General features: G+C 46.7%; 210 protein-coding genes and 1 riboswitch (2 of these 211 cut by a window edge). Of the genes, 103 read left to right on the top strand and 107 right to left on the bottom strand.

Annotated elements, in window-relative coordinates:
• A protein-coding gene (locus ACMVP2_RS19540; protein WP_416864731.1) for a TlpA family protein disulfide reductase crosses the window boundary here: on the bottom strand, positions 1-657 show its 5' end (the start). It extends 834 nt beyond the left edge of the window; 657 of the gene's 1,491 nt are visible here — the first part of the coding sequence; the start codon lies at positions 655-657; the stop codon falls past the left edge of the window.
• Positions 658-765: 108 nt separating this feature from the next.
• Between ACMVP2_RS19540 and ACMVP2_RS19535 the strand changes: the two genes are divergently transcribed.
• The 6 genes from ACMVP2_RS19535 to ACMVP2_RS19510 all read left to right on the top strand — a co-directional run bounded on the left by ACMVP2_RS19535 (position 766) and on the right by ACMVP2_RS19510 (position 4,009).
• Positions 766-1,314 (top strand): NUDIX domain-containing protein, encoded by a 549-nt coding sequence (locus tag ACMVP2_RS19535; protein ID WP_416868209.1) that lies wholly within the window; start codon positions 766-768, stop codon positions 1,312-1,314.
• 36 nt (positions 1,315-1,350) lie between these two features.
• On the top strand, positions 1,351-1,890 hold the full coding sequence (locus ACMVP2_RS19530) for a DinB family protein (protein ID WP_416864730.1): 540 nt from the start codon (positions 1,351-1,353) through the stop codon (positions 1,888-1,890).
• A 45-nt stretch (positions 1,891-1,935) separates the two neighbouring features.
• On the top strand, positions 1,936-2,964 hold the full coding sequence (locus ACMVP2_RS19525; protein ID WP_416864729.1) for a glycoside hydrolase family 43 protein: 1,029 nt from the start codon (positions 1,936-1,938) through the stop codon (positions 2,962-2,964).
• Positions 2,965-3,085: 121 nt separating this feature from the next.
• On the top strand, positions 3,086-3,427 hold the full coding sequence (locus ACMVP2_RS19520; protein WP_416864728.1) for a hypothetical protein: 342 nt from the start codon (positions 3,086-3,088) through the stop codon (positions 3,425-3,427).
• Between the two features lie 80 nt (positions 3,428-3,507).
• Entirely contained in the window at positions 3,508-3,726 is a 219-nt protein-coding gene (locus ACMVP2_RS19515) for a hypothetical protein (RefSeq protein WP_416864727.1), read from the top strand.
• A complete protein-coding gene (locus ACMVP2_RS19510) occupies positions 3,719-4,009 on the top strand; it encodes a type II toxin-antitoxin system RelE/ParE family toxin (protein WP_416864726.1) in 291 nt (96 codons plus the stop codon). The genes ACMVP2_RS19515 and ACMVP2_RS19510 overlap by 8 nt, the downstream gene beginning before the upstream one ends.
• Positions 4,010-4,052: 43 nt before the next feature.
• On the opposite strand, the gene ACMVP2_RS19505 is transcribed toward ACMVP2_RS19510, so the two are convergent.
• Positions 4,053-4,616: a gluconate 2-dehydrogenase subunit 3 family protein gene (locus ACMVP2_RS19505; RefSeq protein ID WP_416864725.1), complete on the bottom strand. Its 564-nt coding sequence runs from the start codon at positions 4,614-4,616 to the stop codon at positions 4,053-4,055.
• Between the two features lie 10 nt (positions 4,617-4,626).
• Complete coding sequence (locus tag ACMVP2_RS19500; protein ID WP_416864724.1) at positions 4,627-6,312, bottom strand: GMC oxidoreductase; 1,686 nt, start codon at positions 6,310-6,312, stop codon at positions 4,627-4,629.
• 251 nt (positions 6,313-6,563) lie between these two features.
• Here ACMVP2_RS19500 and ACMVP2_RS19495 point away from each other — a divergent pair, with 251 nt between their 5' ends.
• From ACMVP2_RS19495 to ACMVP2_RS19480, 4 genes are all read left to right on the top strand, one after another.
• Positions 6,564-7,706 (top strand): FIST signal transduction protein, encoded by a 1,143-nt coding sequence (locus ACMVP2_RS19495; RefSeq protein ID WP_416864723.1) that lies wholly within the window; start codon positions 6,564-6,566, stop codon positions 7,704-7,706.
• The gene (locus ACMVP2_RS19490; protein ID WP_416864722.1) at positions 7,703-9,418 is read left to right on the top strand and encodes an ATP-binding protein; all 1,716 of its coding nucleotides are present in this window, start codon (positions 7,703-7,705) and stop codon (positions 9,416-9,418) included. The genes ACMVP2_RS19495 and ACMVP2_RS19490 overlap by 4 nt, the downstream gene beginning before the upstream one ends.
• 81 nt (positions 9,419-9,499) lie before the next feature.
• A complete protein-coding gene (locus ACMVP2_RS19485) occupies positions 9,500-10,381 on the top strand; it encodes a cyclase family protein (RefSeq protein WP_416864721.1) in 882 nt (293 codons plus the stop codon).
• A 106-nt stretch (positions 10,382-10,487) separates the two neighbouring features.
• Entirely contained in the window at positions 10,488-11,600 is a 1,113-nt protein-coding gene (locus ACMVP2_RS19480) for a DNA alkylation repair protein (protein ID WP_416864720.1), read from the top strand.
• Between the two features lie 34 nt (positions 11,601-11,634).
• Here ACMVP2_RS19480 and ACMVP2_RS19475 read toward each other — a convergent pair whose 3' ends face one another.
• A complete protein-coding gene (locus ACMVP2_RS19475; protein WP_416864719.1) occupies positions 11,635-12,144 on the bottom strand; it encodes a hypothetical protein in 510 nt (169 codons plus the stop codon).
• Between the two features lie 96 nt (positions 12,145-12,240).
• Complete coding sequence (locus tag ACMVP2_RS19470) at positions 12,241-12,561, bottom strand: LytR/AlgR family response regulator transcription factor (RefSeq protein WP_416864718.1); 321 nt, start codon at positions 12,559-12,561, stop codon at positions 12,241-12,243.
• A 491-nt stretch (positions 12,562-13,052) separates the two neighbouring features.
• Here ACMVP2_RS19470 and ACMVP2_RS19465 point away from each other — a divergent pair, with 491 nt between their 5' ends.
• Positions 13,053-14,978, top strand: coding sequence for a prolyl oligopeptidase family serine peptidase (locus ACMVP2_RS19465; protein ID WP_416864717.1), 1,926 nt, complete (start codon positions 13,053-13,055; stop codon positions 14,976-14,978).
• 211 nt (positions 14,979-15,189) lie between these two features.
• Here the strand turns inward: ACMVP2_RS19465 and ACMVP2_RS19460 are convergent, their stop codons facing one another.
• Complete coding sequence (locus ACMVP2_RS19460; RefSeq protein ID WP_416864716.1) at positions 15,190-15,318, bottom strand: hypothetical protein; 129 nt, start codon at positions 15,316-15,318, stop codon at positions 15,190-15,192.
• Positions 15,319-15,358: 40 nt separating this feature from the next.
• On the opposite strand from ACMVP2_RS19460, the gene ACMVP2_RS19455 reads away from it, so the two are divergent.
• A complete protein-coding gene (locus ACMVP2_RS19455; RefSeq protein ID WP_416864715.1) occupies positions 15,359-16,261 on the top strand; it encodes an NAD-dependent epimerase/dehydratase family protein in 903 nt (300 codons plus the stop codon).
• A gap of 173 nt (positions 16,262-16,434) precedes the next feature.
• On the opposite strand, the gene ACMVP2_RS19450 is transcribed toward ACMVP2_RS19455, so the two are convergent.
• The 3 genes from ACMVP2_RS19450 to ACMVP2_RS19440 form a co-directional block, all read right to left on the bottom strand.
• On the bottom strand, positions 16,435-17,292 hold the full coding sequence (locus tag ACMVP2_RS19450; protein ID WP_416864714.1) for a hypothetical protein: 858 nt from the start codon (positions 17,290-17,292) through the stop codon (positions 16,435-16,437).
• A gap of 532 nt (positions 17,293-17,824) precedes the next feature.
• The gene (locus ACMVP2_RS19445; protein WP_416864713.1) at positions 17,825-18,682 is read right to left on the bottom strand and encodes a hypothetical protein; all 858 of its coding nucleotides are present in this window, start codon (positions 18,680-18,682) and stop codon (positions 17,825-17,827) included.
• 135 nt (positions 18,683-18,817) lie between these two features.
• Complete coding sequence (locus ACMVP2_RS19440) at positions 18,818-19,186, bottom strand: glyoxalase/bleomycin resistance/extradiol dioxygenase family protein (protein WP_416864712.1); 369 nt, start codon at positions 19,184-19,186, stop codon at positions 18,818-18,820.
• A 161-nt stretch (positions 19,187-19,347) separates the two neighbouring features.
• Between ACMVP2_RS19440 and ACMVP2_RS19435 the strand changes: the two genes are divergently transcribed.
• Positions 19,348-20,154 (top strand): 3-keto-disaccharide hydrolase, encoded by an 807-nt coding sequence (locus ACMVP2_RS19435; protein WP_416864711.1) that lies wholly within the window; start codon positions 19,348-19,350, stop codon positions 20,152-20,154.
• Positions 20,155-20,276: 122 nt separating this feature from the next.
• Here the strand turns inward: ACMVP2_RS19435 and ACMVP2_RS19430 are convergent, their stop codons facing one another.
• The 4 genes from ACMVP2_RS19430 to ACMVP2_RS19415 all read right to left on the bottom strand — a co-directional run bounded on the left by ACMVP2_RS19430 (position 20,277) and on the right by ACMVP2_RS19415 (position 22,351).
• The gene (locus ACMVP2_RS19430) at positions 20,277-20,675 is read right to left on the bottom strand and encodes a plastocyanin/azurin family copper-binding protein (protein WP_193217859.1); all 399 of its coding nucleotides are present in this window, start codon (positions 20,673-20,675) and stop codon (positions 20,277-20,279) included.
• Between the two features lie 11 nt (positions 20,676-20,686).
• Positions 20,687-21,220: a DUF4142 domain-containing protein gene (locus tag ACMVP2_RS19425; RefSeq protein ID WP_151998916.1), complete on the bottom strand. Its 534-nt coding sequence runs from the start codon at positions 21,218-21,220 to the stop codon at positions 20,687-20,689.
• 74 nt (positions 21,221-21,294) lie between these two features.
• Entirely contained in the window at positions 21,295-21,924 is a 630-nt protein-coding gene (gene folE / locus ACMVP2_RS19420; protein ID WP_151998915.1) for a GTP cyclohydrolase I FolE, read from the bottom strand.
• 28 nt (positions 21,925-21,952) lie between these two features.
• A complete protein-coding gene (locus tag ACMVP2_RS19415; RefSeq protein ID WP_416864710.1) occupies positions 21,953-22,351 on the bottom strand; it encodes a hypothetical protein in 399 nt (132 codons plus the stop codon).
• Positions 22,352-22,496: 145 nt separating this feature from the next.
• On the opposite strand from ACMVP2_RS19415, the gene ACMVP2_RS19410 reads away from it, so the two are divergent.
• A complete protein-coding gene (locus ACMVP2_RS19410) occupies positions 22,497-23,141 on the top strand; it encodes an RNA polymerase sigma factor (RefSeq protein ID WP_151998913.1) in 645 nt (214 codons plus the stop codon).
• Positions 23,142-23,245: 104 nt separating this feature from the next.
• On the opposite strand, the gene ACMVP2_RS19405 is transcribed toward ACMVP2_RS19410, so the two are convergent.
• A complete protein-coding gene (locus tag ACMVP2_RS19405) occupies positions 23,246-24,664 on the bottom strand; it encodes an amidohydrolase family protein (protein ID WP_416864709.1) in 1,419 nt (472 codons plus the stop codon).
• Positions 24,665-24,777: 113 nt separating this feature from the next.
• Here ACMVP2_RS19405 and ACMVP2_RS19400 point away from each other — a divergent pair, with 113 nt between their 5' ends.
• Entirely contained in the window at positions 24,778-25,704 is a 927-nt protein-coding gene (locus ACMVP2_RS19400) for an SGNH/GDSL hydrolase family protein (protein WP_416864708.1), read from the top strand.
• 9 nt (positions 25,705-25,713) lie between these two features.
• Here the strand turns inward: ACMVP2_RS19400 and hisB (ACMVP2_RS19395) are convergent, their stop codons facing one another.
• Complete coding sequence (gene hisB / locus ACMVP2_RS19395) at positions 25,714-26,574, bottom strand: imidazoleglycerol-phosphate dehydratase HisB (RefSeq protein ID WP_416864707.1); 861 nt, start codon at positions 26,572-26,574, stop codon at positions 25,714-25,716.
• 130 nt (positions 26,575-26,704) lie between these two features.
• Here hisB (ACMVP2_RS19395) and ACMVP2_RS19390 point away from each other — a divergent pair, with 130 nt between their 5' ends.
• Together ACMVP2_RS19390 and ACMVP2_RS19385 are read left to right on the top strand one after the other, a co-directional pair.
• Positions 26,705-28,327: an IS1634 family transposase gene (locus ACMVP2_RS19390; protein WP_416864706.1), complete on the top strand. Its 1,623-nt coding sequence runs from the start codon at positions 26,705-26,707 to the stop codon at positions 28,325-28,327.
• Between the two features lie 122 nt (positions 28,328-28,449).
• The gene (locus ACMVP2_RS19385; protein ID WP_416864705.1) at positions 28,450-28,911 is read left to right on the top strand and encodes a hypothetical protein; all 462 of its coding nucleotides are present in this window, start codon (positions 28,450-28,452) and stop codon (positions 28,909-28,911) included.
• 9 nt (positions 28,912-28,920) lie between these two features.
• Here ACMVP2_RS19385 and hisB (ACMVP2_RS19380) read toward each other — a convergent pair whose 3' ends face one another.
• The 4 genes from hisB (ACMVP2_RS19380) to hisG are packed head-to-tail and all read right to left on the bottom strand — an operon-like array spanning position 28,921 to position 33,252.
• Complete coding sequence (hisB, locus tag ACMVP2_RS19380; protein ID WP_416864704.1) at positions 28,921-30,015, bottom strand: bifunctional histidinol-phosphatase/imidazoleglycerol-phosphate dehydratase HisB; 1,095 nt, start codon at positions 30,013-30,015, stop codon at positions 28,921-28,923.
• 9 nt (positions 30,016-30,024) lie between these two features.
• Positions 30,025-31,095, bottom strand: coding sequence for a histidinol-phosphate transaminase (hisC, locus tag ACMVP2_RS19375; protein WP_416864703.1), 1,071 nt, complete (start codon positions 31,093-31,095; stop codon positions 30,025-30,027).
• The gene (gene hisD / locus ACMVP2_RS19370; protein WP_416864702.1) at positions 31,085-32,386 is read right to left on the bottom strand and encodes a histidinol dehydrogenase; all 1,302 of its coding nucleotides are present in this window, start codon (positions 32,384-32,386) and stop codon (positions 31,085-31,087) included. Before hisD ends, hisC begins: the two co-directional genes overlap by 11 nt.
• Before the next feature lie 14 nt (positions 32,387-32,400).
• The gene (gene hisG / locus ACMVP2_RS19365) at positions 32,401-33,252 is read right to left on the bottom strand and encodes an ATP phosphoribosyltransferase (protein ID WP_416864701.1); all 852 of its coding nucleotides are present in this window, start codon (positions 33,250-33,252) and stop codon (positions 32,401-32,403) included.
• Positions 33,253-33,736: 484 nt separating this feature from the next.
• On the opposite strand from hisG, the gene ACMVP2_RS19360 reads away from it, so the two are divergent.
• The 5 genes from ACMVP2_RS19360 to ACMVP2_RS19340 all read left to right on the top strand — a co-directional run bounded on the left by ACMVP2_RS19360 (position 33,737) and on the right by ACMVP2_RS19340 (position 37,156).
• A complete protein-coding gene (locus ACMVP2_RS19360; protein WP_416864700.1) occupies positions 33,737-34,057 on the top strand; it encodes a Dabb family protein in 321 nt (106 codons plus the stop codon).
• Positions 34,058-34,480: 423 nt separating this feature from the next.
• Positions 34,481-34,861, top strand: a complete 381-nt coding sequence (locus ACMVP2_RS19355) for a DUF1987 domain-containing protein (RefSeq protein WP_339785874.1) — start codon at positions 34,481-34,483, stop codon at positions 34,859-34,861.
• A gap of 32 nt (positions 34,862-34,893) precedes the next feature.
• Complete coding sequence (locus ACMVP2_RS19350; RefSeq protein WP_339785876.1) at positions 34,894-35,457, top strand: hypothetical protein; 564 nt, start codon at positions 34,894-34,896, stop codon at positions 35,455-35,457.
• A gap of 580 nt (positions 35,458-36,037) precedes the next feature.
• Positions 36,038-36,418: a DUF1987 domain-containing protein gene (locus ACMVP2_RS19345; RefSeq protein ID WP_317490554.1), complete on the top strand. Its 381-nt coding sequence runs from the start codon at positions 36,038-36,040 to the stop codon at positions 36,416-36,418.
• Positions 36,419-36,574: 156 nt separating this feature from the next.
• Positions 36,575-37,156 (top strand): hypothetical protein, encoded by a 582-nt coding sequence (locus ACMVP2_RS19340; protein ID WP_339785879.1) that lies wholly within the window; start codon positions 36,575-36,577, stop codon positions 37,154-37,156.
• A 28-nt stretch (positions 37,157-37,184) separates the two neighbouring features.
• Here ACMVP2_RS19340 and ACMVP2_RS19335 read toward each other — a convergent pair whose 3' ends face one another.
• The 10 genes from ACMVP2_RS19335 to ACMVP2_RS19290 all read right to left on the bottom strand — a co-directional run bounded on the left by ACMVP2_RS19335 (position 37,185) and on the right by ACMVP2_RS19290 (position 45,404).
• The gene (locus ACMVP2_RS19335) at positions 37,185-38,663 is read right to left on the bottom strand and encodes a dihydrolipoyl dehydrogenase family protein (RefSeq protein ID WP_416864699.1); all 1,479 of its coding nucleotides are present in this window, start codon (positions 38,661-38,663) and stop codon (positions 37,185-37,187) included.
• A 31-nt stretch (positions 38,664-38,694) separates the two neighbouring features.
• The gene (ctlX, locus tag ACMVP2_RS19330; RefSeq protein ID WP_416864698.1) at positions 38,695-39,627 is read right to left on the bottom strand and encodes a citrulline utilization hydrolase CtlX; all 933 of its coding nucleotides are present in this window, start codon (positions 39,625-39,627) and stop codon (positions 38,695-38,697) included.
• Between the two features lie 57 nt (positions 39,628-39,684).
• On the bottom strand, positions 39,685-40,284 hold the full coding sequence (hisIE, locus tag ACMVP2_RS19325) for a bifunctional phosphoribosyl-AMP cyclohydrolase/phosphoribosyl-ATP diphosphatase HisIE (protein ID WP_416864697.1): 600 nt from the start codon (positions 40,282-40,284) through the stop codon (positions 39,685-39,687).
• Positions 40,285-40,296: 12 nt separating this feature from the next.
• The gene (gene hisF, locus ACMVP2_RS19320) at positions 40,297-41,052 is read right to left on the bottom strand and encodes an imidazole glycerol phosphate synthase subunit HisF (RefSeq protein WP_416864696.1); all 756 of its coding nucleotides are present in this window, start codon (positions 41,050-41,052) and stop codon (positions 40,297-40,299) included.
• 33 nt (positions 41,053-41,085) lie between these two features.
• Positions 41,086-41,484, bottom strand: coding sequence for a four helix bundle protein (locus ACMVP2_RS19315; RefSeq protein ID WP_416864695.1), 399 nt, complete (start codon positions 41,482-41,484; stop codon positions 41,086-41,088).
• A 53-nt stretch (positions 41,485-41,537) separates the two neighbouring features.
• Positions 41,538-42,254: a 1-(5-phosphoribosyl)-5-[(5-phosphoribosylamino)methylideneamino]imidazole-4-carboxamide isomerase gene (gene hisA, locus ACMVP2_RS19310; RefSeq protein ID WP_416864694.1), complete on the bottom strand. Its 717-nt coding sequence runs from the start codon at positions 42,252-42,254 to the stop codon at positions 41,538-41,540.
• Between the two features lie 2 nt (positions 42,255-42,256).
• Positions 42,257-42,838, bottom strand: a complete 582-nt coding sequence (gene hisH, locus ACMVP2_RS19305; RefSeq protein WP_416864693.1) for an imidazole glycerol phosphate synthase subunit HisH — start codon at positions 42,836-42,838, stop codon at positions 42,257-42,259.
• 109 nt (positions 42,839-42,947) lie between these two features.
• Positions 42,948-43,682, bottom strand: a complete 735-nt coding sequence (phhA, locus tag ACMVP2_RS19300) for a phenylalanine 4-monooxygenase (RefSeq protein ID WP_151998893.1) — start codon at positions 43,680-43,682, stop codon at positions 42,948-42,950.
• A gap of 294 nt (positions 43,683-43,976) precedes the next feature.
• Complete coding sequence (locus ACMVP2_RS19295; RefSeq protein WP_416864692.1) at positions 43,977-44,150, bottom strand: hypothetical protein; 174 nt, start codon at positions 44,148-44,150, stop codon at positions 43,977-43,979.
• 93 nt (positions 44,151-44,243) lie between these two features.
• Complete coding sequence (locus ACMVP2_RS19290) at positions 44,244-45,404, bottom strand: Gfo/Idh/MocA family protein (RefSeq protein ID WP_416864691.1); 1,161 nt, start codon at positions 45,402-45,404, stop codon at positions 44,244-44,246.
• Positions 45,405-45,859: 455 nt separating this feature from the next.
• Here ACMVP2_RS19290 and ACMVP2_RS19285 point away from each other — a divergent pair, with 455 nt between their 5' ends.
• From ACMVP2_RS19285 to ACMVP2_RS19270, 4 genes are all read left to right on the top strand, one after another.
• The gene (locus tag ACMVP2_RS19285) at positions 45,860-47,047 is read left to right on the top strand and encodes a pyridoxal phosphate-dependent aminotransferase (protein ID WP_416864690.1); all 1,188 of its coding nucleotides are present in this window, start codon (positions 45,860-45,862) and stop codon (positions 47,045-47,047) included.
• Between the two features lie 153 nt (positions 47,048-47,200).
• Positions 47,201-48,316 carry an AEC family transporter gene (locus ACMVP2_RS19280; protein WP_416864689.1) on the top strand — a complete coding sequence of 372 codons (1,116 nt, stop codon included), beginning with the start codon at positions 47,201-47,203 and terminating at the stop codon, positions 48,314-48,316.
• A 158-nt stretch (positions 48,317-48,474) separates the two neighbouring features.
• On the top strand, positions 48,475-49,521 hold the full coding sequence (rlmF, locus tag ACMVP2_RS19275; RefSeq protein WP_416864688.1) for a 23S rRNA (adenine(1618)-N(6))-methyltransferase RlmF: 1,047 nt from the start codon (positions 48,475-48,477) through the stop codon (positions 49,519-49,521).
• Between the two features lie 266 nt (positions 49,522-49,787).
• A complete protein-coding gene (locus ACMVP2_RS19270) occupies positions 49,788-51,305 on the top strand; it encodes a mandelate racemase/muconate lactonizing enzyme family protein (RefSeq protein WP_416864687.1) in 1,518 nt (505 codons plus the stop codon).
• Between the two features lie 251 nt (positions 51,306-51,556).
• On the opposite strand, the gene ACMVP2_RS19265 is transcribed toward ACMVP2_RS19270, so the two are convergent.
• Positions 51,557-52,963, bottom strand: a complete 1,407-nt coding sequence (locus tag ACMVP2_RS19265; protein WP_416864686.1) for a four-carbon acid sugar kinase family protein — start codon at positions 52,961-52,963, stop codon at positions 51,557-51,559.
• Between the two features lie 111 nt (positions 52,964-53,074).
• Here ACMVP2_RS19265 and denD point away from each other — a divergent pair, with 111 nt between their 5' ends.
• The 18 genes from denD to ACMVP2_RS19175 all read left to right on the top strand — a co-directional run bounded on the left by denD (position 53,075) and on the right by ACMVP2_RS19175 (position 75,765).
• A complete protein-coding gene (denD, locus tag ACMVP2_RS19260) occupies positions 53,075-54,028 on the top strand; it encodes a D-erythronate dehydrogenase (RefSeq protein WP_416864685.1) in 954 nt (317 codons plus the stop codon).
• Positions 54,028-55,500, top strand: coding sequence for a GntP family permease (locus ACMVP2_RS19255; protein WP_416864684.1), 1,473 nt, complete (start codon positions 54,028-54,030; stop codon positions 55,498-55,500). The genes denD and ACMVP2_RS19255 overlap by 1 nt, the downstream gene beginning before the upstream one ends.
• A gap of 122 nt (positions 55,501-55,622) precedes the next feature.
• Complete coding sequence (locus tag ACMVP2_RS19250; protein ID WP_416864683.1) at positions 55,623-56,183, top strand: DUF7010 family protein; 561 nt, start codon at positions 55,623-55,625, stop codon at positions 56,181-56,183.
• Between the two features lie 125 nt (positions 56,184-56,308).
• Positions 56,309-59,161, top strand: a complete 2,853-nt coding sequence (locus ACMVP2_RS19245) for a DUF1549 domain-containing protein (RefSeq protein WP_416864682.1) — start codon at positions 56,309-56,311, stop codon at positions 59,159-59,161.
• Positions 59,162-59,172: 11 nt separating this feature from the next.
• Positions 59,173-60,606, top strand: coding sequence for a DUF1501 domain-containing protein (locus ACMVP2_RS19240; RefSeq protein ID WP_416864681.1), 1,434 nt, complete (start codon positions 59,173-59,175; stop codon positions 60,604-60,606).
• Positions 60,607-60,731: 125 nt separating this feature from the next.
• Positions 60,732-62,366: a M1 family metallopeptidase gene (locus tag ACMVP2_RS19235; protein ID WP_416864680.1), complete on the top strand. Its 1,635-nt coding sequence runs from the start codon at positions 60,732-60,734 to the stop codon at positions 62,364-62,366.
• A gap of 118 nt (positions 62,367-62,484) precedes the next feature.
• Positions 62,485-62,964, top strand: coding sequence for an SRPBCC family protein (locus ACMVP2_RS19230; protein ID WP_416864679.1), 480 nt, complete (start codon positions 62,485-62,487; stop codon positions 62,962-62,964).
• A 662-nt stretch (positions 62,965-63,626) separates the two neighbouring features.
• Positions 63,627-64,763 (top strand): DUF1972 domain-containing protein, encoded by a 1,137-nt coding sequence (locus tag ACMVP2_RS19225; RefSeq protein ID WP_416864678.1) that lies wholly within the window; start codon positions 63,627-63,629, stop codon positions 64,761-64,763.
• Entirely contained in the window at positions 64,723-65,325 is a 603-nt protein-coding gene (locus tag ACMVP2_RS19220; RefSeq protein WP_339785940.1) for a PIG-L deacetylase family protein, read from the top strand. The genes ACMVP2_RS19225 and ACMVP2_RS19220 overlap by 41 nt, the downstream gene beginning before the upstream one ends.
• 9 nt (positions 65,326-65,334) lie before the next feature.
• On the top strand, positions 65,335-66,312 hold the full coding sequence (locus tag ACMVP2_RS19215; RefSeq protein ID WP_416864677.1) for an NAD-dependent epimerase/dehydratase family protein: 978 nt from the start codon (positions 65,335-65,337) through the stop codon (positions 66,310-66,312).
• 349 nt (positions 66,313-66,661) lie between these two features.
• Positions 66,662-67,519 carry an AraC family transcriptional regulator gene (locus ACMVP2_RS19210; RefSeq protein WP_416864676.1) on the top strand — a complete coding sequence of 286 codons (858 nt, stop codon included), beginning with the start codon at positions 66,662-66,664 and terminating at the stop codon, positions 67,517-67,519.
• Between the two features lie 84 nt (positions 67,520-67,603).
• Positions 67,604-67,828, top strand: coding sequence for a hypothetical protein (locus ACMVP2_RS19205; protein ID WP_416864675.1), 225 nt, complete (start codon positions 67,604-67,606; stop codon positions 67,826-67,828).
• A gap of 16 nt (positions 67,829-67,844) precedes the next feature.
• Positions 67,845-68,753 carry an NAD(P)/FAD-dependent oxidoreductase gene (locus tag ACMVP2_RS19200; RefSeq protein WP_416864674.1) on the top strand — a complete coding sequence of 303 codons (909 nt, stop codon included), beginning with the start codon at positions 67,845-67,847 and terminating at the stop codon, positions 68,751-68,753.
• A gap of 21 nt (positions 68,754-68,774) precedes the next feature.
• Entirely contained in the window at positions 68,775-69,371 is a 597-nt protein-coding gene (locus tag ACMVP2_RS19195; protein ID WP_416864673.1) for a short chain dehydrogenase, read from the top strand.
• A 264-nt stretch (positions 69,372-69,635) separates the two neighbouring features.
• Entirely contained in the window at positions 69,636-71,720 is a 2,085-nt protein-coding gene (locus ACMVP2_RS19190) for a restriction endonuclease (RefSeq protein WP_416864672.1), read from the top strand.
• A 130-nt stretch (positions 71,721-71,850) separates the two neighbouring features.
• A complete protein-coding gene (gene istA / locus ACMVP2_RS19185) occupies positions 71,851-73,404 on the top strand; it encodes an IS21 family transposase (protein ID WP_416864671.1) in 1,554 nt (517 codons plus the stop codon).
• 66 nt (positions 73,405-73,470) lie between these two features.
• Complete coding sequence (gene istB / locus ACMVP2_RS19180; protein WP_416864670.1) at positions 73,471-74,202, top strand: IS21-like element helper ATPase IstB; 732 nt, start codon at positions 73,471-73,473, stop codon at positions 74,200-74,202.
• 270 nt (positions 74,203-74,472) lie between these two features.
• Positions 74,473-75,765 carry a hypothetical protein gene (locus ACMVP2_RS19175; protein ID WP_416864669.1) on the top strand — a complete coding sequence of 431 codons (1,293 nt, stop codon included), beginning with the start codon at positions 74,473-74,475 and terminating at the stop codon, positions 75,763-75,765.
• Between the two features lie 358 nt (positions 75,766-76,123).
• On the opposite strand, the gene ACMVP2_RS19170 is transcribed toward ACMVP2_RS19175, so the two are convergent.
• Together ACMVP2_RS19170 and ACMVP2_RS19165 are read right to left on the bottom strand one after the other, a co-directional pair.
• Positions 76,124-77,167: a WD40/YVTN/BNR-like repeat-containing protein gene (locus ACMVP2_RS19170; protein WP_416864668.1), complete on the bottom strand. Its 1,044-nt coding sequence runs from the start codon at positions 77,165-77,167 to the stop codon at positions 76,124-76,126.
• A gap of 240 nt (positions 77,168-77,407) precedes the next feature.
• Complete coding sequence (locus tag ACMVP2_RS19165; protein WP_416864667.1) at positions 77,408-79,804, bottom strand: GH92 family glycosyl hydrolase; 2,397 nt, start codon at positions 79,802-79,804, stop codon at positions 77,408-77,410.
• A 244-nt stretch (positions 79,805-80,048) separates the two neighbouring features.
• Between ACMVP2_RS19165 and ACMVP2_RS19160 the strand changes: the two genes are divergently transcribed.
• From ACMVP2_RS19160 to ACMVP2_RS19150, 3 genes are all read left to right on the top strand, one after another.
• A complete protein-coding gene (locus tag ACMVP2_RS19160; RefSeq protein ID WP_151999178.1) occupies positions 80,049-80,540 on the top strand; it encodes an antitoxin Xre/MbcA/ParS toxin-binding domain-containing protein in 492 nt (163 codons plus the stop codon).
• Entirely contained in the window at positions 80,540-81,001 is a 462-nt protein-coding gene (locus ACMVP2_RS19155; protein ID WP_416864666.1) for an RES family NAD+ phosphorylase, read from the top strand. Before ACMVP2_RS19160 ends, ACMVP2_RS19155 begins: the two co-directional genes overlap by 1 nt.
• Before the next feature lie 257 nt (positions 81,002-81,258).
• Positions 81,259-81,456 (top strand): hypothetical protein, encoded by a 198-nt coding sequence (locus ACMVP2_RS19150; RefSeq protein ID WP_416864665.1) that lies wholly within the window; start codon positions 81,259-81,261, stop codon positions 81,454-81,456.
• Between the two features lie 86 nt (positions 81,457-81,542).
• Here ACMVP2_RS19150 and ACMVP2_RS19145 read toward each other — a convergent pair whose 3' ends face one another.
• Positions 81,543-84,674, bottom strand: coding sequence for a VPS10 domain-containing protein (locus ACMVP2_RS19145; RefSeq protein ID WP_416864664.1), 3,132 nt, complete (start codon positions 84,672-84,674; stop codon positions 81,543-81,545).
• Positions 84,675-84,937: 263 nt separating this feature from the next.
• On the opposite strand from ACMVP2_RS19145, the gene ACMVP2_RS19140 reads away from it, so the two are divergent.
• Positions 84,938-87,439, top strand: coding sequence for a phosphocholine-specific phospholipase C (locus tag ACMVP2_RS19140; protein ID WP_339785988.1), 2,502 nt, complete (start codon positions 84,938-84,940; stop codon positions 87,437-87,439).
• Positions 87,440-87,617: 178 nt separating this feature from the next.
• On the opposite strand, the gene ACMVP2_RS19135 is transcribed toward ACMVP2_RS19140, so the two are convergent.
• The 9 genes from ACMVP2_RS19135 to ACMVP2_RS19095 all read right to left on the bottom strand — a co-directional run bounded on the left by ACMVP2_RS19135 (position 87,618) and on the right by ACMVP2_RS19095 (position 95,796).
• Positions 87,618-88,640 (bottom strand): bifunctional 3-deoxy-7-phosphoheptulonate synthase/chorismate mutase, encoded by a 1,023-nt coding sequence (locus ACMVP2_RS19135; protein ID WP_416864663.1) that lies wholly within the window; start codon positions 88,638-88,640, stop codon positions 87,618-87,620.
• Between the two features lie 197 nt (positions 88,641-88,837).
• On the bottom strand, positions 88,838-89,632 hold the full coding sequence (gene trpA / locus ACMVP2_RS19130; RefSeq protein WP_416864662.1) for a tryptophan synthase subunit alpha: 795 nt from the start codon (positions 89,630-89,632) through the stop codon (positions 88,838-88,840).
• A gap of 130 nt (positions 89,633-89,762) precedes the next feature.
• Positions 89,763-90,161 carry a hypothetical protein gene (locus tag ACMVP2_RS19125; RefSeq protein ID WP_416864661.1) on the bottom strand — a complete coding sequence of 133 codons (399 nt, stop codon included), beginning with the start codon at positions 90,159-90,161 and terminating at the stop codon, positions 89,763-89,765.
• Positions 90,115-91,311, bottom strand: coding sequence for a tryptophan synthase subunit beta (gene trpB, locus ACMVP2_RS19120; RefSeq protein ID WP_416864660.1), 1,197 nt, complete (start codon positions 91,309-91,311; stop codon positions 90,115-90,117). Before trpB ends, ACMVP2_RS19125 begins: the two co-directional genes overlap by 47 nt.
• Positions 91,311-91,967, bottom strand: a complete 657-nt coding sequence (locus ACMVP2_RS19115; protein ID WP_339786002.1) for a phosphoribosylanthranilate isomerase — start codon at positions 91,965-91,967, stop codon at positions 91,311-91,313. Before ACMVP2_RS19115 ends, trpB begins: the two co-directional genes overlap by 1 nt.
• Before the next feature lie 5 nt (positions 91,968-91,972).
• Positions 91,973-92,791 carry an indole-3-glycerol phosphate synthase TrpC gene (gene trpC, locus ACMVP2_RS19110; RefSeq protein ID WP_339786004.1) on the bottom strand — a complete coding sequence of 273 codons (819 nt, stop codon included), beginning with the start codon at positions 92,789-92,791 and terminating at the stop codon, positions 91,973-91,975.
• An 11-nt stretch (positions 92,792-92,802) separates the two neighbouring features.
• Positions 92,803-93,816: an anthranilate phosphoribosyltransferase gene (gene trpD, locus ACMVP2_RS19105; protein ID WP_339786006.1), complete on the bottom strand. Its 1,014-nt coding sequence runs from the start codon at positions 93,814-93,816 to the stop codon at positions 92,803-92,805.
• 4 nt (positions 93,817-93,820) lie between these two features.
• A complete protein-coding gene (locus ACMVP2_RS19100) occupies positions 93,821-94,396 on the bottom strand; it encodes an anthranilate synthase component II (protein WP_416864659.1) in 576 nt (191 codons plus the stop codon).
• A complete protein-coding gene (locus ACMVP2_RS19095; RefSeq protein ID WP_416864658.1) occupies positions 94,393-95,796 on the bottom strand; it encodes an anthranilate synthase component I family protein in 1,404 nt (467 codons plus the stop codon). The genes ACMVP2_RS19100 and ACMVP2_RS19095 overlap by 4 nt, the downstream gene beginning before the upstream one ends.
• 433 nt (positions 95,797-96,229) lie before the next feature.
• Here ACMVP2_RS19095 and ACMVP2_RS19090 point away from each other — a divergent pair, with 433 nt between their 5' ends.
• Positions 96,230-96,631 (top strand): TerB family tellurite resistance protein, encoded by a 402-nt coding sequence (locus ACMVP2_RS19090; RefSeq protein WP_339786015.1) that lies wholly within the window; start codon positions 96,230-96,232, stop codon positions 96,629-96,631.
• A 1-nt stretch (position 96,632) separates the two neighbouring features.
• Here the strand turns inward: ACMVP2_RS19090 and ACMVP2_RS19085 are convergent, their stop codons facing one another.
• The 4 genes from ACMVP2_RS19085 to moaC all read right to left on the bottom strand — a co-directional run bounded on the left by ACMVP2_RS19085 (position 96,633) and on the right by moaC (position 99,681).
• A complete protein-coding gene (locus ACMVP2_RS19085) occupies positions 96,633-97,187 on the bottom strand; it encodes a fasciclin domain-containing protein (RefSeq protein WP_339786018.1) in 555 nt (184 codons plus the stop codon).
• Between the two features lie 188 nt (positions 97,188-97,375).
• Positions 97,376-97,918 (bottom strand): YceI family protein, encoded by a 543-nt coding sequence (locus ACMVP2_RS19080; protein ID WP_339786020.1) that lies wholly within the window; start codon positions 97,916-97,918, stop codon positions 97,376-97,378.
• Between the two features lie 136 nt (positions 97,919-98,054).
• Positions 98,055-99,227: an NTP transferase domain-containing protein gene (locus ACMVP2_RS19075; protein ID WP_416864657.1), complete on the bottom strand. Its 1,173-nt coding sequence runs from the start codon at positions 99,225-99,227 to the stop codon at positions 98,055-98,057.
• Complete coding sequence (gene moaC / locus ACMVP2_RS19070) at positions 99,193-99,681, bottom strand: cyclic pyranopterin monophosphate synthase MoaC (protein ID WP_339786026.1); 489 nt, start codon at positions 99,679-99,681, stop codon at positions 99,193-99,195. Before moaC ends, ACMVP2_RS19075 begins: the two co-directional genes overlap by 35 nt.
• Positions 99,682-99,765: 84 nt before the next feature.
• On the opposite strand from moaC, the gene ACMVP2_RS19065 reads away from it, so the two are divergent.
• The gene (locus ACMVP2_RS19065) at positions 99,766-100,965 is read left to right on the top strand and encodes a molybdopterin molybdotransferase MoeA (RefSeq protein WP_339786029.1); all 1,200 of its coding nucleotides are present in this window, start codon (positions 99,766-99,768) and stop codon (positions 100,963-100,965) included.
• A 57-nt stretch (positions 100,966-101,022) separates the two neighbouring features.
• On the opposite strand, the gene ACMVP2_RS19060 is transcribed toward ACMVP2_RS19065, so the two are convergent.
• From ACMVP2_RS19060 to ACMVP2_RS19050, 3 genes are all read right to left on the bottom strand, one after another.
• Positions 101,023-101,502: a hypothetical protein gene (locus ACMVP2_RS19060; RefSeq protein ID WP_339786032.1), complete on the bottom strand. Its 480-nt coding sequence runs from the start codon at positions 101,500-101,502 to the stop codon at positions 101,023-101,025.
• Between the two features lie 97 nt (positions 101,503-101,599).
• Positions 101,600-101,884: a hypothetical protein gene (locus ACMVP2_RS19055; protein ID WP_339786034.1), complete on the bottom strand. Its 285-nt coding sequence runs from the start codon at positions 101,882-101,884 to the stop codon at positions 101,600-101,602.
• 5 nt (positions 101,885-101,889) lie between these two features.
• Positions 101,890-104,343 carry a hypothetical protein gene (locus tag ACMVP2_RS19050; protein ID WP_416864656.1) on the bottom strand — a complete coding sequence of 818 codons (2,454 nt, stop codon included), beginning with the start codon at positions 104,341-104,343 and terminating at the stop codon, positions 101,890-101,892.
• 288 nt (positions 104,344-104,631) lie between these two features.
• On the opposite strand from ACMVP2_RS19050, the gene ACMVP2_RS19045 reads away from it, so the two are divergent.
• From ACMVP2_RS19045 to ffh, 4 genes are all read left to right on the top strand, one after another.
• Positions 104,632-105,540 carry a prephenate dehydrogenase/arogenate dehydrogenase family protein gene (locus ACMVP2_RS19045; protein WP_416864655.1) on the top strand — a complete coding sequence of 303 codons (909 nt, stop codon included), beginning with the start codon at positions 104,632-104,634 and terminating at the stop codon, positions 105,538-105,540.
• Between the two features lie 134 nt (positions 105,541-105,674).
• Positions 105,675-107,078 (top strand): Gfo/Idh/MocA family protein, encoded by a 1,404-nt coding sequence (locus ACMVP2_RS19040; protein WP_416864654.1) that lies wholly within the window; start codon positions 105,675-105,677, stop codon positions 107,076-107,078.
• Between the two features lie 96 nt (positions 107,079-107,174).
• Positions 107,175-108,437 carry a DUF2264 domain-containing protein gene (locus ACMVP2_RS19035; protein WP_416864653.1) on the top strand — a complete coding sequence of 421 codons (1,263 nt, stop codon included), beginning with the start codon at positions 107,175-107,177 and terminating at the stop codon, positions 108,435-108,437.
• Between the two features lie 108 nt (positions 108,438-108,545).
• Entirely contained in the window at positions 108,546-109,871 is a 1,326-nt protein-coding gene (gene ffh, locus ACMVP2_RS19030) for a signal recognition particle protein (RefSeq protein ID WP_339786049.1), read from the top strand.
• 61 nt (positions 109,872-109,932) lie between these two features.
• Here ffh and ACMVP2_RS19025 read toward each other — a convergent pair whose 3' ends face one another.
• Together ACMVP2_RS19025 and ACMVP2_RS19020 are read right to left on the bottom strand one after the other, a co-directional pair.
• Positions 109,933-111,879, bottom strand: coding sequence for a tetratricopeptide repeat protein (locus ACMVP2_RS19025; RefSeq protein WP_416864652.1), 1,947 nt, complete (start codon positions 111,877-111,879; stop codon positions 109,933-109,935).
• A 70-nt stretch (positions 111,880-111,949) separates the two neighbouring features.
• Positions 111,950-112,375, bottom strand: coding sequence for a YciI family protein (locus tag ACMVP2_RS19020; RefSeq protein ID WP_416864651.1), 426 nt, complete (start codon positions 112,373-112,375; stop codon positions 111,950-111,952).
• Positions 112,376-112,568: 193 nt separating this feature from the next.
• On the opposite strand from ACMVP2_RS19020, the gene ACMVP2_RS19015 reads away from it, so the two are divergent.
• The 3 genes from ACMVP2_RS19015 to ACMVP2_RS19005 are packed head-to-tail and all read left to right on the top strand — an operon-like array spanning position 112,569 to position 113,832.
• On the top strand, positions 112,569-112,904 hold the full coding sequence (locus tag ACMVP2_RS19015) for a metalloregulator ArsR/SmtB family transcription factor (RefSeq protein WP_339786057.1): 336 nt from the start codon (positions 112,569-112,571) through the stop codon (positions 112,902-112,904).
• Positions 112,897-113,391: an SRPBCC family protein gene (locus tag ACMVP2_RS19010; protein WP_339786060.1), complete on the top strand. Its 495-nt coding sequence runs from the start codon at positions 112,897-112,899 to the stop codon at positions 113,389-113,391. Before ACMVP2_RS19015 ends, ACMVP2_RS19010 begins: the two co-directional genes overlap by 8 nt.
• A gap of 12 nt (positions 113,392-113,403) precedes the next feature.
• Positions 113,404-113,832 carry an SRPBCC domain-containing protein gene (locus ACMVP2_RS19005; RefSeq protein ID WP_339786062.1) on the top strand — a complete coding sequence of 143 codons (429 nt, stop codon included), beginning with the start codon at positions 113,404-113,406 and terminating at the stop codon, positions 113,830-113,832.
• Between the two features lie 90 nt (positions 113,833-113,922).
• Here the strand turns inward: ACMVP2_RS19005 and ACMVP2_RS19000 are convergent, their stop codons facing one another.
• Together ACMVP2_RS19000 and ACMVP2_RS18995 are read right to left on the bottom strand one after the other, a co-directional pair.
• Entirely contained in the window at positions 113,923-114,654 is a 732-nt protein-coding gene (locus tag ACMVP2_RS19000) for a YoaK family protein (protein ID WP_339786065.1), read from the bottom strand.
• Between the two features lie 187 nt (positions 114,655-114,841).
• The gene (locus ACMVP2_RS18995; protein WP_416864650.1) at positions 114,842-116,266 is read right to left on the bottom strand and encodes a nucleoside hydrolase-like domain-containing protein; all 1,425 of its coding nucleotides are present in this window, start codon (positions 116,264-116,266) and stop codon (positions 114,842-114,844) included.
• A gap of 82 nt (positions 116,267-116,348) precedes the next feature.
• Here ACMVP2_RS18995 and ACMVP2_RS18990 point away from each other — a divergent pair, with 82 nt between their 5' ends.
• Positions 116,349-117,197: a helix-turn-helix domain-containing protein gene (locus tag ACMVP2_RS18990; RefSeq protein ID WP_416864649.1), complete on the top strand. Its 849-nt coding sequence runs from the start codon at positions 116,349-116,351 to the stop codon at positions 117,195-117,197.
• 132 nt (positions 117,198-117,329) lie between these two features.
• Here ACMVP2_RS18990 and ACMVP2_RS18985 read toward each other — a convergent pair whose 3' ends face one another.
• The 11 genes from ACMVP2_RS18985 to ACMVP2_RS18935 form a co-directional block, all read right to left on the bottom strand.
• Positions 117,330-117,890: a GrpB family protein gene (locus tag ACMVP2_RS18985; protein WP_416864648.1), complete on the bottom strand. Its 561-nt coding sequence runs from the start codon at positions 117,888-117,890 to the stop codon at positions 117,330-117,332.
• Positions 117,891-118,001: 111 nt separating this feature from the next.
• Entirely contained in the window at positions 118,002-119,369 is a 1,368-nt protein-coding gene (locus tag ACMVP2_RS18980) for a T9SS type A sorting domain-containing protein (protein WP_416864647.1), read from the bottom strand.
• 65 nt (positions 119,370-119,434) lie between these two features.
• Complete coding sequence (locus tag ACMVP2_RS18975) at positions 119,435-119,881, bottom strand: hypothetical protein (protein ID WP_416864646.1); 447 nt, start codon at positions 119,879-119,881, stop codon at positions 119,435-119,437.
• 148 nt (positions 119,882-120,029) lie between these two features.
• Positions 120,030-120,461 carry an ester cyclase gene (locus ACMVP2_RS18970; protein WP_416864645.1) on the bottom strand — a complete coding sequence of 144 codons (432 nt, stop codon included), beginning with the start codon at positions 120,459-120,461 and terminating at the stop codon, positions 120,030-120,032.
• Positions 120,462-120,505: 44 nt separating this feature from the next.
• A complete protein-coding gene (locus ACMVP2_RS18965; RefSeq protein ID WP_416864644.1) occupies positions 120,506-120,988 on the bottom strand; it encodes a RidA family protein in 483 nt (160 codons plus the stop codon).
• Positions 120,989-121,000: 12 nt separating this feature from the next.
• Complete coding sequence (locus tag ACMVP2_RS18960; RefSeq protein WP_416864643.1) at positions 121,001-121,783, bottom strand: MBL fold metallo-hydrolase; 783 nt, start codon at positions 121,781-121,783, stop codon at positions 121,001-121,003.
• Between the two features lie 64 nt (positions 121,784-121,847).
• A complete protein-coding gene (locus ACMVP2_RS18955) occupies positions 121,848-122,729 on the bottom strand; it encodes a helix-turn-helix domain-containing protein (protein WP_416864642.1) in 882 nt (293 codons plus the stop codon).
• 15 nt (positions 122,730-122,744) lie between these two features.
• Complete coding sequence (locus ACMVP2_RS18950; protein WP_339786092.1) at positions 122,745-123,326, bottom strand: cysteine hydrolase family protein; 582 nt, start codon at positions 123,324-123,326, stop codon at positions 122,745-122,747.
• A gap of 184 nt (positions 123,327-123,510) precedes the next feature.
• Positions 123,511-124,488, bottom strand: coding sequence for a pyruvate dehydrogenase complex E1 component subunit beta (locus ACMVP2_RS18945; RefSeq protein ID WP_317490486.1), 978 nt, complete (start codon positions 124,486-124,488; stop codon positions 123,511-123,513).
• A 166-nt stretch (positions 124,489-124,654) separates the two neighbouring features.
• Complete coding sequence (metG, locus tag ACMVP2_RS18940) at positions 124,655-126,724, bottom strand: methionine--tRNA ligase (protein ID WP_416864641.1); 2,070 nt, start codon at positions 126,722-126,724, stop codon at positions 124,655-124,657.
• Positions 126,717-126,893 (bottom strand): hypothetical protein, encoded by a 177-nt coding sequence (locus ACMVP2_RS18935; RefSeq protein WP_416864640.1) that lies wholly within the window; start codon positions 126,891-126,893, stop codon positions 126,717-126,719. Before ACMVP2_RS18935 ends, metG begins: the two co-directional genes overlap by 8 nt.
• On the opposite strand from ACMVP2_RS18935, the gene ACMVP2_RS18930 reads away from it, so the two are divergent.
• The 3 genes from ACMVP2_RS18930 (at position 126,883) to ACMVP2_RS18920 (ending at position 129,560) form a co-directional block, all read left to right on the top strand.
• On the top strand, positions 126,883-127,200 hold the full coding sequence (locus ACMVP2_RS18930) for an MmcQ/YjbR family DNA-binding protein (RefSeq protein WP_416864639.1): 318 nt from the start codon (positions 126,883-126,885) through the stop codon (positions 127,198-127,200). The two genes, ACMVP2_RS18935 and ACMVP2_RS18930, sit on opposite strands and share 11 nt — an antisense overlap.
• Before the next feature lie 112 nt (positions 127,201-127,312).
• Entirely contained in the window at positions 127,313-129,124 is a 1,812-nt protein-coding gene (gene typA, locus ACMVP2_RS18925) for a translational GTPase TypA (protein WP_416864638.1), read from the top strand.
• A gap of 85 nt (positions 129,125-129,209) precedes the next feature.
• Positions 129,210-129,560 carry a hypothetical protein gene (locus ACMVP2_RS18920; protein ID WP_416864637.1) on the top strand — a complete coding sequence of 117 codons (351 nt, stop codon included), beginning with the start codon at positions 129,210-129,212 and terminating at the stop codon, positions 129,558-129,560.
• An 84-nt stretch (positions 129,561-129,644) separates the two neighbouring features.
• On the opposite strand, the gene fabD is transcribed toward ACMVP2_RS18920, so the two are convergent.
• The 5 genes from fabD to ACMVP2_RS18895 all read right to left on the bottom strand — a co-directional run bounded on the left by fabD (position 129,645) and on the right by ACMVP2_RS18895 (position 138,331).
• A complete protein-coding gene (fabD, locus tag ACMVP2_RS18915; protein WP_416864636.1) occupies positions 129,645-130,520 on the bottom strand; it encodes an ACP S-malonyltransferase in 876 nt (291 codons plus the stop codon).
• A gap of 78 nt (positions 130,521-130,598) precedes the next feature.
• Positions 130,599-133,394: a gliding motility-associated C-terminal domain-containing protein gene (locus ACMVP2_RS18910; protein WP_416864635.1), complete on the bottom strand. Its 2,796-nt coding sequence runs from the start codon at positions 133,392-133,394 to the stop codon at positions 130,599-130,601.
• Between the two features lie 87 nt (positions 133,395-133,481).
• Positions 133,482-133,919 carry a thiol-disulfide oxidoreductase DCC family protein gene (locus ACMVP2_RS18905; RefSeq protein WP_416864634.1) on the bottom strand — a complete coding sequence of 146 codons (438 nt, stop codon included), beginning with the start codon at positions 133,917-133,919 and terminating at the stop codon, positions 133,482-133,484.
• Positions 133,898-136,735, bottom strand: coding sequence for a gliding motility-associated C-terminal domain-containing protein (locus ACMVP2_RS18900; RefSeq protein WP_416864633.1), 2,838 nt, complete (start codon positions 136,733-136,735; stop codon positions 133,898-133,900). Before ACMVP2_RS18900 ends, ACMVP2_RS18905 begins: the two co-directional genes overlap by 22 nt.
• Positions 136,736-136,927: 192 nt before the next feature.
• Positions 136,928-138,331: a T9SS type A sorting domain-containing protein gene (locus tag ACMVP2_RS18895; RefSeq protein ID WP_416864632.1), complete on the bottom strand. Its 1,404-nt coding sequence runs from the start codon at positions 138,329-138,331 to the stop codon at positions 136,928-136,930.
• 200 nt (positions 138,332-138,531) lie between these two features.
• Here ACMVP2_RS18895 and ACMVP2_RS18890 point away from each other — a divergent pair, with 200 nt between their 5' ends.
• Genes ACMVP2_RS18890 through ACMVP2_RS18875 form a run of 4 tightly spaced genes read left to right on the top strand, consistent with a single transcriptional unit; the run spans position 138,532 to position 142,386 of the window.
• Entirely contained in the window at positions 138,532-139,218 is a 687-nt protein-coding gene (locus tag ACMVP2_RS18890) for a succinate dehydrogenase cytochrome b subunit (protein ID WP_416864631.1), read from the top strand.
• Positions 139,219-139,231: 13 nt separating this feature from the next.
• Positions 139,232-141,163 (top strand): fumarate reductase/succinate dehydrogenase flavoprotein subunit, encoded by a 1,932-nt coding sequence (locus ACMVP2_RS18885; RefSeq protein WP_416864630.1) that lies wholly within the window; start codon positions 139,232-139,234, stop codon positions 141,161-141,163.
• Between the two features lie 41 nt (positions 141,164-141,204).
• Positions 141,205-141,609 (top strand): four helix bundle protein, encoded by a 405-nt coding sequence (locus tag ACMVP2_RS18880; protein WP_416864629.1) that lies wholly within the window; start codon positions 141,205-141,207, stop codon positions 141,607-141,609.
• 27 nt (positions 141,610-141,636) lie between these two features.
• A complete protein-coding gene (locus ACMVP2_RS18875; RefSeq protein ID WP_151999113.1) occupies positions 141,637-142,386 on the top strand; it encodes a succinate dehydrogenase/fumarate reductase iron-sulfur subunit in 750 nt (249 codons plus the stop codon).
• A gap of 56 nt (positions 142,387-142,442) precedes the next feature.
• On the opposite strand, the gene ACMVP2_RS18870 is transcribed toward ACMVP2_RS18875, so the two are convergent.
• Positions 142,443-142,607, bottom strand: coding sequence for a type II toxin-antitoxin system HicB family antitoxin (locus tag ACMVP2_RS18870; RefSeq protein WP_416864628.1), 165 nt, complete (start codon positions 142,605-142,607; stop codon positions 142,443-142,445).
• Between the two features lie 34 nt (positions 142,608-142,641).
• On the bottom strand, positions 142,642-143,133 hold the full coding sequence (locus ACMVP2_RS18865) for a DUF4494 domain-containing protein (protein WP_151999111.1): 492 nt from the start codon (positions 143,131-143,133) through the stop codon (positions 142,642-142,644).
• Between the two features lie 293 nt (positions 143,134-143,426).
• On the opposite strand from ACMVP2_RS18865, the gene ACMVP2_RS18860 reads away from it, so the two are divergent.
• The 4 genes from ACMVP2_RS18860 to ACMVP2_RS18845 all read left to right on the top strand — a co-directional run bounded on the left by ACMVP2_RS18860 (position 143,427) and on the right by ACMVP2_RS18845 (position 149,393).
• Positions 143,427-144,581, top strand: coding sequence for a class I SAM-dependent RNA methyltransferase (locus ACMVP2_RS18860; protein WP_339810138.1), 1,155 nt, complete (start codon positions 143,427-143,429; stop codon positions 144,579-144,581).
• An 88-nt stretch (positions 144,582-144,669) separates the two neighbouring features.
• Positions 144,670-147,414 carry a hypothetical protein gene (locus ACMVP2_RS18855; protein ID WP_416864627.1) on the top strand — a complete coding sequence of 915 codons (2,745 nt, stop codon included), beginning with the start codon at positions 144,670-144,672 and terminating at the stop codon, positions 147,412-147,414.
• A gap of 68 nt (positions 147,415-147,482) precedes the next feature.
• On the top strand, positions 147,483-147,923 hold the full coding sequence (locus ACMVP2_RS18850) for a hypothetical protein (protein ID WP_416864626.1): 441 nt from the start codon (positions 147,483-147,485) through the stop codon (positions 147,921-147,923).
• 141 nt (positions 147,924-148,064) lie between these two features.
• On the top strand, positions 148,065-149,393 hold the full coding sequence (locus ACMVP2_RS18845; RefSeq protein WP_416864625.1) for a M20 metallopeptidase family protein: 1,329 nt from the start codon (positions 148,065-148,067) through the stop codon (positions 149,391-149,393).
• 5 nt (positions 149,394-149,398) lie between these two features.
• On the opposite strand, the gene ACMVP2_RS18840 is transcribed toward ACMVP2_RS18845, so the two are convergent.
• Positions 149,399-149,866, bottom strand: coding sequence for a DUF6702 family protein (locus tag ACMVP2_RS18840; protein ID WP_416864624.1), 468 nt, complete (start codon positions 149,864-149,866; stop codon positions 149,399-149,401).
• Between the two features lie 126 nt (positions 149,867-149,992).
• Entirely contained in the window at positions 149,993-150,424 is a 432-nt protein-coding gene (locus ACMVP2_RS18835; RefSeq protein WP_151999105.1) for an Hsp20/alpha crystallin family protein, read from the bottom strand.
• A 286-nt stretch (positions 150,425-150,710) separates the two neighbouring features.
• Between ACMVP2_RS18835 and ACMVP2_RS18830 the strand changes: the two genes are divergently transcribed.
• Together ACMVP2_RS18830 and ACMVP2_RS18825 are read left to right on the top strand one after the other, a co-directional pair.
• Positions 150,711-151,043, top strand: a complete 333-nt coding sequence (locus tag ACMVP2_RS18830) for a PadR family transcriptional regulator (protein ID WP_416864623.1) — start codon at positions 150,711-150,713, stop codon at positions 151,041-151,043.
• A gap of 10 nt (positions 151,044-151,053) precedes the next feature.
• On the top strand, positions 151,054-153,786 hold the full coding sequence (locus ACMVP2_RS18825; RefSeq protein ID WP_416864622.1) for an ABC transporter permease: 2,733 nt from the start codon (positions 151,054-151,056) through the stop codon (positions 153,784-153,786).
• Positions 153,787-153,868: 82 nt separating this feature from the next.
• Here ACMVP2_RS18825 and ACMVP2_RS18820 read toward each other — a convergent pair whose 3' ends face one another.
• Positions 153,869-155,128, bottom strand: a complete 1,260-nt coding sequence (locus tag ACMVP2_RS18820; RefSeq protein WP_416864621.1) for a sensor histidine kinase — start codon at positions 155,126-155,128, stop codon at positions 153,869-153,871.
• Positions 155,125-155,826, bottom strand: coding sequence for a response regulator transcription factor (locus ACMVP2_RS18815; RefSeq protein ID WP_151999101.1), 702 nt, complete (start codon positions 155,824-155,826; stop codon positions 155,125-155,127). The genes ACMVP2_RS18820 and ACMVP2_RS18815 overlap by 4 nt, the downstream gene beginning before the upstream one ends.
• Before the next feature lie 862 nt (positions 155,827-156,688).
• Between ACMVP2_RS18815 and ACMVP2_RS18810 the strand changes: the two genes are divergently transcribed.
• The 10 genes from ACMVP2_RS18810 (at position 156,689) to ACMVP2_RS18765 (ending at position 167,458) form a co-directional block, all read left to right on the top strand.
• Positions 156,689-157,012, top strand: coding sequence for a hypothetical protein (locus ACMVP2_RS18810; protein ID WP_416864620.1), 324 nt, complete (start codon positions 156,689-156,691; stop codon positions 157,010-157,012).
• Positions 157,009-157,746 carry a hypothetical protein gene (locus ACMVP2_RS18805; RefSeq protein ID WP_416864619.1) on the top strand — a complete coding sequence of 246 codons (738 nt, stop codon included), beginning with the start codon at positions 157,009-157,011 and terminating at the stop codon, positions 157,744-157,746. The genes ACMVP2_RS18810 and ACMVP2_RS18805 overlap by 4 nt, the downstream gene beginning before the upstream one ends.
• Before the next feature lie 210 nt (positions 157,747-157,956).
• Positions 157,957-158,703, top strand: coding sequence for a DUF6794 domain-containing protein (locus tag ACMVP2_RS18800; protein WP_416864618.1), 747 nt, complete (start codon positions 157,957-157,959; stop codon positions 158,701-158,703).
• A gap of 210 nt (positions 158,704-158,913) precedes the next feature.
• Entirely contained in the window at positions 158,914-159,489 is a 576-nt protein-coding gene (locus tag ACMVP2_RS18795) for a hypothetical protein (protein ID WP_416864617.1), read from the top strand.
• A 317-nt stretch (positions 159,490-159,806) separates the two neighbouring features.
• A complete protein-coding gene (locus ACMVP2_RS18790; RefSeq protein WP_416864616.1) occupies positions 159,807-161,552 on the top strand; it encodes a helix-turn-helix domain-containing protein in 1,746 nt (581 codons plus the stop codon).
• Positions 161,553-161,656: 104 nt separating this feature from the next.
• Positions 161,657-162,649 (top strand): NAD(P)-dependent alcohol dehydrogenase, encoded by a 993-nt coding sequence (locus ACMVP2_RS18785; RefSeq protein ID WP_416864615.1) that lies wholly within the window; start codon positions 161,657-161,659, stop codon positions 162,647-162,649.
• Between the two features lie 42 nt (positions 162,650-162,691).
• The gene (locus tag ACMVP2_RS18780; RefSeq protein WP_416864614.1) at positions 162,692-163,402 is read left to right on the top strand and encodes a DUF4386 domain-containing protein; all 711 of its coding nucleotides are present in this window, start codon (positions 162,692-162,694) and stop codon (positions 163,400-163,402) included.
• 248 nt (positions 163,403-163,650) lie between these two features.
• Entirely contained in the window at positions 163,651-164,835 is a 1,185-nt protein-coding gene (locus ACMVP2_RS18775) for a PQQ-dependent sugar dehydrogenase (RefSeq protein ID WP_416864613.1), read from the top strand.
• Positions 164,836-164,976: 141 nt separating this feature from the next.
• Positions 164,977-166,410 (top strand): amidohydrolase family protein, encoded by a 1,434-nt coding sequence (locus tag ACMVP2_RS18770; protein ID WP_416864612.1) that lies wholly within the window; start codon positions 164,977-164,979, stop codon positions 166,408-166,410.
• 22 nt (positions 166,411-166,432) lie between these two features.
• Complete coding sequence (locus ACMVP2_RS18765; protein ID WP_416864611.1) at positions 166,433-167,458, top strand: serine hydrolase domain-containing protein; 1,026 nt, start codon at positions 166,433-166,435, stop codon at positions 167,456-167,458.
• Positions 167,459-167,658: 200 nt separating this feature from the next.
• Here ACMVP2_RS18765 and ACMVP2_RS18760 read toward each other — a convergent pair whose 3' ends face one another.
• From ACMVP2_RS18760 to ACMVP2_RS18750, 3 genes are read right to left on the bottom strand one after another with little or no spacing between them, the layout of a single operon-like run.
• Positions 167,659-169,092: a TolC family protein gene (locus ACMVP2_RS18760; protein ID WP_416864610.1), complete on the bottom strand. Its 1,434-nt coding sequence runs from the start codon at positions 169,090-169,092 to the stop codon at positions 167,659-167,661.
• A gap of 5 nt (positions 169,093-169,097) precedes the next feature.
• Positions 169,098-172,274, bottom strand: coding sequence for an efflux RND transporter permease subunit (locus ACMVP2_RS18755; protein ID WP_416864609.1), 3,177 nt, complete (start codon positions 172,272-172,274; stop codon positions 169,098-169,100).
• A 26-nt stretch (positions 172,275-172,300) separates the two neighbouring features.
• Complete coding sequence (locus tag ACMVP2_RS18750) at positions 172,301-173,383, bottom strand: efflux RND transporter periplasmic adaptor subunit (protein ID WP_416864608.1); 1,083 nt, start codon at positions 173,381-173,383, stop codon at positions 172,301-172,303.
• A 388-nt stretch (positions 173,384-173,771) separates the two neighbouring features.
• Between ACMVP2_RS18750 and ACMVP2_RS18745 the strand changes: the two genes are divergently transcribed.
• From ACMVP2_RS18745 to ACMVP2_RS18725, 5 genes are all read left to right on the top strand, one after another.
• Positions 173,772-175,199, top strand: a complete 1,428-nt coding sequence (locus tag ACMVP2_RS18745; protein ID WP_416864607.1) for a sulfatase — start codon at positions 173,772-173,774, stop codon at positions 175,197-175,199.
• A gap of 62 nt (positions 175,200-175,261) precedes the next feature.
• Positions 175,262-175,552 carry a hypothetical protein gene (locus ACMVP2_RS18740; protein ID WP_416864606.1) on the top strand — a complete coding sequence of 97 codons (291 nt, stop codon included), beginning with the start codon at positions 175,262-175,264 and terminating at the stop codon, positions 175,550-175,552.
• A gap of 96 nt (positions 175,553-175,648) precedes the next feature.
• Complete coding sequence (locus tag ACMVP2_RS18735; RefSeq protein ID WP_416864605.1) at positions 175,649-177,367, top strand: GH39 family glycosyl hydrolase; 1,719 nt, start codon at positions 175,649-175,651, stop codon at positions 177,365-177,367.
• A 33-nt stretch (positions 177,368-177,400) separates the two neighbouring features.
• A complete protein-coding gene (locus ACMVP2_RS18730; protein ID WP_416864604.1) occupies positions 177,401-177,766 on the top strand; it encodes a cupin domain-containing protein in 366 nt (121 codons plus the stop codon).
• A gap of 228 nt (positions 177,767-177,994) precedes the next feature.
• Positions 177,995-178,993, top strand: a complete 999-nt coding sequence (locus ACMVP2_RS18725; RefSeq protein WP_416864603.1) for an NADP-dependent oxidoreductase — start codon at positions 177,995-177,997, stop codon at positions 178,991-178,993.
• 15 nt (positions 178,994-179,008) lie between these two features.
• On the opposite strand, the gene ACMVP2_RS18720 is transcribed toward ACMVP2_RS18725, so the two are convergent.
• Complete coding sequence (locus tag ACMVP2_RS18720) at positions 179,009-180,007, bottom strand: Gfo/Idh/MocA family protein (RefSeq protein WP_416864602.1); 999 nt, start codon at positions 180,005-180,007, stop codon at positions 179,009-179,011.
• A 205-nt stretch (positions 180,008-180,212) separates the two neighbouring features.
• On the opposite strand from ACMVP2_RS18720, the gene ACMVP2_RS18715 reads away from it, so the two are divergent.
• The 6 genes from ACMVP2_RS18715 (at position 180,213) to ACMVP2_RS18690 (ending at position 187,056) form a co-directional block, all read left to right on the top strand.
• Positions 180,213-180,623: a GlcG/HbpS family heme-binding protein gene (locus tag ACMVP2_RS18715; protein ID WP_416864601.1), complete on the top strand. Its 411-nt coding sequence runs from the start codon at positions 180,213-180,215 to the stop codon at positions 180,621-180,623.
• A gap of 42 nt (positions 180,624-180,665) precedes the next feature.
• The gene (locus tag ACMVP2_RS18710; RefSeq protein WP_416864600.1) at positions 180,666-181,529 is read left to right on the top strand and encodes an alpha/beta hydrolase fold domain-containing protein; all 864 of its coding nucleotides are present in this window, start codon (positions 180,666-180,668) and stop codon (positions 181,527-181,529) included.
• A gap of 182 nt (positions 181,530-181,711) precedes the next feature.
• Complete coding sequence (locus ACMVP2_RS18705; RefSeq protein WP_416864599.1) at positions 181,712-184,972, top strand: S41 family peptidase; 3,261 nt, start codon at positions 181,712-181,714, stop codon at positions 184,970-184,972.
• Positions 184,973-185,116: 144 nt separating this feature from the next.
• Positions 185,117-185,362 (top strand): AbrB/MazE/SpoVT family DNA-binding domain-containing protein, encoded by a 246-nt coding sequence (locus ACMVP2_RS18700; protein WP_339794976.1) that lies wholly within the window; start codon positions 185,117-185,119, stop codon positions 185,360-185,362.
• Positions 185,353-185,676 (top strand): type II toxin-antitoxin system PemK/MazF family toxin, encoded by a 324-nt coding sequence (locus ACMVP2_RS18695; RefSeq protein WP_339794974.1) that lies wholly within the window; start codon positions 185,353-185,355, stop codon positions 185,674-185,676. The genes ACMVP2_RS18700 and ACMVP2_RS18695 overlap by 10 nt, the downstream gene beginning before the upstream one ends.
• A gap of 120 nt (positions 185,677-185,796) precedes the next feature.
• Positions 185,797-187,056, top strand: a complete 1,260-nt coding sequence (locus ACMVP2_RS18690) for an aminotransferase class V-fold PLP-dependent enzyme (protein ID WP_416864598.1) — start codon at positions 185,797-185,799, stop codon at positions 187,054-187,056.
• 178 nt (positions 187,057-187,234) lie between these two features.
• On the opposite strand, the gene ACMVP2_RS18685 is transcribed toward ACMVP2_RS18690, so the two are convergent.
• Positions 187,235-187,939 (bottom strand): NUDIX hydrolase, encoded by a 705-nt coding sequence (locus ACMVP2_RS18685; protein ID WP_416864597.1) that lies wholly within the window; start codon positions 187,937-187,939, stop codon positions 187,235-187,237.
• Positions 187,940-188,116: 177 nt separating this feature from the next.
• Between ACMVP2_RS18685 and ACMVP2_RS18680 the strand changes: the two genes are divergently transcribed.
• Positions 188,117-189,748: a carboxylesterase/lipase family protein gene (locus ACMVP2_RS18680; RefSeq protein ID WP_416864596.1), complete on the top strand. Its 1,632-nt coding sequence runs from the start codon at positions 188,117-188,119 to the stop codon at positions 189,746-189,748.
• A 97-nt stretch (positions 189,749-189,845) separates the two neighbouring features.
• Here the strand turns inward: ACMVP2_RS18680 and ACMVP2_RS18675 are convergent, their stop codons facing one another.
• The gene (locus ACMVP2_RS18675) at positions 189,846-190,928 is read right to left on the bottom strand and encodes a Fic family protein (protein WP_416864595.1); all 1,083 of its coding nucleotides are present in this window, start codon (positions 190,926-190,928) and stop codon (positions 189,846-189,848) included.
• On the opposite strand from ACMVP2_RS18675, the gene ACMVP2_RS18670 reads away from it, so the two are divergent.
• Positions 190,874-191,308 (top strand): carboxylesterase family protein, encoded by a 435-nt coding sequence (locus ACMVP2_RS18670; protein ID WP_416864594.1) that lies wholly within the window; start codon positions 190,874-190,876, stop codon positions 191,306-191,308. The two genes, ACMVP2_RS18675 and ACMVP2_RS18670, sit on opposite strands and share 55 nt — an antisense overlap.
• Positions 191,309-191,429: 121 nt before the next feature.
• Here the strand turns inward: ACMVP2_RS18670 and ACMVP2_RS18665 are convergent, their stop codons facing one another.
• The 5 genes from ACMVP2_RS18665 to ACMVP2_RS18645 form a co-directional block, all read right to left on the bottom strand.
• Positions 191,430-191,813 (bottom strand): DUF3368 domain-containing protein, encoded by a 384-nt coding sequence (locus ACMVP2_RS18665; RefSeq protein ID WP_416864593.1) that lies wholly within the window; start codon positions 191,811-191,813, stop codon positions 191,430-191,432.
• A 98-nt stretch (positions 191,814-191,911) separates the two neighbouring features.
• The gene (locus ACMVP2_RS18660) at positions 191,912-192,151 is read right to left on the bottom strand and encodes a UPF0175 family protein (RefSeq protein ID WP_416864592.1); all 240 of its coding nucleotides are present in this window, start codon (positions 192,149-192,151) and stop codon (positions 191,912-191,914) included.
• A gap of 113 nt (positions 192,152-192,264) precedes the next feature.
• Entirely contained in the window at positions 192,265-192,861 is a 597-nt protein-coding gene (locus ACMVP2_RS18655) for an START domain-containing protein (protein WP_416864591.1), read from the bottom strand.
• 12 nt (positions 192,862-192,873) lie between these two features.
• On the bottom strand, positions 192,874-193,284 hold the full coding sequence (locus tag ACMVP2_RS18650) for a hypothetical protein (protein ID WP_416864590.1): 411 nt from the start codon (positions 193,282-193,284) through the stop codon (positions 192,874-192,876).
• Positions 193,285-193,369: 85 nt separating this feature from the next.
• A complete protein-coding gene (locus ACMVP2_RS18645) occupies positions 193,370-193,942 on the bottom strand; it encodes a Crp/Fnr family transcriptional regulator (RefSeq protein WP_416864589.1) in 573 nt (190 codons plus the stop codon).
• A 388-nt stretch (positions 193,943-194,330) separates the two neighbouring features.
• Between ACMVP2_RS18645 and ACMVP2_RS18640 the strand changes: the two genes are divergently transcribed.
• Complete coding sequence (locus ACMVP2_RS18640; protein ID WP_416864588.1) at positions 194,331-195,263, top strand: NAD(P)-dependent alcohol dehydrogenase; 933 nt, start codon at positions 194,331-194,333, stop codon at positions 195,261-195,263.
• A 138-nt stretch (positions 195,264-195,401) separates the two neighbouring features.
• Here the strand turns inward: ACMVP2_RS18640 and ACMVP2_RS18635 are convergent, their stop codons facing one another.
• The 14 genes from ACMVP2_RS18635 to ACMVP2_RS18570 form a co-directional block, all read right to left on the bottom strand.
• Positions 195,402-195,983, bottom strand: a complete 582-nt coding sequence (locus ACMVP2_RS18635; RefSeq protein WP_339792015.1) for a Crp/Fnr family transcriptional regulator — start codon at positions 195,981-195,983, stop codon at positions 195,402-195,404.
• 315 nt (positions 195,984-196,298) lie between these two features.
• Positions 196,299-197,288, bottom strand: a complete 990-nt coding sequence (locus ACMVP2_RS18630; RefSeq protein WP_416864587.1) for an NAD(P)-dependent alcohol dehydrogenase — start codon at positions 197,286-197,288, stop codon at positions 196,299-196,301.
• Positions 197,289-197,298: 10 nt separating this feature from the next.
• The gene (locus ACMVP2_RS18625) at positions 197,299-198,327 is read right to left on the bottom strand and encodes an alpha/beta fold hydrolase (RefSeq protein WP_416864586.1); all 1,029 of its coding nucleotides are present in this window, start codon (positions 198,325-198,327) and stop codon (positions 197,299-197,301) included.
• Complete coding sequence (locus ACMVP2_RS18620; protein ID WP_416864585.1) at positions 198,324-198,917, bottom strand: hypothetical protein; 594 nt, start codon at positions 198,915-198,917, stop codon at positions 198,324-198,326. Before ACMVP2_RS18620 ends, ACMVP2_RS18625 begins: the two co-directional genes overlap by 4 nt.
• A gap of 120 nt (positions 198,918-199,037) precedes the next feature.
• Positions 199,038-200,780 carry a helix-turn-helix domain-containing protein gene (locus ACMVP2_RS18615; protein WP_416864584.1) on the bottom strand — a complete coding sequence of 581 codons (1,743 nt, stop codon included), beginning with the start codon at positions 200,778-200,780 and terminating at the stop codon, positions 199,038-199,040.
• Positions 200,781-201,085: 305 nt separating this feature from the next.
• Entirely contained in the window at positions 201,086-201,505 is a 420-nt protein-coding gene (locus tag ACMVP2_RS18610; protein WP_416864583.1) for a DUF6326 family protein, read from the bottom strand.
• Positions 201,506-201,515: 10 nt separating this feature from the next.
• Positions 201,516-202,142 (bottom strand): hypothetical protein, encoded by a 627-nt coding sequence (locus tag ACMVP2_RS18605; protein ID WP_416864582.1) that lies wholly within the window; start codon positions 202,140-202,142, stop codon positions 201,516-201,518.
• 172 nt (positions 202,143-202,314) lie between these two features.
• On the bottom strand, positions 202,315-202,932 hold the full coding sequence (locus ACMVP2_RS18600) for a hypothetical protein (protein ID WP_416864581.1): 618 nt from the start codon (positions 202,930-202,932) through the stop codon (positions 202,315-202,317).
• An 81-nt stretch (positions 202,933-203,013) separates the two neighbouring features.
• The gene (locus tag ACMVP2_RS18595; RefSeq protein WP_416864580.1) at positions 203,014-203,595 is read right to left on the bottom strand and encodes a Crp/Fnr family transcriptional regulator; all 582 of its coding nucleotides are present in this window, start codon (positions 203,593-203,595) and stop codon (positions 203,014-203,016) included.
• Positions 203,596-203,710: 115 nt separating this feature from the next.
• Positions 203,711-204,358 carry a DNA alkylation repair protein gene (locus ACMVP2_RS18590; RefSeq protein ID WP_416864579.1) on the bottom strand — a complete coding sequence of 216 codons (648 nt, stop codon included), beginning with the start codon at positions 204,356-204,358 and terminating at the stop codon, positions 203,711-203,713.
• Positions 204,359-204,433: 75 nt separating this feature from the next.
• Entirely contained in the window at positions 204,434-205,072 is a 639-nt protein-coding gene (locus ACMVP2_RS18585; RefSeq protein WP_416864578.1) for a hypothetical protein, read from the bottom strand.
• A 902-nt stretch (positions 205,073-205,974) separates the two neighbouring features.
• Positions 205,975-206,949, bottom strand: coding sequence for a helix-turn-helix domain-containing protein (locus ACMVP2_RS18580; protein WP_416864577.1), 975 nt, complete (start codon positions 206,947-206,949; stop codon positions 205,975-205,977).
• 164 nt (positions 206,950-207,113) lie between these two features.
• Positions 207,114-208,877, bottom strand: a complete 1,764-nt coding sequence (locus ACMVP2_RS18575; protein WP_416864576.1) for a sodium:solute symporter family protein — start codon at positions 208,875-208,877, stop codon at positions 207,114-207,116.
• A 240-nt stretch (positions 208,878-209,117) separates the two neighbouring features.
• The gene (locus ACMVP2_RS18570) at positions 209,118-211,004 is read right to left on the bottom strand and encodes a M1 family metallopeptidase (RefSeq protein ID WP_416864575.1); all 1,887 of its coding nucleotides are present in this window, start codon (positions 211,002-211,004) and stop codon (positions 209,118-209,120) included.
• Between the two features lie 63 nt (positions 211,005-211,067).
• Between ACMVP2_RS18570 and ACMVP2_RS18565 the strand changes: the two genes are divergently transcribed.
• Entirely contained in the window at positions 211,068-211,730 is a 663-nt protein-coding gene (locus ACMVP2_RS18565) for a DNA alkylation repair protein (RefSeq protein ID WP_339792032.1), read from the top strand.
• Positions 211,731-211,835: 105 nt separating this feature from the next.
• On the opposite strand, the gene ACMVP2_RS18560 is transcribed toward ACMVP2_RS18565, so the two are convergent.
• The 3 genes from ACMVP2_RS18560 to alaS are packed head-to-tail and all read right to left on the bottom strand — an operon-like array spanning position 211,836 to position 217,086.
• A complete protein-coding gene (locus ACMVP2_RS18560) occupies positions 211,836-212,945 on the bottom strand; it encodes a peroxiredoxin family protein (RefSeq protein WP_416864574.1) in 1,110 nt (369 codons plus the stop codon).
• A 29-nt stretch (positions 212,946-212,974) separates the two neighbouring features.
• The gene (gene gatB / locus ACMVP2_RS18555; RefSeq protein ID WP_416864573.1) at positions 212,975-214,429 is read right to left on the bottom strand and encodes an Asp-tRNA(Asn)/Glu-tRNA(Gln) amidotransferase subunit GatB; all 1,455 of its coding nucleotides are present in this window, start codon (positions 214,427-214,429) and stop codon (positions 212,975-212,977) included.
• A 14-nt stretch (positions 214,430-214,443) separates the two neighbouring features.
• Positions 214,444-217,086, bottom strand: a complete 2,643-nt coding sequence (alaS, locus tag ACMVP2_RS18550) for an alanine--tRNA ligase (protein ID WP_416864572.1) — start codon at positions 217,084-217,086, stop codon at positions 214,444-214,446.
• Between the two features lie 233 nt (positions 217,087-217,319).
• Here alaS and ACMVP2_RS18545 point away from each other — a divergent pair, with 233 nt between their 5' ends.
• From ACMVP2_RS18545 to ACMVP2_RS18525, 5 genes are all read left to right on the top strand, one after another.
• A complete protein-coding gene (locus ACMVP2_RS18545) occupies positions 217,320-218,297 on the top strand; it encodes a peptidoglycan DD-metalloendopeptidase family protein (protein ID WP_339792036.1) in 978 nt (325 codons plus the stop codon).
• Positions 218,298-218,436: 139 nt separating this feature from the next.
• The gene (locus ACMVP2_RS18540; RefSeq protein ID WP_416864571.1) at positions 218,437-219,633 is read left to right on the top strand and encodes a CapA family protein; all 1,197 of its coding nucleotides are present in this window, start codon (positions 218,437-218,439) and stop codon (positions 219,631-219,633) included.
• A 1-nt stretch (position 219,634) separates the two neighbouring features.
• The gene (locus ACMVP2_RS18535; protein ID WP_152000468.1) at positions 219,635-219,982 is read left to right on the top strand and encodes a MerR family transcriptional regulator; all 348 of its coding nucleotides are present in this window, start codon (positions 219,635-219,637) and stop codon (positions 219,980-219,982) included.
• Positions 219,979-221,082, top strand: coding sequence for a DNA-processing protein DprA (gene dprA / locus ACMVP2_RS18530; protein WP_416864570.1), 1,104 nt, complete (start codon positions 219,979-219,981; stop codon positions 221,080-221,082). The genes ACMVP2_RS18535 and dprA overlap by 4 nt, the downstream gene beginning before the upstream one ends.
• A gap of 1 nt (position 221,083) precedes the next feature.
• Positions 221,084-222,151 carry a DnaJ domain-containing protein gene (locus ACMVP2_RS18525; protein ID WP_416864569.1) on the top strand — a complete coding sequence of 356 codons (1,068 nt, stop codon included), beginning with the start codon at positions 221,084-221,086 and terminating at the stop codon, positions 222,149-222,151.
• A gap of 2 nt (positions 222,152-222,153) precedes the next feature.
• Here ACMVP2_RS18525 and ACMVP2_RS18520 read toward each other — a convergent pair whose 3' ends face one another.
• The 4 genes from ACMVP2_RS18520 to ACMVP2_RS18505 all read right to left on the bottom strand — a co-directional run bounded on the left by ACMVP2_RS18520 (position 222,154) and on the right by ACMVP2_RS18505 (position 227,925).
• Positions 222,154-223,005 (bottom strand): hydroxymethylglutaryl-CoA lyase, encoded by an 852-nt coding sequence (locus ACMVP2_RS18520; protein ID WP_416864568.1) that lies wholly within the window; start codon positions 223,003-223,005, stop codon positions 222,154-222,156.
• An 82-nt stretch (positions 223,006-223,087) separates the two neighbouring features.
• Positions 223,088-224,038 carry a methylenetetrahydrofolate reductase [NAD(P)H] gene (metF, locus tag ACMVP2_RS18515; protein ID WP_416864567.1) on the bottom strand — a complete coding sequence of 317 codons (951 nt, stop codon included), beginning with the start codon at positions 224,036-224,038 and terminating at the stop codon, positions 223,088-223,090.
• A 45-nt stretch (positions 224,039-224,083) separates the two neighbouring features.
• The gene (metH, locus tag ACMVP2_RS18510; protein WP_416868208.1) at positions 224,084-226,786 is read right to left on the bottom strand and encodes a methionine synthase; all 2,703 of its coding nucleotides are present in this window, start codon (positions 226,784-226,786) and stop codon (positions 224,084-224,086) included.
• A gap of 128 nt (positions 226,787-226,914) precedes the next feature.
• Positions 226,915-227,925, bottom strand: a complete 1,011-nt coding sequence (locus tag ACMVP2_RS18505) for a homocysteine S-methyltransferase family protein (protein ID WP_416864566.1) — start codon at positions 227,923-227,925, stop codon at positions 226,915-226,917.
• Positions 227,926-228,029: 104 nt separating this feature from the next.
• Positions 228,030-228,161: riboswitch (SAM riboswitch) on the bottom strand.
• 70 nt (positions 228,162-228,231) lie between these two features.
• Here ACMVP2_RS18505 and ACMVP2_RS18500 point away from each other — a divergent pair.
• Entirely contained in the window at positions 228,232-230,448 is a 2,217-nt protein-coding gene (locus ACMVP2_RS18500) for a tetratricopeptide repeat-containing sensor histidine kinase (RefSeq protein WP_416864565.1), read from the top strand.
• 65 nt (positions 230,449-230,513) lie between these two features.
• Positions 230,514-230,686: the 5' portion of a hypothetical protein gene (locus ACMVP2_RS18495; RefSeq protein ID WP_416864564.1), read on the top strand. It continues 517 nt past the right edge of the window; only the first 173 of its 690 coding nucleotides appear in the window; its start codon is at positions 230,514-230,516; its stop codon lies beyond the right edge, outside the window.

The raw sequence follows: 230,686 nt of genomic DNA, 5'->3' as shown, positions 1-230,686 counted from the left end.
TTGCTTTACTATATCATCTGGCTGACCACTCATTCGAAAATGCATGGCCGTATACATTAAGTCACTTCGCTCCAGAGAAATAAAATTTTCCTGATTCGGAAGGTGCGAATCCTTAAAGTAATCATCAAGGTATTGAATTCGCAGCTCGGTAATTGTGTCTTGAACAGCGTGATAGATTGAACTTCTAAGGTCATTGGATGCGAACTCCGGAAATTTGGCTGCCATTTCCCGATCAATATCTATCCAGTACTTTCGTTGATCTATGTAGAACCTCACAAAATCGGCCTGTTCTCCTGTAACTGCTATTGAATCTCGTTTCAAATAGTCGATAGTGAAATTAACAGGCTTTGTCAGTGCCTTTGGTATGGTAACTCTTAGTTGCTTCTTACCATCAAAAACCAGGAGGGAATTAATATTTAACCTACCAATAGTAATGGCAAATTCACCTTTTTCATTGATTCTGAGCGTGTCAATGACCGTCGATAGCCCGTATCCGACAGTGTCCCGAACAAAAAAAGCAAACTCATTCGGATAGTTTGAAATAGTGCCGCTGATGGAAAACTGCCTTTCCTCTTGCGCACAACCAATCTGAAAAATAGCTACGATAACTACCACTATCTTTATACGAATCATGTCTTTCATAGCCTTCAATTTCATTAGAGCCTGAATATAAATATATTAGTCTAAAATCATCTACCGATGAATAGAAAACAATCACTAATAGCGGAGAGGGCTTGCTGGCAACAGCTCCCTTGACAGGGCGGCATATGGTATCGGAGAACAACTTTCAACCTGACTTGCTTCCCACAACTGGGAAAACCCCAAAGGATAAACGCCGATAGCCCGGAAGAGTGTATTCGCAGGGAAACAAAGGAAGAAACGGGTTACAAGATCAGCAAACCGGAGAAAGTGTTTGAGCTTTACATGAGTCCCGGATCGGTCACCGAGATCCTGTATTTCTTCATTGCAGCGTATACCAAAGATCAGAAAGTAAGCGACGGTGGCGGCGTGGATGAACAAGAATACATTGATGTGCTGGAAGTGCCATTCGCTAAGGCCCTTGAAATGATCAAAGCCGGCGAAATCAAGGATGCTAAGACAGTGATTTTATTACAGCACTTGCAGCTAAGTGGTAGACTAAACTGGAGCCGTAATTATCAGATTTCAGCACCAGAGCCCCATCGGGCGCTACATTACAGGCGTGGGCTTCAACCCACGCCGACCAATGCAGCAGGTAGTTTTGGCGACATTTTTGCCTTTCCCAGCAAAAAAGATGACAAAACAGGTTCAGCGGATTCACAAATTGACCTCTAACCCAAAAACCTTATCTTCGGTAAATCCTTTTTCACGATGAACCGAAAAGAATCTCTCACCAAAATAGCTGCTGGAACAGGACTGCTCACAGTCTTGCCTCTAGCCACTTGGAGCAGAAGTCACACAGCTGATTTCACATCCGACTTCCTTCCCCGCTGGGAAACCAGCAAAGGCTATACACTGAAAGTGCTTGACAAAATGCCAGAAGAGCATTTCAACTATGCGCCCACCGCCGAGCAAATGGGCTTTGGCAAACAGCTGACGCACATGGCCTTCTGGAACTCTTTTTACATAGCCCCCTTCGAGGGGAAGCAAGCCATGCCGGAACCCAAAGAAATCACCAAAGCGATGGCCAGGGCCTACGTTGAAGAGAACTTTGACTATTGCACTTCTGTGATCGAAAAAATATCATTAGCAGATCTGGATAGAAAGGGCATCATAGATGAAAACTATTGGAGAGAACACACTGGAAGGGATTTGCTTCTCCGGGCATTTGCTCACACTTCCCACCACCGGGCTGAGGCTATTGTTTATCTAAGGCTGAAAGGAATCGAGCCTCCCTTCTTTGAGTTCTAGCATTCTCTCACTTTCTTCACTTTTTCGTTCATCAAGTCTTTTACAATGAATAAAGCATTTGCTTTTGCAGGGTTGCTACTTGCCCTATCCGGGTGTCAGCAAAACACTAAAACCAGTCAAACAGAAGAGAAGGCCTTATCGGGTAATCCCCTTTGGGAAGGTTGGTACGCCGATCCGGAAGGTGTGGTGTTTGGCGATGAGTACTGGATTTACCCAACGTTCTCAGCCAAATATGAGGAGCAGGTATTCCTCGATGCCTTTTCATCAAAAGACCTCGTCACCTGGACAAAACATGAGAGTATTATTGACACCAGCATCGTGAAATGGGCCAATCGGGCAATGTGGGCTCCCTCGGCCATTGAAAAAGACGGGAGGTACTTTCTTTTCTTCGCCGCCAACGACATTCAAAATCAGGATGGCCCCTACTGGAAAGACAACCCCGATGCAGCCAAACAGCAAGGTGGCATTGGCATTGGTGTGGCCGACAGTCCCGCCGGGCCTTTTGCCGACTACCTGGGCAAGCCGCTGATTGACCAGTTCTACAACGGTGCGCAACCCATCGACCAGTATGTTTTCAAAGCCATGGATGGCAAATATTACATCGTTTACGGCGGCTGGCGTCACTGCAATATCGGCCAGCTCAACGATGACTTTACAGCATTAGTACCCTTTGAGGATGGTGATCTGGTGAAAGAAATTACCCCGGAAGGCTATGTGGAAGGCCCCACTTTTGCCATCAGAAACGGGAAGTACTACTTCATGTGGAGTGAGGGCAACTGGGGAGACGAAACCTACCAGGTGGCTTATGCCATTTCCGACTCCCTCTTTGGACCATTTGAAAGAATCGGCACCATCCTGTCCCAAGACCCGGAGGTGGCAACGGGTTCAGGTCATCATTCTATAATGAACGCCCCCAACACCGACGAATGGTATATTGTGTATCACCGTCGTCCCATCCCGAACGAAGGACGGGATCACAGAGTTACCTGCATCGACAAACTGGAGTTCAGTGAGGACGGCACCATCAAGCCTGTAAAGATTACTTTTGAAGGAGTAGAAGCCAGGCCACTTTAGCAAGTCTTGGTTTGTATATTTGAGCAACTATTTCAACACCATGAAAACCATCTTTTCAATTGCTGCTGTCCTGTGTTTCTGTTACTCCTGCGGCTGTAAGTCAGAATGCACGAGTCCACCAATGAGGTTTACACTGGAGATTGTGGATTTGGAAACCGGCGCTAATCTGATAGAAAATGGAACGATCAGCACGGCCGATATCAAATTAAAAGCCACGGATACCGGTCAGGATGTGGATTTTTTGATTGTAGACAACCAAATCGTGTCCGATGAAATAGGCTGGAAAAGTGCAGACGGATCCACTGAGTTTGAACTACAGCTTGGCGACGCCGGAACCGTGATTTGTACGATTGTATACAAAGGTGTTTCTGAAAATTGCTGCAGCTTCTTTGAATTGCAGGGCGCCAGCTTCAGTAAAGAGCACGAAATGATTGACGAGTATAGTTATTTGATCAAACTTTAAGTGTCAGAAAAGGTAAATCCAATTAAGAACGAACTTATTATTTCGGTCATTTTCGTTATCTTTAACTTAAACACTAACAAATGACTGCAAGTACCAAAAGTCAATTAGTTGAATGGATTATACAACTCGACGATCAGGAGTTGCTTGAAGCAATTAGTGCAATCAAGAAATCTTCGGAAAATGGAGACTGGTATAAAAGCCTGACCGATAAGCAAAAGGCGTCTATTACTCGAGGACAAGAAGATCATAAAGAAGGCCGGATCTTAAGTAGCGAAGATTTCTGGAAGAAGCATGGATGAGATCAAAGTGGTGATCTGGTCGCTGGAATCCTCAAACAGAATTGAGGAAATAAAAGACTTTATCAGGATTAAATGGACAGAAAAAGAGGTTAACTTGTTTATCCAAGATTTAAAGAAATTTGAATCAATTGTAAAGAAATTCCCGTACGCCTACCCATCATCCCCTTCTGTCCCTGAAATTAGGCGTGCAGTGATTTCGAAGCATAATTCGGTAGTATATCAAATAGATGACAATACTGTAAGAGTTCTCACGGTTTTCGATAACCTAAAAGACAACGAGTAGCACGATGTCGCCAAAAGCAATTAGGTTTCTTTCTCGCCATTTCCTAAGCCCAAGCCCTATCACCTTTCGCATAAGGCACACATCCCTCCCATCTTCCCGGCACGGCAATATACCTCAGCGCCTGCGTGGCTCCCGGCTCTGAGGAAAAATAGCCCCAATTGGTAAGCTGATGCATCATGGTAAAATAGTGAACCAGTTCGCTCTCACCCTTGCTTTCATTGTACTTTTCCGCTTGCTCCAAAAGGGCAACAAGCAATAACTCTCTCTTCTCTGAGCTAATAACCATAAAGTCGTCTCCTTGCATTTGCTGGCTTGCCTTGTTCAGTTTAACCATTCCCTCTGTAAATACCTTTTGCTCTTCTTCCCTATAGCAGTCAGTAACTATCACCTTCATAAACTCACCAATTTTAGCGGCTTTGGCACCCGCAGAGCCCTCCGTTGTCGGCAGTATGGTTTCGCCAACCTCATCCAGCAAGGCAAGGTCGTCGGCACTAAACAGTCCCTCCTTTGGAGCCTGTTGCTTGCACCCGGTTAAAAATGCCTGTGCACCTACCATGGTTCCCCCCATAAGTAGTGCGGTGGCTGATATGGCTTCTCTTCTGTTCATCGCTCTCGGTTTACAGATTTCCTTTCTTAAACTCCTCAGCAGCATAATTCGCTGCTCTGGCCGTTAGCGCCATGTACAATATCGACGGGCTCTGGTTGCCCGTGCTGGTCATGCAGGCTCCGTCGGTTACAAACACATTCTTACACTGGTGCACCTGGTTCCATTTGTTCAACATAGAGTTGGTTGGATCCGTCCCCATGCGGGCACCGCCCATTTCATGGATGTCGAGGCCCGGGGCTTGCTTGCTATCGTCTGTCGCTATGTTCTTTACGCCAGCTTTTTCCATCATTAGCTTTGCCTGTGTGAGAAAGTCGTTGAGCATTTTTTCGTCGTTGGCGTCATATCCTACCGATGTCACCAATAGCGGTATCCCCCACTGATCCTTCTCTATAGCGCTCAGTCTCACATGGTTCTCAGCTTTCGGAATCGTCTCTCCCTGCATATACATGTACACATGCCAGCCACCAAGCTCCGTTTGCGACAGCTTGTAAGCTGCACCTATGGCAGGCTGTTTGAAGTGTACACCCCTGTCTCTCCATGCCCCGGAAAAGATAGTGTACCCACCCACAAAGTCCGTGTCTCTTTCTCCAAGGTTTCTGAAGTTGGCAATAATGGGCTCAGTTGGGTTCCGTCCATAGTAGTACTTGTCTTCAAACCCTTCCACTTCTCCGCTTGCCCAACCCCTGTAGTTGTGAAATGCCACATATCTACCGAGCAGGTCATGGTTATTTCCAAGGCCATTTGGAAAACGATCCGATTTGGAATTGAGCATGATCAGGGTACTATTGAGCGCAGAAGCGTTCAGGAAGATGATCCTGGCTTTGAAATCAGTAATCTCTTTGGTATTGGCGTCGATGACCCGCACGCCACTGGCTTTATCTGTTTCTTCATCGTAAATAATGGAGTGAACGACCGAAAATGGCCTGATGGTCATGTTGCCCGTTTTATCCGCCCACGGTAGCGTGGAAGAAACCGAACTGAAGTAGCCACCAAAAGGACAGCCTCTCATGCACAGGTTTCTCGCCTGGCACTTGCCTCTGCCTTGCTGCAAATGAATCTCCTGCGGCTCCGTAATGTGAGCCCATCGGGCATGCACCATGTGCCGGTCAGGGAAGTGCTCTTTGATTTTGTCGCTCATGTGCTGCTCCACGCAGTTGAACTGGAAGGGGGGAAGAAACTCACCGTCTGGCATGGCCTCGATGCCATCTTTCGTACCACACACGCCCATAAACTTCTCCACATGAGCATACCATGGTGCTACGTCATCGTAGCCTATCGGCCAGTTCATGCCATAGCCTTGTTGCTCAGGAGCCGTGAATTCGTACTTACTCCAGCGCTGGGTAGCCCGTCCCCAAATAATCGACTTCCCTCCCACCTGATAGCCACGGATCCAGTCAAACGGCTTTTCCTGTACATAAGGATGGTCTTTGTCCTCAATAAAAAAGTGTTTTGTATCTTCTCCAAACCCAGCGGCTTTACTGATCAGCGGGTTGTCGTCTCTGTATTTTTTAGTGATCGCTCCCCTGTGCTCCAACTCCCAGGGTCGTAGGTTGGCAGTGGGGTAGTCTTTGTTGTGTACCACGTCTCTGCCTCTTTCCAGCACCAGGGTTTTAAGTCCTTTATCGCAGAGCTCTTTGGCGGCCCAGCCACCGGAAATCCCCGAGCCGATCACAATCGCATCGAAAGTGTTGTCCATAATCTATAATCAGGTGTCATCAACCAAAACCAATTTAGAAAAGTAAGCAACGAACCACTACGAAAACCAGGGTGATTTTATAAAAAGGAGCCCAATTTATGACTTGGGCTCCTCTTCGAGCGCTACGACGAGTCATCCCGAAAAACGGGTAAACCAGTAATTTAATCCTACGAAACGTTCCAAACTTCTAAATAATCCCAAAACGAGGGCACTGTGCTGTTTCTTTGTATGGTCCAATAACCACAAGCTACATGCAAGCCACACAATTAATCTGGAAGAATGATTCCTGGGAGAATTACGACACCAACGAAAACATTGACGCTCAGCTCGTTTTTTTCTTTGGCGCCACCAAATTAATCGCTCAACCAAAAGTATATACCAGGTTAAAAGACAAATTTCCCAAAGCCCATATTCTTGGTTGTAGCACAGCAGGTGAAATAATCGAGGACGAAGTTCTTGACGGAAACGTGGTCGCCACAGCCATAAGGTTCGACAAGACCACTCTCGATGTTGCCTATGAGTTTATTGACAATAGTGAACAATCGTATAACGTAGGGGAAAAGCTGGGAAAAACACTCAATAAGCAAGGACTCAAGTCCATATTTGTATTATCGGACGGGCTTGCTGTCAACGGAACCGATTTAATAAAAGGTATTGGCAATCAGCTGCCGAAAGATGTCATCATATCGGGTGGTTTGTCGGGCGATGGTGCTGATTTTGGCCGTACCCTTGTTGCCTGCAATGATTACGCTCTGCCTGGACAAATTGCTGCCGTTGGGTTCTATGGAAACCACATTCACATTGGCCAGGGGTCAGTGGGTGGTTGGGATCCCTTCGGGCCAGACAGGCTGGTAACCAAATCCAAATCCAACATCCTTTATGAGCTGGACGGAAAGCCAGCCCTAGATTTATATAAAAAATACCTGGGCGAAAAAGCAGAAGAGCTACCATCGAGTGCGCTACTTTTCCCGCTGATGATAAGACCAGCCCACTCAGAGGAGGAAGGCATTGTTCGAACAATACTGGCTGTGAGCGAAGAAGACAAGAGTATGACATTTGCTGGCGACATTCCGGAGGGTTACATGGCAAAGCTCATGATGTCCAACTTCGATCGTTTGATCGATGGTGCCAACGAAGCCGCCAGCATCACTGAATCACAAAACGGAGACGACGAAAATGGTGAGAGCCTGGCTATCCTCATTAGTTGTGTTGGCAGGAAGCTGGTGCTAGGCCATCGAATTGAGGAGGAAGTAGAAACAGTGCAGTCTGTTTTTAACACAAACACTAAACAAATAGGTTTCTATTCCTATGGCGAAATCTCGTCAAACGTGAAAACCGGACTGTGCGAGCTGCACAACCAAACTATGACCATCACTTTGATCACTGAGAAATGAGACACAGCATACTTGAAAGGCAAATAAAGAAAATTCAGCGACGCAGCGAATCTCCGGAAGAGTTTCAGGAGCAGCTACTCGCCGCAGTGAGTGACAGCTACTCCAATTTTGAGAACGATCTGATGTTCAGAGATCGATCAATCAAATTGATGTCGGAAGAAATGCTCGATCTCAATAAAAGGAATCAAGAGAAAAGCGAAGCCTATCTATCGGCCATTGTCAACAGTGTAGTGGATGGGGTTATCTCCATTGACACTTTGGGACGGATTTTGGGCGTCAACAAGTCAGCACAAAAGATCGTCATGAAAGAGGAAAATGAGCTCAAGGGCACTTGCTTTGTCTCTCTTTTAAGTGACTTCGAGAATTTACCACAGTTTATCGACGCTTTTGAGAAAAGTGACCAGGTTCAGTTTCTTGTCTATATAGAGGTGGAAAGGGGTGAAAAAGTACCTTGCGAGATATCGGTGAGCCCCTTTAATACAGAAGAAAATCAAACATACATTGTCATCATTAGAGACATCACCCTTCGCAAGAAGGCTGAGCAGGAGCTGATAGATGCCAAGGAAAAAGCAGAAGAGGCCAGCATGGCAAAAGCGCAGTTTTTATCTACAATGAGTCACGAGATAAGAACACCTATGAACGCTGTCATCGGAATGACTAACCTTCTTTTGCTGGAAGACAACCTTACGGAAGATCAAAGGACGTACGTAAGCACGCTAAAATTTTCAGGCGAACATTTACTCACGCTCATCAACGACATACTTGATTTCAGCAAAATAGAATCTGGCAAAATTGAGTTTGAAGCGGAGGAATTCGACCTGTTTGAACTTGTAAACAGCATCAAACAAGCCTACCAGTACAAAGCCGACGAAAAAGAGATTTTTCTCAAGCTTAACTGGGATAAGAACATGCCTCGCTGTGTAATTGGCGATCCGGGGAGGCTTAACCAAATCCTTGTGAATCTGGTTGGCAATTCTCTGAAGTTCACCGAAAAGGGCTCTATAAAAATAGACGCATCAATGAAGGAAGACAAGGGCGATCATGTCGACATCACGTTCAGCATCAGCGATACCGGCATTGGCATACCTACCGACAAGCTGGACATGATCTTCGAAAGCTTCTCACAGTCAGAATCTTACACCACCAGAAAGCACGGCGGCACCGGTCTTGGCTTGACCATCACTAAACAGCTTCTTGAGTTGCAAAAAGGATCGATCACAGTCACCTCCGAAGAAGGAGTCGGGTCTGTTTTCACGTTTCATTTGCCCTTCAAAAAAGCCGAAAGCCAGACAAGCACCATTGCCGAACCATTCACTGCCAAACGAAAAAGCCTGAAAGGAACATCTTTGCTGCTGGTGGAAGACAACAAAGTGAATCAGTATGTAGCGAGCAGGTTTCTGTCAAACTGGGAATGCGACGTACAAATAGCTGACGATGGCGATTCAGCGCTTGAGTTGCTGAAATCGCATCACTTCGATTTGATTCTGATGGATATACAGATGCCTATAAAAAATGGCTATCAGACTACAGTGGAGATTCGTGCGCTTCCGGAAGAAAAATACCAGCTAATCCCCATCATAGCCCTGACCGCTTCCGCCGTATTGGAAGTGAAGGACGAGGCCATGAAGGCAGGAATGAATGATTTTATCACAAAACCGTTCAACCCCAACGATCTTTTCGAACGAATTTCGAAAAACCTGAGACTCAACTAGGGTTACTAAGCAGATACTTTTTCGTCGTCTTCAACTCTTCTGATTTGGTTTCGTTATATTCGGTTGACAAACCAATCAGCCATGTCCAAAAGAGTAATATTTGATTTTGATATCAGTTTCACCAACGGTGGTGGCATACAAGGTCAGGAATTTCGGCTTGACATCGGCGGTGAGTCCATCTCTGATCAGGATTTAGCCGACTACATCGTGTGGGACATGCGCCTGCTGATGGTAGGCAAAGTGAAGATCATCAACAAACGCTACCTCGCCGAAGAGCACAAGCGGTCTCCTATCTCACTTGCACAAGGAGAAGAGCTCATCGACCTCAGCCATACTGTTTTTGATGGCCTGGTGACCTACAAAGGCCTGCCCGCCCCTGTCATTTGCGACTACCTGAGCAGAGAACAATCAAAGGAGATTTACGACAAAGGTGCTACGGTACAAATTGGGCGCATCGACATGGTAGCCAACACAGGCACTTATATCGACTGCCCATTTCATTTCTTTGAAGAAGGCATGGATTTATCGGAAGTACCACTCACTGCGTTTACCGGATTGGACGGCATTACTATAGAGGCAAGGGGCGTGATGGAAATTGGTATCGACTTTTTCAAAAACAAAGAGATCAGGAACAAGGCTGTGCTGGTGCACTCCGGATGGGCCACCAACTGGAACACAGAAGCCTATTTCACCGACCATCCTTACCTCACCAAAGAAGCAGCAGAATACCTCAGGGAATGCAGCGTGAAACTGGTGGGCATCGATAGCCACAACATCGACGACACCAGGGGCAAAAGCCGCCCAGCGCACTCGACACTCCTTGGTGCCGACATCCTCATTGTAGAGCACATGTGCAACCTCGACATGTTGCCAGCCTTTGGCTACACCTTCTATGCCGTGCCTCCAAAGATCAAAGGCATGGGCACATTTCCAGTGCGTGCTTATGCTAAGGTGGGGCGATAAATACAGTACAGACGGCCCGACATATTTTCTGGATTGAGAACTTTTACTGACATACAGTTGTCAGCAGCTGTAGATACTTTTGGTGCCGACAGACAACCTTGAAGCAATGGCTACACCCCTTAAATATCTTTACTCAGAAAAATTCACCAACGAATTCACAGAGATCATAAGCCAGGTATTCCCCTCATTTCCAAAGGCCCGGTTCTTCGGCTTGATCCATGACGAAGAATGGGGTGGTAAAGAACTCAAACAAAGGATGAAGCACATCACGTTTGCCCTTCACGAGGTTCTGCCGAAAAACTTTCAGGAGACAGCAAAAATTATCGGGCGCACTGTCGAAAAACTCCTCGTCAAGCACCCTTCAACTATGTCGTTTGAATATATGTTCCTTGCCGACTACATCGAAACCTACGGCATCGACGACTTCGACACGTCAACAAAACTGATGGAGTTGGTGACTCAATTCGCCAGCTGCGAATTTGCAGTGCGGCCGTTCATTGTTAAATATGGCGACAAAATGATGGATCAAATGCTTGCCTGGAGCCTGCACCAGGATAATCGGGTAAGGCGGCTGGCCAGTGAAGGCTGCCGGCCAAGGCTACCCTGGGCCATGGCATTGCCTGAACTAAAGAAAAATCCGTCGGCCATACTTCCCATCCTCGAGAACCTCAAACATGACCCTTCCGAGTTTGTGCGGCGCAGCGTCGCCAACAACCTGAACGACATAGCAAAAGACAATCCCGGGCTGGTGATCGCCATCGCCAAAAAATGGAAAGGCAAAAACAAAGACACCGACGCTATAGTGAAACATGGATGCCGCACATTGTTGAAACAGGGAAATACGGAAGTGCTGGAGTTGTTCGGAATTTCAAGTACGCCTGTCTTTGACCTTGAAGCTTTGGAGATTCATTCACCTCAAGTAAGCGTTGGTGGTGGCCTCGAATTCTCATTTACCCTCACAAATATAACGCCCAGCGAGCAAACACTCCGTCTGGAGTACGCCATCTATTATCTGCTGAAAAACGGCCATCACTCCAAAAAAGTATTCAAAATAAGCGAACGGAAAATCGCTGGCAATGGTCAGGTTGATATGCTAAAAAAGCACAGCTTTCGCCCCATTACCACACGAACATTCTACTCAGGCCTGCACAAGGTGTCGCTGATTGTGAACGGCGAGGAAAGACACATTGGTGAATTCGAACTGCTGGTACAAACCTAAGTCCAGGTAGCCAACCCCGCAGTCAACCAGTTACTTAAAGCTTCCCTGGCAAAGGGTTATCCGGCCTTTCTCTGTCAAACACCCACGACACGATCCACCACCTCTGACCGTCAAAATACAGCTGCACGCTGTTGATTCCTCTGGCCACCACCGGGCCGTCTTTTTCCGTGCGGGTTTCGTAGGCACTCCAAACATGAGCCATGTTACCAAACCTTTGTACCCGACGGTCGATTTCATATTCATAAAACCCTGAGGAGGTCACCAAGTCGTCAGTTTCTCCATGAAACTCTTTGAGGGTCATTGTGAGCTGCTCATTTGTGCCTTTCACAGGAAAGCTATAAACCGCCTTCGGATGATGAAGCGACCGATCCCGCTCCCACTGCCTTGGTTGACCAGCTTCTCCTGACACCACCTCGTAGGAAGCTTTCATCAATCCCTCGATAGTTGCTACGTCTTCTTTGAGCGGGTAAGTGATCGGTGTTTGTCCATGGCTGGCTACAGACGCAAGTGCCAGAATCACCACTAAAATTTGAAGTCCTTTCATCTTTTTGAGACGAAAATGAAAAGACTCAATGACTACTTCAACTAAACTATTCGACCTTTGGTATTTACTATTCGGATGTGGCGCCTGCTTATGTGCTTACAACTGATGTTGCTCAATCCTCTCAAGTAAGCATTGCCTGTAATTGGTACTGACAGAAATCTTCTGTCCGCCAACGAATACGTGATTGTCTTCAACCTTATCGATATGCCTGATATTGACGATGTAGGAATTGTGCACCCGCATAAAGTCGTCGGGCAGCTTCTCTATTACCCCCTTCAGTGACTTGTAAACGGTATGCTTCTGGTGGTCTGCGGTTTGCAGTTGCACGTAATTTCCCAGACCTTTAATGACTACCAGGTCGTTGCTGTCTATTTTGACAAAGGATTTACCCGTTTTTACAAAAATGAAATTGTCCATAGAATGAATTGTGGCATGTGTCGATCCACTGCTTTGGCAACGTACATGGTTCCTTATACGAAAGTTAGCACAAAATGCTGTGCCATAATTGAGGATTTCCAAATAGTTGTTCACCCCAGCAAACGCTTCACTTTGAGCTAACTAAGGTGTCAGCCCGGCCCAATAGCCACCATGCAAGTACCGTCAGACACCGGTTAGGTAGCAATAAACCCTGACTCTCCAAAAACCGACGACTAACCGCCCCAGCTCAAACTCACAACGTCACCGCCACAAAGGCACAAAGACACCAAGAATGCACAGCGAAGGTGGGCTACTCTCCTTCCTTCCGGCGGCTAACGGCCCAAACGCCACAAGCCTACTAGCCGACCGACGCCGGGTCCTCTTCCTCCCGTCTTCCTCGCCCGCCGAAGTTTTAGCGCAGGTGGGCCACTTCCATCTCCCACTTTTCCCCTATCTTTATACCTACCTAATTACCAAAATTTACCATTCTTATGAAAAGACTTATCCTGCCAGCAATGGCATTTGGCCTGTTTTTCGGGTGCGAACAGACTCCCGAGAAGGTGGCTGTGAAAACCTATTCCATCGAACAGTTCTACAAAAACATCAATGTGAGCGGCGGCAGCTTCTCGCCAGATGAATCAAAGATGCTTGTTTCCACCAACGAAACGGGTATTTACAATGCTTATGAGATCCCGGTAGACGGCAAAGGCGAGAAAAAGCAGCTGACCAACTCCACGGTCGATTCTTACTTTGCGCTCTCCTATTTCCCAAACGACGAGCGGCTACTCTTCACCGCCGACCAGGGTGGTAACGAAAACAACCACATTTACCTGCAGCAGCCCGACGGCACACAGAAAGACCTGACACCGTACGACAGCGCCAAGAGCTCGTTTTACGGATGGAGCCAGGACAAGCAGAGCATGTTCATTGCTTCCAACAAGCGGGACGCCAAATACATGGACGTGTATGAGCGCACGATTGCTTCTCTTGACAGTGAAACCGGTTTTGGTGAGGTGATTTACCAAAACAACGACGGCAGGGACGTGGCTGCCATTTCGCCAGACAAGAACTATTTCGCATTGACTGAGTCCATCACCAGCGCCGACTCCAAAATGTACCTCTACAACAAAGCAACAGGCGAAACCACCGACATCAGCGAGCATGAAGGCGACGTGCAATACAACCCACAGTTCTTCAGCCTCGACAACAAAGAGCTTTATTACCTGACGGACGAGGGTGCTGAGTTTGTCTATCTGGTAAAAAGGAATCTCGCTACAGGAACCATCGAAAAAGTATACGAAGACAAATGGGATGTGTGGTACGCCTATGTGTCACAGAGCGGCAAGTACAGGGTGATTGGTGTGAATGAAGACGCCTCTACCAAGGTGCATATTTTTGACATGACAACCGGCAAGGAAGTGACCCTTCCGGCCATTGAAGGAGGCAGCATTGCCTCGGTAAACATCTCCGACAGCGAAAAGCTGGCCCGCCTGACGGTAAGCACCTCGGCTTCGCCGAGCAATATCTACGTGTACAACTTCGAAACGAATGCCCTGACCAAGCTCACCGACACGCTCAACCCTGAAATGGCTGCCAGCGACCTGGTAGAGGGCAAGGTGGTGCGCTTCAAGTCGTTTGATGGCACAGAGATTCCGGGCATTTACTACCAGCCTAAAAATGCCGCTCCCGGCGAGAAAGTACCTGCGCTCGTATGGGTGCACGGCGGCCCGGGCGGACAAACCAGGCTGAGCTACTTTGCTTTGATCCAATACCTGGTGAACCATGGCTATGCGATACTGGCGGTGAACAACCGGGGCAGCAGCGGCTATGGCAAAACCTTCTACCATATGGACGACCAAAATCATGGCGACAAAGACCTGAAAGACTGCGTGGCTGGGAAAACTTACCTGGAGTCAACTGGGGTGATTGACATGGATAAGGTGGGCATCATTGGTGGCTCCTACGGCGGCTACATGGTAATGGCAGCGCTGACGTTTGCGCCTGAAGAATTCAATGTGGGTGTAAACCTGTTTGGTGTGACCAACTGGCTGCGAACGCTGAAGTCCATCCCTCCCTATTGGGAAAGCTTCCGCAAGTCGCTGTACGACGAAATGGGCGACCCTTATACGGCCGACTCAGTACGACTGTATGAGATCTCGCCTCTCTTCCACACCGAGAGGGTAACCAAGCCCCTCATGGTGCTGCAGGGCGCCAACGACGTGCGGGTGCTGCCAGTAGAATCTGACGAAATAGTTGAAGGTGTAAAAGCCAATGGTGTACCGGTCGAATATGTGGTCTTCGACGACGAAGGCCATGGCTTCCGCAAAAAGGAAAACGAGATTGAGGGCTACGGCCAGGTGCTGGTGTTTTTGGATAAGTATTTGAAAGGGGAAGGCGAGCCCGTGGCGGAGAAGTGATCTAGCTATTTCTGAAAGCCCAGTATGGAGGGCTTTCAGAATAAGTTCATGCCGCAAGCGTCTCTCCCAGCCGCGCAGGCTTGTGGCTCAAACTAGTCTGGCGTCCGCCAGCTCCCAAACAAAGCTTGTTCTACTGAGGTCTTCACTCCCCCCAGACTGAGCACACTAACGCAGGTGTCGGCACGGCCAAATAGCCCCCAAGCAAGAGCCATCAGACACTGATCGATTCCTTCATCCGGCGGCTGACGGCTCCGAGCACACAATCCACCGCTGCCATACCGACACCTCCCGCTGCGTCGCCCGGGCTTTTTCCCCCTTCACATTTTGGCTTTATTTCCATCAGTGCGTAAGTTGCTTTCACTCCTTAAACAACAGCATGGATGACAAAAAAACGGATATTTTTTACCGGGGGATCAGGAAAGGCCGGGAAGCACGTGATACCCTACCTCCTCAACCAGGGGCACAGAGTGATGAATGTAGACCTGGTGCCTTTGAACTACCCAGGGGTGGACAACCTGAAGGCCGACATTACCGACTCCGGACAAATGTTCAATGCCATGAGTTCGTATGCCGGGCTGGATGAGTTGGAGGCAGGCCATGGCGTACCAAATTTTGATGCCGTAGTGCATTTTGCAGCCGTGCCCAGGATCCTGATCAACCCCGATAATGAAACGTTTCGGGTCAACACCATAGGCACTTACAATGTGATTGAAGCGGCTGTGAAGCTTGGTATCAAGAAGATCATTATTGCTTCGTCGGAGACCACTTATGGTGTCTGCTTTTCAGATGGCAAAACCGACCCGCATGTGCTGCCTTTGGAGGAAGACTATGACGTTGACCCCATGGATAGCTATGGGCTGTCGAAGGTTGTCAATGAGAAAACAGCCCGCAGCTTCCAGCGACGTTCGGGCGCTGATATTTATGCCCTTCGCATCGGCAATGTGATTGAACCTCACGAATACACTGAAATTTTTCCAGGTTACTTCAAAAATCCTGAAGTGCGCCGCCGGAATGCTTTCTGTTATATTGACGCCCGTGACCTGGGGCAGATCGTGGATTTATGTTTGAAAAAAGACGGCCTGGGCTATCAGGTTTTCAACGCTGGCAACGATCACAACGGTGCGATTATCCCCAGCAAACAATTAGCTCAACAGTTTTTCCCGGGTGTGCCAATTACCCGTGAATTGGGCGAGCATGAGGCATTGTTTTCCAACCGAAAAATACGTGAAGTGTTGGACTTCAAAGAGCAGCATAACTGGCGCAAATACGTGAAATGGGAATGATTGAGAGCTACACTTCGACGTGCGCTGAAGGCATGGCCAATGCAAGTGTCGGCACGGCCAAATAGCCCCCAGCAAGAGCCGTCAGACACAGCTTGATCCTGCATCCGGCGGCTGACGCCCCAAGCGCACAATCCATCTTACCGTGCCGACGCCTATAGTTGGTTCATCCCCTCTCAATCTTCGCTTTCCCATCCCATGTTGTTGGAATCCAAATCAGCGTTGATTCTTTTAACCACCGCATCAATTTCATTGGCCTGATCTATCATTTTCTCCACCAGTTGATCAGGCTGCACGTCAGAGCCCATTTTGTAAACGGCGGCCAGGCCCAGCAACCTTGCCACAGGCCCACGCAAATGATGGGCATTGATGTGACCATACCTGATAAGCATTTCGTTTTGAGACTTAATTCTTGCCGTGCGCTCAGTCACAATTTGCTCCAGATTTTGGTTCAATGAGCTAAGCTCTGCCTGTGTTGCATTCAACTCTTTGTTTTGCTCAGCTATTTCGTTCGCCCTTCGCTGGAGTTCTAAATTGGTGTTTCGCAAGTGATAATGTATCCCATCGTAGCTACCTTTTAATACAGCAGTGGCAAACGTGATGATAAAGTACAAAATAGAAAATGTGATACAGGCCGTAACCTTTTCCGACACATGATAGACAAACACAGTATTAAGGAGAATGAATGCTATCCCGTGCATCACCCACATGGTTCTTCCCTTCAGCATTACTGAAAAAATAAAACCTATGATCATAACCACCGCCAGTGTGATGGATCCATGGGCTACAATCAGTCGCTGGTACGACACCACCAGCAGCGTGACTGAGGTTAGCAGTAAAACCCCCTGTTGGGGATATTTGTCCCTCAACTTATAGGCAGCAATGCATGCTACAAGGATGATTAGTGAAACTACAGTGGGCAGCATTTTCTCCGGACGGAAAACAATACTGGACAAGAGAATGAAAGAGACCCCAAGAATACTTATCCTCAAAAGGGTGTTGAGAAAAAATTTCTCAATATTCCTTACTATCATTTAGCTGGTTGCTCAAAAAAAATCGGTTCGCTTTCAATTTAACAAAAGTTTGCTGAGGTAAAGTGGTCATTCAAACTAATTGGCCAGCAACTATTAAATTCCTTAGCGAAATGCTTTTTTATCTATTCTCAGTCCAAATCATGCTATCGTTCCGCAGGGCTCAAGGCAATGAGTTTTTGCTATTCGCTCTCTTTCATTTATGCATCCAAAAACATCTTGTTTGCGGACACACATACTCTCTCTAAATAAAAACATCGATAGGCTTAGCTGGTAAACACCCGCCATAGATGAATTACAAAGTCAAAAAAAAGTACAAACAGTCTTACTTTTTCCCGTCGGCAGACAGGAACCTGATGGTGGTTCGGGAGTCATTGAAACGACTAATTTCTTCGCTAACTAATTGCCCCACAAGGTCAGCAAAGCAAGGGCACAACGGAATGATAAAAAGAGTTCCCTGCAAGTAACAGGCAGACTCCTGACACCGCTCAGCCTGGTCTTGCAGCTCTGGTTTTAACGCCGACCGACTGTCGCTTTACATTTCCAGTTCTCTTGACTCCAGATCGGCATTTATCTTTTTAACGACGGTGTCAATTTCGTTGGCCTGCTCTATCATTTTCTGCACAAGCGCATCAACCTTACCGCCAGACTCAAGCTCGTAAATGGTGGCGAGACCAAGTAGTCGTGCCACCGGTCCCCGTAAATGATGTGCATTGGTATGGCTATAGGAAATCAGCATCTCATTCTGTGCCTTAATCTTCGCTGTACGCTCCCCCACCATCTGCTCCAGGTTCTTGTTCAATGCATTAAGATCTTGCTGTGTCTTCTGAAGCGCTTCATTTTGCGTTGCTATCTCCTCTGCCTTTTTCCTCATCTCCTTATTTGCGTGTCGCAAGTGTTGATGTATTTTGTCGTAGTTTACTTTCAGCACGGCACTGGCATAGGCGATGATAAGGTATAAAATCGAGTAGGTGATGGCAGCCGTTACTACGTCCGACACGTGATAAAGAAATACGGTATTTAGCATAAAAAAAGCAATACCATGCATGACCCACATGGTTCGCCCCTTTAGCATCACTGAAAAAATAAAACCAATAATAATCACAGTAGCCAGGGTAATGGAAGGGCTGATTTGCATGAGGCGTTGGTAGCATACCACTGCCAATGTAATGGACGTTAGAATTATTACCGCCGGCGTTGGGTGCTTCTCCCTGATCTGATGTGCCACCAGGCAGGCCACCAAAATAACCAGCGCATTAATGACACCTATGGCGTCTTCCGGGAAAAAGAAAAAATTAGAAGCTAGGATCAAAGCGACCCCAACAACGCATGCTTTCAGGAGCGTGTCGAGAAAAAAAAATTCAATATTCCGGTCTTCCATTCTTGTGTGCAAGCTGCACTTGGTTCCCTGCCAATTTAACAAAACTTTATTGGGCGATAACAACCCTCTGTGCATTTACCATTGCCTCGCCATGCTGAGCTGAAGTTTAAGCTCTGGGACATACTCAAAGTACACCCATAAATCAGCTCACGTATCCTGCACCACAAAAATGGCATTTTTGTTCAAGTCATAGAAGCCAAACTCATGGGTACCCCAGGGCGTGTTCATTCGCAATTTCTCTTTCGTGATGGTTCCCCGCTTCACAAACTCCTCGAAATAGGGCCTGATATCGGCAACAAAAATCTTCATGACAGAGCCGCCGGTAATAGGATCGTCCTCATTGCCATGATGGAACTGCAAATGGAACTCCAGGTTTTCTCTTCTTAACCCGGTGTATCCTTTATCACCAAAACAGTAACTAAACCCGGCGTACTTGTCATACCACTCTATGTCACGTTGTATGTTGAGCGAGGGAAGAACCGGGATGATACCTAAAGGTGAGGGTGTGGCAGCCATGGCTTTGTTTTGGATGTTCTACGATTTAATATACGCATTGCAACTGGTCATTTCCAGTGATTGTGTCACCGGACACGGTGCACCAGCCTGCTCGAAGCCAGGGAATCAATTCCATGCACTGTTGAGATTACGAGGTAACCATAAAAGTCCTATCTTCCCGTATGAAACACGGTCAATCACTATCGCTACTATTACTATGCCTTTTATTTGTTGCTACCATGTGCAACCCGCCTGTAGCAGACGAGACAGCCAAAGAAAGCATACCCAATTCAGAAACCATAGCTCCGGAAGGGTTTAGGGCGCTGTTCAATGGTGTTGATTTAGAAGGCTGGTATACTGTGAGTGACGGAAATGGCCCCGACAGTCTGGAGATATTCCGTGCTGAAAATGGAACGATCCACGCTTACCCCAGCCAAAAGGATGGTTCACGTCAGTCATTTGCCGGGTTAGTAACCAAAGGAGAATACAGCAGCTATATTCTAACGTTTGACTTCAAATGGGGCGAGAAAAAGTTTGAGCCCAGGACTGGTAATGTAAAAGACGCTGGTGTTCTGTTTCATATTTTTGACGAAACTGACTTTTGGCCTTATGGCGTAGAATGTCAGATACAAGAAGGAGACCTTGGAGATTTATGGATCATTGGGGCAAGAGCCTCAGCCAGGGTGGATGCCTCTGAGCACTATGCCACCAACGGCGAACTCAAGACAAAGGGCGAAATTGAAAACAAATACCATCGCTTCTCCAGGTCCTTTTCATGGGAAGTGTCGGGCTGGAACAAGGTAGAAGTTGAGGTAAATGGCGACCATGCCACTTTCACCATTAATGGGAAAGTGGTCAATGAGGCCATTGATATGAAATATTGGGATGCTGAAAAAAATAGCTGGGAGCCGCTCACCAAAGGAAAAATCCTATTGCAGGCAGAAGGCGCCGAGATTTTTTACAGAAATGTGTTTATCAAGCAGCTTTAACTGAAAAATCACCACGAAGCAGGTAACCAAATTGATTCGAAGAACCGTATCTATCCTGCCACACAACAAAAAAGCGGGTGCATCGTGCAGCCGCTTTTCCTAAATACAATAACCAGCATATTCTATTCAATGATAAGCTTACCCTTCATAACCACGTGAATAGAGCAATAATAGTCAGCACCTTCACTCACCACCATACTCCAGCTCGCACCTGCAGGCAGCTTTGAAGACGACCACTTCTCTTCGTTTAGCTCGGTAATGTCGTGCTCCGTAATGTCCTGATTGATCCATGCTATTGTATCTCCTTTGTTTACCTTCAACTCTGCTGGTGAAAATTCCATTTGCCGTATAACGACGGTATGATAAGTGTCGGTATTCCTCAAGGCTGAATCTGTCTGGGTAGGATCAATGCTTTCGCCGATACTTTCATGACCTACCGCAGTTGGTGGCGGCTCCTTCTTTTCATCCGAACAACTATTCAGGACAGCGAGAGTCAACAAAAGAATCATCGTGCTTTTCATTTCACATTGGATCATTTACCAGCAACCATTTTTTGAACCATTTCTGCATGTGCCAGGTGGGTTTTCAGCGCAGGCACCACATTTTCCAAAAGCTTCTTCAATTCCGTGTTTTCTGTTTCAGGTATTAAGAGTCCCTCAACTGCCGCAATCACCGCCTTGTGATACGCCACTTCATTATTGATATAAGCCTTGTTAAAATCCTTGCCGGATTTTGACCGGAGCTCTTTCTTGGTACTCTCGGCATCCGACAATAGCTGCTTACTCACAGCGTTGTCCATCGGCGTTACTCCTAGTTTGGTGGCCAAAGCAACGGCTTGCTCTATCACAGCCCTATGATCATTCGCCATTGTCTCGGCAAACTTTAGAACATCCTTGTCTTTGGACTTTTCCTTTGCAATTTCGGCATATCCGATATCTATCTGATTAGCGGTAACTGCGGTATGCGCTACCTCAGGGTCTGACAGCTTCGGATTTTGTGCGCCCACCTGTCCTGTGCTGATAAATATGCATGCCAGGGCAATGCACCAATTTTGAACCTTTTTCATATTGTTTTAATGTTTTAGTTAATACTCTATTAGAGCATGGTATGGCAAAAGGGTTACAAACTTTATCGACCTCTCTATCTTAAGGCAGAGAGGAATTCTAGCTTCATACCCGCCTCCTGAAACCTCCCGGAATACATGACAGTCCTAGTGCTACTCTTGGTGTCTTCTACTCCCCTCGAGGCAACACACAAATGGGCGGCCTCAATGCAAACTGCCACGTCTTGCGTCTGCAAAGCCTCCCTCAAGCCCTCGCTAATCTCTCTGGTCAATCGCTCCTGCACCTGCGGCCGTCTGGAGTAATACTGCGTAAGCCGGTTGATTTTGGATAATCCAATCACCTTGGCAGCAGGGATATAAGCGACATGAACCTTCCCAATAATGGGGACAAAGTGGTGCTCACAATAAGAATACAGCGTAATGTCCTTCTCTACAAGCATTTCATTGTAGCCGTACGTATTCTCAAACAAACTAATAGATGGCTTGTTAATGGGGTTAAGCCCACTAAATACCTCCTTGACATACATTTTCGCTACCCGAACCGGAGTGGCTTTCAGGCTGTCATCGTTGACATCAAGTCCCAGTGTTTCCATTATTGATTTAAAGTGTCGGGCGATAATGACTACCTTTTCATCATCTCCCAGCCGCTTTTCATCGTTCAGACAAGGAGACAAATGCTTTATCTCCAGCAACTCAATTCTTTCCATCGCTCGTAGGCTCCACCTAATTAGGCCTTCATGAATTCCCTCTGTTTGCAGAGAGAGGAAGATTGGAAAGCTGGGCAAAAGTGAAAGCCCCTACCGCCATGACCAAATCCCTAACAGCCACGTCGAGGTATGCTGCACTTGCCAGTAGGCTTATTGCAATTAACACGAGCCACGCACAAACGATATAGGCTCCTTTTTTGGGGCTAACAAAAACGAGAATTCCCGCTGCTATTTCAACTATCCCAACCAAAATCATAAATGTGCTCTCACTAAATGGCAGCACCCCTGCCAATATCGGATTCAAATACTCGTTCCAGCTTGCTAAAAGATTAGTGAACTTGTCTGCACCGGCTACTATAGGTACTATACCATAAGTGAATTTCAAATAGGTTTGAATGTCTGACAGTTTCTTAATGATGATATCCATAACATTGTCTTTTTTGATGTTTGCCTGATTAGAGCATTTTAGGTGTGAAGGGTTACAACTATTTTTTCTAAAAAAAACTTTGTAACGCTTCCCGATCTTTATACTCTATACTGGTGTTTGATTATGTGAGGCAAAAACACCCGACATGTTTACTGATGAAGAAATTATCCATCGCATTCTCGATGGTGAAGACTACTTGTACGAAGCTTTAATCCGAAAATACAATCAACGACTGTATCGCATCAGTCGATCCATTGTGCACGATGAAGACGAAGTGGAGGATATTATGCAAACCGCCTACCTCAATGCATACCTTAATCTGGCGGGATTCAAAGGCAAATCCACTTTCGCCACATGGTTGACGAAAATTTTGATCAACGAAAGCCTGTTGCATAAAAAGCGGCAATCAAAACGTAGTCAGGTTTCACTGGAGAAGCTGGATAGTAACTACAATTACGAAACACCTTTAAGCAGTCTTATGAACAGTGAATTGAAAGCTGTGCTGGAAGAATCGATTGCCAAACTCCCGGAAAAATATCGATTGGTTTTTGTGATGAGAGAACTAGAAGATATGAGCACCAACGAGACTATGGACGCCCTGGACTTGACAGAATCCAATGTGAAGGTCAGGCTCAACCGAGCCAAGGAAATGCTGAGGGATGTTTTAAGCGGTCACTACAAATCGTCAGACGTCTATGATTTTCATCTTAGCCGATGTGATAAAATAGTGAATCGTGTAATGGCGGAAATCTCGAGTGCCATTGATATTCGAGACCATAAACGAGACTAGCACAGAAAGGCAGTAGAACAAGCAGGGAGTACAAATTGGTTATTTAGGAGTTTAGAAGAAGACTTGTCGGGTGCACTTTGCGCACGACAGTTCAGAAAGAGCTCTCACCTGATCCCCACATACCCCTCCGCCGCCTGGAACAGCTTTTTGGAGTCATAGCCGATGCCATTTTTGAAAACAGTATTGAGCGATCTGATGGCAGAAATATCCTTGCTGATGTCGTTGTCCATAATCAACAGGTCGGCAATCTTTCCTGCTTCTAATGTACCAATAGAAGCTGCCTGCTCCAGGTAAGCGGCGCCATGAAGCGTACATATTTTAATGGCTTCGGGAATAGAAAAGCCCATTTCCACAAACAACTCCAGTAGCCTCATGTTAGCGTAACCAGCCACAATTCTCCCGTCGTAAGTGGGGTCGGTGCCTGCTACCAGTAAGCCACCTGCATCGTAAAAAGCTTTCTCCCACACCTTGGCTTTGTTGAACGCCAGGTAATCGAGTGAATCCTTCCCCTGCTTGCTGGCCCACCTTTTATACACCTTCTCTTTTGCATTGGGGAACAAAGCGTCGATGCCTCCTCCCGGCACCACCTCTCTGCCGGTGTAGGGCTCAAATACATTGATGGTAGAGGTCAACGCCACTTTCTTGCTCACCAGGTGCGTTATCAGTTCCGTCACCTCCTTTGAATCGACCGGAATAGTCAACAGGGCCTTGCGCATTTCAAAAGGATCGCAAATATCAACTTGCTTGCCTTTCACAAAGTCACTGCATGAAAAAAAGCCGTGCTCAAGATTATCAATTCCAATATCAGCGGCTTCCCTGTAAGTAATAGAACAGATATGACCCGTGACTTTCATGTTTCTGGCATGCGCCGCCGCCACAATCGCCTTTAAGTCTTCTCTTGTAATGAAGTTGTACACCTTGATGGAGGTAATACCCATGTCGGCATAGTAGTTAACCGCCCTGGCTGCCCCTTCTGGAGAGTCGATGGCGCCAAGCTCAAATATACCCACCCCCTCTCTGTCAATGTGCGGACTGGTCACATCCATTTTCGGGCCTGGCACTTCTCCACGTCCAATGGCCTTCTTGATATTCAGGTCGGCCTGGGGCATGATACTTCCGGCGGTTCTCATACTGGTAACACCACCGGCGAGATAAAGCCTGGGAAATGAGTAGCTCATTTGATCCACGCCATAATTAACATCTGGTGTCGTTTTTGGATAAAACAGGTGCTCATGCAGCATGACCATACCAGGCATGGCACTTTTGCCCTCCATATTGATGGCCGTCGCCCCTTTTGGCACGGGCAGGTCAGCTCCTACTTTTTCAATTTTATCACTCACGATAAGAATATCCTGATTGGTCTTTGCCGCACCGCCTGTACCATCTACCAGGGTGAGGTTTTGAAGGAGGTAGGTGCCTCTTTCGTGGGTTACAAAGGCTTTTGTTTGGTCTGTTAACTGTTCCTGCGCCAATGCGCTGAAAAAGGCGCAAATAGCAAGAACTGTGGGGAATAGTCTTCTCATGGTCGGAAATTAGGTTGATCCGCTTACCATACTCACCTGGGGAAAGTACGGCAAGTCCGAAACTACAAAAAAAGCGAGTAAGTCGTATTTCGATATTTCCTATCTTCGTCATTATGACCCGATTGATCACCTGCCTTTTGTTTGCTTCCTCTCTTCATTTGAGTGCCCAAAGCCAGGGCAGCTACATCATCCCCGATTCGGTGCAGCGCATCGCTTTTCTGGGCAACAGCATTACTTATGCAGGACAGTATGTATCCTACATCGAAGCATGCCTCAAGCTGACTTACCCCAACAGGAAATTTGAGGTCATCAATGTGGGCCTGCCAAGCGAAACAGTATCAGGGCTATCTGAGCCCAACCATGCAGACGGCAAATTTCCCCGACCAGACCTCCGGGAGAGGCTGGATCGTGTTCTTGAGCAAACCCAACCCGAACTGGTATTTGCCTCCTACGGCATGAACGATGGCATTTACCTGCCCTTCGATGACTCTCGTTTCCAGGCTTATAAAGAAGGAATCAACTGGCTGCATGAAGAAGTATCGAAGTCGGGCGCTGTCATCATCCACCTCACCCCACCGGTGTTTGACGAACGAAAGGGTGCAGCCTACGCCAATGTGCTCGATATTTACTCCGACTGGCTGATTAGTAATAGATACACAAAGGGTTGGAGCGTGGCTGACGTGCATGGACCGATGAAAAAGCATCTGGAAGACAGGCGGCTGATCGATCCTGATTTCAAATACGCCTCCGACGGCGTGCACCCGGACAAAGCTGGCCACTGGATCATGGCAAAAGCTATTCTTGCGTACCTGGAGCTGAATGAGCTGGCCAGGGCTGACAGCGCCGGGGAGGCCGTTTCCACCGCCAGCAACGGTGAAAAAATCCTGCAACTGATCGAAGAGCGGCAGTCAATAATGAAAGATGCCTGGCTAACGGCCACAGGGCACACAAGGCCAGGAATGAACGAGGGAATTCCACTCAGCGAGGCAAATCTCAAAGCAAGGGCAATTGAAGTCATTATTCAGAAGTTGATTGAATAGGTATTAGGCTCACAGAACCCCCTTCGTGCTAGGCAACTGATTCAGTGCATTGGCGTCTCTGCCTATAGCCATCTTGATGGCTCTCGCTAACGCCTTAAAGGTTGCCTCTATCTTGTGGTGCTCGTTAGCGCCTTCCGCCTTGATGTTGATATTACTCAGCGAAGTATCAGAAAACGACTTAAAGAAGTGATAAAACATTTCCGTTGGCATATCGCCTACCATTTCACGCTTGTATTCTGCCTCCCACACCAGCCAGGGTCTTCCACCAAAGTCGATAGCCGCCTGCGCCAGGCAGTCGTCCATAGGCAGCATAAAGCCGTAGCGGCTAATGCCCTTCTTATCGCCTATTGCTTTACGAAAGGCCTCACCCAGTGCCAAAGCTGTGTCTTCTATCGTGTGGTGTTCATCGATATGTAAGTCGCCTTTCACAGTTACTTCTAAATCACAACCAGAGTGACGGCCGAGCTGATCAAGCATGTGATCATAGAACCCCAGGCCTGTGTTCATCTTCGTTTGGCCTGTGCCATCGAGGTTGAGTTTTATCAATATATCGGTTTCTTTCGTGGTTCGTTTTACTTCCACTATCCTTGGCGGCAACTTGAGGAAACGATAAATTTCATCCCAATTCGTGGTACTTAAAGCCGCCTCCGGGTTTGACTCTCCTATAAAAATAGCCTTTGTGCCAAGGTTCTTCGCTAGTTCCACGTCGGTTTTACGGTCTCCTATCACATAGGAATTGGGCAGGTCGTAATCTTCGGTCAGGTATTGTGTAAGAAGTCCTGTGCGGGGCTTTCGGGTTGGGGCATTGTCCTTTTCGAAGGTTTTATCGATGTGGATGGCAGCGAAGTTGACCCCTCCTGAGTTTGACACGCTGAAATTGAAAAAGTGCCATTGCGCTGTGTATGGGCACTTTTTAGACTACTTTTCAGAAATTTGTATATCGAAAACTCGCTTGATTTTCTTTCAGATAGTGGCTTGATTTGCCTCAAACAGATTTTGAGTGCCTAGTATCATTATCGACAAGAAGCCATCAGGTGATTATATCCGCATCGTTGAGTCTTATCGTGACCAGGATGGCAAGCCACGCACCAAAACGCTTTACAGCCTGGGGCGGGTAGACAGTTTTTCGCCCGAGTCTCTGAAACGAATGGGCCAGCGGCTCTATGAATTAGGTGGTGGAAATCTGAAGGATTTACTCGGTGAGCAGGTCAGCGAAGAAGGCAGATATAACTACGGCTTTCTGTTGGTTTACCGTAAAATACTCCACTATTACGGCCTTGATCGCATATTTCAGCGGATCACCAAAAAGAAAAAGCTGACCTTCTCTCTTACTGAAGTAGTTTTACTACTGCTCATTGAGCGCCTCAATGATCCTTGTAGCAAGCGGGGTAGCTTTTTCCACCAGGAAGAATACCTGGGACTGGCTCAGGTGTCCTTGCAACACCTCTACAGGAGTCTGGACTACCTGGCTGACCATAGCCAACTGATCCAGCAAACCATTTTCCAAACTGGTAGAGACCTGTTCAACCAGAAATTAGATGTGGTGTTCTATGACGTGACCACCTTCTATTTTGAATCAGAAATAGAACAGGAAGGAGCATTGCGTCAGAAAGGCTTTAGCAAAGATGGCAAAATAGGAAGCACACAAGTGGTTTTTGCCATGCTCATTGACAGATACAAGCAACCCATCGGTTACAAACTCTATAGCGGAGACCTGTGGGAAGGATACACCTACACAGAAATGGTGGAAAGCCTCAAGAAAGAATACCAGATCGAAAACATCGTCTTGGTAGCCGACCGAGGCATGCTCAATACTGACAACCTGCAAGTCACTGTTGACAAAGGCTATGAGTTCATCATGGGAGAGCGGCTCAAGGTACTCCCCAAACCCATCCAGGCCCGGTTGATCGATCTGGATAACTATCACCATCAATGGATGAGTTCTTCAGTAGGTTCGGAGCGTGAGCCGGTCAAAGTTCGCTACACTGTCCTGGAATACAATGAGCGAAAGATCATAGCTACCTACAGCGAAAAGCGAGCTGAAAAAGATCGACAAGAAAGAGAAGAAAAGCTTCGTAAGGCTGAATTGTTGCTCAAAAACCCAACGCAACTCAAAAAGAAGGCCCATCACTACTACCTCAAAAATACCGAAGGGGAAAAGTATGTGGTTGATACTGAAAAAATCAAAAGAAGCGAAAAGTATGACGGCTTCCTTGCCATCGCCTACCACGCCAAAGGACTCTCCCATGAACAGGTGCTGGATCACTACCACCATCTATACCAGATAGAGCATAGCTTCCGTACCTTCAAAGGCTATCTGGAAACCCGCCCGATGTTCCACTGGACCAATAAGCGTATCCAGGGTCACATTTGCCTGTGCTATATCGCCTATAGCATGCTAAACCATTTACAACTTCGGCTAACCAAACAAGGCACCCCACTTACAGAGCAAACCATCCGAACCCACTTGTCCAAAATGCAAGTCAGTCTTGTCAAACAAGCCGATCAATACTTCTACCTGCGCTCCAAGACCTCTGAAATCTCACAGCAATTACTACAAGCAGTGGCTGAAAAGAACCTGCCTGACCTTTTTTCTAAGGATCAGATAATCAAATACTTATAAAATCTTGTATATCGAAAGCAATTTTTTAATTACTTATATATCAGTTACTTAACTCAAAATCGTGTCAAACTCAGGAAGAAGTATCGAAGTCGGGCGCTGTCATCATCCACCTCACCCCACCGGTGTTTGACGAACGAAAGGGTGCAGCCTACGCCAATGTGCTCGATATTTACTCCGACTGGCTGATTAGTAATAGATACACAAAGGGTTGGAGCGTGGCTGACGTGCATGGACCGATGAAAAAGCATCTGGAAGACAGGCGGCTGATCGATCCTGATTTCAAATACGCCTCCGACGGCGTGCACCCGGACAAAGCTGGCCACTGGATCATGGCAAAAGCTATTCTTGCGTACCTGGAGCTGAATGAGCTGGCCAGGGCTGACAGCGCCGGGGAGGCCGTTTCCACCGCCAGCAACGGTGAAAAAATCCTGCAACTGATCGAAGAGCGGCAGTCAATAATGAAAGATGCCTGGCTAACGGCCACAGGGCACACAAGGCCAGGAATGAACGAGGGAATTCCACTCAGCGAGGCAAATCTCAAAGCAAGGGCAATTGAAGTCATTATTCAGAAGTTGATTGAATAGGTATTAGGCTCACAGAACCCCCTTCGTGCTAGGCAACTGATTCAGTGCATTGGCGTCTCTGCCTATAGCCATCTTGATGGCTCTCGCTAACGCCTTAAAGGTTGCCTCTATCTTGTGGTGCTCGTTAGCGCCTTCCGCCTTGATGTTGATATTACTCAGCGAAGTATCAGAAAACGACTTAAAGAAGTGATAAAACATTTCCGTTGGCATATCGCCTACCATTTCACGCTTGTATTCTGCCTCCCACACCAGCCAGGGTCTTCCACCAAAGTCGATAGCCGCCTGCGCCAGGCAGTCGTCCATAGGCAGCATAAAGCCGTAGCGGCTAATGCCCTTCTTATCGCCTATTGCTTTACGAAAGGCCTCACCCAGTGCCAAAGCTGTGTCTTCTATCGTGTGGTGTTCATCGATATGTAAGTCGCCTTTCACAGTTACTTCTAAATCACAACCAGAGTGACGGCCGAGCTGATCAAGCATGTGATCATAGAACCCCAGGCCTGTGTTCATCTTCGTTTGGCCTGTGCCATCGAGGTTGAGTTTTATCAATATATCGGTTTCTTTCGTGGTTCGTTTTACTTCCACTATCCTTGGCGGCAACTTGAGGAAACGATAAATTTCATCCCAATTCGTGGTACTTAAAGCCGCCTCCGGGTTTGACTCTCCTATAAAAATAGCCTTTGTGCCAAGGTTCTTCGCTAGTTCCACGTCGGTTTTACGGTCTCCTATCACATAGGAATTGGGCAGGTCGTAATCTTCGGTCAGGTATTGTGTAAGAAGTCCTGTGCGGGGCTTTCGGGTTGGGGCATTGTCCTTTTCGAAGGTTTTATCGATGTGGATGGCAGCGAAGTTGACCCCTTCGCCTTCCAGCGTTTCCAACATCTTGTTCTGCGCCGGCCAAAAGGTATCTTCGGGAAAACTGGCCGTACCTAATCCGTCTTGATTGGTCACCATCACAAGCTCGTAGTCGAGTTCTTCCACTATCTTCCTCAGGTTTGAAATAGCCCCGGGAATGAACTTCAGTTTCTCCAGCGAGTCTACCTGAAAGTCTTCAGGTGGCTCCACGATGATCGTGCCGTCTCTATCTATGAACAATACCTTCTTCATTTTTTCAACTTAATTAGCGAATGAGTCCTCCTTTACCAGAGCCATGGCTTTTAGCAAAGCTTCGTTTTCTGCTCTCGTTCCCACGGTTATGCGCAGACAGCCATGGCAGTGCATCACATTGCTTCGGTCTCTCACAATCACTTTCTGATCGATCAGAAACTGGTAGGTTTCCTTTGGCTTCGGCACCCTGACGAGCATAAAATTAGCATCGCTGGGATAGATATGCTGCACAATAGGTAAGGCTTCGAGCTGATCTTCCAGCCAATTCTTTTGTTCCAGAATATCGGCTACCATTTTTTCCTTGGCCAGCACATTGCCCAAAGCCTCTCTTACAATGCTTTGTGTTGGTGCAGCTATATTATAAGGTGGCTTAATCCTGTTCAGAATAGTGACTATTTCAGGGCTGGCAAAAGCCATTCCCAGTCTCACACCAGCGAGCCCCCAGGCCTTGCTCAGTGTTTGCAGCACTATCAGATTAGGAAACCGGTGCAGATGCGGTAGAAAGCCAGCCTCAGGAGCGAAATCGATATACGCCTCGTCGATCACAACAAGGTTGGGAAACTGATGAAGTAGTGTGAAAAGGTCTTCCTTTCGGATCAGATTGCCTGTAGGGTTGTTGGGGCTACAAAGAAACAGGATTTTCGTATCCGAACCGGCAGCGCTTATAACTCCCTTTACATCGGGCTGGAAGTTCTCATTCAAAGGTACTTTCACAATGCCCACATCATTAACGCCGGCACTCACTTCATACATGCCGTAAGTGGGGGGAACTGTGATCACTTTGTCTTTGCCTGGCTCACAAAAAGCTCTGATAAGCAAATCAATAGGCTCATCGCTGCCGTTTCCCAGAAAAATAGACTCAGTGCCTATGTTTTTAATTTTGGCAATCGCCTGCTTAACTTCCTGCTGGTAAGGGTCGGGATAGCGGTTGTAAGCTTCCTTTACCCCTGCGGAACCGTAAGGATTTTCGTTGGCATCCAAAAAAACACCCTCTTTACCTGTGTATTCGTCCCTGGCTGAAGAATATGACTTCAGGTTAATCAGGTGCTTACGAAGTAGCGAGTTCGGATCAAAGCTCATTGGTACCTTCTTTAATTTTTTGTAGTCGAAGTGTCACAGCCATTTTGTGCGCATCGAGCTTTTCTGCAGCAGCCATCGCTTCAATGCTGGGCCCAAGCAGCTGCAGTCCCTCCGGCGTAATTTTCTGAAAGGTGACCTTTTTTACAAAGCTGTCGACGGATACACCCGCCATGGCCCTGGCCCAGCCGTTGGTGGGCAGGGTGTGATTCGTGCCTGACGCATAGTCTCCTGCCGACTCGGGCGTATAGTTACCTATGAATACCGACCCTGCATTCTCCACCATTTCAGCATACCTGTCGGCATCTCTCAACGCAAGAATAAGGTGCTCAGGGCCATACATATTAATATAGTCCATGGCTGTTATCTTGTCTTCAAAGTAGATGGTTCTGCTATTTTCCAATGCTTTCGCAGCCATAGCTTTCCTGGGCAAAGTAGCGAGTTGTCGCTCTACTTCCTGCGCCACGCTGTCCACCATGCGCTTGCTGGATGTTACCAGTATCACCTGACTGTCGGCACCATGCTCGGCCTGCGACAGCAAATCGGCCGCCACAAATGACGGCTCAGCATGTTTGTCGGCAAACACCAGCACCTCCGAAGGACCAGCTGGCATGTCGATAGCCACCGTGTCACGACTCACCATTTGCTTGGCCGCAGTCACGTATTGATTGCCCGGGCCAAATATCTTATCAACCTTGGGCACCGATTCCGTGCCGTAGGCCATAGCAGCAATGGCCTGAGCTCCGCCAATCTTTAATATCTTTTTTATGCCCAGTAGGTGGGCCACATATAATACTGTGGCATTCACCTGGCCCATGCTGTCGGTGGGGGAAGCAATAATGATTTCCTTGCAGCCAGCGATTTTTGCCGGAATACCAAGCATCAGGGCTGTAGAAAAGAGTGGCGCCGTGCCTCCTGGTACATAAAGACCAACCCTGTTTACCGGTATGCTCTTGCGCCGACATACCACACCAGGCATAGTCGCCACTGTTATCGGTGATTCCTTTTGCGCCAGATGGAATTTCTCAATATTTTCTTTTGCAACATGAATAGCAGCCTTCAGCTCCTCCCCTACCTGATCGGCCGAGGCCAATAACTCTTCCTCTGTCACAAAGAGGTCGTCCAGTTCAACATGATCATACTCAAGCGCAAACTTTCGTAAGGCCATGTCGCCGTTGCGCTTCACCTTTTCCAGAATGGGCTTCACCACCTTCTCCAGCCTGGCTGGATCTTGCGCAGGCCTGCTGGTTAGCTCAAGCCACTGCTTCCGGGGTGGTTCATATATAAGTTGCATGATCCTCGATTTGGCTACAATATCATTTTTTCTATGGGCACCACAAGGATGCCTTCAGCACCTGCCTCTTTCAGTTTCTCTATTATCTCCCAAAACCTGTCTTCATTGATCACAGAATGAATGGAACTCCAACCCTCGGTAGCCAGAGGCAGCACTGTTGGGCTTCTCATACCAGGCAGAAGACTGGCGATTTCCTCAATTTTGTGATTGGGAGCGTTGAGCAGAATGTACTTATTATTAGATCCATTCTGCACTGACCGAATCCTGAAAAGGAGTTGCTCAAGGAGCTTTTTCTTTTCGGCACCGAGCCCTTTATGGGCAACAAGCACTGCCTCGGATGTAAAGATGGTCTCCACCTCTTTCAATCCGTTACTTAAAAGCGTGCTACCGGAACTAACAATGTCGCACACAGCATCGGCCAGCCCAATGCTTGGAGCAATCTCTACCGAACCGCTAATTTCGTGAATATCTGAGCTGATACTGTTCTTCTTCAAATAGCTCCCCAAAATCTTTGGGTAGGAGGTGGCAATGCTTTTGCCTTCCAGCATTTTTAGGCCTTCATACTCCTCATTTCTGGGAATGGCCAAAGAAAGCCTGCACTTGGAAAAACCCAGCTTCACTACTATATCCAGATCTTTTTCTTTTTCTTCTACCACATTCAGTCCCACAATGCCAACATCGGCTACACCGTCGGCTACATAGCCAGGAATATCATCGTCTCTGAGCAGTAGAAACTCCATCGGGAAATTATGAGAAGAGGCCTTTAGCTTACCGACACCATTATTAAAGTGTATACCACACTCTTTGATCAAACGGAACGAATCTTCGCTTAAGCGACCTGATTTTTGAACTGCAATACGTAGCATGAAAAGCTTAATTAGAGAAATGAGTAAGTAAAATGAATACGGGCCAATGTTGAAGTAAAATGTTCTTCCTTAATGGGAATGACGAGACACATGATCGTGGTTCACGTGCAGATGATCGAATATATGGGAGTGTCTCAGGTACTTCATTTTACAAGGCCAAATTTAGGTTCCACTAACATCAATTAAAACCCAAAAAGATAAAATTGTTCAAATTTTTTTCGCCCCTTCCTTTTACATTAAAGAATAGCTAAATATTGATACTATATAATAAGGTGTAGGCAACACCTCAAGGAGGCTTCATCCTGGCATTTCAGAAAAGGATTCGTCACAAAACGAGGAAAAAATAATCTCAACCTTCTATCTTTAGTCCCTCACTTTACTTACAACCAAAATGGATTCGCAACGTCGCTCATTTTTAAAAAAGGGAACAGGTCTGCTTGGCCTGCTCGGCTTAGGTACATATTCATTTGCAAAAACAAAAACTATGAAAGATTCATCTGTTAACTTCTATCACGTTGTTTATTTCTGGCTCAATGATCCCAGCGAAGCCAACAAGAAAACTTTTCTTTCCCACGTGAAGGAATACACAGGCAGCATCGATGTGATCAAGGAAAGATTCATCGGAACGCCTGCCGACACCAACAGACCCGTTATCGACAATACCTATACCTTCAATATCATTTTAGCTTTCGATAGCAAGAAAGATCAGGATGCTTACCAGGAGCACCCCGTCCATCTGGCCTTCGTTGAAAAAGCCCAACATATGTGGAGCAAGGTGCAGGTCTATGATTCGGTAAAAGTATAAGTATTCAAAAAAAGACCGGCAACCAGTCCGTTTTGATTCCCATAAAACGGACTGGTTATCATCCTAATTCTCTTTGCTGCTTTTGTACTTTAACGTGCACCCCACCTCCCCTTTTATTGAAAAATGCGCAAGAAGGGCTCTCACCATTTCAAATTCCTACATCACAGGTCAACTTTTTTACACCGCCCAATATCTATCTCATCTATACATATTTCACTTATTTACAGCTAGTTAGGTGTTAAGTTCCTCTATCCACTGTTTTTAATTTTAGCTCTAAAGGCTTAAGAGTTCTCATAATCTTACATCAGATAGTAATCGTCTGCACTTGCCACTTTTGCTCCAGGCATTTGCATTTACTTTGTGATATAGTAAAAAAGTAACCAACCGGTATAGCAATTATTTGTACCTCTTAATATCACCAGTATGGAAAAAATTTACATTCAGGCAACAGAATTCACTCCGCAAGTCCACTTCGACCCTTCCAACGGGATAATAGAGCTAAAGGGCAATTCCAACCCTCACAATTCGCTCACCTTCTACACAAAAGTGATTCATACGCTCGAAGACTACGTTGTGAACGACACCAGAGGGCTGGTAGCGAACATGGCGTTCAGATATTTCAATACAAGTTCCTCGAAATGCCTCTATGATATGTTCAAACAGCTCAACGCCATGAGGAAAAAAGGCCGTCAGGTAACCATCAATTGGTATTACAGTCACGACGACGAAGACATGTACGAGGTAGGGAAAGATTTTTCTGACCTAATGAACCTAAACTTCAATTTTATTGCGATGTCAGCGTAAAATCCATCAATACAGCAACAGCACAATTTGAAATGAACGAAACTAGTAGCCTTTTCCACGTAGAAGAAAAATCCTTAAAAGAATTTAAGGAGAAGGTGAAAGACAATGCACTTTCAAAAAAAAGTCTGATAGGCTTCATTGACAATTACGATGACCTCATCACACAAAGTAAAGTAATCACTCGTGTTAGCGACAGGCTTCAGTCGAAGCTTAACAAGGCAAACGAGCAAATCGCAGCACAAAACACAACCATCAGTGACAACAATAAGCTGCTCCACAATACTATAGAGCAGCTGGTGAAAGCCAAAGTCAGTAAAAAAGCCTCCACCATTATACTTACAGCCGCCGTTGTGCTTTTCGTGGCTGAAGAAGTGCTTCTTGAGGAAGCAATCAACAGCTATGTTGATATTCCATACATCGGGTTAATCGTGAAGCTTTGCATGGCCCTTACCCTAAAGGCCTTCGAATCAACGATCGAGAAATTTTTTATGCGGAGAGAGCATTCAAAAATTGTTGAGGAAGGTTTGTGGGAAGAGTTGGAGGTTAGCAGCACACAGTCTCCCGGTCTCGTCACTTCAGAAGTCGCTCCCCGCTAGTCTTCTGAAATCACCCGGGCCGCTTCGTGGCCAGAATTAACCCCCGTACAATAACATCACAAAAAATAGGGCAGAATCCTGGCCGGCACCAACCTAAATCATTGATTACAAACATATTAACCTAAAAAATATCAATGAAACCACACACAAGCTATCATGTACCTCCCCTTTTTATTCATTAATTCAAAAATTATATCTATAAAATAACATTCACTATTCTTACCCCTATAACCGTGCGTTTTTTCAACTATCTGAAGCATATTTCAACTTTCAGCCCACAAATATTACATCAGTCTCTGGCGCTTTCAAAAAAACTAATTATTAGAGTAGAAATATATATAGTTGATTTACAGTTATTTAAATATACATGTTTAATTAAACACTTCTATTTAAATAATATTTTACTCCTCATATAATGGATATCTTACATGAGAAAGTATTGGCCAGAAATCGAAGGCAATCAAGCTTCTAAAAGAAATAACTTAAGTAAAGATTATTAGGAGTAAGGGATGAGATGTAGAACCACCCTTCTTTTTATATATTTTACTTGAGATTATAACAGTAACAAACCTGAGAGATTATGGAAAAGATTTACATTCAAGCTACGGACTATACGCCGTTCGTCTATTTCGACCCTTCAACGGGGCTGATAGAATTAAAGGGGAATTCAAATCCCGCCAACTCAAATAGTTTCTATCAAAAATTTATTGTGGAGCTAGACGAGTACGTTACCCACGAAAGCGGGGGACTCACCGCTAACCTATCATTTCACTACTTTAACACGAGTTCCTCTAAGTGCATTTTTAACATGCTAAAAAAGCTCCACAAAATGCAGGAAGCAGGCCGATGTGTGACCATCAATTGGTACTACCTGGAAGAAGATGAGGAAATGAGAGAAGTAGGTGAGGATTTTTCTGACATACTTCGCATGAATTTCAACTTTATTACTATCGCTGCTTAACGATTCAGTTGCTGTGGTGTGTTTGACCACGGGAAGCACTAACCGTTATAGCCAACCAGGGCAGGTAGTTGTTGTTCAAAACTTCCAAACACAGGTACACCCTTTGTTGGCGACACTGTATACCTAATACCTATCTCCTAACTAATTTTAAAAGGTATGAATGACTTGTGGGGACTATATGACGAAGAGGACAAAGCACTCCATGCGTTTAAAACCAAAGCGCAACAGGATAATATTTCAAGAAAGGATCTTGCACAATTTATAGACAGCTATCAGGATCTGCTTATTCAGAGCAAGGTTATTACAAAGGTTAGCGACAAGCTTCAGTCGAAGCTGAACAAGGCTAACGAACGTATAATTGAACAGAATGAGGAAATAGTTGAGAAAAATATGCTTCTTGAAAGCACTATTGGTCAGCTAGTAAAGGCCCAGGTTGGGAAAAAAGCTTCTACTATCATATTTACTGTGGCCGTAATCATGTTCCTTTCTGAAGAGGTGTTTCTGGGTGAAGCAATCGCCGTGATCGTGCATATCCAGTACTTAGACCTTGTAATTAAGGGCTGTATAGCATTTGGACTTAAGTTTCTAGAGGGGGGGCTGGAGACGTTTTTTATGAAGAAAGAGCAAATAAAGATTGTGAAAGGAAACAACGGAGATGTTCCGGAACTTGAAAACAAATTCAAGCTACCCAACATTAAGATATCGCCATCTATTGGAAAGCTATTGTTTACAAAATAGCGGGACGCTTTGTGATGCAGACGAATACTTAATAGATGATGTTTTCGTAAACTCCTCCCACGCAGGTTTTGCAAGCCATTGATTCCAGCAAAACTGTTGGTTTGAGCATTGATTTGCCCAGCAGCATTCTGGCGCACTCCTGAATGCCTTCAATAATAGAAGGATGAGGGTGGATGAGCTCGGCCAACTCTTCTACGCCTTTGTCCATGGAGATGAGCAATGCTACCGCCTGGATAGCACTTGAGGCATGCTCTCCTACAACACGCATGCCCAGGATTTTCATTTTATCATCATTTGTTACCAGCAGTTTGATGAAACCCTCGGTGTTCCGCATGGCCGTTGCCCTTGAAATGTTGCTATAGCGCAAGCTGGTTACTTTATAGCTTATTCCCTTTTGTTTGGCCTGAATCTCATTGAACCCAACCCCGGCAACTTCGGGTGCCAAAAACATGATCGTTGAAATATTTTCGTAAATAAGCTTATGCAAAGGCTTGCCATATATCCGCTCTATCGCATACCTGCCTTCGAGCTCGCCTACATTCACAAGCGCAATGTCAGCAGTGATATCGCCCACAGCGTAAATATTAGATACTGACGTTTGCGTGAGGTCGTCAATAATTCCACGGCCATCAATTTCAACGCCAATCTCCTTCAAACCAAGATTTTCATAGTTAGGTATCCTTCCCACAGACACCAGGGCCTTCTCCACCTGAAACTTCTTCTTTTCGCCGTTATCATATTCCAGTTCATACTCCACCTCGCCGTTGACGATTTTCATATCAATGAGTTTGGAATTGCGATGCACCAACACGTGTTTTTCCTCAAGGTTGTTTTCAATCACATCGACCACGTCGCCGTCCTCAAACGGCAATATTCTTTCTCCCTTGTCAATTAAGTTAACCTGCGTTTTTCCAAAATTGGAAAAGATGGTTGCAAACTCGCAACCAATAACACCCGCACCTACTATCACCATACTTTTGGGCCACTCTGTCCAGTTATGGATGCCATCGCTGGTGACGACAATTTTCTCATCAATTGGCAAATTGGGGAGCTTCCTTGGCCTGCTTCCTGTAGCTAGAATAATATTATCAGCCTCAATGACTTCTGCCCCATTGTCTCCTAAAATCTCGACATTGTTCTTGCTCAAAAGTTTGGCTTCTCCTCTTTTGAATGTCATCAGGTCCTGGCCATTGTTGTTCATGGAAGTCATGTGAAATTCAAGGAGATCCTTCCTTTCGCTCGTGGCTTTTAACACCTCCGTTTTGACTTTTTGAAAAGGTATTTCCGGCACCTTGAAATTAAATGCTTTCCCATGCTTTCGAAGGGTGAAATAGTCTCTGGAAAGCTCCCACCATGTTTTGCTTGAAAGGGCGCCATCGTGCACTCCTGCACCACCTACCTGATTTCTTTCAATGAGAATTACCTTCTTTTTAAAATCCAGGGCACGCATGGCTGCAGCATAGCCGGAAGGCCCCGCACCAATAACGCAAACATCAAACTTGTTCATTACCAGGTTATTAAGGTTTAAAAAATGTTGTTTACACAGCTGGCAAATGTATTCCTGCCATCATACAGCGGGCACTTCCCCCTCCATATTTTTCGATGGTCGGTATGTCTATGGCAATTAAGTTAGTATATTTTTCCAGAATAATCTTTTGCGATTGTGTGAGAGCGGTAAATGCGGTGATGGACATAACAAGTGCAGGCTTACTTGTTCTGGTAGCTACTTCCAACATATTGCCGGCAAAACGCTCCATTTGATCAAAAGAAATGTCGACGATTTCGTGGTTCGTAGCAGTCAGACTTGCAAGAAATGCTTTCTTTTCCCCACCCTCAGGAATGCTCTCAAGACAAACGACGCAATAGGATGTGCCGAGACACATCATCACATTGGTGTGATAGATAGGCATGCCGCTTCTGTCGACGGCGTCGAAAACCACAGCGCTGAAACCAAGTCTGGCGGCGTGGGCTCTCACCAGGCCTTCGTTTGTCCGAATAGACCTGGAGGCGTACATAATCTGGTTGGGGTAGTCGACAATCAAGCTCCCGGTACCCTCCAGATATAGCTCTTTTTCTTCGGTTCCTGAGAGGTCAGTGATTTTATGTACTGTAAACCGAGGTTTCACAGTGTCAATCACTTCTTGTCTTCTCTCGGTTCTCCTGGCTTTAGACTGCATGGGGTAAAGAAACACGTCGCCTGATTCATGAAAAGACACCCAGTTGTTGGGGAAAACTGCATCACGTCGCTCCTCCAAAAATGTATCCTGAGCCACAATTACCTCGACGCCGGCGTTTCTGAGTGTATCTACGGCAACGTCAAACTCTGCAATGGCCTGCGAGCGAATCTTATCCAGTTCTCCGGTTTGGGCTGCGCTTTGGAAGGAATTGCTTCCGGCTGTTTCGGGATTGGGGCCGAAGTTGGCCGGTCTCACCATGAGGACTGCTGGTGCAGCGTTGCTTTGCAATTTCATTTCTTTGGGCATTTGCCCAATTTCGCACTTACAAAGCTAATTTTCCAGCAGGAGGGCCTATTTGTTATGCCTTTGTTTCAGAATGTCAACCACGTCATCCAGCTTGTTTCCCTTGGCTTCGAGCAGGATCATCAGGTGAAAAAGTAAGTCTGCCGATTCATTGAGAAAAAGCTCCTGGTTGTCATCCTTGGCTTCAATCACTACTTCAACAGCTTCCTCACCTACTTTTTGAGCCACTTTGTTAATTCCTTTCTCAAAAAGAGATGACGTGTACGACTTATCAGAAGGGTTATTGTGCCTGTCTTGAATGATGGATGTGAGGTTATTAAGAAAGGCTATACCGTCTGCATTCACCTCATTAAAACAGGTATCGGCACCAGTATGGCAGGCTGGGCCAACAGGGTTCACCTTGACGAGTAAGGTATCTTTGTCACAATCTGCAATAATGTCTTTTACAAAAAAGAAGTTGCCCGAAGTTTCTCCCTTGGTCCACAGTCTGTTCTTTGTCCTGCTAAAAAATGTAACCTTCCCTTCTGCCTGTGTCTTTGAGAGCGCCTCCTCATTCATGAATCCGAGCATCAGCACCTTGCTTGTCGCTTCATCTTGTATAATCGCAGGAATCAGCCCGTCTCCCTTACTAAAATCCAATCCTTCCATTATCCTCTCTCTTTATAATCGCATGGGTATATTCTGGTCACGAAGGTACTCCTTTAATTCCTTAATAGGCACCTCCTGAAAGTGGAAAATGCTGGCCGCCAATGCAGCATCGGCTTTTCCTTGGGTAAATACGTCCAGGAAATGCTCCCGGGTTCCACCCCCACCAGATGCTATTACAGGCACACCCACTGTTTCCGAAACCGTTGCAGTAAGCTCATCGGCAAAGCCAACTTTGGTACCATCATGATCCATAGAAGTAAGCAAAATTTCGCCGGCGCCTCTATTCTCGGCTTCCCTGGCCCATTTGATAGTTTCCAGCGCCGTAGGAGTGCGGCCGCCATGTGTATGTACCACATGCACACCGTCGACAAACCGGGAGTCGATAGCCACCACAATGCACTGGTTACCAAACTCACGACTGAGCTCATCGATCAGTTCGGGCCGCTTCACCGCCGATGAATTGATCGACACTTTGTCAGCGCCAGCATTGAGCAAGGCTGATACGTCAGCAATAGAGCTGATGCCACCACCTACGGTAAAAGGGATATTGATCTCCCTGGCCACATGCCTCACCAGTTCCACGAGCGTTTTTCGTTTTTCCACAGTAGCGGTAATGTCGAGAAAGACCAGCTCGTCGGCCATTTCCGCCGCATAGCGGGCACCCAGCTCTACCGGGTCACCGGCATCTCGCAGGTCTACAAAATTAACGCCTTTAACGGTGCGACCGTCTTTGATATCGAGGCAGGGGATGATACGTTTTGTTAACACAGAGATTGCTGATTTGAGATTGCTAATTTGAGATTACCGGCGGTCTTTAAACTTCTGGCCTTTGATCTCGGAACGGTTTAAATAACTAATAAAGCCAGCGATGCTGGCACTAAGCTTTTCATACTCTTCTATTTTCGCCTGATAAGTAGCTTCCTTTATATACGCCTGATCGAACGCCCGATGCAACTGTGACCGTACTTCTCCGGCAGAGCCCTTCGCAAAACCCAGAAAGTTCACAAACTCCAACCGGCCCGACCGCTCGAAACCTTCTGCAATATTATCCATCACAGAGCCCGCCGCAGCCCTAATTTGATCACGAAACCTGAAATCAGTAGCAAATGGCGGCTCACAGGTTAGCTTGTATACTTCAAAAGAAAGCCGTCTGGCGTCCTTCCAAATTTCCAAATCCTCAAACCTTTTGATCGACGCCATAATTTCAATTTTTAAATAATCTTTGCAGCCTTTCCGCCAAGCAAATCAAAATCTCAAATCAAAAATCTTAAATCAGCAATATTGACCCTTCCTTCATAAATCGCCTTCCCTACAATTGCACCTTTGCAGCCAATTTCTTTGAGCTTTTCGAGATCTTCCATAGAGCTTACGCCACCACTGGCCACAAAATAGATATCAGGAAACTGCTCCACCAGGGTTTTGTAAAGATCAACCGACGGCCCCTCCAATAAACCATCCTTGCTCACATCGGTGCAGAATATATTGGTAACGCCTTTTTGAACATACTTCTCCATGAAATCATACACCCAGATGTCTGTCGTTTCTAACCAGCCTCCTATGGCAATCTTTTCGTCTTTCACATCGGCACCAAGAAAGAATCGGTCGGCTCCGTATTGCTCCAGCCAGTCGGAGAATATCTCCTCATTCTTCACGGCCATGCTGCCTACCGTAGCCAGCTTTGCGCCGCATTCAAAAACAATGTCAACATCCTCTGCGCTTTTGATGCCACCACCAAAATCAATGACCATGGCTGTCTTGCTTGCTAGGGTCTCCAGCACTTTCCAGTTTTTCACCGACCCTGCTTTGGCTCCGTCGAGATCCACCAAGTGAAGCCGGGTCAGGCCCGCATCTTCGAACTGCATAGCCACTTCCAGCGGGCGTTCATTGTATATCTTCTTTTGGTCATAATCGCCCTGGGTCAGGCGCACACACTTTCCATCAATGATGTCGATTGCTGGTATAATATCCATTCCTACAGTTCAATAAAGTTCTTTAGTATTCTTGCCCCATCCACACCACTCTTTTCTGGGTGAGCCTGCACGGCGTAAAAATTCCCCTTTTGCAGTGCTGCACTAAAAGGTACCATATAGTCCGACTGGGCAATGGTGCTGCTTCCCATTTCAGCATAGTAGCTATGCACAAAGTACAGATACGCATCATTGGTGAGCCCGTTCATTAGTGGCCCTTTGAGCGAGTGAATATTATTCCACCCCATATGAGGCACTTTTTCATCAGGCGGAAACTTCTTTACCTCCAGGTCAAACACACCCAGGCAAGGTGTATCATTCTCTTCGGAGTGCCTGCACATCAGCTGAAGTCCCAGACAGATACCCAAAAAAGGCTGCTTGAGCCCGGGGATGATTTTATCCAACCCGTTTTCTTTCACCGAAGCCATGGCTGTACTGGCCTCTCCCACACCGGGGAAGATGACCTTGTCAGCACTTTTGAGCACTTCAGGGTCATTGCTCAGCACTGGTTCAATGCCCAACCTATTGAGCGCAAAAGTCACCGACTGTACGTTACCTGCATTGTATTTTATGATCGCTACTTTCATTCTCTTCCATCAATAGTGCTAATTGTTTTCTGCCCGCTTTTCTGAAAAGGCAATAGAAAACCCCGGCAAATTTATGTGAATTACCTTAAGTTCCGGGTTTAAAGTGAAATCAATGGACGTGCTGCGCCTTATCAACTTCCTCAGCAATCACCTGTTTGATCTCAGGAATCGCTTTGTAGAGCTGCTCATAGGAGTTGATAATGAAGTACTTGTCTTGAAATTTATCCTTCCAGTAAGGTGTTGCCATAATCTGCCTGACATTGAATTCGTAGTGAGCTGGTTTATCGCTGAGCGAAAATTTAGTTTCCCCCGCCGAGCTTAAAATACCTGCACCATAAATCCTCAGTTCGCCGTTCTCTCTGATCAGGCCAAATTCAACCGTAAACCAGTAGATCCGGGAAAGCAATTCTATGGCGTAGTCGTTGCCGCAGTATTTCAGCCCAATTTTACTCAACTCTTCCAGAAAGTTGACAAAGTTCTGGTTGGTGAGCATGGGTACGTGGGCAAATACGTCGTGAAACATGTCGGGTTCCTCCAGGTAGTCGAGTTCTTTCATTTTCCGCAGCCAGGTAGTTGCCGGAAAATACTTGTTCGACATCAGCTCAAAAAAAGTATAATCCGGCACAAGCCCCGGCACCACCGCCAGCTTCCAGCCAGTAATCCTGTGCAGGATCTCATTGGTGTCTTCGAAATGGGGAATATTGCTGGCTACAAAATTTGTTTGCTCAAGTCCTTTCAGGTGTGCCTTCGATGCTGCATTGGGAAGATTTACGATCTGGCGATCGTACAACAATTGCCAGACCTTGAAGTCCTCGTCGTCGTAATTCTCATAAATCTGTCTCATAAACGTATAATTTTCACTTGTTGGGTTAATGCAATTACTCTAATAACGAAAAAAGACCTGAATCATGCGATTGAGGCCTTTTTTCTAATAGCTATATAAATATCGTCTATTACTGCCTAAATCGCTCAGGAGCCACATGATAGTAATAGATATGATAAGTATTTCCGTTCATTTTCTGCTATAAAGTTACAAAAATCAACAGTTTGTAAATAGTGTTTCGTCTGAATTCTCAATGAATATTCAAATGCTTCTTTATTGTTTCAATATCCGACGAATGCTTTTCAATCTCCTCCCTCAGCACCTGACATCAGTAATCTTGCTATCAATAGCATCAAGCTTGTCAAGCACCTTTCCTGCGAAAACATTAAAACTCTTCTTCACATCAGAAACGTCATTTTTCATGTAGTCTAAAGTAACATGAATATCTCCAAGCGCATTAACAATAGCGTTTTCAGTGTTCTTGTCCATTCGTTATTGGTTTCAATTCGTAACAGTATTACCAATATAATGATTCATAGCGAATACACCGTAGTTACTCTTAATAACATATAGCGCCAGCCCCTAGTTCAGCTTCACCCACTTAGCGCCAGCGTCGCCTGATTCAATCACGGCATCGATAAACTTCATGCCACGTACACCATCTTCCACTGTAGGGAAATCGAGATTTACCGGATCTGGCTTTTTGCCATCGATTCTTGCCTGCACAGTTTTGGCAAAGTTCTTATAGATATTGCCAAACGCTTCCAGGTATCCTTCGGGGTGGCCTGCCGGTGTACGTGTGTTCGCCTGGGCAACAGCGCCCATATATGCACGGTCACCACCTACCCGGTACACTTGAGTGGGTTTGTCGAGCCATTTCACCAGCATGGTGTTAGGCTCCATCTGGTGCCACTCCAAGCCTCCTTTTTCACCATACACACGAATATTGAGAGCATTTTCTTCTCCAGCAGCGATTTGGCTACAGTGAAGAACACCTTTGGCGCCATTGTCGAAACGCAGCAATATATTGGCGTCGTCGTCAAGCAAACGGCCCGACACCATACGGCTTACATCGGCACAAAGCTCTGTGATCTTAAGTCCGGTGATGGTTTCTGCGAGGTTCTCAGCATGGGTACCTATGTCGCCCACAGCTCCAGCCTTACCCGAGCGCTTAGGGTCTGTTCTCCAGCTGGCTTGCTGGTTACCTGACTGCTCCAGCGGAGTTGACAACCAACCCTGTGGGTATTCTACCACTACTTTCCTGATCTTTCCGAAAACACCCTCCTTAATCATCTCACGGGCTTGCTTCACCATCGGATAGCCAGTGTAGGTATGTGTAACGGCAAATGTGAGACCTGTCTTTTTCACCAAAGCCTCTAATTGCAGTGCTTCATCCAGGCTGAACGACAGCGGCTTCTCACAAACTACATGATAACCGTTTTCAAGTGCCAGCTTGGCAGGCTCAAAGTGAACAAAGTTGGGCGTAACGATTGTAACAAAATCCATGCGCTTGTCAGCCGGAAGTTTAGCTTCCTTCTCGAACATCTCATGGTAAGTTCTGTAGCAACGGTCTTCAGGCAGGTAAAAGTCTTTACCCGAAGCGACAGATATTTCAGGATCAATATGGAAAGCTCCGCATACTAATTCAACCTGTCCATCGAGGCCAGCTGCGTGACGGTGAATAGCGCCAATAAACGCACCACGGCCACCACCTACCATGCCCATTCTTATTTTTCTGCTCATTATCTATGATAGTTTTAGGGTGAAACAATCGAATGGCCACCACCAGTATCCGGCTTCTCCCGGTAGGTGGCCCGCCAATTTCACCTCAATAAATTCATTTTTCGGCTAAAAATGAAGTTTTATTCAACTCCCTGAACGAATTTAATTTGAATGGCCCTGAGAGCGAAAAGCGTCAACAGGTCTTCAAGCTGTCTTAAGCGCTATCTGTTTTGCAATTATTACCCTCATAAATTATCAACTTTCTAAAAATTAAGGAATACTTCATAAGAGGCGACAATATTTTTGACTATTACCTGCGCTTTTGTTTATCTTTCCTATGCTTATCTGAGCATCTACATTATTCGACACCCCTTTTATTTTGAGTTCCCATCAGAGGAACATTTCAGGATTACCAGAGGCATGCTCAGGCTTCTTTTGATAATTAAACCAATATTCAAACCTGTAATAATAAGAGGATGGAAAAGACAACCAATCTTAATCGTAGATCGTGGCTGAAGTATAGCGCTTTGGCTGCCGGCGGTGTTGTAACCAGCGCTGCATTTCCCGCATTTGCCAACAGCAAACCAGCGCTTGGCATGAAACCTTATAAAGGCAAGTACAGCCTCATGGAAAATTACCATGTGATGATGGCTGACAGAGCTGATATGAAAGCCAGGCTGCTTGCTAATGAGAACCCATGGGGGCCTTCAAAGAAAGCTGTTGCAGCTATTGCAGCAAGTGCTTCAATGGGCAACCGTTATGTTTATAATAGCTCAGCCAAAATGGTCGACTTCCTTGCTGAAAAAGAAGGTGTATCTAAAGAATCCATCCTTTTGTCGCCTGGCTCTACCGATATCCTTGAAAAAGTAGCTTTTTCATTGTTTATGAACGGAGGCAACATTGTTTCTGCCGACCCCAGCTACATGTCGATGATCAGAACCACTCAATCGATTGGTGGTACGTGGAAGAACATTCCATTAAAGGCAGACTATTCGCACGACCTGGATGCCATGGCCGCTGCGATTGATGATGAAACCAAGCTTGTATACATCTGTAATCCGAACAACCCAACCGGCACTATGACGCCGGTAAGTGAGATCAAGGCGTTCTGTAAAAAAGTCTCTTCAAAAGTACCGGTCTTTATCGATGAGGCTTATATGGAGCTACTTGATAATCCTGAAGCAAACACGGCAGTGAGTCTTGTGCAGGAAGGCTACGACGTCATCATTTGCCGTACGTTCTCCAAAATACATGGTATGGCAGGGTTGCGACTTGGCTATATGGCCGCCAATGAGGCGAGAGTGAAAGCTATCAAGAGCATGGTTCGCACCGAAATGGGGATCAGCGTGACCTCACTTGAAGGTGGTATGGCCAGCCTGAAGGACGTTGAGTTCCAGGAATTCACCAGAAAGCACAATAAGGAGAACAGGGAATATGTGTTCGCCGAACTAAAAAAGGCCGGAATGAATCCAATACCGTCGTTCACCAGCTTTATCTTATTCCCTATTCAGGTACCTACCAAAGAGTTCCTCACTCAGTTTATGGACAGAGGTGTGGGCATCAGAGGGTTTGAGATCGACGGGAAGCCTTATGCCAGGGTAAGCATGGGCACCATGGACGAAGTGAAACTGTTCACTAAAAGTCTTTACGAGATTGTCAGTTAACTGACTATGTGTTAGCTGCCCGGGCTGAGTTTCCGGCACTCAATCAGGTGCCCACAGCGATGGCCCGGGGCAGCGCCCACACATCGACAATACCCCCTTTTCAATCGACCACCGTTCGTTTTTTATAAGCACAAAGTATTTCTGTTTTAGTTCATGAATTCAGCCATTACTAAAACCATTTCATTCCTTCTCCTTATTGCCATCGGGTATTTTCTTCAGAAAAAAATCCAGGGCAGGGAGCGAAAGGATGGCATCAAGACGCTCATACTCAGCCTGGCGCTTCCTGCCACCATTTTCATTGCTTTACTGAAAATTGAGTTTTCGTGGGGAATGATCATTGTGCCTGTGCTGGCAATTGGCTTCAACCTGCTCATGTATTTGTTGGTAAGCAAGCTACCCCTGCCTTCGCTGTTTAACTTAAAAGAAGAGCAGTATCGCACACTGATCATGCTACTACCCTCACTGGCACCGGGCCTTTCGCTGTTTCCATTCATTATGGAGTACCACGGCGAGGAGCCACTGGCACTGGCTGCGCTGGCCGACGTGGGCAACAAAGTGTTTGTGCTGATAATATTATACAGCATTGCCATGAAATGGTATTTCGACCGCAATGAGATTGGCAACCGGAACACTTCTGAAAAACTCAAAAGTCTTTTCAAATCGATGTTGGAAGAGCCTGTAAATATGGTGATGCTGGCTGCCATTGTGATGCTGGCTTTTGGGCTACATTTCGACTCCCTGCCTGGTTTTCTGAGAGATTCAGTCGACAAAATGAACTTGATGATGACGCCACTCATACTCCTTTTCATCGGCATCTCCATCAAGTTTACCTGGCAACAGGTGAAAGCCATTTTCTCCTTCCTGTTCTTCCGGTCTGCCATCGCTTTTGTCATCAGCGGATTGCTACTGGTGTTACTGCCAGTAACCGACGTGCCTACTATGATTCTGATCGTGGTGTTTCCTCAGAGTGCCTGTAGCTTCTGGCCGTTTGCCCACATGTCGGCAGTTAATACGTTAGAAAGCGCACAGGAAAACCCGATTCGCCCCCGCACGTTTGACCTCGACTTTGGCATGAATGCATTGGCGTGCTCTTTGCCTTTTTCTGTCGCACTTATTCTTAGCGTTTATGTGTTTGAAGACTTCTTCGTGCAGCCAGCCAATGTCTTTCTTTCATCCGGTATTTTTATTGCCTTAGCCGCTCTGCCGCTTTTGTTTTCCGCTCGCTGGTTCAAAACCTATGCAAGCCGACTGGCAGAAGAACGAAGCTAACATTTCCTTTGGCCACTGGATAAACAAGGTGTTAAATGGGGGCCTTTGTTGACAACCCACCGATTCGTCATCAAGCCCATTTACTGCCAACAATTTGTAACTTTGGGTGTGGACAGGGTTGCTTCTAAAGTGACTCCATCCCCAGAGAGAACACCTCAATGCCAGATAAGAAAAAGAAATTTTCAAATGCAGCGGATCAGGTTGGCCAAAGGGTGGAAAAACCGAAATTGCACCCACGCAACAAGCATCGGCAGCGCTACAACTTCAAGCAACTTAGTCAGAGCAATCCAGACTTGGTGCCATTTGTAAGGTTGAATGACTACAGTGATGAATCAATTGACTTCTTCAACCCAGAAGCAGTCAAAGCGCTGAACAAGGCGCTTTTAAAACATCATTACAATATAAAAGACTGGGATATCCCAAAAGGTTATTTGTGTCCACCCATTCCAGGGAGAGCCGATTACATCCATCACATGGCAGATCTATTGGCCTCCTCTCATCCCCTGCCGAAACGGGGAAAGCCTCCAACTGGCAGCAAAATAAAATGTCTGGATATCGGCGTAGGTGCCAATTGCGTTTACCCCATCATAGGGCATGCGGAGTATGGCTGGTCGTTTGTAGGTGCCGATATCGACCCTTTGGCTATTACATCTGCCAACAAAATGATTGAAGCGAATCCCCAATTAAAAGGGAAGGTTGAACTGAGGTTACAGTCAAATTCCAAGAACATATTCGTCGGCATCATTCAAAAGGATGAACACTTCGATCTAACGATTTGCAACCCACCCTTTCATGCTTCTTTTGCTGAAGCCCAATCCGGAACAATACGAAAGCTGAGAAATCTAAAGCAAAAGAAAATTACCAAACCCATTTTGAACTTTGGGGGCCAAAGCAATGAACTGTGGTATGCCGGAGGGGAAGAAGGGTTTATCAGGAATATGGCCTTCCAAAGTAAGCAGTTCGCCTCCCATTGCTTTTGGTTTTCAACCCTCGTGTCGAAGTCATCGAACCTTGACGGCGTCTATGAAGCACTAAAGAAAGCACAAGCTTCTGAAGTAAAAACAATTCCCATGGGGCAGGGAAATAAAACCAGTCGCATTGTTTCATGGACATTTCTTACGAAGGAGCAGCGAGAAGAATGGACGACAACAAGATGGGGAAGTCATGCTAAAAAATTGGGCGAAAATGACAAAAGCTCCTCATGAGCTAGGACACATCTAACATTCTCCAAGGCCGTTTGCAGAATATCATCCGATCAACCACCGTTCTCTGCATTCCGATTTGGGGGTTCATCCATTTAGGCTTATTTTGGTAAGTATACTCGATTGTGGTTAGTTCTTTCTGCTCTTCTCTACAGAGGAAAGGATATGGTTCTTGATGGTTGAAGCTCGTCGATGAGCTTATTTCCGGTGATTCTACTTGCCCCGGAGCATTGAAATGCATTCAACATACCTTATAAATAAACTACACTATGAAGAGTATCTTACAGAAGCTGATCAGCGAAAACAAGCAGCAGGAACAAGATGAGGCTGCTGCCATTCAGGAAGAGATCGACAATCCCACCACACCGGATAACCGCAGAGACTTCCTTAAGAAAACAGCCATGGGCGGCATTGCACTCACAAGTCTCATAGGCATGACATTCGAAGACTCGGTAGCACAAACCACTTCAAAGGTCAGAAAGGCATCGAATCCATCCGATCTTAAAATAACGGACATGCGCTACGTGACATTGGACAATGGCACCTCCTATACCAATGCCCGCAATGTGGTGATCCGCATCGACACGAACCAAGGCATCTACGGTTTGGGCGAGTTAAGAGACGGTGCAGATCCACGCTACGGCCTGTTTCTTAAAAGCCGGATCCTGGGCCTTAACCCCTGCAACGTGGAAATGATCTTTAAAGTGATCAAGCAATTTGGTGGTCATGGCCGCAAAGCTGGCGGCGTGAGCGGTGTGGAAATGGCGCTGTGGGACCTGGTGGGCAAAGCATATGATGTGCCAGTATGGCAACTCTTAGGCGGAAAATACCGGGAGAATGTGAGGCTTTACGCCTACGTGCCTGCTCACAACAGCAAAAACATGGACATAGAGAAGTTCAAAGCCGATTGCAAAGTGCGCATGGTGGATCAGGGCTTCACGTGGCTCAAGATGCATCCGGGCATCCATGTGTACAGCGACGTACCAGGCACCGTGGTTAACAGCAAATACATCCCCGGTTTCAACGACGACAACCTTGATAATTACCTTTCTTACCAAAACACCAGACATGCCTTTACCGGCGTGCAAATTACCGACAAGGGGTTGGATTTGCTCTCCAACTATGTAGGCATGATCCGGGACGTGGTGGGGTATGATATTCCCCTTTCTGCTGACCACTTCGGACACTTTGATGTGAATAACTGCATCAGGGTGGCCAATGCATTGGAACCTTACAGGCTGGCTTCTTTGGAGGACTTTGTGCCTTGGGACAACACCGAGCAGCTAAAGCACATCACCGATTCGATCAACTCGCCAACCATTACAGGTGAGGATATTTTTGGAAAAGAGGAATTCAGAAAGCTCTGCGATGTGCATGCCGTCGACATCGTGCACCCTGATATGGGTACCTCCGGTGGCATACTGGAGACGAAAAAGATTGGAGACTACGCAGAAGAAACCGACGTGGCTATGAAGATGCACTTCGCCGGCACTCCCATTTCGTTTATGGCCAACGTGCACTGTGCCGCAGCTACCCAAAACTTTATGGCACTTGAGCTACCCGTTCAGTGTGTGGACAATCCCTGGTGGCCGCAGCTGGTGAAAATGGTCGGCAAAAAACCGCTATACACCAAAGGCTTTGCACATGTGCCCACCGATGCACCAGGCCTGGGCGTGGAGCTAAATGAAGATGAGCTTAAAAAGCATCTTCATGCGGAAGACGATAGCTATTTCAGACCAACGCCGGAATGGGATGCTAAGCGCTCCCACGACAGGCTGTGGAGCTGATGGCTCGGTCATGGCTTAAGTGACAAGTCCTCCAAGGCAAACGTATTTAGGAAAGCTTTACAATGAAACCCTCCAAGGGTTCTCCTTTAGCCAACCTCTCCCTGGAGACATGACAGCCTGCTGCCCTGAAGAAGATAAACCCTTGGAGGGTTGCGGGCAACTAACAACTACGCAGGGTTGTTGCGCTAGTTAAAACTAGCCAGCAACCCTTATTTCATATAACCAGACGTAGTCACTCCGCCCGCATAATGCTACCCAGCACCAAGCTTTTCACATACCAGCGTCAGCGCCTTGTCATCGCCTACATTGCCGGGAAACACCACGTAAATCAGGCCGGGAAACTTGCTTTCTTCGTGTAACTTCCATACCGGCACTCCGGGAATAACTGGCCCCAGAACTGCCGCCTTTTGAACCGAAAGACCCTTCGAAGCCAGGTCGCTTGACGTGATGCCGCCTTTGGCAACCATAAACTTCGGACGGACAGAAATCCCTTGCACAATGGCGACAAGGAAGTCGGACACCAGGGAGTTGATTTTCAGGCTGCTTTCGGCATCAGAGCCCTTTTCCAATGTGCGGCTGGTATGAACCACCACGTCTTCGCCAGCAGCCAGCCACGCATCCACCTGGGCACTGGTAGCTTTTGCCTTGCCGCTTACATCTTGTGATTGAAGGAGAGCGCTTACATCCACCTCTAAAGATTGATGTCTTCCCTGTTTCAGCAGCCAGGCCAGCTGGTTGGTCGTTTTGGGCACATGTGAGCCAACCACCACAAGCGACCCGTGACTGGAAGCAGCATCCTCTTTTTGAGGGACATAAAGTTTACCTGATACCATGCCCGACCTGATGGGCACAAAGGTGGCGGATGTACGGTACAGAATCTTCTTACCTGACTTTTCAGCCATTATCAACCCCAGCACCCCTACTTCCAGGTCACGGTAGCTGGCGGCGTTCATGATGCATACTGATCCATCGGCGCAAGCGTCCAGCTTCCCTGCTATTACCTTCGGGCCACCTGCTCGCAGGTCTTCAATGGACACCGAATTGACTTCCGACGCCTTGATCCGCCCCCTGGTCTTTTCCTCCACCCATTCCTTCAGGTTGGCGTGCTGGTAACCAAACGACACATCTTTAGCAAAAGGTGTGTCAGACACAGGCACCATCTCTTCATTTTCAACGATGTAATGCACATCGTCCATCGTGTACCTGGCGCCTTCTATGAAAGCTGGCACCAGCACGGTGACTGCTCCCTGAAGACCAAGAGCCTCGGCTACGGCGTCTACTTCTGCAGGAAAGTGGCCCCTTAAAGTGGAGTCGCTCCGGCTCACCACCACCACTTCTCTTTGACTCTCTTTTGCCGCTTCTTTAAGATTTCGCCCGATTTCCAGGGCCAGGTCAATGGCCTCTGCCTCCGGCAGGCTCCTGGAGTTGGTAAGGATGTAGAGAATGGAGGGCTTTTGTCTGAGTTCTGCCGCTATCAGGCCTACCTCCCACGAGGTAAGCACCGTCACATCGTAGCACGTCTGTGTGCCTGTTGGGTCATCATCAAGTACTACAATGGTCTTTTCACTTTCCAGAAACTCCTTTTGAATGGCCGGCAGGAGGTCTTCGGGATATTCCGGCGGCAATTGATTGAATTTTTGGTTTACGTTCTCGTACATCGCAAGTCTCTGATCAACCACTCAAATAAGCTTCGTAGGTGGTGGGGTATTAAATTTATTATTTACCTTTTTAAGTCGAACAAATCGACCCGTTTAACAAGCCGTGAATCTATGCAAATAATCATTACCGGAGGAGCAGGTTTCCTTGGTCAGCGCCTGGCAAATGCCCTGCTCAGCAGTAACCTTGCTTTTGATGAGTTATTGCTGACAGACATTGTGATGCCTCCTCAGCCAGAAAATGACAGCCGGATTCGGTGCCTGCAAGCTGATCTTTCTGAAGCGGGGGCAGCCAAATCTCTTATCTCCGCCGAAACAGGTTTTGTTTTTCATCTGGCAGCGGTAGTGAGCAGCCATGCGGAGAAAGACTTCGACCTTGGCTGGAAAGTCAATATGGACATTACCCGCCAACTGCTGGAGGCCTGCCGTCATCAAAAACCAGGCATTAAGTTTATTTTCTCAAGCTCCATTGCTGTGTTCGGTGGTGACCTGCCCGCCACCGTGCTAGACACCACGGCGCTTACTCCCCGCTCGTCGTATGGCGTCCAGAAAGCGATTGGTGAACTGCTGGTCAACGACTATTCCCGAAAAGGATTCGTCGATGGCAGGGTGCTGCGATTGCCCACCATTTGTGTGCGACCAGGGAAACCCAACCTGGCGGCTTCTTCGTTTGTCAGCAGCATCATTCGGGAACCCATCAATGGAGAAGAGGCCATCTGCCCCGTCTCCACCAACCTGGCGCTTTGGCTCTCAAGCCCCGATACTGTTATCCAAAACCTTATCCATGCCGTCACGCTGAAAGCGGAAGCTTTCGGTGACTGGCGTACAGTGAACCTGCCGGGCGTCAGTGTCACGGTGCAACAAATGCTCGACTCGCTGGAGCGTATCTCCGGCCAGGTCGCTCTGTCCAGGGTGCAGTTCAAACCAGATGCTGCTATCAACGCCATCGTAAGTAGCTGGCCTGCCGCCATCGACAATACCAGGGGGCTATCACTTGGCTTCACGGTCGATGGCGAATTTGATGCGTTTATTACTCAGTTTGTCGCATCCAACAAGCAGCCCAACTGATGAGCGACCTCCCCATTCCCATCATTGGTCTGGCGGTAGCCGTCTACGTATTGATATTGCTGGTGCTGCGCACCAAAGTGCATCCACTCATTGCTATGATTACAGCAGCCTGCGTGGCGGGCATAACCGGCGGCTTGTCGGTCAATGAAACGCTCGACGCCATCACCAAAGGCTTTGGCGCCACGCTGGGCACCATTGGTATTGTGATCGGATTGGGGGTGATGATGGGGCGCATCCTGGAAGTATCAGGCGCCGCTGAGCAAATCGCTTATTCCTTAATCAAATGGCTGGGCCACCGCCGAGAAGAATGGGCGCTGGCTCTGACCGGCTACCTGGTGAGCATTCCCATCTTCGTCGATTCCGCTTTTGTAATCCTCTACCCTATTGCCAAAGCGCTGGCGCAAAAAGGCAACCGCTATCTCCTGACGCTAGGCGTTGCGTTGGCTGGCGGCCTTATCGTGACCCATACCATGGTGCCGCCCACGCCGGGGCCTTTGGGCGTGGCGGGGCTATTTGGTGTCGACATCGGTTCCATGATGCTGCTCGGCATTGTGCTGGCCCTGCCTTGCACCCTGGCGATCGTTTGGTATGCGCAGTGGCTTGGGAGAACATATCCTGACTTTGTAGCCACAGTGGTGCAGGAAGACCTGAAAGCCGTCCACGCTGATTACTTAAAAGAAAAAGAGGCCAAGCCCTTCCCCAGCCTGACAAAGTCGCTGCTTCCCATTCTTGTACCCATCGGGCTGATCTTCTTGAAGGCGGTAACCAACCTGTTCCCTTCGCTTGCAGCCACCGACGGCACAACTTTGTCATGGGTCTTGCAGGTAGTTGCCTTTGCTGGCTCACCTGTCATTGCTTTGTGCATCAGCACTTTGATTGCCGTTTACACCCTGGTGCCTCACCTCAACCGGCATGAGACATCAGAACGACTGGAAGAAGGCCTGAGATCAGCGGGTATTATACTAATGGTAACTGGCGCAGGCGGAGCACTTGGCTTTGTGGTGCGGGAAAGCGGTTCCGGTGCTCAGATGGCCGCACTGATGGCCAATCTCCCATTTTCCCCCATCATGATCCCTTTCTTCGTCGCCACCATTGTGAGGCTGATACAAGGATCGGGCACTGTGGCCATGATCACGGCGGCGTCTATCACGGCACCGATACTGGTCAATTTACCCGATGTTAATATGCTGTTCGCAGCACAGGCCGCCGTGTTGGGCTCGCTATTCTTCAGCTATTTCAACGACAGCTTTTTTTGGGTGGTGAATCGCATGATGGGCATTGCCGATGTGAAGCTCCAGCTCATGACCTGGTCGGTGCCCACCACCATCGCATGGGCCATTGGCGGGGTTTTGATAGCGTTGGTTAATTTAGTCTTTGGCACCAATGGCTCCCTGCTCGATCCGCTGATTCCGCTAGCGGGGTTGGGCGTGATGTGGGTCGTGATAAGGAGGAAAGGAGATTTCAAACAATAGCGAACTTCATACATCTGTCTGCATTTTTACTATCTTCATTTATCAACACATAATGCAGCCCGAGCATCACGTTCTAACATACCATTTTTGTCTGGAGCGTTGTGTGGTATTTGAACCCCTGTATGGAAAAAACACTTGAACAACAGCGAATTGAATTTTCCAATCAAAAATTTCTCGCTACACCTTTAGCAGGTCTCATTATTTGGACGATTATTGGAATCGGAGGGATTTTTTTCTCAGACTTTATTGCGGTGTGGACAATTTTTATTGGAACAGGAAGCATCGTATACTTAGGATTATTCCTTTCAAAATTTACTGGTGAAAACTTCCTTGATAAAAGTAAACCTAAGAATGAGTTCGATACACTTTTCCTTTTTACTGCAGGACAAGCCATTCTAGTCTATTCAATAGCTATTCCATTTTTCCTCGTTGACTATTCTTCTCTTCCAATGACTGTAGGGATTTTGACTGGATTGATGTGGTTACCTTTCTCGTGGATTATAAAACATTGGGTTGGTATTTTTCACACAATGACAAGAACTATATCAATAGTCGCTCTTTGGTATCTGTTGCCAGAATATAGGTTTATAGCAATCCCATTCACAATTGTTTTGATATACATATTGACCTTATTGATTCTCAACGGAAGGAAAAGAAATAAAAACAACGCCAAAATAGAGTAGACGACTCCACCACCTGCCTGATTAGGTTCTAATACTTTTTGATCCCGCCTAATCCGCTCGTTCAGTATCTCTGCCAATCATAACCTAAAGGATGTTTTTGTGAAAAATTCCTCCTATTTTCAAACATGGAGGAGAATGCGTGGTCTTGGATATTTCAGCTATTGGGTCGCCTGCATCCGGTAGCAGTGCACTTCCCTATTGGATTATTGATTGTGGCCCTTTTTCTGGAAGCCCTCACCCTGAATGGCAAACGACCCGGCCTGAGGGATGGCATCAACTGGATGGTGTACCTGGGCGCCGCTTCAGCCGTATTGGCCGCTAGCCTCGGGTGGTTCCTTCGCACTTTCGATGACTACTCGGGCGACCTGGTGCAGCTACACCAGAATCTGGGCATCGCCACAGCCGTACTATCTGTCATTGCCGCTTTCTTGCTCCAAAAAACAAATGCAGGGAAGTTATCCAATTTTCTGGCTTACCGGTCACTGCTGGTGCTATCGGTTATCACGCTTACCATTGCAGGTCACCTGGGTGCAAGCCTTACACATGGCGAAGACTTTCTGTCAAGCGCACTCCCAGGAAACTCAGATCCTTACGATGATAGCAGAGGCGTGGCATTATTGGCCCAATTGAATCAACTGGATTCCCTGTCAGAAACCGAGCTGGACGATCTTAATTTGGAAGTAAGGGCCATTTTTGCGCATAACTGCTACCAATGCCACAGCGAAAACAAGCAAAAAGGGGAGCTGGTATTAGAAAACAAAAGAGGCGTTTTCCAGGGTGGAAAATCCGGGAAAGTGATTGTGGCTGGCCACCCTAAAGAAAGCGAACTATACAGAAGAATTACGCTGTCCTCTAATGACGATGATGTAATGCCCAAAAAGGGCAAGGTGCTAAAGAAAAATGAAATTGCCCTGATCAAATTGTGGATAGAAAAGGGAGCTCATTGGTCGGACCGGGCGCTGAAAGTGTTCCCGGAAGCGGCCCTTGCTTTGTCGAAGCCGGTGTTGCCCGCTTCCTCAGAACAAGTACACCCCGTTGACAATCTGTTGGATGTCTACTTTGAAAAGAACGGCATCGCCTGGCCACAATTGGTAGACGACAAAACCTTCATCCGACGAGCTTATCTGGATATTGTAGGGCTGCTGCCAGAACCTGACGCCATCAATCGGTTCGTCGATAATCAGGATGCTAACAAACGAACGCAACTGATTGATCGCCTGCTGGCCGATAATAGTAACTACACCCAGCACTGGTTGAGTTTTTGGAACGATTTACTTAGGAACGACTATTCGGGCACAGGGTTTATTACTGGCGGCAGAAAGCAGGTCACTGACTGGCTGTACAAATCGCTGCTGGAAAACAAGCCTTACAATGCCATGGTGAAGGAATTGATCAACCCCACCCCCGCCTCCGAAGGGTTTATCAAAGGTATAGAATGGCGGGGCGTGGTAAACGCCAGTCAACGCACGGAAATGCAGGCCGCCCAGAATATTGGCCAGTCACTGCTGGGGGTGAATGTGAAGTGTGCGTCTTGCCACAACAGCTTTGTAAGCAACCTCACGCTGGATCAGGCTTATGGCTTTGCGTCCATATTTGCCGATTCGGTGATGGAACTCAACCGGTGTGATCAACCAACTGGAAAAATGGCCCAGGTGAGTTTCCTGTATCCGGAACTAGGATCGGTGGAGGCCGACAGCTTAAAAGAGCGCTTACTGAAACTTTCAGAGGTCATTGTGAAGCCAGAGAATGGCAGGCTGTACCGAACCATTACCAACAGAATATGGCAAAGGCTGATGGGGCGGGGCTTCATCGAACCTTTGGATGAGATGGACAAGACCCCATGGGATGCTGATTTGCTCGACTGGCTGACGGCGGACTTTATTGATTCGGGCTATGACATGAAGCAGTTGATGCGCACCATCATGACATCTAAAGCCTACCAGCTACCAACGGTGAGTTATGAAAAGCTGGAGCAGGTGAAATCGGCTCGCTACGTGTTCAACGGGCCAATTGTCAGACGAATGAGCGCCGAGCAATTTTCTGACGCCGTGAGCCAGGTTATAGCCCCCGTATACTATGCCGCCGCTTACAACCCTTCTGGCGACCAGCTATCTTCGAACAGGATTTGGCACCGGGAAAGGAAATTTGACCGGGACGTACTGCCTGAGCCCGGCATAAGATATTTCCGCCACAAGTTTACCCTGACTGACCGGGAAATCATCAACGCTCAGGCCCTGATTTCGGTTGATCATTCTTATTCGTTTTACCTAAATGGACAGAAGGTGGCTGAGGGCACCGACTGGAGAAAAGTAAATAAGCTGGACGTAACGAAGTTCCTGAAAAGTGGAGAAAACGTTATCGCCATCGAGGGAACAAACGAAGGCCCTATCGCCAACCCTGCCGGGATATTGTTTGCGATGAAGATCAGTCAAAAGGACAACCTTGAAACCACCATACAATCGGCGAGTGGCGAGGGTTGGAAAAGCGCCGATGTGAACCCCGGCAAAGAATGGCTGAGCGCTGCGTTTGATGACTCGGGTTGGGAAACCGTCCGCAACTATGGTTCCATGCATTGGGACCAGTTATTGAGTTTTACATTTGAAGACAATGTGCCCACTTATGCCCGGGCCAGTCTGGTCAGGCAGCATCCGTTCTTGAAAGCGCTTGGTCGGCCAAGCCGGGAAACTGTAGCCACCTCCAGGGATGATCAGGCTACCTTACTGCAATCGCTGGAACTCACCAATGGTGCCTATTTTAACCAGGTACTCGAAGAAGGTGCCGGCAGTTGGCTGCAGCAATATGGCAGCAATGCAGCAAGCATTGTCGATGCCCTTTACTTAAAGTGCCTTGGGCGGAAACCCTCGAACAAAGAAAAAGACATCATGCTAAGTGCTTTGGGAGACACACCGGACAAAGAAGGTTTGCAGGACGTGTTTTGGGCCACGCTGCTCTTGCCTGAATTTCAGTTTATCTATTAGAACGAGAAACAATGAACGATCACATAGCCAATTCACGCAGGGAATTTATGAAGAAAATGGGTGCTGCCAGCCTGGCCGCTGCGGCTGTCAGCATTCCCACTGCCAGTTTTTTAAGTTCATGCAGCACTGTACCAGCAATTCGTTCTTCGGCCGACACCGTCATATTGCTTTGGATGGCCGGAGGCATGGCTCACACCGAAACTTTTGACCCCAAGGCCTATACACCCTACACAAAAGGCGTAGAGAGCAAACGAATTTTAAGCTCGTTTCCAAAGGTTCCGACAGCTGTGGACGGACTGTATTTTTCAGAAGGACTTGAGTCCATTGGCAGTGTGATGGACAAAGGCGCTATCATCCGGTCCTACAAATCGGCCGACCTGGGGCACATCCTGCATACCCGGCACCAGTACCACTGGCATACTTGCTATGAGCCGCCGCAATCGGTGCAAGCGCCACATATTGGTGCCTGGATCGCCAAAGAGCTGGGGCCGGTCAATCCCGTCATCCCTCCTTTTATTGCTATGGGGCAGCGTTTTACAGTGGGAGAAGGCGAAGAATTAAAAGCTTTTCATACGGCAGGGTTCCTGGGCAGTGAATATGGGCCATTTCTCATTCCCGATCCGTCAAGTGGGCTGGAGAGCGTTCGCCCGCCGCAGGGCATGTCGGCCAAAAGGTTTGAGGCAAGAAATCAGCTTTACAAAGAATTGGCCAATAAAAGTGAGGTGATGGAACGAGGCAGTGATTACCAGCGGGAGTCGTTGATGCGGTCGATGGAGCAGTCGTACCGGCTATTGAATTCACCGGAGTCGCAGGTGTTTGATTTGACCAGAGAGCCAAAGGAGAAGTATGACATCTACAACACCGGCCGGTTTGGGCTTGGCTGCCTGACTGCTAAGAGGCTGGCCATGAACGGCGCCCGGTTTGTGAGTGTATCCACGGAATACGAGCCATTTCTTGGGTGGGATACGCATGAGAACGGACATACCCGTGTGGTGAAAATGAAGGAACTGATCGATGGCCCTGTTGCGCAGCTTGTCAAAGATTTAGATGAATCGGGTCATTTGGACAGGACGCTCATTGTGCTGGCCAGCGAATTTAGCAGAGATGCTTTGCTGGAAGGGCGGCCCGGCGAAAAAGTACAAGACCAGGTGAATCAACCAGACGTGATTGAAGACGAAAAATTCTATGGCATGCACCGGCATTTTACCGATGGCAGCTCCATCCTCATGTGGGGAGGGGGCATCAAAAAAGGATTGGTTTACGGCAAAACGGCTGATGAAAGACCCTGCTCATCGATTGAAAATACCGTCGTTATTGACCAAATACACCAGACGATCTACAACGCTCTGGGCATCCACTCTGAAACAAACTACACGATTGAAGGCCGGCCCTTTTACACCACCCCCGATGGGCAGGGGAAAGCTGTTGCAGAGTTGCTTGCATAAGGTGACTTTGGCTGGTTTGGACACAGCAAACCTTTTGGTTAATTGCCCGGGACGGCTTATGGCTTCGATTGCTTGTGAACTCCTAATAACAAAATTTATATCTTGCTTCCTCTGATATCTCGCTTATGAAATCGTTGACTTTAACCCTTTGCTTCTTCATTGGCTTTGTGACAGCGGCTCTTGCCCAAGCACCCAAGTTCACCCGTCAAGACACACTCCGTGGCTCCATCACCCCGGAAAGAGCATGGTGGGATTTGATACATTATGACCTCGTGGTAAAGGTCGATCCTAAAGCGAAGACTTTCTCGGGTCAGAACACGGTAACCTACAAAGTGCTCACGGAGGCCAAAACAATGCAGATCGACTTGCAACACCCAATGAAAATCACTGAGGTGATGCAGGATGGCAAGGCATTAAAATTCCTTCAAAATGGCAATGCCTGGTTCATTACGTTCAAGAAAAAGCAGGTGCCTGGGGCTGTAAACAACCTGATAATCAGTTATGGTGGAAGGCCTCAAGTGAGCAAGCTTCCGCCCTGGGAAGGTGGTGTTACCTGGACAAAGGACAGCAACGGCAACGATTTCATCGTCACCACATGCCAGGGCGATGGTGCCAGCCTGTGGTGGCCATGCAAAGACCACATGTACGACGAAACCGACAGCATGACCATCAGCGTAACCGTGCCTGAGCACCTGATGGACGTTTCCAATGGTCGGCTGCGAAAGACCACGAACAACAACGATGGCACCAAAACCTTCGAGTGGTTTGTGTCCAACCCGATCAACAACTACGGCGTGAACGTGAACGTGGGTGACTACGTGCATTTTGGCGAGGTGTACCAGGGAGAAAAAGGTCCACTAGACTGCGACTACTACGTGTTGCGTGACAACCTGAAGAAAGCCAAAACCCATTTCGAAGAAGTGCCGAAAATGCTGGCCGCTTTCGAACATTGGTTTGGGCCCTACCCTTTTTATGAAGACAGCTACAAGCTGGTGGAAGTGCCCTACTACGGCATGGAACACCAGAGCAGCGTAACCTATGGCAACTTCTACAAAAACGGCTACCACACCACCGACGTAAGCGGCACTGGCTGGGGCTTTAACTTCGATTTCATCATTGTGCATGAGTCGGGGCATGAGTGGTTTGCCAACAATATCACCTACAAAGACATCGCCGACATGTGGGTGCACGAAGGCTTTACTGCCTACTCAGAGAACCTTTTTGTAGACTACTACTACGGCAAAGAAGCCAGCGCAGAATACGTGATTGGCACACGCAAGAACATCCGCAACGACAGACCTATCATTGGCTACTACGAGGTGAATAAATCAGGCTCAGGCGACATGTACTCGAAAGGAGCGAATATGCTGCACACTTTGCGCCAGCTGGTGAACGACGACGAAAAATGGCGCATGATGTTGCGAGGTTTGAATGAGGAGTTCTATCATCAAACTGTTACCACCTGGCAAATTGAAGCCTTCCTGGCTGAAAAGTCAGGGATGGATCTGAAGCCTTTCTTTGACCAATACCTGAGAGATACCAGAATCCCTGTGTTGGAGTACAAAGCCGACGGCAAAACGCTCAACTATCGTTGGACTAACTGTGTGGAAGGTTTTGCGATGCCAGTGGAGGTGAGCATCGACGGCAAAACACAAAGGTTGATTCCTGAGAGCACTTGGAAGACCGTAGAGTTAGGCCAGCCCATGCGTAAGCTGGCGGTAGACAGTGATTATTACGTAGATGCCAGCAAGATTGAATAGGCTTAACTTGTTCATGAAAATGGCGCAATCGCCCTCTTGAATTGTCGTTTTACTACAGCGAGAAATTTGTTGGCAATAGCGATCTTTGATAGGTAAAATACACTACAATAAAACTGCTATGAAACATCTTCAATTTCTCCAGGACGTCAAGGCGCCTGCTACAAAAGTTTACAGGCTGATGCTGGGCCTTGATGATATCAAAAGCTATCAAGACTGGACCAGCGCTTTCAACCCCGACCCAGATGGAGCACCAGGTTCTTACGAGGGAAGCTGGGACAAAGGCAGCAAAATACTTTTCGTGGGGCTTGATCAGGACGGCAAGCGGGGCGGCATGGTGTCCAAAATACTGGAAAACAAACCCGCTGAGTTCGTATCTGTCAGTCATTACGGTATGGTGGATGGCGACCAGGAAATCACCTCCGGCGCTATGGTTGAAATGTGGGCTGGCGCCATGGAAAACTACACCTTCAAAGAACGTAATGGGGTGACTACAGTGACGGTGGATCTCGACACGGCGGATGCTTTTGCCGAAATGTTCAGCGAAATGTGGCCAAAGGCTTTAAGTAGGTTGAAGGAGATTTGCGAGGCTAAGAACTGACCAAATGCTACAGCAAAAAAACATTTTGACAAATTCCCGCAATAAGCAGGTTAAGTAGTTAATTAATAATGCTGTAATAGCCGGATGAGATGTCGGTGGGCTGCTTATCAACGAGGGCGTATGAAGAAAATTCCCCAGGGCCCTTCTTTGACCAATTCCTGAGAGACGTGAGGATTTCGGAGTTTGATGGATCAAGCGGAGAATCTGGGGGGATTACCCTTTAAACTCAATATCCCGAGTGATCATAAAAAAAGCAAAAGGTCCAAGCCTATCCCGGCCGGGCGAGACGCATTGAACCAGTTTTGCTTTTTTATTTTACCACAAACGAAGCATTCAATCCTCAGAAATGCAGATTGATCCAGTTTGATCACAAATTAGATGGCAGCACACTCGGCTACCGTTGGGTAAATGTGACAGCAGGTTTTTCCTAGGTCAGTCGACGTAAGTATCGATGGTAAAGCGAAAAAGCTGGAAATGGATAAGGAGTATTATATGGAAAGAGGTTGGGTAAATTAATTCATTCTCAACATCCCATTCATGAGGTATCGATGGCTACTGGAGAAGACCGTTATTGATGACTTTGCTAGAAAACAAAACATAAAGAATGTCACCAATAATTTTTCTAAATTCGAGCCCAATTTACCACCTTAACACCAGCTATATTGAAAATTGCGATTTTAGGTACAAGGGGCATTCCAAATTCTTACTCTGGAATTGAGGAATTTGCTGAGCACCTTTCGTTCGGTTTGGTTCAGAAAGGCCATGAGGTTACTGTTTACAAAGCCAGTGATCACCCCTATAAAAACGACAGATACAAAGGTGTAAAGCTTTCAACGCACTACAATCCCGAAAAATACATTGGCGCATCTGGCCAGTTCATTTACGACTTATTTTGCATCCTTGATACACGGAAAAACAATTTTGACATTATCCTCCAGGTAGGCTATACCAGTAGTTCTGTCTGGAGTTGGCTACTTCCCAGGGGCAAGTCAATGATTGTAAGCAACATGGATGGCTTTGAGTGGAAAAGAGCTAAATGGAACTTTCTGATAAAAAAATTTCTACGTGTCGCTGAAAAATGGGCGGTATCAGGCAGTCACTTTCTGGTTTCCGATTCAAAGGCTATTCGAGACTATATTCTGAAGACCTATTCAAAGGACTCCATTTATATACCGTATGGCGCCTACAAGATCACACAAACCCCTAGTCCTGATATATTAACATCATTCAACCTGGTTCCTTACAATTACAATTTGATGATCGCCAGGCTGGAGCCCGAAAATAATATTGAGATGATTATAGAGGGGACGATCTATGCGAACGACCCCAACAATAAGTTTGTCATCACAGGCAGCACAGCAACCAAGTTTGGTAGAATAATTAAGAAAAAATATGGCAACCACCCTCTAATTATCTTTACAGATGGCATTTTTGACAGAGAGAAGCTGTCGGCACTCAGGTACTATAGTAATTTTTATTTTCACGGGCACTGCGTTGGCGGCACAAACCCATCACTGCTTGAGGCTATGGGCGGATACTGTCTGATTTATGCTCATGACAATGAGTTTAATAAACTGATACTTGGTGACAACGGAGGTTATTTCTCATCAAGCAAAGATGTATCGGACATACTCCTTAGTCAGCCAAGAAAAACCCTGGATCAACCATTTCTGAAAAAAAATTTCTTACTTATAGATACTACATATTCCTGGGATAACGTTAGCGAGGCTTATAGCAAAATGTTTAGCGAGATAGTCAATGGATCAAACCCGAAACCTAGTTATTTCACCTCACATTGATGACGAAGTGCTTGGAGCATTTACTTTTCTAAACCGGGATACCTTTGTTCTGTATCTTGGTGTAGAGGATAGAAGTTATGTTTCCGCACGAGAAAGGAAAAACGAGCTAAGTGCTGTTGCCGGAGAAATTGGCTTTCAATACGAGGTGCTCGACTTTGAGGTAAATCGATATCAAACTTCAGACCTTATAAGTCCGATAGAGAAGGCCATCAACAGGCATCAGCCTGAATATCTAATAATTCCGGCTGAATCGTACAATCAGGATCATAGGGCCACTTTCCAAGCAGCTCACTGCGCTGCCAGGCCACATGATTTAAATTTTTTTGTGAAAAACGTTTTGGTCTACGAACAGCCGCAAACCTTCCTTTGGCCGGTAAGGTCTTTTCAGCCGGTATATTTTAAACAACTGAATCTGGAGAAAAAATTGGCTACTTATCAGCTTTACGCATCACAGGTAAGGGAGCATAGGTCACCGGAAATTTTGAAAAACCTGGCGTCACTGCGTGGTAAGCAATCTAATTTCCAATTTGCCGAAGGGTTTGAAGTGATGAGGATGTGTTAACAATCAGCAATGAAACGAATATTGATCACAGGCGGGCTTGGCTTCATAGGCCGCCATTTGGTTCGTTATTTACATGAGAACCACCCCAACTATTTCATTAAGGTAATTGATGACCTCTCCGGTAGCGAAATCTCTCATGAGGTTGTCGAGGAGTTATCTACCAAGGCCGAGGTTGCTAGCATGAGTCTTCTGGACTACGATCTGCCCGACGAGCGTTTTGACGACATTTACCACCTGGCTAGTCCCGTGGGTGCCATTGGCATATTAGATAAGGCAGGAACTATTGCAAAGCAAATCATTGACCTTGCCAACAAAGCCGCCGATCTGGCGCAGGGGTCGGGAGCCAAGTTGATGTATATTTCATCGTCTGAAATATACTATGCCTCTTCGCAGCAAATGGAAGACTCAGAAATAACTCTTAACATCCACCACGGAGCAAGAATTGAGTATGCCTTAGGGAAATACACTGGAGAAGTGGTCGTCAGGAATCGGGGCATTGCTGGCAAACTGTCTTATATTATTTGCAGGCCCTTTAACCTCATAGGCGAAGAGCAATCTTCAAAATTGGGGTTCGTGGTTCCAAGGTTTTTTGAGTCATGCCTCTCAAATCAACCTTTGGAGGTCTTTGGCGACGGGCTCCAGCAAAGAAGTTTTTGCGACGTAAGAGAGTTCATCAACACTTTAGTAAAGCTACAGGAAAGTGATATTACCTCACAAACGGTCAATATCGGCAATGTTCACAATAGAATCAGTGTTAATGAGTTAGCCAACAAGATCAAAGAAATAACGGGCAGCACCTCTCCGTTGCATCGAATTGACCCTGAAGAGAAATACGGAAAACTATACATGGAAGGCGGGCAGAAACTGGCGAATACCAAAAAAGTGGAAGACCTCCTCAGTATTAAATTCAAGGGAAATTTGACATCTACGCTTGAAAGGATTTATGAGTATTATAGAAATCTGCCCCAAGTCAGCAGAAATACGTAAATGTATCTGAAACAAGCCGATGTACCCTATTTCCTACCCAAATCCCCCTCGAACACCATTTAACTCCCAAACGTCCTGGTCGACAAGTCATTAGAATAACTTAAGGAGTAGGTGTTATTTTAGGATAAGCACTAAATCAGCCATTTGCTGCAACCGCCTCACTATGTTAACAGTATGGCACTGCCCGTAATTGGATAGATTGATAGAAGGTTGGCTTACAACTGTTTCAAAAAACATTTATCCACTCCGGTAAAATCATCGAGCTAAATTGTAATTTACAATACCGCATAAACCTTGAAGCAAAGGCTTTATCGAGGCATTCAGGCTGTCTACTCATCAACGACGCTATATGGAGAAAATCCCCATCAGAGACATTCGTACCACCAGTGGGCAGCCTTTTGGGCGATGTAGTATCCGGAGGCTGCAGGATATCTTCGAGGGGAAAGACATGCTGCACGCCCTGCACCGGCACAACTTCTTTTTTATTCTGGCGGTCTCGCAGGGTAAGGGCGTTCATGAAATTGATTTCACCCCCTATCAGGTATCCGACCGATCCGTGTTTTTTCTGAGGCCGGGTCAGGTGCACCGCCTCCAGCTAAAGGTTGGCTCCACCGGATATCTGATGGAATTCGACCAGGAGTTCTGCGGCTCCAAAGATCAGGTTACTGCGCAGCGGTTGCGAAAAGCAAGCGGCAAGAACTTCTGCCAACTTGAAGCCAGCAGGTTCGACAAACTGGACGGCATCCTGGCCAACATTTTTGAAGAATACACCAGCAAGCAGGACGGCTACCTCGATATCATCAAAGCCAATTTGGAAATCCTTTGCATAGCATACAACAGGCAGAGCCCTGCCCCACATCAACTGACAAACAATGGTAACCTCTATACGCAGGAGCGATTTGAAGAACTGCTTGAACTGCTTGAGACCCGGATCAGCGAATTAAAAAATGTATCGCAATATGCCGACCTGCTCAATCTCTCACCCTACCAGTTGAATGCTATCACCAAAGCGTCGGTAGGTAAAACTGTCGCTCAACTGATCGACGAACAGATTATACTCGAAGCAAAACGCTACCTGCTCGCCACCCCCAATCAGGTGAAAGACATCGCATGGGATCTGGGATACGAGGACGTTTCCTATTTCATTCGGTTCTTTAAAAAACATACAGGCCACTCTCCAGACGCTTTTCGCAAGAACTTCCGATAAGTCCCATCCAACTTCATTTTCGTCCTACTCCCACCCCTTTTGTTCACTTTACTTTTGTGACATCAAGTTTCAACAAGTAACAAAATGAACAAAAAAACACGTCTGATGGCCTCGCTGAAAATATGGCTGGTCATCTATCCTTCCATCACAGTGTTTCTGGCTGTCTTTGGCGAAAGCCTGGCTGGGCTGCCACTTTATCAAAGAACTTTTATCCTAACCATTTCTCTGGTTCCGTGGATGATGTTCGTAGGCGTTCCTTTACTCGACCGGCTGCTAGCTCAGTTTTCAGGCAAAGCAAACGCAAAATAAAGCAAACGACAACAACATGGACACTGCAATAAAGCACGATGTGATCATCGTTGGAGGAAGCTATGCCGGCCTGGCTGCTGGCCTCGCTCTGGGCAGAGCGCTGAGAAAAGTGCTGGTCATCGACAGCGGAGAATCTTCCAATCGGCAAACGCCACACTCGCACAATTTCCTCACGCAGGATGGCACAGCGCCCGCAGCAATCGCATCAATCGCTCGCCAGCAGGTGTCGGCTTACACCACGGTGAGCTTTCTGAACGACCGGGTGGTAAGTGCCAAAAAACTGGACAGTAGCTTTGAGGTGTCTATGCCATTCGGCGAATCGTTTACCGCAAAGAAGCTGGTTTTTGCCACTGGCATTGTCGACCTGATGCCGGATATACCCGGGTTTGCCGAATGCTGGGGGAAAAGTGTGCTCCACTGCCCCTATTGCCACGGATACGAAGTGCGAGGCCAGAAAACCGGCATACTCGCCAACGGCGATAGTGGCTATGAATTCTGCATGCTCATTGCCAATTGGACAAGCGACCTGACGCTATTTACCAACGGCAACAGCACGCTAACGCATGAGCAAACTGCCAGGTTGCACAATCATAAGATTAACATCGTAGAAGATCAAATCCTCAAGCTAGACCAAACAAACGGCTACCTCAGTAGCATCCAGTTCAAGACTGGCAGGGCAGAGCTGGTCACTGCCCTCTATGCCAGGCTCCCTTTTCAGCAACACTGCGACATTCCACAACAACTGGGCTGCGAGCTCGGCGAAGAAGGCTACATCAAGGTAGACGCTGCGCAAAAAACCTCGGTTTCGGGTGTATATGCCTGCGGCGACAACGTCACCCGCATGCGAACCGTTGCCAATGCGGTTTCGATGGGCACAACAACGGGGCTAATGGTGAACAAGGAGTTGGTAGAAGAAGAATTTTAATCAAACAAAAAAACACGAATCATGAAGATTATCATTGTGGGTGCGTCAGGCACCATGGGAAGCTTTTTGTCAAAAGCTTTTGAAAAAGAACACGAAATCGTTCGGGCTGATCGCCACGGAATGGATATGCAGGTAGACATTACCTCGCCTGAGTCGATCGAGAATATGTACAAGGCAACCGGCGCTTTTGACGCACTGATTTGCACCGCCGGGCCTACCTATGTGGGACCCTGGAAGAGTCTTACCGGCAAAGAGTTCCGCCAGGGAGTAGAAGGTAAAATGATGGGGCAAATCAACCTGGTGTTGATTGGTCAGCACTATATCAAGCCCAGGGGTTCTTTTACATTGATCACCGGGGCATTGACGCATGAGCCCCAGCGGAACTTTGCCAACGCATCGGCGGCCAATGGGGCGGTGGAGGGATTTGTTCGGGCGGCGGCCATTGAACTGGAAAATGGCGTCAGGATCAATGCCGTAAGCCCAACGGTGATTGAAAACTCACCACAGTACTTTCCTTTTTTCCCCGGAGAAATACCAACAACGATGAGGCAGTTGGAATACGGCTTTCGCAAAAGTGCTTTCGGTGCTGGTACCGGCCAGGTGATCAAAACCCACTAGTCAACAAAGCTGTGACAAAGAGACCATCCTGTCGGGTGGTTTTTTTTACGCTATTAAGTACACAGCTACGGCCTCCAACCTGGGCAAGCTGAACTACTGCTTCTGGCGGCGATTAGTGGAGTAGCCTTTCCAAAAAAAACATGTATTTAGTAGCATTATTTTGGTGTATATTCACAGATAACCCAAAAGGGGCATAACATGCACTGGTCCATATGCACCGATATTAGCTGTCTTACGATTATCATCTGACTTACAAAATACTGAATGACAAATTTTGATTTTCATAGGTTGCTATTTCCAACCGAATTTGAAAATTTCTGTAGAGACCTGTTAGAGATTAGAGAGACGGGCATAACGTTCACTACCTACAGACGAGGAAGAGACGGCGGGATAGACATCAGAGCTACCAATAGCAAGGAGAAAATCATTGGGCAATGCAAGCTATATGATCCTACTAAATACAATGTATTGCTTAGAAATCTCAAGAAGGAACTAGCTACGTGTAAGAGGGAAAATGCCAATAGATATATTCTTTGTATTAACATTGAGCTTACTCCTCTTCGCTCATCTGAAATTTTGGAGATTTTTTCAGGTTACATCAAACGAGAGGAGGATATAATCGATGGAATCAAACTCAACAAGTATCTGAGTCAAGAGCAATATCAATACCTCTTCAAATCTTATTCAAAACTACTAATCCCTAATTTTCAATCTATAGAATTAGCTCTCGATAAAGTTTTTTTTCGAAAATATTATCAGAAAACAACTTACTTCCTGCATGAAATAGAGACAAAACACCGGCTCTTTCATCATACGGCTCAGCTTCCTTTCCTCATTCAGCATCTTGAGGAAAACAAAGTAATTATCCTCACCGGTAATCCTGGCGTAGGTAAAACAACTACTGCGATGATGATAGCCAATTTCTTCTTAAGTAAAAAAGTAAAAGACCTCATATTTCTTGAAGAAAGAGACTACACCGATACGTTAAGTATTGCCGAGGAAAACAGGCTAATTATTGTTGATGATTTTTGGGGCCAAAACTTTAGCCCTCAGATTAAAGGCCACGACACTTTCCAAAGAGAGTTTCAAACCATTATAGGACACTTTACCAATTCAAAAAACTGTTTTCTCATTCTCACTTCCAGAGACTACGTGATAAGAGATGTGCTTAAGGAAGCAGAGCTTGAGACTGAAAATCTGTTGAATACAAATAAACATGTCATAAATATTGAAGATCACTCCAGGGAAGATAAGGTTAAGATTTTGCTCAATCACTTACTGTTTTATGATTTTGATTTGAGCTATTTTCAGAATGCTCTGTATAATGACACTTTTGAGCACATCATTAAACACCGAAACTATTCACCGCGACATCTGGACTTTTTTATTAAAACTTATTTAAGTGATGGCTACCAATCTAGATATGCCTTTTATGACTCCCTATTTAGGTACTTAGACAACCCCACGGCCTTTTGGAACGACACCTTTCAAAAGCTAAATCCGACAGCCAAAGCAATCCTTCTGATCCTTTTAGTTTCGGGAGACCCTATGGATATTAAGGATTTAAAATCCTCTTTTAACGATATTCAAATTAAGGCTCGTGAAATTTTGAATGAGGGTATAATTCCTGGAGACTTCGATAAGGAGTTTAAAAAGCTTGAGGAATTTTACATTTCAATCAATCAGGATGAATATTACCATGACACCTCTATTAAATTCCAAAGTCCCGGGATCAAAGACTACCTTTTAGAATTTCTCAGAAACGACGGGTATCTTTGGATACACCCGATTATCTTAAAAGCTAGGTTTTTCAATCAATTGACATTTGTCTTCTGTACAAAGGAAGAAAAGATTAGTGATTTCGAGTCTGATATTCCTCTCTATGGGCAGAAAATACTACTAAGTCAGGATTTAAAAGCTTTACTAAAGCAAAAGTTACTCTATGAGTTTGAGGTGTTGAACTATTTCAATACCGAACCCAAAGAGCTTTCAGATCAACTAACACGATACCATTCTAATGAAGAAACCCAATACTTTAAGTTAAAAGAATTGATTCGCTTGTTTCCTATTGATTGGGATGAAAATAGGGATGTTAGAGACTTCATACTTGATAAGGTACTAACAGATATCAAGAGCTTTGATGACAACCGAAAGGTAGTTACCCATCGTTCAATGATCTATTTTCCAAGTGTTATCCAAGCGCTTGTACCGTACCTTGAAATTAGCCCGCAAGATATCATTCAGATTTATTATCGCAGCATTGGATACTGCGGTTCTAAGGGTGCCAGCGATTTCGGAGCAACAGTGCCAGCGATTTCGGTTCAAACTGTGCCACTATTTGCCAATTGAGTTTGGGTTATCAACGGTTCTAACCGTGCCAATTTAATTGCATCAAGAAGTCAACACGGTTCTAACCGTGCCACGAGGTGTTACCACTATAGGAGAAGTGTTTTTATACTCAGCTCAAAAAAGAGCTGACATGTCAAAAACCCTTGATCCTATGGACTTAAAACAAATCATCACCTTACACCTGGACGGCCTGAGTAATCGCAAGATTGGTGAGACTTTGGGCATCAGCCGCAATACAATCAATCGCTACCTACAGCTTTTTAAAGGCAGCGATCGTCCCCTCAGAGCACTTCTACAGCTAGATGAAGCCTGTTTACGGGAACAATTTCCAGTAAAAACTACCATTGATAATGATCGCTACAATGAACTGATGCTTTACCTACAGCACGTCCATCAGCAGTGCTCTCACCCCGGCTTCACCTTTCTCTATCACTATCAGGAGTACGCATCGGCATGTTCATCACCCTACAGCTATACCCAGTTCATGGCTCATTACCGAGCTAAATATGCCCGTGAAAAAGGCTCCATGAAGCTCAACCATCAGGCAGGCCATGAAATGTTCGTGGATTACACAGGCAAGAAAATGACTGTGGTAGACCGGCAAACAGGCGAAGTCTGTGAGGTAGAAGTATTCGTTGCGATACTTCCCTGTAGTCAATACACCTATGTAGAGGCTTGTGATAGCCAGAAACGGGGTGATTTTCTCTCCTGCCTGGGCAATGCTCTTGAGTTTTTTGATGGCGTACCCAAGGCCATTGTTTCAGACAATCTTAAGTCGGCAGTAACCAAAGCCAGTAAATATGAAGCGGACATCAACCGGTCATTAAAAGACTTTGCCAGGCATTACAACTGTGTGATTAACCCCACACGCAGCTATTCACCGCAAGACAAAGCCCTGGTAGAAAATGCAGTACACCTTACCTATCAGCGTATCTTCTATCCCTTACGGGAAATTACCTTCTTCAGTCTTTGCGATCTCAATAAAGAGATCCGAAAACAGCTACAGGTGTACAATGATCTGCTTTTTCAAAGAAAACAGGCCAGTCGAAAAGAGCTCTACCAATCCCTGGATAGAGGTTATCTCAAACCTCTGCCTGGTAGTCGCTACCAGCTCAAGGACTATACCCGAGCGAAGGTACAGAAGATGGGGTATGTGTTCTTTTCGCCAGACAAAGCCTACTACAGCGTGCCCTATCGTTACATTGGACATCAAACGCAGATTCATTATACTGATGATATAATAGAGGTCTATTACAACCACCAACGTATAGCCTCTCATCATCGCAACCCTGTGAAAGGGGCCTACATCACCAATAAAGACCACCTGAGCAGTACCCACAAGGCCTATTCAGAGTGGAGTCCTGAGTTCTTCCAAAAAGCAGCTCTCCGATATGGAGAAGCAGTTGTTAGCTTTATGAAAGGCCTGTTTGCTAATCCTGACTATCCTGAGATCAACTACAAGCGGGCACAGGGCATCCTGGCCATGGGCCGAGACCATGGCGGTGACAGGCTTAACAAAGCCTGTAAAAGAGCCTGTGACCTGGCAGAATACCGCTACACACTGGTCAAAAATATACTCATCAATAAACAGGAAGAGTTGGAGCTTGATGTAGAAAAACTAGCCGATCAATCTTCACACATCCCTGTCCATGAAAATATCCGTGGTGCCCGGTATTATCAGTGAAATGACCCTGGGGATGCCATGTGATGGCTGAAAATACTATCCACATGAAACCATAAACAATCGCATATGAATAACACACAAACAAATCAAAAACTACGTGCAATGAGACTGGAAGCCATGGCACAGCTCCATGAGCAACAAGTCTCATCCAATCAACACATGCAAATGACTTCCGATGAGTACCTCGGCATGCTTACCGACCATCAATGGGAAGCCAGGCAGCATCAAAAATCTCAGAGACTACTCAAACTGGCTGGGTTTAGACAAAAAACAACCATTGAAGAGATCAACTACGGGCAACAGAGAAATCTGGACAAAAACATGTTTCAAAGGCTTACTACCCTTGACTTCATTGCCAAAAATGAAAACCTCATCATCACCGGTGCTTCAGGATTGGGGAAAAGCTACCTAAGCCAAGCATTGGGGCATCAAGCCTGTATGATGGAATACAAGGTCGTCTACCAAAATACGGCCAGGATGCTTAACCGACTCAAACTTGCTAAAGTGGATGGAACCTATTTAAAGGAACTAAGAAAGATTAACCAAACTCACCTGCTCATACTTGATGATTTTGGTCTACAATCCATGGATAATCATGCCAGGGAAACTATCCTTGATATCATTGAGGAGCGCTACAACACCAACTCTACTATTGTAGCATCACAAATACCCGTATCCGCTTGGTATGATATAATCGGAGAAGGCACCATTGCTGATGCTATTCTGGATCGGTTGGTTAACTCTTCTCACAGGATAGACCTCAAAGGTCAATCTTTAAGAAAACAACCTGTGCTTTAATAATATTTATGCTAAAATTACACTCTCCTATAGTGGAACAACTAGTGGCACCATAAGGCCGAAATCACTGGCACCATTAGACCGAAATAGCCAAGCATCACATTTGCTACCGAATATGAGGAGCTTTACAGCTTTAAAGAAGTGTTTCCAACAGAGTTTCAAAAATTTTATGATAGTAATATCCGAAGGATAAGAGAGCACATTAAAGAGCTAATCTTTGACGACATCGACTACTACTTGTGGAATAATCTTGAATTAGAATTGGACTCGTTGGATTATAGAATTGAAGAATTAAGAGCGCAGTACAATTTTAGACTCACGGAAAGGTACATTAGAGAGCTTGAAACCACTTTTGAACTAGATTTTTCTTCGCTACGCAAGAACAAGAAAGTTCAAAAAAAGCACCGCAATCTTCCTTCAAAATTTATACAGAAAGGAAAAAAATATGAACCCAAACCTTACGCTTCAATAATTGAAGAATACCTACCGGTTGAAGAAGAAGATTATCAGCCTATTATGTTTTTGAAAGCACATGGTTACACTGAGTTATTAAACGACTTGAAAAGGAACAAATCAGCTCTATCGAGCTTAAAAGATGACAAGGAAATATTTGAAAGTATCTGCCATTTTATCTCTGAAAATAAAGTAGCCATAGGTGATTTAGACACTTATCTGCTTTTAGAAAAATTCTTTACTTACCACTGTTATAGAATCGGTGTTCAGCCTGAATTATTTATTAAGGCGGCCAGGACAATTATTGAAGGATTAGAGCAATCCGACAATTACAGCACAACGAAATCAAGTGTAATTCAAGCCTTCAAAGAAATAGGGGTGAAGAAAATCCGAATCGAGGATTTTAACCCCATTCTTATTCCCTATAAGGATTGGTATCGGTTCGGTCATTCTGAAATCAAAACATACATAATTGTAAAATATATTGATAGTTTTGAAGGAGATGAATTTTCAAGACTGATCACCGAATCCTTATGGGAACCTGACGATCATGGGATTCTCCAATTCCTGCAAAGCGCCAATACATCTAAGCTTTGGGAGCTTTATATTACTCCTCAGTTGGAAAGACTTTTGGACAGTTTAATTTTCACGGATAGGCAGGCAACAGTTCTCTCGTTTGTTGATTTCTTTAGTGTTAAATTTGAGTTGGAGTGGAATAAAAAGGAAAATAAGTTTGAATCTTTTTCCTCTTCTAATTCAGAATTTCACCTCGAAAACCTTTTGCACTTTTGTGGCATCGGGTTTTATATAAGTGATTTTGAAATTTATTTTGAAGAAGATTACCAACATAGTGATGCTATCACAAGGCTATCTATAAACACTCAGGTTCTGAGTAAGCTCTGCAAAAGAGTGGTGGACACTGTTCCTAAAAAAACAAGCAGACACCTACGAAATGAAGATTCTTCAACAGTCTTTGAAATCAGGCTATCCGATTTCCTGCAATCAGAAGAAAACTACACGATTGCCAACGACATTGGCATGGTATCATACATACAGGACACAATCCGAAAGATAAAAGAGATTATTAGAAAAACTGATGCAGACGGCTAAGATTTTGAAAATACGGACGTCGTGTGGCAAATTTCTCCTCTCAAATTCAATAGCAAGGGAAGAGATTTATCTTCGATAAGTAATAATAAGAACGAGGGAGAAGTTGTTTTCTTTAGGGACTCGAAATTTAGAGTCACAGAGATTCAAAATCTAGTGACAAAACTACAATACATTTAGTCGAAATTAAAATCGAGTAAATGGTCGAACGATAAGCTCACGACGCACTACTTCTCTGACTCCGTATAACACAAATACAGTCGCCGTAGCCACAGCCACTCACTTTGCCGAACCTTGCTCATTCATCAGCACAAAAAAATCCCGCAAGCAGTTGCAGGATTTGATTTGTAGGGCGGTTTACTCAGCAGCCGGGAGATACCGCCACAGCGTAGAGTACATTGCCGGAAACATAGAGTTTAAACACTTTCTCAACAGGTGCTGCCGGCGTCCACAAGGCGAATTTCAGTGAAGCATATAGCGGGTTACCAAAACCTGCGTGAACACGCTGCCATGTGTTACCCATGTCGGATGAACGGAATATACCATCCGGATGACCCACGAATAAATAGTTGCCCAGTTGTTTAACAGATGAAATGTTCTTCGACGGCTGAAGTCCTTCATCAATGGCTTGCCAGGCTTTTCCGCCATCAAATGAAGTATGTATCCTTCTGGATTGAGTTCGTGCGTTGTAGGCTATCGCTGCAAATCCACCATCGACACGTTCGACAGCTATGCCTACGCCCCCCTCGCTGATGACCCATTCCCAGGTGTCACCATTGTCGGTCGAGCGCATGATCCCCTGTTGACCAGTAGCCAATAGAACACCTTCTGACTCGACGATATTATCAACCCAGCCTTTTTGGACTGGCTTCCAGCTTTGTGCTTTGTCGGTAGATTTGGAAAGACTCTTGCCTGTACCCATAAATACCGTCCCATCAGACGTTTCAAAGATAGTTGCTACCGAATGCGTTATAAGACTTGTATATATCGGCGACCATGTGTCTGATAAGGGCTTTTTTTGATAAATGTGACCATCATTACTGTAGGCCATCACCCCGGATTGATTGAAAGTAATGGAAGTGCTTTTTAGCTCAGGAACATTCTCCTTTTCCCAAACAGGCGTTTTAAGATGAGTCTTACTGCGATACAATACACCGTTGGTACTTAAATAGACCTCCGACTCACCGGCAAAAAAGCCAATACGCTCTTCCAGTTCAGGCAAACCGTGGCTGATATCCTGCCACGTCTGCCCGCCATCTTTTGATTGGAGAATGATGTTGGTGGCTTCGGCCTCTTTGGTTGGTTCAACCATCTTTGTTTCAGCTGACGGTGAATATGCTGAAGGCTGATCGCCAGCAAAGAAATGAAGCAGACCATACAAAAGGGTTAGTAGCATGAAATTCATAGCGAATTTGGTTTTAATGAAAATGATAACTCAAAACTACAGGCATGACAGCCGATGCAGCCGTTTCATTTGTAAAATGATTGTAAATGATACGTAAAAAGATGGGGACAAAGCCCCTAACGTCCTCGTTTGAGTGCTAGCGAAAACGGCGGCCCGCCCGGGAGGACATGATGAGTCAGGCGATTGTATCTCCACATTCCTACTACTATAGTCGTCCCTTTGAAATTTACCCTCCTGACTTCAATTCCCTACCGACATCGAAGCTGGCGCTGCGCCTCGTCCCGTTCCCCATTTCTCATTGGGGGTAGGCCCCATCCTGAAGATGAGCTCACCGCCCGCTGTGATTTCATCCTGGGTGATCCAGGTGCGGTTGAAAGCAGCACCATTTAACGTGGCCGACTGAATGTACTTATTGTCTTTAGAATTGTTGAGTGCTTTGATGGCAAAGGTTTTATTTCCAGCGAGCTGAAGGGTGGCCTCCCCAAACAATGGGCTGCCAATCACATAATTGGTGGAGCCGGGCGTGACGGCATAAATACCCAGGGAGCTGAGCACATACCAGGATGACAATGAGCCCATGTCTTCGTTGCCGCACAAGCCACCCGGGCCGGGCCGATACAGCTCTTCGCAAATCTGCCTAACCCGCTCTTGCGTTTTCCAGGGCTGGCCTGCGTAATTGTACAAATAGGCCACATGGTGCGAGGGTTGATTGCCGTGCACATACTGGCCAATGGTGCCCACCACACCCACGTATTTCGGAGGCGTAATCAGTGGGCTCATCTCAAAAAACGTGTCCAGCTTTTTGGCAAACGCTTTGTTGCCGCCAAAGAGATCGATCAACCCCTGAGGGTCGTGCTGCACCGACCAAACGTACTGCCAGGCGTTGGATTCTGTGTAGTGCCGGTTGGGGCGACGCCCCACCAGCAACGGATCAAAATATTTGTAGTAATGGTGGCCCTCGTATTCCTCAATTTCCTGTTCATGGTTACCCAGAGGCTCAAGCCATGTTCCATCCGCTTTCCTGGGGCGCATAAACTGCGTTTCCTTGTCCCATAGTTTGGCATAGTTCCCGGCACGTTTCATAAACAGCTTGTAGTCGTCCTGCTTGCCGAGCTCCTGAGCCAGCTGCGCAATACACCAGTCGTCGTAGGCAAGCTCCAGGGTATTCGGCACGGCTTCGGTCACCCGGTCGACAGGTGTGTAGCCCAGCTCCAGGTAATACGCCAAACCTGCTCTTCCCATGTATTCAGGCACGGGAGGCTGAGGGTTTTGCAACGCTTTGGTGCGCATGGCAGCGTACAGCTTTTTGATGTCGTAATCACGGTAGCCTTTCATATACGCATCCACAATGACCGGAATCAGATGGTCGCCCACCATCGACTCCTTAAAAACACCCTGAAAATGCTGGGCGGGTAGCCACCCAAAATTGTCTACCTTGGCTTCAATCGACCGGATAAAATCATTGACGTGCTCCGGTGCAGTTAAGGTCAGCAAAGGATGTTGCGAACGATAGGTATCCCAGCACGAAAAAGAACCGTAAAAATCGAAGCCTTTGGCTACATGTATTTTCCCGTCAGATCCCCGGTACCTGCCATCTACGTCCTGGGATATGTATTGCGACAAGAACGAGCGATAGAGAGCTGAATAGAAAACCTGCTTTTGATTGTCGGAAGCGCCATCAATTTGAATGGTAGAAAGTTCCTTTTCCCAAACCTGACTGGCCTCCTTTCTCACCTCTTCAAAATCCCAATCGGGGATTTCAGCTTCCAGGTTCTTCCTTGCTCCTGCCACGTCGACATAGGAAATCCCCACTTTCACAAGGATTTGTTCCTTATCGTTGGTTTCAAACTGCACAAAGGCCCCAATTTTCTTACCGGCTTCCCCACTTTTATAAGGAAAAATACTGGCCCCCGACTCAGGCGTCACATAATTAGCATCGAAGGTACCGTAGTATAGAAACGGCTTACTGAATTCAGCGACAAAATACAACTTGCCCTGCTGGGTCGTTTTCACTCCTTGTATCCGGTTGTTATTGACTATACTCAATTCCGAATTTTCCTCGGAATAAGCACTTCCTATCTGATGCCCCAGGTCCAGTATCACCCTGGAGTTTTCTGCCTTGGGGAAAGTATAGCGATGCAGCCCGACACGCCGGGTGGTGGTCAGTTCCACCTTCACATCGTAGTCTTTGAGCATGACGGAATAATAACCAGGTGATGCTTCCTCCTCTTGATGTGAATAGCGGGATCGGTAGCCGCTGTCCGGGTTTTCCTCTGTGCCTGGGAGTACCTGCAGCATATTGCCCACTGTGGGCATAAGCATCACCTCACCGCCATTCACCATGCCCACACCACTCCAGTGAGTGTGGCTGAATCCAATAATTGACTTGGATTGATAGATATAACCAGCACAATACGTCCATCCGTCGGTTCCCACATCCGGACTCAAATGAACCATCCCATAGGGAAGGGCCGGGCCGGGAAAAGTGTGCCCGAAAAAGTCCGTTCCCAAAAAAGGATTGACGTGGCTTGTCAGGGCTTGCCCGGAGCTTTGAGCGAAGGAAACCTGATGGGCAAATACCGCCAAAACCAGGGCGAGTTTGAAATGCAAAAAGGATCTTGAAAATCGTAAGGGCATCGTGCTAAAATTTAAAAATCGCTAGTAGCCGACTAAAATAGTATTTAGAATGGTCAATGCCGAAACGGTTGAAAGGAATGGGCAGTTCAATGTTCTTTGTTTGAGTTTCGGGAGCTATCGGAAGAAACGGCTGCCCGCCCGGGAAGGTTAAGAAACGAGAAGGTGGCACTTCCTTACAAACTAATCAAACAATTTTTTCGTTATTAGGACAAATAAGTTATTTTTACAGACAAATGTCCTAGCCATGGAAGTAGCAAACATTGAAAAGCAGCTGTCCAAAGAACTCACGTCTTTTCTTAAAGATACTGCGGCATATGAACACATTAGTATCCCAAACGAAATAGATTATAGCGATTTTCTGAAAAGCAAAATTTTTCTGGTTTTCGCTATAAGAAGTGGCCTACCCTATTCTATTTTCAATTTAATTCAGAGTCAGAGCCCATTTTCCCTACATGATTGGTCTGGGTTTTTGAACATCTCCTACAAGTCTTTACAACGTTACAAAGCCGAAAAAACCAGGTTCAAACCCTTGTATACCGAGAAAATATTTGGGATGGCTGAGGTGCTCGATACTGGCGTTGAAGTATTTGGTGACTTGGAAAAACTAAAACGCTGGTTGACTACGGAAAATTATTCTTTGGGTAATTTGAAGCCAATTGAGCTTTTGCGGGATTCTTATGGCAAAGATTTGGTTTTGGCGGAATTAACAAGAATTGATCACGGCATTCTTGTCTAATGGAAGTATTCAGATTATCCAGGCTAAAATACATTTCAGACCTGTCAGGAAAAGGAGCAGCAATCAAAGGAGCCAGATGGAATAGTATTGGTACCGAAATAATTTATACTGCCAGTAATAGATCTTTGGCAATGGCCGAAGTGGCCGTCCACTTTTCATTGGCAACAATTCCGGACGATTACTATATGCTCACCATATTTATTCCAGATAACACCTCAATAATAACTTTACAAGTCAATGACCTTCCTTCAAGGTGGAATCAATTTCCTCACAATAAAAATACCCAGAAATATGGCGATGATTTCGTGAATGCGAATAAGCACTGCCTACTGAAAATTCCTTCTGTCGTAACAAGGGGTGATCACAACATCCTTATAAATCCATTCCACTCTGAATTCTCAAAAATTAAAATAACCGCTCGGGAAAAATTTCCCTTTGATGAAAGGTTGTTTCGTCCGTAAATACAACACTTTGCAGCCAGGGAAATAAATTCGGGTATCGCAGTCAGGCATCTTGAAAACTCGATAGACAAGAACTTTTTATCCTCATTCAGCTTACAACTGTATATCCCCTGGCATCACTCCCTAAACCAACTCAGCTCCGCTTCCTCCACCCGCTTTTTGTAGGCAGGCCAATATAAAGTGTAAAAGCACTGATCCGCAATCGGAACATTTGAAAAGATATTGAGATTGATGATCTTTATGAAAATATCGAAAGCATGAAAACAGCTATTCTATCAAGCGCTTCTGACTCTGACATTGAATTACTGCTCCAATTAGCAAACAAATTAGGCATCAAAGCCAGGATACTGACCAACCAAGATGCTGAGGATTTGGCAATGGCATATCTCATTGATGAAGCAAAAACAGGGGAGTATGTTGACACTCAGGATTTCATCAGTAACCTTCGTAAATAATTATCGTCAGCTCTTCCGGATTTGCAATCCATCTGGAGAAACCGGAAGCCCTATCACCGGGTTTGAAACCCGGACTACATCAAGCTCTACTCCCTAAACCAGTTCAGCTTCGCCTCCTCCACCTGCTTTTTGTAGGCAGGCCATTCGGTAGCGTAGAAACTATCCACCGCTTTCACAAAGTCCCCAACCAACTGCTCGGCCTCTTCGATTACCTTCACGTCCTGGCTGGTAGGCACAAAAAGTCGGCCTCTCAGCGCCTGAGCAGCATCACTCATCTTTGATGTTGCCGTTACGGCAAACGACTGCCAGGCGCCCACCTGCTTGTCGGGGCGAGGGGCACGGGCCATGTCATTCAGTGTTTTGATTTTTTGCTGTATGGCTTCGGAGGCCGTCACAACTTCTTTGGCTGCGACCGCTTTCGCCTGGGTTAGCACATGTTCTATCGTTTTGTCGCTCGCTTGCAACCTGGCCATGGCACTGGAAAGCTTTTCAGTAGAAACATTCAGGCGTTTGCTTAAAGTATACACAGCCTTGTCCACCTCCTCGTTGTACTCGAAACGAGGATCAGGAATCACCTTCACCGCCGTTTCTGAACTGGCATCGTCATACTTGACCACGATTTTATAGTCACCGGGCAGCACAGGAATATCCCGTGAGCCCTCTCCTACCCACGCACCCGGCAGTCGGGCCATTTGCTCGTCGAGCTTCCAGGTAAGGTAGTTGAGCCCAGCCACCACACTGTCGGTGTTTACTGTTTGGATCAGCTGGTTGTCGGCATTGTACACCTCAGCCATGGCGTTGTCTCCTGCCTTGTTGTCTTTGACAAAAAACGGAATCTCCACTTTTTGAAATGGCTTATTAGCGCCTTCGAAAGTAGTATAAAAGCCCGTCCAGATATTGCCGGGAGGATTGATGAACAAGCCCTTTACCTGCACGGCGTCGTTGACTGGCAAAGCTGTCAGCGGCTGCTGATCCAGCTTGCCTTTGGCTAATTCTCGCAGCGACAACAGGTCATCCAGCACCCAAATGGCCCGACCAAAGGTGCCCACAATCAGCGCCGATTCCCGTTGCTGAATAGTCATATCCATCGTCGATACAGAGGGGAACCCGTTTTTGAATTGCTCCCAGGTTTTTCCTTCATCGATACTGATCCACAGACCATTTTCAGTCCCCAGAAACACAAGCTTTGGCTCTTTGCTGTCGGGCATCACCGACAACGCATACCCTTTTACCTGACTGGCGTCAGCCATACGTACCCAGGTTTTTCCATAGTCCTGCGTGCGAAACAAGTAAGGTGCATAGTCACCCTGGCGATAGTTATTGGCCACCAGCCACACTTCACCTGCTTTGTGGGGCGATGTTTGCATCTGAGCAAGCCACGCCTGTTTTGGAAGGCCTTTGATATTGGCAGTGACATTCGTCCAGGTTTTGCCTCCGTCTTTGGTCAAATGCACAAGTCCATCGTCAGACCCGGCCCAGATCACATTCTTGTCAAGGTAGCTCACAGCCAGACTTATGATCGAATTGTAAATCTCCGCCCCGGAAGCATCAATGGTGAGTCCGCCGTAGTCCTGCTTTTGGTGATCGGGGTTATTGGTGGTGAGGTCAGGCGAAATTATCGTCCAGGTTTTTCCCTTGTCGGTGGTTTTGTGCACAAACTGGCTTCCGTGGTAGGCCACGTCGTTGTTGTTTGGATCCTGCGTAAAACCAGCGTTCCAGTTGTAGCGCAGGCGGGTGTTCATGTTCGGTGCCTTGGGTTGTATGTGCTGGTAATAGCCCGTCAGCTTGTCATAGCGATAGAGCTCGCCGTTTTGTGACGTGCCGTAGCCAAACCGTGAGTCCACCGAATCAGGCTGTATGATAAAGCCATCGCCACCGACCAAATACTGCCAGTAGAGTGTGCGAATACCGCCCCGCTTCCATACATAACCAGGACCTGACCAGTTGCCATTGTCCTGCATACCACCGTACACATTGAAGGGCATGTCCTCATCCACATTGATATGATAAAACTGTGCCACGGGGATTGTTTCAGGGAAATACCAGGCTTTGCCATGGTCGTGGGTGATGCCAATGCCTCCATCGCCACCAATGATAAAGAAAGTGGGATCGTTGGGGTCTACCCAAAAGGCATGGAAGTCGGCGTGGATGCCCTTGGTCTCGTCAGCGGGGATCATCGGCACCGGATCGAAAGACACGCCGCCATCGTAACTCACATGCAGTGGCTGGTAGATGTTGTAGAGCCTGTTCGGATCCTTGGTGTCCACAGCCAGTTCCTGAAAGTAGAACGGCCTGTTGTTGGTGAACCTGGGATTATCGTTGATCATCTTCCACGACAAGCCGCCGTCGTCGCTGCGATAAAGCGCATTTTTGGTAGCCTCCACTTTGGCATAAATCCGATCCGGGTTACTCGGGGCAATGGCCAATCCTATCCTACCCAGCTCACCCGCAGGTAGTCCTTCTTTTTCACTCAGCCTCTTCCAGGTCTCACCACCATTATAAGTCATATACAGTCCAGACCCTGGACCACCTGACGTGAAGCTGTAGGGCGTGCGCCGATGCTCATACATGGCAGCAAGCAGCTTGTTTGGGTTAGTTGGATCCATCACCAGATCGGCAACACCAGACTTGTCGTTGGTATAAAGGATTTTCTTCCAGGTAAGGCCACCGTCTGTTGTCTTGTACAAGCCCCGTTCGGTATGTGGCGTAAACGGATCGCCCATAACACCTACATATACCGTGTTTCCGTCAGTAGGATCAACGATAATCCTATGAATCGTTTTGGAGTTTTCCAGCCCTACTCTTTTCCATGTTTTACCCGCATCCAACGATTTGAAAAGGCCAAGCCCGAGGTTCATCGAGTTGCGGGGATTGCCTTCACCGGTACCCACCCACACCACACTGGGGTTGCTCTGCTGCACGGCAATAGCGCCAATATTCACAGTAGGATTGTCATCAAAAATGCTTTCCCAGGCAGTGCCGCCATTCTCAGATTTCCAAACGCCTCCAGAGGCAGCGCCTACGTAAATGACCTTTGTGGGCGTGTCGGCCACAGCAGCAATGGCGGTGATCCGTCCGCTCATGTTGGCAGGGCCGACATTCCTGATTTTGAGGTTTTGAAATTTATCGGAGGGGAATTTTTGTGCGAGACTGCCGGACAGGGTGGCAATACTCACGGCAAAAATGAGAACGTATTTGATGTGCTTTTCGGAGATCATACCTGTATGTTTAACGAAGGAAAGGTATTAACCAATCTCCGATAACTCAACCGGCAAAAGGATGGATGGAGAAAACAACCAACCTTCGGCCATGCTTTCGACATCTGCCTGCAAAACCATTTGGGGTATTTCCTTTATGTTAACATATTCGTATGTTATTAAAGAACACATAATGGCTGCGTCAACTCATTTGGCAAGCCCGGTCGATATTATTGCACCCGGAGCGTGTTTACGCTGGCCTAACCTGTCTGAAAACAATATTTATGAGCGATTCGAGAAGAGAGTTCCTGAAAAAAGCGGCCCTTCTGGCTGGTGGCACCAGCGTTTGGAGCACACTGCCCATTTCGATTGAAAAGGCCTTGGCCATTTCACCTGATCCCGGCACTACTTTTTACGATGCCGAGCATGTGGTGCTGCTCATGCAGGAAAACCGGTCGTTCGACCACTGCTTTGGTATGCTCAAAGGGGTGCGTGGTTTCAACGATCCCCTCGCTATTTCGCTGCCAGACAAAAATCCTGTATGGTTTCAGCCAGACAGTGCCGGCAACAGGTTCGCCCCTTTCCGCCTCGACATGAAAGACACCAAAGCTACCTGGATGGGCGGCGTACCTCACTCCTGGGAAGACCAGGTCGACGCCCGCAACAATGGTAAATATGATGGCTGGATAGAAGCAAAAAGACCCGGCAACAAAGACTACAAGCACATTCCTCTTACCATGGGTTACTATACCCGGGAAGACATTCCATTTTACTATTCTTTAGCTGACGCATTTACTGTTTGCGACCAGCACTTCTGCGCCGCTCTTACCGGCACCACCACCAACCGCAGCTATCACTGGACTGGTAAAACACACGGCGAGCCAGGGGACAAGGCCAAAGTGCGGAATGGGGAAGTGACCTATGACAGGGAGGCCAGCTGGACAACCTTCCCTGAAAGACTGGAAGACAATGGCATTTCGTGGAAGGTCTACCAAAACGAAATCAGCCTGCCTACCAATGTGGAGGACGACTCGTTGCTTGCCAACTTCACCGACAATAACCTGGAGTGGTTTACCCAGTATGGCGTGCGTTATAGCAAAGGTTTTCATGATTATTTGAAGACGAAAGAAAAAGAATTGCCTGGCGAGCTGGCTGCCCTGGAAAAACAACTGAATGCTCCTGGCACAGATAAAGTCAAGTTGCAGGGGCAGATTGATGCAACAAAGCAAGGAATTGTTCAGGTAAACGATCTCCTGCAGCAATGGAGTCCCGAAGCTTTCGAAAAGCTTTCGGAGCGGGAGAAAAACCTGCACAACAAGGCCTTCACGACCAATATTGGTGACCCCGACTACCACAAGGTAGAAGACATGACCTACTCCGACAATGGCGTAGAACGCTCTACTAAAGTGCCCAAGGGAGACATTCTGCATCAGTTCCGAAAAGACGTAAAAGAAGGCAAACTGCCCACAGTTTCCTGGCTGGCAGCGCCTCAGAAATTCTCCGACCACCCAAGTGCTCCGTGGTATGGCGCCTGGTATGTGTCTGAGATAATGGACATCCTCACCGAGAATCCCGAAGTATGGAAAAAGACAATTTTCATCCTCAACTACGACGAAAACGATGGCTATTTCGACCACATCCCACCTTTTGTAGCACCCAACCCAGCCGATCCAAATGATGGGAAAATCTCAGATGGCTTGAAAACCGATGGTGAGTACGTGACCGTAGATGAAGAGATAAAAGCTGGCTTTGAGGAAAAGGAGGCAAGGACTAGTCCGGTAGGTTTGGGTTACCGTGTGCCGCTTATTGTGGCCTCACCATGGTCTCGGGGTGGATGGGTGAATTCAGAAGTGTGTGATATCACGTCTACCATCATGTTCATGGAAAAATTCCTTTCCAAAAAGACGGGTAAGAAAATCGAAGAGCCTAATATCAGCTCGTGGCGAAGGGCCATCAGTGGCGACCTTACCTCGGTGTTCAGGCCATATAATGGCGAGCAGGTTGACATGCCAGCCTCGCTTGACAGGGACAGGCACATGCAGGAAATCTACAACGCCAGCTTCAAAGGCTTGCCCAACAACTTCAAACCCCTCAAAGCAGATACCAGGATGTTGACGACACAGCTCCCAAAACAGGAGCCTGGCACCAAACCTTCCAATGCGCTGGGCTACGAATTGCATGTTACGGGCAATTTGACCCACGACAGCAAGCATTTCCGCATTCGCTTCAAAGCGGGAAAGGGCCTTTTTGGTGAAAGCTCTTTGGGAGCGCCATTCAATGTATATGCGCCCGGCAAGTATCGCAATCGAGCGACAAATACCTTTGAACAGGTTAAAACATGGGCTTTTGCCGTTAAAGCTGGCGACGAAATCGAGTACCAGTGGCCATTGGATAACTTCGAGGATGGGCAATATCACCTGAGAGTGTATGGCCCAAACGGCTTTTTCAGGGAGTTTGCTGGCAATGAAGGGAATGGTGTAGACGTAACTTGTATCCCGGAAATGACTGGGGGAAAAGTTAATGGGAAGCTGAAAGTTTCCATCATAAACAGAAGCAAAGGTGGTTTAAAATTGGAGCTCAAAGACGACAAATACCAGCACCTGGAAAAAGAGCTAAAGCTAAAAGCTGATGGTTTGGAAAGTGTAACACTCAATACTGCATCAAGCAAGGGCTGGTACGACTTTTCGGTAACAAGCCCCAATGACCCTAACCTGAAAGTACGCTTTGCCGGTAGACTCGAAACCGGAGCGGATAGCATATCGGATCCTTATATGGGGAGGGTTTAAAAAAACTAAAGTTCACGACGGCAATCAGCTACAGCTATCGCCTGCCAGGGCATCGTCATTTCGTAGTGTAACGGAGAAATCCCCCAGACCTACAGCTAGGCCTTGGGGATTTCTCGATCGTTCCTCCCTCGAAATGACGAGGATTTGGAGGCAGCATAGTGACTCAAAGACCTTATATTCAAACCGCCATCTCAAACTCTTCCCTCAATGTATAGGTCTTCTTCATCTTCCTAATGAGTGCTGCTGACTGCTGGAAGTCAAGCGTTTGCTGCCCATCACTGGCTGCTTTTTCAGGCAATGGATGTATTTCAAAGATCACACCGTCAGCCCCGGCCATCACAGCTGCCAGCGACATGCTGTCGACATAATCACGGATACCAATGCCATGGGAAGGGTCGACGACCACAGGCAAATGCGTCTTGTCTTTCAAAATCGGCACAGCATTCAAATCAAGCGTATTGCGGCTGGCCTTTTCGTAGGTTCTTATACCTCTCTCGCAAAGGATCAGCTTTTCGTTTCCACCAGAGAATACATACTCAGCAGAATACAAAAGCTCTTCTATGGTGCCAGAGATGCCTCTTTTGATCATAACGGCTTTATCTACCTTGCCAAGCTCGTCCAGCAAATTGAAGTTCTGCGTATTTCTGGCACCAACCTGAAACACATCCACATAAGGATACATCTCTTCAATCTGCGACACCTGCATTACCTCAGTCACAATCTTGATGCCTTCCTCTCTGGCAATATTATACCACATCTTCAGGCCATCAATACCCATGCCACGGAATGAATAAGGAGAGCTTCTCGGTTTGAAAACGCCACCCCTCATGATGTTCACCCCGTTCTCCTTCAGGTGCTTGATGGTCGCCCTAACGTTCTCCTCTCCTTCGATGCTGCAAGGCCCAGCCATGATGGAAAAGCTACCATCGCCGATCACAACACCATCGCCAAGGTCGATTTTGGTTGAATTAACTTTCCATTTTCGGGACACAAGTTTGTAGTCGTCCGACACCTTGTGGATGTCGATTATGCCTGGTAGAAAGCCGAGCTGTCTGATGTCAATATTGGTTTTCCCAATGCATACAAGGTAGTCGCCCATCTGGGTTTTCACTTCGGTGCCTTTGAACTTCAATTGACCAAGGGTATCGGTAATCTTAGCCTTCGCTTCTTCCGAAATGGCCGGATCGAGTTGGATAATCATAACAGGGTGTTTCTTAAAAGTTCTTTTTTGTTATCAACGACATAAAACGTGCAGAGACTAATTTGAAAAATTTAGAGCATCTACCGATACACACCAGCTGGTGGAACTGAGGCACAAAAATCCTTTGGCTCCCTTCAGGGTTGGGGTGAAACAAAGGATTTTTTGCCGGTTCCGAAATGCCTTAACTATTCTAGTCATCAATTTCCTTTTATTCCTTTCACAAACTGTTTGATGTCCTTCTCCATATTATCCGACTTCTCCAGCAGGTCAATGAAGGCGCTGCCAATAATGGCGCCACTGGCATACCTGCAGGCTCTTTCAAACGTTTCGTTGTTGGAAATACCAAAGCCAATCAACCGTGGGTTCTTCAGCCTGAGCATCTGAATCCGGGCAAAATACGCCTCCTGCACCTCACTCACGGCCCCTTTGGCGCCAGTAGTGCTGGCAGAGGAAACCATATAAATAAAGCCCTCAGTATGCTCATCAATTTCACGAATCCTCTCTTCCGATGTTTGCGGTGTAATGAGATAGATATTGTGCAGGCCGTATTTGGTGAAGGTTTCTTTGTAAAACTTTCGGTATTCGTATACTGGCAGGTCAGGTAAGATAAGTCCGTCAATGCCTATTTCCTGACACCTGGCGCAAAACTTCTCCAATCCGTATTGCATCACGGGATTAAAGTAGCCCATCAATAAAACAGGTAAATCGATTTCAGAACGCATGCCCTCCAACTGATCGAAAAGCAGCTTCATGTTCATGCCGTTCTCAAGCGCCTGCTGGTTGCTTTTTTGGATGGTAGGGCCATCGGCCACGGGATCTGAAAAGGGAATGCCTACCTCAATCACATCGGCACCACCCTCTTGAAGTGCCTTCATAATTTTTCTGGTGTCACCAAGGCTCGGATAGCCAGCAGTAAAATACATCGACAATATATGATCTGCCTTTTCGGTAAAAAGGGTGTCTATTCTATTTGCTTCAATTATTTCACTCATGTTATTTCCGTTTTAACAATTACCACTTTCACGCAAAGGAGGTTTCACACAAAGGCGCTAAGACGCAAAGCGTACTTCGATCCTCAATCTACTGACTTCTAACCTCTCCCGATTCTATACTCTTAAACTTTCACCTTTTCACTTCAGCTGCCACGAAGGCACAAAGATTATTGCCCCGGCTGCTGACGATCCCAACTCCAGCTTCCGTTTGCCCGGGCGACTGACGGCTGCCAGCACTATTTCCAGCGCTGCCGTACCGACACCTACTTCCGTCCCGCCAGTAGTCGGGCAAGCTTCCTACCTTCCGTCCTCCACCTCCGGTCTTCCAGCTTCTGTCTCCCGTCTTCTGTCTCCCGTCTTCAAACTTCCGTCTCCCTTTAAGCCTTTCGAGCGTCTGACGATTGCCGACGCAGAAAGGCAGCGCTATCGTACCGACGCCTGCTCTCCTGTCTCCCGTCTCCCGTCTTCCAGCTTCCGTCTCCTTAATACTCCCCCCACTTAATATACGTCTCCAGGTCTTTGTCGCCACGGCCTGAAAGATTAAGCACCACCACATCGGAAAGTTTAAATGTCAGCTTTCCCAGCGCCGCAATTGCATGGGCTGATTCAATGGCAGGAATAATGCCTTCCAGCCTGCTTAACTCAACGCCAGCCACCATGGCCTCTTCGTCGGTAGCATTCAGGAATATACCACGCTTACTATCAAACAAATGGGCGTGCAAAGGTCCAATGCCAGGGTAGTCGAGGCCGGCGGATATTGAATGTGGCTCCACTACCTGCCCATCTTCAGTTTGCATCAGTATCGTGCGGCTGCCATGCAAAACACCATCTCGTCCCAAAGCCGTTGTAGCAGCAGACTTGCCCGAATCAACTCCGTGCCCGGCTGCCTCCACAGCCACCAGTTGCACGTTAGGCTCATCGAGAAAGTGATAAAATGCACCAGCAGCGTTAGAGCCGCCGCCTACACAGGCAACGACGTAATCGGGGGTTTCAGTTCCTTCCTTGAGCAAAAGCTGCTCTCTCATCTCTGCACTAATCACCGACTGAAAGCGAGCCACCATGTCAGGATACGGGTGCGGGCCTACTACACTACCAATGATATAATGTGTTTCGTTCGGATTGTTGATCCAGTGGCGCATGGCTTCATTGGTGGCGTCTTTCAGGGTGCGGCTGCCTGACTTGGCCGGACGCACTTCGGCACCAAGTATCCTCATGCGTTCTACATTGGGCCTCTGCCTGGCCATGTCCACCTCGCCCATGTACACGATGCACTCCATGCCCATGAGGGCACACACAGTAGCGGTAGCCACTCCGTGTTGACCGGCACCTGTTTCCGCTATGATCTTTTTCTTACCTAGTCGTTGAGCGAGCAAGATCTGCCCAACCGTGTTGTTCACCTTGTGAGCGCCCGTATGGCACAAGTCTTCCCGCTTCAGATAAATTTTCGCACCATGCTTTTCCGACAAACGGCTTGCAAAGTAAAGCGGTGTCGGTCTTCCTACATAGTCTTTCAAAAGCCCGTGGAAGGCTTCCTGAAATTCCGGAGCATAAATAATGTCGAGGTATTTTTCCTTCAGCTCTTCTACATTTGGATAGAGCATCTCAGGAATGAAGGCACCTCCAAACTTTCCATAGTACCCCTGCTCATCCACTGCATATTTGGATATTGTTTGTTCCATCAGATCGTCTCCTTTTTCATTTTTCCCATTCTCTTCTTCAATTCCAGCAGCTTATCGATGTCTTTCAATCCTGGCGACACTTCAAACCTGCTGTTCACGTCAATTCCGAACAGCTTGGGTAAGTCTAGCTGCTCTATCTCATCTATATCCTCCAGACTAATGCCGCCGCTTAGAAAAAAGGGAATGCTTAGCTTGTAGGAATTGAGCAGAGTCCAGTCAAATTTCTCGCCCGACCCTCCGTAGTTAGGCGTTTTGGTGTCAAAAAGAGCATAGTCGATACACCCCTCAAACGCCTCCACTTTCTTAAAATCGAAGGAATTGCTCACCTGAAAGGCCTTGATCACCTTCATTCCTTTCTTCCTCAGCTCGACACAATACTGCGGAAACTCTTCGCCATGAAGCTGCACATACTCCAGCTTGTATTCCTCCACCACTTTCACAATATCCCAAAGAGGGGCATTCACAAACACCCCTACCTTTTTTGCGCCCGGAGGAAATATGCTTGTGCCAGTAAATAACAATTCGCTACCAACGAACCGGGGAGATTTTGAGAAAAAAATCATCCCCATGAAATCAGGTTCCACTTCTTTCAACCTTTTAATGTTGTCAGGAAATTTCATCCCGCACACTTTCAACTGCAGACGTTGGTTAGCCATATGTATTAAACCGTTTGGGTTTTGGTTTTCTCCAGAAAATGAAAGCGCTCGATAAAATGCTTCGCACCCACCTCAGGCCTGCTTTCTTTCATAAATTGCTCACCGATCAGGAAGCCTTCAAAGCCACATTCTTTTAATTCGAGCATAACGGCCGGATCACTTATGCCGCTCTCGGAAATCTTCACATAGTCTTCAGGAATTTTTGCCACTAGTTCCTTGCTGATATTTATATCGGTAACGAAGCGCTTCAGATCACGATTGTTCACTCCTACTATATCCAGTTCGGGATGAATATTGTTCAGCAACTCTTCCTCATTGTGCACTTCCATCAGCACCTCCAGCCCTAGCGACTTAGCAAACTGAGCCAGGCCTTTTAGTCGTTTTGGTGGTAAGGCAGCAGCTATCAGCAGTATCACGTCAGCGCCAATTGATTTAGCTTCAATGATTTGATATTCATCGATGATAAAGTCCTTGCGGAGAATGGGGCAAAAGTTGAAGTTTCTGGCCGTGGTCAGGTCCTCATTTTTACCTCCAAAGAATTCAGTATCCGTAAGGATCGAAAGCCCACTTGCGCCAGCTTGCATATACCCTATGGAAATGCGCTCCACGGAGACGTTGGGATTGATGACTCCTTTCGAAGGGGACTTTCTTTTGATTTCGGCGATGATGCCAGATTTATCGGGGCGAAGCAGGTACTTTTTCATCGACACAGTGGGCGAAGGAAAGTAGATGCTCTCTTCCAGTAATTTAGCTGGAAACAGCTCTTTTCGTCGCTCTACTTCCTGCTTTTTTACGGCAAGAATCTTATCCAGGATATTCTCCATTGCTTACAAAATTATGAAATACTTACAGATATCTTTGAATCGCCAACTAAGTTTCTGAATGTTTGGAAAGCCCTGCCAGATTCAAGAGATTCTTTGGCCATTTGCACTCCTTCCTTCACAGAACTTAGCTGCCTACCTACATAAAGTGCCAGCCCGGCATTGGCCAAAACGGCCTCTGTCTGAGCCCTGGTTCCCTCGCCTTTGATCACCTTCAGAAAGATGGCTGCCGACTCTTCAATTGTCTCGCCACCCTTTAGTTCAATCGCCTTCACGGTCGACAAACCAAGGTCTTCGGGGTAAAGCACCTTCTCTCCCTGGTTGGTGATCATTTTAAACCCACCGGTTAGCGACACTTCGTCGTATCCATCCAGAGAATGAAGGATGACAAACTCCTTGCCCGACCGCTGATAGAGGTAGCCGTAAAGCCGGGCTAATTCCAGGCTAAAAACACCGACAAGCTGCTTGTCGGGAAAAGCCGGGTTTACCATGGGGCCAAGCATGTTGAAGAAGGTTTTCACGCCCAGCTCCTTCCTAATCGGGGCTATGTTCTTCATGGCCGGATGAAAGAGGGGTGCATGCAAAAAGCAAATACCACTTTCGGCAATACTCTTCTCAATCTTGTCCTTGTCGTTAGTGAACTCGTAGCCAAAATAGGCCAGCAGGTTCGACGAGCCGCAGATGGATGAAACGCCATTGTTGCCATGTTTGGCCACATTCTGGCCCGCTCCGGCCACTACAAAAGAGGCCAGAGTGGAGATGTTGAACGTATCCTTACCATCGCCTCCTGTTCCACACAGGTCAATGGCGTCGTATTTTTTAAGGTCGAGCGCTATGCAAAGCTCAAGCATAGCGTCACGGAATCCCTCGAGCTCTTCTACCGTAATCGACCGCATCATGAAGACAGTAAGAAAAGCAGCCATTTGCGATGGGTTGTATTCGCCTTTGGCAAGGTTCACCAGTATTTCCCTGGCCCGTTCCTTTGTCAGCGATTTATACTCGAATAGTTCGTTCAGTACTTCCTTCATTGCACTAACATTTTGTTACCCAGTTATTAATCATTTGTTTGCCATGCTCAGTCAGAATCGACTCAGGGTGAAACTGCACGCCTCTTACGCTATACTTTTTGTGCCGCATCGACATAATATTTCCCTCCGCATCCTTTGACGTCACCAGCAATTCTGCCGGCAGGTTTTCTGCCACCACCGACCATGAGTGGTACCGGCACACCCTAAAACTATCAGGCAACCCTTCGAACAGGGCATCCTCTACACCGGTTCTGATGGTGTCGTTCGCTACGCCGTGCAACACAACCGGCATGTTGAACAGCTCCCCTCCGAAGGCTTCGCCAATGGCTTGGTGCCCCAGACAAACGCCCAGAATGCTTTTCGTTGGCGAGTATTTCTTCAAAAGCTCTGGCATAATGCCGGCGTCCTTTGGCAGACCAGGGCCAGGAGATAGCAGTATCTTATCGTATTTCTCTACCTCTTCCAGGTTAATTTTATCATTTCTGAACACATCAGTGGTGTCACCATACCCAAGTTCCACTAGTATGTGAACCAGGTTATAGGTGAATGAATCGTAATTGTCTAATACCAGAATCTTCATATTTGCTGCGCCAACTCCAGCGCTGATTTTAATGCCGCCAATTTATTATACACCTCCTGCACTTCACTTTCCGGCGTCGACTTGGCCACAATTCCCGCCCCCGCCTGGTAGAACAACGTGTTGTCCTGGCTGAGAAAGGACCGGATCATGATGGCATGATTGAAGTCACCATTGAGCCCCAGGTAGCCGATTGCTCCACCGTAGTATCCCCTTTTTACAGCCTCGTACTTATCAATCAGTTGCATGGCCATGTGCTTTGGCGCACCCGACAAAGTGCCCGCCGGGAAAGTACTGCCTACCATTTCAAGCGGCGAAGTGCCCTTCTTCAGTTTACCCGACACCTTCGAAACCAGGTGAATCACGTGAGAGTAATATTGAATCTCTTTGTAGGTCTCAACTTTCACGGCGTCGCTGCTTTTGCTCAAATCATTTCTCGCCAAATCAACCAACATCACGTGCTCAGAGTCCTCTTTGGGGTCTTCATAAAGCTTCTTGGCCAGCTCCGCATCCGACTGGTCGTTACCAGTTCTTCGGAAAGTGCCCGCAATAGGGTAAATAGTGGCTTCACCGTTTTTTATCACTATCTGTGCCTCAGGCGAGGAGCCGAAAATTTTGAAGTTGCCGTAGTCAAAATAGAATAGATAAGGAGAAGGATTAATGGAGCGGAGAGCACGATACACCTGAAACTCATCGCCTTCGAAGGAAGACTGAAACCTGCGGGAAAGCACGATTTGAAACACATCACCCACCTGGCAGTGATGAATTCCTTTCTTTACAATCTCCAAAAACTCAGCATCTGTAAAGTTCGATTCCTCTCCGTTCTTAATGCTAAAATGAAAAGTAGGCACATTGCGACTAGTGATCAGGCTCACCATTTCATCGATGCTGGAAGTCTGACCGTCGATCTGATTTTCAACGATAAACAGGTCATTCTTGAAATGGTCGATCGCAATCACATACCTGAAAAGCGAATAGTGCATATCAGGAATATGGAATTGATCTTTTTTGGATGAGTCGAACTTAATGTCCTCGAACCGTTGTACAGCATCGTAGGCCAGGTAGCCAAACAACCCTGCGACAGAAAACTTGACACCAGCCTCCTCTTTAATGTCAAACTTGCCCATGAAGGCGCTCATCAATTCGGTAAGTTTGCCGGCGTCGCCTAACGAATGGTTCTCCACGCTGTTGTCGGGAAATTCGGATGAAAACTCCCTGCCTCTCAGCGTCATAGAAGCCATGGGCTGGCAGCAGATAAAAGACATGCTGTTTTCCTGTCCATGATAATCAGAGCTTTCAAGCAGAAACGTATTCGGGTACTTGTCTCTCAGTCTCAGATAAATACTCACTGGAGTGTGGGTATCTGCCAGCAGTTTTTTGGATGTTTGCCTGATGTGATACATAAAAATTTGGTTCATGGTGCAACAAAAAAGGGCCTGCGTGAACAGGCCCTTTTCTCAAGATCATAAAATCTACCGGTTCACGATTCGAATGTCGAATTGTGCCACCACCAGATCATATGAGCGCTTGCTTTTGTCATAACGGACGCTAATGTAGTAGCCGAAGAATTACGCCGCAAGACATCAGGGAATTTTTTAAAGAAATCTTTCTTGCGATTGAGGAAGGAGAAAAACTAACTGGATAAGTTTTCATTCTTTAGCGAACTCCGTTTGTAGTGAAAATCCTCACTCCACTAGATTTAGCTATGTGCATTTTTTTGAGGGCAAAAGGTAGAAAATTAAGAATTAGTTGTAATTTTAGTTTGATCCAACCTAACCAAATAGCTTTACTTTTTTATCATTTTGGCCTGAGTACAGATACTTTTAACTTTGCTTTATGGATGTTGTTGATCAACTAAGCGTTTTGGTTCATTTATCGAGGGTAGATAAATACGTAGCCCCGTCTGAATCAAAACTGATTCACTATATAGGTGCGCTCAATGGCTTGTCAAAGGATCAGATAGAAACGCTGATTGATCACCCAAAGCCAATGCCTACACTGGATGGCGTCAACGAAGACGACAGGCTCGACTACCTCCTGAACATTGTGCAGTTAATGAAGGTAGATGGCAAAGTCTTCACCAGCGAAATCGAGTTTTGTGAAAAAATAGCTCTTAAACTTGGGTATTTGCCCGGTGTGATTGCTGAGCTTTCGCAGTTTACTTATGCAGACCCGGAAATCAGCACAAGCAAAAAATTCCTGAGGCAACTGGCTCAGAAATACCTGATCAAGAAATAGCTCAAGGGCCCCTGCGGTTAGGGTTATTTCCTCCCACACCCCCGCCGTCGGCACCGGGTATCCCGATAGAACCATCAGAAGCTTTAATAAAAAAGGTGTGATCAACTATATGAAGAACGCCGTTTGAAGCTTCAAAATCGCCAGCAATGACATTTGAAACACCATTGATCGACACATCATTATTCAATCGTGCTATAAGTGCTTCAAACCCATTGAATAACGTCGGGTAGCCAAGCTCCTCTCCGAAATTCTTCAGGAATAACCGGTCATCGACTACATGATACAGTACCACTATCTGTAAATCCTGAGGGCTTAAATTGGCAAGACCTTCGGTAAAGCCAAATTCTTCAAAAAAAGTCAACATTGCCTCGTTGGTGGGCGCAAAAACCGTGTAGGGGCCTTGTTCTTCAAAAAGAGGCTGAAGGCCGGCAACGACGATAGCATTCTCGAAAATGCTAAGCTCTTTCGCCTCTTCTATTGCTTGCCAAAGATTGCCCATTTCCTTGGGTGATTCTTTGTCACGGCAAGCACTCTGGAATAGCAGGACTATTCCCATCAGGAAAATAAGTACAATTTTTACCAGGCGATTCACTTAAGTAATAACTAACTCAAATTTGAATGTAGGCATTAGCTGGGGGAAAAGAAAGCCAGCCAGTTCGATAAAAGAGTACCTTTCGCTGTAAAAATCAACAAAAAAGTCTCTCATTAATGAGAGACTTTCGCCTACGATTGGTTGAAATATGCTTACTGTGCCTTTGCTACCTGAATATTTCCCAGGATTTTAACAACATCGCCTACCACCACACTACCAGCTTCGGTTACGCCATTCCACTTGAGGTCAAATTCCTTTCTGTTCACTTTCCCTTCTACCTCAAAACCTGCTTTAGTATTGCCGTATGGGTCAACTGCAATGCCTCCCAACACCACATTCAAGTCCACTGGCTTGGTAATGTCACGGATTGTAAGGTTTCCTGAAAGAATGAAGCTTTCCTCATCAACTTTTTTGATGCCAGTGCTTTCGAAAGTCAACGCAGGGAATTTCTCAGCATTAAAAAAGTCGTCGCTTTTGAGGTGTCCGTCTCTTTGCTCATTGCCGGTATCAATTGTGCTCACATCGGCTGTCAGCTTTATTTGTGCAGTTGTAAAATCGTCGCCTTCTGTGGCTACCTCCACATTGAAGTTTTTGAATGAACCGGTTACTGTTGAAATGACCAGGTGCTTCACCTTGAACTGAAGTTCAGAGTGCATAGTATCAAGGTTCCATTGGGTCAGAGTTTGTGTTTCCATTGTATGTATTAATTTAAATGTTTGTACTTATATGTATATACATACAATTGATTGAAATTGTTTCACTTTGAGAGAAAAAAAATCATTTTTGTTGAGGTAGTGCCTTAAATAGCCATTAAAGCCATTTTTAGTCAGCTCAGTTGAATTTGGCTGAGGCGGCAATAAGGTTCAGCGCTTTGTCTTTTTCGTCTGGAGTATTGGCGTTCATCATAAATGCATGGTCTACCACATTCACCAACTCAATATCCGCATTAATCAAAACCTTTCTGGGGCATGAATACCCCTGGGCAAGGTAGTTAAGTAAAACCTGGTAGGCCTTTGGTTCCCAAATGGTGATCAATGGTTCCGGGAAGTCGGTCTCGGGGTTATAAAAAGCCGTTGCTACCTTTGAAGGGTTTCGGTACTGTAGCAACAGGTCGATGTGTTCCTTACCCAAAAGTGGTAAGTCGCAAGCTACGGTAAGCCAGGCTGCATTCGGGTCGCTCATCAAAGCCGACAAAATGGCGCCATACGGCCCAAGACCTAAAAAACGATCCATCACCGTATTTGCCTCCTCGGAAACAGAATAGGTCTGATCGGTTCTGATAGAAAGGTGAGGCTGAATGCCTGCTGCACTCAGCAAATCATACATGTACTCCCGTTGTGGCTTTCCATGGTAAAAAATGAGCCCTTTGTCAGCCTCCATTCGCTGGCTTTTGCCACCAGCCAGCACAAGCCCCTTGACGGGCGCAACAGAAAGCTCGAGCTGCGAAGCCACCCAGTTGTTAATCCTTTGCGTGTCGGCAATTGAAATAACCGGCGTGCCTGGGTTCATTCGGGACTGCACCTCCTCCGGAATTTGTGTTTTCCCTTCCGTCATCAGCACAAGGGAAATATTGGTCAGCCGGTCTATCTTTTTTACCACATCCTTTCGTGGATCTATCACCACAATTTGTCTGGAGGCCGCAAAGTGGTTTCCATTGATAAAAACAGCGTCGAGTGGATTGAAACTAGCTTTTGCTTCAAAGGGTGTGGGGGCTGTTGCGTGGTCGAACCGAAAATAGTTGATCTTATTGGTTGCCTCCAGAAATGCATGCCCGCTCAGCATTGAACTGTTATGCTCTTCTTCTGAGGCCTTATGGTCTTCATCAAGATAGGCCAGCTTCCATTTTTCACCCAATGCAGCACATAGGCTGCCAACCAGCTTCCGGATTTCTCCGCAAGGAGTTCCCAATATGGCCCATTCCTGGCGGTGATAGCTTCCCCCCATTGGCTTGGCCAACTTGGCATGTTTGCTATGCTTCTCTTTTGAAATCGTTTTTTCCTCCACGCTTCTCCAGTAGTTTGATTTCTTTAATGACAATGTCGTGCGAAAGAGCTTTGCACATATCGTAAACCGTGAGCGCCGCCACCGACGCCCCGGTTAAAGCCTCCATTTCAACACCTGTCTTACTCTCAATCTTCGTAGTGCACTGAATGGTGAGCTCATTGCCCTTCCATTCGGTATCAAATGAACAACTCTCCAGACCTAACGGATGACACATGGGTATGAGTTCCCCTGTCCTTTTGGCCCCCATGGTGCCGGCAATGATGGCCGTTTGAATCACAGGCCCCTTTTTTCCCCAGAGCTCTCCATCTTTCAACAAGGACATCACCTCTTGAGGAAGCACAACAATGGCTCTTGCCGAAGCCATTCTTCGAGTCACCTTCTTTTCGCCCACATCCACCATGGCGGCCTGCCCCTCTTTGTTTACATGGCTAAGTTCCTTTTCTTTAATGTTCATTTACTTTGGTCTGGGATTCAGTTAGAGAATACTCGCTAAAGATAAAAAATAAAGTTGGACAGTTGATCTAAGTACTTCTAAGCAATGATTTCAGTTAACGAAGCCACCTCGCTTATTTTATCCACTCAGCTCAGGTTGAAAAAGGAGCACGTCAACCTGCAGGAGGCGTCGGGCAGGGTGCTGGCCATGGAGATTTTTGCAGACAGAAATTTCCCTCCCTTCGACCGGGTAACGATGGACGGCATCGCATTTGCCTACAAAGCCTACGAAACAGGGCTTCGAACATTCGCTATTGAAGGCACACAACTGGCAGGTGAAGAGGCAAAAAGTCTTCAAAATCCTGACGCAGCATTGGAAGTAATGACCGGTGCTGTGCTCCCCGTCGGCTGCGATACCGTCGTTCCCTATGAGGATATTGAGATCACAAACGGACAGGCAACGCTCGCTGTTGAGCCAATCAGGGAAGGCCAAAACGTGCACAAAGAAGGGAGGGACCAGAAAAAAGGCACCAAGCTTTTGGATGCCGGTACGCTCATTCGTTCGTCGGAAATCGCTGTGCTGGCAACTGTGGGTACAGCCGTGCCCAGGGTGTTCTGCCTGCCAAAGGTGGCTGTTATTGCCACCGGCGATGAGCTAGTGGCTGTAGATGATCACCCTGAGCCCTATCAGATACGGTCTTCCAACAGTCAGGCCCTTGCCGCTGCCCTCCAGAGCTGGGGAGTGGAGCCGGAAATTTTCCATATCAAGGACGACAAAGAAAGCCTGCAAGAGCAACTTGGCAACATTCTGAAGCAGAATGATGTGTTGCTACTGAGTGGTGGTGTGTCAAAAGGGAAAGCCGATTACCTGCCTGAAGTACTTGAGTCACTTCAGGTGCAGAAAATATTTCACAGAGTAGCGCAAAAGCCAGGCAAGCCGTTCTGGTTTGGCCGTATCGAAGAGAAAAAGTTTGTATTTGCGTTTCCGGGCAACCCTATTTCCACATTTATGTGCTTTCACAGGTATTTTCTACCATGGCTAAAAGCCTGCCTGGGCATTGTGCCAACGGAACAATATGCCAAGCTGAGTGAAGACTTTGACTTTGCGTCGCCCCTCACCTACTTTCTACAGGTGAAGACTCATTTGGATAAGGAAGGAGTGCTTTGGGCGCAGCCACGGTCAGGCGGTGGGTCGGGTGACCTGGCAAATTTGCTGTATGCCAATGCATTTCTTGAACTGCCGTCAAATCGCCAAAATTTCAAAAAGGGAGAAAGCCTCCGCCTGATTACCTACAACCCTTTGTAAAAGCAAAGGCAGAAGCTAATTGCCTCTGCCCTTGTTTGTCTTCACCAAAAGGATGCTTTATTGAACAAGCTTCAAATAAACCTCCTTATTTTTTTTACGTCCATCACGACTCTTTTCATAAGCCACCAAATTCTTTCCGTCGAACATCCAGAAGTCGTCTTCATCGTCATCACCGATGTTAAAATGATCTGAATCACTGATCCAAAGCTCTCCATCCTTATTGATATGCCATTCTGAATAATCCACATCAGACTCACCAAAAGCATTAGTTTCAATCCGCAGGCGGTTATCAGGAAGAAATTCGAATCGAATGTCGATCTTATCAATAATATTGAAAGCGAAGTCTGTGATTGTCTCAGCGAAGATTTGGGCTACAATATTGTCTTCGTCTTCAATCTCCTCCCTGACTTCGTCTTTGTCAACATCGATAACGAGCTTCCAAACGCCCTTCAGGTCTCTTTCATTCACACGTCGCTGCGCATTGGCGGCAACATAGGTAAAAGCAAATAGTCCGATCAGTAATAGTGTCCTTTTCATTTTGATAGTATTTTGTATTACAAGGTACTATATATACTATTATTTAGGACAAAGGTTGCATCAAAAGTTCGAAAGTATAGCAAAACCTTCCTGAGTCTTACTTTTGCCCGCTGGAAGCCCTTTTTTCGAGCACCTTCAGCTTTAGCTTCAAAAGCTTAGTGTTTGCCTGATGATAGAAAATTGTGCTAACCAATGCGGCCAAAATGACCCATGCGCCTTCTCTGTTCAAGTCGAGAAACATTGAAAGGTTGGCCAGGTTCCAAACGACTACAAACAACACTATCGAATTGAGGATGATGGATAGGTTTTTTGAGATCGACTTTCTGGTTTCCAGTTTCTTGATTTGCTTGTTCAAATCACTTTCTTCGGTCTCGTCAATCATGGCCATTAAACTTGATCAAACAACATCTTTCTCACCTGATACCCAAATACCAGCACCACAACAATCAACAGAATGAAGGAGGAACCAAGCATCACTTTGTTGCCAACGGAGTAAATCACAGGCTCGAAAGTAAACACGATCTCATGGTCACCTGCAGGTACCTGAAGTGCCCGGAGCACATAGTCGGCCCGGAGAATCGGCACTTCATTGCCGTCGATACGGGCTACCCAACCCTCAGGATAGTAGATTTCGGAGAAGATGGCCAAAGCCTCGCTGGAAGAGCTTGACTTGTACACCAGTTTGTTGGGTGCATAACTTTGTAAGGCGATGGTGCCGGAGTCGTCATATTCAGTAGCGGCTACGTCAAACTTGGTGGCATCAATAATGGCTACCGATTTGGTGTCAGTACCACACAAAACGTCTATTTCCTCATCAGCTGAATTTACTTTATAAACGTTGGAGACGAACCAAGCCGGGCCATTGGCGTCACTATTTCTAAGCACCTCCCCTTTGTTATCGCCAAATTTGAAATACCTGGTATTAAGCATATTGACTACTCCAAGGCCTGAAAAATCTCTCGAGCCAGCCTGCACAGTGGAGTACAACTGGTTAGCCTCACCCGACAAGCAGTACTCGATCAAATCCTGATAGCGCCTGAGTTTGGCTGCATGATACCCCCCCAAAGAATGATGGAAGTAAGAGGTTTGTGCATCGTTGAAAGGATCATTGAGGTTGAAAACACGGTAATAATCTTTGTCACTCAAAATCACCTGGTCTGCCTCAGAAGGGGCAAAGAACTGACGAGCTGGGTTCGCTGTGAAATTCTTGTCGTTCAGGTACCTTCTGCTTACTGAAATTACATCCACAGAGGTAACGACAACGAGTAATACGGGAGCCCATACTGCCGAGAGCTTGCCTTTGGCCCAAAAATACACACATGCACCTGCCGCAACGATGAACAATAGCGACCGGAATGCATCAGCTCTTAGCAATGACGCCCTGTCGATCCTCAGCGCCTGCAACAACCGGGGGTATTGCTCAAGGCCTGCATCATTTGGGCTTGCGTAGCCACCCATGCCAGCAAACACGATGGCCAGCAGGGAGAATCCGCCTGTTGCGCCAAGGGCGATGTAGAAGCCCTTCATCCATTGCTTATCAAATGACTTTTCCAACCCAAGCTGAAGCCCCAGCATGCCCAATAGTGGCAAACAGAGCAATGGCATGAACAAGGCAAAAGTCACTGACCTGAATTTGTTATAGCCCGGAAAGTAGTCGAAAAGAAAGTAGTTGAACGAAGAAAAATTCTTACCCCAGGTAAGTGCGATGCCAAAGGCGATCACCACGAACATCCAATATTTCTGTTTACCAGGCAATACGATGCCTCCCAGCACTGCCAGAAAAATGATAATGGCCCCTGCATAGTAAGGCAACGTGCCAGGCTGGTTACCCCAGTAGGCGGGCAAGCCATTCAATTGCTGGGCTACCTGCTGACGTGGAACCCCCATTTTTTGGAGCTCTACAGCGGCAGCACCGTCCGTATCGAACCCGCCCACCATAGCTCCCCCATAAAAATTGGGGATGAACATTACGATAGGCTCGAAAATGCCGTTGCTGTGATTGAAGGCATAGCTTTTGTCGAGGCCGTCAGCATTGGGCTTGGCTTCTTTTTGGGCTGTCAGCTCGGGCCTTCCCCTTTGTGTGTATTTGGCGTAGTCGTAGGTAGCCCAAAACTCACCAAAGAAGGTCCCCAGCCCCAGCATGGCTGCTAAAATGAGCACAAAACTATGCTTCAGAAATGGCTTTAGCAGCCCCTTCTGAATTTCCACCACCAACCTAGCTATGGCATAAATGATGATGATAAGCAGCAAATAGTAAGTGATTTGAAGGTGATTGATCCGCAGGTGCATGGCCAGCCCTAACGCCGCCAGTGCAAACCCGATTCTCTTTTTGCCATCGTAGGCTTTGTGAATACCTGCCAGAATGAGCGGAGCAAAAGCTATGGCTCCCAGTCTTGCGTTGTGCCCGGCCATCAGACAAATCATGTTGTAAGAAGTAAAGGCAAAACCGACCGCCCCCACTATAGCCAGGTAGGGAGTGACACCAAAAGCCAGAAGTAAAATGTAGTACGAAACCATGCTGGCAAACACCAACCTGACAGGATGGGGCAGCCATAAGCTGTAAGCCGATTGCAGAAACTCCACAATATCATTGCTCCAGTCCACATCGATCATGTAGGCTGGCATTCCGCCAAACATCGAGTTAGTCCAGAGTGGCTCCTCTCCCGTCGTTGCTCTGAATTCCTTTATTTCCTGCACGGAGCCCTGCCACTGGAGAATGTCCTGCTGATTGATGTTTTTATTGTCGAAGAAAACAGGGCTGAAAAAGAATATAGTCAACAGGTAGAAGACTGCTATGGCTATAAAATGCTGTATAACCTTCTTATTAAAGGTAATTTTCATGTGTAACAAATTTATCTTTTCGCCGGGGAGCCAATTCCAAAATCAACCCCATCCTCATAAAAGGCCTATACTCACAGTAGTAGCTATGATACTGAACCAGGCGCCCCCATTAAATCTGAGCGTGCCCTCAGCGGACAGGTACCAGTATCTATCCGGCAATAATATAATTTCAATGCCGATTTAAGAACGAACGTTCAGATTAAATTGAGTTAACCGGAAGGAACGAAAAGATAAAATTATGTATTTAGCAGACTTTTATAAGAAAACGTGCTATTCAATTACTTTAGCATGACCGATAGTTTTATGAAAAGCGAGCATTCGAAAAGTATAGGTGTGGTTGGTGGAAGCCGTGGTATGGGCAAGTGGCTGGTGGATTTTCTGTCTGACAGAGGCCATAAAGTAAGTTTCACATCCAATGATGAATCAAGTCAGTACAGCTCTAACATTGAGCTTGTTGCGGCCTGCGATGTGTTGATTCTGGCAGTGCCCATTTCGGCCATGGAGGCTGTGCTTGCCGAAATATACCCATCGTTGAATGACAAGCTTTTGATAGATGTATGTAGCGTCAAGTCAGGCATTGTGGCTGCTCACCAAAAAATTTCCCGGGAACAGAGCAGTATTTCTTCCCAATACATTTCTATTCACCCCATGTTTGCCCCTTCGGTGAAGAACGTCGAAGGCCAGGTAGTGATCTTTAACTACAGTGTAAACGTTGAGACTGAAACTGAGCTTTACTGGAAAAGCCTGTTTTCGACGCAGGGGGCCCTTGTGCAAGACATCTCTTATGATGAACACGACAGGCTGATGGGTGTGATTCAGGGACTGAACCACTTCAATGTATTCGTGAGTGCGAAAACCCTGGCGCATATGGGGGCCAACCTGGATTTCATCAAAAGTCTCTCTTCTCCCACTTACCGGATATTCCTGCTTTTCTACACTCGGTATGTGCTGCAAAACCCCCGGCTGTATGCAGAAATACAGATCTTCAACCCGTTTGTGAAGGAGGTTACACAGTTGTTTATGAAAGAGGCTGAAATATTGCTTTCCCTCGTCGAAAAAAGAGACTTTGAGGGCTTCGAAAATTACGTAAAAGAGATACAACCTTTCTTTAGCGACAACAAAGAGGACTCGGTTTTATCAGACAAGCTCATCGATGCCCTGGGGCATTTGTTAGCGGACACACCTGCAAATAAATGATATTTGGCATTACCTTCCGCAGTGCCTGTTCAGCCATACTTCACCAATAATTACCAACAACAGCCTGCTGTTTGAAGCTTGGACTTTTATGGAGTATATTACTATCAGTTTCGATAGTTAATAACTCCCTTACAATGAAAAAACCTACTTCAAACAGACGGAATTTTATTAAGAAAGCAGTAGGAACCTCGCTGCTGGCCGGTGCTGCCCCTTCGCTGCTCATGGCAGGAAAAAGCAAACAAACCTTTCTTATTAAAGAGCCTGAAAACGAGCTAAAAAAATACGCCGCCAACGACAAAGTCAATATCGCCGTCATTGGTATGGGCATCATGGGTTTCAATAATCTGAGTACGTCGGTGCAAATACCAGGGGTAAAGCTTGTGGCGGCTTGCGACCTTTACACTGGAAGACTGGATCGCACGAAAGAGCTTTACGGAAAGGATATTTTCACGACAAAAGACTATAAAGAAATATTGGACCGAAAAGATGTTGATGCGGTGATCATCGCCACTTCTGACCACTGGCACGACCGTATTTCCATCGATGCTATGAACAAGGGCAAGCATGTGTATTGCGAAAAACCCATGGTGCATAAGCTCGACGAAGGCCAGGCAGTAATCGATACTCAAGCCAAAACGAAGAAAGTTTTTCAGGTAGGCAGCCAATCGGCCAGCAACCTGGTGAGTCACAAAGCCAAAGAGATTTATGAGTCCGGCGCTATCGGACAGCTGATCATGGTGGAAACTTACAACGACCGCCAGGGTGGCAACGGCGCCTGGCAGTACTCTATCCCCACCGATGCCAGCCCGGCCACGGTTGACTGGGATCGCTACCTTGGCGATGCGCCAAAAGTGCCCTTCGATGCAAAGAGGTTCTTCCGCTGGAGAAACTATCAGGACTACGGCACAGGTATAGCGGGTGATCTTTTCGTTCACTTGTTCACTAACTTCCACACGATCACCGGCTCAACGGGACCCAACAGAATCTATGCGTCGGGTGGCCTTCGCTATTGGAAAGACGGCAGGGATGTACCAGACCTGATGTGCTCCATCCACGACTACCCTGCCACTGCCAAGCACCCGGCCTTTAATTTACAAATGAGGGTCAACTTTGTGGATGGCGGGGGCGGTGGCTCCAGAGTGCGCCTGGTCGGCAGCGAAGGCACCATCACCCTGGGCTGGAGTGGGCTCACCGTTGAAAGAAACAAAACCAAAAAAGCCCCGGGTTACGGCGGCTGGGACAGCTTCAGCACATTCACGGAAGCGCAGCAGAAAGAATTTGAGAAGTGGTACAAAGCGGAGTTTCCACCAGAAGCACCGGAAATGCTGATACCGGAAGTAGAATACAAGGCGCCTCAAGGCTATAGCGCCGATATCTCGCATCATACCAATTTTTATGCTGGCATTAGAGAGGGTAAGCCTATTCTGGAAGACGCATTGTTTGGCATGCGGGCAGCAGGTCCGGCGCTTTGCTCTAACCTAAGCTACTTCGAAAACAGAATTGTGAACTGGGATCCTGAAAAAGCAAAGCTCGCTTAGCAACAGGCAGTTTGCAAACGCAAATACCTACAGCACCTGGCATATTGAAAAATGTCGGGTGTTTGTGTTTTTTACCGAATTGCAGTAACTAATACCATGGAAAGAAGAAACTTCATAAAAAATGCCGCTGGGTTTGGCGCACTTGGCTTAATGACACCAGCTTCTCTATCTGCCTTCCCCAATGGCGCAGAGGTAGCCGCAGAAGACGACAGAACTTATTGGGTAAACATGCTTGTTAAAATAGCAGATCCTGTGCTGACTAACCTGGCAGCAGGCACGCTGAAAAAGAACATGCCAGTAGAGTGCAAAGAAGGACAGGAAGCTTCGAGGCGGCAGGTCACCTATCTGGAAGCCTTCGGGAGGCTGCTTTCTGGAATGGCCCCCTGGCTGGCATCAACGAGCCTAACGGGCAAGGAAGAGGAGCTCCGGAAAAAATATGCGACCCTTTCAAGAACAGCCATCAGCAAAGCGGTAGATCCCGGCTCCCCTGATTTTATGAATTTCACCGAGCATGCCCAGCCCCTGGTGGATGCCGCCTTCCTGGCCCACGCATTGATACGTGCCCCAAAAGAGCTTTGGGAATCGCTCGATAGCACCACAAAACTGAACCTGAAAAACGCATTTGTCTCCAGCAGAGTAATCAGGCCCTATCATAGCAACTGGATTCTTTTCAGCGCCATGGTGGAAGCCGCCCTGGCCAAATTCTACAATGAAGGCGACGCTGTAAGAATAGAGCTTGCAGTTAGACAAATGGAAAGCTGGTACAAAGGCGACGGTGTTTTTGGAGATGGTGAAGACTTTCACTGGGACTATTACAACAGCTACGTCATCCAGCCTTTTCTTTTGGATATCACCGCCACAATGATCCCCTTCGACAAACGCAACGATCAGTACTTTCAAAAGGCATTTGACAAGTTCCTGAAAATCGGGCAGCGTTATGCCGCCATTCAGGAGCGATTGATTATGGCTGATGGTTCCTTTCCGCCAATTGGCCGTTCTCTGCCTTATCGAATCGGTGCCTTTCAGTTGCTGGCACAAATAACGCTTATGGAAAAGCTCAGCGAGGGTATATCACCGGCCAGTATCCGGTCGGCGCTTACCACTTCCATGAAGAAAATAATGGATGCAGAAGGCACTTTTGACAAAAATGGCTGGCTTACTATTGGGTTCTGTGGGCACCAGCCAGCAATTGCTGAAGGATACATCTCCACCGGCAGCCTTTATCTTTGCTCCATGGCTTTTCTACCACTTGGACTACCACCCAATAACAGCTTTTGGGCCGCACCAGCGGCAGACTGGACTTCCAAAAAGATATGGAATGGTGTAGATGTGCCCGCCGACCATGCGATGTCATTGTAACCGGATTGCGATTGCCTGCCAGCCTGTTTACGTAAACACTTATCCGATTGAATGCATGCACACTTGCACACTTTGTCCTATCTTTGCACCTCAAAATAGTCTTGAAGCATGTTCGATAGTTTAAGTGTAAAGCTCGACAGAGCCATTAAGACCCTCAAAGGGCAGGGTAAAATATCAGAGATTAACGTTGCCAGCACGATCAAAGAAATCCGCCGTGCGCTGGTAGAGGCTGACGTAAACTATAAAGTTGCTAAGGAAGTAACAGACGGCATCAAAGAAAAGGCACTTGGCCGTGATGTGCTTATTGCCGTTTCTCCGGGCCAGTTGCTTACCAAAATCGTGCACGAAGAGCTCACCAGCCTCATGGGTGGCTCACAGGCTGACATCAATATCAGTGGCGACCCCGCTGTTGTGCTTATATCGGGTTTGCAGGGTTCTGGTAAGACCACCTTCACCGGCAAACTTGCCAATAGATTGAAAAAGCAAGGCCGTCAGGTGCTGTTGGTGGCTTGCGATATTTACCGTCCTGCTGCGATTGACCAGCTGAAAGTATTGGGCGATCAGGTAGGCGTAGATGTTTACGCAGAACCAGAAAACAAAAATGCTCTTCAAATTGCCCAGAATGGTATCGCACAGGCGAAGAAGACTGGCAAGAAAATAGTGATTGTCGATACGGCCGGTCGCTTGGCTGTCGATGACCAAATGATGGCAGAGATTGAAGGCCTGAAAAAATCACTGAAGCCTACCGAAACGCTTTTCGTAGTCGACTCAATGACTGGGCAGGATGCTGTGAACACGGCCAAAACCTTCAATGAAAGGCTCAACTTCGACGGCGTAGTGTTGACCAAGCTGGACGGTGACACCCGTGGTGGTGCGGCACTTTCTATCAGGGCCGTGGTTGACAAGCCAATCAAGTTTATTTCGACTGGCGAGAAAATGGACGCCATCGACCTGTTCCACCCCGACAGGATGGCCCAGCGAATCCTGGGCATGGGTGACGTGGTGTCTTTGGTAGAAAAAGCGCAAGAGGCCTTCGATCAGCAGGAAGCCGACAGGATTAACAAGAAGATCCGCAAGAACCAATTTGGCTTTGACGATTTCCTTTCTCAAATCGATCAGATCAAAAAGATGGGTAACATCAAAGACCTGATGGGTATGATTCCCGGCATGGGAAAAGCCCTGAAGGATGTGGATGTCGATGATGATTCATTCAAACCTATTGAGGCGATCATTAAGTCGATGACACCTAAAGAAAGAGAAAATCCGGATCTCATCAACGGCAGCCGCCGTCAACGCATTGCCAAAGGAAGCGGCACAAGCATTCAGGAGGTGAACAACCTGATGAAGCAGTTTGAGCAAATGCGCAAGATGATGAAAACGATGAACAAAATGGGAGGCGCAAAAGCGGCGCTGGGCAACATGATGAGGCGCTAATCTCGAGCTAAGGGCTTGTTGTTTTTCCAACTTTAGCGCAGTTGAGGTGGTTGGCGGTATCCTATGACGCCGTGGCAACGGGAATATAGAGTGTGAAAACGGAGCCTTTCCCCTCTTCACTGGACACTTCCACCCTGCCTCCGTTTTTCTTCATAAAATCATTCACAAGGTACAGTCCTAGCCCTTTACCCTTTTCACCATCGGTGCCCAATTCCCCTTCACTCTGTTTCAACGGGCTTTGAAACAGAATACTTTGCTTTTCAAGCGAAATACCGGTTCCGTTATCTTCTATTTTCACAGCCACCATGTTTCCTTCGGAAAAGGTTCCGATACCGATGTGCCCGCCCGTAGGCGTGAACTTTATCGAGTTGCTTAGAATATTCCTTATACAAAACTCCAGCTGGTCCCTGTTTGCTGACACCATCAGGTGGTTGCCAATTTCTGCCTGCAAAACAATCCCTTTCATTCGCAGCTGTTCAGCTGCCACCTTGACCACAGCTTCTATAGCTTTATTAACTTCAAAAGCATCATTTATTCCGGGAGCCTGATTAATCTCTGCCTTCGCCCAAAGAATGATATCATCGGCCAGCGAAAGTGTCGAGGTCAGTTGCGAGTCAAACTTTCCGAGCACATCCTCCATTTCCTGATCAGAAAAATTTTTGTAGCTGGTCTTCAGCATCACCACAAACTGGGCCAGGGTGCTTATGGGGCTGCGAAGGTCATGAGATATGATAGAGAAGAACTTGTCCTTTACCCGCACCAACTCCTCAAGCTTTTTCGATTTCTCTTCTATCAATTCGTTTGTTGCGGCCAGCTCCTCGGTATACTTCTTCCGCAGCCTGCCTGAGCGAACCAAAAGAATTGCCACGGTACCAAGCAACGCAATGGAAAATACAAAAAAGTAGATCTGGTATTGCTGAAGCGTTATCCTTTCTTCCTGCAACTGCCTCTCCTGCCTTAGCAGTTCATTCTCATTGGCCACCTTTATCGTTTGAAGCACTTGCTCCATCATGTTGGCCATTTCTATTTTTTGCTGCTCGTATATTTTTTCATTGATAAGGCTGAAAGCATCAAAGGTTTTGTGTGCCAACTCATATTCCTTGTAGAAAAAATAGTGGTTAACAAGTTGTGTGTAAGCCTGCCGTTCCTGCGACAGCAGCACATTGTCTCCGGCCAGCAAAAGCGCCTTATTTAGCATTAACTCCTCTTCAGACCTCTGTCCCTGTTGATGATATATCTTCGCCAGCATCAGGTAAACATCAAATGTGGCCTCCTTTTGAGAATCCTTCCCCAGCTCGTCGGAGATGGCCAGCGCTTCATTAAAATACTCTTCGGCACCTCTAAAATCCTTTCTCTCAAAGGCTATCTGTCCAAACACCTTGTAGCAAGAAGTCAATACTTGCTTGTTGTCAACAGTTTTAAAAATCTTTGTAGCCTGCTGGGTAACTTGTTGTGCCGTTTTCAGGTCACCTATGAGGAGATAATTCTCGCCAAGATTATGAAGAGTGACACCATAACGCTCGGGCATATCGAGCTTTGCATAGATGTCAGCAGCCTTCTTTTGGTATTCAATGGCTTTGAAATAGTCGAGCTGCCATCTGTACACATGCCCCATGGAAATATAACAATCGGCCACTCCCCTTTGCGAGTCAATTGTCTCAAAAAGTGCCTGCGCTTTCTCCAACAGTTGCACAGCAGTGACAAAATCCTGCCGTATCGCATAGCTGCTGCCAAGGTTTCGGTAGGCATAAGCTTCACCGTTCACATAGCCAATTTCCACACTTAGTTCCAGTGCCTCACGTCCGTAAGAAAATGCTTCGAGAATAGAAACAAACTGATTTTCAAGGGCCAGCCTGTTGAGCATATCAACTTTTACACTATCCAGGGCGGTATAGGCTTCGTTTTCTGCTTTCAATCTATCAATAGTGCTCGCCTGCGAAAAAACAGCGGCGGGCATAGAAAGCAGAACAACAAAAAGAAAAACTTTGGCTGGTCGGATAAATCTCAAGGTTATAAGCAATGTCCTCCCGAAGATAAGCCGCCGACGCAATTATTACTACTAAAGCGTTGATTTTCAGTTAGCGCAACACACCTCCTTTAACGCACCACCAGGGATATATCTTCATGACCAGCCTGCCTGCTTTTACCGCCAGATCCATCGCCACCAGCTTTTCTACCTCCTCCAAAGAGGTTACGTTGAAGACCAAAATTCCCCTGAATTCATCTTCGGACTCAACAGGCCCAGCCAGGTTTACATAGCCATTGCTCGCCATCCAGTTGATGTGTGCCAGGTGCTTTTCCTGAATGGCCGCCGCTTCTTCTTTCGTCTGGCTCCTTGTTGGTCCGCTATTGAGCATCACAAAAAAATACTTTTTCATGATGTACGTTGTATCTCCTTCCTGCATTTCAAAGTACTCAAAGCCATCGGCATCTTTTTGTACACCCTGAGCAGCGACACTAAATACAGTGGTGCAGAAGAGGATCATAATCAGGTATCGTCTCATAGTTAAAAATTTGGGTAGTCAATGAATGAATTTACAATTATTCAGCGGCCTCTCATTTTTAACACCCCTGAAACCCAAGAATTTGCTGCCAGAAGCGTCCAAAACCAGCCTCAGGCAGCTATTGAAAAAATGGGTAATCATATTAGGAAACTAAAAGGTTTCCTTTATATATTTGAAACCAAAAGGTTCCCTAATGCAAAGAGACGTATTCACAGCCATAGCCGACCCCACAAGGCGAGAGATCATTACGATGCTGGTCAGCCAGCCTCTGAATCTTAACACTGTGGCCGACAAGTTCGACATCAGCAGGCCGGCAGTGGCCAAGCATTTAAAGCTACTGAAAGAGTGTGGGCTGATCGATATTGAAAAAAGAGGCAGGGAGAGCTTTTGTAGCGCCAGGCTCGATGGATTGAAGGAGGTAACAGACTGGACAGCAAAGATGAGGGCCTTCTGGACTCAGAAGTTGGATGCACTAGAGGTGTTTCTGGAAAATGACCAAAATACAAAACAAGGCAAAAGTTATGAGTGACCTGCTAAACCCCGGAAAGCTCACCAATGAACCCGACGGGTACAAAGTGGTATTCGAACGAGAGTTTCCGTTTAGTTCCGAAGCTGTTTGGGAGGCAATTACAAATCCCGACAAGCTGGCGACATGGTTCATGGCAACAGAAATGGAATTCAAACCAGGTGGCAAAATGGTCATCCGCTTTCCTGAACCCGACAACTCTGAATCATTTGGAAAAATAACCAGGATCGTCCAGACCAAGCTGTTTGAGTACTACTGGGAAGAGGAGCTTGTTACTTGGGAGCTTCAGGAGCTGGGTTCCGAACGATGCCTTCTTACACTTACACATAGTAAAGTGGATGGGCAATGGGCAAAGTCAGTTCCGGCGGGCTGGCATTTTATGCTCGATACACTAAAGAAAACGCTGGCAGGCGACGAAACAACGCCAAAAATACCAGACAAACAAGAGGCCTTGAAGGCACAATACGCTGAAATGTATAAGCATCTATAACCAAGCAATAATATGGCAAAGACTCCATTTACCATCGAAAAAACATACAACGCACCTGCTAAAAAAGTGTGGGAAGCCATCACCGACAAAGACAAAATGAAGGTTTGGTACTTTGATCTGGCTGAGTTCAAAGCTGAGGTGGGTTTTGAGTTCCGGTTTAAAGGTGGCCCACCAGAAAGACAGTACCTGCACATTTGCGAGGTGACTGAAGTGATTAAGGAGAAAAAACTAGCCCACAGCTGGCGCTACGATGGAGAGCCTGGCATCTCTTACGTGACCTGGGAGCTGTTTGACCAGGGGAACTCCACCTTGGTGCGACTCACTCATGCGAACATTGAAAGCTTCAACAGCGGTAATCCGGATTTGGTACCTGAAAACTTTGCCGCCGGATGGACGGATATTGTGGGAAGGAGCTTGAGAGAGTACCTGGAGGGGAAATAACAGCAATAATGACCGTGTCTCTTCGCAGAAATAGCTGTGTCGGCTAGTAAGACCGTACGAAAGTTACGTGCATGGGATCGGGCGTAGCTTTCATTTTTGGCGATATTTTCTCTTAGCCCTAATCAAACTGTATCGAAAATCGTCGAATAGCAAGCTTAGCAATAAAACTACGGCAGCTAATACCAGCGTATTTAATTTCAGGTCGACTTTAGAATAGAAAAAACCGCCGGCAAGACCTCCGGCAAAAAAGAATGAAATAATGTATATGCGCAGTTTGATGGTCGATTTGAGTTTTTCCCTGTTCGGATGCGATTTAGGGAAGAGTAGCTGCGAAATTTCAATACCCAAGTCAGTGAAAAGCCCCGTAAGGTGGGTGGTTCTCACGATTGTGTTGGAAATTTTTGTCACATAAGAATTCTGAAGCCCCATGGCAAATAGCAATAAACAGGCGATGACATCAGGATAAGTGATGTCCACCACATTGCTCAGCAGACCTATAGAGAGCAAAACCAAAGACTCAATTATTGTGGGCAAAACATAAACATTCCATTTTTTATTTTCCCGGAAGAGCTCAATAAGAAAGCTTGACAAGAACGAGCCAAAGAAGAAAGAGAAAATGTAAAGGAAATACACCGTCCCTCTCCAAAACTCCAGATTTGACACGTCATAAATAAACAGTGCGAAGTGGCCTGTTACATTTGTAGTTAACTGTTTGAGAGCCAAAAAACCAGTTACGTTCACAATGCCAGCTACAAAGGAAAGTACGGTGGCAATTTGCAGGTTATGCTTCAGTGTCCTGCTTTTACCTTGATGCCTGAACATTAGATGATCACTTTATTTGCCTATTGGGTGGATATAACACGCCTTCGCTTGCTATCCTCCAGGGCTCGCTAAGCTACTTGTTTTTTCCTCACAGCGAAAGGAATCCTACAAATGTCCATCTCAGGCACTCTGTCCGGCTCCAAAACATAGCGACAGCACAACAGAACTGACGGCCTCAGGGCCTCCACTACTTTGGCACAACAGTCACAATCACTCTTTTGTATCTGGTTAATACCGGACTCCCCTTGTCTGACAGTTTTAGGATGAAATGTAGTGTTTCTTCCTTGTCGACGACCGGCGCCTTCACATACACTCCATGTACGTTTTCAGCAGAGATATCTATTTGCTTCTTATAGCTGCCTGCCTCGGGGTAGTGGAACCAGAGAAAGCTAAGGTTATCGCCATCAGGGTCGGTAGAGCTGAATGCATCCAGGCCAAAGCCCTCTCCCGACTTCACAGTCAACCGGTCGGCATGCTCCAGCACTGGGGTTGGCGGGTGGTTAGCTTCTTCGTACGACATGGTGCACCAGTCCATTCGGGCAGCAAAATCATTCTGAAAGTCGTCTCTCCAGCGAAACAGCGTCGCCTTGTTGTTATTGAAAGAAACGGTATCTCGGCGAACGGTGCGTCCGTACAGACTGGGCACATACGGCGTATAATTATCCTTTGTATCTGTCCATATAGGCCTGGTTTCAGGCTCAAACGGAACACCTGAGCTCCCCTGCTTCAGCGTAGCAATATCTGGCTTGTAGAGTTCGTAGCGGCCACCCCAGCCACCCCATTCCGGATGCTCCGGCTCATTGAGCCCGTTAGGTATCAAACCCAGGAACGACGGTGTATCGCCTTCCATGCCCCAGGCCACGTCCGGGTATTCCACGCCCACGGGGCCATGGCCTTGCTGAATGTTCTGCGCTATCCATGGGTTGCTTATTTTTTCATTGTCTATGCCTTTAATAACGTTGTTGATGGCACTCCATGTAGCGCTGCCGTAGTGGTCGCCGGGACTAACAATGTAAAACAGGCTTGGGAAGTTATTCCTGATCCAAATGCCACTGTCATCCTGGTCCGATATGGTGTAAACCCGCAGCTTGGCAATGAGTCGTTTAGCCTCTGTCGGCGACTTGGTTTTCTGAATCTTGTGCAGGGCCTGGGCCAGCGTGTTCACCCCTCCCCAGGCTGTTACCCACAAAGGGCGGTCGTCCTTTTCTTCAAGCACTTTGATAATCCAATCCGACCCTTCTGAGTCCTTTCCATCGCCCACTCCCAACATGCCATATACCGGCAGCCCTTGCTTCACTATCGCCAGCAAATCTTCGGCTTCCGGAAAACCAGCTTCGTGCTTCAAAAGGTTGGGCTGCACCTTGCCGTAGGCCCTGATCACTTTCCGAATTGACTCCGGGGCCACACTTGTTTTCTTCCAGATGGAGGTGGTGGCTACCATTCCTTTGATGTCTATCGCATTCGAGTACAACACCAATCGGGCGAAAGATTCGATATCGTCGGGTTCTGCCTCAATATCGGACAGGATAACTACCCGGTGTTTTTGCACTGGCTGACTGAACAGGAGGCTGGTGCTAAGTATCAAAAAAAAGGCGAAAAGAAAATTCTTCATGGTGAGTGTAGTTTAATCAATAGTCAAAGACCTAAATTTAATCTCGGTTTCAAACCAAAACTACCCGTATGTGTAATTAAACATGATGAATTCCGAGATTTTAAATGTGTTTGATGAAAAGCGAGAGGAGTTCAAGCCCTACGGCATCACCTGCGAGGTGTGGACGCCCAGCCTGATGCGAAGACCCGACCGTCACAACGAAATTGAACTCAACTATTTTGGGGAGGGTGCTATCACCTACCTTTTTCACGATAAAAAAATCACTATCCCCTCAAAAAAGCTTGCCCTGTTTTGGGGGCTGATTCCCCATCAAATCATTGACTTCGAAAACATCACGTCCTATTTTGTTTGCACCATCCCATTTTCCCAATTTTTAGAATGGAAGCTTCCCACTTCATTTGTTGATGGAGTGCTAAGAGGCGAAGTTTTACTAGATGGTTCTGAAGCGTTTTCGCCATATGATGAGTTCCTGCTAAATAATTGGATCAGTGAGTTTGGGAAAAACGAAGGTCTTGAGGTAACCCTGCTGGAGATGCGTGCCCGTTTGCTCAGGATGGCGCATAACAGTGTCGCCCGAAAAGAAAACAACCATTCCTCTATTCATTCAACTGAAATAAGTCAAGTGGAAAGAATAGCTATTTACATTGCTCAAAACTACGCCCAACCTATTAAAGCCGCTGAAATAGGGGAAGCGGTAGGCCTCCATCCCGACTATGCGAACACCATTTTCAGGAAAGCATTTGGCAGCACTTTGAGCGAGCACATTATGAAAGAAAGAATTTCACATGCCCAGCGTCAGCTGGCTGCTACCGACACCAGCATCACCGAAATCGCATTTCAATGTGGCTTCAATTCCATCAGCCGCTTCAATGCCTGCTTTATGAAAATGAACGGTTGCACACCCAGGGAGTTTAGGAGAAGATACCTGTAAATGCTACTCAATGTGAATCTGCCTGATGGTTCAGGTGAAGCCATTGCGCTCCTTTGTGGCTGCCAGTCTTCCGCTAGACGGGTGCGACACTATTGGAAGGCGTTGATAGGCTAACGACTGCTTTTGCTTGAGTCACTTGTCCTCTTTGATATACTCCATCGTCCAAACGTTTTGTCTCGGAAGTCCTTTTTCAATTCGGGCTAAATCCACAACCTCCTGAATAAATTGAGTTTTCGCCTTTGTATACTCCTCCAGTGAAGAGGAATTCCGGAGCACCAACAGTTTTTTCAAATCATTGTACCTGACTACCATGTCCGGTCTCTTTCTCAAATAGTCTCTGAATAGTATTTCGTTCCGTGAATAGAATTCAACATCCCATGGCAAAATGTGCAAATTATGCGTCCAGGTGTTCTCACGGGTATACCTGGCAAATAGATGCCGACCGGCAATATCCGTTGGGGTTTTGCGATAACTAAGTGCAGAAAGCTTCCGATCGTAAAAGGAAACTTTGCGAAATGGTGAAACGGCAATAAAAATATCAATTACCGGCTTCGCATTCTGGCCGGGGATAGAAGTGCTGCCAATATGTTCAATGGCTTTAATCTGACTCCGAAAAGTGGTGACCATCAGTTTTCTTTCATCTTCGAATCCTCTTTTCCAGTTTTCGCAGTATTCAACGATGCCTATGTCCATACCTTCAACTTTCACACCTGCCCAATCAATCAAAAAATTATGAAATATTGAACGCCCATTTTCGGCTAGATAAGCCCTCCCGCTACTTATTGGGCTATTTGCTCTTTCGGGCTATTCAACCACCAATCTGTGCGTTTCCTTCCAGCGATCGGTAGCCACTGTCACGAAATAAATGCCCGGCAACACGTCGGTTAGCGGAATCTCGACCTCTTCCCCAGGTGCACAAGCACTGCTGTAAACCAGGCGACCATCGGACGAAAAAACATTGATTTGCCCCTGAATTGCAGGGGGCGCCATCCTGACACGTGCGCTATGGCTGGCAGGGTTTGGGTAGATGGCTATGGCAGTGCCTTTGTCAACACCCAGCACAGGCTGTTTGACAGACTCATCAGTGTAATACAGCGTACGATCAAGTTGCTGGATCAAATAGACCCTGCCGGTCGGCCCCTCAGCAAAAACACAATAGCTGAACTGGGCCACGCCATCAATTACCAAAGGGTTAATATGCTTCTTTTCGAAATCAGACCCGGATTTTGAATAGGAAACACCCGAAAGAGTCAGCGAGGTACCAAACCTGAAAGCATAACTGTCGCCATTGGCAGCGAAGTAGCTGTTGTGCGCCTCCAGGTAAAGCCATGGGTAGCCAAATGGCACCAAATGCTGGTGGCTCCATTCCTCTCCATTGACAGCCCCCTGAAAGCTGCTACTCAGGTTCAAAGAAGTGGCCACTCTACCAGAAGCACCCTGTAGGCTTATGCGAATATTGTCCTGCCGATCGACTTCCAAACTGGTTACCTGTACAATGCTAGTCGTACCCAACCCGTCTTCGCCTCCCCAGTCGAACAAAGGGTCGGGCATTGCCTGCCAGGTGTCGCCATGATCGGTAGAATACAGCAAGGCGCCGTCCGCCGACGTATACTCATTCAACGATGCATAAATGCGGCCCTGTGAGTCTTGTGCCAGGTGTGAAATATACTGATCCTGTGCACTGACCAGCTCCACTTTGTGCCAGGTGCTTCCGTTGTCCTGAGATTTAAAAAGTCCGTTTCCCCGGAAATAGCCTACATCATTTTCGACCTCAAGGTAACCAGTAGCCACCAGTACAGTGCCGTTGGCCAGTAGCAGTATATCGGTCACACCAATTACCTCCTGCAGCTGACTCCTGTGCCAGCTCTCTCCGCTGTTCATCGACACATAAATGGTGCCGCTGCCAGAAACGCCATAAATGGAGTCGCCAGAAACAATCAGGTGAAAGAAGGGCACGGGATCGACGTCTAAACTTGTCCAGGACCGCCCTTCGTCGGCGCTCCTAACGATGCCGTTGTTCGTCCCGAGGTAAATGTCTCCCCGCCTATTTACCTGTAGCGAATAGAAGACCGTATTGCCTGCGAGATTAGGCTCGATTGTATTCCAGAAATCATTGTTGAGCTGGGCTTCTGCCAGGAGCGGAAACAGCAGTAAAAAAAGTATAACTCTCATCAGTTTTGAAATAAAAACCAGACATTAAAGTGATGAAAATGGTTGCATTGGGCTCGCCGAAAATCTTATACCTGAACTTGGTCGATCCACTCCCTTGCAAGCGAAGGATCTGTAAAAAACCGTTCCCGGTCTGTGCCATACAAGCTCTGGTACTTTTCAATTTTAGTGGCATCCTGGTGAACGTGGGCGGCAGCTACACACCTGATACCTCGTTTGGATGTTAACAGAAGCCCGTTGGCCTCCTCGAACATATCGAGGTAACCTACCCGCCACCCATAGTCGGCCAGGGTGCGGGGAATGACCTCCCTGTATCGCTTATGAGCCTCCACATTGATGGCACTAAAACCAAAAAGATCCACCAGGATTTTGAATTGTCCACCGTCTCCGATAGCATCAAGTGCCTTGTAGAGAGAGATTTCCCACTTTTCAATATCTGGGATTGTTACGTCCCCGCCGAGCCTGGTCACCAGCAGTTGTTCATGGGCCATCCAAAGGCTATCTAAATTTTTCATAAGTGAAGTGTTTTTTTTGCTTTGACAAATTGAGGGCAACCTCCCGGCCTGATTCCTCACCGGCTGCAAATTTTCCCAAAAGCTTCTTACTCACAGTTTTCAACTTTGGTTAGCAATAAATTTTCCGGCGACACAACCGGATTAAAAATCATGAATGCTCATGTTTGAGTTTTTGGTAGAGTTCGAGCGCACTGCGCTCCACCCAGCACGCAGCCAGGCGATTGTCCCGAACGCTCCAAATGGCAATTCCGGTAAAGGTAACCTCCCGGCCGTCGGCCAGGAGTCCAAAAATCCCATTATTTTTTCCCGTACAGATCCACCGGGATATCACCCGGTCGCCTGATTCATTTCGGATTGTCTCCTGGCTCACCGTGATGGCGTCGGTGAGTTTTTGTTGAAAACTTCGCACCCATTCTTTGAACTCGTTGCGCCCGGTGATACTGATGCCGCCGGTGGTAATGGTGTAATCCTCGGTCATCAGCTCATCGATGGCGTCGAGGTCGTGAGAGGGGCCCCACACACGCTCCAAAAATGAAAGCGACAGTTGCACAGGGTCAGCGATACGTCTCGTGGTATTCATGTCAAAAATTTAAAAAAGAGAAAATGCATTTATCAGGCAGATTGTCAGGCGAAAATCCACGGAATCCGTCGCCGCAAAACCAGGGTTACGGCAAGCCCAACCGAAAACTGCCGGGGCAACGCATGCACACCCAGAATAGCTCGGGCATGCTGACCCTTTTCTCCCAGCACCTCCACAAAAAGGTCAGAAGCGCCGTTCGCTACCTTTGGGGCATCGTCCCAACCTTCGGCGCCACAGTAAAATATGTCTGCATGTAAGAGCCCTTCCATCTGTTCGACCTCAAAATACTTGTTTATCTGAGCCAACACATTGAGCCCGCACAAGCGCATGGCCTGATAGCCAGCCTCTGTGTCCAGGTCGGTGCCCAGCTTCCCCTGGTAAAGGAATTCTCCATTTTTTATCGGGAACTGTATCGCCACCGACACATGGTTTCCCCGGGTATTGCACGAGGAATAGTTGCCACCCGGCGTTGACGGCTCCGGCAGAACAAGCCCCAATTTTTTGATTTGTTTTTCAATGCTGGTCATATAATCTTATGGTTAAAAAATCATTTTCTGTCCGTCTCCGGGTATAAGAAGCTGTCCTCTTTCCACTTGTGTGATCGCCCGGTTCCGAAGCTCTTCCCTGGTGAGGGAGTCATGGTCCAGAGCTCCTATATGTGTGGCCACCACCCTTGCTTGCGAGGTGTATTCACAAAGCGCCAGCACCTGTCCTGCATCCATCACCAGAGACTCACTATCGCCAGAAAAAGCTGGCCCAAATACGTGGTAGGAATGCACAAAAGCGTTTCCTCCTGCATGACAGACAACTACCTCTGGCTTGTGCCTGTCAATCACGTCTTGCACTCCATCGTACCAAATGGTGTCACCACACCAGTAAAGAGTCTTCTCTTTCAAATGCCGGAACACAAAACCAGATGCCGTGCCCATCAGCGGCAGAATCTCACCAGCGCCATGCTGGCAATCCGTTCTGGTGATGCTCACCCCCTCGATGTCCAACTCCCGGTCAATGGCCCTGACGCTTCCAAAACCCCTTGACATAAGTGCACCCAGGTCTTGAGGCTGGCAAAAAATGGGCGCCTGCCTGGAGAGATTACGCTGTGCCTCGTCATCAAAATGATCAGGGTGCAAATGAGAGACAATAATGTAATCAACACCTTCTACGATCTCTTTGATGCTACATGGAAGATCAACAGTTGGGTTTTTGGATCTACCCGCCAGTGAGGGTTGGCTATATTTTTCTCCCAAATAAGGATCAATTAAAAAAGTGACACCACCGAATCGCAGCTTGACGGTAGCGTTTCGAATAAGCTGTAGTTCCATGTCTTTGTTGTTTTTTTGACACAAAACTAGCACCAGGCCAACCCACGCCAGCTATTCGAAATTGCTAATTAAACTCAAATCGTCTCCCTCTGATCAAAGGATAAAGTGAGTTAGCCTCCTGAAAACCAACTTTGTCGGCCACGTCGGCAATGGTCATCTCGCCACTCCCGATATACTCGAGTGCTTTTCTTACCCTCACCTGCTGAATCAGTTTGTGCGGTGTAAACCCAAAGGCCTGCCTGAATACCCGAATAAAATGAAATTTCGACATCAACACCTCCCTGCTCAGGGCATCTACCGTCAACGATGGGTCGCTATACTGGCTGAAAATGATATCTCTGCCCATGGCTACCCTCTTGAAAAGCTCAGCTCGGGTGGCGCTTTTTTGGGACGGAATCCTCATAGCAGACTTTTTGTTTTTGCCAATCAGTCCTCCCATCACGTCCATCAGTTCCAAAAGGTATTCATCGCCGTTGTTACTCTGGTAGCTAAGTAGCTTGCCTCTAAACAGGGGCTCGTTGAAAAAAAGTCGGTTATCAAACAAATAAGGCTCTTTGCGTCCAGCCGGGTTGTCGAGCAGCTTTTCATCGTCCGACAGGAGATTCGAAAGGATCTCATTGTAAGTATCAAAGCCCAGGTGAACATTCATAACGTTGACTGGTAATGAGTCACGAATTGAGAAGCTGAAGTGCTCAAAGGGGTTAACAACACAAATAGTCTCCTTGCAAAACCTGACATCACGACCATTGGTAGTGAGCGTCACCAGCCCGTCGGTATTGACAGAAAAGATAGTGAATGAGCTCTCGGGTATCTCTTTCTCGAACGCCTGATAGTGGGTGTTTACTACCACATTGGGCCATTCCAGCACTCGATTGTCACCGCTATTGACTTTATTCCTTAGTCGGGTGAGCGTTTCCTGATCCGGGCAGCGGTTAGCAACGATCATTAGAATTGATTTTATTTAATTCAATATCGGCTCCATCGCTTTTAGCGAATCGGTTGAAACAATCTGTGCAAATTCGTCTTTCAAACTGGCAATGGCCGTGGCATGAATGACTCCAGCGGAATACTCATTTCCGTCATGTCCGATTTTGTTAAAAGTAGCCGTTGCGTCGTGCACCAAATAGGTTTTGTAGCCCAGGTTGCCGGCCATTCTTGTGGTGGTTGAAACGCAATGATCGGTAGTTAACCCGACAATGACCAGCGTGTCAATTCCTTTCTCATTCAGTCGGCTTTCAAGGTTTGTTCCTATAAAAGCGCTATTGACATTTTTCTCCACCAAGGGCTCTCCCGGTAAAGGCTCCACAAGTTCATTAAAAGCATGGCCCGGGTTAGAAGGATGCAATGGCGACCGGGGGTTTGCAGAAGAGTGTCGAACATGGAAGACTGGCAACTGGTGAATTCTCCACATAAAAAGTAGCTCCGACGCATTCTGTTCAGCATTTGGATTGTTGCGATGCCCACCCCAGTACGCAATATCTTCAAAGGCCTTTTGTATGTCTATTAGAATTAGTGCAGGTTTTTGGTCAAAAAGTGATTCCATACTAACTTTATTTGATATGGAATTTACGGACGAGCCCCTCCCCGGGTTTTTCTAAAATACAGAATCTGGATTAAAATCAGTCTGTCAGTTCATCAACGACCAGGGCAACAGTAGCCTTCCTTCAGCTCATAAGGCATAAAAAAAGGCCCATTGGCGGGCCTTTTAACTTCAATGTTTTTATTTTTTAGCGATACATCACCGCATTCACCGCATCAATCGTCTTCTTTGCGTTAGGCAAAATGAATTCAATCAGTGTGGGGGCGTATGGCAGTGGCACATCGAGATTGGTTACTCTCCTTACTGGCGCATCCAGGTAATCGAAAGCGTAGCGCTGAATGTGGTAAGTGATTTCTGAAGCAATAGACGCCAGAGGCCAGGCTTCTTCCACAATCACCAACCTGTTGGTTTTCTTCACCGAATTCACCACTGTATCGTAGTCGATAGGGCGTACGCTCATCAAGTCGATAACCTCGGCTGAAACTCCTTCCTGCTGAAGGGCATCGGCAGCTTCGAAAGCCACTTTCATCATTTTACCAAATGAAACGATAGTTACATCATTTCCCTCTCTCACCACCTTGGCAGTACCAAGTGGAATCAGATATTCACTTTCAGGCACTTCACCTTTGTCGCCATACATCAGCTCCGACTCCATGAAAATAACCGGATCGTCGTCACGGATAGACGACTTCAGCAAGCCTTTGGCATCGTAGGGGTTGGAGGGCACCACCACCTTCAAACCAGGAGTGTTGGCAAACCAGTTTTCAAAGTTTTGTGAGTGCTGTGAGCTCAGCTGGCCTGCGTTTCCTGTAGGTCCACGGAAAACGATAGGCACATTGAACTGTCCACCTGACATCGACATCATTTTGGCAGCGCCGTTAATGATTTGGTCGATGGCTACCAATGAGAAGTTAAAGGTCATAAATTCTATGATTGGTCGCAGTCCGTTCATAGCGGCACCAACGCCCAGTCCACCAAAACCCAATTCAGCAATGGGGGTGTCGATCACTCTTTCTGGCCCAAACTCATCAAGCATACCCTGGCTTACCTTGTAGGCACCATTGTATTCGGCCACTTCTTCCCCCATCAGGAATATTTTGGGGTCTTTTCTCATCTCTTCGTTCATCGCCTCACGAAGGGCTTCTCTGAATTGTATTTCTCTCATCGTATAGTCTTTCTAACGGCGTGCTAAGTTAATATGGGTTGGTACAAGAAACAACATGGATTTTGATGAGCGTCCAATTTCTCGACGAAGCGAAAGGTGGTTTCAAATTAAAGAGGTTACGCTGTGCAGTACCGCACAGAGTAACCTCTTTAATCTAACGACAATATCAGCTGATGGTCGCTCCCGGATTTGTCACCGCATTGGCCTGCAACAATCTCAGGTTACCCTCTTCATCCTCAGCTGACAAAATCATGCCCTGCGATTCAATACCCATCATTTTGCGGGGCGCCAGATTAGCCAGCACCACTACCTGTTTACCTATAAGGTCTTCTGGCTGGTAATGTTTAGCAATGCCACTCAAGATCGTGCGTTTGTCGATGCCCGTGTCGAGCAAAAACTTGAGCAGCTTGTCCGACTTGGGCACTCTTTCGCACTCCAGCACAGTAGCCACTCGCAAGTCAAGCTTGGTGAAATCGTCATACACTATCTCTTCCTTAAGCCCGGGTACTTCCATTTTTTCTGCTTTTTTTATTTTGCCTGCTATTTCGGCAGGACTGTTTAGTTTTTTTGTTGCTTCCAGCTTTGCTATCTGAGCCTCCACCACATCGTCTTCTATTTTTTCGAACAGCAACGTCGCTGCCTCCAGCTGGTGCCCAGCCGCTAAAAGATCACCTTTTCCAAGGTCACTCCATTTGACGCCTTTCTGGTTAAACATGCCACCCAACTTGCTGGCAGTGAATGGCAAAAAGGGCTCACACACCACCTGCAGTGTGGCCGCTATTTGCAGCGCAATATTCATGATGGTTTTCACCCGCTCAGGGTCTGTCTTGATCAGCTTCCATGGCTCCGTGTCGGCCAGGTACTTATTACCCAACCTCGCCAGGTCCATCAACGAAGCCAACGCTTCCCGGAACTTGAACTGTTCGATAGAGCCAGCAATCACCCCTGGGAATTCCGCCAACTTAGCCAGCGTCTCTTCATCAAACTGAAAGAGCTCTCCCCTCTGAGGCACCTTACCGTCATAATACTTATGAGTAAGCACCACTGCCCTGTTCACAAAGTTTCCAAAGATGGCCACCAGCTCACTGTTATTTCTTGTCTGGAAATCTTTCCAGGTAAAGTCATTGTCCTTGGTTTCCGGCGCATTGGCGCAAAGCACATAGCGAAGCACGTCTTGCTTGCCGGGGAATTCCTCCAGGTACTCGTGCAGCCACACTGCCCAGTTGCGGCTGGTGCTTATCTTCTGCCCCTCAAGATTCATGAATTCGTTGGCAGGCACGTTGTCGGGCACCACGAAATCGCCGTGCTCCATCAGCATGGAAGGGAAAATGATGCAGTGGAAAACGATATTGTCCTTACCAATAAAGTGCACCAGGCGGGTGTCCTCATCCTTCCAGTATTTCTCCCAGTCGTTGGGCTTTAGTTCCTTTGTGGCGGAGATATAGCCAATGGGTGCATCGAACCACACATAAAGCACCTTCCCCTCTGTGTCTGGCAATGGCACTTTCACCCCCCAGTCGAGGTCACGAGTCATGGAGCGAGGCTGCAGGCCCTGGTTTAGCCAGCTTTTGCACTGCCCAAATACGTTAGTTTTCCACTCAGGGTGGCTGTCTACGTACTTCTCAATTTTGGGTTGAAGCTTATCCAGCGGCATGTACCAGTTTTTGGTTGGCTTCAGCACAGGTTTCTTGCCGCTCAGCATGGAGCGGGGGTTGCCAAGCTCCTGCGGGCTTAGGGTACTCCCACATTTTTCGCACTGATCGCCGTAGGCGTTTTCGTTGCCGCAAGTGGGGCATGTACCTACTATATATCTGTCTGCCAAAAACTGGTTGGCCTTTTCATCAAAATACTGCTCGGTGGTTTGTTCTTCAAAAATCCCCTTCTCATAAAGATTAAGGAAAAAATCCTGCGAGGTCTTATGATGAATCTCCCGGCTTGTGCGTGAATAGGTATCGAAAGAAATACCAAACTCAGCAAAAGAGTTCTTAATGATGTCGTAGTATTTATCCACCACCGCCTGAGGCGTTGTTCCCTCATTGCGGGCTTTCAGCGTGATGGGTACGCCGTGCTCATCCGTTCCACTCACAAACACAATATCCTCCCCCATTGAGCGCATATACCTCACATAGATGTCGGATGGGAGATAGCAGCCAGCCAAATGCCCTATATGGATGGGGCCATTGGCATAGATCAATGCAGCGGTAACGGTGTGTCTTTTGTAAGTCTTCTTAGCCATTATTCTTGGTTTGGGCTGCAAAGATAGGGGAAAGAGTGAAAGTGTTTAAGAGTTGAGCTGCTAAAGTCGGCACAAAGAATCCATCGGATACGATTTCATTTTCGGTTTGACTTAACAACGTATTTATTAATTTGCTGAGCACATCAACAAGATTTGCTTTGGCAACCATAGAGGTATTTAGAAAAATTGCGTCGGCGTTTCCGGGGGTCGAAGAAAAACCGCACTTCGACAGAGCTGCCTTCAAAGCCAGGGTGATATTTGCTACGCTTCATGAGGCCAGCCACACTGCCAACCTCAAGTTCAACGAGGTAGATCAATCCGTTTTTTGCGAATTTGAAAAAGGGGTATATGCGGTTCCCAACAAATGGGGCCAGCAGGGCTGGACTACGTTTGAGCTGGATAACGTACCGGAAGAGTTGGTAAAAGATGCGCTCGAAACGGCTTACAAAGAATCGCAAAAAAAGAAGACGAAATAAACTAAGCGGCTGGCTTTCTGTTCACTCAACTTGCCTTTGAAATTACTATTTCTTAACATGCCTTCTTTTAGCCATGTTTTATTCGTACCTTTGCGGGCGAATTTCTAAAGACATGTCTGATAATATCCGTAATATCGCTATCATAGCGCACGTTGACCACGGTAAAACTACTTTGGTTGACAAAATCATCCACCAGTCCAAGCTTTTCAGGGAAAACCAGGAGTTTGGGGACTTGATCCTTGACAACAATGACCTGGAAAGAGAGCGTGGCATCACCATCCTGTCAAAAAATGTATCTATTCGTTACAAAGACGTTAAGATCAACATTATCGACACCCCTGGTCACTCCGATTTCGGAGGTGAAGTGGAGAGGGTACTGAAAATGGCTGATGGCGTGTTGCTTTTGGTAGACGCCTTTGAAGGCCCTATGCCTCAAACACGCTTTGTATTAAGCAAGGCGATTGCGCTGGGACTTAAGCCTATCGTAGTTATTAACAAAGTAGACAAAGAGAACTGTCGCCCTGACGAAGTACATGAGCAGGTGTTTGAGCTAATGTACAACCTGGACGCTACTGAAGACCAACTTGACTTCAGAACTGTTTACGGTTCTTCGAAGCACGGCTGGATGAGCCACGACTGGAAAGAAAAAACTGAAGATATCACTGCCCTTCTCGATACGATTCTGGAAGTAATTCCTCCGGCTCCTTTGAGAGAGGGCTTGCCACAAATGCAAATCACCTCTCTTGATTTTAACGCCTATACCGGTCGTATTGCTATCGGCAGGGTGTTTCAGGGCAAACTTGTTGAAGGTGCCACTGTGGGTCTTTGTAAGAAAAATGGTGTTGTTAAGAAAGTAAGAATAAAAGAAATCAGTGTATTTGAGGGGCTTGGGAGACTAAGAGTACCTGAGGTATCAGCTGGCGATATTTGTGCACTTGTGGGAATTGAAGATTTCGAGATCGGTGATACAATCACTGATTTTGAGAACCCGCAGCCGCTGCCACGCATATCTATAGATGAGCCTACTATGAGTATGCTCTTCACTATTAACAACTCACCTTTCTACGGTAAGGAAGGGAAGTTCGTAACCTCTCGTCACGTAAGAGACCGTCTTTTCAAAGAAACTGAAAAGAACCTTGCACTTAAGATTGAAGAAACCACTTCTGAAGACAAGTTCCTTGTATACGGACGTGGAGTGCTTCACTTGTCCATCCTGATCGAAACCATGCGCCGTGAAGGTTATGAATTCCAGGTTGGACAGCCTCAGGTGTTGTTCAAAGAAATCGACGGAGTACGCAATGAGCCTATCGAATTACTTGTTGTAGACGTGCCACAGGAGTCTGCAGGTAAGGTAATTGAATTTGCCACTCAAAAGAAGGCCGAACTCAAGATCATGGAGCCAAAAGGCGACTTGCAGCACCTGGAATTTGAGATTCCCGCTCGTGGGATCATCGGGCTAAGAAACAGCGTGCTAACTGCTACTCAGGGTGAGGCAATTATGACCCACCGTTTTCTGAGCTACCAGCCTTACAAGGGGCCTATACCAGGGAGAATTAATGGATCAATCATATCTGTGGATACGGGAAGCGCTACTGCCTATAAGCTAGACAAACTACAGGATCGTGGCGTTTTCTTTATTGATCCAGGGGAAGAAGTATATGGCGGCATGGTCATTGGAGAGCACTCTAGAAATAATGATCTTGTTGTAAACGTTCAGGAGGGTAAAAAACTCACCAACGTAAGGGCATCCGGAACTGACGATAGTGCGAAGATCTACCCAAAAAGAAGGTTCTCTTTGGAAGAAGCACTGGAGTATATCAAAAAAGACGAATACGTGGAAGTGACTCCTCTTTCTATCAGGATGAGAAAAATCTATCTTGATGAAAATGAGCGGAAACGCATGGACGCTAAAATGTCGGAGTAAGGTTCTTCCGAATTTTTCATAAACCGCAAAAGTTAAAAGGCTTAATTTAGGGATAACAAGTAAATGTTATCCCTTTATTTTTGTGATGAACTTCGAAAACCTAGACAGCTTATACCGGAGCAGCCCTATTGCCTACAGGGAGTTGCTTGAATTTATGTACCAGGAGTTTAAAAAAGCTCATGGCAAAATAACCGCAAGCATCGAAAAAGGTGATTCTACGGCCTTTTCTCACCTAAAGCACAAAATTTTCTCCACCTTAAATACCCTTGAGTATACTGAGCTAATTGACGCACTCACTCAAGTGACAAGCTTCTATGACGGCGACAAAAACCTGCACACCGAAGCACTGACCCTCAAACTCAATGGCCTCTTTCAAAAACTTTTCCAACGTCTTGAGGACAAGATAGGCGAACTCGAAGAAGTGAAAGTGATGTAATGTTTTGTGAACGTTTCAAGAAAAGTGCCCCACAAGGAGGCTATTCACATAACAATTTGAAGATCAGCTTTTAATATTTACAGATCACAAACTACCCGCAGAAACCTCGGGTGAAATTTTCTTCACAAGCCCCTGAAGTACCTTACCCGGACCGCATTCAATGAAGTTGACGGCACCGTCGGCCACCATGTTCTGAACCGACTGTGTCCACTTTACAGGAGCTGTAAGCTGCGAAATCAAGTTCTTTTTAATTTCATCAATATTAACCGATCCTTTTGTCGTTACATTTTGATAAACCGGGCATATTGGCTGAGAGAAATGAGTCGCCTCAATAGCGGCTGCAAGCTCTTGTCTGGCTGGCTCCATCAGCGGAGAATGAAACGCCCCTCCAACAGGCAACACCAACGCCCTTTTTGCCCCTGCCTCTTTCATTTTCTCGCAAGCAATTTCTATCCCCTTCACAGACCCTGATATAACCAACTGACCCGGGCAGTTGTAGTTGGCAGGCACTACCACCTCGCCAGTAACTGAAGCACAAACTTCTTCTACCTTTGCGTCGTCGAGTCCCAGCACCGCAGCCATGGTGGACGGCGTCAGCTCACAAGCTTTTTGCATGGCGAGCGCCCGTTTGCTAACGAGGCGAAGTCCATCTTCAAAAGAGAGCGATTTATTGGCCACAAGTGCCGAGAATTCGCCAAGAGAATGGCCAGCTACCATGTCGGGTTTGAAATTATCTGAAACCATCGCCATCACCACTGAATGTATAAAGATGGCCGGCTGGGTGACTTTAGTTTGCTTTAGCTCTTCATCAGAACCACTGAACATGACATCTGTAATCCTAAATCCCAGTATTTCATTGGCTTTTTCGAACAGCGCTTTTGCCTTTTCATTGGTGTCGTACAGCTCCTTGCCCATTCCGGAAAACTGAGCCCCCTGTCCTGGGAAAACATATGCATTCATAGACGATGTGAGTTAGTTTGAAACCCCAAAGCTACAAAGAATATGCAAATGTCAGTTCCTGAAAAGAAGACGCATTAATCACCTAACCAGCTGAACCCAGCCTTTTAACTCTTCCCTACCCTGCTGCTGATCCAGCACATCAAATTCTACATCGGCCACATAGTAGTAAACCCCCGAAGGGAGATCTATTCCTGCCTCCGTTTGTCCTGCCCAGTTGATAAAAATTGAGCCTTCAACACCACTGGAATTGGTATAGAACACTATCTTACCTGACCTGTCGTATACTTTAAAATCGACCGCCTTCACAAAACGCATGCACCTCGTTAAATCAAAACCGGCGATGGCTCCATCGTTGTAATAAGGGATAAAAAGGTCATTCTTCCCGTCGTTGTTGGGTGTAAAAACATTGGGCAGCTCAAAATAGGGGCAGTTATCGTTGCATACCGGGCCCGACCACTCACTTTCATTTCCCGAGTTGTCCACTGCCGCCACCCTATAACAGCCCTTGAAAGAATTTAGGTTTTGGTGGGTGAAGTCTGTGGTATTCACCTGCGCAATCAGGTTGTAGGTGCCCTCCTCACCAAGAGCGGAAAAGTACACATTGTAACTCACAGCCTCATCTTCGCACTCAAACACAGCTTCCTTTTCCCACAATATTCTGTTAGAAAAGTCACTAGCTCCGCAATCAGTAAACTGAGTTTGGGCCTCGCAGGAAAGTGCATCGTCCAGCGCCAGGCTAACCGGCGGGCACGGCGGCACTTTATCATCGAGGTAGCCACAGATAATCTGTGACCTGTTGAGGAGCGGAGCAGCGATTGCGGGGTTCCCGTAGCTACCCTGGGTGGTTACATAATAGCAGTATTCGGTCTTAGGCACCAATCCAAGGGTATCCGTAAAACGAAATTCCTGACGGGTGACGTCTATGGATGAAATAAGGTAAAAGCCATCGGAGTCGACCACGTCTACATTATTTCGATAGATGAAATGCTTCGGAAATTCCTTTGAGTTGTTTGACCAGGGAACATCAAACCTCCAGTTGAGACCAATACTTGTGCTGTCTGACTTCAGTTCAAGCCTGACGGTAGAGGCCGCCGACGAAGCTCCAACAAGCTGTCCGTTTTCAGCAACGTGGCGAACCAGGTAATTGTATGGAAAGTCTGCTGTATTCAACCCCTGATCGACCCAGGTTGTATCCTGCGTTGTGCCAAGACTTACTATTTCATTTTCGCCATTCATGCCTTTTGCTCTCAACACCTCGTAGGTATAAGGTGGTGGAAAATCGACTTTGTCTACATCAAATGGAGATGCCCATGATACATTTACTCTCCCGTTTTCACCTGAAGTGGCGTCAACATCCACGTGAGTAATCACCGGTGCATCGGCCCTGATGATAGCACAAGCTTCCGCAGACACATAAGAAAGGCCACCCTCGGGCTCATAAAATGAAGCAACTAACCGATAGCAATAGGAAGCGCCGGGATTTAGCCCAGCTCCCAGGTTGTTGTCTGCGTACCCACGAGCGCCTGCGTCAACCACGTCGATTAGCTCATAACCGGCATATGCCGGCATGCCCACCTCACAGTTGGCCGGTGTGAAATCATAACTCTCCACCCGTCGCCAAATTTGTAGCAATTCGGCATTTGTGCAAGCGTACTCATCCCACGACAGCCTGACCACTCCATTGGGCTCTGAGCTTGCCACAAGTCCTGTTGGTGCTGGCGCCACTACGGTGATGTTCCAGGTGTCAAAATCCACAAGCTTTGCACCACCATCGGCAGGCTCATCAGTTACTTTGAAACGAATTTCATAAGGCCGCTGACGAACATGGCTGCACGCAGTCTGCCACATGAAATTCAGTGTGCCGGGAGTTTGTTGATAAATCGGTGGGGCTGGAGAAAATGAAGCACTGCAGCTCGAAAACTCAAATGGGCCACCAAAAGCCTCCATCAAAACCCTCATTCCTTCAGGGTCAATACCAGCGACCTGGTCTTGTATGAATGTGCCGGCCTCTACACAAATGTCTTCTGGCAGTATCAAATCCGGGGGCTTGTTATCCGACTCCTCCACGATGATTTGCATATCCCTCGTCACCTGGCCCAGCAGCTTCCACTCTCCGAAAAACAACCGCCATTCCTCTACAATGAATGCAACGTTGTATTCACCAGCCATCCCTGGCGCATCCCAAACAAGGTCGCCACTAATGGGGTTAAGGGTAAACGATGGAATGCTGTCCTGGTCTTGATTTGCCGCAAAATAATCCCTGCCTTCGTAAAAAATTTTATGATTGGGGTTCTGATAATTAAATACAGAGTCAAATCGGTTTTGCTTTGGGTACCACATTTTATAGGCCAGGCTATCACCATCCTGATCGAAGGCCCCGGGATTGTGAACAAACCGTGCGCCAACAACCGCTCTGTCAACCGGGGGTACCAATAGCACAGGGCTGCTATTTAACTTGTAAGCAGGGTCTATTGCCAGCGTTGTTTCAATGTAAAAGGGAGTGTCAATCGACCGCACCATATTCAGAACACCAGCATTCCGATTGCTTTCCTGGTAGCTGATGGTGTAACCACCCGGCGCTGGATACGTGTGAGTGAATACGAACCTGTTAAAAGCCACATCATTTCCCAGTGGAATGGTCTCCTTTGCCGCCAGGTTTTTTAATGCATAAACTGACCCGTCGCCCAGGTTAATATTTCCTTCGCCAAACTGAATTGGCGAGCCTGTGTCGGTATAGGCTATGACAGTTATTTCGTATGTATGAGCGCCATTGGAAATACGTCTGACAGTGATTTCACCTGCCCTAATATGGGTAGCAAATGCAGCCGTGCAGGAGAAAAGCAACAAAAGAAATGCCTCTACTAGTCTTTTCATCAGCTGGAATTACTTAAGTGACAAACTTATGCAATAACAACTGAAAGAGGGTTTACCGCTAGCTACCTCTCAGTTTCAAAGCTTTTTTCAAGCCGGTATGTTCTCCACAAACCGCTTTTTCAGTCCTGGTTCCGGCATCCGGCATTGATTTCTCTTGCCAAACCATTTGTAACGGTTGGCCGCTACAAAGTCGTAGACGAAGTCTCTCAGAAAAGCGGGTACAATTCTAAATACATACAAAATGGGCCAAAGCCCGCTCAGCTGCCTGCTTATTTCGAGTGCTGCCCGGCTCTTTTTATAAAGCACACTATTTCGCCACAGCATCACACTTTCCAGCTTTGCCTCGGTTATACCCTGACTGCGCAAAAGCGCCTGCCCTGCCTCCGACTGAAGAGATGCAAAGGAAAAAACGGCCTTTCGGTCTCTTTCAATTACGAAATTGACGGAAGAATTACAGAGATTGCACACTCCATCAAACAGAATCAGGTTGTCGGGAATGCCGGCTATTTCATGATCTGCACCCATCCCTTGTATTGTTTGTTCATTTGCCTGGGGTCAAGCACATCAAACGTAACGTCCGCTGTATAAAAATAGACACCCGATGGAAGTTCCGAGCCCTCGTTGGTACGGCCGTCCCAGTCAATCAAAATACTGTTCTCCACGCCCGCAGAAGTGAAGTTGTAGATGGCGTTACCTGTCCTGTCGAACACGGTAAATACCACGGCATCAACAAACCGAATACATTTCGCTCTGTCGAAACCTGTGATCGTTCCGTCGTCGTAGAAAGGCCTGAATACATCATTCCTGCCATCACCATTGGGGGTAAATACATTTGGCAGTTCAAAATAAGGGCAATTGTCGTTGCAAACGGCCTCACTCAGCTCACTTTCATTGCCGGAGCGGTCTACAGCCGAGATTTTATAACAACCCTTGAACGAAGTCAAATCAACGTGACGATAGGTAGAAGTAATTACGTTATCAATCAGGTTAAAGGAACCCTCAGCGCCAGTTTCACTAAAATAGATATTGAAGCTTCTTACATCGTCTTCACACTCATCAGAAGGATCCTTTTCCCAACTCAACTTGTTGCTAAAGGCGCTGAAATCGCAGGATTGACTTTGAAGCACTGCGTCACAGCCGAAGCTTTCGTCAAGCACAAAGTTTACAGGGCCGCAAGGCGGCGTCTTATCGTTCGGTTGCCCGCATATAATTTGCGAATTATTGATCAGGGGCTCGGCCAGGGCGATGTTACCATAGGAGCCCTGGGTAGTAACATAATAGCAATACTCCAGGTTTTCGTTTAAAGGCACTCCGTTGAACGAACCATCGTCCCAAAAATAGAAGCCCTCTTCGTTGACGTCCACAGAGGCAATTTGAACAAGCAGACTTGGATCATTTTCATCTACCCTATTGCGGTAAATGTAATGGATTGGGTAATCCTGGGTGTTGTTCGACCAGGGCACATTCGCATCCCAGGTCAATTCAATAGACTGCAACAACGGCTTTAGCTCCAGCCTCACCTGAGAAGCTACGCCGGAAGTATCGATCACTCCCCCCTGGGTATCCACCAGATGAACCCTGTAATTGTAGGTTACATCCCTGGTGTTCAGTCCATTATCCAAAAACACTGTGTCGTCAGCAATCACTCCAAGGCTTATCATGTTCTTTTCGCCCTGAAGTTCTTCTGCTCTGAACAATTCATAATTATAAGGCGGTGGAAAACTTGCCTGGTCAATTTCTATCGGTGGACTCCACCTGACCTCTATTTCGCCTGCATCTACGGACGTCGCCTTCACATCCACATTGGTAATGACCGGGGCGTTTATTTCAAGAATACCGCAAGCCTCTGCCGATGCATAAGAGACACCACCGCCCGGCGTAGGAAACACAGCCACCAGCCTGTAACAGTAGTTGGCCGCCACATCGAGTCTTTGGCCTTTGTTGTCATCGGTGTACGAGCGTGCTCCGTCGTCCACTACATCAATCAGCTCGTAGCCAGCATAGTCAGGCATGCCTACTTCGCAGTCAATCGGGGTAAAGTCGTAGCTATCAACCCGTCGCCATATCTGTATGTACTCAGCATTGGCACATTCGTAAGCATCCCATTCAAGTTCTATGACCTTGTCAGGTTTTATAGTTGCAGTTAAACCGGTAGGAGCCGGTGCCACCACGGTAATGTTCCAGGTTTTGAAATCCACAAGCTTTGGGCCTGCATTTGGCGGTGGGTGAGTATCCACTACCTTGAACTGCACTTCATAAGGCCTGTCACGCACATGTCCACACACCGTTTGCCACGTAAAATTCAGTGTGCCTGGCGAATCCTGATAAGCCGGAGGGAAGGGAGTATAAGTAGCGGGAGAACCAAGGAACTCAAAAGGCCCGCCATAGGCCTCCAATATTACAGGAAGACCCTCTGGATCTGTGCCAAAAATAGCTTCTTCTATTAGCGTGCCAGCCTCCACGCAGATGTCCTCAGGAACAATAACTTCCGGACGATCATTTTCCGAGTCCTCAATGATTATCTGCATGTCCCTGGTCACATACCCCAGTTTTACCCAGGTGCCCAGCACATTTCGCCATTCTTCCACAATAAAAGCAACGTTGTATTCGCCTCTCAGACCAGGCGCATCCCACACAAGGTTGCCCGAAACAGGGTCGAGTGAAAAGGTAGGAGGCCCGTCTTGATTTTGATTGGCGGTGGCGTAGTCTACTTTGGTGTAAAATTTAGGGTCGATGGGGCTTCTGTAGTCAAATACTGTATCATTATAATTCCTTTTGGGCACTGATATCCTGTATGAAAGGCTATCTCCATCGGGGTCGTAAGCACCAGGGTTGTGGATGAAGGTGGCACCAACTGCGCCCCTGTCGACTGGTGGCACCAGCAGCACAGGCGTGTTGTTGAGGCCATAAAAAGGGTCAATAATCAGCTGCGTCTCAGTATAAAATGGAGTTTCAACGCTATTAGCCATGTTAACTACGCCAGCGTTTCTGTAAAATTCTCTGAACCTAACTGTATAAACACCCGGGGCCTGATAGGTATGGCGAATGGTAAAAACGTTTGAGGCTACTTCGTCACCCAAATTGATGGTGACAACAGGGTCAGCTTCTGACTCAACATTCAGCACCGTTCCATCACCAAAATCAATATCACCGCCGCCAAATTTCACCGTCGAACCGGTATCTGTATATCCAATGATTGAAAACTCGAACTCGAGGCTGGAATTGGAGATTCTGCGGGCGATAATCTCACCGGCCCTGATGTGGGTGGCAGATACATTTGAAGTGGACGACAGAAGAAAGATCAGCCCTGCACTCAGCGTCAGTATTAACTTTTTCAACATAGGTTGTTGTCGACGGGTTTCTATCAACCAAGTAAACACTTGTTTCATGTGTATAATTCGTTTTTCAGCGGCCACATGGAATAGCTACAGATTCGAAATGAAATTTGCCTTTACAACAGCATTATTCATTTTCGCTGTATATGCTATTCCTTATGGCTATTTCATCTAAACGGTTGCAAGTATTTTTTTGTATTACTCTTTTATAAATCTCGAATAATAAATTTGCTGGCCCAGATAGGTGCGAAGCAAATAAATTCCTCCAGGTAGGTCTTCAGTGTTCAAGGTAGCCAAATTACCATTAATGGGAATGCCGGTTTTTAAAATACTTTGCCCGGCGGCATTAATAAGCTCTATTTCCTGCACTTTATTCGGATTCAGCTCTGGAAATTGAATGATCATAGTACCAGCTACCGGATTGGGATACGTTCGTAAAATGACCGCCTCCTTCGGATGACCGACGGCACTAATCACATATTCTTCTCCGGTTGGATTAACGGCAAACGATTTAACAGTTTTAAAAGGATTAAGGCTGTTCAAACTGCGAGCCGCCAGCACAAAATAGACGGGTTTAGCTGCCGACTGAGGCAATGCTACAAACCCATTGAAATTAGCGCCGCCGGCAATGGTATCTGTAAGCTGATGTCCACTTATATCCGCCCCATTCATATTTAACGAGCCACTACAGTAAAAGCTCCATTCGAGAGAATCAGCGGTCATTGTTTCATAACCAACTGTAAAATCAATCCGCCCGTTTGATGCACCCTGATACTCAAAATCAATATTGGGTGGCAGCATGTCACTTTCCACGTTAATAATTTGTAAGTCAACCGTGGTTTCGCTCAACTTGTGGACTTCACCGTCCACTTTTCTGTATTCGATGACTTTGTAGGCAACGGCAAACTCACCGGCAAGGCGGGGGGTGTCCCAGGTTAGCTGACCACTAAGCTTGTCGAGCTTTAAAACAGGCGTTTCGCCACGGTTTTCTCCAGCATAAAACGAAATGTCATTTGGCCATCGGTAGCTATCTACCTCCTCAGCAAAATCTCTTAAAGGCACAGCCAAACTATAGACCAGGCTATCACCCTGCTCGTCTTTGCTACCAACGGCACTGAAAAAACGACTTCCAGCCCTGGAAAAAACGGCTGGAAAAACGCCCAACTCCGGAGTGGAATTGGTGCCAAAGAAAGGGTCAACAATCACTTGGGTGGAGACAAAGAACGGCGTCTGTACAGAATTCATCATATTTGTGATGCCGGCATTGCGATAAAATTCGTTAAACATGACAGTGTAAGCACCCGGTGCCTGGTAGGTGTGGTTAATGGTAAATTTGGTAAGCGAAGTCTCATTGTCCAGCAAAATAGTTTCGTGGTTGGCATCACTTTCCTCAAGGTTAATAGTTGTGCCATCTCCAAAATCCACCTCCCCGCCACCAAAACCAGTAAAAGAGCCTGTGTCAGTAAATCTAATCACCTCAAACTTATAAGATAATGAGCCGCTACCCGACACCACCCTGATGTACCCACCTCTGATATGGCTGGCAAACAGGCAACTGAGAGAACCCAGCAGGAAAGCTGCAAAGCAAGCGATGACTTTCATAAGGTCTATTTTAGATAAAACAATTCCATTTTACGGCTGGTTGTAGCGCAGGTAATCAATCAATAAACAACGAACCAGGTGCTTCCCCCAATGGATAAATTTAGAAGCGTTCAAAATAGGACAGGCGGATTGGTAAAGTGCCGCTCGGGAATTACCTTTGGCTGGTTCTATTTAAAACGTTTGTGTAATACAAAAAACATATGAGTTGGTTAACTGATTCACTAAAAAGCAGCATCTTCCGAAAGCTCCTCATGGCGCTTACCGGGCTTTTCCTCATTCTGTTCCTCACCGTGCACCTTGCAGGGAATATCCAGTTAATTTTTAACGACGAAGGGCAGGCGTTTAATATATATGCGCACACGATGGCTCACAATCCTTTTATCCAATTGGTGTCCAAATTCAACTTTGCCTTTATTGTGCTTCACGTTATTTATTCTATTTGGCTTTCGAGGATAAACAATACAGCCAGGCCCGTGAAATATGGTTATTCTGCTGCCAGCACCAACAGTCCATGGACATCCCGCAACATGGGCATCCTGGGTACACTGATTTTGGTTTTTCTGGTAATTCACTTGAAAGGCTTTTGGTGGGAATTCAAAAACGATAGCATTCCCATGGTCACTTATGACGGTGAAACAATGCCCAATGTGTTTCTGGTTGTGAAAGCGGCTTACAGCAATGTATGGTATGCGGCGGTGTATGTGGTGAGCATGTTCTTCGTAGGCTTTCACCTGTCTCACGGATTTGCCAGTGCATTTCAAACACTGGGGCTCAATCACGTGAAATATACTCCGGCTATTAAGGCTATCGGTAAAGGCTACGCCATTATCGTTCCGGCCTTGTTTGCCCTTATCCCAATCCTTATTTACATCAAGAGTTTAGGTTAATCATCATCGATATATGAAGCTAGATTCCAAAATACCTGCAGGCCCACTGGCTGAGAAATGGACCAAACATAAATTCAATGTGAAGCTGGTTAACCCGGCCAACAAGCGTAAATATGACGTGATTGTGGTAGGTACCGGCCTGGCTGGTGCCTCAGCTGCCGCCTCTCTGGCGGAGCTCGGTTACAACGTGAAGTCCTTTTGCTTTCAGGATAGCCCAAGGAGGGCTCATAGTATCGCTGCCCAGGGTGGTATCAATGCCGCCAAAAACTATCAAAATGATGGTGACAGCGTATTCCGACTTTTCTACGACACCATTAAAGGCGGTGACTACAGAAGCCGTGAAGGCAATGTTCACAGGCTTGCTGAAGTGAGTGTCAACATCATCGACCAGTGCGTAGCCCAGGGCGTTCCATTCGCCCGTGACTATGGCGGGCTCCTGGCCAACCGTTCATTTGGTGGCGCTCAGGTGTCACGTACCTTCTATGCCAAAGGCCAGACAGGCCAGCAGCTTTTGCTTGGTGCCTACAGCGCATTGAGCCGCCAGGTAGCCAACGGCAAAGTGAAGATGTATCCACGCACGGAGATGCTTGACCTGGTAATGGTGGATGGCAAGGCACGTGGTATTGTAGCACGCAACCTCATTACAGGCGAAATAGAGTCACACAGTGCCCATGCAGTGTTGCTTTGCACAGGTGGCTATGGCAACGTCTTCTTCCTTTCTACCAACGCCATGGGCTCCAACGTAACGGCTGCCTGGAGAGCGCACAGAAAAGGTGCTTTGTTTGCCAACCCTTGCTTCACGCAGATTCACCCTACCTGTATTCCTGTGCACGGTGACTTCCAGTCGAAGCTCACGCTGATGTCTGAGTCGCTCCGCAACGACGGTCGTGTGTGGGTACCAAAAGACAAAGCAACAGCAGAGAAGGTGAGAAAAGGACAAGTAAAACCGGCCGACATTGCTGAAGCAGATCGTGACTATTACCTGGAAAGAAAATATCCGTCATTTGGTAACCTGGTTCCCCGTGACGTAGCCTCAAGAAATGCAAAAGATGTTTGTGATGATGGCAAAGGCGTAGGATCGACCGGCCTTGCAGTGTATCTGGACTTTGCCGATGCGATAAAAAGAGACGGAGAAGACACCATCCGGGCAAAGTATGGCAACCTCTTCGATATGTATGAGCAGATTGTTGGGGAAAACCCTTACAAAACGCCAATGATGATTTACCCGGCGGTGCACTATACAATGGGTGGCCTTTGGGTAGACTACAATCTTCAGACAAACGTACCTGGTCTTTACGCACTTGGGGAAGCCAACTTCTCAGATCACGGCGCCAACAGACTTGGGGCTTCGGCACTAATGCAGGGCCTCGCCGATGGTTACTTTGTCATTCCCTATACCCTGGGCGACTACCTGGCGCAAAACCCTGCTGACAAAATCTCAACGGATCACCCTGCCTTCAAAGAAGCTGAAACTGGTGTCAAAAGCCAGATAGAAAAACTTCTTTCTATCAACGGCAAAAAGCCCGTGGACCAGTTCCATAAGGAGCTTGGGCACATCATGTGGGATTATTGCGGGATGTCGAGAACTGCCGAAGGCTTGAAGAAGGCCAAGAAGATGGTGCAGGAGCTGAGAGATGAATTCTGGAAGGATGTGAAAGTAGTAGGCACAAGCGACGAGCTGAACATGTCGCTGGAAAAGGCCAACAGAGTGGCTGACTTCCTGGAGCTTGGCGAGTTGATGATAGACGACGCACTGAATCGCAACGAATCTTGTGGCGGACACTTTAGAGAAGAATACCAAACTGAAGAAGGAGAAGCCAAAAGAGACGATGAAAACTACTCTTATGTAGCTGCCTGGGAATACAATGGCCCGGGAAAGGCCACTTTGCACAAAGAAGATCTTGTGTTTGAAAACGTCAAATTGACTCAAAGAAGCTACAAGTAATAATTAGTTATTCGATTTAGGTGATTAGTTAATCGGACATCTTGGCAAATTTAAAATCATTCGAAGAATTGGAATGCTGGAAAGCAGGAAAGGAACTGAGAGTTTTTGTCAGTAAACTCACGAAACGGTTTCCATTAGATGAACGGTATGCATTAACAAGCCAGATAAAAAGATCATCACGATCGGTAACCAATAACATAGCAGAGGGATATGGGAGATTTCACTTTCAGGAAAACATCCAGTTTTGCCGGCAAGGCAGAGGGTCACTCTACGAGACTTTGGATCACTTGTTAATTGCTAAAGAAGAAGAATATATAGATGAGCCTGACTTAATTGTTGGCAGACAGTTGATTGAAAAAACGACCACCATACTGAATGGGTACATAAATTATTTATCGGAGGCCAAAAAGAAATCGTTACGTGTTGACACCGACCCAACTAACTAATAACCATTAACTCTTAACAAGTTAACCATGGATTTAACATTAAAAATCTGGAGACAGAAAAATAGCAATACCGAAGGCAAGTTTGTCACCTACGAGGTGAAAGATATATCGCATGAGTCTTCGTTTCTTGAAATGCTTGATGTGCTGAACATTGGGCTGGAAGAAAAAGGCGAGGAGCCAGTGCATTTTGATCATGACTGCCGGGAAGGCATCTGCGGAATGTGTAGCCTATACATCAACGGCAAGCCTCATGGCCCTCAGCAAACCACTACTTGTCAGCTCCATATGCGCAGCTTCAAAAGCGGTCAGACTATCTGGATTGAGCCATGGAGAGCCAAGGCATTCCCCGTGATCAAAGACCTGGTTACCGACCGCAGTGCATTTGACAGGATTATCCAGGCAGGCGGCTACATTTCCGTGAACACCGGAGGTGTGCCTGACGCCAACGAAATTCCAATTCCAAGAAAGATAGCTGATGAAGCGATGGATTCGGCTACCTGCATTGGCTGTGGGGCTTGTGTGGCGGCTTGTAAGAATGCATCTGCCATGCTTTTCGTTTCAGCAAAAGTGACTCACCTGGGACTGCTTCCGCAAGGAAAGGTTGAGGCCAAGACAAGGGTAGAGAACATGGTGGCTCAAATGGATGCCGAAGGCTTTGGTGCCTGCACCAACACTGGTGCTTGTGCAGCAGAGTGCCCTAAGGAGATTCCTCTGGCCAACATTGCCAAAATGAACCGGGATTTTATTGGCGCCAGATTGACGTCGGAGAACGTTTAGAAATATTTGATTTAAATAGAAAAGGGGCTTCGGCCCCTTTTCTATTTACATAATTATCATTTTTCTATTGTGTTTGTATCCCACAAAAGCTTTAGCGCATCCACCAAGCTGCTTTTCACCTCTTCAATTGTCTTTCCTTGACTAATAGCGGCTGGAACTTCTTCTATCTGGCCTACATACCATCCATCCTCTGCTTTTTCAATTATTGCGGTAAGTTTCATATCCAAAAGTTAACACAATTTGATGATAAAGTAATCAATCCTCCTCTACCTCACTTACCGGCTTAAAACCAGCGGGAACCTCTTCTTCCTCCTCATTATCCTGTCCATAGGCGAAAACCTCTACGATAGACGTTTCCACTACTTCCGGCACACGGAATGTTACCAGCATATTATTCAGGCTCTGATGAATGCGGTCGTAGGCATCTTTTACATCGTGGGCTGTCACTATCATCAGGTTCGTTACCTTCTTCTCTTTACCACTGTCAGCATCGGTGACGAAATAGGTGATTTTGCACTTGTGCCAGAAGTCGGCGTCTTCATACAGGAACACATCGGTAATACGGCTTTTGGTCAGGCTGGTGATCACAAATTCACCCCTTACCCGCTCGCTCAGCTTTTCGTACATGATGGCTTCCGCCTCAGTATAACTTACCGCATCGAGCAGATAAGTTTCTGTGGTGTTTTTCAAATGACCTTCGTCGTCTTCTTTCTGATACTTCGCCTTGCAAACAAACCAAATACGCATAATGCCTCTGTTTTTTATTGGGCTCCAAAGATAGGGCATCCTTCCGGAAAATGGCTAGGCGCTCCACCAAAACTGTCCGGCTTTTTTTTTAATGCATCGATAGCGAATTCAGGATTTATTGCTTCCTTATATCGTATGGACTTGAGGATGCATTCCATTTACGGGCGGCTGACGGCTCCATGGGAGGGACAGCCGTACCGACGCCCGCAGCACAGCTCGGCCCCGGTCTCCTGGCTTCCGTCTTCCAACTTCCCTTCCAACTCTCCCACTTTAATAACTATCTTTGTGCACTTATGTGGAATATTAAAAGAAAGATCACTGTTCAGTGCCATCCCGGCCTCCCTCCTTTTGCCGCCAACGAACTCAGAAGCCTGGGGTTTCCTGTAACCGAAGAAGCCAATATGCATGTGGTCACCGAAGGAACCCTGCACGACTGCATGTACCTGAATCTGCACCTCCGCACCGGCAACCGCATCCTTTGGGAGATGGGCAGCTTTGAACTGAAAGATTCGGAAGGGCTATACAAGAATATTTTCGAAATGCCATGGGAAACCGTTATCCCTAACGATGGCTATTTCAGCATCCACTCTTTTGCCAAGCATGAGTCTATTAATGACACCCGGTATCCAAACTTAAAAGCAAAGGACGCTATTGTTGACAGAATCAAATCCAAAACGGGCCGTCGGCCTGATTCCGGTAACGACTTCAACGAAGCTGTGGTTTACTTCTTTTGGAACAGGGAAAACTGTACTGTATACATCGACACTTCCGGAGAAACGATCTCCAAACACACCTACCGAAAAATGCCTTTCAAGGCACCAGTAGCGGAACCTTTGGCTGCCGCTATAGTGCAGGCAACTGAGTGGAGCCCGTCGATTCCGCTCATCAATCCCATGTGTGGCAGTGGCACCATTGCCATCGAAGCGGCTCTAAAAGCTGCCAACATCGCCCCTGGGCTGAACAGGCATAATTTCGGCTTCAAACACCTTATTGGGTTTGACAATAATGCCTGGAAAACCATGCTGGCCAGCGCCAAATCGAAGGTGAATGCTAAAATAAACGTGACCATCATTGGTAGCGACAGAGACATGAAAGCCCTTCAAGCAGCCCGCACCAATGCTGCAGAAGCTGGTGTGGCTTCTATGATCAAATGGGAGCTTTGCCCCTATGAAAACACAACCCTTCCAGATGGAGAAGGCATCATTATCCTCAACCCTGAATATGGAGAACGCATGGGAGAGGAATCGGAGCTGGAAGCTGTTTACAAAGGCATTGGTGACTTTTTCAAGCAGCGCTGTCAGGGAAAACGAGGCTTTATATTTACCGGCAACCTCAACCTGATCAAAAAGGTGGGGCTTCGCTCGTCAGCCAAATGGCCGTTCTTCAATGCGAAGATCGATTCGAGGCTGGTGGCCTACGACATGTATGAAGGCTCAAAAAAGAATTAGGTTTCCATTTGTAGAAGCAAAGTGTATTCGAAGCAATTTGTTGCTTAACTTTCGTTATTGAATTTGATGCTGTAGACCCAACTTTCCATTGAAGAGGTTCATTATTTTTATAATTATTCTGGTAATTGGCGGCGGGGCTTTTGTGGCCTACAAAACCTATTTCGAAAGAGGCAATATTTCCCTCTGGACGTTGGTTCCTGACAATGCGCTGGCCGTCTACGAGTCTACCTCGCCCATGAATGCCTGGGCGGCATTCACTTCTTCGAATATTGGCAAAGGGCTTCAATCTATTGCTGCATTCAAGCGTCCCGGTCAAATGCTTTCAAAGCTTGACACGATTTTGGGAGGAAATGAGCAAACAGCCACGCTTTTCAAAGACAAGACTTTCCTGGCCAGCCTGCACAGTGTCGGCAGCCAATCGCTCGACTTCCTTCTTCTGGTTGACCTACCCACGCTGGATAGCCGGGGAAAAATGGACGATATTCTGGCCTATTTTTCAGAGAAAAACGGATACACCATTTCCAACAGAACTTACCAGGGCTACACCATTAGCGAGCTAAGGTCTCAAAAAACGAAGGACCTGTTCACTTTCATTTACTACAAAAATTTCTTCATAGGGAGCTTCACCCCGTTTCTCGTGGAGGATGCCGTCAGAAATATTGAAACTGCAGGCTTAGGTTTTTTTGATAAAAACATTGGCCTTCTCACTCTCTCCAGATTGCAAAATGATCAGGGTAATTTGTACGTCAACACTGACAAGCTCGACAGGCTGGGAGATACGTTCATTAATGAAAAATTATTGGACCTGAGAACAACAGCCAGCCTGGGTTCATCATCTTTTCTCGACATCAAAGTAACCGAGCCACAGCTACTAATGAATGGCTTTACGTTGATACCGCAAGACTATTCAGGCTATTTTAGTGGGTTTGAAAACAACCCTGCACTTTCCCTCAAAATGGAGGAGGTAGTGAGCAACCGAACCGCTGTTTATTTTAACCTCACTTTTGAGTCTGCCGAGCGTTGGAACACTCAGATGATACCCTATTGGCAAACAAACGAACCTGAGTTGGTCGATTTGAGAAGCACAACGTTGAAAGATCAGGACATTGATATTGCCTCCTTTTTTGAGAGTATTGGTGGACATATAGGCGTTTCGTTGCAGGAATCTTCTTTAGGCCATGATCCTGACAAAGTAGTTTACATTGAGATGGAGGATTTGCCGGAAAGCCTTCAGCAGTTCAGGGAGCTTTCCGAGAGAATCAACAAGTCGCAGGGAGACACACTTTACTATGAAGAATATGCCGACTTCACCATTGGGCAGCTTGAAATCGAGGAATTTCCTTATCAGTTGTTTGGAGAACCATTTAGTGGATTTTCGTCGCTGTACTACACCGGCTACCGCAACTACCTGATCGGGGCGGCTTCAGTGCAAATTCTGAAAACCGTGATCGACGATATAACCAACGAAAATACGTGGGGAAAGTCAGTGCAAATCAATTCGTTTCTCGATAACACGTTGAGAGAAGCCAATTTCAGTGTATTCGTTCACACACCCAGGGCCTGGAATCTGTGGCAGCAAAACCTGGACGATGCCTGGAAGCAGCAGTTTACGGATGCTTCGTCCACCCTTCAGTCGATTGACCTGATGGCCATACAGTGGTCTTTTATCGAAGACAAGTTCTACACCAGCATCATGCTACAGCAAACGGAAAAGGCAGCACAAAAAGGGGCGCAAAAACCTCTGCTGGCCGACAACGCCGTGACTTTTGCGCAGCCGCTCATCTCAAAGCCGTTTGTGGTTCGCAACCACAACGACAAAACGCTGGAAACGCTGGTTCAGGATTCCACCCAGATGATTTACCTGCTGTCTGCCAATCAGGAGGTTTTATGGCTCGACTCCATCAAAGGGAAAATCATCAGTCCGGTCTTTCAGATCGACTACTACAAAAACGGCAAGCTGCAATATCTGTTTTCCACCCCCAAATACATTTATGCCATCGACCGAACAGGCGAGTACCTTCCTGGCTTTCCCGTAGAGTTTAAGGGCAAAACAGAAATCGCTTATTTAAACCTGGTCGACTACGACAAGAGCAAAAATTATCGTTATTTCTTCGCCGACACCCGGGGCGATTTGTACATATCGGACAAAGATGGCAAAGTGCTGGAGGGGTGGAACCCAAAGGAAATCAAGCACCCGCTTGCCTCCTCTCCTCTGCATATCAGGGTGAGAGGACAGGATTTTCTCGTGGCCCTGCAAAGCAATGGCATCATGCGGGTATTCAACCGGCGGGCACAACCCGTGGCGGGCTTCCCGGTAGACTTCAAAGCACCGGTAAACAATCCGGTATTCGCTGAGGCGGGCTCAACGAATGCGAATAGTAAACTAACGACGATTACCGATGATGGGTCAATTATTCAAATCAATCTCGCTGGCAAAGTGCTGCAAAGGGAGCAGCTCTACCGGCCATCGGCTCAGTCAAAATTTAAGCTCGTGCCTGAAGCTTCAGGCAACGGCTACATTTTTACAAGGCAGGATGCCAACAGAATTGCCATTGTAGACCAGGCTGGCAAAGTGCTCTTCGAAAAAGACTATCTGTCCAGCGGCATTGCCAGTTCTCAATTCTACGATTTTGGCGGGGGACGCAAGCTTTTCATTGTCATCGATCCCGTGCAGGCCTTCAGCTATTTGTATGACGAAAAAGGAAATCTCGTAAATTTCAGGCCGGCCGAAACCATGAACGAGGTGGCGATCATTTTTTATGAATCACAGGGTTTGTATAAAATCTATAAAAACTACGAGAATGAGTTCTCCATTCTTACCCTGAAAAAGTAGTGTAATTTTCTTTTGCTGCCTCCAACCTATTCTTTGATTCGGCTGTCCTTTAGGAAACATTTTTTGATATGAAGAAGGCATTAGGAATTATTGGCGTCTTTGTAGCCATCGTATGCGTAGGCATGAGCTGCGGAAAGGAAGAGATCAATTCAGTCCTGGAAGGAACAGAAACTGCTTCCGATACACTGGCGATTAAGCTGGGAGAAACCATTACTTCCACCGCTGGAGAGCAACTCACTTTTAAGAAGCTTGTAGAAGATTCACGGTGTCCGGCCAATGCCATGTGCATATGGCAAGGCATGGTAACTGTTGAAATGCAAGCAAGGGTTGGCTCAAAAACTGAGACTTTCACCCTGACTACCAATCCACAAGACCCAAAGACATCGGCCGTTGTGTTGGGCTATGAGGTAACATTAGTGAATGTGTTCCCTTACCCAGGAACCAGCATTGAAGAAGTACAGGAGTCGGACTACTGGGTGGAAGTAACGGCAGTTAAAGCAAGCAATTGAGTTAGGGAATGTTTTAGTCAGCTATATTTATTAGAAGGCTGCCAATTGGCGGCCTTCTTTTTTTCACCCCCCCGATTATCAAATTGGATTTGAGAATCCGCCATTCATGAAGTACTTTACTGTTTCATTAATGACCCACCAATGCGCAAAGCTTCTCTTTTCCTCACATCTCTGTTCATAACGTCTTCCCTGCTTGCTTCAGGCCCCGGCAGTCAGGCGCTCGATGCCTTTGTCGCTGATCACATGGCTGAGCTTAAAGCATTTTACCTTGACAGGCACCAAAGCCCCGAGCTCTCGCTGGCTGAAAAGGAAACCTCAATAACACTGGCTGCTGAGCTGCGTAAGCTTGGCTTTGAAGTGACAGAAAACATGGGTGGCTACGGCGTGGTGGGTGTGTTGAAAAATGGCAAAGGGCCTACAGTGTTGTATCGCACCGATATGGATGCTTTGCCTATGGTCGAAAAAACCGGCCTTGACTACGCCAGTCAGGTGGTTGTAGCTGATGGCACGGGAGGACAAGTGAGCACCATGCATTCCTGTGGGCACGATATGCACATGACCGTGTGGCTCGGCACAGCCAAGGCGATGATGGACATGAAAAGCCAATGGAAAGGAACGCTGGTGATGATTGGGCAGCCGGCAGAAGAAATTGGTGCGGGCGCCAAGCTGATGCTGGAGGCGGGCTTGTACGAGAAGTTTCCTGTGCCAGATTACGGTGTAGGCTTGCACTGCAGCCCCACCATCCCCACTGGCAAAGTTGGCTTTGGCAAAGGTTACACTATGGCCAACGCAGAAGCCATCAGCATCAAAGTATTTGGTCAGGGTGCCCACGGGGCCTCTCCTCACATGTCGATTGACCCGGTGGTGATGGCATCTATGCTGGTAATGGAGCTTCAGACAATTGTGAGCAGAAACCTGAACCCGCTCGACAATGCAGTGGTGACGGTTGGGGTTATTAAGGGCGGCACCAAATACAATATTATACCCGACGAAGTGACCCTGGAGCTCACCGTAAGAACTTTCACAGAAGAAGTAAGGTTGAAAATTCACCAGAGAATCAAAGAAATAGCCAGGGGTGTGGCGATCTCAGCCGGACTTCCTGAAGACAAATACCCAGAGGTAATCATCCCTGAAACTTTCACACCAGCGAACTTCAATAACGAAGCTTTGGTCGACCGGTTATCAGCGGCTGCTGCCAGGGCGATTGGAGCAGACAATGTGGTGGCAGCAGAACCACAAATGGTGGCCGAGGATTTTTCGAGGTATGGAAAAACGGAGCATAAAGTACCCACTACACTCTTCTGGCTAGGCACAGTGCCAGCAGAAAGAACAGCGAAAGTGGCAAAAGGCGAATTGTCATTGCCCGGCCTTCATTCACCATTTTACTACCCAGCTATTGAAACATCGATAGCAACGGGCGTGAAGGTAACCAGCACTGGCCTGCTTGATTTGTTCAAAGGCGGGAAATAGCAAAGCTATTCAAGTTGAAGCCGTTTGACTCCGGCATTGAACCGGAGGTATCGCTTCTCTCCGTCCCTTTCGATGGCAACCACGTTTTCCTGATCGCTGAATAGCTCAACCAGTAGGGCATTTTCCACCACGTCAATCGACGTCCCCTTTACAATGAAGTATGACCAAACAGTATCGTTTTCTGCACTGCCGCTTACCCATTTCAGTGCAAGCTCGTTTCCCTGCTGAGTGATGAAATGCATCTTTGCTTTGATGTAACCGGCAACAAGCGCTTCCGATTTTTTGATATCGCCATCGGTTCGGAGCGAAACACTTTCTCCTGAAAAATCTCTGATAGCATCCTCCAGGTCAGTATTAAAAAGCCTGCAGCTTACTTCCCAGGTATCGTTGCCTGCATACGTCACATTGGTCACCGACACGTAGAGACCGTGGTCGATGGCAAACATTCCGAAGAGAAAAATCAGGAGATTCATATCACAAGGTAAGATAAAAAACCCTTGCACCTGAAAGTCTATTGTTATGGCCGCAGCTACCTGCATAAAAAAAGCAATCCCGTCACAAAGACGGGACTGCTCACAACCATCATCCCAAAAAAATTATTACTCAACCAGCACTTTCCTCACCGGTTTCGCTGGCTCAGCCATTTTGTTGAGCTGGAGTTGCAGGACTCCATTTTTGTACTCAGCGTGTACTTTTTCTTCGTTGACATCTTCAGGCAAGGAAAAGGAGCGCTTGAAGTTGGTTTGAAAAAACTCTCTTCTCGTGTAGTTGGGCTTTTTCTCTTCGTTCTCCTCCTTACGTTCAGATGTCACAGTCAGCATTCCTTTTTCAATGGAAACCCTGAAATCATCCTTTTTGAAACCGGGTGCAGCCATTTCTATTTCATAGCCTTTGTCGGTTTCCTTAATGTTCACAGCGGGTAACAACGGTCTTTGCAGGAAATCGTCCCCAAAGAATTTCTCGGTGTCCCATAAATCAGTCAGCAGCGAGTCTATCATTGGCAGGCTGCCGTTTCTTTTGACGAGTGTCATAGCTACCTCCTTGTGTTAATGTTATACCAAAAGTGGCACCAAAACCTTGCCCCTGAAATGATTTAGAACAGCAGGCTGCTATGATTTTCCTCATACCTGTCTTACAGATACTGCGGCAATCGGTCAATCGATTTTTGCCTAAATATCAGCACGAAAGGTGCCTGTTTGGTGAATTTTTCCTATATTTTCTACATATATGAAAAATAACAGAACCTCAGGGTGCCAGCGCCGTAAAAAGAGGATATAAACGGAGTTACAACGTTTTTAATTCATTACACTACCGATCATGAAGGGAACACATCTTGGAGAATTTGAAGAATTGATACTGCTCACGGTTGCTTTGCTCAATGAAGAAGCCTACGGAGTTGCCATACAAAAAGAGATCAGGAAAAAAGCTGGCAGAAGTGTGGCCATCAGTGCCATACACAGTGCGCTGAATCGTCTTGATTCGAAAGGCTTTGTGGAGTCCGCTTTTGGCGAGGCCACTCCCGAAAGAGGCGGCAAACGAAAGCGTATTTTTAAAGTAACAGCCTTCGGCATCAAGTCGCTGGAGCAGGCCAAGGAGCTAAGAGAAAGCTACTGGACGGAAATTCCTCAGCTCTCGATGGAGGGGATGTAAAATCTGACCAATGCCTACCCTGATAAAAAAGGACAACAGAGAGAATAAAAGACCTGAGCCGCCAGCCTGGGCCACTGGCTTCTTGCATTGGTATTGCCGGGAGGAGCTGGCCGAAGACATAGAAGGGGACATCAGGGAAATATTTGAAGAGACAGCCAGTAAAAAAAACAGCAGGCTGGCCTCGCTGCAATATGTGTGGCATGTGCTCAAGTTTTGTCAGCCCTTTGCCTGGAAAAAAAGGAACAACAAATACAATCAAACTCAATTTAATAATTGGACTATGCTTAAGAATTACATCATTATCGCTTACAGGAGCCTCCTCAAGAAGGTTGGCTACTCGCTGGTGAACATCTTCGGCCTGGCGGTAGGCATCACTGTCTGCCTGCTCATTGTCATTTTTGTACAATACGAGCTCTCCTTCGATAATTTTCAAAAAGACGATGTGTACAGGATCGCCCTCAAAAGAGTATACCCTGAAAGAGAGGTGAATTACGCCTTCATTCCCCACTCCATTGGCCCTCAGTTAAAAGAGGATTTCCCTGAGGTGATCCAATCTGCTAACCTGCTAAAGGCGTTTGCTCCCATTGTGGTGCGTTACAACGACAACTACTTTTATGAAGAAAATATACTTTTCGCAGACAGCACGCTGTTTGAAGTATTGGAGATTCCGTTGATAGAAGGCGACCCCAAAACTGCCCTGAAAGAGCCCAACAGTCTGCTCATCACCGAATCCATGGCCAAAAAATACTTCGGGGATGAGTCGCCTATGGGCAAAAGTATGGAAACCGGACAGGGCAATTTCATTGTGAGGGCCGTGGCCAAAGACTACCCCGGCAACTCCCACATGGCATTTGACTTCATTGGGTCGATGAGCACCTTCCCGTTCATTGCACAGCCCAATTGGATCGGCTTCGACGTGCTTACCTACCTCAAACTACAACCCGGCTCCAATCCGGCCACCCTCGAAAAACAGTTTCCTGAGTTTGTGAAAAAATATGCAGCGGGGCCCATTCAACAGCGCAATGGCATTTCTTACGACGAATACATCGCTGCGGGCAATGGCTACATCTACACACTTCAACCATTGAAGGATATTTACCTTCATTCTAACCTTGAAGGAGAAATAAAAGCCAACGGCAATATCACTTACGTATATATTTTTATTTCAGCGGCCATTTTCATCCTGCTTATTGCCTGCATCAACTTCATGAACCTATCCACCGCCCGCTCCACCGAGAGAGCAAAGGAAGTGGGGATTAGAAAGGTGCTTGGGTCGGTAAGAAATCAGCTGATAGGCCAGTTTATCACCGAATCGATTCTGCTTACCTTGATCAGCTTTGTGCTTGCCATGGTAGCGCTGATATTTATCCTGCCTTTCTTTGCCGATGTATCGCACAGGGCACTCACATTAAATTTCCTGCTGGCACCCGCAACCATTACAGTGATCGTTTTGGTCATTTTCTGCATTGGCTTCCTCGCTGGTGTGTACCCTGCCTTTGTGTTGTCTTCCTTTCAGCCCGCAGCAGTGCTCAAAGGGAAGATGCAAACATCAAAGTATGGCGTTTTTCTTCGCAACGGCCTCGTCGTTTTCCAGTTTGCTATCTCCATCGGCTTGATTTCCTGCACCATGATCATCTTCAACCAAATGAGTTTCATGCTCAATAAGTCTCTGGGCTTTGAAAAAGATCATGTGGTGGTGATTGAAAGTGCCTTCAACGTCAACAGAGACAATTTTCAGAACCCCGATGCCGATGTGTTTCAAATCAGAAGCCGCTACGAAACCTTTGAGAACGAGATCAAAAAGGTGCCTGGAGTGAAAAATGCCACCTACACCTCGGCTATGCCAGGCGACGTAATGCCCGGGTTCATAGTGAGAGTGCCAGGTAGTGGCGAAAAAGAAAGCATGGTAGCGAGAGGACTTTCGGTAGATGAGAGCTTTTTCGAAACGATGCAGATCGAACTTTTGGAAGGACGACTGTTCTCGAAGAGCTTCAACGATTCACTATCTATGATACTTGCGGCCTCCACCGTAGCCAAGCTTGGATTGGAAGACCCCATAGGCAAGAAAATAATCAATGTGAATAATGGCGGCGACACTGACATTACCTATACCATCATAGGAGTCGTCAATGACTTCCATTTTCAGTCGTTGCATGTTGGGCTGGAGCCTGTGGCCATTATTCACGTTAACTCCCCCAATACTTTCATTAACAAAATGGTGGTAAAGGTTGATCCATCCGAGCTAAAGGCTTCTCTGGCCGGTGTGGAAGCAACGTGGAACCAGTTCACGAAAGACACGCCACTGCGTTACTACTATCTGGACGAAAACCTGAAGCGCTTCTATGACGCAGAAAAAACCAGCGGCGATATGTTCACCATTTTTACATCGCTGGCCATCATGATCGCTTGTATTGGCCTGTTTGGCCTGGCTGCTTACACCGCAGGGCAAAAACGCAAAGAAATTGGGGTGCGCAAAGTGATGGGCGCTTCCATCTTCAACATCGTACTGCTGCTAAGCAGGGACTTTACGAAACTTATCCTGATAGCCGTGCTTGTGGCGGTACCTGCCGCCTGGTGGGGCATGGACAAGTGGCTGGATAATTTTGCCTACCGCATCGACATCAGCGTGTGGACATTCCTCCTCGCAGCCCTCACTGCTGTAGTCATTGGCTGGTTAACCGTTGGCTATCAGTCGTTCACAGCCGCCAGCGTAAACCCGGTGAAGTCGTTGAGGTCAGAGTAAAGTTAATTTGAAAACAGACGAGAGAAAGCTGTCCAAAACGGACGGCTTTTTCTATTTCAAGGCCGACTCGAAAATTCTCACTCTAGCCCGGATGGAGGCCAATGACCAGGCTGTAGGCATTGTCTTCTTGCACCACCTTAAAATTGAGCTGATGCCTGTTGCAGATGGCCTTGATAATGGAGGCCCCCACTCCCAGCCCCCTGATAGAAATAAAATCGGCACCCTCGTGAGACAACTCTCCGTGCTCACGGGTGCTGTTGGTAACCTTCAATTCCCTTGGAGTCAGTTTCACCTCAATAAACCCATTCTTGACGTTGTGACGAATACTGTTCGAAATGATGTTGTTCAGCAGCGTATCCATTAGTTGCGGATGGATATCAAGCATCACGTTCGGCACAATCTCAGCTTTCAGGCTAATCTTCTTCAGCTTGATCAGCTCTTCGGTTTGCTCAAGTTTCGAGGCCAGCGTGGCTGAAAAGTCGATATGACCCATTTGATTAAACTGCCCCAGCTCTATTCTTTTCAGGAAAATGAGGGTTTTCTCAAACTCGCTGATGCCTTGAATGGTATTGCGAATGGCCACCAGGCTCCTCAGTTGGTCTTCGCTCAGGCTCTGATCCTGAATGAGCAGGTCGATCTTTCCGTTGACCACCGCAAGGGGTGTTTGCAGTTCGTGGGTAAGGTAGGAGGTGAAATCCTTCAGCTCATCGTACTCACTCTGAAGTCGGCTTGTTATTTCACGAAGGGTGGCGTCAAGCATCTGAAACTCTTTCACGCTGCTTGGTGCACTCACGTATTCACTTGAGCCATCGAGATTGAACCGGGTCAGATTACTGAGTATTCCATGGAAAGGCATCCATATCTTCCGAAAGAAGTAAACATTAAGAAAGGAGATCACCACGGCCATTAAAAGACAAGTAATGACGATGGTAGAGATAACCGACTGGAGTACCTCGTCGTTATCAACCTCTGCTGTGCGTGCCCACACCATGTAATTTCTGCCATTTGTGCTGTACTGAAACCGCAGTTGGCGATACAGGATGGATTCGTCAAGCTTAGGATTATTAATGACTGTATCAGAGAAGACATCCGTCACTGGCAGGTGCAAGACATCCTCCTCTTCTATTTCGTAAATGTCAGCAAATGCATGCTCAATAAATGGACTCTCTCCTTTGTAGTTGTCCAGCAGGTCAATGATATACTGCTTTCTTATTTTCAGCACCTCATCTTCGTTCGTCTCGAGCACCGACTCAATGGACTGGTAAAAAATTCCACCCCCAAGAGCAACCACTATGATAATGGCGGGGAGATTAAAGATGAGTTCTTTTACGACCAGCCTCATGCCACTTCAAACCGGTATCCGATACCGTGAACGTTTTTGATGTTGTCCGTGGCTCCTGCATTCATTAATTTCTTTCGCAGGTTCTTCACATGTGTGTATATGTAGTCGTAGTTATCGGAAAACTCTATGCTTATTCCCCATAGGTGGGCGGCCAGGCTCTCTTTTGTGATCAGGCGGTTTTTGTTAGACATGAGGTAAAGCAGCATCTCAAATTCCTTCTTGGTCAACTCAAGCTCCACATCATGCACAAATGCCTTGAACTCGTTGGGGTAAACAGAGATAGATTCCGAAACCACCTGATGGCGGCTATCGCCCAACTTCCTTCTCAGCACCGACCTGATCCGGGCATTCAGCTCATGCAGGTCGAAAGGCTTGGTGAGGTAGTCGTCGGCCCCGAGATCCAGCGACTGCACTTTGTCCTCAGTCATGTTGTGAGACGAGATGATGATGATGCCTGTTTTTTGCTGTTTTGACTTGATGAGATTGATGAGTGAGTTGCCACTGCCGTCGGGCAGGTTGATGTCGATCAGGCACACATCGTAGTTCTCGTTCTTTATTTCCTGCTGCGCCGACCGATAGGTTTCCACAGCCACCACCACATACTTCTCCTCTTCCAGGAAAGTCCTGATTGCCTTTAGTAATTGGTATTCGTCTTCTACAAGAAGTACCCTTACTTCCTTCATTTCGACTTTTGACATTGAACGATACAATTTACTAGAAATCGTTATTTACTAAGCCAGCCCGGGCGATTAAGTTGCCCGGCTATCTCCCTGCTGCAACTAAAAGGAACCCTCAACCAAATGTCAACTTTGTATTGTGCAAGCCCCGGCAGCCCTGGGCTGCATCCCCCAATGGCCGCCACCCGGGCCTGCAAACAACCAACTGAAAGAATAAAACAAGTGATGAGTATCACTCCTTTACAGGAAACCTGTTAAACGCAAAAAATCATCATGCAACCTTCAACTCTTTTGCGATAACCCATTCTTTCGATACCACAAATTTCACCTATGATTTCTGAAGTATTTTGGGAGCAATCCTGAAGTTTTCCTGAACATTTAGCATCAAAATATTCATTTGTCGCAATCATTCGGTATAATCCGAACAATCAGGGGATTGAGAGGCAGAAGAGCTTACCACCACCCAAGTCAATCCGCATACTCCTACCGCAGACGTTGATCAGATAAAAACCCCAATGAACAGGGCAAACGCATTTAAAACAAAAAGGAGTCAAATTTTTTTCAAAGCTGTTTTTTTACCCCGACCCTTAAGGGTGAAACAGCTTTGAAATTCGTCTTTCCCTTTAGGGCTAGGGTAAAAAGAAGAATTTCGAAGCCAAATGGTTTTAAATGCGTTTGCCCTGCCCCAATGAACGGATTGGATGAATGAGTTGAAAAATATATGTTTATTATAGGGGTTTGGAATAAAAACCTGGATCAAAAACTCCTATCTTTCTATGGTGGGGTGCACCCAAGTCTGAGTTGGGATTTGGGGTTGTAAAAATGTTATCAGCAAGAATACGTGACGGAAAGAATCACTACATTGGATCAACTTGAGAGTGCTATGGATTCAAGCTTGGTCTCAACTGAACTGAGAGAAATAGCAGAACTATTTGCGTCGGCTATGCAAGACTGGCCGACTCCAGATATCGAATCTATCTCGCAATTCGTAAGTGAACTTTCGGCCTATTTTGGTCAGCCAATTACTGAGCAACGACTGAAAGCGGTGCCATTTTCAGGTGTTAACAGTTGGGAACTTGAAAGCGGCGCAACATTGATTCTGATGTTGGAAAAGGCACTCAGGTTGTTCAAAGCAGATAATGTGGAGACGGCCCTCGAAAAACTTTTGACCTCTTTAGAACGACAAATTCACGACGGACAAACATGACTGCTCGCATACTCGTAATCCTTGGCATGGCTGCTTCAAGCCTTTACGGCCAAAATATCCTACGGTCACCGACCTATTTCGAGATGGTGCCAGGCGCTTATGAATTGCAAAGTACGTCGCCAAGATTCAGCACGACAGCTAAAATTGATGCTCAATTAGAAATCGAACGCATTCAAGGAAACACTGGCTATATTGTTCCTCCCAAGAATGGCGTAACTCTTTTCAAGAACAGCTCACCGAAATCTTCCATTGACGTGGCGGGACGACTTTACTCAAATTCGATTATCGAACTTTTTGAAATCGAGTATCGAACAACCTATCAAAATCCTGATACCACCTGGAAATTCTCGCACGAAGTCTGGTATAAAATATTCATTAATGGACAAGTATACTTCACTGATTTTAGAGTTCATGAATTAGAAATGGCCAGACAGCTCCCTAAATTCAGCCAAGATGTCGCCCTTGCCTTTCAGGACACTGGATACGATTACTTTTATGATAATGGCTACCCTGAACACTTTCACTTCTTGGCATTCAAGAAAACAGCAGGTGGCCTTGTCCTGGAATTCGATAGCCAAGAACTAGACTTTAAATGCGATTGTGAATTTTGGGAACTTGACACTGACACCTACGAATGGAAAATATTGGACAACGGCTCGCTGTTCATCAAGCTGGACGGCTACAAGGATAGCTTTGTTGGAACTTGGGACGGAAGAAGTCTGACCAAGGAATAAAAGCTGATAACACAACAGTAAAGTGAATGTGGGCTTCACCAGTTATCAAAGGTCAGTTGGCTTGGATTCTCCGCCACATAGTTTAATTTTATCATCGCCTAACCTTCGCAGAAGCTTCGGTTGACAAGGCGGGGCTAAGAGCTAGTGGGAGCCGAGCTGCATTAAAACCCCCACGCCCTCATTTTACCGAGGTTGGCATCAATTATCTAGATGAGGCACATTTTTCTGACATTATCATTTTTCGCTATCTGTATCGGTGCGTACGGACAAAATCCAACAAAGGAGGACTGGAAATATAGGCCAGTTGATCTTGAGGATGCGGTGAGACATATGAGTAAGCTGACCGATGATTCAACTAAGCAATGGATTAAGAGTCTAGATGAAACCGAATACATAGGGCAGGTGCATTTTTCACAAGGAATGTGGATCAGGAATACTTGGCATTTATGGAAGGGCGGTGAGCTCGCATCCTATTTTAACTCTATTGGTATTCAACACCCAGACGACATGTCGGGAATAATCTTCAGATGTTTCTATCGTGAACTAACAGGCAACCCTTGGGACGTTGAAGAGCAGATTGAATACTACCAGACCTATTGGGAAAATGCTGAAGAACATCAACGTAGAATGGAAACTGATACAGCCTACGTTCGACAGCAGCAGGAAGCCGGCGAAAAAAGAGTGCATGAATTTTATGAAAAACGAAAATTAGAACTTCCTATTGGAGCCAAAGTAAGGTTTGTTGTTAAAAATAAGTGTGGTGCTTTTAGCGGTGGATATACAGTTCTTTTCGGGCGTATCTTAGAATACAAGGATTCTGAATCATTAGTAGAAATTACTGGCTATAGAGAACCCAAAAAAGCCAATGGGGTAGAACGTTGCAACGACATTAGTGAGAATAAAATCCTTGTAGATATTCAAGACCTTCAAGAAGCCGATGATACTGACAACCGGTAAAAATGACGCTAACACAACGGTTGAATGAATATGGGCTTCACCAGTTATCACGGGTTAGTTGGCTTGGATTGTTCGCCACAAAGTATAATTTTATCATTGCCCAACCTTGGCTGAAGCTTCGGTTGGCAAGGCGGGGCTAAGTGCTAGTGGATTCGGAGCTGCATTACCCCTCCCACGCACGATAGCTGGTCTTTGTATCACATTACCTTCATGACGAAAAAAGAACTACCCAAATTAATCCCCTTTGGAATTGCATCAATTCTGGTATTGACTCATGTAATTCAAACGCTTCTGAAACCGGGTTATGTGAACGCAGACGGTAACGAAGTAACTTATGCCGTTTCCGACTCAGTAATGTTCTGCGGTTTCGGTCTGTTAATAGTGTTGACTCTAATTCTGCTGAACAAACAGGTATGGAAGTTCATTTTCACCATATTAACGCTTTTGGCTTTTACACCATGGATTAGTTTTTACAATCAGACTTTTTCATTTGGAATCGGAATAATTTCATTTGAAGTAACTGCGCTGAGTCTACTAATTTTCCATCTAGCTCTTAACCCTGAAGTATTTCAATCCTTTAAAGCATCCATAACACCTAAACCGGAATCGGAGGAATCAAAACAGGCAAAATTTGAGTCATCTGTGCTGCGTTTCGAAAACAAGTTTGAAGGCAAATCCCATGCAGAATTACAAAGGATGCTGTCTCAAAACGAACTAGTTCCCGAAGCCATCGAGGCCGCTAAAAGACTACTGGAACGAGATAAAAGTGCTGCAACACGCCGCTAAGAATGAATGTGGCTTCACCAGTTACCATAGGGTTGCTAGCTTGGATTTTCGGGGACGCCTAGTCCGCCACAAATCAAAATTTCTTGTCGGCTTTCCTTTGTAAGCTATATAAAACACCTACAATCTTTCTAGCGACTAATACCAAACACACCCCAAAACCACCCACCCTTCTCCCATTATCTTTGGCCCAGATATTTCACCATGGGAAACTAAAAAAATCGAGTTATTTTCGAACTGAACTATTTTAATAAGCATCCGTCATTCTTAGTACTCCCACGCACATAAAGACCTCCATTGCGGTTCTGCCCTTCGTTAACATGAGTGCCGATGGCGAGAACGAATACTTCTGCGATGGCATCACCGAAGAGATCATTAATGCGCTGGCCAGAGTCACAGAGCTCAAGGTTACTTCCCGCACTTCCAGCTTCTATTTTAAGCATCACAAAGCATCCATTCAGGAGATAGGCGAAAAGCTGAATGTGTCGGCAATACTGGAAGGAAGTGTGCGGGTGGGTGGCAATATGCTAAGGATCACCGCACAACTGATCGAAGTAGCGACGGATTCACATTTCTGGTCACAAACCTGGGACAGAAAGCTCGAAAACATCTTTGAAATACAGGATGAAATCAGCCTCCATATTGCAGACAAGCTCAGAGAACAGTTTGGGCACATGGAGATCGGAGACCACCTGGCAAAGTCCCCCACTCAGAACCTCAATGCCTATGAGCTATTACTCAAAGGAAAATACCTGTTTAACCACTGGAACCCCGAGGATGTCAACAAAGCGATCAGTCTTTTTGAACAAGCCATCGATCAGGATCCTGATTTGCTGGACGCTCACATGGGATTGTCAGATGCCTATGGATTTCTGGCTACGGCTGGTTTTGCTCCAAGAGAGGCCTCCTGGAAGAAAGCTTTTGAGCACATGAAGATTGTGGAGCGCATTAACCCGAACCATGCACCACTCAACTATCAGCTTGCCAATCATGCCTTTTTTACGGAAGCCGATTACAATAAAGCTTTCAAATACACCCTGAGAAGCATCGAGTCGAGACCCACCTACCCTGAGGGGCAGCAGTTCATGGCTTTCCTGTATCTGCTCAAAAACGACACAACAAAAGCGAATGAGCATCTGCAATATGTCCGCTCCGTCGACCCGCTCAATCAGGAAACGCTGTTCTATCAGGCCTACTACTTTTACCGAACGGAGGATTTTGAGAAAGCAGTTGCGATCTGCCAACAGTTGCTCGAAACAAACGCCAAAAACCTTCCGGCCTACATGGTTCATTGCTACTGTCTGTTTCATCTGGGGCGGATGGATCAGGTGATTGAAGAAACTGCTAACATGCCGGATGAAATCATGATACCCGACGAAAGAGCAGGCATCAACGCACTGGCCTACCTAATGAAGGGGGATAGCAAAAAGGCAGCGCCCTATGTGACTCAGGTGATGGCCAAGTCCAACGAAAACGCTTCTTTTCAGGCAGATGCCTATGCTTTCTGGATCTATGCGCAGCAGTCCAAAGCAGACGAAGCCTTTGCCATCGTCGAAAAGTTGTTTACGCATCAGTCGTCCATATTGCTACTCAATTATTATGATCCGTTGGCGAAGAACCTCAGAGAGGACGAGCGATTCCGGCGGTATGCTGATCGGATCTATCCGGAGTTGAAACATAAGGAGCCAACCCCAAAGACCAATACATCGCAACTGGATGAGGCCACGGCCGCCGCTTATGAGGAAAAGCTGATGGCATTCGTTAATGATGAGTTGCCTTATCTGAATCCCTCACTCAGCCTGAGGTCGCTGGCCGAGCAAATCGAGATGCATCCCAATCAGCTATCGTGGCTGCTCAATGAGAAAATCGGCAAAAACTTCAATGAGTTCATCAACAACTATCGGATCGGGCATTTCAAAAAGCTGGCGGTAGATCCGGCCAACTCACATATTTCGCTGGTTGGGCTGGCTTTCGAAAGTGGGTTTAATTCCAAAACGGTCTTCAATACTTACTTCAAAAAAGCAGAAGGAATAACTCCCAGCGCCTTCCTGAAGCTGCATTCATAGCCGAATGAGTTCCGTTTTATAATTCCGAACCTATCGCCATTGATTCGGAACACATGCCCCTGCCCTTTGCTTTTTCTTTGCTTCATCATTAAAAACTCAAAAGCATGAAAGCAAATCAAATGAAAGCTATTGTCGCCAGCGGATACGGCACACCGGAAGTGTTAAAATTCACCTCTGTAGAAAAGCCAATCCCCGGACCGAAAGATGTACTAGTCAAGGTAATGGCATCTGCCGCCACAACTGCCGATGCCATGATGCTCACTGGCAAACCTTATGTCGCCAGGTTATTCGTCGGCCTGACAAAACCGAAGCATCCTATTCCAGGCACAGGGTTTGCCGGAGTGGTTGAAGCCGTCGGCAGTGAGGTCACCCAGTTCGCCGTGGGCGACGAGGTGTTCGGTGAAACAACCCTTGGCTTCAGCACCAATGCAGAGTACGTAGTGGTGCCCGCCAATGGAGTAATGCTCCCCAAGCCGACTTCCCTGCCCTTCGCAGAGGCAGCCAGCTATTGCGACGGTCATTTAACCTCCTACAATTTTCTCAAGCGGATAGCGCAGGTGCAGTCTGGTCAGCGGGTGTTGGTCAATGGCGCTGCCGGCAGCCTGGGCACATCAGCCATACAGATCGCCAAATACCTGGGCGCTCACGTGACGGGAGTGTGCAGCAGCAAAAACACAGGAATGGTAAAATCGCTGGGTGCAGATGAAGTCATCGACTATCAAAAACAGGATTTCACCCGGTTAACTGCTCAGTATGATGTCATTTTTGACACAGTCGGAAAGACACCATTTGCCAAAGCCAAAAAGGCACTGACTGAGCGAGGCATGTACCTGTCGCCAGTTCTCCGGTTTTCGCTGCTCATGCACATGATTACCTCCTCACTTTTTGGCAAAAAGAAAGCAAAGTTTGAAGCGACAGGTGCCAATGCGGACGACACGCTGAAAACGACGCTGCTGGAAGTAATCGAGCTTCATAATAATGGCCACCTGAAAACAGTGATAGACAGGCAATACCCACTCGAAAGGGTTGCTGAAGCACATCACTACATCGCCTGTGGGCACAAAAAAGGCAATGTGGTCATAGTAGTGGCAGCATAAGGAAACGAATCAATCTGGTCAATTCTTAAATACCTCTCAATCATGGAAAACTCAAATAGAAAAGACGCTATCGTCGCCGGTGTTTCACTCATTATCATGGCCCTTGCAGCCGGTTATGCTTATGGCTATGTGCAGAGCAGCCTGGTAGTAGCTGGTAATCCAGCAGCTACACTCACCAATCTCAACAACGCACCTGGCCTGTTCGGTAGTGGCGTCATCGGATGGATGATCATCCTCATCACCGACCTGCTGGTGGCATGGAGTCTTTACCGATTCTTTGCCCATGTAGATGCTAAAATCTCCTTTGCTACCGGTCTGGTGCGGGCTGTCTACTCGGCCATCCTGGCTTTTGCCATCTTCCATTTGGGTGGTGTGTGGCAAATGCTTTTCTCTGCCAATCAGGATGCGGTGGCCCTGATGAACCTGGTGGCTGGCTTTGAAAAATACTGGTCGCTTGGCCTCATCCTGTTTGGTGTTCACCTTTTGGGGCTGGGGTACCTTTCCCTAAAATCCAACACCGTTCCAAAGTGGATGGGCTGGTCGTTGTATGTTGCCGGACTTAGCTATATGACCATCCATGCAGCCAAAGCCATTGCTCCTCAGGCCGCCGATGCAATTGCCATGGCTGAAATGATCCTGGGCGCACCCATGGCTATTGCCGAGCTGGCACTGGCTGTGTGGTTGGTGTGGAAAGGCGGAAAGCGCAAAAGGCAACTGCCTGGCCAGAGCCATCCTATGCAGTTTGCGTCATAGTTTATAGCCCCGCATCATAATTTATGGGCCTTCCTTAAACTTGATGGATTTCGCCGCATAGCTCATAACTGGCCTCTGCACTTCTGACAGACCTTTGTACAGTCAAAAACATTTAAGCTGATAAGACTATGAAATAGCCATAAGGGATGCCATACCCAACGGAATGAATAACCTGTCAACAGACTAAGATCTATTCCGTAATGGTACAGGCTATTCCATCTGGCCGCTAAAAAGTAAATTTTATACAGATGAAATTAATTACAATTCTTTGGCTGCTGGCGCTCTCTTTTGGTTGCCTGGTTAGCTGCAAACAAAACCTTGTGCTGGTTCCGGATTCTCCCTATACCGTAAGCGATGATGCTTTTACTACTAAAACCATAGCGAGTGGCTTTAACATCCCCTATGGAATAGCCATTGTGGGTGAAAATGAATACTTCATTACTGACAGGGTAGGGAAAATGTTCCGCTTTGAGGACAGCACCCTTACAGAGATCAATGGAATGCCGGAGGTGGCGACTTTTGGCACCCCGGGTTTAGCTGCCATTATGCACGGTGGGTTAATGGATGTAAGTCTTCATCCTGACTACTCAACCAATTCCTGGATATACATTTCCTATCTGGCATCGGACGGCTTTGCCAAAGTATCCCGGCTTAAAGTACAGGACAATACTGTCTCTCAGTTGGAAACTATTTTCACCACCCGGCACCAAAACTACACCGGCAACGGCATGCGGATAGTGTGGGAAGACGAAACTCATTTTTTTCTCAACATCGGAAATTCTGATTTCTCAACCAGTGAGTATCCAGTATTACATGCACAAGACCTCAACCACGATGCAGGAAAGATTCACCGGTTAATGGATGATGGAAGTGTCCCTGCAGATAATCCCGTCTTCGATGGGTATGCTTCTCCTACCACCATTTGGAGCTATGGGCACCGGGACGTGCAGGGTCTGGTTTTTGAAGCATCCACTCACACCCTTTTTGGGATTGAGCATGGCCCCAAAGGCGGGGATGAGTTCAATATAATAGAGAAGGGAAAGAATTATGGCTGGCCGCTTTTCACTTACGGCATCAACTACGACGGTGCGTGGGTATCTACTATTTCCGAAGATTCTGCTGCTAAGTTCACAGTTTTTCCAGCGCACTACTGGACGGTTCCAACCCGAGACGGTGGCCAGGCTGTTGCCCCTGCCTGTTTGTTAAAGGTGAGCGAAAGCAATATTTCGGACTGGAACGATTATTTTATTTTTGGTTCGCTGGCCTTTAGAAGGCTGATAAAATACAACCACAAAACGGGCGAAACTTTTGGCTTGTCGATAAAAGGCAGAGTCAGGACAGTCAAACAACTTCCCGGCGGAGACATCATCGCACTGATTGAGAGAAGCGACCTGCGAAAAGCCAATGGTAAAATTATCAGGATAGGGAATTAGCATCCAAAAAGCTTACGAAATCGACTACACCGGTTAAAATGGCGAAAAAAACCGCTTTTAAGAGCATGACCGGGATGAGATTTGTATTTTAACTGGTTTAAAGGAGATAAATATTTTTTTACAAACTGAAACGTAGATAGCATGAAAATTTTGAAAATAACTGCTCTGGCCGTTGGCGTTCTCATTTTGATGATGGTTTTGGTGGCAGCCGGAGCTTTGATTATTGATAAAAGGGGAACCGCCTACCTGGAAGTCAAAGGCAATCCAGCATTTGAATCCAACACTTACCTGATCACAAACGTCAATATTGTGCCAATGACCGCCGACACAGTGCTTCTGAATCAAATGGTGCTTATTCAGGATGGCGTGATTGCCAGGATAGCAGATGCAATAACCGACTCAAAAGCAAAAGTGTTTGATGCCGGAGGAGGGTACCTTACGCCGGGTCTGGTCGATATGCATGTTCATGTGTGGGACGAGTATGAGCTTGGCCTTTATTTGGCAAATGGTGTCACTACTGTGAGAAACCTGTGGGGGCAACCAATGCACCTGCGCATGAAAAAAGCCATAAGTAACGAAGAGGTCATTGGGCCTTTGTTTTTTACTTCCGGCCCCAAACTCACAGGCCCCGAGTATATGGGCGATGATAATCTTCAGCTGTTCACTGCCGAGGAGGCCTATTCAAAAGTTGCCGAATACAAAGAACGAGGGTATGATTTCATCAAGACCTATTACGGACTGACCGGCGAGCTCTTTGATGCGGTAGTGGAAAAAGGGCGGGAATTAGATTTTGACATTGTTGCACACCCAAGCCCCAAGGTGCCTTATAGTTACCATTTCAAGCCTGAAATCGTTACCATTGAGCATGCCGAGGACATTGTACAACAACCGCTGGAGTATCGCCTGGACACTGCCAGGCTAAGTGAGGTGGTCGATCTCTATGCCACGCACCCACATACTGCACATTGTCCTACTCTCGTGGTTTATTACAATATTTACCGACTCCTGACAGAAGATAACATTCTAAACTCGGAAGGGCTGGCATACATGAACCCTCTCATTCGAACCGTAGACAGCCAGGCACAGTTTGACCGCTGGGCAGGCACGAAGAGCAGTGATTCAACCATAGTGAGCAGGATCAAAGACCAACACGATTTCCATTTGCTTGCCATCAAAAAATTGCATGAACGACAGGTGAAGATCGTTGCCGGTACGGATGCTGGCATTGGCGTAACACCGCCTGGTTATTCCCTGCACGAGGAACTGAATTTCTACACACAAGCGGGCATGAGCAACTATCAGGCACTTCAAACGGCCACAATTAATCCCTCAGAAACCCATGATTTCTTAAGTAACCAGGGAAGTATTGAAATTGGAAAGCTAGCCAATTTAATTCTGACGAAAGACAATCCTCTGGATCGCCTGGAAGTGCTTAGGAATCCTCAAATGGTGATGGTACGGGGACGGATGATCAAACAAGAAATGCTTGATGAGTTTAAGCAAAAAGCCAGGAATCGAAGCAATCTGCTGGCTTCAGCCCTCAGGTATGCTGAGAATTTAATAATAGAAAAGTAAACTAACCCTTACAGTGTCAAATATGAACAATATAAAACGAGTACTCAGAATAGTATTTATTCTTGCAAGCATCGGCTCCCTGTACTTTGTGCCGTGGCCTATCGTATGGGCCTGGATACTCCCCCTTCCTGATACAGTTCAGGCACAAGTAGACGAAGCGCTTGATCATGGATTTGACGGAATCATTGTTTATGTAGATCAGGCTGGTAAGGAACCTGGCTTTTACGCTGCAGGCTGGCATGATCGAAAAGCCAAAATACCGGCCAACCCACACGCCTTATTCAAGATTGCCAGCATTACCAAGCTATATGTGGCTGTGGCTACCACAAAATTAGTCAAAAACGGACGTTTGTCTCTGGACAAAACACTTGCAGAGTACTTTCCAGCGCTTGCGGGAAGAATTGAAAATTCAGACAAAATAACCCTGCGGCATATGCTACAGCATCGGAGTGGTATTCCCAATTTTGTTGACCACCCTGACTATTGGAAAAACCCTCCAAAAAACAAAGAAGAAACACTTGGGTATGCACTGGATTTACCAGCAGACTTTGAACCAGGTGAGGACTATGGCTATTCAAATACCAATTATATGCTGATTTCTGACCTCATTGAGAAAGTGGTGGGCTATAGCCATCAGCAGTATATAAAGGAGGAGATTTTGATCCCACTTGGGCTCAAAAATACTTTCGGCTCACTCAGTGAAGTGGATATAGACGATGTAATGAGTGGCTATTATGTAGGTATTGATGAAGACTTTAAATATGAAGATACGGGCTTAATAATTGCTACAGCCGAGGATGTTGGCACATTCATAAGAGCATTGAACGATGGGTCGGTGTTCGATGAAGGGGAACAGGAAATCTATTCCTCCATCTACGAGTATGAACATACAGGGCTGCTTGTCGGCTATCAGAGCATTGCTGAATACCACAAGGACATTGACACTGTTGTAATTCAATTCACGAATACAACCAATTTTGATGGCTACAACTGGAATTTATCGGAGGTGGTCTATAGCAGGATTGTTAAAATCTTACGAAAGCAATGAAGTCTGAGTAAAGAAATCCACTTCATGGCCGGTTGCCACTCTGCTTTTAATCCAGACCTCCAGCCATACAAGAGAAAAAAAGCCCCCGAAATCTTTCGACTTCGGAGGCCTTTTGTGGAGTTGTTCTACTACTGTTACTTCAATCGATCAACCTTTTTCCTAACCCAGACAGCTCCATTTCTTACATTTGGCGGTCGTGCTTACCTCCATCCACCACCCAGCGCCTGATACACATTTACCACAGCGTGCATTTGCGCCATTTTGGTATCAATCAGCTCAAACCTTGATTCCAGCGCATCTCTTTGAGTCAGCAGCACCTCCATGTAATCGGCCCGGGCTGAGCGAAACAGATTGCTGGAAATGTCGACCGACTCTGTCAGCGCTTCGACCTGAAGTGATTTCAGTTCGAAAGTATTTGACAGGTTGCCGATATTGGACAGCTGATTAGCCACTTCAATGTAAGCGGTCAATATGGTTCGCTCGTAATTGTACACCGCCTGTATCTGCATGGCATTGGCGCTTGAATAAGCTGCCTTGATGGCATTTTTGTTGATCAAAGGCCCCGCTAAATCCGCCGCCAGGCCATATATCAGCGACTCAGGCATTTTCACCAGGTCAATCGGGTTAAACGCCTGAAAGCCCAGCCCGGCAGAAAGCCCCAGCGAAGGATAGAACCTGGCTTTGGCCACCTGCACGTCCAGTTTGGCTGCTACCAGATCTAACTCGGCCTGCCTTACATCGGGACGATTTTCGAGCAGCTGAGCGGGAACACCAGCATTCAGCACGTTGGGTACCAGGTCAATAAAGCTTTGTGAGTTGCGCTGAATAGGTTGTGGAAACCGGCCAACCAGAAAATTGAGCTTGTTCTCAGTTTCGATGATCTGCTGCTGAATACCGAACTGAAGGCTTCTGGTGTTGAGTACCTGCGCCTCAAACCTGCGAACCGCCAACTCAGTTACCCGGGCCGATTGCTTCTGCAGCCTTACTATTTGCAGGGCATTGCTTTGTATTTCAATGTTCTGCTGTACTATTCTCAGCTGATTATCCAGCGCCAGCAGTTCGTAGTAGGAGTTGGCAATTTCGGCAATCAGGTTGGTCACCAGAAAGTTCTTGCCCTCCACTGTCCCCAGGTACCTGTTGAAGGCTGATTTTTTTGCATTGCGCAGCTTGTGCCAAATGTCCACTTCCCATGAAGCATACAGCCCCGCCATGAAATCGGGCAGCGGGTCTGGCGTTTCCATTCCTGGCTTAATTTCCGTCGTAGCCTCGCTGGAACCTTTGCTTGTGTAGCGGCCAGGCTTATCGACCCCTGCACCCGCACCATAGCCAACAAAAGGTAAATACTCTCCTTTTCTGGCCTGCACTTCGTTTCTGGCAATTTGAATTTCCTGCAACACAATGTTCAACTCCTGGTTGTTTTGCAAAGCTGTGTCAATCAGGGAGATCAGGTACGGGTCGGTAAAATAGTTCTGCCACCGAACCTTGCCAGTATTGGTGGTGTCCTGCGAACTGTTGTAGCTCGCAGGCACTGCCTTGCTCTCTGTTTTTTGTACTAAGTCGGGCGTTTTGCAGGCCCAAACCGCCAAGGAAAGGCAGGCCACTCCAACCCATTTATATATGATTCGTTTCAACATGATAATCAATTTATTTCTTTCGAATGTTTGTGTTGGGGCTCCTCACTCAGAGGCCTGTCGTATTCATCCCTGATCAGCTGACGGCCGTCCGCTAGTTTTCCGAAAATGTAGTACAGTCCCGGAATGATGATCACACCGAATATGGTTCCAAAGAGCATACCGCCGAGGGCCGATGAGCCAATGGTTCGGTTACCTATGGCACCAGCACCCGTGGCAATCACCAGAGGAATCAAACCGGCAATGAAGGCAAATGATGTCATCAGGATAGGCCGGAAACGCACCCTGGCACCTTCAATGGCTGCTTCAAAAATTGTTGCTCCGTGTCGCCGTTTCTGAACAGCAAATTCCACAATCAACACTGCATTTTTACCCAGCAATCCCACCAGCATAATGAGACCAATCTGTGCATAAATATCGTTGTCCAACCCCATTACCTTAAGGAACAGGAAGGAGCCAAACACCCCAACTGGCAAGGAGAATATTACTGCCAGAGGCAAAAGGAAGCTTTCGTACTGAGCCGCCAGCACAAAGTAGACGAACAGTACTACAATGATAAAGACGTACAGCGCTTCATTCCCTCTTTTTGATTCATCGTAAGAAAGACCTTCCCAGGCTATGTCATACCCTTTCGGCAGCGTTTGGGACGCCACTTCAGTAATGGCCTGGATAGCATCGGCGGTAGTATACCCCTCGGCAGGCAGCCCTCTGATGGCAGCCGAGTTGTACATGTTGTAGCGGGTAATCTCGTTAGGTCCCTGTTTCTTTTCGAGCTTCATGAACGACGAGTAGGGTACCATTTCTTCCCTGTCATTCTTGACAAACAAGTTCAAAACATCGGAGGGAAGTCTTCTAAACTCAGGAGCAGATTGAACATACACCTTGAAAAACCTGTCGAACCTGATAAACCCTTGCTCGTAGGTACTTCCGATAAGTATGTTCAGGTTTTCCATCGCTTTGCCGATAGAAACGCCCTTTTGCATGGCCAGTTCGTTGTCTATCAACAGCTCGTACTGAGGATAGTTAGCGGCGAAAAAGGTAAACAAGCCAGTGAGCTCCGGACGCTTGTCCAGGTTATCCATGAACTCCTTGTTTATTTTATCAAACTCCTGGTAGTCGGTGTCCGTAGTTTTATCCAGCAAGCGCATGGAAAAGCCTCCGGAAGATCCAAACCCGGGGATAGCAGGCGGTTCAAAGAATTCGACAATAGCTCCAAGGCCTTTCGACTCCTCTTCCAGCTCTTCCATAATCTCTTTCACCGAATGCTCCCGTTCCGACCAGGGTTTTAGGTTGATCAAACAAGTACCTGCGTTGGAGCCCCGACCTTCTGTCATGATCTCATAGCCAGCCAACGAAGAAACGGATTCCACACCATCAATTTCCTCGCAAATTTTCTGAAGCTGCTGAGACACCTGATTGGTTCTTTCCAGGGTAGCGCCCGGAGGTGTCTGGATGATAGCGTAAATAGTACCCTGATCTTCACTGGGGATAAATCCAGCTGGTAGAATTTCATTTTCAAAGAATATACCTGCGCAGAAAACGCCCAGGATGATGAAAGTAAGTCCCCTTCTGTTAACTATCAGCCTTAGCAAGCCCGTGTATTTGCCAGTCACTTTTTCGAAGCCACTGTTGAAACTATCGAGCGCCCGGTTCATCAGCGTTCTCTTTCTGGGCTGCCCGTGTGTGTTCTTCAGCAGCATGGCGCACAATACCGGTGTAAGAGTAAGGGCTATTACAGCAGAAATCACAATCGAGCTTGCCATCGTGATAGAGAACTGCCTGTAGAAGGTGCCTACGGGGCCGGTCATAAATGAAATGGGCAGAAACACCGACACCATTACCATAGTGATGGCGATAATCGCTCCACTGATCTCACCCATTACCTTTTTCACAGCATTGTAAGGCGAAAGGTGCTCCTCTTCCATTTTGGCGTGCACAGCTTCCACCACCACAATGGCATCATCCACCACTATACCAATGGCCAGCACAAGTGCAAACAGTGTCACAAGGTTGATAGAAAGCCCAAAAAACTGGATGACAAAAAATGCACCGATCAGGGATACAGGAACAGCAAGAATCGGTATGAGCGTGGAGCGCCAGTCGCCAAGGAATACAAACACTACCAGAGCCACCAGGATAAAGGCATCACGCAAAGTGTGTGTCACCTGCTCAATGGAGGCATCCAAAAACTTGGATACGTCATAACTGATTTTGTAGTCCACTCCGGGAGGGAAACTGACCCTCATCTCTTCAAGCTTCGCCTTCACCTCAGCAATAACTTCACTGGCGTTACTGCCGTAGTTTTGCTTCAATACAATAGCCGCAGAAGGGTGCCCATCCAGGTTAGAGTAAATGTCAAAAAACTCACTACCCAGCTCAATTGTGGCAATGTCCTTCAGGTGTATGCTTTCACCTTCAGCATTCGCCCGAACAATGATTTGCTCGTATTCTTCCGGCTTGTTGTACCGGCCTTTATACGTAAGTACGTATTCTAACGACTGCGCAGCAATACCTGAACTTTGGCCTATTCTACCCGGACGACCAATAATGCTTTGCTCGGCAAGCGCCTCCATTACTTCCTCAATGGAGATATTGTAGGCCCTCATGCGGTCAGGGTTGAGCCACACCCGCATAGCATAGGTGCGGCTACCCAATATCTGCGTTCTGGCCACACCATTGATCCTGTTTATTTCAGGAATCATTTTAACGTTGGCGTAGTTGTACAGGAATTTTTCATCCAATCCTTCCTCGGTACTGTAGAGGTTCACATACATCAACATACTGGGCTGGATGGGCGTGATGATCACCCCTTCACGTTGCACAAGTGCGGGCAAAAGAGGCATCACCTGATCCACCCTGGTCTTCACCCGGATAACCGCCTGGTTGGGATCCGTGCCTGGTTCAAAGATGATGGTGACTGTAGCTTCGCCGGCACTGGTGGCATCGGTGGTCATGTACCTCATGCCCTGAACACCGTTGATGGAGTTTTCAAGGGTAATGAGCGTCGACTTAACCAGTACATCGGCACTGGAACCTGGGTAAGCAATGAAAATACTTACAGTTGTTGGGGCAATTTGGGGAAATTGCGAGATAGGCAGCTGCTTAATAGCCAGCGAACCTACAAAAACGATAATGACCGAAATTACAATGGCAAAAACGGGCCTATGAATTATATTACTAAACATTTCTTCTCGATTTTAAGGATGCCTGATTATTCCGCATAGAGCGTTAAATGCGACAGTACTTCTGCCGGATCCCTGAACTCAAAACTTATTTCCTGATTTTCTCTGACCAGCCTCAGCCCTTCCAGAAGGATTTTATCGTTTACTTCCAACCCGCTCTGAACAGCATAAATGTGCGGCATTTCGGCCGAAATGGTTATTGCTCTTGACCGGATCTTATTCTCCTCGTCGATCACATAAACATATCTTTTGTCGAGGATTTCAAAAGTTGACTTCTGAGGAATGAGCAGGGCGCCCTTAAGGTCTACCGTCACTTGTATATTGCCTGTCTCACCATGTCTGAGTAATCCATTGGGGTTCGGGAAGGTTGCCCTGAAAGCAATATTGCCGGTTTCGTTGTTAAAGTCCGCCTCAATTGTTTCCACTACGCCTCTATGGTTGAACAGCCTGTTATTAGCCATCAAAAGACCCACTTCCATTTTTTCGTCAGACTTAACGCTGGATTCGTATTCCAGGTACTCTGCTTCCGGAACATTAAAGTAGACCCACATTTTGCTATTGTCGGAAAGGTTTGTCAGCAGGTCTCCCTCGTCGACAAGGCTGCCCTGCCTTACATGAAAGCGATCCATAAGCCCATCAAAAGGTGCTCTGATTTGGGTGAATCCCAGGTGAACTTCTGCCAGCGATACCTCAGCCATTGCTTTATCATATTTGGCTTTGGCCAAGGCCAGCTCATTTGGCGCTACTACATTACTTTCTGCCAACCGCTTTGTGTTCTGATACTCAATTTCAACAAAACTGGCCTCAGCTTGTGCCTTTTGGAGCTCCGCTTCATATAGTTTGGGCATTATCTGGAACATTAGCTGCCCCTTTTTTACACGCTGCCCTTCGTCCACGTATATTTTTTGCAAATAGCCTTTTTCAAGTGCCCTCAGTTCAATGTGCTGGACCGACCGAATTTGACATACGTAATCTTTTGTAACAGTTGTGTCCATCCTCAACGGACTAGTCACTAAAAATTTAGTTTCTTCCTCCTCTTTTTCCTTGTGCGATTCACAGCTTGTGTAGCACAACAGGGCACACAAACCCACGAACATGAGTGTTTTATTCATAATAATTTTGCGTTCTTGATTCTCCAAAAAACTTAACTATTTCAGTTGTCACTTTTGACCGAACAAAATTCATCTACTGATTCTGAAGTATTTCGGGAGTAATTCTGAAGTTTTGCTGAAGATTTAAAAAAAGCCTTGTAGGAGGTTGCTAATCGTGCAAAAAACAGCGCCCAATAGTGAGAATTTGTAAAGAGTTAACCGGCCAGCTTGCACAAAATTTGAAAAATGTCCCGGTTGCTTTGTGCAATTGATTATATTGGATTCTCAGTAATAAGACTCGAAAAACAGTGAAAAGCACATTGAAAAACCTGGTCACTGTTCTTCCTGTCAGCACTTTCTTCAAAGCGGTTCTTACAAAAAATTTAACACTCGCATACAGTTTGACACAATGGATAAAATAAGAAAACTCTCCATCGGGTTACTGGCAATCGCACTTTGCGGGTGCGGTAGTGAACCCGAAAAGGTTAATCAAAAGCCGAACATCATCTATATCTACACCGACCAGCAAAATGCCAGCATGATGACCTGCGCCGGCAACCAGTGGCTGAAGACACCAGCCATGGACTATATCGCCAACAACGGCGTCAGGTTTACCCGGGCCTATGTGACCAACCCGGTTTGCACACCTTCACGAGTGAGCATGATGACGGGCAGATTTCCGGGCTACTTCAATGACGCCAATGGTCAGCCGGTTCGGGAGAATGTTGGAGCCATGAGGATCCCTGACGTGTCGGTAGACGTGCAAAACGCTACCATAGCGGCTTACCTGAAAGCGGCCGGATACGACCTGGTGTTTGGCGGAAAGGAACACCTGCCAAAGTCACTTACACCTGAAGCCCTTGGCTTCACCGACATCACAAATGATGAACGAGACGAGCTGGCCATGGAGGCAGCAAAGTACATTTCCACGCCCCATGAAAAGCCTTACTTTATGGTGGTGTCGCTGATCAATCCGCACGACATTTGCTACATGGCCATTCGGGATTTTGCCGAAACACAGCAGGAAAAGAGGCTCCTCGAAATTGGCGAAACAGAATTAGCCACACTTGATGAGGCGCTAAAGCTGCCTGAGGGTGTAAGTGAAGATGAGTTTTTTAGCAAGCATTGCCCTCCACTCCCACCTAATTTTGAACCTCAGGAAGACGAACCGGCCGCCATTAGCTGGCGGGTTGAACAAAGGAATTTTCAGAAACAGGCCCGTGATCACTACACCGAAAAACAATGGCGCATGCACCGCTGGGCCTACCACCGCCTGACGGAGGTGGTAGACAGGCAGATTCAAACAATTTTGGATGCACTGAAAACCAGCGGACAGGAAGAAAACACCTTGGTTTTGCTCTCCAGCGACCATGGAGAAATGGATGCATCACACCGGCTGGAGCACAAAAGCCTTCTATATGAGGAGGCAGCGAACGTTCCCTTTCTGGCCATGTGGAAAGGCCAGATTCCAGCGGCAAGGGTCGACAGCACCCACCTGATATCCAACGGGCTGGATCTACTGCCCACCCTGTGCGACTATGCTGGCATCGACGGAAAATCAGATCCCAGGGGCAAAAGTTTGCGGCCTTTGTTTGAAGGCAAAGAAGTTGTCTGGCGAGAGCATCTTGGTGTGGAAAGCCAGGTAGGAAAGATGGTAGTGTCGGCAGACGGCCTCAAATACCTGCGGTACGACGTGGTGGGGGTCGAGGAAAACCTGATCGACCTTAACAACGATCCCCACGAAATGACACATTTTACGACCAAGCCCGAGTATGATGAAAAATTAAAGGAGCTAAGAAGCGCTTTTGATCAGGAATGGTTTCCGGGAGGAAAATAGATGATCGATCTAACCTCACTGCGAACTTTGCCGTTAAACACATAACACCATCCATTTCTGTTATGACGTTCGGTGCGGGATTTGTTTTCGATGCGATCAATACCATGAGGAGTAACAGGGCGCTCTTGAAAGGTAAGTATGCCGCACATTACAAGAACTTCGACACGGCCTATATCACCGATTCAATCATTTCCAGAAAAGCCCCAGTCTATAAAAGAGCAAACAAACGATACCTAAAGCGATTCAGGGCACAGTTGGTAAAAGCCAACAAGACGAGGACTGTCAAAAAACTTATTCTTCTGGCGGTTACGGTCATCGTGATGTCACTATTTTTTTATTTGATAATCCTCTAAATAACCACTCCGATCATCTGGTTTTCTGTTTCAACGGGGACATCGCCAACATTTATACCTATTTTAGGCTGATGTAACACCCCAATGTATAAGTCTATGGATCGGTCAATGTCTACCTCTCTACGAAAGCTCTTACCCTTTCTGCTTCTTTTTCTAAGTTTTGGGCGCTCCATTGCTCAATACGCCGTTGAACCTGTAACCATCCAGGTTGATCTGTCTAACGAAGTGGGCGAACTGCTGCCCATCTGGGCCTGGTGGGGCTACGACGAGCCCAACTACACTTACATGAAGGATGGCCAAAAGCTGCTTTCGGAAATAGCGAAGCTGAGCAAAGTACCCGTTTATGTGAGAGCACATAGCCTGCTGGTAACAGGAGAAGGCACTTATGGATTGAAATGGGGCTCTACCAATGCCTACACCGAAGACAAAAAAGGCCGCCCGATCTACGACTGGACAATCGTCGACAGGATATTTGACACCTACATAGAACGGGGTATGAAGCCTTTTGCTCAAATTGGTTTCATGCCACAGGCCCTCTCAAGCAAACCTGAGCCCTACCGGCATTACTGGAAGCCCGGCGCAGAGTACAACGACATTTACACAGGCTGGGCTTATCCGCCTAAAGACTATAAAAAGTGGGCTGAGCTGGTTTACCAATGGGTAACTCACTGTGTGGATCGGTATGGAAAAGAAGAAGTGGAAAGCTGGTACTGGGAACTGTGGAATGAGCCCAATATCGGCTACTGGCAGGGAACCACCGAGGAGTATATCAAGCTGTATGACTACAGTGCCGATGCCGTAAAACGAGCACTGCCAACAGCCAAAGTAGGTGGCCCGGAAACCACAGGCCCGGGCTGGGATAAAGCCGAAGAGTTTCTCCGGGCATTTCTCGATCATGTTGTGTCCGGTAAAAACTACGTGACTGGCAAAACCGGCTCTCCGCTGGACTTTATTTCGTTCCATGCGAAAGGCAGTCCGAAAGTAGTGGACGGCATGGTGCAAATGAACATTGGTACCCAGCTGCGTGATATTGATAAAGGGTTTGAAGTTGTGGCCTCCTACCCGACTCTCAAACACCTGCCGATTTTGATTGGCGAGTCGGATCCCGAAGGCTGTGCAGCGTGCTCAGAGGCTGATTATCCTCACAATGCTTACCGCAACGGTACCATGTATGCGGCCTATACAGCTGCCGCCTTTGCCAGAAAATACGACCTCGCCAAACACCACGGCGTCAACCTCCTTGGTGCCATTACCTGGGGTTTCGAATTCGAAGAACAGCCCTGGTTTGCCGGTTTCAGAGACATGGCTACTAATGGCGTCGATAAACCAGTGCTGAACACCTTCCGCATGTTCGGAATGATGGAAGGCAATAGGGTGGAAGTAAGTCAGGACAACCTGAGCTACAACTACCTGAAGGTAAGAGACGAAAGTGTGAGAGGAGAGAAACCTGATGTCAATGCGTTGGCATCGAAATCGAACGACGTAGCTACAGTGATGGTTTGGAACTATCACGATACCAATGACCTGGCCGTGGAAGACTCTCCCGTTAAAATAAATATCGAGGGTTTTCCAGGAGATGGAAGAATCTTGCTCACCCACTACCGAATTGATCAGGAGCATAGCAACTCTTACACAGTGTGGAAAGAGATGGGAAGTCCGCAAAACCCTACAAGCGAACAAATGGCAACCCTTGAAGAAGCAGGACAGCTTAAACTATATGGCTCACCTGAGTGGGTGGATGTGAAAAACAAAAAACTTACCATCAGCATGAAGCTACCAAGGCAAGGCATTTCTCTGTTGAAGCTAGAGTGGTAAATTTGTCAAAGAAACCGGTCTCCAACTTTTCTGATGAAAAATAACCTGGTCAATATCAATCAAAAGTTCTCTCTATTCTCTGACCACTGGCACCCACGCATTGTGGGCGAGCTTAATGGTCAGCATGTAAAGCTGGCCAAACTCCAGGGTGAGTTTGTCTGGCACAAGCACGACGACGAAGACGAATTGTTTTACGTAATCAAAGGGGAGCTGAAAATGGAGTTCAGGGATAAAACGATCATGATCCACGAAAATGAATTCCTTATTGTGCCCAGAGGCGTGGAGCACCGGCCAGTGGCTGAAAAAGAAGTTTCCGTGATGCTGTTTGAGCCTGCTGCAACGGTTAACACAGGAAACAATCCCGGTGAACTTACAAGGGAGAAGATAGAAAAAATTTAAACGACTACAATATCCTGCCGTTTTCAGTGGAGGCCAATCGTTGGATATGCTTTGGGTACAAAACATGACTTTTGGTGATCGTAATCACCGATAGTTATGCTTTTTGGTGAATACGATCACCAAAAAGCATAATCCCACTGGACTGTTCAAGAACTGAAGTTTCAGTAAGTGGGTGAGCGTTCATCGAATCACCGCTTTTCTTATACCTTTACCTTCAAACACTCACTCATGACTACGCAACAAATCGTTCTGGCCGCCAGACCCGTTGGCACCCCCACCAAAGACACTTTCAGGTTTGAAACCACAGAGGTGCCCGCACTTCAAACAGGCCAGGTACTTCTGCAGGGATTGTACTACTCGGTCGACCCCTACATGCGTGGCCGTATGAGTGATGCCAGGTCGTATGCCCCACCCTTTGAGGTAGGCAAGCCCTTTTACGGCGGCGTAGTAGCCAAGGTGATTTCCAGCAAGTCTGACCTTTTCAAAGAAGGAGATGTGGTGCTCGGCATGCTTTCGTGGGCACAGCTCATCGTTGCGAATGAGAAGGAATTAAGGAAAGTTGACACGACGATTGCACCTGCCAGCTACTACCTGGGTATTTTGGGAATGCCCGGACTCACGGCCTATTTCGGTCTTATGCATATTGGGAAGCCGAAAGAAGGGGAAACAGTTGTGGTATCTGGTGCTGCCGGCGCAGTGGGAGTGCTCGTTGGCCAAATTGCCAAAATCCATGGCTGTAGAGTAGTGGGCATCGCCGGCACAGATGAAAAGGTGGCTATGATCAAAAAGGAGTTTGGCTTTGACGAAGCGATCAATTATAAAACCACTCCCAACATGCGATTGGCCATAAAAGAGGCGTGCCCCAATGGGGTCGATATCTATTTTGACAACGTGGGAGGCCCTATCTCAGATGCAGTCATCAGCAATATCAACTTTCACGCTCGCATTCCGCTGTGCGGGCAGATTTCGCTGTACAACAATACTGAAATGGCTACCGGCCCTCGCTTACAGCCTATGCTGCTTACGAGAAGCGTGCTTATGCAGGGCTTTATCGTTTTCAATTTTCAAGACAAATACCCGGAAGGTTTCAAACACCTGACTCAATGGGTGAAAGAGGGCAAACTAAAAACGACTGAAACGATTATTGATGGATTCGATCAGCTACCAACAGCACTATTGGGCTTGTTTAAAGGACACAATACTGGTAAAATGTTAGTGAAGGCTTAGCCGAAAAGTGGGTGATCAAATCGTCACCCAACTTTTGCTTTTACCACTTTCGAAAATGGCGTCAATCACTTTCATATTGTCAACGGCATCTTCCAGCGGCGTCGGTACTGGCTTGTTGTCGAGAATGGCCTTCGCAAAAACATCTGCCTGGCAAGTATACTGGTCAGCAACAGGGAGCATGATTTCTTCCCTTTTTTCTTTTGTGACCAGCCAGATCCGACAGCGAGTGTCGGGCGGTGCATTGGCGGGTATTTCAATTTCCACATAGCCATCGGTACCAAACACAATACAACGCTGGTACGGCATGAGTTGCGTGGAGCAGGTGAAAGTGGCTGATTTTCCACCTGAAAAATCGAGCAGCCCGGAAGCTATTCTGTCGGTCTTCATCACCTGATCAAAATCCAAAAGGCCGACAGCCTGTGTTGGTTCTTCACCAAAAAGGAACCTGGGAAACGAAATGCAATAGCAGCCGATGTCCATCAGTCCTCCGCCACCAATATCGGCCTGGTTGCGGACATTGTTAGGGTCGACATTGTAATAAGAAAAGAAAGACTGCACTACTTTAGCATCTCCGATAGCGCCTGATTGCACAAGCTCTTTTGCCTTCACCCACTGCGGATGGAATCGATACATAAAGGCCTCCATTACCCTGAGCTGGGGATGCTTTTTGCTTACCACCAATAATCGCTCAGCTTCTTTGGCATTCATGCCCACCGGCTTTTCGCAAAGCACATGTTTGCCAGCTTCTATGGCCTTGATCGTCCATTCCACATGCAAATGATTGGGCAATGGGTTGTAAATGGCGTCTACCTCAGGGTCGGCCAGCAGCGCTTCGTAGGAGCCATGAGCCCTCGGTATGCCCAGTTTCTTAGCCGCCTCATCAGCAGCAGACTGGTTTCTGGAGCTGATCGCCACTACGTCGCAAAACTCACTTTTTTGGATGCCAGGTATCACCTTGGTCATTCCTATTTTGGCGGTGCTGATAATGCCCCATCTAACTTTTTGCTGTGTCATTGTTATTGATGACTTGTGAAAAATATCGTTTCAGACAATAATAACCACTTCAGGCTGATAATGAAAATCCGGTCGGCTCAATGGCAGGCCGGTGGCACGCCCCACACACCTTTGGCTCAAAGCCCCGGGCAAAAGTTTAATATTATGCCTATTTTCAGGGCTTAACCCATAACAGACACGAATAACTTAAACTCACTAAGTGTAAATGCATACGATTCAGAAAGTAAGTGCGGAAGAAGCCCTCAAGCTCGTTGCAAAAGCCGTAGAGCTGGCCAAAGAAATTGATAAAAACATCGCTGTGGCCATATCCGGTACGGAAGGGGAACTCATCTCCTTTCTTCGCATGGACGGCGCCAATCCAGCCACAGCCCAAATCGCCCAAAGTAAGGCATACACCAGCGCCAGGGACTGGAAGTCAACCAGGTCCATGGGAGAATTTATGCGCACCGTCAATCGTGAACAAGGCTACTGGACCGATACTGGCATTACCGGCTTTGGTGGTGGCCTCCCAATTGTTCAAAATGACAAAGTAATTGGCGGCATCGGCATCAGCGGACTCACCGAATCGGAAGATGAAAGAATAGCAGAAGAGGCGATAGCGGCTGTTTTCCTGTAAGTTCCATCCAAAAATAGAACTGAACTGCCAGCCCGCAACATCATGACAAAGCACACCACACAAACAACCCTGATAGCAGCACTGCTGCTTCTATCCACGCAGCTGGTTGTCGGACAGCAGTACACAGGCCTTGTTTATGCAACATCAGGGGACAGAAACCTGCTGGTCGATATTTACCTGCCGGAAAACTCATCTAACCCTTACCTTGTGGTGTGGGTGCATGGAGGTGCCTGGCATTCGGGTTCAAAAGAAAACCCACCCAAAGGGCTGCTCGAAAATGGTTATGCCCTGGCAAGCGTCGACTACCGACTGAGCGTGGAGGCACCCTTTCCGGCCATGGCGCACGATGTCAAGGCTGCCATTCGCTACCTGAGGGCTAACGCCAAAAAATATGGGTACAGGTCTGACAAAATTATCGTGGCGGGCTCCTCCGCAGGTGGGCACCTGGCTGCATTAATCGGCACTACCAACGGAAACAAGGAACTGGAAGGTACTCTTGGCGACTTCCTGACCACAAGCTCCGACGTGCAAGCGACAATTGACCTGTACGGCCCTGCCAACTTCATCACTATACTAAGTCAATCGACGCCCCATGGCATCAGTGTGCGGGCACCAGCACTGGCTCTCCTGCTGGGCAAACCCGTAGAACAAGTACCAGACCTGGCAAAGCTGGCCAGCCCTGTTTATCAGGTTGATCCTACCGACCCACCGATATTCATTGCGCATGGTGAACAGGATATTCAGGTACCGATCAACCAGTCGCTGGAGCTGGTGGGTGCTTGCGAGGCAAATCACGTGAAGGTGCAGTTTGAAGTGGTGTATGGCGCTGGCCATGGCACGCAGGAGTATGACAAGCCAGAGTTTACTGATAAGATGGTGGCGTTTTTGAAAGAGGTATTGCAGTAGTCGGGTCAAGCGCTGTAAAGAGGCATTCAAATACATAAATGGAGAATGCTTTCTGATTGAAAGTACTAAATTGTCACGTTGTATAATGCGTAATGCAGCCTCCAAAAGGCATTTAAATACTGGACACCCTGTATTTTCCAGATTAGAGTTCTTGTTACATTCAACCCAAAAAGACCATTCCTATGAAGCCCCAATTGAATAAGCAGCTATTCTCTTTTTTAGCACTTTCCCTACTTCTCCTACAAACTGCTCTTTTTGCCCAGGGCGTTGAAGGCTACTACCGCTTTCCCAATATCCACAACAACACAGTCGTTTTCACCGCTGAGGGAGACATCTGGACGGTGCCGCTCACAGGTGGGCTGGCACAACGACTCACCACTCATGCTGAAGAAGAAACCGATGCGGCCATTTCTCCCGACGGCACCACCATTGCCTTTTCCGCCAGCTACGAAGGGCCGCAGGAGATTTACACCATGCCCATCTCCGGCGGCTTACCCAGCCGCTGGACTTATGAGAGCGATGCCTCCACTATGAACTGCTGGACGCCCGACGGAAAGGTGGTGTACGACACCCGGGCCTACGCTACCCTTCCTGATCGTCAGCTGGTAACTATTGACCCTGCCACCAAAAAAAAGTCGAGAGTGCCACTTGCGCAAGCCAGCGAAGCGTCGTTCGACGCCACAGGCAAAACAGTGTACTTCGTAAGACCATCGTACCACGGCAATGTGACCAAGAGGTACAAAGGGGGCACCGCCCGTCAGATTTGGAAATATACTGAAGGAAGCCCGGAGGCAGTTCAGCTTACGCTCGGCTATGCAGGTGAAAGCCATCACCCCATGTGGTACAACGGGCGTGTCTATTTCATCACAGACCGTGACGGCACGATGAACATCTGGTCGACAGATGAAAGTGGTACAGACCTAACACAGCACACTACTCACAAAGACTTTGACGTTCGGGATGCTGGCCTCCACAACGGCCAAATTGTTTACCAATGGGGCGCCGACATCTGGCATTACAACATTCCTGACAACACCCAAACCAAAATCGACATCAGGATTCCCACAGACCTGGATCAGCTCAGAGAAAGATGGGTAGACAATCCGGCTCAGTATATCAGTTCTGTTTCACCCGACAAAGAAGGAAACAAAATTGTAATCACAGCCAGGGGGCGGGTGTTCGCTGTCCCGCTGAAATCGGGCAGAACCGTGGAGTTCACCGACAAAAAAGACGTTCGGTACAGAGATGCCGTTTTCTCCGCCGACGGCAAGAATATTTACACCCTTTCCGACGAAAGTGGTGAATTTGAATTTATCAGTATGCCTGCCAATGGCATTGGTGCCCATAAAGCTATCACGAAAGACGGCACCGTTCTAAGATACAAAGGGACGCCTTCGCCCGACGGAAAGTGGCTGGCTTACGACGACCTGGAGCGGCATATGTTTGTCCTGAACCTGGCAACGGGGGTTAGCAAAAGAATCTCAACCAGCGAAGAAGGCATCGGCATGTTTTCGTGGTCTCCCGACAGCAAATGGATAGCCTTCGTACAGTCGGCCGACAATACCATGGATCAAATATTTGTATCCAATGTTGATACCGGCGATACCTTTCCTATTACCACCGACAGAGCCAACAGCCTTTGGCCTGCCTGGAGTCCCGACGGCAAGTTCATCTACTTCTTATCGGATCGGAGCTTTACCACGTTGGTTGGCTCACCCTGGGGAGCAAGGCAACCCGAGCCCTACTTCGATGCCAGCGAAAAAATTTACCATATTGCCCTGCAAAAAGGCACGAGGTCACCCTTCCGGCCAGAGGATGAATTAGCGGTAAAAACAGACAAACCTGAGGGTAAGGAAGGTGATAAGAAAGAGGAAGCCAAGCCTGCGGTTGCTGTAAAAATAGACAAAGACGGCATAGCCGAAAGAATTGAAGAAGTGCCCGTGAGCCCAGGCAATTACAGAGGACTAGAAGTGACAAAGAAAGGCCTTTACCTGCTGAGCAGCGAAACAGGGGTGGGTGCCAAAACTCATCTCGGTGTGGTAAAGATCACCAACGACGACCCCAGGCTAGTCACGATGATCGAAGACATCAACGGCTTCAACCTGACTGGAAACGGCGAGAAAATGCTGGTGGTAAAACAAAGGAATTACTACATGGTTGAAGCAGGCACTGGCAAGGTGACTGACTTGAACGATAAGAAGATCGACCTAAGCGGTTGGAAGTTTGCCATTACACCCAAAGAAGACTGGGAGCAGATTTTCACCGACGCATGGCGCATGGAAAGGGACTACTTCTACGACAAAAACATGCACGGCGTCAACTGGGATGCCATGCATGGCAAATACCTGCCCCTCGTGGATAGGGTTACTACCAGAGAAGAGCTTTCCGACCTGATTGGACGCTTTGTTGGTGAGCTTTCCGCCCTGCACACCAGCGTAAGAGGCGGAGATACGAGGGAAGACAAGCTGGATGTGGTCGTGGCCAGTCTTGGGGCGATCTGTTCGAGAGACGACAACAATGGCGGTTATAGCATCGACTATATCTACAAAGCTGAACCCGATTATCCTGACGAAAAGTCGCCACTGGACGACCCCTACCTCGACATCAAAGTGGGTGATATCATCACAAGTGTGAACGGCAAGGCAGCCTTAAACGCTCTGGACATTGGAGAGCTGATCCGCAACCAGGCTGGCAAGCAGGTGAGGATGAGCGTGAAGCGTGGCACTGCCGAAAAAGATGTGATTGTGGTGCCGATGGCCAATCCATACAGCTTGCGCTACCGGGACTGGGAATATTCCAGAAGGCTGGAGGTAGACAACGCCACAGCCAAAAGCGTGGGCTATGTGCATTTGCAAGCCATGGGCAGCAACGACCTTGAGCAGTGGTACCGGGAGTTTTATCCCGTATTTGACCGACAAGGCCTGATCATAGACGTGCGCCACAACCGGGGTGGCAATATCGAAAGCTTTGTACTGGAGAAGCTGTTGAGAAAAGCCTGGATGTACTGGAAAAGCCGATCAGGCAAACCCTACTGGAATATGCAGTATGCCTTCAGGGGACATATCGTGATATTAGTGGATCAAAACACAGCCTCCGATGGGGAATCATTTGCTGACGGTTTCAAAAGGCTGGAGCTGGGCACAGCCATTGGTACCCGCACCTGGGGTGGGGAAATTTGGCTGAGTGGGGTCAACACATTGAGCGATGGAGGCATTGCTCGTGCACCCATGATGGGCGTTTATGGGCCGGAAGGCAAGTGGCTGGTGGAGGGCCATGGCTTTGAGCCGGACATTGTGGTCGACAACCTGCCCCATGCAACCTTCGAAGGCGAAGATGCTCAGCTGAAAGTAGCGATAGAATTCTTGCAACTGAAGATCAAGGAAGACCCAAGGCCCGTGCCGCCGGTGCCTGCTTATCCTGATAAATCGTTTGAGAATAAATAACCGGGTTAGCCACTTACTCTCATTCCTACCCGTTTGCAACTGGCAGGAGTGAAACTGGCGATTGTATCGCCTTTTCAATCCTGGTTAGATATCATTTGAATGTTTTCAAGGAATGTAATAACTTTGTAATTACATAACATCATTATGAAGGCTTCTATTATTCAAATAGGTAACTCAAAAGGGCTTAGGCTAAGCAAGCAAGTGCTCGAGCAATACCAAATCACTGATGAAGTGGAATTGATATTTGAAAAGGATCAGATCGTGCTACGGCCTATCCGGCAACCCAGAAAAGGTTGGGACAATGCCTTTAAAGAAATGGCGAAAGAAGGTGACGATAAGCTTTTGATCGACGATGTATTGGCTGAAGAAGACTTCGACGAATGGAATTAAGTCAATACAGCATCGTTCTCGTCAACCTTGATCCTACGGTGGGAAGTGAAATCAAAAAAACAAGACCTTGCGTCGTCATATCGCCTAATGAACTGAATTTCAACATTCGTACTGTAACAATTGCGCCGATGACCTCAACATCAAAAAACTACCCAACGAGGGTGCGGGTCAATCATGATAAAACGGAGGGGTGGATTGTACTGGATCAGATAAGAACTATTGACAAGCAACGGGTCATTCGGTTGCTGGGCAAATTGGCTTCAAATGAAATTACTGAGGTAAAAAGGGTATTAAAGGAGACTTTTGTGGATTAAAACCCATCCTACCCTTTTGCAACCGGCATGAATGAGACTGGCGATTTTATCGCCCTTCCAACCAGGCCTTATAAAAATAAAGCCTTGTCTGTTTTAAATAAGGAATACAACTTAGGGGTTATGAGTAATAGACGCAGCTTTCTTCAACAAGCCTCCAAAAGTGCCATCGGTATCTCCGCCATACCATTCCTGTCAACTGCACCAGCTTCTTTCCAATTCCCAACAGCTGAAGGCGAAGCCTACTGGACGGAATTGAGAAAAGCCTTCCCACTACAAGACAAGCGGGTTTACTTCAACAACGGCACCTTTGGTCCGTCGCCAACTCCGGTACTTGACACCATAAAAAAGTACCTCGACGAAACCAATGGTACCGGCGAGTACGGCCATACCGACAGAGCAAGAGAAGTGCTGGCAGCCTATGCCGGCGTAAAAACCGAAGAACTCAGCCTGACGCACAACACCACAGAAGGCATCAACATCGTTACCTGGGGATTGCCGCTCAAAGCAGGAGATGAAGTCATCGTCACCCTGCACGAGCATGTGGGCAATGCATTACCCTGGCTCAACCGGGCCAAACTGCATGGTATTGTACTCAAGCCATTCGAACCGGGGCTCACCGCAGACGAAAACTTCAGTAAAATAAAAGCATTGGTGACATCCAAAACCAGGGTGATTGCCATCCCCCATATTACTTGCACCACCGGCCTTGTGCTGCCCATCAAAGAGATTGCTGCCTGGGCCCGCAGCAAAAACATTTTCACGGCTATTGATGGAGCGCATGGTGCAGGTACTTTCAACCTGAACCTGAAGGAACTCGGCTGCGACTTCTATGCTACGTCGTGCCACAAATGGATGCTTGGGCCGAATGGCACAGGGTTTCTTTATGTAAGGGAAGAGCTGCTCGACACTTTGCAGGCATATCAGGTAGGTGCCTATTCCGACACAGGCTGGGATTTGTACAGTAACCCGCCCAGTATGGCTGCCTATGTGCCCACTGCCCATCGTTACGACTACGGCTCCCAAAGTACACCTATGTACATGGGTGCTGCTGCTTCAGCCGATTTCCACACTTTGGTAGGCAAACAAAAAATAGAGGAAAGGGTAAGGGAATTATCGAGTCTGCTCTTCGAAGGGCTTTCGGGACTCAAAACAAAGCTCGACATCCTTACCCCTGCCGAAAAGCAGTCGAGGATCTGCATGGTTACATTCAAACCGAAAAATATTGGCTATCGGGAGTTCAATACCCTGGGTGCCAAAGCCGGCTTCAGACTGCGGGTAGTGCCCGAAAGCCATCTCGACGCCATTCGGGTATCGACGCATATCTACAACTCGAAAGCGGAAGTGGAAAGGTTTGTGGAATTTGTTGGGGAAACGCTGTAATGGCAAAGGCGTCGGCACGGTAGCATAGGCTATCAGCGAAGGAAACCGTCAGACGCCTGGGATGCTGATTGGCGTCTGACGGCCCCTCCCTTTTGCCCTCTTGCCGTACCGACACCTTTCATACCATCTTTGCAGCGAATAATGGTATTTGGTACATCATTGTCCAATACCCAATTCCTCAACTCTCCAAACCCCCACTTCTTGCAAACGAATAAAGAAACGGCGCTTTGTGCGCTCCTCCATTGTACAGCTTCTCATGCCGCACCAGCAGATCCGACGCCAGCAACTTCCGCTGGAAAGTGGTGCGGCGTAACTTTTCACCAAGAATGGCCTCATACACTGACTGTAGTTCTTTCATCGTAAACTTCTCAGGTAGCAGGTTGGTCAGCTTGTGGTCGAGGTTTTGCCTGAGGGTTTGAAGTGCTTTGTCGACAATTTTTTGATGATCTAAAATCAGTTTTGGCAAACTGTCCACGTCGTACCAGGTACACGAATCAGAAATGGCGTCAGGCCGGGGCACCACCTGTTTGTAGTCGATGAGTGCGTAGTAGGCCACCGAAATGAAACGATCAAGCAGCCAGTGGTTGTCGGGCACTTTGTCGTTGAGGCCTTGCATGATCGTTTTCATCACCTCAGGTTTGAAACGGGCCATGTCGCCAAAGGTATAGAACTGCTCCAGAAAAATGTCGTCGAGTCCCGTCCGCTCCTTCAGCCCCCTCCTCACGGCATCGTTAAGTGCCTCATTGGTTCTCACGAAACCACCAGGCAGAGCAAACAGCCTGGTATTGTGGTATTCCATGATTAGAATCTTCAGCTTGTCGCCGGAAAAACCGAAGATCACCGAGTCGTACGCAATATGAGGAAGGAATTCCTTTGGATTCATTTGAGCATTGAGAGTGTAAAATGTCGTGCCACCAGCCCGGCTGCTGACCTCGCAGTGGGCACAACATAGCCACAACACTGATTCATCACTCCCAATAATTGGCAATTAATAGGAGTTATCCAAAACTTCTTTTATTATTGTTTCAAATTGAGACAATAATAAAACACCTACTAACATATGAAAAAACTCACCTTACTCATGGGGTGGCTATGTTTGATCAGCGCTACAACCATGGCACAGAAAAACAATAGTTTTCCAGTACAAGCAAAAACTGAAAATGGCACCATCGAAGGCAACTACGATGTGACTACCAGCTTATCAATGTACTTCGGCATTCCCTTCGCCAAACCACCTGTTGGTGACCTGAGGTGGAAGGCGCCGCAGCCAGTTGACAACTGGAGTGGTGTGAGGCAAACCAAGAAATTTGGCCCACGTGCCGTGCAGGCAGCAGTGTTCGGCGACATGAACTTCCGCTCCGACGGCATCAGCGAAGACTGCCTTTACCTGAACGTGTGGTCACCCGCTAAAGCTAAAGAAACCGGTCTGCCTGTGCTTGTGTACTTCTACGGTGGCGGCTTTGTAGCGGGCGATGGTTCTGAGCCACGCTACGATGGAGCCAGCATGGCCAAAAAGGGCATTGTAGTAGTGACTGTCAACTACCGTCTGGCCATCTTTGGCTTCTTTGCTCACCCGGAGTTGAGTGCTGAGTCGCCTTACAAAGGATCAGGCAACTATGGCTTGCTCGACCAGAACGCTGCCCTCAAGTGGGTACAGAAAAACATCGCTGCTTTTGGTGGCGACCCTAAGAAAGTGACCATCGCTGGCGAGTCGGCAGGTTCTATTTCGGTGAGTGCACAAATGGCCTCTCCCCTTTCCAAAAACCTGATTGCCGGTGCCATAGGCGAAAGCGGTGCGGGCATCAACCCTACTCTTTCGCCGGTTCCCCTGGCTGAAGCCGAAAAAACGGGACTGGAGTTTGCGCAAAAAGCTGGTTACCCAACACTGAAAGAGCTGAGAGCCCTTAGCACCAAAGAAGTATATGAGATTTACCAGGCATCCCGACGCTTCGGCTTCCCTACAGTGATCGACGGGTACTTCTATCCTAAGACTATCCCTCAGATTTTCAACGCCAAAGAGCAGGCCATGGTGCCTTTATTGCTGGGCTGGAACTCTGCGGAAATTCCAGGTGGTGCCTTTATGCAGGGCAAACCCTACAACGAAGAAAGCTATGTGGCCAAAGTGAAGGAAGTATATCCGGACGACCACAAAGAAGTGCTAAAGCTCTATCCTTATGGATCAGAAAAAGAGATCGAGCTTTCAGCCACCGCACTGGCTTCCGACAGATTCATTTCCTACAGCACCTGGAAGTGGTTTGACCTGCACAGAAAAAATAGCAACCAGCCGGTGTATCGCTACCTGTTCAGCAGAGTGAGGCCTCCGCTAAGAGACCAAACGCTTGCTTCAGGTTTGGCGGGTGGCACTGTGAAGAAAGATGAAAATGCACCGAAAATGCCAGAACCAGTTGGCGCTTCCCATGCCTCAGAAATTGAGTACTGCATGGGCAACCTTTACCTGGTCGACGACTACGCCTGGACGCCTGACGACTTCAAAGTGTCAGAAACCATGGAAAACTTCTTTGCCAACTTCATCAAAACTGGCAACCCCAACGGTGAAGGCGTGCCCAACTGGCCAGCTGCCGAAGCCAAAGACACCACGCCTCCGGTTATGATCATCGATGTGGAATCAAAAGCAGTAGATGCGAAAGACGACGCCCGGTACGTGTTTTTGGACAAGGCGTATAAGAACTAAGCGATTAAAGGGGGTTACTCTGCCAGGCAACACATAGTAACCCCTTTAATTGTTTGGAGAAAGATAAATTGAAAGGCTCCGGGAGATCGGAGCCTTTTTATTGACTCAGAACTTCCAGCAAAGCCTTGTTCACGTAGATAGTCTCACGTCCAATTACACGTGACTCAAGAATACCAACGGCCTCAAGCTCCCTGAGGTATCTTGATGCCGCTTTCCTTTCAACATTCAGCACCTTCACTACAAATTCTATTTTGGAGTAGGGCTGCTCAAACAGCAGTTCAACAAGCTCTTTTCGATATATCTTAGGTGCCTTTTTCTGCACTTCTTCAATGGTTTCGCTCAGAAGCAACCTCACTTCTTTTATTCTTGCAATTGTTTGTCTGGCGGTTTCTTCCACAGCCTTCAGCATGAACAATATCCATTCCTCCCATTCCCCTGTTTTATTAGTCAGATTTAGTAGTCGATAATACTCGACTTTATGCTTAATAATATAAGAGCTTAGATACAAAATGGGCGTGTCTATCAACCCATTTAAAATGAGATAGAGGATGTTTAGAATCCGCCCAGCCCTGCCGTTTCCATCATAAAATGGATGAATACTCTCAAACTGGTGATGAAGAATGGCAAGCTGAATTAATGGAGAAAGCTTTTGGCCGGACAAATTGAAATGCTCGATAAAGTTGTCCAGAAGATTCAGAATCTCCTGCTTGTCTTGTGGTGGTGTGTAAACAACTTCGCCGGTTTTGTCGTTTTTTAGCACAGTTCCAGGAGTACTTCTTATCCCAGCCATATTCTCCACCAATTTCTGTTGCAAGGACACAATATCATTGACTCGCAAGAACCCTTGCCTTTGCACCAAATCAAACCCTTGGAGTATGGCCTTTCTATAGTTAACAACTTCCTTAGTTTGCACTGATACAATAGAGCTACTCGCTGTCAGCGCCCGGTATAGGTCGTCCTGAGAGGTGATAATATTCTCTATCTCGGAGCTGTCTTTTGCCTCCTGAAGAACTATTGCATTCACCAACATAGACTGATTAGGAATAGAATCGGCAATACCCTTTAGCTCAGCCAAAGCCGCAGCGGCCTTGCTGGTTTGCCTCAACACATCCATCGTTTCAACTAATGCCAATGGAGGAGGAAGTTTTGCAAGCGGCGAATATGGTGCTGCGTGTCCCATGTTTATCATACGTGTACCAAAAATATAAAAATAGGTACATATTAACAAAGGATCGGTCCAGCAGAAGCATAAAGCTGAAATACAGCCAAACCTTCATCAGATTCCACGCCCCAGAAATTGAGTACTGCATGGGCAACCTTTACCTGGTCGACGATTACGCCTGGACGCCTGATGACTTCAAAGTGTCAGAAACCATGGAAAACTTCTTTGCTAACTTCATTAAAACTGGCAACCCCAATGGTGAAGGCGTGCCCAACTGGCCAGCTGCCGAAGCCAAAGATACGACGCCTCCTGTCATGATCATCGATGTGGAATCAAAAGCAGTAGATGCAAAAGACGACGCCCGGTACGTGTTTTTGGACAAGGCGTATAAGAACTAATCGACCAAAGGGGGTTACCCTGCCAGACAACACATAGCAACCTCTTTAATGGTTTGGAGAAAGATAAATTGAAAGGCTCCGGGAGATCGGAGCCTTTTTAATACTCTTTTGAAGCTAAGATTTAATCGCCCTGCACTTCACCGAGGCTCTTAAGAACCCTTTCCACAAGTGATTTATCAAGCCTGAATCCAATCTCCACGAGCTTCTTAATATTTTCTTGGACTGATGAAATCAAACCTTGCATTTTAGCCTGAATCAAAACCCCAAGTATTCCAGATATTTTGACCCCGTACAATTCAGCTATTTTTCTTCCTTTATATTCATCAATGATCAGGTAGTTTGCATTACTTTCGATTGCCACAATAATGGACTCAGACTCTCCCAAATCGAGCATTTCGAGTAATTGAGCTAACATCTCACGGTTTTCTGGTGCCCTTACATTTATCCAACTAAATTGGTCTATCTGTTCACCATGATCTGAGAATGCCCTTAACTCTCCTTGCACAGCAGGAGTGATCAAAACTCGCCCATAGAGTGTGTGCAAAATACTTACAAGACCTATTTGCAGAAGATTAGAAATTGATGACGTGTCGCAAACGACGGTCATAGATCAATTCCAAGATTCTTGAGATCACTATTTAAGTCCTCTTCAGAATAATGAATATTAATATCTCGCTTCGCTAGCTCCTTTTGAAAGCTCATTTGATCAAGACTTGTCAAATGGCGAGCCTGTCCCATACTCATCCTTTTTTTATCATACAGGTAGCATGCCACATCGATGAGTAATTCATCGGCAGATGTTTTAGCCTTTGAAAGCGTTTCGTCACTGATGATGAGGGCCATATTCTTCAAATTTTATCGAAAACAATTTACCAATTAATAACCAAACAGATTCTGTTTTGCAGTAGTTTCTTAAATCAAGTTGAGACCCCGGTATTGGCCGGATGTGTTTCATTTTACTCGCTAAGTACCTTTCTTAATCCAGATAGTGTTCGAAAAGGCAGCTCTGCTATTGAATTGTTTGCCAGCCATGGAGGAATATTATCTCCGGGTTCGGAGTGAAATACATAGGTCACTTCTGTTTTCTCGCCGATAGGCTGCAATAAAATGTACCCCTCCGCCTTTTTCATGCGCACTATTCCTTGCTTTTCCGGTTGGTAGTCAGGGATTCCTTTTAGCACTATTTTCACTACTCCCTGAGTAGATGCATTAATAGACATGCGGTAAACCATGTCTCTATTACTATATGGCCATGGAAATATGGTTTCAACATAATTGTATTGTGTATCTCCCTCTCGCCTCAGAAGTGCAGATGTGTTTGTATAGCCGTACCATTTAGTATAGTCGTCTGCATTTTTTAGTATTTCTACTATTTCACACGTCGCTGCATGGATTGTCACAACAGCCTTAAAGGATTTGAAAGCTGACCCTTCTTCCTCTTTCGTATAAACGATGATGCCGTCTTTGTCCCTGTCAATTTCCCACGACTGTTGAGCGTGAGATACTATTGACAAGAAACCGAATGCGCTTATCAGTAATATTCTAGCTTTCACGATTTCCACTAATTAGAGGATACTTTCTTTGGTTTGATACAGCCTGAAGAAGTAATACATGAAAAGAATCGAAAAAATGAAATCACCGATTATGACTATGAACACCACAGGCCCGGCAAGCCCCGACAGGTAAAACTTTAACAACGAAATGGCAAAGCCAACTTTACCGATCCCTCCGACTATGACAATTCCAGTATGTTTCAGTGGATTGTAGGCCACTATGGAATAGCCGATAAAATAGACCAATGTTGTCCCCCATGCTCCTTGATAGATGGCATAGTAAAGCGGGTCTGCTAACTCCCGGTTAAAAAAACCATTGAAGGTAAAAGCGGTATTGAAATAGCCAAAAATTGCTCCTACCAGGTTCCATAGCGCTGAAACAACAAATAAGCCTTTGAAAAAACTGAGTTCATTGCTTTCCATTACAATATCGATTTTGGTTAAAATTGAATTGTAAAGTAAGAGCATCAAAAACAGCTGCGCATTTACATATGTAAAGAAATGCTGGTCAGAGGGATCGGTTTTTTCTGATTCTACTCAATTGGGTAGGGCTAATGCCAAGGTAAGAGGCAATATGGTATTGTGGAATTCGTAATTCAATTCCCGGATACTCCTCCTGCATGATCAAATATCGCTTGTCGGCGTCCAGCATAGCCATCTCGAGTTCTTTTTTCTCGTTGCTCAAAAAGTAATTTTCTGCTATCATTCGTCTCAATCTTTCGATCTCGAAATTCCCTTCGGATACCTTTTCTATTTCATGAAACGAAGCTTTCCAAATTTTGCAATCGGTAAGCGCCTGCTGGGCAACATTGTTCTTTTGCTTGCTGATGAGTGACGCATAGGAGCCGATGATTGAAGGCGCTGAAAAGAAGGTTTTGTTATATTCTTTCCCCTCATTGTTGACGTAAAACGCCCTGACAATGCCGGTTTCCAGAAAGGCAATTTCCCTCGCATACTCCCCCTTTTTCACAAAATACGCCCCCTTCTTCAGCTCATCGCAAACAAACATCCCCGCCATCATGCTTATGACTGTTTCAGAAAGCGGGACAGTACTGTTAAAGAATTTAATAAGGTTCTCCATATCGTCTTTGGTTGGGTCAACTATACTAAGTCTCTGGCAGTGGCGGTCTTCCTAAAGTAAATGCGGTAGTTTCATGCAGCTTCGACTCCGCTGACACTTAGCCCCGCCTTGCCCACCGTGGTTTTAGCGAAGGTAGGACGACACTAAAATTATATTTTGTGGCGGACATTCCAAGCCAACAAATGACTGAAAATGAGTTCCCCATAATAGCTATCGTAACTCACGATTGTCGGCTCACTGGCCGTTGCAGTTTTGATTAGGTGCTTTTCAGAAATACCTTTTTTGTTCCTGAATATGTGAGCATCATTGTATTTCACTTCTTAACCCAAGTCAATGGAATCGAAGCGCACCTTAGCCAACTTTGCTTATGTAATCAAAAGAAAAAATTATGAAAGCAATTGAATGTTTAAAGTACGGAGGTTCAGAAAACCTGGTATTAACAGAAGTCGACAAGCCCACGCCAAAAGACAATGAGGTCCTGATTAAGATACATGCGACTTCAGTCACCACCAGCGATGTGCTTATACGTGGATTGAATGCGTCGCCTGTGGCAAGATTTATGGTTCAACTTTTTTTTGGTTTTGGAAAGCCAAGAAACCCAATCTTGGGAATGGTGTCATCGGGAGTTGTAGAAGGTAAAGGGAAAAATGTAAGTTCATTCAATATAGGCGATGAAGTTTTTTCCTACGGCTCGGTTTCAGCAACAAAGCGTCATTTTGGTTCCTATGCCGAATATATCTGCCTGCCTGAAGATTGGAATATTGCGCTCAAGCCAAAAAATAGCAGTTTCGAAGAAGCAGCCGCTATCCCTTATGGAGGATTGCTTGCTTCACATCTACTGGGGAAGACCTCGATAGAGAAGGGAGACAAAGTTTTAATCTATGGCGCCTCGGGAAGCATAGGTACAATGGCCATACAATTGGCGAAAAATGCAGGCGCTCATGTCACCAGTGTATGCAGCAGTCGAAACTTTGAATTAGTTAAGTCTTTGGGCAGCGACGAGGTGATTGACTATACGGCAGACAATGCTGATTCACAATTGGGCACATATAAATATGTAATAGACACTGTTGGAAACTCCAAATCCTCACACCTTAAGGAGAAAAGCAAAAAAGCCCTTACTCCTAAAGGTAAATATATTTCCATCGATCAGGGTATTCCTTTGACTCCCAAAGACGCTTTTATCAATCTGAAAACTTTGACGGAACAAGAGAAAATTAAGCCGGTGATAGACCGTATCTATCCTTTGAGCAAAATGGCCGAGGCGCATCAGTATGTGGAAATGGGGCATAAAAGAGGAAATGTGGTCATTACGGTATAAATGGAATTTGATGGATTGAAAAGCGTAGAAATTATGGGATCACAAAATACAATTGCCGGACTTTTGGAGCCTATTTGAGATTACACTGAGCATTTGGCTGATCGCAAAAGGACTCAAGGAAACTGAACATATTCCAAGCTAATCGTTATCAGACAAAAGCCGTTTTCTAATACGGCTTAAAGATTCTGGCTTTATCCCGATATAACTGGCAAGATGATATTGAGGTACTCTCTGAAGTAAATCGGGCCTTGATTTCAATATCTTTAGATAGCGTTTTTCAGGTGAGTCTGTGTAGTAAGCGGCCAATGCTTCTCTTTGCTCTGCAAAAGCTGCTTCCATGATGGTGCGTGATATTGTTTCAAACCTGGGAAAGCGTTTAAAAAGGGCCTGAGCCCGCTGTTCGTTGCCCACAACAACAGTGGTGTCCTCAACGCAGACCCAATTGTGCTTTGCAGAATTTTGTGGAGAAAAGCTGTTTAACGAAATGGCCCATTGTTCTTCTGTGAAAAAATTCGTCGTTTTTTCATCACCATCAGCCAGAAAATACTCTCTTATGCAGCCTTCAAGTATGAAATAGGTATTGGCTGATTGATGCCCTTCTTTCAATAAATAGTCACCCTTCTTATACGTCTTAGTTTGCATGCTATCAGCAATAGCTTTTGACTCTTCCTTTGAAAGCGGCGATATTCTTGAAAAATAGTCTACAAATTTGCTTTGCATGAGAAAAACTTAATCTCTGGCATGTAAAACGCCTTTCTTGTGCTCTCTTGTCGTACCAGTTTACCGCTAACGGCAGGCAAAACCTCTCGGCCTGGCCGCTGTTAGTTTCTTTAAAACTATCTGATTCAAATGTCCTTTACAACTTGGACACACGGCTATGGATTGCTAGTGCCTGTTATTGGTTTTCCTATTCGTAAGTTTTCGAGCCAGATACTGTGTGTTTAGGCCATATTTTCAAACGCCCTCCCTCAGAGTCTTCTGAAAGGGACTCTGAGGGAGAACAAATTCGTTTTTTTGCCTGTAAAAACAAAGGGGTTACAGCGCCTGGGCAGGACTGAGCCGCAGGCCACTTTTGTGCTTTACCGGAACCGGTTCTTTTTTCGATGATTTAACGACCTCAACAACGACATTCCCCCTTTTTCGCCCACTGTCTACATATTCATGAGCCTCCACTATGCCAGACAAGGGGAAAGTTTTGTCGACAAATGGCTTGATTTTCCCTTCATCAGCCATCTGGCATAATTCATCCAAATGTTCCTGAGCCGGGCTGGTGAGAGCGGCTACTGATGCAAATCGGCCTCCCTTTTTCAGCACTTTGCCAGCTTTGGCTTTTGAGGTCTTTCCCACGGCATCAAAAACAATATCGAACTTCTGTTCAAGCAAAGAATAATCCTGCTGCTTATAATCCACAGCGCTATCGGCTCCGAGTGATTTAACCATATCGAAATTGGCACTGCTGCATACAGCAGTTACGGTAGCGCCCAGCGCTTTGGCGATTTGAATGGCGTGGCTTCCTACACTGCCCGAAGCGCCATAAATCAGCACTTGTTGTCCTTTGCTTAACCGGGCCTTTTTCAGTAGAAACAAGGCTGTCATTCCCCCAACAGGAAGGGCTGCAGCTTCATTGAAACTGAGGATTTTGGGCTTCAATGCCAGCACGCCTTTATTTCTCTCTTCGGGAATGCATAGATACTCAGTGTAAGAGCCTGTGGGCAGCATGGTTGGTGTCCCTACCACTTCATCACCCACCTTGTATTTTGTGACATCCTTGCCAACTGCTTCGACAATTCCCGAAAATTCATGACCCAGTATCTCCTTTTTCGGCTTCAACACGCCGAACAGCAGCCTGGCAATGAGCCAGGCAACCGGTGGGAAATCTGAACTTCGCAACCTCGTATCACCTGAAGTAACAGTAGTGGCGTAAATTTTAACAAGGACCTCGTTGTCCTTTGGCTGCGGCTTTTCTATTTCAACCAGATTCAAAACACTGGGAGCGCCGTATTTTGTATATTTAACTGCTTTCATAACTTATTTTTTAGAGACCTTTCACAAATCTTTGGAAGGTGTTGATAAACAATTCCTGCTCTTCCATATACCCCTCGTGGGCACTGTTTTCCAGAATGACCAGTTCCTTTTCAGTAAAATCTGGTCCACCAATGCTGTTATAGGCATCATAACCCATTTCAATGGTATTGACTCCGTCATGTCTTCCCCAAATCACCAGCGAGGGGATTTTAATTCTTTCCATGTCTTTGCTAAGGTTGAGCTCTAAAATATTGAAGCGTTTCGTCAGGTATCGGCCATTGAAAAAGATGGCGAGCGACAGATAAGAATTCATGGCACCCAGGGCACCCACCTCCGGCCCCTGTACGACCTGACCGGGGTTTCTTCTGTAGGCATTGGTGTTGGACAGGTAAGAGTCATACCTGAAGTAATTGTCAACGACGGTCATGTCCGGTTCCTTCGCACACCAGTCACGTGCCTCCGTCCAGTAGGCCACGTCAACGCCAAGGTCGATTTGCTGCTGCGCATAGTTTTTCACGAAAACCACCGATTTGGGTAAGCCATCTTCCAAATTGTGCCCGCTATTCATGCAGATAAATCCGTCAATTTTCTGCTGATAGTCTGCAGTGCTCAGGTAGGCACTTCCCAGTGCACCTCCCCAGCTGATGCCGTAAATAACAATCCGGGGGTTATTGAAACGCTGCTTAATGACGTCAACCACAAGATCAAGGTCTTCCACAAATTGCTCGACCGTGAAGGTGCTCGGGTCTGGATTGCCCCCGGATAGGCCAGAGCCCCGCTGGTCCCAGTAGGCAAAGGCAAAGTCCTTTTCCAACTCGTGTGACACAGGCATAAACGAGGGAAGCGATGCATTGCCTCCGGGTCCGCCGTGGAGAAAAAGAATGAATGTGCCTGAGGCAATATTACCTTTTACAAACACAGGCATCTCTGCGCCTGCGTTTTTCACAAAGAATTGGTCGCCCTGGTAAAATGATTCCTTTTGGCAAGCAGCAAGGAGCATGAGCGCCGGAATAGCAATGAGTATGGTTAGGTTTTTCATTGTTGATTGAGTTTGTAAGTGAAACCTATTTTGGCCGCTACATGCGGTAGGAAAATGTGATTGAATGAAGATTGCAGGTATACTTCCGGCCCAGCGTGAACGGCCCATCGCCGATTGTTTCTTCTGCTTCCATCCCAGCCTATCAGGAACGATGTGTTGGGCATAAAGTGTGAGTGCCCCCAATTGGTAGCTGTCTCGACACCACCCTCTTCAGCTCTTTGGTACAAAGAACCCGCAGCCCATGAATGCATGTAGCCAACGCCCAGGTTGATGTCGGCGAACACGGAGCCGATGGTCAACCGGAAGCCAAAAGCTGTTTTCAGAAAAACCGATGAGTTGTTCCAGCGATGCCAGAAGCCTCCAAGGTCAGTGTCCCAATGCAGCGTAGCCCACTTGTTTTCAGCCACGGTGTAGTCCATACCGACTGTAAGCCCTGGATGTAGAACCAGCTCTCCGAAGTAGTCGGCTTTGAGCGCCAGCCTGTCCCCAAACCTTGTTTTCAGTTTTGCCTTAGTGCCCTCTCTCTGTTGAGCAAAAGCTGAAGAAGAGCACACCAGCAAAATCAAAAATGTTAATCGTGTGATTTTCATAGCCCTTTGAGTTTTGATTCAAAGAACGGATGCCTGACCGTAGCGGACGTTCGGGATTGGGGTGACCGTGTTCGGAATCATGATTCCGAACAACTTTTGAGAAGAAGGAGGTGAAAAAGACTAGGCCTTCAGAAACTCGCTTGGGGTAAGGCCGGTTTGCTGTTTGAAATAGGTATTGAATACTGTTTTGGAATTGAAGCCACAATTGTAGGCTAATCCCTCAATGGTAAAGTTGTCGTTCCTGGGATCTTTGGCGATTTTTTTGAACTCTTCGATGCGGTATTGATTGACGAAGCTGTTGAAGTTTTTGCCAATGGTGTCATTGAGCAGCCACGACAGTTGGTTTGCATTCGTTTCTAATTGATCCGCCAACGAACGCAAGGTAAGTTCCGGATTTAGGTAAGGTTTACTTGTTTCGATCAGTTGCTCCAGCCTGGTTTTGAGAGCAGCGGCAGCAGTTGCATCAAGTATGGGTTTCTTGTCCACAGGGGCACCCTTTACTTCGAATAACTCCGGAGGAAAAAGTTTCTGATGAAAGTTCGAATAGCGTGGATCCGCTTTTATTGGGTTGACCAGTGGATCTGAATACCTCATCAATAAAAGCGGGGAGGGTGATTTCAGGGTGTTTTCTACAAAGGCAAATGCTTTATTGCTATTACCAGTTGAGGCAGCCAGTAAAAACAGATAGGAGTCCGCTACAAAATCATCGATACCGTTCGCTCTCTGTTCCAATAATTTGGTGAATTTTCCGGCATTGACTGAATCACCTTTTAACGCATAGGCAAGGGCGCTTAAACCTATCTTTTCAGCAGTTACAACGATCTGAGTGGGCAAGGCGTCAAAATAGTCAATCACCTCATCATACCTTTCAGTTTTGAGCAGACAGTAAGCTTTCACAGAATGTACGGGGACATTCATCGGGTTCGCTTCCAGGCATGCATCTAACTGGCTTATGGAGGAGGCATAATTTTCAGACATGTACTCGACATAGGCATTGTAAAACTGCGTTTCCTGAGAAAGTGGGTCAATACTCAGCGCATGAGACAAGTGTTTTTTGGCTTCTGATTTCCTTCCTGCCAGAATGTGGAGAAATGACATTAAATGACGGGATTCCACATAATTTGGATTTATTCTCACCGCTTTGGAAGCGTTCTCAAATGCTTCACTGTAACTGCCCCTGGTATAAAAAGCCAGATTGGCCAGTTGATAGTAGGCGCTGGGAAGTTTATCGTCAATAGTTAAAGCGTGCTGGATGAGCTCCGAACACTTGTCCCAACCTTCGGCATAAGGGATAGTCCCGATCGTAGCTAGAAAACTATAGGCACCAGCCAACCCCACCATTGACTCAGCATGACTAGCATCTATTTCCACAGCCTTCCTGTAAAACTCCATGGATTGCCTGACATCTTCAGGGTTCCATTTGTTGAAAGTTTGTCGCCCTTTGAGGAAAAGTTTGTAGGCATCCACGCTTCGGGTATTGGGCAGGACAAGCTGTTCCTGAATTTCAAAATGGCCTAAGTGCTCTCGCAACCGTTCAGCCACCAACAAGCTGATCTCATCCTGAACCTCAAATATGTTGTCCAATTGCCTATCCCAGCTTTTAGACCAAAAATGAAAGTCTTCGACAGCATCAATCAGCTGCGCTGTAATTCGGATGTTATTACCGGAAAGCCGAACACTCCCTTCAAGGATAGTGGAAACTCCAAGCGCTTTTCCAATCTCAGAAATCGGAATGTTTTTCCCTTTGAAGTAGAATGCGGATGTTCTTGAACTGACTTTCAGTCTATCGATTTGCGCCAGTGCATTGATAATCTCCTCAGTAATCCCATCGCTGAAATACTCGTTTTCCTCGCTCGCACTCATATTCACGAACGGAAGAACCGCAATGCTGATTTTATCAGATATGTTAGGAGCAGTAGTCAAATAATCCTCTTCGTAGCCTCTTTCATTTCGAAATGGACTGTACCCAAATAGAAATGAGCGGTTGTTTTAAGGTTGGCAACAATGCCCAACCCGTGCGCCGGATTTTACAATGCAGTTAATTGCTCATCGGCAAATAGCCACTCAACCGATATCGGTTGTTAAAAATAGGCGTTGCGGCGGAGAATCCAAGCCAGCCACGCTCAACTAACCTGAACATTCCAATAATTATGAAAATTATTTACCACTCATGCTTCGGTACGAGGCCATTTCCATGCATAACGGATAATCAGACTAAGAAGAGCTACTTCTACAACGGCCCCAAACGCCATGTGCATCCATGCCTCGCCAGCCAGATTAAACAACGTATAAGGAATATACACCGTGGCAATAACGATGTTTGCCCAACGATTTGCTTTATCCGGCAAGGCAACGGAAAGGAAAATCATCAGTGCTGGAATTGTCACTGAGGCGAGTGCAAGCAAAAGAAATCCTTGCGTAATATCGAATACAAACACCTTCCCTGCCAGCATACCTTCTATCTTGCCAGGCATGTAGAGAGCGAAATAATCAACATAAATGTAGAGAAACATAAAGCTCGCCCACAGTGCAGCGAGCTTCAGCTTCAAACTGACTTTGATGTCATGCAGTGTTTCCTGTGTGCTCATAAGTCATCAACTAAAAATTAAACCCAAAGTGAAATCCCGGTTCTCCGAAGATGAACTTGGGCCATTTGTCATCCAACTGTTTAAACCCGTCGGGTAGTCTTGTGTGATAAGCACGATGGGTGACGGCAATAGATGGCTGAATAAAAAATCTATCCTTAAAAAGTTTGATGTGATAACCCGCACGGTACGTATTGAAAACCTGAAAGCCATTGTCAATTTTATCGCCGTCCACATTCACAAAATTTTGCAGCGTAGGCATCACATTAAGCTCGGCATACAAGCCTTTCCAGAAAAATCGCTGATAGGCCACCGATAAGCCAAATTCACGCACATATCCCGGAAATTTTTCTTCATCCTTTCCGTATGCCTTGTTTAGAAATGGGTGAATACCATTTGGCCATGCATATTTCCAGGTTTTTGGTTCTAATGTGATAGCATCTTTTGCTGTAATCCGATAGCCTATGTTGAGTTGAGCAAAGTTGGGTGGGTTCACACCGGCCAAATTACCTAACAGAAATATCGTGCTACCAACGAAGTACCGCTTGTAAGTGCTGTCTTGTTTGGCGTACTGTGCTTTCAGATGGGGCGTGCTTATCATCAATATGACAAGAACAACGAATAGAATTTTCTTTTTCATTTGAGTCTTTGCTTGTGTTAAACGATATGGAAAAACTGGATTGGCGGGACACGACAAATCGTTCCCTTTGTTTTAGATCACCTGCATTCAGCAGCGAAACGGCCTCTTTGAGTTCGATGCCGTCAGGGCGGATCAGGTGAAAAAGTATCGGGGTAATGGCTCGACATGGATGCTAAAACTTGAATCCAAAATCAAGCCCGGGTTGAATAAAATAGTTAGGCCACTTTTGTTCAATAGCTATAAAAGAATCCGGAACACCGGTTCTCAGAGGCCAATAACTACATCCGATAGCTGGTTCAAAAAAGAAACGATCTTTGAAAAACTTAAATTGGTACCCTAGGTAGAAGTCGGTATATAGCGTAAATCCGTTTCCAATCTTCTTTTTATCCTCATCCATGTATTTCTCAAAAGCATTCAATACATAAAGAGATGTATAGGCTCCTTTCCACCAAAACCGCTGGTACCCAATTTGAGGAGCAAGTATGCGTGCATGGCCGGGATAGTTGAGCCCTGGCCCATCAAAATCCGGCCCGAAAGGGATACCTAGTGGCCACGCATACTTAGACTTTTTAAATCTGAATTGAATAACGTCTTTAGGTGTAACCCTATATCCTGCATTTATTTGTATATAGCCAGGATTGTTAGTGCCATCCAAATTGCCTAAGAGTAATAGCGTACTGCCAACAAACCATTTTTTATAAGTACTGTCTTGTTTGGCCGATTGAGCTTTGAGTGGTAAGAAGCTTGTCAGCAATAAGGCGAAGCCAATGACCAGAATTTTCTTTTGCATATCTTTTTTTGGTGAAAATGATGCTGCAAAAGTAGATGGGCAGGCAGGCTCAAAACGTTCACTTAAGTTAAGAAACGACTCCTACCCTCTGTCTTTCTCCAAAATTCTTGCCCGTAGCCTACTCAATGATTGTGGTTTTATGCCAAGATAACTCGCCAGCTGGTGCTGCGGAACCCGCTGAAGAAGGTCTGGTCGTGACTGCAATAAATTCAAATATCGCTGCTCAGGGGAAGAAGTCTTAAACCCGTCGAAGTCTATTTGGTGTTTGGCCAACAATTCTTCCGACATTTTTCTGCACATGATTTCAAACTTTGGAAATTTAGCATTGATCTCTTCTTCCATATCTAAATTTGAAACTGTAAGAATAGTGTCTTCAACACAACTAATGTAATAGTCGGAGGGCGCTTTGTTGATCACACAATGGGGTGTTAAGGCGTCCATTTCCGTATAGAAAGCAGTAGTTTTTTCTTCTCCGTCTATGATGTAATAAGTCCGGATACAGCCTTTTAGTACAAAGTAGCTGTTTTTCGATCGTTGTCCTTTGCTGAGTAAAACAGAGCCTTTTTTTACCGAACGAAAAATATCTACAGAATTGATGGCGTTCTTCTCCTCGTCGGTCAGGGTAATGTATTTTGCGATAAAGTCAAATAGTATGTCTTGCATCTTTTTTTAGGCTGTTACTTTTTCTGGTACTCCTGTCACCGGTTTGGCTAAACTTGTTTTAACGCTGTTTTGTTGCATGTAGTTTTTCGTCCGTCTTTTCGCTACCACATTCGTTTTATTGCTTTTGCAATTTGGCGACTTCAATTGAAATGAAATCCGGCAAATAACTTGGCGTACAATTTTTGGCAACAACTTCATCCTTATACAGCCCCGTTTTTTCTCCAATGGAAATACATCTGTTGCGATATTCTTCTTGCCATTTCCCTATTTGGCCGGCGGTATAATTCATTGCCCATTGAACTTCAGGTTTTTCCTTTAACAGGTTCTTTTCAATTGAAGCCAATAAATATTCCGTATTAGAGTGGTTAGTATTTCCCATCCATCTTAGTCGTGCCTGATAATACCAAAATAGCCTTCTTTGTTGCGGTGAAGAACTATTCTCCCACGATTCCATCAATGCAACGGTCTTTTTGTCCCTGGAAAGCTGATTGGCCATCAACCAATCTGTTAATTGGTTTCGTTCTTCCAGGTCCTGATTTTGAATATCCTTGCAGAGTTGGTCGATTACTGCTTGGCTAAGGAGCTTATTATCCATTATTAAAATTGCCAGTTGGCGTGGGTAAAATTCGCCAACCGACCAAAGCTGCATTGCCAGGTCGTGGTCCTTTTTAATCTCCTTTGCAATTTTCCGAAGGTCCCCAAGCTTAGTAGTTTCTTGCGCAATTTGTGAATGGATCTCTTTGGCCTTTGATGAAAGATTCATGCTGTTTATTTCAGTTTTTCAATTACCCACACCGGTCACGCCCCATGATTTATTCCCATTGTTGTGTGGTCGTTTTTATTTTCTTAATTCCATTTCTAGTTGTTCTTCGTCAACGTCAAGGCCTTCAAAGTTTAAATCTTGAAGTCTTGCTGCTAAGTGTTTTAAAATTTTCCTGATGCTATTTTGAGCTTCCAGGTCGATTTCGTTTAGCTTAATTCTCTTTCCAAAGAATAAGTCAGCCTCAAATTTGTCGTCTAACCTTAGTTTTTCAATTTCCTCTTCTTTGTCTGTCAAATCGATTAGTGGTACAATTTCTAAAATCGGCTTCTTTTTATCTGTGTCAATTAAATTCAGCCGGAAGAAGTAGTTATCGATTTTACCGAGAAGAACTGTCTCTAAGTCGTGAACGACACTTCCAACTCCGTCTACTCGTCCGTAAAAGTCCAGGTCTTTAAAAGCGGGTCGATCGAAATACCATTTTCGGTCAGCAAGTCCACTGTAGTTTTGAATTACCGCTGCAATGACCACAATCAAAGCAAATCCAAGTGAATAAAGAATGGAATCATTTAAACGTTCAAAAATCATTGAAATTGAAAACCCACTCCTGATAATCGCTGGCAGGAAAGTGAAAGGCAAAGTCAACAGAAATAAAATTGTCAGTCCTTTTAAGAGTGCCTTTCTTTCAGCAACTATTATTGTTGTTATGTCTCTCATTTTTTAATGCAGCGCAGCGCCTACCTAAAATGAATGTTGGAGTTTTATGCAGTACCACCTCCGTCACCACTTAGCAACGCAGAAGATAAAAATAGGCGTTGTGGCGTAGATTCCAAGCCAACTGACCTTTGATAACCGGTGAAGCCCACATTCACTTTACTGTTGTGTTAGATGCATTTACCACATTTCGTAACGCCAATTCATCGCCTTCTCAAGCTCGCCGATAATCCTCATGAAATTTTGATGGTTAGAATCCGGGAATTCATGTGGTACATTGTAACTGATAGTTTTATAGTACGTTGAATCTCGGACTTCCAAAGTATATATTATTCCGTCCCCGATCATTTGGCTTATACTGTCGGGTTGGCTAATAAGGTCACGAAAATTAAGGCTATATAGTCTCCTTGTTAGAAATTTGGCACTCACAGTTGGGGATTCTATCTCCACTCTCACACTATCAAAATGAGAGTCGCTTAATATTCCATATCGCTGACAACGATATTTGGTCAAATAGGTGGTTGAATCAAAGTCTCGTAGGGTAAAGAGTTCGACTGTTGTCATGATTGAATAGTCCACCCAAAGCCTTACTTCATTTCGGCTAACTGCGTTCGTTGAGAGAGAATATAGCAGTTGCTCACCGACCTTATCAACGTAGCTATTTACATACTTTGGTTGCCCAGTTGCCTGCAGTGTTAATTTGTCGCTCGATGGTTGTCCGCAACCGAAAAGCAGCAGAATAAGTCCCAGTGATACTAATTTCGAGTAAGGCATAGTTGCATCTAACGCCCAACTATCATCCGTAAGCTGGACTTTATTAATATCTATAAAAGTATCTCATCGCACTAGCCTTTGCAAATAGCTCAGTAAGCTTATGGATGATAGTGTTTGTTGGAGAGTGTTTTTTATTCAACTTCCGTGATCGGAATTTCAGAAATAGTAATTTTACCAGTCCTTTCTGGTGAATTATCAGCGTTTAATCTCCATGAAACTTCTTTCGCTAGGTGATGTTCTGGATTTAGAATTTTTATCGTTTCAATCTTCATACTTCTGCCTGGAAGTATTGGATCGTACCGAGCCGGCCCATATTTTTCCTTGGGAGATGAAACTCCGTTCCACTCTACATCAAACAAATCCCTAATTGTGTTTTCTGCATAAAATTGAGCATACATATCATTTGACGGGTTAGCATCTTTGTTAACAATTACGTCAGGGACATATATGTTGGAGTTTATGTAATTGGCATAGACTCTGCCGTTGTTTTTAGCCCATACTTTAAGTTCATAAATTGTCTTATACTCCTTTGGTTTTGGCTGGTTAAATGATTGGAAGTAGTTATTTGACCCGACTTCAAATGTTCTTTTTTCAATCTCAAAAGTCAAATCGATTACTGGATGCGTAAGCCGGTTCATCACATCTTTTATTTCATAATCGTACATAGCGACAGATTGAAAATTAAATCGTTTATAATATTTAAGATCGTTCGCCTGATGCGCTGTATCACTCTGTGGGATGTCTATAACATAAACCACATCATCGGTTCCTGATGTTAGTTGAATACTGTGAATTACAATACCATTGATTCTTGGAGAGATATTCGAATTGATGACTTGTTCAATCCATTCTTTTGAAAATTTTGTTCGATCAACTGAATCAATTCTCTCTGGTAGATGCTTTCTTTGTTCGTCTTGGAATTCGGCTATTCCATAGATGATTGTTCCACCGTTGGAATTCGCCATTGCCGAAATATCCTTAGACATTTCCTTCTTTTTACCCTGTGAGTTTTCAAGGGCTGGGGCTGCCTTGTATTCAAGTATTAAACTTTCTTCAATCTGATTGTTGATCAAGTTTTGTAGATCACTTTGAGTTGTTATTTTCATTTCCTTAACGAAAGATTATTCGTTCCCACAATACTCTCCAACATAATGGACCTGGTCCATATACCCATTATAATTTTATCTCAATCTACCTCATTTTGCGGTTTGTTGAAAGTATTCCGTTCCTGGTAATTCACTGCGATTGATCCAAGAGAAACCTTATTGGGTCAATTCTCAAAAATTCTCACCTTTCCCGAAGCCACTCTCAACACTAAAAAAGACCCCACGGCCACCAGTCCATATACCCCGGCTGGTGCCCATTCTTTAAAAATCAAACTGCCTGTAACGAATAGCACAGCATAGGCCATGGTGATGGCACTTAGCCAGCAAACCACCAGAAGCAGCAGCTTGCCTCTGTTCCAGTCCTTACGAAAGGGCCGCCAGTTGCCATTGGGTTGTATTTTATCAAAAAAAGACTGCAACCGCTCTTTGCTTGTGCCGGGGGCCAGGTAGGTCGCCAGCAACCACGCCAGCGTAGTAAAGCCAACGGTAAAAAAGAAGCTGGTGGGGTCTTCCCCGATGCCTTTGCCCCAAATGGGGTCATAGCGCACCAGCACAAATTTCGATAGCCCATAAGCGAGGAACGGCGCCACAGTGGCCACTATCTCGCTCCAGGCACTGATGCGCCACCAGTACCACCGCAGAATCATCACCAGCCCAAGGCCGGCACCACATTCAATGATAAAGGCCCATACGCCTGAAATACTGGTGATATAGGTCGTCACCCAAAGTGAAATAGCCATCAAACCAAGTGTCCCCGCACGGGAGGCTTGCACCAGCCTTTTTTCACTTGCTTCAGGCCTAATGAAACGCTTATAAAAGTCATTGACCAGGTAGCCAGCCGCCAGATTGAGCTGGGTGGAAATGGTGCTCATATAGGCAGCGAAGAAAGCCACCAGCACAAGCCCTCTCAATCCAGCTGGCAGATAGTCCTTCATGGCCATTACATAACCCAGCCTGCTCTCATCAGCACTCAGATTGGGGTATAAGATCAGCGCACAGAGTGCTACGATGATCCAGGGCCAGGGGCGCAGACAATAATGAGCGATCTGAAAAAATAAGGTAGCATACACGGCGTCCTTCTCGGTGCGGGTGCTCATCATGCGCTGTGCAATGTAACCGCCGCCGCCGGGCTCAGCCCCAGGGTACCAGCTGGCCCACCATTGCACGCCAATAAACGCAAAGAAGCTCCCCAAACCCAGCGCCAGCAATGAACCGTTGCTGTTACCTCCAATTGTGGGGAAGAAATCGAGCGATCCTTCTGGTAAATTGGCTTTCAGTTGATCGATACCACCTATTTCATCAGAATAAAGCACCAGCACGGCCAGCACGATGCTGCCCGCCATGGCAATAGCAAACTGCACCACATCAGTGAACGCCACCCCCAGCAAGCCCGACATCCCAGAATAGATCACTACCAGCAGCATGGAGGCACCCACATACCAAATCAGCAAGCCTTCAGGAATGTCGAAGAACACCTGCAACAGCGACATCAGTGCCAGGTTCACCCAGCCAATGATGAGTACATTCATGAAAATACCGAAATAAAGGGCTCGAAATCCCCTTAGAAAGGAAGCAGGCTTGCCCGAATAGCGGAGTTCTATCAGTTCAATATCGGTGAGCACCCCAGCCCTGCGCCAGTAACGGGCAAAGAAGAAGGTGGTGAGCATGCCACCCGCCAGCATGTTCCACCAAAGCCAGTTGCCAGCTATGCCGTTTTGCGCTACCAGCTCGGTGACTGCCAGCGGTGTATCGGCAGCGAAGGTGGTCGCCACCATGGAGAGTCCTGCGATGTACCAGGGCAGGTTGCGGCCTCCGAGAAAAAACTGAGCGATGTCCTTTCCCGCCTGTTTGCGAAACCGCAGCCCTATGAACAGGGTTAGCCCCAGGAACACCGCAATGATAATGTAGTCGAGGGTGGAGAGTTGCATGGAATGATTATGCAAAGTAAGGAGATCGAATCAAATGGCCCAAAGCGGCGTCAGTTTGGTCCCTTCCAGGTCGGTATCGAAACCTTAGCAATCGCTGAGTATTTCAACAAGCCACCGATGACGTGTTATTAAGCTTGCAGAAAAATGTGTCAGGTTGAGCCTGTCGAAACCCACATTTTTCTGCAAGCTCAATATGACAATTTCGTTCTGTAGGGGCCATTTGATTCAGCCTCCTCCGGCCTACTTATTCACCACCTCTCCCTCCGCTTCAACCGCCGACCGCCACGGGTAGCTCTGGTTGGTGCGGTCAGTGTCAGCCATGCGCTGCGTTGGGTCAATTTCCATGTACCTGATGTCCTTCGGCTTCTTTGGAATGCTAAACGTGTAGTACGGATGCGTCCAGGGCCAGTCGGTAAGGATGGTGCGTGGAATACTTGGATCATCATGCTCCTTCACTCCCCTCATTAAATCCAAAGGAATGTAAAACAACTCTTTGCTGCCATCAGCATATTCCAGGTACAGCTCTATCGGCATCGGCATTTTTTCAATCCGCTCCAGGGTAACATTTGTTTGCTCTCCCTGCTCCTCTACCGACTTAATGCCATAGTCAATCGTCTTAGTGGAATTCACAAAATACTCGTAGTACCAGTCGAGTTCGAGGCCTGAATTCTTTTCCTGAATCCTGATGTAATCGTTCATATTGGGGTGCTTCATCTTCCAGGTATCAAAATACCTCCGAAGTCCCCGCATAAACGTTTCGTGACCAATCACATAGCTCAACTGATGCTGCGAAACAGCTCCTTTGGAATAGGCAGCCGAGCCATAAGCTCTGTTGGTATTGTAATGATCGGAATGTGTCGACATGGGCTCCTCCAGGCCGCTTTGCGCCAAAGAGAAGTATGACCGATACGAGCCCTCCAGCGGGTTGATATAATTACCACCGCTCGGCCCATCGAAAAGGTAGTGCATGGTGATCTGCGTGGCATAGTCCGTAAAGCCTTCGTCCATCCATGGATACAGCGACTCGTTGGTGCCCAACACGCCCTGGTACCAGCTGTGAAGAGCTTCGTGCACGGTCACTCCCACCAGACTGCGAACAGACCGATGGCCGGTAATCAATGTCGACATGGGGTATTCCATGCCACCATCGCCCCCCTGCACTACAGCAAACTTGTCGTAGGGATACTTGCCAAAGTTCTTATTCAGAAAGTCGAATGCCTTTACTGCAATGCCTTGAAGCTCCTTCCAGTTTTCCACCAGCGTGTCACCCTGGTAGAAGAAGTGCAAGGCAGGCCCGCCAGGCACCTGTGCCACATCGTGCAGATAGTCAGGGTCGGCAGCCCACATAAAGTCATGCACGTTTTGCGCTTTGAACTGCCAGGTCAGCTTGCCACCTTTCGGTCTTTTAATAGTAGTACCGGGCTTTGCATAGCCTTTGCCAATTTGCTCAGGGTTTTGCAAATAGCCTGAGCCTCCGATCATATAAGCAGAGTCAATCGTGATGTTTACATTAAAATCGCCCCATGGAGCGTAAAACTCCCTGCCTACGTAAGGATCAGCATGCCAGCCCTCGTAGTCATATTCAGCCATTTTTGGGTACCATTGCGCCATAGAGTATTCAACCCCCTCCTTGTTGGCCCAGCCACTGCGGCGAATCTGCAAGGGTACCTGTGCCTCAAACTCCATATCAAAAGTCACTTTGCTTTTCGGGAGAATTGGCTTGGCCAGGTTCACCTCCAGCACAGTGCCTTCTACAGCATACGAAAGCACCTTGCCATCTTGCTTCAAGCCGTTGATCTTCTGATAGCCGATCTGGTCATCTTTCAAATGGTAAATTCTATCCATCACCCGCCTGTCCGGGTCAGCGATGGTTCTGGAGCGAACGTCCATCGAGCTTCCCGGCTGAAAAGCATTGAAATAAAGGTGATAAAACACTTTCGTGAGCGTGTCAGGAGAGTTGTTGTAATAAACGAGCTTTTGCTTACCCTTGAACTGGTGAGCAGATACATCCATGTCAATGTCCATGGTGTACTCTACACGCTGCTGCCACCTGTCGGGTTGAGCGAGCGCAGCCGTTGTCAAAAAGGTAAAAAGCAGTGCTAAATTTAAGTTTGTAGGTCGAGTCATTGGTTTGATAAAAGGTTATTTTGCCAAAGTAGTAAGTTTAGCCAGAAACAGTAACATCAATTTATGGAGACGGTAGAAAGTGTTATTAGTGGTTTAAAACTGCTGGCAGATGCGGGCCTAAAAAAAGGCGTAGAACGATTCGGCATCCCCTCAGAAAAAGCATTGGGTATCAAAACACCTGAGCTTCGCAAAATAGCCAAAAGCATCAAAAAGAACCACACCCTGGCGCTTCAGCTCTGGCAAATGGATATTCATGAAGCAAAAGTGCTGGCCAGCATGGTTGGCGACCCGAAACAAATGACTACGGAACAAATGGATGAATGGGTGGCAGACATGTATTCCTGGGATGTGTGCGACCAGTGCTGCGGTAACCTGTTTGTGTATACCCGCTTCTGGAAAAGCAAAGTAGCCGAATGGATCCCCTGCAAGCATGAGTTCACCCGAAGGGCGGGCATTGTGCTAATAGCCGAAGCCACCATGCACCAAAAGAATAACGTAACCGACGACGAGCTGCGTTCGATGCTCCAAAAGGCAGTTGAGGTAGCCAACGACCCCAGAAATTTCATAAAAAAAGCAATAAGCTGGGCAATGAGGCAGGTCGGGAAGAAAAGACCTCATCTAACTGTCGAGGTGATTGAACTGGCAAGGAAACTCCAGGCCACAGATGACAAGACCTGCAAGTGGATTGCCAGTGATGTGATTCGGGAGTTAGAAAAGAGGAGGTAGAACGGCAAATTTTTCGAATCAATTACCTCAATTTCGAAAACGCAGCCTCGTTTCGACCGTCATTAGTCGGATGCTGAATACCGAAACCCTGTTATCCCTACTCCCCTACCCAAAGATTTCCTCAAGTTTCCTTTCCAATGACTCTCCTCTAAGGTTTTTGGCGACGATTTTTCCATCAGGGCCAATCAGGTAGGTAGCCGGAATAGCATTGATTTGGTAGGTAGCAGCCGCTTCCGAATTAAAGTATTTCAAATCCGACACATGCTTCCAGGTAAGGCCATCGTCTTCAATTGCCTTCAGCCAGGCATCCTTTGTTCGATCAAGAGAAACACCCAATATTTCAAAACCCTTGTCCTTGTACCTGTTATAAGAAGCCACCACATTCGGGTTTTCCTGACGACAAGGCTTGCACCAGGCAGCCCAAAAGTCCACCAGCACGTATTTTCCTCTTAGCGATGACAAAGCAATTGATTCGCCATCTGGGTTTGGTAGATTAATTTCCGGAGCCATTGCCCCCACGGCCAACGCCCTCATATTGTCCACCCTGGTCACAAGCTCTTTGGTAAAGCGGGAATCGGGTAAATCACTTTGAAACCTTGTTGCCACGCTATCAAAAAAAGGAAACTGCGCCTCGGCGTCCATGTAATTCAGGGCAAATATGGCTGAAACCGAATTATCCATCGACCAGATCAACTCTTTCATCTTTTTGCTAAAAACAGCCTCTATGTCAATATATTGTTGCCGAATTTTATTTGCCCCCTCAATATCACCCGACATCATTGCCTGGCTGTAGTCATTGTTAATCATCTGCACATCGGACTGAAACTTGGCATTGAGCTTACCAGCGGCTTCGAAATATTCCGTGTCCTTTGAGCCAGTCACAGTGAACGGGGCCTGCGGCGAATAAGCCTCCGCCTCTATATAAACATCGCTTTTGTCCAACACCAATGGCACCACCTGTTTGCCGTAGAAGTTGATTCTTAAAAAAGAAGGTTCAGTGATTTGAACATAGGTTTCAAACGTACTATCGGCGGCCAATGTGAGCGTATCTATAGGGTCAATTCCCTCGAGACCCAGCATTTCCAGTTGAATGATGCCTGATTCTTGAGGGAATTTTACTTTTCCAGCAATTTTCAGCCCTTCCTGAGTTGTACCCTCAGAACACGAGGTAATAAATAAAACTCCTGTTAATGCTACTACAAGATACTTTATCATCTTTCTGTTTTTTTTCTCTAACAAGACTTCTAAGCCAATGATTCAACCAAAAGTTGGTTAGTTAGTTTCGGATCGGCCTTTCCATTGGTCTTTTTCATTACCTCGCCCATAAACATACCAAGCAGACCTTTCTTGCCGCTTTTGTACATGGCGACCTTATCTGCATTTTGAGCGAGCACTTCTTGTATCACAGGCATCAGCACATCGCTGTCCGACTCCTGCACCAGGTTCATGTCGTGCGCTATGTCGTGAGGTGCCTTCCCGGTCTTTATCACTTCCGGAAATATGTTTTGGCAGGCCACGGTGTAGCTCACTGTTCCTTTTTCCACCAGATTAACCAAGTCGGCCAGCATAGCGCCTGTGAGCGAAAGCTTTCGCAGGGAGGTGCCATTTTCCTTCAGGTAACTCTTAATCGGCCCCATGAGCCAGTTGCTTACCTGCTTATAGCAAGTGGTATGAGCAATGGCTTCCTCGAACAGGTGCGCAAAGTCCCTTTTTTCGGTGATCACCAGTGCGTCGTAGCTTGGCAGGCCATACTTTTGCGTGAAGTCGTCGTAGTACTGCCTCGGAAGCTTGGCCATCTTTTTACGGATGTCTTCCAGCATAATGTCATCCACAACAAAGGGCGCCAGGTCGGGCTCAGGGAAATACCTGTAGTCGTTCAGCTCCTCCTTCATCCGCATGCCGTAAGTCTGGTTCTTTTCGGGATCAAACAGCCTGGTCTCGGAAATGATGGCTTTGCCTTGAAGAGTGAGATTCGTTTGCCGTTCTATTTCTACCTCAATTGCCTTCTGCACGTACCTGATGCTGTTGAGGTTTTTCACTTCTACTTTGTTGCCCAGTGTGGTCACTCCTTTTTTACGAATCGACACGTTGGCATCGCAACGCAAAGAGCCTTCCTCCATATGACCGTCAGAAATGCCCAGAAAACGTACCATTTTTCTTATTTCAGTAAGAAAGGCACCGGCATCCTGCGATGAGGTAATCATGGGGTCAGTCACTATTTCTATCAAAGGCACGCCAGCCCGGTTGTAGTCCACTGCCGAAATATCCTTACCATCGACGTGCATCAATTTTCCTGCATCTTCCTCCATGTGAATCTTATGGAGCATGATCTTTTTCGGGGTGTTGGTATCGAAACCAATTTCGACGTAGCCTCCTTTGCAAATCGGTGTTTTGTCCTGCGTCACCTGATAGCCTTTTGGAAGGTCGGGGTAGAAGTAGTTCTTTCTGTCAAAGAAATTATAGCGGCCTATTTCGCTGTGACACGCCAGCCCCATTTCAATGGCGTACTCCAGTGCCTTTTTGTTCAACTTCGGCATGCTACCCGGATGCCCCAGGCTAATCACATGGATGTGCTGATTGGGTTCTGAACCAAACTTATTGGCATCCGGTGAAAACACCTTACTTTTAGTCTGCAGTTGCACATGCACTTCCAGTCCAATAACGGCCTCAAAGCTATTCTTGTCCTTCAAATCACTCATTAGATGCACTTCGGTTAAGCAAGAGAGCTCAAGTTAAGCGCTTTTGCCAGTAAATCATTTGCTTTTTCCACCACTTTGGGCAATCCGTTAATGTCTTTTCCTCCTGCAGTAGCGAAAAACGGTTGTCCGCCTCCACCACCTTGTATTTCTCTGGCCAGGTCACGCACGAGGAGCCCGGCATTCAATCCAAATTTTTCCACGAGCGAATCGTCGAACATCACAGCTACCTGAGGCTTGCCGTCAATATTCGCCGCCAGCACCATGGCCAGCGAGCTCAACTCATTTCTGAGCTCATAAGCCAATTTTTTCAAACTGTCGGCATCTGGCAATGCCACCTCTGCCACCAGCAGGCTGATGGCATCAATGGCCTTCACTTCTTTGAGCAAGTCCTGCTTCACCCCTTGCGATGCTTTCAGGCGATACCCCTCCAGCTCCTTTGTCAAAGTTTGCTTCTCTTCAAGCAGCTGTGCCACAGCCTTGGCCATGTCTTTCGGGTTCTTCAGCAATTCCTTCATCTCGTTCATCAGCATGTCCTGCTCAATGACCAGTGACTCTGCCTTATCGGCCGTTACTGCTTCAATGCGTCGCACACCAGCAGCCACACTGCTTTCGGAGACAATTTTGAGGAAACCGATTTGGCCAGTGGCACGCACATGGGTACCTCCGCACAACTCCACAGAATAATGAGGGTCAAAAGTAATGACACGCACAAACTCACCGTACTTTTCTCCAAACAGCGCCATAGCTCCTAACTGTTTGGCCTCGGCAATGGGCACATTGCGGCGCTCATTCAGTGCTATGTTTTCTCTTATTTTCTTATTGGTAATGGCCTCCACTTCTCTGATCTCTTCATCCGTCATTTTTGCAAAATGAGAGAAGTCGAACCGAAGCACATCGGGAGACACCAGTGAGCCTTTTTGCTGCACATGCGTGCCGAGCACCTGCCTGAGGGCTGCATGCAATAAGTGGGTAGCACTGTGGTTGTTCTCTGTCAGCTGCCTTTTATAAATGTCGACTTTTGCCTGCAAAGGCAAAGTCGGATCCTTGGGAAGCTCGGATACAAAGTGAATGATCAGGTCATTTTCTTTTTTTGTGTCCAGCACCTTTATTTTTTGATCGCCGGACATGAGCATGCCTTTGTCGCCCACCTGTCCGCCGCTTTCCGCATAAAACGGTGTGTTATCAAGCACAAGCTGAAACAGTTTGCTGCCTTTGTCTTCTATCTCCCGGTATTTTACTACCTGAGCAACCGCTTCCAGGTTGTCGTAACCAATAAAACCAAGTTCCTCTTCTTGCTTTACCTCCACCCAGTCGCCGGTCGATACTTTTGACGACTTCTTCGAACGGTCTTTCTGCTGCTGCATCTCCGTTTGGAAACCAGCTTCATCCACCGTCAGTCCATTTTCTCTGGCAATCAAAGCCGTTAAGTCAAGCGGAAATCCGTACGTGTCGTAAAGCTCGAAAGCAACAGCACCGCTAATTTCTTTTCCTTTCAGCGACTGCTTGATCACCTCGATCCGCTTAAGTCCTTTGTCCAGCGTGCGCAGGAAAGATGTTTCTTCCTCGAAAATTACTTTGGCAATAAAGTCCTTTTGACCCACCAGCTCCGGAAACACACCAGCAAACTGATCGGAAAGCACCGGCACCAAAGTATGGAGAAACGGCTCATTAAACTTCAGGAAGGTGTATCCGTAGCGCACGGCACGTCTCAAAATTCTCCTTATCACATAGCCAGCCTTCACATTGGACGGCAGCTGTCCGTCAGCAATAGCGAACGAAATAGCCCTGATGTGGTCGGAAATCACCCTCATCGCAATGTCCGTCTTTTCATCGTCGCCATATGCCACTCCTGCCTTTTCAGACAGCACAGCGATCATTGGCTGGAAGACGTCGGTATCGTAGTTCGACTTTTTACCCTGCAAAGCCATCACCAGTCTTTCGAAGCCCATGCCGGTGTCCACATGCTTAGCTGGCAGCGACTTGAGGCTTCCATCCGATACCCGATTGAACTGAATGAATACCAGGTTCCAAATCTCTACCACCTGAGGATGGCCCATGTTGACCATCTCTCTTCCTGGTACTTTTGCTATTTCAGCCTCGTCTCTTAAGTCGATATGTAATTCTGAACAAGGGCCGCAGGGACCAGTGTCACCCATTTCCCAGAAGTTGTCTTTCTTCGAGCCGTCGAGCACCCGGTCGGCAGGCAAATGAGCACTCCATAAGTCAAATGCCTCGTTGTCTTTCTCTAAGCTTTCCGATTCATCGCCCCCAAACACAGTGGCATACAGCCTGTCCTTTGGTAGCTTATACACTTCAGTAAGCAGCTCCCACGCCCAGTTGATGGCATCTTTTTTGAAATAGTCTCCAAAAGACCAGTTGCCCAACATCTCGAACATGGTGTGGTGGTAGGTATCCAACCCTACTTCCTCAAGGTCGTTGTGTTTACCTGACACCCGCAGGCACTTCTGTGTGTCAGCAATTCGCTTTACCTGCGCCTCTTTATTTCCAAGAAAGTAGTCTTTGAACTGGTTCATGCCCGCATTGGTAAACATCAATGTAGGGTCGTTTTGTACCACCATAGGGGCTGAAGGCACTATTTTATGGCCTTTGCTTTCAAAAAACTGAAGGAACTGCTGTCTTATCTCTACTGCTGTCATTTGAATTAAATGGTCTGATAAACTGTAGCATCTTAGAATTGTACAGCTTACTTATCAATAACTAAAGGGGTTTATGCTGCTCTCAAACTTGCCGGAGGTTGGGAAATATCCAGAATATGTTTAAAAATTCTTATATTGCGCCTGAATTATAACGCAATTCAAATTTTTTCGTAAAAGCGGTGAGATTCGCTTATATAGAAGCAAAGTTATAATAAAAGACTAACTGTCAACCTATGGCTAGGATAAAATATTACTACGACACCGAAACATGCAAATATGAGCGTGTCAAGGTCAGCTCCTGGGATATTTTCCTTAATCTTCTTGGCTTCCTTACTGTCGCCTTAATTTTAGCTATCGGCATTCTTTTGGGCTACAACACCTATTTTGACTCTCCTAAAGAGGCCCTCCTTAAGAAGGAAAATGAGGAATTGAACATGTACTATGAGCTTCTCAAGAAAGACATGAATGAGACTCAGGACATGCTTGCCTCCCTGCAAAACAGGGATGATCAGATTTACAGGGTTATTTTTGAAGCAGAGCCTATCCCATCGTCGATACGAGAAGCGGGAGTTGGTGGTGCTAACCGCTACAAAGAAATGATAGAGTCTGACCTTCAGCGTGAGGAACTGATTGTGGAGTCATTTAAAAAACTCGACAAGCTGAAGAAGCAGATGTATATTCAAACCAAGTCGTTTGACGAAATCATGAAACTGGCCAAGAACAAAGAAGAACTTTGGGCTGCCACACCTGCTATCCAACCGATATCTAACAAGGAGTTGAAGCGCCTGGCTTCGGGTTTTGGAATAAGAATTGACCCAATCCTGAAAACGTCTAAAATGCACGCTGGTGTTGACTTCTCTGCGGAAAGAGGCACACCTATTTATGCGACAGGAGATGGCGTCATAAAATCTGTAAGATATGACTTTGGCGGATACGGCAAGTATGTGGTTATAGACCATGGCTTTGGCTACGAAACCCTGTACGGTCACATGGACTTGCAAAACGTAAAAGTAGGCCAGAGGGTAAAAAGAGGTGAGACAATCGGCTTTGTTGGAAGCACCGGAAAGTCTACCGCTCCTCACGTGCATTATGAGGTGCACATTAATGGCAAAGCCACTGACCCTGTCCACTACTTCTTCCAGGGGGTTACACCTGAAGAGTATGAAGAAATTCTCAGACTTGCTTCTGTTGAAAACCAATCACTTGGATAAAAACAGTTGAATCTGAACATGAAGGCAGCTTTCCCGAAAGGCTGCCTTTTTTGTGTCTATAAATTGTGGATAAATTTCATGTAAATAGAAAAGCCACTTCCAGCCCGATATCCTATTTTTGTGACTCACCATCCAAACCATGTTCAAGCAATCAGGGTACGTAATACTATTGGCGTTAGCGGCATTTTCCTGCAAAACAAGCAGGCTGGCGTCAACGGTGGATAACACCCCTGCTCCAGTTGCGAAAGACACGGTTGTTGTGCCTGCACCGGCCCCGGTGTATGTAACCTCAAAGGGTGACACGCTTGAAAAAATTGGTGAGGAGATAGCCCTTGAAGTATTCGAAGTAGTGCCCGACACATTGACCGTTATTGGCGTGGGCGACATTATGCTGGGAACAGCATATCCCTCTGAAGAGTATCTGCCACCAGCAAATGGCAGCATGCTGTTGAGCGATGTAGCAGACATCCTCAAGGATGCAGATATTACTTTCGGCAACTACGAAGGAGTGCTTATTGACGAAGAAGGCACCCCTAAGGAATGTAACAATCCAAAGCTCTGCTATCTTTTCAAAACGCCGGAACACTATGCAGTTCATTTGCAAGAAGCTGGCTTCGATTTGATGAGCCTGGCCAATAATCACGCTGGTGATTTTGGCCCGGAAGGTCGCAAAAGCTCCATCGAAGTGCTTACGAAGTTGGGTATTGCCGTGGCAGGCACTCAATCAACGCCCTACACGATCTTCGAAGCTAAAAAAACCAAAATAGGCTTTGCAGCCTTCGCTCCCAACACAGGCACCATTAGCATTCACGACTACGCCCGGGCCAGGGAAATCATTCAACACCTTGACTCGACGTGCCAGATAGTGATTGTTTCCTTCCACGCAGGTGGTGAGGGACCAGAATTTCAGCACGTTACCCGAAAAAGAGAGTCATTTGTAGGGGAAGACAGGGGTAATGTGTATGAATTTGCCCGGTTGGTTATTGACGCCGGTGCCGACATCGTTTTTGGTCATGGCCCGCATGTAACCAGAGCTATTGACCTTTACGAAGGAAAATTTATTGCGTACAGCATGGGCAATTTTTGCACCTATCGCCGGTTTAACCTTAAGGGCCCCAATGGCATCGCCCCCATTGTAAAGCTATGGGTCAATGGAGAGGGTGATTTTCTACAGGGCCAGATATTCTCCACTCACCAGCTGGGCTCAGGAGGGCCGCTGGTCGACGAGAATGAGAAAGTGCTTCGTAAAATAAAAGAGCTAACCTTGCAGGACTTCCCTGATACAGCATTGGAAATTTTAGATGATGGTTTGATCACTTTTAAAATCAATAATTAACGTGCCATACAAAGAAAAAGAGATCGAGAAAAAATACTACACCATCGGCGAGGTAGCTGATATGATGGATGTAGCTACCTCCCTGATTCGGTTTTGGGAGACTGAATTCGACATCATCAAGCCTAAGAAAAACCGAAAGGGAAACAGGCAGTTTACCAAAGAAGACCTCGAAAATGTAAAACTTATTTACCACCTGGTAAAAGAAAAGGGCTATACCCTGCAGGGAGCACGGGATTTTTTGAAAACAAATGCAAAAAAAGCGAAGGATACACTGGAAATGATTGATGGATTGAAGAATGTCAGGTCTTTCCTCGTTAAATTAAGAGGCGAGTTAGAGCAGAAAGATTGACAGAAGAAAAGTTATATCAATTAGCCCTCCAATTGGTTCCGGGAGTTGGGCCCCGCATGGCACGCATGCTCATCAGTCATCTGGGATCAGCCTCTTCTATTTTTAAAACACCAAAAGGAAAACTAAAAAAGATCAACGGCATTGGAGAGAAAACAGCTGAAGCCCTGATCCAGGCTGACTTTTTAAAAGAAGCCGAGAAAGTACTGGAGAGCTGCGAAAAGCAAGATACCGAAGCCATATTTTTTACAGATGAGGCCTATCCTGAGCGGCTTAAACACATCTACGATGCTCCCCTGATAATTTTCAAAAAGGGAGCTGGAACACTGGACACAACAAAGGCGGTAGCTATTGTTGGCACCAGAAGTGCCACCGATTATGGCAGGGAGGTTACCCGTGAAATTATTCAATCACTTGTTCCCTACAGCCCACTTATCGTAAGTGGTCTGGCCTACGGCATCGATATAGAAGCTCACAGGGCAGCGCTTGACAACGGCCTCCCCACATTTGGCGTAATGGCCTCTGGCACTGATATTATATACCCGTCGGCGCACAAGCATACGGCAATCAAAATGTTGGAAGAAGGTGGGCTGGTTACAGAGTATGCACCCGGAACCAAACCTGAAGCGTCGTTCTTCCCGGCACGAAACAGGATCATTGCCGGCCTGGCCGAAGCGGTGATAGTGGTGGAAGCCGCCAGCCGTGGAGGTGCGCTTATCACCGCCGAAATTGCCAATTCCTATGACCGGGAGGTGCTCGCTATTCCCGGCAACCTTGGTAATAGTTTTTCAGAGGGCTGCAACAAGCTTATTGAACAACAGAAAGCCCATATCTATACATCGGCGGAAAGTCTTGCGTCTCTGCTCAATTGGGATCTTGCTTCGTCCACAAAAAAGAAGACGGCAACCAAGCCAGCAGCCCTGAGCGAAATGGCTTCCAAAATATGGGATTCGCTGGAGAAACAGCCCAATGGCATCCATTTGGACACTTTGAGCTGGAACACACAAATACCAATTCATCAACTAGCCTCCGAATTGCTAAATTTGGAGTTTGAGGGTTTTGTTAAGTCCCTCCCTGGAAAGCAGTTTAAACTTATCAGGTAAAATGGCAGACCATTATCAGGTATTAGGTGTTCAGTACGGTGCCACGCAAGCGCAAATAAAGGCTGCCTACCGGAAATTGGCACTCAAATACCACCCTGACAGAAACCCTGGGGATTCAGATGCTGAGGAGAGATTCAAGCGGGTGCTGGAGGCTTACCAGGTACTTTCCAGCGCTGGTACTACGTTTACATACGAGCAATTCAGCCAACCGAAACCACCACCCTCACCCTCATCCAGTTCCCCAAGAGACCGTGACCCCTATTTTAAAAGGAACAAAGCACGGGCACGGAAGCCGCCGGAGCCAGTGGTCTTCTCCCGGCGCACAAAAATCAAGGCTAGCATATTCATGGTACTATTGATTGGGGTGGCGATCTGCATTCCGCTTTCCATGCAGGTGTATGCGTCCATCTATTATTATAACGAAGCAAAAGAGCTTTACGCAGAGAAGAAGTGGTTTCCGGCATTAAAACAACTTGACTATGCTTACAGAAGTGTTGGCGTACGGAACCTGGAAACCGCCAGGATGGCGACCATTCTGTCATCGGAAAAATTGAGGTTCTTTAATGGTGCTTTATCTCATATCAGCAAGGGCCTAAGCTATTCCGAAACTGCAGCGGACAGTGCTTTCTTTTATCTGAAAAAAGGCATTGCCCTTAAAAATTCATCGAAGTTTGATGAAGCCGATAGCGCTTTTTACAGCGCCTTGATGAAACAACCAAATTGGGACAGCGCCTACTACTACCTGGGTGAAGTCAGCACATTTGGCAAGCAAGACTATGAAAGCGGTGTCAGGCACTTCTCCCATGCTCTTGAAATCAACCCCGACTATTCCGACTGCTTTATGGGCCGGGGCTATTGTCACTATCAGCTCAAAAACTTCGATATTGCTGTTCTTGACTTCAATTCATTTCTCAAATATTCGAGCAAAGACAGAGGCACCGGCTTCTACCTCAGGGGAATGGCCTTGCTTGAAACTGAGTACCCTGAGCTTGCCTGCAGGGACTTTTTGGAGGCCGAAAAGCTTGGATCAAAGGGCGGGAAGGATGCCTGGTTAAAAAACTGCCAGTAAAACTATTGGTTGGCAAAAACCACCGAAGCCAATTTTAAGCATTTCAAAAACTGATCATCCTTTAACCCTGTTTGAATAGAGCGGTCACTACAAAAGGCAGTAATTTGCTCCGTAGCCATATTCCCCACCAGATCGTTGTCTGCCATGGGGCAACCGCCATAACCATTGATAGCTCCATCCATTCGTCTGCACCCGGCCTGATACACAGCTTCTATTTTCTCCCACGCCGATTCCTTTGTTGAATGCAAATGAGCACCAAACTCGATATGAGGAAACGTTGGGATGACCTCCCGGAACAAAGCTTTGATATTAACCGGTGACGAAACACCGATTGTATCGGACAGCGAAATAATTTCAATGCCCATTGCATCCAGTTTGTTAACAAAATCGGTCACAAGACTGGGTTCATACGGATCGCCATAGGGATTGCCAAACCCCATGGAAAGGTATACCACCAACACCTTATCGTGCTTGGAACATAGGTTTTGAATCTCCTGAACTGTACCTAATGCCTCCGAAATAGACTTGTTCGTGTTTTTTTGCTGGAAGGTCTCTGAGAGTGAAAGTGGAAACCCCAGATAGGCGATTTCCGGATGCTGGCAGGCCTCTTCAGCGCCTCTGAGGTTGGCAATAATAGCCAATAACTTAGTCTGGGAATCGGAAAGATCAAGCTGTGAAAGCACTTCCGCCGTGTCCCTCATTTGCGGGATAGCTTTGGGAGAAACAAAACTCCCAAAGTCTATCGTATCAAAGCCTACCTTAAGCAGTTGATTGATGTAATCAACTTTACTTTGCGTGGGAATAAAGCTTTCCCAGCCTTGCATAGCATCCCGGGGGCATTCAATAATCTTCATGGTTTGTTCGCTATTTCCTCTGTTTACTCGCAGAAAGGGCTCTTCAGTAGCAATCTAACCATATCAGCACTCTCCTCCTATCTTAAAACAAGGCAGATGCAATGTCCTTAACCGACTCAGCACGGCTCATGGTGTAGTAGTGCAGCACCGGCACGCCGCTCGCCATCAATTCCTTCGACTGATTAATACACCATTCAATACCCACCTCTTTGGCAGCCTTATTGTCTTTGCATTTTTCCAGTTCAATCACCAAATCGTTGGGCAAGTTGATAAAAAACGACCGGGGCAATGCCGTCATTTGACGGACAGAGGTAATCGGCTTGAGGCCGGGAATAATTGGCACCGTAATGCCTTCTTCCCTGCACTTTTTCTCAAAAGCAAAAAACTCGTTGTTGTCAAAAAACATTTGAGTAACAATATACTGCGCCCCCATTTCAACCTTGCGCTTCAGATGGCGAATGTCCGTCGACAGGTTAGGCGCTTCAAAATGTTTTTCAGGGTACCCTGCCACCCCAATACAAAAATTGGTGTGGTTGCCTTCCGTTTCCTCATGCAGGTAGCGACCATTGTTCATATTGATCACCTGCTCCAGCAGTTCTGATGCATACCTGTGTCCATTAGGGTCGGCCACAAAAGCCCCCTCCGACTTAATCGGATCACCCCTCAGCACCAACACGTTATCAATACCAAGAAAGTCCAGGTCAATAAGTGCATCCTCAGTTTCATCTTTACTGAAACCTCCACAAATAATATGAGGAACGGCGTCGATTTTAAACCTATTGATAATGGCGGCGCAAATACCGACTGTGCCGGGTCTTTTTCTGATCGTCACCTTCTCCAAAAGCCCGTCCTGGCGTTTTTTGTACATGTACTCCTCCCTGTGGTAAGTTACATCTACAAAAGGAGGCTTAAACTCCATCAAGGGTTCTATGGTGTCGATGATCGCCTGCATACTCTGCCCTTTTAGCGGAGGCAAAATCTCAAAAGAGAACAGGGTTTTCTTAGCGTTGTTAATATGATCTACTACTTTCATTTTTCAGCTATTGCAGCACTTCGGTTTACTCTGAAGTGTTTTTGATTAAATATTGTAATTGAGATTTGGCGCTAACCATTTTTCCATGTCTTCCAAAGAAAAGCCTTTGCGCCGTGCATATTCCTCTACCTGATCCTTTTCTACTTTGCCCAAACCAAAATACTTCGAATCAGGATGCGAGAAGTAAAAACCGCTTACTGCAGCCGCAGGGTACATGGCAAAAGACTCTGTAAGGATGATGCCAGTCTTTTTTTCCACATCCAGCAGATCGAACAAAAGCCTTTTTTCCGTGTGGTCAGGACAGGCAGGGTAGCCCGGTGCCGGACGAATGCCGGCATAGTCCTCCTTGATGAGCCGTTCGGTATCAAGTTTTTCATCTGGTGAATAGCCCCATAGCTCCTTCCTTACTTTTTCATGAAGCAATTCTGCAAAAGCCTCAGCCAACCGATCAGCAAGCGCTTTGGCCATGATGCTATTGTAGTCATCCTGATCCGCTTCGTATTTCTTGACGATAGCGTCGAGTCCGTCGCCGGCTGTAACTGCGAATCCTCCCATATAGTCTTGCTTGCCGGTCTCTGCCGGCGCCACAAAATCGGCCAGGCTCAGGTTGGGCACCGTTGCTGCCTTTTTGCCCTGCTGGCGAAGGAAATGGAACGTGGTAAGCTCTTTTCCTGACTCATCTAAAATCTTCACATCTTCATGATCAACAGCAGTGGCTGGAAACAAGCCAACGATGCCATGGGCCTTCAGAGAGCCTTTAGCTATGATCTCGTCAAGCATGGCATTGGCATCGTTGAACAGTTTTCTGGCTTCAACTCCAACGATTTCATTGTCAAAAATAGCCGGATACTTCCCTTTCAGCATCCAGGTAGAGAAAAATGGCGTCCAGTCGATATAAGGTCTAATCTCTTCCAGAGAATAATTCTTGAATACACTAACGCCCAGTGCATTTGGCTTCTTCGGTACAAAATCATCCCAATTGACGGGTGCTTTTTTCTTTCTTGCTTCAGCTATCGAAATGTAGTTCTTCTCCTTCTGCCGACCGGCGTGGTCCGTTCTTGCTTCGTCATATTCTTTTCGAACTTTGCTGGCAAATGCTTCTCTTGTATCCGGACTTATGAGCTCGCTGGCTACGGGCACACTTTTGGATGCATCGAGCACGTGAACCACCGGGCCCGAATAATTTGGCGCTATTTTTACCGCTGTGTGAATGCGGGAGGTAGTAGCCCCACCAATAAGCAATGGTGTTTTCATTCCCATTCTCTCCATTTCTTTGGCCACATGCACCATTTCGTCGAGTGACGGTGTAATCAACCCGCTGAGGCCAATCACATCGGCCTTTTCCCGAACGGCAGCTTCCAGGATTTTTTCGGCTGGCACCATCACACCCAGGTCGACAATATCGAAGTTGTTACAAGCCAGCACCACACCGACTATGTTTTTGCCGATGTCATGAACGTCGCCCTTCACCGTGGCAAGAAGTATTTTTGCATTGGACGATGTATTTCCAGTTCTTCTTTTCTCTTCTTCCATGAAAGGAATCAGGTAGGCCACCGACTTTTTCATCACCCTGGCGCTTTTCACCACCTGAGGCAGAAACATTTTCCCTTCTCCAAAAAGATCGCCCACGATATTCATACCTGCCATCAAAGGCCCTTCAATTACTTTCAAGGGGCTTTGGTACTTGGCCCGAGCCTCTTCTGTATCGGCCTCCACAAACTCGACAATTCCTTTTACCAGCGCATGGCTTAATCTCTCCTCAACACTGCCCTTCCGCCAGGCATCGTCAACCACCTTCACTTTGCCTTTCGACTTCACTGTCTCGGCAAACTCCAACATTCTTTCGGTGGCATCCGGCCTGCGGTTAAGCAGCACGTCTTCCACTCTCTCCAAAAGGTCTTTGGGAATTTCATCATAGACTTCAATCTGCCCGGCATTCACGATACCCATGTCCAGACCATGCTTGATGCCATGATAAAGGAACACGGTATGCATCGCTTCACGAACGGAGTCGTTGCCCCTGAATGAGAAGGAAACGTTACTAATACCACCGCTCACCCTGGCATGAGGCAGATTCTCTTTGATCCATTTGGTGGCCCTGAAAAAGTCAAGGGCATTGTTATTATGCTCGTCCATGCCGGTGGCAACAGGGAACACATTGGGGTCGAAAATGATATCTTCAGGCGGGAAATCAATTTTATTGACCAAAAGACGGTAACAGCGCTCGCAGATTTCAATGCGGCGCTCGTAGGAGTCGGCTTGGCCATCTTCATCGAAAGCCATTACGACCACGGCGGCACCGTAACGTTTTACCTTTTTAGCCTGATCAAGAAACTCCTTCTCGCCTGCTTTTAAGCTAATGGAATTGACAATACCCTTGCCTTGTAAGCATTTTAGCCCTGCTTCAATAATATGCCACTTAGAAGAGTCAATCATAAACGGCACTCTTGCGATCTCCGGCTCGGCAGCCAGTAGGTTGATGAAGGTCACCATGGCATTTTCGCCATCGAGCATGCCCTCATCCATATTGATATCGACGATCTGTGCGCCGTTTTGCACTTGCTCCAGGGCTATGCTAACAGCCTCTTCATAGTTACCCTGCAGGATCAGTCTTGCAAATTTCTTGCTGCCAGTTACATTGGTCCGCTCGCCAATATTCACAAAATTCGTCTCCTGGTTGATAATGAGGGGTTCCAGGCCACTGAGCTTGAGTGGGCGAGGGTTGTTGGCGGCAATTTCACCGTCCACAGTTTCTTCGACTTTATTTGACATCTGTTAGTTTCTGTTGTAAAAATTCGCCGAGCCCTTATCGGATGACGATTTCAGGTTCGTTGCTGTCTGGATACTGATTTCTATTTGACTGCATGTAAAACCGACTAGCTACCAACAGCCAGGAGTGAGCCCACCTTCCTCGGCTTATACTTCGCTGCCGTTTCGGCTATTAACTTGATGTGATCTGGAGTGGTGCCACAGCAACCACCGATTACGTTGATCATGCCCTCCTTCAAAAACTCCTCAATTTGCGCAGCCATTTGCTCCGGCGTTTGGTCGTACTGTCCAAATTCATTAGGCAGTCCGGCATTGGGGTGAGCGCTTACGTTGAAGGTGGATTTCTCAGACATAATTTGCAGGTAAGGCCTCAGCTGAGCAGCTCCCAGGGCGCAATTAAGGCCAACGCTCATCAATGGCATATGCTCCATGGAGATCAAAAATGCTTCCGTCGTTTGCCCTGACAGGGTGCGTCCGCTCGCATCAGTAATAGTACCCGATACCATGATAGGAAGCCTCACACCTCTTTCTTCAAACACTTCTTCGATGGCAAAAAGAGCAGCCTTGGCATTCAGGGTATCAAAAATTGTTTCCACCAGTATAATATCAACACCACCATCCATCAATGCACGCAGCTGTTCTTTGTAGGCGTCCTTCAATCCGTCGAAATCGATGGCCCGGTAACCGGGGTTGTTTACATCCGGCGACAGTGAGGCGGTCCTGTTGGTTGGCCCTATAGAGCCAGCCACGAACCTTGGTTTTGAGGGATCAAGAGCGGTTGCTTCGTCAGCAGCTTCCCTGGCAAGCCTTGCACCCTGAAAGTTGATATCATACACCAGGTGCTCCAAAGCATAGTCAGCCTGGGCGATGGATGTACCGGTAAAAGTGTTGGTTTCTGCTATGTCGGCCCCGGCTTCAAAGTATTTCTTGTGAATGGCCTTGATTACATCGGGCCTGGTGATATTGAGTAAATCACTGTTTCCCTTCAGGGGGATATGATGATCCTTGAGTGCCTCATTCCTGAAATCTTTTTCTTCCAGGTTGTAGCGCTGAATCATGGTACCCATGGCACCGTCGAGCACAAGAATTCTTTCCTTTAAGATCTCTTCTATATTCATAAAAGTGTTTTTTGTTTTGGTTTGAAATATTCCAGCGAAAGCATAGAACACTTTACCAGCCACATTAATTCTCTTATCAGGAAAGGTATCCAAAGGAAGGATTACGCTTATCTGTCTCGGATCAGCAGCGCCTTCAGCACTACTTTCTCCAAGTGGGAGTTGGCACCTATTCCCCAGGGAGGTGGAAGGTTGCCAAGACTTCAAAGGGCCCATCCCTCAGTCTTTCTTGATAAGAGGTGCAAATATACCACAATTGGCATAACTAAAAATATTTGCATATTTAAACTGAGCTTAAATTTTGACTATATGCGCTGCCAACTGATTACTTTAATTATTTCGATTTCATTTTCGCTAACCAGTTCACTATCTGCTAAAAACCAGACCCTTACGCCACTTGATTCCTTAAAGGCAGCCCTATCACAGGCCTCTTCCGCCGAAGTTAAGTCGGACTTGTACAATTCCCTTTTTATCGAAACCATCAAATTTTCACCAGATGAGGCAAAAAATTATGCGCATCTCCAAATCAACTTAGCCGGAAAAGAATCGCTGAACAAAGGCCTCGCACAGGGGCTCAACAACCTCTCAGTATATTATAACAGTCAGGGAAAATTAGACTCGGCGAGCTATTTTATTGAACAAACCATTATCGCCTACGAAAAAACAAAAGATCTCAGCGGCCTTGGAGGCGCCTATCTGAACCTCGGTAATCTGAACAGACAAAGTGGGGACTTTCCCTCTGCCATCTCCGCTTACAAAAAGGCTTCCAGCTATTTTTCTCAAGCCGGAGAAACAAGCAAATATGCCTCTGCTATAAACGGTATCGGCAACGCCAAAAGAAACCTTGGAGAGCTGGATTCGGCCCTGTTCTTTTACAAAACGGCTCTCGACGTTACCGATACCGCTACGCTTCAGGCCATCGCTTTTATGAATATTGGAAATGTGCTGGCTCAAAAAGGCGAGTATGAAGAGGCGGTGGTGTATCACCTGAAATCGGTGAAAATAAAAGAAGAACTGAACGACCGGAGAGGCCTGATGTCTTCGTACATCAATATGGGAGTGATTTACTCAAGGCTCGAGCAATTTGACAAATCGGAAGCCTCCTATCACAAGGCGATCAAGGAGGCTGAAGCCATGGGCATCAAGCAAAGCACGGCAATGGCCTACAATAACATTGGCACCAATAAAGCCCGGCGGAAAGACTTCGACTCCGCAGCTTTTTATTTCAAAAAGTCGCTCGATATCAGAAAAACGCTCGGAAACCGAATGGAAATCGGCATGTCGGAGAATAACCTTGGCAACGTGTACCGTGATTTAGGCAACCTCGATAGTGCCCTTCATTATCATGAACTGGCCCTGCAAAGCAAATTGGAAGCCAACGACAAATACGGGATCCCTTCGGCCTACTACAATACTGGCTCCATACTGTCACTTCTTGGCCGGGCGGAAGCCGAAGAATACATATTGAAAGGCTACCATATGGCCAGGGAGGTGAGCCCCGTATTGGAAGAAGAGGCTGCGAAAACATTGTTCGATCACTATCAGTCCAGAAAAAATTACAAAGCTGCCCTCGACATCCAAACCAGGTTAATAGCACTGAAAGACACTTTGAGAAGTGAAGAAACGAAAAAAAGGATTGAAGACCTGGAGAAGAAATATGAATCGGAAAAGAAGGACAACGAAATAGCCCTGCTAGCCAAAGACAATGAGCTCCAGGCACAAAAAATAGCTCAAACGGAGACTGAGAGAATCATCTATATCATTAGCGTTATTTTCATCATTGGCTGGGGTGTTGGCTTTTTTTACCTGCAGCGAAAGAAACACCAGGCGGATCTTTTTCTGGCTGAAAAAGAAAAGCTTGTATTCGATCAGAAAATCAAACAGTTGCTGAAGGAATCTGAAATAACGAGGATAGAGTCGCTACTAAAAGGCCAGGAAGAAGAACGGAAGCGAATGGCAAGAGAGCTTCATGATGGGCTGGGCGGTATGCTGGCGGCGCTCAAAATCAGCTTGCAAAGTGATGTAAAAAGTGGCTCGGCCAATAACCGGGCCGTAATGCTTGCGGAAAAGTCGGCCGATGAGGTTAGGAAGATATCTCACAATTTGATGGCTGGAGCACTTCAGAAATACGGTTTGGTGGAAGCGCTCAAGGACTTAAGCCGTCAGGTAGAAGAAAGCACAAATTTAAAGCTCAACTTCTATTGCGACCGGGATGAATACCAACTGAACCCAGAAGCAGAAACGCACTTATTCCGGATGCTTCAAGAGATTATAAGCAACTGTCTGAAGCATGCAAAGGCCAGCGAATTAAGCATTCAAATTCATCAGGAAGCTGATACCATTCACATTACCACCGAAGATGATGGCGTTGGGTTTGATCCCAACAAGGTAGTGAACGGTATTGGCACGGACAATATCAGAGATCGGGCAGAAGCGCTGCATGCTAAGCTTACTGTGGAGTCATCAAAAGGTCGAGGGTGCACTTATTTTATCGAGGTGCCAATTGTGATCAATCAACTAACTTAAAATTACCCGTTTTAGGGTATTTATTTCCTTTGCCAAAAGCGTGTAATTGACGTAAAATTACACGTATGAATTTCGTGATTATTGCTGTGTCCGGGTTGCTGATTGGCGGCTACACTTACCTGCTAACGAGCGGCTTACGGCTAAGAAGGGAACTTAAATCTTTAAAAAAGAGCTCACAGGCCAACCCTAAGCTGCACGCAGTGGTGCTGTCTAGAAAAAACTTCGTCGAGGACGTTTA

Source organism: Imperialibacter sp. (assembly GCF_048007035.1).
GTDB lineage: Bacteria > Bacteroidota > Bacteroidia > Cytophagales > Cyclobacteriaceae > Imperialibacter.
This window is presented reverse-complemented; position numbering and strand designations above follow the sequence as displayed.

Excerpts from the sequence above, each read along its gene's own strand:
- ACMVP2_RS18780 (WP_416864614.1), top strand. The coding sequence starts at position 162,692 with ATGGAAAACTCAAATAGAAAAGACGCTATCGTCGCCGGTGTTTCACTC.
- ACMVP2_RS19495 (WP_416864723.1), top strand. The coding sequence starts at position 6,564 with ATGCAAGCCACACAATTAATCTGGAAGAATGATTCCTGGGAGAATTAC.
- ACMVP2_RS18505 (WP_416864566.1), bottom strand. The coding sequence starts at position 227,925 with ATGAATATAGAAGAGATCTTAAAGGAAAGAATTCTTGTGCTCGACGGT.
- ACMVP2_RS18570 (WP_416864575.1), bottom strand. The coding sequence starts at position 211,004 with ATGACTCGACCTACAAACTTAAATTTAGCACTGCTTTTTACCTTTTTG.
- ACMVP2_RS19455 (WP_416864715.1), top strand. The coding sequence starts at position 15,359 with ATGACAAAAAAACGGATATTTTTTACCGGGGGATCAGGAAAGGCCGGG.
- ACMVP2_RS19475 (WP_416864719.1), bottom strand. The coding sequence starts at position 12,144 with ATGAAAGGACTTCAAATTTTAGTGGTGATTCTGGCACTTGCGTCTGTA.
- ACMVP2_RS18745 (WP_416864607.1), top strand. The coding sequence starts at position 173,772 with ATGGATAAAATAAGAAAACTCTCCATCGGGTTACTGGCAATCGCACTT.
- ACMVP2_RS19200 (WP_416864674.1), top strand. The coding sequence starts at position 67,845 with ATGGACACTGCAATAAAGCACGATGTGATCATCGTTGGAGGAAGCTAT.
- ACMVP2_RS19215 (WP_416864677.1), top strand. The coding sequence starts at position 65,335 with ATGAAACGAATATTGATCACAGGCGGGCTTGGCTTCATAGGCCGCCAT.
- ACMVP2_RS19290 (WP_416864691.1), bottom strand. The coding sequence starts at position 45,404 with ATGAGCAGAAAAATAAGAATGGGCATGGTAGGTGGTGGCCGTGGTGCG.
- ACMVP2_RS19140 (WP_339785988.1), top strand. The coding sequence starts at position 84,938 with ATGAGCGATTCGAGAAGAGAGTTCCTGAAAAAAGCGGCCCTTCTGGCT.
- ACMVP2_RS19480 (WP_416864720.1), top strand. The coding sequence starts at position 10,488 with ATGGCTACACCCCTTAAATATCTTTACTCAGAAAAATTCACCAACGAA.
- ACMVP2_RS18520 (WP_416864568.1), bottom strand. The coding sequence starts at position 223,005 with ATGAAGATTATTGAATGCCCCCGGGATGCTATGCAAGGCTGGGAAAGC.
- ACMVP2_RS18885 (WP_416864630.1), top strand. The coding sequence starts at position 139,232 with ATGAAGCTAGATTCCAAAATACCTGCAGGCCCACTGGCTGAGAAATGG.
- ACMVP2_RS18750 (WP_416864608.1), bottom strand. The coding sequence starts at position 173,383 with ATGAATAAAACACTCATGTTCGTGGGTTTGTGTGCCCTGTTGTGCTAC.
- ACMVP2_RS18725 (WP_416864603.1), top strand. The coding sequence starts at position 177,995 with ATGACTACGCAACAAATCGTTCTGGCCGCCAGACCCGTTGGCACCCCC.
- ACMVP2_RS19165 (WP_416864667.1), bottom strand. The coding sequence starts at position 79,804 with ATGCCCTTACGATTTTCAAGATCCTTTTTGCATTTCAAACTCGCCCTG.
- ACMVP2_RS19315 (WP_416864695.1), bottom strand. The coding sequence starts at position 41,484 with ATGGCGTCGATCAAAAGGTTTGAGGATTTGGAAATTTGGAAGGACGCC.
- ACMVP2_RS19235 (WP_416864680.1), top strand. The coding sequence starts at position 60,732 with ATGAAATCGTTGACTTTAACCCTTTGCTTCTTCATTGGCTTTGTGACA.
- ACMVP2_RS19460 (WP_416864716.1), bottom strand. The coding sequence starts at position 15,318 with ATGGAAATAAAGCCAAAATGTGAAGGGGGAAAAAGCCCGGGCGACGCA.
- ACMVP2_RS18630 (WP_416864587.1), bottom strand. The coding sequence starts at position 197,288 with ATGAAAGCAGTTAAATATACAAAATACGGCGCTCCCAGTGTTTTGAAT.
- ACMVP2_RS18645 (WP_416864589.1), bottom strand. The coding sequence starts at position 193,942 with ATGGAGAACCTTATTAAATTCTTTAACAGTACTGTCCCGCTTTCTGAA.
- ACMVP2_RS19115 (WP_339786002.1), bottom strand. The coding sequence starts at position 91,967 with ATGGCTAACCAACGTCTGCAGTTGAAAGTGTGCGGGATGAAATTTCCT.
- ACMVP2_RS19255 (WP_416864684.1), top strand. The coding sequence starts at position 54,028 with ATGAGCGACCTCCCCATTCCCATCATTGGTCTGGCGGTAGCCGTCTAC.
- ACMVP2_RS18680 (WP_416864596.1), top strand. The coding sequence starts at position 188,117 with ATGAAAAAACTCACCTTACTCATGGGGTGGCTATGTTTGATCAGCGCT.
- ACMVP2_RS19015 (WP_339786057.1), top strand. The coding sequence starts at position 112,569 with ATGCAAAGAGACGTATTCACAGCCATAGCCGACCCCACAAGGCGAGAG.
- ACMVP2_RS19170 (WP_416864668.1), bottom strand. The coding sequence starts at position 77,167 with ATGAATTTCATGCTACTAACCCTTTTGTATGGTCTGCTTCATTTCTTT.
- ACMVP2_RS18705 (WP_416864599.1), top strand. The coding sequence starts at position 181,712 with ATGAAGCCCCAATTGAATAAGCAGCTATTCTCTTTTTTAGCACTTTCC.
- ACMVP2_RS18685 (WP_416864597.1), bottom strand. The coding sequence starts at position 187,939 with ATGAATCCAAAGGAATTCCTTCCTCATATTGCGTACGACTCGGTGATC.
- ACMVP2_RS18700 (WP_339794976.1), top strand. The coding sequence starts at position 185,117 with ATGAAGGCTTCTATTATTCAAATAGGTAACTCAAAAGGGCTTAGGCTA.
- ACMVP2_RS19515 (WP_416864727.1), top strand. The coding sequence starts at position 3,508 with ATGACTGCAAGTACCAAAAGTCAATTAGTTGAATGGATTATACAACTC.
- ACMVP2_RS18660 (WP_416864592.1), bottom strand. The coding sequence starts at position 192,151 with ATGGCCCTCATCATCAGTGACGAAACGCTTTCAAAGGCTAAAACATCT.
- ACMVP2_RS18860 (WP_339810138.1), top strand. The coding sequence starts at position 143,427 with ATGTGGAATATTAAAAGAAAGATCACTGTTCAGTGCCATCCCGGCCTC.
- ACMVP2_RS18605 (WP_416864582.1), bottom strand. The coding sequence starts at position 202,142 with ATGAAAAAGAAAATTCTATTCGTTGTTCTTGTCATATTGATGATAAGC.
- ACMVP2_RS18640 (WP_416864588.1), top strand. The coding sequence starts at position 194,331 with ATGAAAGCAATTGAATGTTTAAAGTACGGAGGTTCAGAAAACCTGGTA.
- ACMVP2_RS19510 (WP_416864726.1), top strand. The coding sequence starts at position 3,719 with ATGGATGAGATCAAAGTGGTGATCTGGTCGCTGGAATCCTCAAACAGA.
- ACMVP2_RS19425 (WP_151998916.1), bottom strand. The coding sequence starts at position 21,220 with ATGAAAAAGGTTCAAAATTGGTGCATTGCCCTGGCATGCATATTTATC.
- ACMVP2_RS19335 (WP_416864699.1), bottom strand. The coding sequence starts at position 38,663 with ATGAACAAGTTTGATGTTTGCGTTATTGGTGCGGGGCCTTCCGGCTAT.
- ACMVP2_RS19080 (WP_339786020.1), bottom strand. The coding sequence starts at position 97,918 with ATGGAAACACAAACTCTGACCCAATGGAACCTTGATACTATGCACTCT.
- ACMVP2_RS19450 (WP_416864714.1), bottom strand. The coding sequence starts at position 17,292 with ATGATAGTAAGGAATATTGAGAAATTTTTTCTCAACACCCTTTTGAGG.
- ACMVP2_RS19090 (WP_339786015.1), top strand. The coding sequence starts at position 96,230 with ATGGATGTTGTTGATCAACTAAGCGTTTTGGTTCATTTATCGAGGGTA.
- ACMVP2_RS18775 (WP_416864613.1), top strand. The coding sequence starts at position 163,651 with ATGAAATTAATTACAATTCTTTGGCTGCTGGCGCTCTCTTTTGGTTGC.
- hisH (WP_416864693.1), bottom strand. The coding sequence starts at position 42,838 with ATGAAAGTAGCGATCATAAAATACAATGCAGGTAACGTACAGTCGGTG.
- ACMVP2_RS19295 (WP_416864692.1), bottom strand. The coding sequence starts at position 44,150 with ATGGACAAGAACACTGAAAACGCTATTGTTAATGCGCTTGGAGATATT.
- ACMVP2_RS19490 (WP_416864722.1), top strand. The coding sequence starts at position 7,703 with ATGAGACACAGCATACTTGAAAGGCAAATAAAGAAAATTCAGCGACGC.
- ACMVP2_RS19095 (WP_416864658.1), bottom strand. The coding sequence starts at position 95,796 with ATGTATCACATCAGGCAAACATCCAAAAAACTGCTGGCAGATACCCAC.
- ACMVP2_RS18595 (WP_416864580.1), bottom strand. The coding sequence starts at position 203,595 with ATGCAAGACATACTATTTGACTTTATCGCAAAATACATTACCCTGACC.
- ACMVP2_RS18675 (WP_416864595.1), bottom strand. The coding sequence starts at position 190,928 with ATGGGACACGCAGCACCATATTCGCCGCTTGCAAAACTTCCTCCTCCA.
- ACMVP2_RS19145 (WP_416864664.1), bottom strand. The coding sequence starts at position 84,674 with ATGATCTCCGAAAAGCACATCAAATACGTTCTCATTTTTGCCGTGAGT.
- trpC (WP_339786004.1), bottom strand. The coding sequence starts at position 92,791 with ATGGAGAATATCCTGGATAAGATTCTTGCCGTAAAAAAGCAGGAAGTA.
- ACMVP2_RS18950 (WP_339786092.1), bottom strand. The coding sequence starts at position 123,326 with ATGGAATCACTTTTTGACCAAAAACCTGCACTAATTCTAATAGACATA.
- ACMVP2_RS19500 (WP_416864724.1), bottom strand. The coding sequence starts at position 6,312 with ATGGACAACACTTTCGATGCGATTGTGATCGGCTCGGGGATTTCCGGT.
- ACMVP2_RS18835 (WP_151999105.1), bottom strand. The coding sequence starts at position 150,424 with ATGACACTCGTCAAAAGAAACGGCAGCCTGCCAATGATAGACTCGCTG.
- ACMVP2_RS18715 (WP_416864601.1), top strand. The coding sequence starts at position 180,213 with ATGCATACGATTCAGAAAGTAAGTGCGGAAGAAGCCCTCAAGCTCGTT.
- ACMVP2_RS18575 (WP_416864576.1), bottom strand. The coding sequence starts at position 208,877 with ATGCAACTCTCCACCCTCGACTACATTATCATTGCGGTGTTCCTGGGG.
- istB (WP_416864670.1), top strand. The coding sequence starts at position 73,471 with ATGAATAACACACAAACAAATCAAAAACTACGTGCAATGAGACTGGAA.
- ACMVP2_RS18890 (WP_416864631.1), top strand. The coding sequence starts at position 138,532 with ATGAGTTGGTTAACTGATTCACTAAAAAGCAGCATCTTCCGAAAGCTC.
- ACMVP2_RS18690 (WP_416864598.1), top strand. The coding sequence starts at position 185,797 with ATGAGTAATAGACGCAGCTTTCTTCAACAAGCCTCCAAAAGTGCCATC.
- ACMVP2_RS18670 (WP_416864594.1), top strand. The coding sequence starts at position 190,874 with ATGCCAATGGAGGAGGAAGTTTTGCAAGCGGCGAATATGGTGCTGCGT.
- ACMVP2_RS18825 (WP_416864622.1), top strand. The coding sequence starts at position 151,054 with ATGCCTACCCTGATAAAAAAGGACAACAGAGAGAATAAAAGACCTGAG.
- metG (WP_416864641.1), bottom strand. The coding sequence starts at position 126,724 with ATGGCTAAGAAGACTTACAAAAGACACACCGTTACCGCTGCATTGATC.
- alaS (WP_416864572.1), bottom strand. The coding sequence starts at position 217,086 with ATGACAGCAGTAGAGATAAGACAGCAGTTCCTTCAGTTTTTTGAAAGC.
- ACMVP2_RS18990 (WP_416864649.1), top strand. The coding sequence starts at position 116,349 with ATGATGAATTCCGAGATTTTAAATGTGTTTGATGAAAAGCGAGAGGAG.
- ACMVP2_RS18790 (WP_416864616.1), top strand. The coding sequence starts at position 159,807 with ATGAGTGCCGATGGCGAGAACGAATACTTCTGCGATGGCATCACCGAA.
- ACMVP2_RS18865 (WP_151999111.1), bottom strand. The coding sequence starts at position 143,133 with ATGCGTATTTGGTTTGTTTGCAAGGCGAAGTATCAGAAAGAAGACGAC.
- ACMVP2_RS18695 (WP_339794974.1), top strand. The coding sequence starts at position 185,353 with ATGGAATTAAGTCAATACAGCATCGTTCTCGTCAACCTTGATCCTACG.
- ACMVP2_RS18965 (WP_416864644.1), bottom strand. The coding sequence starts at position 120,988 with ATGACCAGCATTGAAAAACAAATCAAAAAATTGGGGCTTGTTCTGCCG.
- ACMVP2_RS18635 (WP_339792015.1), bottom strand. The coding sequence starts at position 195,983 with ATGCAAAGCAAATTTGTAGACTATTTTTCAAGAATATCGCCGCTTTCA.
- ACMVP2_RS19415 (WP_416864710.1), bottom strand. The coding sequence starts at position 22,351 with ATGGATATCATCATTAAGAAACTGTCAGACATTCAAACCTATTTGAAA.
- ACMVP2_RS19055 (WP_339786034.1), bottom strand. The coding sequence starts at position 101,884 with ATGATTGACGAGACCGAAGAAAGTGATTTGAACAAGCAAATCAAGAAA.
- ACMVP2_RS18735 (WP_416864605.1), top strand. The coding sequence starts at position 175,649 with ATGGATCGGTCAATGTCTACCTCTCTACGAAAGCTCTTACCCTTTCTG.
- typA (WP_416864638.1), top strand. The coding sequence starts at position 127,313 with ATGTCTGATAATATCCGTAATATCGCTATCATAGCGCACGTTGACCAC.
- ACMVP2_RS18785 (WP_416864615.1), top strand. The coding sequence starts at position 161,657 with ATGAAAGCAAATCAAATGAAAGCTATTGTCGCCAGCGGATACGGCACA.
- ACMVP2_RS18765 (WP_416864611.1), top strand. The coding sequence starts at position 166,433 with ATGAACAATATAAAACGAGTACTCAGAATAGTATTTATTCTTGCAAGC.
- folE (WP_151998915.1), bottom strand. The coding sequence starts at position 21,924 with ATGGAAAGAATTGAGTTGCTGGAGATAAAGCATTTGTCTCCTTGTCTG.
- ACMVP2_RS18830 (WP_416864623.1), top strand. The coding sequence starts at position 150,711 with ATGAAGGGAACACATCTTGGAGAATTTGAAGAATTGATACTGCTCACG.
- ctlX (WP_416864698.1), bottom strand. The coding sequence starts at position 39,627 with ATGAAATTGCAAAGCAACGCTGCACCAGCAGTCCTCATGGTGAGACCG.
- ACMVP2_RS19050 (WP_416864656.1), bottom strand. The coding sequence starts at position 104,343 with ATGAAAATTACCTTTAATAAGAAGGTTATACAGCATTTTATAGCCATA.
- ACMVP2_RS18820 (WP_416864621.1), bottom strand. The coding sequence starts at position 155,128 with ATGAGGCTGGTCGTAAAAGAACTCATCTTTAATCTCCCCGCCATTATC.
- ACMVP2_RS19135 (WP_416864663.1), bottom strand. The coding sequence starts at position 88,640 with ATGATTATCCAACTCGATCCGGCCATTTCGGAAGAAGCGAAGGCTAAG.
- ACMVP2_RS18935 (WP_416864640.1), bottom strand. The coding sequence starts at position 126,893 with ATGGTTGCCAAAGCAAATCTTGTTGATGTGCTCAGCAAATTAATAAAT.
- ACMVP2_RS19085 (WP_339786018.1), bottom strand. The coding sequence starts at position 97,187 with ATGGGAATAGTCCTGCTATTCCAGAGTGCTTGCCGTGACAAAGAATCA.
- ACMVP2_RS19060 (WP_339786032.1), bottom strand. The coding sequence starts at position 101,502 with ATGAAAAGGACACTATTACTGATCGGACTATTTGCTTTTACCTATGTT.
- denD (WP_416864685.1), top strand. The coding sequence starts at position 53,075 with ATGCAAATAATCATTACCGGAGGAGCAGGTTTCCTTGGTCAGCGCCTG.
- ACMVP2_RS19355 (WP_339785874.1), top strand. The coding sequence starts at position 34,481 with ATGGAAAAAATTTACATTCAGGCAACAGAATTCACTCCGCAAGTCCAC.
- ACMVP2_RS19190 (WP_416864672.1), top strand. The coding sequence starts at position 69,636 with ATGACAAATTTTGATTTTCATAGGTTGCTATTTCCAACCGAATTTGAA.
- ACMVP2_RS18840 (WP_416864624.1), bottom strand. The coding sequence starts at position 149,866 with ATGAATCTCCTGATTTTTCTCTTCGGAATGTTTGCCATCGACCACGGT.
- ACMVP2_RS18970 (WP_416864645.1), bottom strand. The coding sequence starts at position 120,461 with ATGAATACCACGAGACGTATCGCTGACCCTGTGCAACTGTCGCTTTCA.
- ACMVP2_RS19470 (WP_416864718.1), bottom strand. The coding sequence starts at position 12,561 with ATGGACAATTTCATTTTTGTAAAAACGGGTAAATCCTTTGTCAAAATA.
- ACMVP2_RS19010 (WP_339786060.1), top strand. The coding sequence starts at position 112,897 with ATGAGTGACCTGCTAAACCCCGGAAAGCTCACCAATGAACCCGACGGG.
- ACMVP2_RS18815 (WP_151999101.1), bottom strand. The coding sequence starts at position 155,826 with ATGTCAAAAGTCGAAATGAAGGAAGTAAGGGTACTTCTTGTAGAAGAC.
- ffh (WP_339786049.1), top strand. The coding sequence starts at position 108,546 with ATGTTCGATAGTTTAAGTGTAAAGCTCGACAGAGCCATTAAGACCCTC.
- ACMVP2_RS18625 (WP_416864586.1), bottom strand. The coding sequence starts at position 198,327 with ATGAAAAACCTAACCATACTCATTGCTATTCCGGCGCTCATGCTCCTT.
- ACMVP2_RS18810 (WP_416864620.1), top strand. The coding sequence starts at position 156,689 with ATGGATTCAAGCTTGGTCTCAACTGAACTGAGAGAAATAGCAGAACTA.
- trpA (WP_416864662.1), bottom strand. The coding sequence starts at position 89,632 with ATGAGTGAAATAATTGAAGCAAATAGAATAGACACCCTTTTTACCGAA.
- ACMVP2_RS18895 (WP_416864632.1), bottom strand. The coding sequence starts at position 138,331 with ATGAAAGTCATCGCTTGCTTTGCAGCTTTCCTGCTGGGTTCTCTCAGT.
- ACMVP2_RS19280 (WP_416864689.1), top strand. The coding sequence starts at position 47,201 with ATGAATTCAGCCATTACTAAAACCATTTCATTCCTTCTCCTTATTGCC.
- ACMVP2_RS18545 (WP_339792036.1), top strand. The coding sequence starts at position 217,320 with ATGGCTAGGATAAAATATTACTACGACACCGAAACATGCAAATATGAG.
- ACMVP2_RS18945 (WP_317490486.1), bottom strand. The coding sequence starts at position 124,488 with ATGAGAGAAATACAATTCAGAGAAGCCCTTCGTGAGGCGATGAACGAA.
- ACMVP2_RS18590 (WP_416864579.1), bottom strand. The coding sequence starts at position 204,358 with ATGAATCTTTCATCAAAGGCCAAAGAGATCCATTCACAAATTGCGCAA.
- gatB (WP_416864573.1), bottom strand. The coding sequence starts at position 214,429 with ATGAGTGATTTGAAGGACAAGAATAGCTTTGAGGCCGTTATTGGACTG.
- ACMVP2_RS19405 (WP_416864709.1), bottom strand. The coding sequence starts at position 24,664 with ATGAGAAGACTATTCCCCACAGTTCTTGCTATTTGCGCCTTTTTCAGC.
- ACMVP2_RS19345 (WP_317490554.1), top strand. The coding sequence starts at position 36,038 with ATGGAAAAGATTTACATTCAAGCTACGGACTATACGCCGTTCGTCTAT.
- hisC (WP_416864703.1), bottom strand. The coding sequence starts at position 31,095 with ATGAGCTTTGATCCGAACTCGCTACTTCGTAAGCACCTGATTAACCTG.
- ACMVP2_RS19250 (WP_416864683.1), top strand. The coding sequence starts at position 55,623 with ATGGAAAAAACACTTGAACAACAGCGAATTGAATTTTCCAATCAAAAA.
- ACMVP2_RS19240 (WP_416864681.1), top strand. The coding sequence starts at position 59,173 with ATGAACGATCACATAGCCAATTCACGCAGGGAATTTATGAAGAAAATG.
- ACMVP2_RS18565 (WP_339792032.1), top strand. The coding sequence starts at position 211,068 with ATGGAGACGGTAGAAAGTGTTATTAGTGGTTTAAAACTGCTGGCAGAT.
- metF (WP_416864567.1), bottom strand. The coding sequence starts at position 224,038 with ATGAAAGTAGTAGATCATATTAACAACGCTAAGAAAACCCTGTTCTCT.
- ACMVP2_RS18910 (WP_416864635.1), bottom strand. The coding sequence starts at position 133,394 with ATGAAAAGACTAGTAGAGGCATTTCTTTTGTTGCTTTTCTCCTGCACG.
- ACMVP2_RS19245 (WP_416864682.1), top strand. The coding sequence starts at position 56,309 with ATGGAGGAGAATGCGTGGTCTTGGATATTTCAGCTATTGGGTCGCCTG.
- ACMVP2_RS19360 (WP_416864700.1), top strand. The coding sequence starts at position 33,737 with ATGAAAGATTCATCTGTTAACTTCTATCACGTTGTTTATTTCTGGCTC.
- ACMVP2_RS18610 (WP_416864583.1), bottom strand. The coding sequence starts at position 201,505 with ATGAGCACACAGGAAACACTGCATGACATCAAAGTCAGTTTGAAGCTG.
- ACMVP2_RS19530 (WP_416864730.1), top strand. The coding sequence starts at position 1,351 with ATGAACCGAAAAGAATCTCTCACCAAAATAGCTGCTGGAACAGGACTG.
- ACMVP2_RS19160 (WP_151999178.1), top strand. The coding sequence starts at position 80,049 with ATGGAAGTAGCAAACATTGAAAAGCAGCTGTCCAAAGAACTCACGTCT.
- ACMVP2_RS18960 (WP_416864643.1), bottom strand. The coding sequence starts at position 121,783 with ATGGAACTACAGCTTATTCGAAACGCTACCGTCAAGCTGCGATTCGGT.
- ACMVP2_RS18540 (WP_416864571.1), top strand. The coding sequence starts at position 218,437 with ATGTTCAAGCAATCAGGGTACGTAATACTATTGGCGTTAGCGGCATTT.
- ACMVP2_RS19230 (WP_416864679.1), top strand. The coding sequence starts at position 62,485 with ATGAAACATCTTCAATTTCTCCAGGACGTCAAGGCGCCTGCTACAAAA.
- ACMVP2_RS18845 (WP_416864625.1), top strand. The coding sequence starts at position 148,065 with ATGCGCAAAGCTTCTCTTTTCCTCACATCTCTGTTCATAACGTCTTCC.
- ACMVP2_RS18975 (WP_416864646.1), bottom strand. The coding sequence starts at position 119,881 with ATGAAAAATTTAGATAGCCTTTGGATGGCCCATGAACAACTGCTGGTG.
- ACMVP2_RS19435 (WP_416864711.1), top strand. The coding sequence starts at position 19,348 with ATGAAACACGGTCAATCACTATCGCTACTATTACTATGCCTTTTATTT.
- ACMVP2_RS19035 (WP_416864653.1), top strand. The coding sequence starts at position 107,175 with ATGGAAAGAAGAAACTTCATAAAAAATGCCGCTGGGTTTGGCGCACTT.
- ACMVP2_RS19485 (WP_416864721.1), top strand. The coding sequence starts at position 9,500 with ATGTCCAAAAGAGTAATATTTGATTTTGATATCAGTTTCACCAACGGT.
- ACMVP2_RS19220 (WP_339785940.1), top strand. The coding sequence starts at position 64,723 with ATGGATCAAACCCGAAACCTAGTTATTTCACCTCACATTGATGACGAA.
- ACMVP2_RS19285 (WP_416864690.1), top strand. The coding sequence starts at position 45,860 with ATGGAAAAGACAACCAATCTTAATCGTAGATCGTGGCTGAAGTATAGC.
- ACMVP2_RS18580 (WP_416864577.1), bottom strand. The coding sequence starts at position 206,949 with ATGAAAATAACAACTCAAAGTGATCTACAAAACTTGATCAACAATCAG.
- ACMVP2_RS18805 (WP_416864619.1), top strand. The coding sequence starts at position 157,009 with ATGACTGCTCGCATACTCGTAATCCTTGGCATGGCTGCTTCAAGCCTT.
- moaC (WP_339786026.1), bottom strand. The coding sequence starts at position 99,681 with ATGAACATTAAAGAAAAGGAACTTAGCCATGTAAACAAAGAGGGGCAG.
- ACMVP2_RS18560 (WP_416864574.1), bottom strand. The coding sequence starts at position 212,945 with ATGATAAAGTATCTTGTAGTAGCATTAACAGGAGTTTTATTTATTACC.
- trpB (WP_416864660.1), bottom strand. The coding sequence starts at position 91,311 with ATGGAACAAACAATATCCAAATATGCAGTGGATGAGCAGGGGTACTAT.
- hisIE (WP_416864697.1), bottom strand. The coding sequence starts at position 40,284 with ATGGAAGGATTGGATTTTAGTAAGGGAGACGGGCTGATTCCTGCGATT.
- ACMVP2_RS18875 (WP_151999113.1), top strand. The coding sequence starts at position 141,637 with ATGGATTTAACATTAAAAATCTGGAGACAGAAAAATAGCAATACCGAA.
- ACMVP2_RS19430 (WP_193217859.1), bottom strand. The coding sequence starts at position 20,675 with ATGAAAAGCACGATGATTCTTTTGTTGACTCTCGCTGTCCTGAATAGT.
- ACMVP2_RS18710 (WP_416864600.1), top strand. The coding sequence starts at position 180,666 with ATGACAAAGCACACCACACAAACAACCCTGATAGCAGCACTGCTGCTT.
- ACMVP2_RS18620 (WP_416864585.1), bottom strand. The coding sequence starts at position 198,917 with ATGAAAATCACACGATTAACATTTTTGATTTTGCTGGTGTGCTCTTCT.
- ACMVP2_RS19520 (WP_416864728.1), top strand. The coding sequence starts at position 3,086 with ATGAGGTTTACACTGGAGATTGTGGATTTGGAAACCGGCGCTAATCTG.
- ACMVP2_RS18585 (WP_416864578.1), bottom strand. The coding sequence starts at position 205,072 with ATGAGAGACATAACAACAATAATAGTTGCTGAAAGAAAGGCACTCTTA.
- ACMVP2_RS19040 (WP_416864654.1), top strand. The coding sequence starts at position 105,675 with ATGAAAAAACCTACTTCAAACAGACGGAATTTTATTAAGAAAGCAGTA.
- ACMVP2_RS19005 (WP_339786062.1), top strand. The coding sequence starts at position 113,404 with ATGGCAAAGACTCCATTTACCATCGAAAAAACATACAACGCACCTGCT.
- ACMVP2_RS18525 (WP_416864569.1), top strand. The coding sequence starts at position 221,084 with ATGGCAGACCATTATCAGGTATTAGGTGTTCAGTACGGTGCCACGCAA.
- hisD (WP_416864702.1), bottom strand. The coding sequence starts at position 32,386 with ATGCAACTTATATATGAACCACCCCGGAAGCAGTGGCTTGAGCTAACC.
- ACMVP2_RS18870 (WP_416864628.1), bottom strand. The coding sequence starts at position 142,607 with ATGAAACTTACCGCAATAATTGAAAAAGCAGAGGATGGATGGTATGTA.
- ACMVP2_RS18600 (WP_416864581.1), bottom strand. The coding sequence starts at position 202,932 with ATGCAAAAGAAAATTCTGGTCATTGGCTTCGCCTTATTGCTGACAAGC.
- ACMVP2_RS19100 (WP_416864659.1), bottom strand. The coding sequence starts at position 94,396 with ATGAAGATTCTGGTATTAGACAATTACGATTCATTCACCTATAACCTG.
- ACMVP2_RS18905 (WP_416864634.1), bottom strand. The coding sequence starts at position 133,919 with ATGGGTGCAGATCATGAAATAGCCGGCATTCCCGACAACCTGATTCTG.
- ACMVP2_RS19210 (WP_416864676.1), top strand. The coding sequence starts at position 66,662 with ATGGAGAAAATCCCCATCAGAGACATTCGTACCACCAGTGGGCAGCCT.
- ACMVP2_RS19410 (WP_151998913.1), top strand. The coding sequence starts at position 22,497 with ATGTTTACTGATGAAGAAATTATCCATCGCATTCTCGATGGTGAAGAC.
- ACMVP2_RS19020 (WP_416864651.1), bottom strand. The coding sequence starts at position 112,375 with ATGAGACGATACCTGATTATGATCCTCTTCTGCACCACTGTATTTAGT.
- hisG (WP_416864701.1), bottom strand. The coding sequence starts at position 33,252 with ATGCTACGTATTGCAGTTCAAAAATCAGGTCGCTTAAGCGAAGATTCG.
- ACMVP2_RS18900 (WP_416864633.1), bottom strand. The coding sequence starts at position 136,735 with ATGTTGAAAAAGTTAATACTGACGCTGAGTGCAGGGCTGATCTTTCTT.
- ACMVP2_RS19340 (WP_339785879.1), top strand. The coding sequence starts at position 36,575 with ATGAATGACTTGTGGGGACTATATGACGAAGAGGACAAAGCACTCCAT.
- ACMVP2_RS19195 (WP_416864673.1), top strand. The coding sequence starts at position 68,775 with ATGAAGATTATCATTGTGGGTGCGTCAGGCACCATGGGAAGCTTTTTG.
- ACMVP2_RS18740 (WP_416864606.1), top strand. The coding sequence starts at position 175,262 with ATGACGTTCGGTGCGGGATTTGTTTTCGATGCGATCAATACCATGAGG.
- ACMVP2_RS19505 (WP_416864725.1), bottom strand. The coding sequence starts at position 4,616 with ATGAACAGAAGAGAAGCCATATCAGCCACCGCACTACTTATGGGGGGA.
- istA (WP_416864671.1), top strand. The coding sequence starts at position 71,851 with ATGTCAAAAACCCTTGATCCTATGGACTTAAAACAAATCATCACCTTA.
- ACMVP2_RS18760 (WP_416864610.1), bottom strand. The coding sequence starts at position 169,092 with ATGTTGAAACGAATCATATATAAATGGGTTGGAGTGGCCTGCCTTTCC.
- ACMVP2_RS18500 (WP_416864565.1), top strand. The coding sequence starts at position 228,232 with ATGCGCTGCCAACTGATTACTTTAATTATTTCGATTTCATTTTCGCTA.
- ACMVP2_RS19440 (WP_416864712.1), bottom strand. The coding sequence starts at position 19,186 with ATGGCTGCCACACCCTCACCTTTAGGTATCATCCCGGTTCTTCCCTCG.
- ACMVP2_RS18615 (WP_416864584.1), bottom strand. The coding sequence starts at position 200,780 with ATGAGTGCGAGCGAGGAAAACGAGTATTTCAGCGATGGGATTACTGAG.
- ACMVP2_RS18955 (WP_416864642.1), bottom strand. The coding sequence starts at position 122,729 with ATGATCGTTGCTAACCGCTGCCCGGATCAGGAAACGCTCACCCGACTA.
- ACMVP2_RS19465 (WP_416864717.1), top strand. The coding sequence starts at position 13,053 with ATGAAAAGACTTATCCTGCCAGCAATGGCATTTGGCCTGTTTTTCGGG.
- ACMVP2_RS18795 (WP_416864617.1), top strand. The coding sequence starts at position 158,914 with ATGACGAAAAAAGAACTACCCAAATTAATCCCCTTTGGAATTGCATCA.
- ACMVP2_RS18720 (WP_416864602.1), bottom strand. The coding sequence starts at position 180,007 with ATGACACAGCAAAAAGTTAGATGGGGCATTATCAGCACCGCCAAAATA.
- phhA (WP_151998893.1), bottom strand. The coding sequence starts at position 43,682 with ATGAGACAGATTTATGAGAATTACGACGACGAGGACTTCAAGGTCTGG.
- ACMVP2_RS18850 (WP_416864626.1), top strand. The coding sequence starts at position 147,483 with ATGAAGAAGGCATTAGGAATTATTGGCGTCTTTGTAGCCATCGTATGC.
- ACMVP2_RS18980 (WP_416864647.1), bottom strand. The coding sequence starts at position 119,369 with ATGAGAGTTATACTTTTTTTACTGCTGTTTCCGCTCCTGGCAGAAGCC.
- ACMVP2_RS19155 (WP_416864666.1), top strand. The coding sequence starts at position 80,540 with ATGGAAGTATTCAGATTATCCAGGCTAAAATACATTTCAGACCTGTCA.
- ACMVP2_RS19525 (WP_416864729.1), top strand. The coding sequence starts at position 1,936 with ATGAATAAAGCATTTGCTTTTGCAGGGTTGCTACTTGCCCTATCCGGG.
- ACMVP2_RS18730 (WP_416864604.1), top strand. The coding sequence starts at position 177,401 with ATGAAAAATAACCTGGTCAATATCAATCAAAAGTTCTCTCTATTCTCT.
- fabD (WP_416864636.1), bottom strand. The coding sequence starts at position 130,520 with ATGAATGCATATGTTTTCCCAGGACAGGGGGCTCAGTTTTCCGGAATG.
- ACMVP2_RS18770 (WP_416864612.1), top strand. The coding sequence starts at position 164,977 with ATGAAAATTTTGAAAATAACTGCTCTGGCCGTTGGCGTTCTCATTTTG.
- ACMVP2_RS18800 (WP_416864618.1), top strand. The coding sequence starts at position 157,957 with ATGAGGCACATTTTTCTGACATTATCATTTTTCGCTATCTGTATCGGT.
- hisB (WP_416864704.1), bottom strand. The coding sequence starts at position 30,015 with ATGAAGAAGGTATTGTTCATAGATAGAGACGGCACGATCATCGTGGAG.
- trpD (WP_339786006.1), bottom strand. The coding sequence starts at position 93,816 with ATGAAGGAAGTACTGAACGAACTATTCGAGTATAAATCGCTGACAAAG.
- ACMVP2_RS19045 (WP_416864655.1), top strand. The coding sequence starts at position 104,632 with ATGACCGATAGTTTTATGAAAAGCGAGCATTCGAAAAGTATAGGTGTG.
- ACMVP2_RS18995 (WP_416864650.1), bottom strand. The coding sequence starts at position 116,266 with ATGAAGAATTTTCTTTTCGCCTTTTTTTTGATACTTAGCACCAGCCTC.
- hisA (WP_416864694.1), bottom strand. The coding sequence starts at position 42,254 with ATGGATATTATACCAGCAATCGACATCATTGATGGAAAGTGTGTGCGC.
- ACMVP2_RS19400 (WP_416864708.1), top strand. The coding sequence starts at position 24,778 with ATGACCCGATTGATCACCTGCCTTTTGTTTGCTTCCTCTCTTCATTTG.
- ACMVP2_RS18985 (WP_416864648.1), bottom strand. The coding sequence starts at position 117,890 with ATGGACATAGGCATCGTTGAATACTGCGAAAACTGGAAAAGAGGATTC.
- ACMVP2_RS19265 (WP_416864686.1), bottom strand. The coding sequence starts at position 52,963 with ATGTACGAGAACGTAAACCAAAAATTCAATCAATTGCCGCCGGAATAT.
- ACMVP2_RS19065 (WP_339786029.1), top strand. The coding sequence starts at position 99,766 with ATGATTTCAGTTAACGAAGCCACCTCGCTTATTTTATCCACTCAGCTC.
- ACMVP2_RS18920 (WP_416864637.1), top strand. The coding sequence starts at position 129,210 with ATGAACTTCGAAAACCTAGACAGCTTATACCGGAGCAGCCCTATTGCC.
- ACMVP2_RS19000 (WP_339786065.1), bottom strand. The coding sequence starts at position 114,654 with ATGTTCAGGCATCAAGGTAAAAGCAGGACACTGAAGCATAACCTGCAA.
- ACMVP2_RS19350 (WP_339785876.1), top strand. The coding sequence starts at position 34,894 with ATGAACGAAACTAGTAGCCTTTTCCACGTAGAAGAAAAATCCTTAAAA.
- ACMVP2_RS19205 (WP_416864675.1), top strand. The coding sequence starts at position 67,604 with ATGAACAAAAAAACACGTCTGATGGCCTCGCTGAAAATATGGCTGGTC.
- rlmF (WP_416864688.1), top strand. The coding sequence starts at position 48,475 with ATGCCAGATAAGAAAAAGAAATTTTCAAATGCAGCGGATCAGGTTGGC.
- ACMVP2_RS18650 (WP_416864590.1), bottom strand. The coding sequence starts at position 193,284 with ATGGAAAGCAATGAACTCAGTTTTTTCAAAGGCTTATTTGTTGTTTCA.
- ACMVP2_RS19150 (WP_416864665.1), top strand. The coding sequence starts at position 81,259 with ATGAAAACAGCTATTCTATCAAGCGCTTCTGACTCTGACATTGAATTA.
- ACMVP2_RS19270 (WP_416864687.1), top strand. The coding sequence starts at position 49,788 with ATGAAGAGTATCTTACAGAAGCTGATCAGCGAAAACAAGCAGCAGGAA.
- ACMVP2_RS18755 (WP_416864609.1), bottom strand. The coding sequence starts at position 172,274 with ATGTTTAGTAATATAATTCATAGGCCCGTTTTTGCCATTGTAATTTCG.